This is a genomic window from Kutzneria kofuensis (genome assembly GCF_014203355.1).
Classification (GTDB): Bacteria; Actinomycetota; Actinomycetes; order Mycobacteriales; family Pseudonocardiaceae; genus Kutzneria; species Kutzneria kofuensis.
Map to the genome: position 1 here is coordinate 3602966 of NZ_JACHIR010000001.1, position 230686 is coordinate 3833651.

Consider the following 230686-nt stretch of genomic DNA (forward strand, 5'->3'; position numbering starts at 1 on the left):
GCCAGCGCGAACACGATGGCGTCGGAGTTCATGGTGGCCACCTGGGCCGCGCCGAACAGGTTGGGCGCGGAGACACCGATGAACACGTCCGCGCCGACCAGCGCGTCGTGCAGGGAGCCGGCCTTGTGCTCCACGTTGGTGGTGGCGGCGATCTGCTCCAGGTTGGAGTCCAGGCCGCCGCGGTCCGGGTGCACGATGCCGTGGATGTCGACGGCCAGGATGTCGGCCGGCTTCTGGTGCTGCAGCAGCCGGATGATGGCCGAACCGGCGGCGCCGACGCCGCACACCACGATCTTGCACTTGGTGATGTCCTTGCCGACCACCCGCAGCGCGTTGCGCAGAGCGCCGACCACCACGATGGCGGTGCCGTGCTGGTCGTCGTGGAAGACCGGAATGTCCAGCTTCTCCCGCAGTCGGGCCTCGATCTCGAAGCAGCGCGGGGCGGCGATGTCCTCGAGGTTGATGCCGCCGTAGACCGGGGCGATCAGCTCGACGGCGCGGATGATCTCCTCGGTGTCCTGGGTGTCCAGGCACACCGGCCAGGCGTCGACGCCGGCGAACTTCTTGAACAGCGCGGCCTTGCCCTCCATCACGGGCAGCGCGGCGGCCGGGCCGATGTTGCCGAGGCCGAGCACCGCGGTGCCGTCGGTGACCACGGCCACGGTGTTGCGCTTGATGGTGAGCCGGCGGGCGTCCTCGGGGTTGGCCGCGATGGCCTGGCAGATGCGGGCGACGCCGGGCGTGTAGGCGCGGGAGAGATCGTCACGGTTGCGCAGCGCGACCTTGGAGGTGACCTCGATCTTTCCGCCGAGGTGGACCAGGAATGTGCGGTCGGACACCTTTCGGACACGCACGCCCGGAAGTGCGTCCAGTCCGTCGGTGATGTCCTTGGCGTGATTCGCCGACATCGCGTTGCAGGTGATGTCGAACACGACCCGATCCGCGTGCGACTCGACCACGTCGAACGCGGTGATCACACCCCCGACCCGGCCGACTGCGCTGGTCAGGTCGCCGGCAGCGCTCGCCGTCGGCGGCGCCTCGACCCGAATGGTGATCGAATATCCGGGTCCCGGAACCGGCATGGCTTTCCTCCAGATTCGACGCGGCCGACGGCCGATGAAACGAGCGTAAACCGCGTCGAATTCCGGAACGTGCGCGACTCGAAAAGCCTCAGCGGTTGATCTCGGTGACCGGGTGCGTGTACGGCAACGTCTCGGGGTCGACCGGGAACGTCACGTCACCGAACGGGGACAGCGCACCCTGCATGTCCGTGGCCAGCTCGCTGACCGGGTGCTTCTCACCCTCGATGTGCGGCCAAGACGGGTCGATGCGCTCGGGGCGGCCCTTCGCCACGATTCCTCCTCGGTGAGACGGTCCAACATGCACAGTGTGCCCGACGCCCGATCGGCGGCACAGCTAACGTGGTGCATGATGGCCGGCCTCTCACTCGCGGACTGGTTGCGGGCGCTCGACGACGACGCGCTCGTCGCGCTGCTGCGCGCCCGCCCCGACCTGGCGACACCGCCGCCCGCGGACAGCACTGTGCTGGCCACGCGGGCGGGTATCCGCGCATCCGTGGCCCGGGCCTGTGAGGAACTGGACACCTTCACGCTGACCGTGCTCGAGGCGCTGCTCGTGCTGGACGCTGACGCCGAACCGGTGTCGGTCCGCGAGGTGGCGAAGCTGCTGGCCGCCGACGCGACCTTGACCCGCGTGACCGGCGCGATCAGGGCGCTGCGGGCACGGGCGATCGTGTGGGGCCCGGACGACGCCGTGTCGGCGGTGCCGGCCGCACGGGAGGTGGCGCCGCAGTACCCGGCCGGCCTCGGCCGCTCGTTACCGCACCTGGCCGGCAAGGACCTGACCGAGGTGCTCGCCGGGTTGGAGGAGCCGGAGCGGCGGCTGCTGTCGGCGCTGGCCGGCGAGTCGCCGATCGGGTTGACCAAGGACGCGGGCGTCGTCGTGCCGCTGGAGCGGGCCAAGACGCCGACCCAGCGGCTGCTGGCGATGGGGTTGCTCGCCCGTCGCGACAACGAGACCGTGGAGCTGCCGCGCGAGGTCGGCATGGCCGTCCGCGGCCGCCGTCCACTCGGGACGGTCCAGGTCAAGGAGCCCGAGCTCACCAGGATTTCCCGCGATCCGTCCGTTGTGGACACCACGGCGGCCGGCGAGGCGTTGGAGCTGGTCAGGCACGTCGAGGCGCTGCTGCGACTGTGGTCGGACGAGCCGGCGCCGGTGCTGCGCTCGGGTGGGCTGGGCGTGCGGGAGGTCCGCCGGATCGGCAAGGCGCTGGACGTCGACGACACCCGCGCCGGGCTGCTCGCGGAGCTGGTGGTCGGCTCGGGGCTGGTCGCCGACAGCGAGGGCGTCGAGCCGGAATGGGTGCCGACCACGCTCGCCGACGGGTGGCTGGTGGCCGCGCCGGAGCAGCGCTGGGCCACCATCGCCGCCGCCTGGCTGGAGCTGCCGCGGCTGCCGGCGCTGATCGGCACCCGTGACGAACGTGACAAGGCGATCGGCCCGCTCACCGACGACCTGCGCCGGCCGCTGGCCCCGCGCGAGCGCCGCCGGGTGCTGGAGACGCTCGCCGAGCTGCCGCCGGGCACTTCGGTGCCGAACGTCGACCAGGTGGCGGCGCTGCTGGCGTGGCGGGCGCCGCGCCGGGGCGGGCGGCTGCGGGACGACGTCGTGCGCTGGACGTACACGGAGGCGGCGACGCTGGGCGTGATGGCCCTGGGCGCGGTCAGCTCGGCGACCCGGGCGCTGCTGACCGAGGGGCCGGCGATGGCCGCCAAGCGGATGGCCGACGCGATGCCGGAGCCGCTGGACCACGTGCTCGTGCAGGCCGACCTGACGGTGGTCGCGCCCGGGCCGCTGGAGCCGATGCTGGCCGCCGACATGGCGCTGGTCGCCGACGTCGAGTCGGCCGGCGGCGCGACCGTGTACCGCGTGGGCGAGGCATCCGTGCGCAGGGCGCTCGACGCCGGCCGCACCGCCGATGAGCTGCACGAACTGTTCCGCACCCGGTCGCGGACGCCGGTGCCGCAGTCGCTGACGTACATGATCGACGACGTGGCCCGGCGGCACGGCCGGCTGCGCGGCGGCGCGGCCGGGTCGTTCCTGCGCTGCGACGACCCCGTGCTGATCACCGAGGTGCTGGCCAACCCGGCGGCGGCGCGGCTGGAGCTGCGGCGGATCGCGCCGACCGTGCTGGTCAGCCCGCTGCCGCTGATCGAGGTGCTGGACGAGCTGCGCGCGGCCGGCTTCGCGCCGGCCGCCGAGAGCGCCGACGGCTCCGTGCTGGACCTGCGGCCGCCGGGCCGTCGCATCCCGGCCAAGGCGCGGGCGTCGCGGCGGGGTCAGGCGCCGACGGCGGTGGCCGACGAGCAGCTCGGGGCGCTGGTCGACCAGCTGCGGGCCGGCGACCGGGCGGCCTCGACGCCCCGTGGCACGGCCGTGGCGGCGACGCTGGAGCTGCTGCGGGCGGCCGCCAGCGAGGGGCGCAGCGTGTGGCTGGGCTTTGTCGACTCACGCGGGGTCGCGACGCAGCGCGTTGTCACGCCGGTGAGCGTCGCGGGCGGCATTCTGGAGGGTGTCGACGGCGGCGAGATCCGCCGCTACCCGGTGCACCTGATCACCTCGGCCGCACTGGTCGAGAGCCCCTGACCGGCCCCGGAAATGCCACATGCGGTCCGGACTTGACCTCTGGGGGCAAGTCCGGACCGCATGTGCCAGAAAGACGGGGGGTGGGTCAGCCGGCGCGGACGGACATCCACTGGCGCATGGCGTGCTCGACCAGCGTGATCAGCGTCTGCTTGGTCGACTCCCGGTTGCGGGCGTCACACGTCACGATCGGCACCGACTGGTCGATCGTCAACGCCTCCCGCACGTCGTCGATCCGGTGGTGCAGCATCCCGTCGAAGCAGTTCACCGCCACCACGTACGGCAGCTGCCGGTCGTCGAAGAAGTCGATCGACGCGAACGCGTCGGCCAACCGCCGGGTGTCCACCAGCACCACCGCGCCGATCGCACCCCGCACCAGGTCGTCCCACATGAACCAGAACCGGTGCTGGCCGGGCGTGCCGAACAGGTACAGGATCAGGTCGCTGTCCAGCGACACCCGACCGAAGTCCATCGCCACCGTCGTGGTGACCTTGTTCGGCGTCGCCGACAGGTCGTCCACACCCAGACTGGCCTCGGTCATCACCGCCTCGGTCGTCAACGGCACGATCTCGGACACCGACCCCACGAACGTCGTCTTGCCGACACCGAACCCACCGGCGACCACGATCTTCGCCGATGTCGTCGCCTGCCGGGCGATCTGGGGACTAGAGCCTGCGGAGCCCACTGAGCACCCTCTCCAGGAATTCAATGGACGGCCTGTCCCCCACGACCAGGCCGCTTTGGTGAATCAGGACTAGACCCATGCTGGCCATGTCACCGATGAGCACCCGGACCACCCCGAGGGGCAGCCGCAGGTGCGCCGCGATCTCCGCGACCGAGCGGGTCTCCACACACAGACCGCAGATCGACCGGTGCTCGGCGGTCACTGCGGCATCCCTGTCACGGCCGTGGTCGCTGGTGGACACCAACGCCTCGATCGCCAGGTCGTAATCGGGTCGGGTCCGGCCGCCGGTCCTGGTGTAGGGACGGACGAGCGATCCGGTCTCGACCACGGGCTCGTGCTGTGCCGGCTCCGGTTCGGGTTCCGGGTCCGGCGGCTGCACGAAGTGCACCTCGTAGCCGTCGGCATCGTAGAGCGGTCCGGACATCGGGTCCGAAATGGGTCCCGACGGCGGCCCGCCGCGGTAGCCGGGTGCGCTGCGCTCGGCCGGCCGCTCGTCGGCGAAGCCGAAGGCGTTTCCGCCCGGCATCTCCTCCGGCAGGCCGTACGCCCCGCGGCTGCGCGGCGGCCCCTCCACGAAGCCGTGCTCACCGAACAGGTCGGCCCCGGGCCCGCCGAACAGGCCGTTGCCGTACCCGTCGATGTCGAACCGGTTGGGCACCTCGTCCAGCCCGTGCTGCGGCGGGTCGTCAAGACCGTGAGCTGCCATGTCGCCTAGACCTCGTCCCGCGGTGCCGAAGGCCCGGCCAGCACCGGGTTGTCGGGGTGCGTCGTGCAGCTGGTGTCGTGGCGGGTCATCCAGCACCTCATCCAGCTCGTAGTGCGCGTCGTCCTCGGCGTCCGAGGAGCCCTCCGAATCGGGATCGGAGAAACTGAAGCCCTCGGCGGCCCAGGCCTGGTAGTCGAACTTCTTACCGAACCGGCCGCCGGGTACGCCAGAACCCTTGGCCATCACTTCTCACCCCCACCCGGGCCTATCTGCGGACCACGCCTTGCAGCTGCGCCCGTAGTTCCGGCGTCAGCTGCTGGCCGACCCGCTCGACCAGCAGGGTCATCTCGTAGGCGACGAGACCGATGTCGCAGTTGGGCGCGGCGAGGACGGAGAGGCACGAGCCGTCGCTGATGGACATCAGGAACAGGTACCCCCGCTCCATCTCCACCACGGTCTGGTTGACCGAGCCGCCCTCGAAGCAGCGCGCGGCCCCCTGCGTCAGGCTGATCAGCCCGGACGACACCGCCGACAGTTGCTCCGCGCGGTCCCGCGGCAGGCCGTGCGAGCCGGCCAGCAGCAGACCGTCGGCGGAGACGACGACGGCGTGCGCCACGCCGGGGACCCGGCGGACGAAGTCGGTGATCAGCCAGCTGAAGCTGCCGGGCTGCTGTACAGACGCGGTAGTCACTCCTGCTCCTCGTCTTCACTGCTCTGCGGCGATGTGGACGCATCACCAGAGTAGGCGTCTATCAAAGCGTGCCGGCCACGGCGCACGCCCTGCTGGAAGCTTGACATGCGACCCCGCACCGAGTCAGCCGACCGCGGCGCGGCCGGGGCCCGGTTGGGCACCGCCGCCGGGTTCTTCGGCGCGGCCGAGCCCGGGATGAGGTGCGCCTTCGGGACCCGTTTCGGCAGGCCGGCGTTGGTCTGCGTGTCGGGGGCCTGGTTCAGCAAGGATTCAGCAGCCTGCCATCCTTCGTCGCCAGGTGATGTCCATTCGTTACTCCGGGCCGCTGCCGGCCGGGCCGGTCTGGTGGGCAGCGGGGCCGAACCGTTGCGGGCCGCCGGGGTCTCCGGCTGCTGCTGGCGGGCAGGTTCGGACTCTACGGCCGCGGCGGGCGCCGGCGCCTGGCGCTGGTCGCTCGTCGAGCGCGGCGTGCGCTTGGGCAGCGGCATCGAGGCGGCCGGCCTGGCCGCGGCGGGCGGCTCGGCCTGCGCCTCGGGCGCGGCGGGTTCGGCCTGCTCAGCGGCCTGCGGGGCGGCTTCCGGCGCGGCGGCCTCGGCGGCGGCCTGGTCGGGCACCTCGGGCAACGGCAGCGACATGGTCGCGGTGGCCGGGCCGGCGGGCAGGTCGTCCGCGCCGGAAGCCGGCACGCCGAACGGGCCCTCCAGGTCGGGAGTCTCCTCCTCGACGGCCTGGAACCACTGCGACAGGACGGCCTCGTAGATCGGCAGCCGCTCGGTCGGCGCATCCAGTTCGTGATCTAGATCACGTGACGGGAAGGCGTTGGCCTCGGGCTGGGCCGGCGCCGGCACGGCGGCCGGCGGCGCGGCGTGGCCGTTCAGGCTGCCGTTGCCGTTGATGCCCTGGGTGAGCTGCTCCTCGGGCATCTCCTGGAAGCTGGTGCTGGCGAACATGTCCACCGGCTGGCCGGCGGCGGAGTCCTCCAGCGACGGGAACCAGGTGGCGGTGCTCTCCTGCGGCGCCGGCGCGGCCGGGGCGTTCGGCGACCAGCGCGGCACGCCGGTGACGCCCAGCTCCGGGCTGCCCGCGCTGGACACGAACTGCACCGGCACGCCGGGGTCGCCCGCCGGCTCCTGCACCTGCAGGGGCTGCTGCTCCTGCACGGGCGGGGTGGCGGGGCGCCGGGACATGCCGAACGCGTTGGCGATGCCGCCGCCGACCTGCGAGGCGGGCCGCTCGCCGCCGGACGGCGGCGTGCTGACGTCGGCCCCGGGGGCCAGCACCAGCGAGGACGGCACCACGACGAGCGCGGTCATGCCGCCCTCGATGTCCTCGTTGCCGCGCAGCCGGACCTTGATGTCGTGCCGCTTGGCCAGCCGCGCGACCACGTACAGGCCCATCCGGCGAGACACGGCGACGTCGACCTCGGGCGGGTCGGCCAGCCGCTGGTTGGTCTCCTCCACGTCCGCGGCCGACATGCCCACGCCGCGGTCGTGGATCTCGATGGCCAGCTCGCCGCGCCGCGTCTTGGCGGTGCGCACGGTGACCTTGGTGTTCGGGTCGGAGAACGCGGTCGCGTTGTCCAGCAGCTCGGCGATGAGGTGCACGAGGTCGTTGACGGCCCGGCCCTGCACGGTGAGCTCCGGCGTCGGCGCGACCTGGATGCGGGCGTACTGCTCGACCTCGGACACGGCGGCGCCGACGACGTCGCCGGCCGGGACCGGGCGGGTCAGCCGGCGGCCCAGGTCGGTGCCGGAGAGAACCAGCAGGTTCTCGCTGTTGCGCCGCATACGGGTGGCCAGGTGGTCCAGCTCGAACAGGTTGGCCAGCTGGTCCGGGTCCTGCTCGTCCTGCTCCAGCCGGTCGATCAGGCCCAGCTGGCGTTCGACCAGGGCCTGGCTGCGCCGGGACAGGTTGACGAACATGGCGTTGACGTTGTCCCGCAGCAACGCCTGCTGGGCCGCCATCCGCACCGCCTCGCCGTGCACCGCGTCGAAGGCCCGGGCCAGCTGGCCGACCTCTTCCTTGGTGTGGATCGGGACGGGGTCGACCACTTCCCGGGCCGCCTCGGCCGGGTTCGGATCGGTGAGGATGCGCTGCACTTCCTCCGGCAGGCGGTGGTCGGCGATGTCCAGCGCGGTGCGCCGCAGCACGCGCAGCGGGCGCAGCAGCGAGCGGGCCACGAACAGGGCCGTCACCAGGGCCAGCAGCAGCGCGCCGAGCACCAGCGCGGAGTTGCGGATCGCGGAGTCCTGCGAGGTGTTGGCCAGTTCGTTGGTCTGCTGCTGGAGCTGCTGCAGCAGGGCCTGCTGGACCTGGTTGGTCAGGTTGACCGTCAGCGTGGAGTCGATGTCCCACTGGGTCGTGGTCAGGCCGTCCAGCGTCTGGCCGTTGGTGCCGCGGATGAGTGCGGACTCCTCCAGCTTGTTCGCGTCGTCGACGATCAGGCCGGTGACCGTGTCGTCGAAGATGCGCTGCTGGTCGGGGGTCGCCGACTTGGCGAAGTCGTTCTTGGCGGCGTCCAGTTCGGCGTCCGCGGCCAGCAGGGCGCGGTACTGGTCGAACGGGAAGTTCTTGTTCTGGAAGACCTGCAGCAGGATGCCGCGCTTGCGGGAGTCCTGCTCCTTGGCCCGGGCCACCGCGTTGACGGCGAGCTGCAGCCGCACCAGGCTCGGGTCGGAGATCGTGGAGATGGCCTGCTCACCGAGGTCGAGCAGGTTCTGGATGGAGTCGCTGTAGGCGTTGAACGTGGCGCTGGCGGGGTACTGGGACTCCTGCACCGCCTTGCGCAGGTTCGTCAGCCGGGACAGCTGGTCGGCCGCGGTGCTGAAGCGCTGCTCGACGTCGGGTGACAGGCCGGGACCGAGCGTGTTGACCAGGTTGCGGAACGCGGTGATGTCCTGCACCACCCGGTCCCGCTCGCGGTCCAGGCTGACCTGGTCGCCGGTCCGGTTGGCCGCGACGAACTGCGCGGTCAGGTCGCGCTCGCGCTGGAGCTGCTGCACGAGGTCGGCGACCGAGCTCTGGAGCTGCACCTGCTTGGCCAGGCGCTGGGCGTCGGTGAGGTTGGCCACGTCGGCGCGGACGCGGATGCCACCGAGGATCAGGGCCAGGATGGTCGGGATCAGCAGGACGACCAGCAGCTTGGTGCGCAGTCGCCAGTTCTGCAGCCGCCACCGCGATCCGGTGCCGCCGGCGGTCCGGTCGGCATCGGATCTGACATCGCCGGTCTGTCCGTTGTGTGTGGTTTCTTCGCTCACGTCCGCATCACGCTGCGCAGCCAGTCCTTCACCCTTTTCGGGGCCACCCGAACGCGCCGGACCAGCGAGGCCTGGTCGGCCGGGGCCTTTGTCTCGACGGGCCACCCTGGGCTTCCTCATTCCAGCAGCAGTGTCTCGGTCCCTCCCCGGACCAAGTTGGTTCCGAAGTGGGCCGAATTGCAGCACAACCACGGGGCGTAATGCCAGACGGCCCCGCCGCCTCCTTCTTCTGTGGTCCGCGCCGACCACATCCACTAGCCCAAGAAGCGTAGTGGCGGATACCTCGGACGGGAAGACTCCAGATGCACTCACGGTATCCGCCGTGGGGGATGCCTTCATACGTCCGGGTGGCTACCATCCCCGCATGTTGGTATCGGTCGTGGTTTGATGCCAGCGGCCCGGTTGGGGGGCCCGTAGATCAAATTAATGAGGTGCGCATGGCCATCGGAGCGGTACGACGGACCGCTGTGGCGCTCGCGGGCGCGCTGGGTCTGGTCGCTTCCGCGGCCGGCTGCAGCATGCTGCCCGGATCCGGATCTTCCAGCTCGCCGAACCTGGAGCACCCCTCGCTGCGGGTGGGCTACGAGGCGCAGGTCGACGTGGCCCCGCTGTACATGGCGGTGAAGAACAACCTGTTCGACAACGCCGGCCTGAAGATCGAGCTGGTGCAGGAGAACAACGACCAGGACGCGATCAAGCAGCTGCAGGGCGGCCAGCTCGACATCGCGTTCGCCACCCACGTCAGCTTCTTCAAGGCCGAGGCCGGCGGCGCCCAGCTGGAACTGCAGGGCGAGGCGTACCAGGCCGGCACCAACACGATGGCCCTGGTCACGCTGCCCTCGCTGGGCTACAACAACCCGTCGTCCAAGAAGGACCCGAAGATCGCCGTCAACGCGGAGAACGATCTCGGCGTGCTGACCACCAAGTCGGTGCTGGACACCGCGGGCGTGCAGCAGAACAAGATCCAGTTCTCCACCGTGCCGTTCAACGACATGATCACCGCGCTGCAGAACCGCACCGTGGACGCCGCGTGGATGGTGGAGCCGTTCATCACCAAGGCCCAGCAGCAGCTGGGCGCGACCATCCTGACCGACGCCGCCCGCGGCGCCACCCAGGAGTTCCCGATGACCGGCTACGCGTCGTCGAAGAAGTTCGCCGACGCCAACCCGAACACCATGGCCGCGTTCCGCAAGGCGTTGCAGCAGGCCCAGGAACAGGCGTCGGACCGGCTCAAGGTGCAGAGCGTGCTGAAGGACTACGCGGGCGTCGACGCCGGCACCGCGGACCTGATCTCGGTCGGCAACTTCCCGACCACGCTCAACGCCGTCCGTCTCCAGCGCGTCGCCGACATGATGGAGACGTCCGGAATGCTGCAGAACCGCCTGGACGCCCAGTCGATGCTGCCACCGTCGCAGCAGAACAGCTGATCGAGATTTTCTGACGAAATAAGCGACGGCCGGGTCGGGATTTCCCCGACCCGGCCGTTACAACGTTGCCGCTACGGAAATATCAAGACCCGCTGGGCTTCGCGAAGCAGTAGGTGAGCTTCAGCGGCGGGAAGGCGGCAGCGGCAGACGGGTCGTCGCACACGCTCTTGTCCGCCTTGTCCTTCACGACCTTGACCTGAACCGCGCTGGGGTCGGTACACGCCAGGGACGGATATCCCATGTCCGTGCCGCCCTCCTTGAACTCGTAGCACTTGCCGTCCTGGAAGACTGGCGCCAGGCACAGCTTCACGTTGTTGAGCGTGCCCTCCTCGTAGTACTCGTCGTAGTCGCTGTCGCCCGGGCAGCTCTCGGTTGCCTTAAGCACGATGCCGACGGTGTAGTTCTCCTTGCCGGAGCCGCAGTCGACCTTGTCGTAGTTCGGCTTGGTCGTGGTGCCACTGACGGTCGCGCACTCGCCGACCGCGGTGTTGTGCGCGTCGTCAGCGCTGCTCACCGCCGTGCCTACGCCGAGGCTGATGACCACCCGCACGATGATCGCCACGACGATCACGCCGACCACGCCGCCGATGCTGGCGAGCACCTTGCGCCCCTTCTTCGGCGGCGTGCCCATCGGCGCCTGCGGGAACGGCTGCGGCTGACCCGGGCCGGGCTGGAAGCCGCCCTGCGCCGGCATCGGACCCGTGCCGGGCACCGGACCCGTACCAGGGACCGGGCCGGGCGCGCCGCCCGGGAACTGGCCTTGCGGCGCCTGGGGGTACGGCTGTCCCTGCAGCCCCTGCGGATACGGCTGGCCCTGAGGCTGCTGCGGACCCTGCGGTCCGGCAGGAGGCATGGGTGGAGTGCTCATGGGTGTCCCTCTGTGGTGTTTCTCGTGACGAAACGCCTGGCCTCAGGCGTTGACCAACCCCCGAAGGCCCGGACTGTAGCCACGGCCGGGCACGCCCCGCCGGGTATTTACCGGTTGGTTATGTGACCACGAGATTCGGGAAGATCCATTGCCCGCCAACGCCCCACTGCGCTACCGTCGGCAGCCGCACGGTCACCATTGGTGAAGGGGAGATTCAAAGATGCGTCAAACGATGCTGCGTGTCTTCGGCTCCGCAGTTGCGACCGCAGTGGTCGTCGGCGGGCTCGCTCTGACGACCGCAGGTCCGGCTCAAGCCACTGCGCAGCAGTGCTACGCCTACCTGACCGATCACGGCTACACCGCCCACCCGGATACGGAACTGGACGCGTGCTACGCCGGTGAGAACGGCTTGGGGGCGCGCTGCCACGCAATGCTCAGTCTCGGCCTGGCTATTCCAGCCGTCTATGTGAACCAGGCCTGCGAATGGGCCGCGTGGAAGTGACGCCCCGGTGATAGTCGGGCACAGGTCCCATCGTCCTGTGCCCGACCACCGCTGTCTGATTGGCAATCCGCTCACCCGGCTCGGCACACTGGTCTGACCACGATGTGAGGAGCACGAGCGGTGACCGACGGACCACTGATCGTCCAGTCCGACAAGACGCTGCTGCTGGAGGTCGACCATCCGCTCGCCGACGAGACGCGGACGGCGATCGCGCCGTTCGCGGAGTTGGAGCGGGCCCCGGAGCACGTGCACACGTATCGGGTGACGCCGCTGGCGCTGTGGAACGCCCGGGCGGCGGGCCACGACGCGGAGCAGGTGGTGGACGCGCTGGTCCGGTACAGCCGGTACCCGGTGCCGCAGCCGCTGCTGGTCGACGTGGTGGACACGATGGCCCGGTTCGGCCGCCTGCAGCTGGTGAACAACCCGGCGCACGGCCTGACGATGGTGTCGCTGGACCGCGCCGTGCTGGAAGAGGTGCTGCGCAACAAGAAGATCAGCCCGATGCTGGGCGCGCGGGTCGGCGACGACACGGTGGTCGTGCACCCGAGCGAGCGCGGCCGGCTCAAGCAGGCGCTGCTGAAGGTGGGCTGGCCGGCCGAGGACCACGCGGGCTACGTCGACGGCGAGGCGCACCCGATCGCGCTGGAGGAGAACGGCTGGCAGCTGCGCGACTACCAGCGCCTGGCGGCGCAGTCGTTCTGGGCCGGCGGCTCGGGCGTGGTGGTGCTGCCGTGCGGCGCGGGCAAGACGATGGTCGGCGCGGCGGCGATGGCGGAGGCCCAGGCGACGACGCTGATCCTGGTGACGAACACGGTCGCGGGCCGGCAGTGGAAGCGCGAGCTGGTGGCGCGGACGTCGCTGACCGAGGACGAGATCGGCGAGTACTCGGGCGAGCGCAAGGAGATCCGGCCGGTCACCATCGCCACGTACCAGGTGATCACCCGCAAGACCAAGGGCGAGTACAAGCACCTGGAGCTGTTCGACTCCCGCGACTGGGGCCTGGTCATCTACGACGAGGTGCACCTGCTGCCGGCGCCGGTGTTCCGGATGACGGCGGACCTGCAGTCGCGCCGGCGGCTGGGGCTGACGGCGACGCTGGTGCGCGAGGACGGCCGCGAGGGCGACGTGTTCTCGCTGATCGGCCCGAAGCGGTACGACGTGCCGTGGCGGGACATCGAGGCGCAGGGCTGGATCGCGCCGGCGGACTGCGTCGAGGTGCGGGTGACGCTGACCGACAACGAGCGGCTGACCTACGCGACGGCCGAGCCGGAGGAGCGGTACAAGATCTGCTCGACGGCACGCACGAAGCTGCCGGTGGTGCAGGCGATCCTGGACAAGCACAAGGGCGAGCCGACGCTGGTGATCGGGGCGTACCTCGATCAGCTGGACGAGCTCGGCGAGGGCCTGAACGCGCCGGTGATCCAGGGCTCGACCAAGAACAAGGAGCGCGAGGAGCTGTTCGACGCGTTCCGCCGCGGCGAGCTGAAGACGCTGGTGGTGTCCAAGGTCGCCAACTTCTCCATCGACCTGCCGGAGGCCTCGATCGCCGTGCAGGTGTCGGGCACGTTCGGCTCGCGCCAGGAGGAGGCGCAGCGGCTGGGCCGGCTGCTGCGGCCGAAGGGCGACGGCCGGCAGGCGCACTTCTACTCGATCGTCTCCCGGGACACGTTGGACGCGGACTACGCGGCGCACCGGCAGCGGTTCCTGGCCGAGCAGGGCTACGCGTACAAGATCGTGGACGCGGACGACCTGCTGGGGCCGGCGCTGCCCGAGGTCGGCTAGATACTGATGATCGACATGGGGCGGTCGACGTCGTCGACCGCCCACATCAGCTCCAGGGCGTTCACCTCGGTGGTCACCACGATCGCCCGGTGCGCCACGGCGGTGGCGGCGACCATGGCGTCCACCCGGCTCGCCTTGCCGGTCACCATGAAGTCGATCATGTACTCGTGGACGACGCCGGTCTCGTCCTCCCACTCGGTCCGGCACGCCTTCAGCACGGCCGTCGGCTCCTTGCCGCCGGGTCGCAGCCGCAGCTCCGACCGCACCGCCGAGGGCACGATGAGCCGGCACTCGTCGAGCAGGAAGCACTTGTGCAGCGCCATGAACCTGCGGTCGTTGGCCAGCGCCGCCTCCAGCGCGCCGACGGCGTACACCACCGGCGGCCGGTAGGTCCCGGTCACTGCTGGGGCGGCCGCAGCCGGGCGCGGGCGGCCTCGATGGCCTCGTCCGCGCTGGCCATCTCGGGCTTGGTCAGCGGGCCGTACCGGCTCTCCCAGTACTCCATGGCCGTCAGCCCCTCCTGGTTGAGCACGTGGTGCTCGACGATCCGGGTGACGTAGCTGGCCAGCGCCAGCCGCGCGTCGTCGGCCAGCTCCTGGACCCGGGGTGCCAGGTCCTCGGGCAGCGTGATCGTCACTCGCTTGCTCGGCACGCCGGACAGTATGGCTGGTTCCGCCTCACCGCCGCCGCAACCACGCCACGATCACGATCAACAGCACGACGGCGCCGATGACCATCGCCGCCCGCTTGGCCACCGGGACGCCGGCGGCGTCGAGGAGGTCGAGGGGCTCGGCCTCCCGGGGCGGCAGCGGTGGGGATACCGCCGTCGGCCCTTGCGGAGCGCCCGGCCCGGTCGCGGCGGCCGATTCTTCCTCCGCAACGGGTTCCTCGGCGACCGGCTCCTCGGCCGGCGCCAGCTTCCCCGCCAGGCACTCCGCGAACCGGTCGAGGATCTTGCCGCCGACCTCGCTGATCATGCCGCGGCCGAACTGCGCCGGCCGGCCCGTCACGCTCAACTCCGTGACGACCGCGGCGACCGTCTCGCCGCCATCCGCCGCAAGGGTGACCTCCACGGTGGCCGAGGCGGTGCCGTTGCCGCGGCTGTCCTTGCCGGACGCCTTGATCACCGCCCGCCGGGCCGCCGCATCCGTCGACTCGAACGACCCGGCGCCCTTGTACAGCAAGGCGACCGGCCCGAGCTTCACCTTGACGGTGCCGGCGAACGACTCCCCGTCCACCGAGGTCAGCGTCGCCCCCGGCATGCAGGGGGCGACGCGCTGTGGATCGAGCAGCGCCGACCACACCTCGTCGATCGGCGCCGCCACCCGGAACTGATGTTCCAACCGCACCTGTCAGCCTCCGACCGCCATCGTCAACGCCCGTCCGGTCAGCACCTTCGCCAGCTGGCTCCGGTACTCCGCGTCCCCGTTGCCGTCCGTGCCGGGGCTCGTGCCCTCCGCGGCGTGTTCGGCCGCCGCCCGCAACACATCCGCACCGGCCTGCTGCCCGATCAACGCCTGCTCGACGCCGACCGCCCGCACCGGAACCGATGCCATGTTCGTCAGCCCGATCCGCGCGTCGGCGATCTTGCCGCCGCTGACCTGCAGCGAGACGCCGACGGCCACGATCGACCACGCCTGCGCGACACGGTTGAACTTCTCGTAGTGCGACAGCCATCCCGTGTGCTTGGGGACCTTCACGGCGACGAGCAGTTCGTCCGGCGACAACGAGGTCGTGAAGTAGTCCACGAAGAACTCGCTCGCCGGCACATCCCGCCGCCCCGCCGGGCCTTCGACCACCATGACCGCGCCCAGCGCCAACGCCGGCGCGAGCAGGTCGCCGGCCGGATCCGCGTGCGCCAGCGAACCGCCGAACGTGCCGCGGTGCCGCACCTGCGGATCCGCCACGGTCTCCGTGGCCCGCGCGATCAGCGAGGCATGGTCCTGCACAAGGTGATCACGTGACACGTCGTAGTGCGTGGTCATCGCGCCGATCACCAGGTTGTCGCCGTCCTCGCGCACGCCGCGAAGCTCAGGCACCCGCCCGAGATCGACCAGCACCGTCGGCGCGGCCAAGCGCATGCGCAGCACCGGAAGCAGGCTCTGCCCACCGGCCAGCACCTTCGCGTCCTCGCCGGCGTCGGCCAGCGCGCGAACCGCTTCCTCCACAGTGGACGGTCGGACGTAGTCGAACGCGGCCGGGATCATCGGATGCCTCCTTCGATCGAGCCGAGGCCGCCGCCGGCCTGTCCGCCGCCGGTGTCCGCCGCTCGCCCGTGGATCGCGCTCCACACCCGGAACGGCGTGCACGGCATCTCGATGTCGTTGACGCCCATGTGCCGCACCGCGTCCACGACTGCGTTGACCACCGCCGGCGTGGAGGCGATCGTGCCGGCCTCGCCAACTCCCTTGACGCCCAACGGGTTTGTCGTCGACGGCGTCTCCGTCCGGTCCGTCACGAACGACGGCAGGTCCGCCGCCGACGGCAGCAGGTAGTCGGCGAAGGTGCCGGTGGTGAGGGTGCCGTTCTCGTCGTGGACGGCCTCCTCGAACAACGCCTGGGCGATGCCCTGCGCCAGCCCGCCGTGCACCTGGCCCTCGACGATCAGCGGGTTCACGACCTTGCCGACGTCGTCGACGCAGACGTACTTGCGGATAGTGATCCGGCCGGTCTCGGTGTCCACTTCAGTCGCACAGAGGTGGGTTCCGTGCGGGAACGAGAAGTTCTCTGGGTCGAAGGTCGCCTCCGAGTCCAGACTCGGCTCCACGCCGTCGGGCAGGTCGTGCGCGGCGAACACTGCCAGCGCGATGTCGCCGATGCCGGTGCCCTTGTCCGTGCCGCGCACGGTGAACCGACCGTTGGCGAAGTCGAGGTCGTCCTCGCTGCACTCCAGCATGTGCGCGGCGATCTTGCGCGCCTTGGCAATCACCTTGTCGGCCGCCTTCACGACGGCGATCGCGCCGACGGTCAGCGAGCGGGAACCGTAGGTGTCCATGCCCTTGTGCGACGACTGGGTGTCGCCGTGCAGCACCTCGACGTCCTCGAACGGCACGCCGAGCTGGTCGGCCACAATCTGGCTCCACGCCGTCTCATGTCCCTGCCCGTGCGGCGACGATCCCGTGACGACCTCGACCTTGCCACTGGGCAGCATGCGAATCGCCGCGTGTTCCCAACCGCCGGCCCCGTACGACAGCGAGCCCAGCACCCGGGACGGCGCCAGTCCGCACATCTCCGTGAAGGTGGAGATCCCGATGCCCAGCTGCACGGAGTCGCCGCGGTCGCGGCGCTCCGCCTGCTCCCGCCGCAAGCCGTCGTAGTCGAACAGCTCCTTGGCCTTGTCGGTGGCGGCCTCGTAGTTGCCGGAGTCGTAGGTCAGGCCGCAGACCGTGGTGAACGGGAACTCCTCGTGCTTGATCCAGTTCTTCTCCCGGATCGCCATCGGATCCATGCCCAGCTCCGCCGCCAGCTCGTCCATCAGGCGCTCGATGGCGAAGGTGGCCTCGGGGCGGCCTGCGCCGCGGTAGGCGTCGGTCATCACCTTGTTGGTGAACACGTTGGTGCAGCTGAACCGGTAGGCCGGGATCTTGTAGATGGCGTTGTACATGAACGCGCCGAGGATCGGAATGCCCGGCGTCACCAGGCTCAGGTACGCGCCCATGTCCGCGAGCAGGTCGACCTTCAACCCGGTGATCGTGCCGTCGCGGGTGGCCGACATGGTCAGCCGCTGGATCTGGTCGCGACCGTGGTGGGCGGTCGCCAGCGACTCGGTGCGGGTCTCGGTGTACTTCACCGGTTTGCCCAGCCGCCGGGCCATCAGGAAGACGAGCATCTCCTCCGGCGTCACCTGCAGCTTGCCGCCGAAGCCGCCGCCGACGTCCGGCGCGATCACGCGGACCTTGTGCTCCGGCACACCCAGGGTCAGCGCCAGCATCAGCCGCAGGATGTGCGGCACCTGGGTCGCCGACCACAGCGTGAACTGCTCGCCGGTCGGATCGCACAGCACCGACCGCGGCTCCATGAACGCCGGGATCAGCCGCTGCTGTCGAAACTTTCGCTCGATGACGACCTCGCCCGCGGCGATCGCCTCGTCGACGTTGCCGCCGGTGCCGGCCTCGGCCGAGTCGAACACCCAGAGCGCGTTCTTGTTGGTGCCCAGGGATTCGTGCACGAGCGGCGCGCCGTCGGCGACCGCCGCCTCCATGTCCAGCACCACCGGCAGCTCGTCGTAGTCGACGTCGATGGCCTCCAGCGCGTCGTGCGCCTCGGCCGCCGACCGGGCGACGACGATCGCCACCGCCTCGCCCGCGTAGTTGACCGTGTCGACGGCGATCGACGGGTGCGGTGGGGTCTTCATGTCGGCGGTGATCGCCCACGCACAGGGCAGACTGCCCTGCTCGTCGGCCAGATCCGCGCCGGTGACGACGGCCAGCACGCCGGACATGCCGCGCGCCGCCTCGGTGTTGATGCCGGTGATCCTGGCGTGCGCCACCGGGCTGCGCAGAATCGCCATGTGCACCAGGCCGGGCAGCGTGATGTTGTCCGTCCAGCGGGTACGGCCGGTGATCAGGCGGGCGTCTTCCTTGCGGCGCCGGGACTTTCCTACCTCAGGCTCGGCGGTGGCGGTCATTCGCCACCCCCGACGGTCTCGTGCTCCGGCTGCCGCTCCCCCGCCGGCTTCAGCCGGTGCGCCGCGTCCTGGACCGCGCGCACGATGTTCTGGTAGCCGGTGCAGCGGCAGAGGTTGCCCTCCAGCCCGTGCCGCACGGTCCGCTCGTCCGGATCGGGATCGTCGGCGAGCAGGTCGATCGCCTGCATGATCATGCCCGGCGTGCAGAACCCGCACTGCAGGGCGTGGTTGTCGTGGAACGCCTGCTGCACGGGGTGCAGCCGGCCGTCCCGGGCCAGTCCCTCGATGGTGGTGATCTCACAGCCGTCGGCCTGCACCGCGAGCATCGAGCACGACTTCACGCTGTGCCCGTCCACGTGCACCGTGCAGGCCCCGCAGTTGCTGGTGTCGCAACCGACGACCGTGCCGACCTTGCCGAGCGTCTCCCGCAGGTGCTGCACCAGCAGCGTGCGCGGCTCGACCTCGTCGGTGTAGCTCACCCCGTCCACGACCATGGTGATTCGCATGTCGCCTCCAGGCAGCGTCGAGCCCGGCCGGCGGCCCACCACCGCGTCGTGACCGGGCTCACAACCCGAGCCTGCTCCGGTCGACCGGAGGAGACAACCATCCACGCAGATGCGGCAGAGCCGCAGGATTCTCCCCGCACCTACGGCATTCCGCCACCAGGCGATGTTGGGAAAGGACCATTCCTGACGTTGAACGTCAGGAATGGTCCTTTCCCAACGTCACATCGGGGTCAGGCGGTGCGGTGGATGGGGCCGTCGGAGTGGGCCAGTCGGTCGCCGCGGCCGCCCCAGCGCAAGGCGATGATCTCCGCGGCGATCGACACCGCGGTCTCCTCCGGGGTCCGGGCGCCGAGATCCAGGCCGATCGGCGAGGACAGCCGGGCCAGGTCGTCGTCGGTCAGCCCGGCTTCCCGCAGCCGGGCCAGCCGGTCGTCGTGGGTGCGCCGGGACCCCATCGCGCCGACGTAGGCGACGTCGAGTCGCAGCGCCACCTCCAGCACCGGCACGTCGAACTTCGGGTCGTGGGTGAGCACCGCGATCACCGTGCGGTGGTCGATCCGGCCCGCCTCGGCCTCCTGCACCAGGTACCGGTGCGGCCAGTCGACGATCACCTCGTCGGCGTCCGGGAACCGGCCCTTCGTGGCGAACACCGCCCGCGCGTCGCAGACCGTCACGCGGTAGCCGAGGTACGCGCCGAGCCGGACCATCGCGGCGGCGAAGTCGATCGCGCCGAACACCAGCATGCGCGGCGGCGGCTCGAAGGAGTTGACGAACACCGCCATGCCCTCGCCGCGGCGCTGCCCGTCGGGGCCGTAGTGCAGCAACCCGCTACGGCCGCTGGCCAGCATGCCGCGGGCGTCGTCGGTGACGGCGTCGTCGATCCGGGCCGAGCCGAGGTCGCCGGCGCGGCGGTCCGGCCACACCACCAGGTGCCGGCCGATCAGCGCCTCGTCGGGGTGCTCGACGACGGTCGTCACGGCCACCGGCTCCTCGGCCCGCACCGACGCGACGACGTCGGCCAGTTCGGGGAAACGCTTGCCGTCGACCCGTTCGACGAACACGTCGAGGATGCCGCCACAGGTCAGGCCGACCGCGAAGGCGTCGTCGTCGCTGACGCCGTAGCGCTGCAGCACCGGCCGCCCGTCGGCGATCACCTGCTGCGCCAGCTCGTACACCGCGCCCTCGACGCAGCCGCCGGACACGCTGCCGGACACCTGGCCGTCGTCGGCGACGAGCATCGCCGCCCCGGGCTGGCGCGGCGCTGAACGGAAGGTCGCGACCACCGTGCCGAGCGCGGTCGGCCGGCCCTCCTGCCAGTTCTCGTCGACCTTGTCGAGAACGTCACGCACGCCGCACCTCCGTCAGCAATTCGTCCAGCGTGGCCAGGCTGTGCCCGGCCAGCAGCCGGTCGACGTGCGGCAATGCCGCGCGGATACCGGACTGTACCGGGGCGTAGCCCGCATGGCCGACATGCGGGTTGACCCACAGGACGGCATGGGCGAGCCGGCGCAGCCGGGCCAGTTGCTCGCCGAGCAGCCGCGCGTCGCCACGCTCCCACCCGTCCGAGAACACCACCGTGACAGCCTGCCGCGCCAGTCCCCGCTGCCCCCAGCGATCGAGAAATGCCCTGAGGGTCTCGCCGAGTCGGGTACCACCGGCGAAATCGGGCACTGCCTTGGCGGCCGCGGCGAGCGCCTGGTCGGGATCGCGCATTCGCAGCTGCCGACTCACGCGGGTCAGGCGGGTACCGAGCGTGAACGCTTCGGTGCTCGGCGGGGAGCGCCGGACGACGGCGTGCGCGAACCTCAGCAGCGCGTCGGAGTACGGGGTCATCGAGCCGGAGACGTCGATCAGCAGCACCAGCCGCCTCGGTCGCAAGCGCTTGCGGCGGTAGCGCAGGCGGACCGGTTCGCCGCCGGATCGCAGCAGTTCACGCAGGGTCTCATCGGGATCGAGCCGGCCGGTGCGCGATCGTCGTGTTCGGACGCTTCGCCGCAGCGGAGGATCGGTTCTCAGTGTCGCCAGAAGTTCCCTCAGCGCGGCGCCGTCCAGGGTGGTGACGTCCCGCCGGCGCAGGATTTCGGTGTCGCTGGCGGCTACTTTCAGTTCCGGCACGTCCGCGTCGCCCTCGCCCGACACCGGGGCCACCAGCGGCGCGCTGGTCGCCGTCCTTCGCCGGGTACGGCCGTTGCTGGCGGTGTGCACCGGGACGGCGCCGAACCAGGCGGCGAAGGCCGCGTCGTAGCCGGGGATGTCGTCCGGTTCGGCGCACAGGCTCAGCCGCCCCGCCCAGTACACCTGGCTCGGCTGCGCCACGTCGACATGGCTCAGCGCCGCCAGATACGCCTGCACCCGCACCGGGTCCGCCCGCAGCACCGCGGCGAACCCCGCCAGGCCGGGCAGCGGGTCCGTCATCTTCGAATAATGCGACTCAGGCCAGCAGCGCGTCCAACCCCTTGGCCACCACCCGGTCCGCGTCCTCCCGGTACTTCAGCACCGCGCCGAGCGTGACGGCCGCCGACTCCACGTCCAGGATCGGCCGGTCCAGGGCCAGCAACGCCTGCGCCCAGTCCAGCGACTCGGCCACCCCCGGCGGCTTCAGCAGCTCCGCCGCCCGCATCCGGGACACCGCCGTCGCGACCTGGGTGGCCAGGGACTCCGTCAGCTCCGGCAGCCGCCGCCGCAGGATCGCCACCTCGCGGGCCAGGCCCGGATGCTCGAGCCAGTGGTAGAGGCAGCGCCGCCTCACCGCGTCGTGCACCTCGCGGGTCCGGTTGGACGTCAACACCACCACCGGCGGCTCCTCGGCGCGGATCTCCCCCAGCTCGGGGATGCTGACCGCGTGCTCGCTGAGCACCTCCAGCAGGAATGCCTCGAACTCGTCGTCGGCGCGGTCGATCTCGTCCACCAGCAGCACGCAGCCCGGCGTCTCCAGGGCCTGCAGCAGCGGCCGGGCCAGCAGGAACCGCCGCGTGTACAGCTCCGCCTCGGTATCGTCGGTCCGGCCCTGGGCCTCCATCGCCCGCAGGTGCAGCAGCTGGCGCGGGAAGTCCCAGTCGTACAGCGCGCGGGCGGCGTCGATGCCCTCGTGGCACTGCAGCCGGATCAGGGAGGTGCCCAGGGCGTCGGCCAGGGCCTTGGCCAGCGCCGTCTTGCCGGTGCCGGGCTCGCCCTCGCAGAACAGCGGCCGGCGCATCCGCAGCGCCAGGAACGCCGCGGTGGCCAGCCCCTCGTCCGCGAGGTAGCCGACCCGGTCCAGCGCCGCGGCCAGCTCACCCGGGGTGTCCATGGCTTGAAGGGTAGGCCCATCTCCGGGTCGAACCAGGGACGAACCCCGATGGCACGGGCCCGCCGCGGCGGCAGTCTGGTGGCATGACGACGACGAACAACATCCTGAACGAGGCCGGCGACAAGATGCGCACCTTCCGCCGCAGCCGGGAGAACCGAATGCTGGCCGGCGTGTGCGGCGGCGCCGCCGAGCTGCTGGGCGTGGACGCCGCCCTGCTGCGGGTCGGCATGGTGGTCGGCACCGTGTTCTTCGCCGGCGCCGGCATCGTCCTCTACGCGGCCTGCTGGCTGTTGGTCCCCGAGGCCGAGAGTGAGTGAGCCGGGCGAGTGACCCGGGACCTTCGAGGGGTAGATCCCGGGTCACTCCCATGAGCGGTACTCGGTTCTAGGCCGCGTCCCGCTTGTCCACAGTGGTCACGACGCGGTTCCGCCCGGTTCGCTTCGCCCGGTACACGGCCGTGTCGGCGGCCAACAACAACCGTTCCATCGTCGTGCCGCTGCTGCGGTGCACGGCGACGCCGATCGAACAGGACAGTCCGGCGATCGGCACACCTTCCTGCGGCGCCATCACGTACAGCGCGCCGACGGTCTTGCGGATCCGTTCGGCGACCACGAGCGCGCCGGCCTCGTCGACGCCGGGCAGCAGCACCACGAACTCCTCGCCGCCGAACCGGCCGACGGCGTCGTCCGCCCGCACCTGGTTCTTCACGGCCGTGGCAACGGACTTCAGCACGGCGTCGCCGGCGAGATGCCCGTAGGTGTCGTTGACCCGCTTGAAGTGATCGAGGTCGACCATCAGCACGCCGACCGTCGCCCGCTGATCCTGCTTGCTGCGGGCCAACTCCTGCGATGCCAGGTGGTGCCAGGTGATGGCGTTGAGCAGACCCGTCTTCACGTCGATGGTCGCCGCCGCCTCCAGCTCCTTGACCAGCACGCTGCGGTGCAGCACGACGATCGGGCAGAACAGCAGCACCGTGAACAGCGGCTGGTACACCAGGGTGAGCGCGGTCAGCCCGCCGAGACAGAGCGTGGTCAACTCCAGCGCGTTGTCGTCCCAGCTGCCGAACAGCTCGGTCAGCGGAGCGTTGCCCCGGTTGCGCAGGTTGATGGACACGGCCAGCAACAGGGCGTCCACCAGCTCGAAGGTCAGCCCGCCCAGCAGGCACGCCAGCGTGACGCTCCAGCTCCACTCCGGCAGCCGCTCGGCCAGCGGCGTGCCGGCGACGGTGCTGGCGGCGAGGCAGGCCACGATCGCCGCGCTCGCGCCGAACACCGTGCGGTAGAGGGTGACGTTGTGCAGGTGCTGCCAGATCCGCAGCCACATGTGCGTGTACAGCGCGACGCAGAGCACGGCGACCAGCTGCGGCGGCAGCATCAGCACCGCGGGGATCAGCCAGATCGACGTCATGTTGATGTGCGTTGAGCCGCTCATCCGGCGGCGGTCCCGCTCGATCCGCCGGGACAGCTCGGCCTGCACCATGCCCAGTGCCAGCAGGACGGCGAAGCGGACGAGGGCCACGTCGGTGATCTCGCCGCGGGTGAAGGAGGCCAGGGCCGCGACGAGCGCTATCGCCTCCACCAGAACGGCGTAGGCGATCCAGCGCGCCGGCAGCTCCCACAGCTCGAATCCGGCCATGCGGTCTATGAGCCCGTAACGATCGACCCCTTTCGGAGAGGATCTGGACTGGCTCATACTTGACACGTCGCCCCCTTATTTCGACCGCCGTGTCCAGTGTTCAGCCGGGCACGGCAGATTCGCTAGGTTCATCCGGGTGAGTTCACAACCGTGATCGGGAGGGTTCGCCATGGCCGCAACGCGAAAGACACGCGACTAGCTCCGTCGGGTGTCCGCTCCGGATTCCGGTGCGGGCAACCAGATATCCGGCCGGCTGGTGGTGGCGCGGCGCCATGCCACCGCCACCGGCACCGCCACGAGCAGCCCGATCAGCCCAAACCAGCCCACCGCGTCGGCCGCCCCGACACGGTCCGCGACCACACCCCCCACGAATGGGCTCAACCCCTGCGCGGCCATCATTCCCGCATATGCCAGACCCAAGACCTGAGCCCGCCGGGAATCGTGCACGCCGCGAACAATCGACGCCGTTGTCTGCATGTACGTCGCCGTGCCGAATGCGCCGGCAACGACGAATAACGCCGCCGACGCGATGAGTCCGGGATGGAGCAGGCACAACAGCAACGGCACGCCCGCGGCCACGCACATCAGCGCCAGCCCGCGGGCCTGCGCGGTCCCCGGCACGAATCGTCCGAACACGAACGCGCCGATCACACTGCCCACCGGATCCGCGGCCAGCAGCAGGCCGAGCGTGGCGGTGGTGCCGCCGAGTTGGTCGTTGTACGGGCCGGCCAGTCCCTCGTACACGATGAAGACGCCGGTGAGCCAGCCGATCAGCAGCAGCGCCCGCAGGCCGGGATCGTTGCGTAGCAAGGAAAACCCGCCGGGGGTGGCGCGGTGGGCCGGGTTGAGCGCGGCCGGCCGGGCCTGGACGCCGACGCGCAGCAGCACGGCGGAGACCAGGAACGACAAGGCATCCAGCGTCAACGCCCAATAAGGACCGATGACCGCCAGCAGCAGGCCGCCGCCGGCGAAGCCGAGCACCTGCGCCGACTGGTTGGTGATGTTGCGAACGGCCATGCCGGCGAGGAAGTCCTTCTGCGGCAACACATCCGCGTAGAGCGCGCCTTCGGCGGCGCGGAACGGGGCGTTCAGCAGCGACACGCCGGCCACCAGCACGCACAGCACCGGGAACGGCATGCCCGGGATCGCGACCGGCACGATCATGGCCGCCCGCAAGAGATCCGCGGTCAGCATCACGCGGCGCCGGGGCAGCCGGTCGGCCAGTCCGGACAGGAAGACGCCGCCGACGAAGGACGGCACCAGGGTCAGCGCGAAGGTCAGCCCGGTCAGCGCCGCCGAGTGCGTGTTGCCGTACACCAGGACGACCAGCGCCACCCGGGCCAACTGGTCGCCGACCATGGACAGCCCGCCGGCGGCCCAGATCGCCCTGAACTCGGCGACCGCGAAGGCCGCCCCGAACCGTCCCGCCATACGCACCGCCCCCACCGTCCGTGCTCGCACGGTAGCGACTGGTGAGCGGAACGGGTGGTGGTCGCGGGCTTTTCACCCGCGTCGCCTAACGCGGCCGGCCGGGCACCCCCGGTCGGGTCTGCCACGGGTGCGGGCCGGCCAGCGGCCGATACTCCACACCGATCGCGTCCAGCCTGGGCAGATGGTGCTCGGTGAGGCGGCGGGTGAAGTCGGCCAGGTCCCGGTTGCTCCGTTCGGTCCAGACCACCTCGGCGAACGCCGACAGCCGCGGGAAGGCCGCGTAGTCGACGCGGCGGGGCGAGTCCAGGTGCTCGGTCCAGACGTTGGCCTGCGCGCCGAGGACCCGCCGCACGGCGTCGCCGGTGAGGTCGGCCGGGATCGGGTCGTACTCGTACACATCGGACACCGTGTGCACCGTGCCGACCGGGATCGGCTCGTCGCGGCGGTCGGACTCGCGGTGGTCCAGGTACACCTTCTGTTCCGGGCACATCACCACGTCGAAGCCGGCGCGGGCGGCGGCCACACCGGCCCGCTCGCCCCGCCAGGAGGCGATGACCGCGCCGCCGGGCAGCGGGCCGACCTCGGCGATCTCGTCCCAGCCCATCGCGCGACGTCCATGCGTGCCAAGGTGTTCCGCGATCTGACGGATGAACCAGCCGTGCAGCTCGGGGACCGTCTCGAGACCTCGCCTCTGCGCCTGTTCCGGTGTCCACTGCACCGTCGGCACCTCGTCCCCGCCGACGCAGATGATCTCCGACGGGAACACGTCCACCAGCTCGTCGAACACGTGCCGGTAGAAGTCCACAGTGGAGTCCTCGGTGTTGAGCACGTTCTCGTTGACGCCCCACAGCGGCCATACCGGCAGCGGGTAGTCGAGGTTGCCCAGCTCAGGGTAGGCGGCGATGGCCGACTGGCTGTGCCCCGGGATGTCGATCTCCGGCACCACCACGACGTGCCGCCGCGCCGCGTACGCCACGACCTCGCGGAGATCGTCCTGCGTGTAGAAGCCGCCGTGCGGGCGGCCGTCCGTCACGTCGTCGGTGCGGACGCCGACCCGCGACCCCTCGCGCCAGCCGCCGATCTCCGTCAGCCTCGGGTAGCGCTTGACCTCGAACCGCCAGCCCTGGTCGTCGGTCAGGTGCAGGTGCAGGCGGTTCAGCTTGTGCGCCGCCAGCAGGTCGACGAACCGGAGCAGGCCGTCCTTCGGCATGAAGTGCCTTGCCACGTCGAGCAGAGCGCCCCGCCAGCCGAAGCGCGGCCGGTCCTCCACCACCCCACACGGCAGCCACCAGTTCCGGTCGCCGATCGGCGCCTTGCGGAACGCCGCCGGGCCCAGCAGCTGCCGCACCGACTGCGCCGCGTGGAACGCGGCCTCCTCGTCCTGCGCCTCCACCAGCGCCCCGTCCGGGAACACCCGGATCAGGTGGCCGTTCAGCCACGGCACGATGCGGAACCGGATCGTCGGATCTGCCGCCGGCCGCAGCGGCAGGCCCGTCGCCGCCACCAGCACCTCGCGCAGCCACGTCACCGCCGCCGGATCACCGTCCAGTGTGGTGTTCTCGTCCAGCGGCAGCCGGCCGCCGGTGGCGTCCACTCGCGACGGTCGGGGCAGCAACGTCTCGAATCCGCTCACGCCCGGATGCTAGGCGAGACCCCAGGTCTAGACCAGCCTGTCGCAATTTCCAATCAACTCCACCCATTTCGCCACCGCCGCGGCGTCGACCGGGTAGTCCCAGCCGCCGGGACGCACCGCGCTGCCGACGTGGAACCTCCGCACCCCGTCGGCCCGCAGCCCCGGAACGTGTTCGGCGCGCAGGCCGCCGCCGGCCATCACGGCGACGCCGTCCGTCTCCTGCATGGCGGCCAGCTTGCGCAGCACCGGCAGCCCGTCGGCGACGCCCTTGCCGCTGCCGGCGGCGAGCACGGTGTCGGCGCCGAGCGCGACGACGTCCTTCCACGACGTCAGCGGGTCGGCGGCGTTGTCGAGGGCCCGGTGAAACGTGAACTTGCAGCCGTCGAGCTCGTCGATCACGGCCTGGCAGGTGGCGACGTCGACGGTGCCGGCGTCGGTGAGCCAGCCGAGCACGAACTCGGTGATGCCGACGTCCCGCAGCGCCACGGCCTCGGCCCGCAGCTGGTCGAGCGACCACGGCGCGAAGCCGGCGTCGTCGCGCAGCATCGCGCGCACGGGCAGGTCGGTGGCGGCGAGCACGCGGCGCGCGGTGGCCACGGCGGGGGTCAACCCGTCCGCGGCCATGTCGCTGACGAGCTCGAGCCGGTCCGCCCCGCCCTCCTGGGCGGCGTGCGCGTCCCGGGCGTCGAGCGCGATGACTTCCAGCAGCAGGTCCGACATGGTCTAGACCATAGGGCCAACGAGCCGGTGATCACCACCGCCGATCAGGCAAGATCGAGAACCGGGAGAAAATTTTCGTGACCTTGTATCTCCCGGCCGACCTCTCACTCCTGTCCTGGTGTCTGGCTCGTTCACCCACGCCATGGGGGACGACAACGGCGGACCGGGCGTCCCACAGGCGCCGGTCGGGGGTGGTGGACCCGTCTGGGGAGGCGGTTCCGCCAGGTCGAGAAACGCGCGAGAGGCGCCGGCCCACGGGGTGTCGGCCGGCCCGGTGTCGAGGGGGCATCGGTTCGGCCGTCGGGAGGCGGGCGCCGCAGCGCGGTGGACCCTTCACGTCAGCGGGGGTGTGAAGGGTCCGGGCCGGAGGCGACTACGCCGGCGTCGGACGGGGAGACCCGACGCCGGGCCGCCACAGTCGCCTCCGGCCCTTTCGCGCGCCCGATGAGCGCATTCCCTTTGCCTTGTTGATCACGCGCTGGCGTGTATCTGGTCCGTTCGAGCGATCCCTTGTTAAATCGTTGCGCTGTTCGAGGCGACTCGGCGGCACAATGAGCACGCATGGTGAACCGGGAGGGGCCGGCCACCGTGTTCGCTCCACGACAGGACGCGGCCGCGCGGGGGAAGCAGTAGGCGCGGTCCGTCACCGGGGAACCGACAGAGGGGACCGATTCATGAGCACCACGGACGACACCACGTCGACCAGCACTCCGGACGCGACCACTCTCGACCCCGCGATGCTGGACGAGGTCGAGCAGGCGCTGCACGCCGCGGCGCAGGACGGTGGCGGGGACACCACCGACGGTGGCATCCCGCACGCCGAGGACCACCCCGGCGCCGTCGCGCTCGCCGACGTCGAGGGCGGCGTCGCACATCCCAACGGGGGCATCCCGCACGCCGAGACCACCAAGCCGGGCGGCGGCGTCGCCCACCCGAACGGCGGCATCCCGCACGCGGAGATCGTCCGCCCGTGAGATTCGGTCGCGCCGGTGGCGGCCGCGCCGCCGGCGCGATCCGCGTCGTTATCGATTCGTGAGTATCTGAGCCCGAGTTCGCCGCTCTTAATCACGTCGGGGCCCGTCCGGGGGTCCGCTGGAGTGAATGGGGCGGCGGTGGCAGCACACGGAAACACGCCGGGGGGCGTGGCCGTCATCGAGCACGATTGGCCCGACTGGCTGTGGACGACTACACCAGGTAGGGCAGGATGCAGGCACGGGGTGCGTCCCCGTGGTGGGGGAACCGGGGCGCGCCGACGTACCTCAGACCCGGAGGTGCATCGAATGGCCGTTGACACGTGGGACGGGCTGACCGGCCACGACCCTTGGGAGGGGCTGACCGGTCACGACCGCCACGCGGCGTGTCTCGTAGCGGCCAGAGCCGGCAACCGCAAGGCGCTGGACGTGCTGGTCGCCGACCTCACGCCGCTGGTCTGGCACGTCACCCGCAGCCAGGGCCTGGACAAGGTGCACGCGGAGGACGTCGTGCAGACCGTCTGGCTCGCGCTGCTGCGCCACCTCGACCGGCTCCAGCAGCCCAAGGCGCTGGCCGCGTGGCTGATCGTGACGGCGCGCCGCGAGGCGCAGCGCGCCAAGACCACCGGCTTCGACCGGGAGACGCCGGTCGCCGCCGAGGACCTCGTCGACATTCCCGCCCAGGTGGACGGTCCCGAGCAGCACGCGCTGCGCGACGACCGGGACCGCCGGCTGTGGGCCGCGTTCAAGCAGCTCACCGACCGTTGTCAGAAACTGCTCACGCTGACCGTGCTGTCCGGACGGGCGCAGTACGACGCGGTCGCGGAGGCGCTGGAGATGCCCCGCGGCAGCATCGGCCCGACCCGGGGGCGCTGCCTGATCGCGCTGCGCGAGCTGCTCGACAAGGAAGGGGGGCCGCAATGAGCCACACCGACGGCGAGAACGAGTTCGAGGCCGGCTTGGACATGGACCACCTCACCGAGCAGGACCTGCTCCTGCTCGCCGAGCTCGACGTGCTGTTCGACAAGGTCGACCCGGTCCCGGCCGACCTCGTCGAGCGCGTGCAGTTCGCGATCGCGCTGGAGGACCTCGACGTCGAGGTCGCGCGCTGGGAGCGCGCCGAGGAGCTGGCCGGCGTCCGGGGCGCCGGCCCGAACACCGTGACCTTCACCGTGGAAGACCTGACCATCATGGTCAGCTTCGCTCCGGCCGGTGCCGGGTACCGGTTCGACGGCTGGCTGGTACCCGGAGGCCCGCACACCGTCGAGGTCCGCGTCGCCGGGCACTCGTCGACCACCGCGGAGGCCGACGAGGGCGGCCGGTTCGCGGTCGACGACGTGCCCAAGGGCACTACGCAGCTCGTGGTGCACATGGCCAACGGGACCGGTTCGCGGCCGCGGACGATCGTGACGCCGACGCTCATGCTGTAGCCACTCGATCTTTCCCCGGACGGTGGACACCACACCTTCGGCGGGGTGTGCTGGTATGTACGAGTGCCTCCGTCGTCCACTGCCGCTGCCGCGCGCCCACGCGCCGTCGCGGCCGTGCTGGACCGGGTGGCGAAGCTGCACGCCGGCGCGCACAAGACCGCGCTGTCCCAGCAGTACGCGGAGGCGTCCCGGCTGCACCGCCGGGCGCTGAGGCTGCTCGACCGGCTGCCGGCCGACGACCAGGAGCAGCAGCGGCTGCGGGTGCGGGTGCTCACCTCTCTCGCGCACACCGACGCCGAGGCGTACGGGCTGCGTGAGGGCATGCCGTCGCTGGTGCAGGCCGGCAAGCTGGTGTCGTCGATGCCGGCCGGCACCCAGCGGATGACGCTGGAGGGTCTGATCGAGCGCCAGCGCGGCAACCTGCTCTGGCGGGCCGGCCGGCTGCCCGAGGCGCTCGACGTGCTGGACAAGGCCGTGGTCGCGACCGACAAGGCGCTGGCCTCCGGCGCCCCCGTCGAGAACGGCCTGATCAGCGCGCTGACCGCCCGTGCGCTGGTGAACAGCGCCATGGGCAACCCGCACTCGGCCGGCGACGACCTGCGCCGCTGCCTGTGGCTCGGCCACACCTACCACTCCCCGCTGACGCTGGCGATCACCACCAACAACCTCGGCGAGATGCACTACCGGATGGGCGATGCCCCGACGGCGCTGCGCTACTACGAGGAGGCCGAGCGGCTGATGTCCCGCGTCGCGCCGACGGCCGTGCCGAAGGTGCGTACCGACCGCGCGCAGGTGCTGCTCTACGCCGGGCTGTCCGAGGAGGCCGCCAACGCCCTGGACGAGGCGTTCGGCAGCCTGCGTGAGCAGGGCGGCAACCGCGACCTGGCAGAGGCGGAGACGCTGCGTGCCGCCGCGGCCGTGATGGAGGGCGACTACGCCACCGCTCGGGCGTTCGCCGACCTCGCGCGGCGGCGTTACCTGCGGCAGGAGCGGCCCGCGATGGCCTGGCTGGCCTCGCTGACCGGGCTGCACGCCGCCGCCGCGGCCGCGCTGAGCGGTCCTCGCAAGCCGTCGAAGGCGTTGGTGCGGAAGGCCTTGGAGCTGTCCGAGGGGCTCGGCGAGGTCGCTCAGGCCGACGAGTCCGCCGTCGCCAAGCTGCTCGCCGTGCGCCTCCAGCTGCGGCGCGGCGAAGCCGCCGACGCCGCCCGGCTGCTGGCCGAGGTGCCCGCGCCGCGCCGGTTCACGTCCATCGACCACCGGATGCTGCGGCGGCTGGCCCGCGCCGAGGTCGCCGTGGCCATGGGCGATCGCCGTACCGCGTTCAGCCAGGCCCGGGTCGGGTTCACCGAGCTGGGCCGCACCCGTGATCGCATGGGCGGGCTGGAGCTGGTGTGCGGCACCGCCGTGCACGGGCGGGAGCTCGGGGTGCTGGCCGTGCGCCTCGTGCTCGACGGCGGCCGGTCCGCTGCCGTCGCGCGACGGCTGTTCGGCTGGCTGGAGCGGACCCGGGCGCAGGTGTACCGGTACGAGCCGCAGCCGTCCATCGACGATCCCGAGCTGGCCGACCGGGTCAGCGAGATCCGAAACCTGACGCGGTCCATGCAGCTGGCCAAGGCCGAGGGCCGGCGGGTGCGGGAGATGGCCGCCCGGCACGCCGCCTTGCAGCAGGAGGTCACCCGGCTCGGCTGGCAGACGACGGTGTGGGGTCGGCCTCGCCCCGTCGCCGACCTCGCCGAGGTCGGCAAGCGGCTCGAGGACCGGGCGATGATCAGCTTCGCCGCCGTGGACGATGCGCTGGTCGCCGTCGTCATCGTCGACGGGCGGCCGCGGCTCGTGCGCCTCGGCAGCGTCACCGACGCCCGGCAGAACGCCAAGATGCTGCACGCCGACCTCGACGCCCTGGCCCCCGACCACCTGCCTGCGGCCCTGGTCGAGGTCGTCTCCGCCTCCGCCCGCCGCCGTGCGCAGTTCCTCGACGACCAACTGCTGCGGCCTCTCGCCGGCATCGTCGGCGACCGGGAGCTCGTCGTCGTGCCCACCGGTCCCCTCTATCCCATCGCCTGGGGCGCTCTGCCGTCCCTGCGCGGGCGGCCCGTCGTCGTCGCCCCTTCCGCCACGGCTTGGCTCGCCGCCTCCGCCGACCAGCAGCTTCCCGGCACCGGTCGCAGCGTCCTGGTCGGCGGGCCCGACCTGCCCGCGGCCGTCGGTGAGGTCGCCCAGCTCACCCGCTACCTGCCCAGCGCCCAGGTCCTCGACGGCCCCCGTGCCACCGTCGAGGCCGTGCTGGAGGCCCTGGACGGCGCCCAGCTCGCCCACATCGCCGCCCATGGCATGCACGAGCCCGGCAACGCCCTCTTCTCGCGGCTGGATCTTGTCGACGGCGGCCTCTTCGCCCACGAGACCGCCCGCCTGCAGCGGCCGCCCGAGCAGGTCGTCCTCGCCGCCTGCGAGCTGGCCCTCTCCCGCATCCGCCCCGGCGACGAGGCCCTCGGTTTCGCCGGCGCGTTGTTGGCGACCGGCGTCCGCACTGTCACCGCCGCGGTGTCCCGGGTCGGCGACCACACCGCCGCCGACAGCATGGCCTTCTATCACCGGCGGGTCGCCGAGGGCGCCCGCCCCGCGGTGGCCCTGGCCGACGCCACCGCCGCCGACCCCCTGCGGCGCCCCTTCATCTGCCTCGGCGCCAGCAACTAACCCCGGCGAGTCCCGCCCACAGTCACACCGAATCCGTGAAACCGATTCATACATTCGGTGTGACGCTGAGCGGGACTCGCGGGGGTCGGGGTAAGCAAAAGCCCGGCTCCGCGGGTGCGGAGCCGGGCTTTCTGCCTTGCCTGTAGCGCAGAACCTCTAGATCAGAAGTCCATGCCGCCGGCGTCCGGGGCGCCGGCCGGGGCCGGGTTCTTCTCCGGCTTGTCGGCGACGACGGCCTCGGTGGTGAGGAACAGCGCGGCGATCGACGCGGCGTTCTGCAGCGCCGAGCGGGTGACCTTGGCCGGGTCGATGATGCCCGCGGCCACCAGGTCCTTGTACTCGCCGGTCGCGGCGTCGAGGCCCTCGCCGGCCTTGAGGCCCTTGACCTTCTCCACCACGACGCCGCCCTCGAGGCCGGCGTTGACGGCGATCTGCTTCAGGGGCGCCTCGACGGCGACCTTGACGATGTTCGCACCGGTGGCCTCGTCACCCGACAGGGTGAGGCCGGCGAACGCGGTCTCGGCGGCCTGCAGCAGGGCCACGCCACCACCGGCGACGATGCCCTCCTCGACGGCGGCCTTGGCGTTGCGCACCGCGTCCTCGATGCGGTGCTTGCGCTCCTTGAGCTCCACCTCGGTGGCGGCGCCGGCCTTGATCACCGCGACACCGCCGGCCAGCTTGGCCAGGCGCTCCTGCAGCTTCTCGCGGTCGTAGTCCGAGTCGGACTTCTCGATCTCGGCGCGGATCTGCTTCACGCGGCCCTGGATCTGCTCGGCGTCGCCGGCGCCCTCGACGATCGTGGTCTCGTCCTTGGTCACCACGACCTTGCGCGCCTTGCCCAGCAGGGTCAGGTCGGCGTTCTCCAGCTTCAGGCCCACGTCCTCGGAGATGACCTGGCCACCGGTCAGGGTGGCGATGTCCTGGAGGATGGCCTTGCGGCGGTCGCCGAAGCCCGGGGCCTTGACGGCGACGGACTTGAAGGTGCCGCGGATCTTGTTGACCACCAGGGTCGCCAGGGCCTCGCCCTCGACGTCCTCGGAGATGATCAGCAGCGGCTTGCCGGCCTGGATGACCTTCTCCAGCAGCGGCAGCAGGTCCTTGACGGAGCTGATCTTGGAGCCGAACAGCAGGATGTACGGGTCCTCGAGGACCGCTTCCTGGCGCTCGGCGTCGGTCACGAAGTAACCGGAGATGTAGCCCTTGTCGAAGCGCATGCCCTCGGTGAGCTCCAGTTCGAGCCCGAGGGTGTTGCTCTCCTCGACGGTGATGACACCTTCCTTGCCGACCTTGTCCATCGCCTCGGCGATCAGCTCGCCGATGGTGGAGTCGGCGGCGGAGATGGACGCGGTGGCAGCGATCTGCTCCTTCGTCTCGATCTCCTTGGCGGTCTTCAGCAGCTGCTCGGCAACCGCCTCGACGGCCTTCTCGATGCCCCGCTTGAGGCCCAGCGGGTTCGCGCCGGCCGCGACGTTGCGCAGGCCCTCGCGCACCAGCGCCTGGGCCAGCACGGTGGCGGTGGTGGTGCCGTCACCAGCGACGTCGTCGGTCTTCTTGGCGACCTCCTTGACGAGCTCGGCCCCGATCTTCTCCCACGGGTCCTCGAGCTCGATCTCCTTGGCGATGGAGACACCATCGTTGGTGATGGTGGGGGCGCCCCACTTCTTCTCCAGCACGACGTTGCGACCCTTGGGGCCGAGCGTCACCTTGACGGCGTCTGCGAGGGTGTTCATCCCGCGCTCGAGACCGCGGCGGGCGTCCTCGTCGAACGCGATCATCTTGGCCATTGCGGTGTGGTCCTCCGGATTATGGATGACACGGTGCTCGGCCAGGCTCGGTGCCCGCGACGGACGACCCTCCGGGATCTCCCGGACGGCCTCACCGTCCCGACCTAACGTGTTGGCACTCGTAGTGCCCGAGTGCTAGTTCGTGTTTAGCACTCGGGGCGGCCGAGTGCAAGCAAGCGGCACTCAGGCGGTCAGCCACACGATGAACACGACGAGAATGACGAGCAACGCGGTGCCGGCCAGGACGGGCACGGCCCAGCGGGCGGCGCCGCCGTCCTCGCGGAAGGCGGTGTTGTTGATCGGCGTCGGCGGGCGCAGCCGGACCGGCTGGTCGCCGGCCTGGGGATAGCCGTACTGCGGCTGCGCCGGCTGCTGGTACGGCCGCGGCTGCGGCTGGCTGGGGAACGGCTGCGACGACGGTCCCTGGGCGGTCTGGGCGGCGGCCTGCACGGGAACCGGCCCGCTGGCGGGCTCGGTCCGCACGGTCGGTTGCTGCGTCACGGGCGTCGGCGCGGGCACGCCCGGCTGCGCGACGGTGACCAGCGCCGAGCGGGCGGCGGCGACCAGCTCGCGGCAGTTGGCGTAGCGCTGCTTGGGATCCTTGGCCATGCCCTTGCGGATCACGTCGTCGATGCCGGCCGGCAGGTTCACCAGCTTGGTCACCGACGGCGGCTGGCTGCCCAGGTGGCCCTGGATCACCTCGGACACGCTGCCCTGATAGGGCGGGCGGCCGGTGAGGCACGCGAACAGCACACAGGCCAGGGAGTACAGGTCGGTACGGCCGTCGACGGGCTCGCCGCGCAGGTGCTCGGGCGCCGCGTACGTGGGCGAGCCGAGGAAGTCGCCGCCGCGGGTGCGGTGGCCGGTGGCGCCGCGCCGGGTCAGGCCGAAGTCGGCGAGGTAGACGTGCTCGCCCGCGGACTCGCGGCTCGTCACGAGCATGTTGGCCGGCTTGACGTCCAGGTGCACGAGGCCGCGCCCGGCCAGCATGTCCAGCGCCTCGCCGGCCTGGCTGACCAGGATCAGGGCGCGCGAGGGCGGCAGCGGGCCGTCCTTGATCAGGCTGGCCAGGTCGGACCCGTCCACCAGCCGCATGGCGATGTAGAGCAGGCCGTCCAGCTCACCGAAGTCGTACAGCGGCACGACATTGGAGTGGTCGATGGCCGCGGTGTTGCGCGCCTCGTCGACGAAGCGCTCCCGGAACTCCGGGTCCTCGGTCAGGTGTTCGGAGATGACCTTCAGCGCGACCTTGCGGCCCAGCCTCATGTCCGTCGCCCGGTACATGACGCTCATGCCGCCGCGGCCGAGCACCGCGTCGATGCGGTAGTGGCCCAGGCGCTTCCCGGTCAAGTCGTCCGACACGAGGTCAGCCTAACGTCCGCGAGTTTTGCCTCGCGGCCGGTTGGTGGGAAAACGGCGGCGGCCGCGCGGGCCGCCGCCGTCACTGGTGACTCGTTCAGACCTTGCGGACGTCCGCGGCCTGGCTGCGGCCATCGCGGCCGGCCTGGACCTCGAACTCAACCCGGTCGCCCTCGGCCAGTGCCCTGAATCCGTCCATCTGAATCGCCGAGTAGTGGACGAACACGTCCTGACCACTGTCCTGAGCGATGAAGCCGTAGCCCTTTTCCGAGTTGAACCACTTGACCGTGCCGACTGCCACGGCGTCCTCCTTGAGATGTGGCGCGCGGCGCTGTGGGCGCCGAATGGATCTCACGTCAACGTTAGCGGCCACAGGGCGTCACGCCATCTGCTTGTTGGGTGCTCTTGTTGCGACAGGTTCGTTGCCGCACAGCAATTTCTGATGACTCGAACGGCGGTACCGCCGACAGCGGCGGGCATGCGGGAGGATGGGGTCCGTGTCCACTTCAGCTACCCGGTTGGCGAGCGTCGACGAGCACCTTTCGACTGTGTTGGGGCTGGTCGGCAATACGCCGGTCGAACGCATTCCCGTCGCGGACTGCCTCGGTTTGGCCATCGCCGAGGACCTCCGCTCCCCGGTTGCCCTGCCGCCGTTCGACAATTCGGCGATGGACGGTTACGCCGTTCGGGCGCGAGACATCAGGGACGCCCCCGTCGAACTCCCCGTAACCGACGACATCCCCGCCGGAAAAACGGAACTGACCGACCTGGCGCCCGGAACGGCGCAGCGGATCATGACCGGCGCCCCGGTTCCGCCCGGCGCGGACGCCGTCGTCCAGGTCGAGCTCACCGACGGCGGCGTCGAGCGGGTGCTGGTGCACGGCGAGGTCGAGCCGGGCGCGCACATCCGCCGGGCCGGCGAGGACGTCCGGGTCGGCGACGTCGTGCTGCGCGCGGGCGCGGAACTCGGGCCGGCGCAGCTGGGTCTGGCCGCCGCGGTCGGCGCGGGCGAGCTCCCGGTGCGGCGGCGGCCGCGGGTTCTGGTGCTGTCGACCGGGTCCGAGCTCGTCGCGCCGGGGAATCCGTTGCTGCCCGGGCAGATCTACGAGTCCAACGGCGTGATGCTGGCGGCGGCCATCCGGTCCGCGGGTGCGCTGGCCGAGGTGCTCAGCTTCGTGCCGGACGATGTCGAGGCGTTTCACCGGGCGCTGGAGGACCGGCTGGAATCGGCCGACCTGATCGTCACATCGGGTGGGGTCAGCGCCGGCGCCTATGAAGTGGTGAAGGACGCGTTCACCGGCAACGGCGTGGAGTTCCGCAAGGTGGCGATGCAGCCGGGCATGCCGCAAGGCGCCGGCAAGTACCGGGGCGTGCCGGTGGTCACGCTGCCGGGCAACCCGGTCAGCGCACAGGTGTCGTTCGAGGTGTTCCTGCGGCCGGCCCTGCGCTCGGCGATGGGGCACGCGGTGATCCAGCGGCCGACCCGGAGCGCGGTGATCACGGAGGCGCTGCGCTCGCCGTCCGGCCGCCGGCAGTTCCGGCGCGGCCTGCTCGACCCGGCCGCCGGCACGGTCGAGCTGGTCGGCGGTCCCGGCTCGCACCTGCTGAGCGCGCTGGCGGTGGCGAACTGCCTGGTCGTCGTGCCGGAGGGGGTCAGCGAGGTGGCGGCGGGCGAGGCCGTCACGGTTGTCGGACTCGATGCGTAGAGTCGTGTCGTGGGACTCATCGGATGGATCGTGCTGGGCGCGATCGTGGGCTGGGCCGCCAACCTCGTCGTCGGCGGCCGGGACCGGCGACCGCAGGGCTGCATCGTCAGCATCCTGGTCGGCATCGCCGGCGCGTTCCTGGGCGGCTTCCTGTTCCAGCTGGCCACCGGGCATCCGCAGGACTTCGGCTTCAACTTCACCAGCTTCGGCATCGCGCTGGTCGGCGCCGTGCTGCTGCTGGCGGTGCTGAGCCTGTTCCGCAACGCCGGTCGCGGCCGGTAGCCCACGCCGGGGCCCGTGCCGGGTGCCCTATCGTGTGCCGCGATGAACGCCAACTCGCCCGAACCCGCCGGGTTCTCCGTCAGCCACTTCCTGGACCTGGCCCGCAAGACCGTGCCGCCGATGCACCCGGGCGGCCGGCCGATCGTGGCCGGCTTCGCCGTCGGGGCGCTCGTGCTGCGGCTGCTCAACCGCCGGCTGGGCTTCCTGGGCTTCCTGGCCACGGCCTGGTGCGCCTGGTTCTTCCGGGAGCCGGCCCGGGTGACGCCGACCCGCCCGAACATCGCGGTCGCCGCCGCCGACGGCACGGTCGCGGACGTCACCGAGGCGGTGCCGCCGGCCGAGCTGGGCCTGCCGTTCGGGCGGATGCTGCGGATCAGCACGTTCCTCAACATCTTCGACGTGCACGTGCAGCGGCTGCCGGCGACCGGTGAGATCACCGCCGTGCACTACCGGCCGGGCAAGTTCCTGTCCGCCGACCTGGACAAGGCGTCCGAGGACAACGAGCGCAACTCGCTGGCCATCCGCACCGAGGACGGCCACGACCTGGTGGTCGTGCAGATCGCCGGCCTGGTCGCGCGCCGCATCGTGTGCGAGGTCAACCAGGGCGAGCAGGCCGTGGCCGGCCGCACCTACGGCCTGATCCGGTTCGGCTCCCGCGTCGACCTCTACGTGCCGCTGGGCAGCCGGGTGCTGGTCGAGCCGGGGCAGCGGACCATCGGCGGCGAGACCGTGCTCGCCGAACTCGGGGGCTGACCAGATGCCCTCGGGTCCGGGTGTGCGGCTGCTGCCCAACGCCATCACGGTGCTGGCGATGTGCGCGGGCCTGTCCGGCGTGCAGTTCGCCCTCACCAACAACTACGCGGTGGCGATCGGCGCGATCGGCGCGGCCGCGATCCTGGACAGCCTGGACGGCCGGATCGCCCGGCTGCTGGACGCCACCAGCAAGATGGGCGCCGAGCTGGACTCGCTGGCCGACGCCATCTCGTTCGGCGTCTCGCCGGCGCTGATGCTGTACATCTGGGCCCACGGTTCCGACAACGGCCTGTGGATCGTCTCGCTGATCTTCGCGGCGTGCATGGTGCTGCGCCTGGCCCGGTTCAACACGCTGCTCGACGACACCGAGAAGCCGCCGTTCACCAAGGAGTTCTTCGTCGGCGTGCCGGCACCGCCGGGCGCGCTGCTGGCGCTGCTGCCGATCGTGCTGTGGCTGGCGGCCGGCAGCGGCTGGTGGACCTCGCCGATCGTGGTCGCGGTGTGGACGGTCATCGTCGCGGCTCTGATGATCAGCCGGGTCCCGACGCTGTCGCTGAAGACGATCAAGGTGCCGCCGCGGTTGGTGGCGCCGCTGCTGGTCGGCGTGGTGCTGGTGGCCGCGACCGTGCTGCTGTACCCGCTGTGGGCGCTGGTCGCCGCGATGCTGATCTACCTGGCGCACATCCCGTACTCGATCTACCGCTACTACTGGCTGGCCCGGCACCCCGAGGCGTGGTCGGTGCCGTCGCGGGAGCGGCGGGCGATCCGCCGCGCCGGCAGCGCCGCCCGCCGGTTCGGGCTGCGGCCGCCGCTGCGCCGCCGGGTGGCCGGCGCGGCCAGCCGGATCAGCCAGGTGCGGCTGCCCCGGCGCAGCGAACCGTCCACCAACGGCGACGGCCGCCGCCGGGGTTGGCGTCAACTGGGGCTGCGCCGTCAAGAACGCCGTTGAGTCACGGCCGCGTGGCTAAGCTGGCCGCGTGATCTCGCTGACCGCCCGGTTGTCGCCGTCCGCGTTGGACACCCGGCGAGGTGTCGTCCGGCTGCACCCAGAAGTGCTCGACGCGCTCGGCCTTCGCCAGTGGGACGCGGTGAAGCTGACCGGCGCCCGGGTCAGCGCCGCCCTGGCCGCGGCGCACGACGGCGAGAGCCCGCACGGCATCGTCTACGTGGACGACGTCACACTGTCCAATCTGGGCATCGTCGAGGGCTCGGAGATCGCGGTGGCGCCGGTCGAGGTGTCGGCGGCGCGGTCGATCGTGGTGTCCGGTTCACGGCTGGCGTCGGCATCCGTGCACCCGGACACGCTGCGGCTGGCCCTGACCGGCAAGGTCCTGACCACGGGCGACGCCGTGTCACTGCTGCCGCAGGACCTCGCCCCGCCGCCCGGCTCGGACGTCTCGCAGGCGCGCCGGCAGCTGGCGCTGGCGATCGGCACCACGTGGACGAACGAGTTGATCACCGTGACGGCGACACAGCCGCCGGGGCCGGTGACCATCGGCCCGAGCAGCGTGCTGACCTGGCGCGGCGCTGAGGTAGTCGCCGAACCGGAGCCCGAGCCGGAACCGGTCGTGGTGCCGGTGGAGGCGCCCGAGGTCGCGCCCGTGCCGGTCGCGGACCTGGTGGGGCAGCAGGACTCCGCGAAGCTGTTCGGTGAGTGGCTGAACCTGGCCTTCCACCGGCCGGAGCTGCTGGCCCAGCTCGGCGCGTCGGCGCAGCTGGGTGTGCTGGTGAGCGGCCCGGAAGGCGTCGGCAAGGCGACTCTGGTGCGCGCGGTCGCCCACAGCACCGGGGCCTCGGTGGTCGAGCTGTCCGCGCCGAGCATCGCCGCGTTGGAAGCGAACGCCGCCGCCAAGCAGCTGTCGGCGGCGATTGCCAAGGCCACCAAGCCATCCGTGCTGCTGATCTCCGACATCGACGCCCTGCTGCCGGCGGCGACTCCCCCGCCGGTCGCGACGATTGTGCTGGACACGCTGCGCGCGGCCGTCCGCACCGAGGGCCTGGCGCTGGCCGTGACCAGCGCACACCCGGAGGCGATCGACCCGCGGCTGCGCGCGCCGGAGCTGGTCGACCGCACGCTGTCGCTGCCGTTGCCGGACGGCAAAGTTCGCGTCGAGCTGCTGCGGGTGCTACTGCGCGAGGTACCGCTGGAGTCCGATGTGGACCTCGGCGAGGTTGCCGACCGCACCCCCGGTTTCGTCGCCGCCGACCTGGCCGCGCTGCGTCGGGAAGCCGCGCTGCGGGCGGCTATGCGGCACCAGGGCGGCGTGCTGCAGGTGAGCCAGCAGGACCTGCTCGGGGCGCTGGAGACCGTCCGCCCGATCTCTATGTCCACTTCGGACACTCTGCGGACCGGTGGCCTCACCCTGGACGACGTCGGCGACATGAGCGAGGTCAAGCAGGCGCTCACCGAGGCCGTGCTGTGGCCGCTGCAGTACCCGGATTCCTTTGCCCGCCTGGGGGTTCAGCCGCCGCGCGGGGTGCTGATGTACGGGCCACCCGGCTGCGGCAAGACGTTCCTGGTGCGGGCCCTGGCCGGCAGCGGGCGACTGAACGTGCTGTCGGTCAAGGGCGCGGAGCTGATGGACAAGTTCGTCGGCGAGTCCGAACGGGCCGTGCGGGAGCTGTTCCGCCGGGCCGCGGAAGCCGCGCCGACCCTGGTCTTCCTGGACGAGGTCGACGCCCTCGCGCCGCGCCGGGGCCAGTCCTCCGACTCCGGCGTCGCCGACCGGGTGGTGGCCGCCCTGCTGACCGAGCTGGACGGCGTCGAGCCGCTGCGGGACGTGATCGTGGTCGGCGCGACCAACCGGCCGGAGCTGCTCGACCCCGCGCTGCTGCGGCCGGGCCGGCTGGAGCGGGTGATCTACGTGCCGCCGCCGGACGCGGCGGCTCGGACCGAGATCCTGCGGTCGTCGTCGAAGAACATGCCGCTCGGCGCGGACGTCGACCTCGCCGCGCTGGCCGAGGAGCTCGACGGCTATTCCGCCGCCGACTGCGCGGGGTTGGTCCGGGAGGCGGCTCTGACCGCCATGCGGGAGTCCCTGGCGGCGGCCGAGGTCACCGCCGCGCACCTGGCCAAGGCCCGCACCGCCGTCCGCCCCTCCCTGGACCCGGCGCAGCTGGCCGCCCTAGCCGCCTACGCCGACTCCCGCAAGCTCTGACCGCTCGGAAAGGACCATTCCACGCGTTGGATGCGAGGAATGGTCCTTTCACGCAGCTCAGGCCCTTCCCAACGTCCGATCAGCCCTTCTTGGGCGGGTTGTAGTCGTCGGTGACGATCACGATGACACCCGGGTCGGCGGCCTGGATGCCGTCGAAGCGGGGCATCACCCGCATGTGGAAGGCCTGGCCGAGCGCGTTGGCGGCGGCTTCCTCGTCGGTGCCGGGCCGGAAGTACACCGTGGTCGTCGCGATGATGCCCTGCGAGTAGTTGCCGACCTGGGTGACGTTGAAGCCCGCGCTGGTGAAGTCGGAGGCGGCCTGCTGCGCCATGCCCTTGATGGTGCCGTTGTTGTACACGCGCACCGGCACCGACTGCGGGTTGTTCGCGGGCGGCGGCTGGGCCGGCGGGTTGGTGGTCGTGCTGGCCGGCGGCTTGGCCGTGGTCGTGGTGGGCGGCGGCGCCTGCGTGGTGGTCGTGGGCTTGGCCGGCGCGGACGACGACGTGGTGGTGGCCGGGGGCGGCGTGTTGCTGGTGGAGCCGCCGGCCTCGTTGCCCCCGCCGCCGAGCGGCAGCAGGCTGATGATGCCCATCACCAGGGCGATGGCGGCGACGACGAGCAGGACGATGCCGGCGATGCGGGCGGGGCGGGCCGGGCCGCCGGTGGACTCCGGCGTGGTCATCGCGGCTCGAACCCCAGTCGGCGCGCGGCGCGGGCGCGCTGCCTGCCGGCGCGCAGCCGACGCAGCCGCTTGATCAGCATCGGGTCGGCCGCCATGGCTTCCTGCTTCTCGATCAGGCCGTTGAGCACCTGGTAGTACCGGGTCGAGGACATGTCGAACAGCTCCCTGATGGCCTGCTCCTTGGCCCCGGCGTACTTCCACCACTGACGTTCGAACGCCAGGATGGCGTGCTCGCGTCGGGTCAGGCCGTCGGCAGGCTCGTCCACCTGCGTGATGGCCTTAACGGCGTCCATCTGGCTCCTCGCCCCTCACGGTCGCGGATCCCTGCGGTCGCAGGAATCACACCCGTGTGATTCCCCGCGACCATTCAATCACGTGATCTTGCTCCGGGCCGTGCCCGACCCCGGCGCGTCACGATCCGGTGAACCTTACCGACCACCCCTGACATTGATCTTGCCGAACCGGCCCCTAGGGTCGGCGCATGGCGATTCACCCGATCCGCGTGGTGGGCGACCCGGTGCTGAGCACCCCTACGCGCCCGGTCACGGACTTCGACGACGAGCTGCGCACCCTGGTCGCTGACATGTACGAGACGATGGCCGCGGCCAACGGCGTCGGTCTCGCGGCCAACCAGATCGGCGTCGACCTGCGGGTATTCGTCTACGACTGCCCGGACGACGAGGGCGTGCGACACAAGGGCGTCGTGGTCAACCCGACGCTGACCACCTCGGAGCGGCCGGAGGGCATGCCCGACCCGGACGACGACTTCGAGGGCTGCCTGTCGGTGCCGGGCGAGACCTACCCGACCGGGCGAGCGACCTGGGCCAAGGTGACCGGCTTCGACGACAGCGGCGAGCCGGTCGAGGTCGAGGGCACCGGCTTCTTCGCCCGCTGCCTGCAGCACGAGACCGACCACCTCGACGGCCTGCTCTACCTGGACCGACTGGTCGGCCGCAATGCCCGGGCGGCCAAGAAGATGGTCAAGCGCAACGGCTGGGGCGTGCCCGGCCTGTCCTGGGACCCGGCGGTCGAGCCGGATCCGTTCGCGGACGACGAAGAGGCGTAGCCGACCGCCCGGCCGAGCGCGGCCTCGGCGCGGCTCGCGGCGGTGACCACGGTCGTGGGCACGCGGGTCGTTCTGCGTGCCCGTTCGTCCGCCCCTTGATCCTCTCCCGGTGAACGCACGTCTACTTACCGTAGGCGGAGATCTCGGGAGGACACAGCCATGGGCAGGGTCGTCGTCACGGCCACCACCTCGCACCGGCGCGCGATGCGCACGATCGCCGGCGCGCTGACGGACCGCGGCCACGAAGTGGAGTTGATCACCGGCCTCGAGCCGCCGACGGGCCGGGCGCTGGTCGACCAGCACCGCCGGCTGTGCCGGCTGCTGGCGGAGTCGGACAAGCCGACGGTCGTGGTCGGCGACGTGGCGTTCCAGGGCACGTTGCCGCTCAGCTACGGCGCGCCCGGCCCGAAGCCGGCGGCGCTGATCCTGGTCGGCACGGAGCCGTACTCGCTGAGCAGCATCGACACCGCGCCGGCCGGTCTCGGCCTGCCGCCGGACCGCACGGCCGCCGGCCGCGAGCGCAACCGCCGCGCCTACGAGTACGTGCGGGACGCGCTCGGCGGCGTGCAGGCGGAGTTCGTCGAGGCCATGCGGTCCGTCGGCGTCACGCATGATCCGCTGCCGTTCGTGCTGGACGCCCCGGTCCTCGCGGCGGACCGGTTCCTGCAGCTGTCCGTCGAGGAGCTGAGCTACCGGCGCAGCGACACGCCTTCGCACGTGCGCTTCATCGGCACGTTGCCGTCCAAGCACATCGCGGACGAGGTGGTGATCAGCGACGGCGCCTTCGACACCGTCCAGCAGGCGTTGCGGAACGCGAAGCCGCTGGTGCTGACCGGTCGTTCGGCCGAACAGCTGGAGAGCAACACCCGGGCCGCCGCGACGGGGGCGGCGCTGTACCTGGCCACGGACAAGCCGTCGGAGGACGACATCGAGAAGGCGGTGCGGATCGTGCTGACCGATCCGACCTATCGGGGCAACGCCAAGCGCCTGGCCGCGGAGTACGCGCGGCTCGATGCGCTGGGCAGCATCGCCGACGCGGTGGCGGGTTACCTGTCCTGAGGCACCAGCAACAGCTTTCCCGTGGTGGCACGGGATTCGAGGTCGGCGTGCGCCTTGGCGGCGTCCCTGAGGGCGTAGCGGCCGCCGATGCGCACGGTGATCTGTCCCTTGCGGACCATGTCGAACACCTCGCCGGTGCGGCGGATCAGCGCCTCGCGCGTCGGCACGTGGTCGGCGACGACGGCGTACGACAGCAGGATGCTGTTGGGCAGGTCCATCGGCGTCAGCGTGGGAACGCCCATGAACGGTCCGTAGTAGACGTGCACGCCGTGCCGGCGCAGCGACAGCTGCGACGAGCGGAACGTCGGCGCGCCGCCGCCGTCGTAGACCACGTGCGCGCCCTCGCCGCCGGTCAGCTCGCGGATCTTGTCCTCGAAGCCGCCGCCGCTGGACACCAGCACGTGGTCGGCCGTTGCCGCGGCGACCTTATCCGGCCGTGACACCAGGCCGATCGAGGTGCCGCCGCGGGCCTTGATCATCTGGGTCAGCATCAGCCCGACCCCGCCGGCCGCGGCGTGCACGACGGCGGTGTCGCCGGGCTTGATCGCGTACGTCTCCGTGGTGAAGTGGTTCGCGGTCAGGCCCTGCATCATCACCGCCGCCGCGGTCTCGTCGTCGATGTCGTCGGGCACCTTGACCAGCGACCCCGCCGGCGCGAGGACCAGCTCCGCGTAGCTACCCGGCACGTAGTACCAGGCCACGCGGTCGCCCACGGCGAGGTCGTCCACCCCGTCCCCGACGGCGACCACGCGGCCCGCGCCCTCCACGCCCAGCGTCACCGGCGCACCCCAACCGCCCATACCGGTTTCCCGGGCGCCGATGTCCATGTAGTTCACGCCGATGGCGGTCGGCGCGACCACGGCCTGTCCGGCGCCGGGTGTGGGGTCGGGGAGTTCGGTCCAGGCCATGACCTCGGGACCGCCGTGCCGGTCGATGTGAATTGTTCGCATGCCATCGAACGTAGGCGGCGAAAAATGGACCAGCAAGTACAGAACGTCAGCTCAGCAGGCGCTGCACCTCGGCCATCTCGTCCGGCTTCAGCGGCCCGAACTCCAGTGCGCCGACGTTCTCCTCGACCTGGGCGACCGTGCGGCAGCCCGGGATCGGCACGGCCCGGTCGCACCGCGCCCAGATCCACGCCAGCGCGCCCTGCGTCAGCGTCCGACCGCCCGAGGTCAACACCTCGCGGACGGCTTCCACCCGCTTGGCGAACTCCGGTGTCGGCTTGCCGTCACGGAAGAACTGCATCCAGCCCGGCACCTTGTTCCGCACGTCGTCGTCGGGCAGCGCCGCCGTGGCCCAGTCGCGGCCGGTCAGCAGCCCCATCGCCAGCGGGCCGCGGCACAGCATCGTCAGGTCGTGCTCCTCCAGCACCGGATACATGTCCGGCCGGTCGTGCAGCACGTTCATCTCCGCCTGCACGTACGAACCGAACACCTTGGCGCGTTCGGGGTCGTCCGTGCTCCACCCGTACGCCCTGATCAGCCCCTCAAGGACCAGGTCGTCGAGGGCCCCACGCAGCTCGGCGGCCTGGTCGAACGGCAGGTCACCCAGGTGCAGCTGGTAGATGTCCACGTGGTCGGTGCCCAGGCGCCGCAGCGAGTCGGTCAGCGCCCGGCGCATGTACGCCACGCTGCCGTCGCCGCCGGTCATCTGCCGCGTCGCGGAATCGAAGGTGTTCCCCCACTTCGTGGCGATCCGGATCTCGTCCCGCCGGCCGGCGAAGACCCGCCCGAGCAGCTCCTCCGCGTGCCCGGTGCCGTACACGTCGGCGGTGTCGAACAGGTTCACCCCCAGCTCGACGGCGCGCCGCAGCGCCCGCGCCGACTCCTCGTCGTCCGTCGGCCCCCAGCCGACCGCCTGCGTGCCGTCGAAGAACGGCCCGCCCATCGCCCAGGTCCCGATGCCCATGTTCGCCATGGAGCCGATCCAACTAGCTGGAGCGCACTCCAGGTCAAGCGGAATGCGGGTTCGCCGCCGGTGCCTGGACCGCGGGCAGTTGTCGATCGAGTCTGTTCATCGATCGACAACTGCCAAGGGAAGGCACCGGCCTCGTGGGCGAACCCGCCCCGCGCGGAACGCGCGGCGTAGACACGGTCAGACTTCTTTCCGCCAGGGCACGCTCGGCAGCCCGGCCAGCTCCCGCAGCGACCGGCACCGCGCCAGCTCGTCGTACCGCTCGGCCAGCACATGGGCCCGGATCCGCTGCGCCTGCGAGGTCGTGGGCAGCTCGCCGAGCAGCAGGAACGGCATGGTCAGCCGCCAGCCCTGGACGATCGTCTCGCGGTGCCGGTGCGGCGCCCGCAGCACCATCCGGGCCACCCGCATGGCGTGCTCGTTGCCGGTCATCCGGGTCGGGTAGCCCATGTGGTCCCACGCCCAGCGGTTCTCGTCGGCCACCCGGCAGCGCAGGCACGGCAGGTCGCCGGTGCCCAGCTCCGCCCCGCAGGCCGGGCAGCGCAGCAGCGTCATGGCCACGTCGGTGCAGGTCCACGGGAGCTTGCCGACGTCCTCCAGCAGCACCAACTCGGCCAGCTCCAGCTCGGGCAGGCCGGCCACCTCCACCAGCGGCCGCCAGTCCAGCGTCCAGAACTGGTCCACCAGTTCGGCGCAGACCAGGCACGTCGGATAGCCGCGGCCGGCCAGCTCGCCGCAGGCCGGGCAGTCGATGACCGCCGTCGGTCGAACCGCCCGTCGGGCGCCGGGTGGAAACGGTTGATCGTCTGCCACCGGCACAAGGTACGCGACTCGAGGCTGGCAGGAACCGCCCGCATTCGCTAGCGTCGGGACCCGACAACTGAACACCGCGGGAGCTCGCGCCACAGCGGGCTGAGAGGGCGGCTGGGTCAACTGCTGATCCGGCGCCGCCGACCGCCTGAACCTGACTGGGTAATGCCAGCGTAGGGAGGAATCGCCATGACGTCCCTTGACGACCGCGTCCGGCCCACCGTGACCACGGGCCCCATCCAGGGTTCCCGCAAGGTCTACGTCGACGGCCCGGACGGCATCCGGATCCCGATGCGCCGGGTGGAGCTCACCAATGGCGAACACCTTGACCTGTACGACACCTCCGGCCCGTACACCGACGACAACGCGACCATCGATGTCCACAGTGGACTGTCACGGCTGCGCGCGCCGTGGGTCGCCGAGCGGGAACCCGTCAACGGCGCGGTGACCCAGCTGGCCTACGCCAAGGCCGGCATCATCACCAAGGAGATGGCCTTCTGCGCCGCCCGCGAGGGCGTGGACCCCGAGTTCGTGCGCAGCGAGGTCGCGATCGGCCGCGCGGTGATTCCGGTCAACCGCAACCATCCCGAGTCCGAGCCGGCCATCATCGGCAAGAAGTTCCTCGTCAAGATCAACGCCAACATGGGCAACTCGGCCGTCTCCTCGTCCATCGAGGAGGAGGTGGACAAGATGGTGTGGGCGACCCGCTGGGGCGCGGACACCATCATGGACCTGTCCACCGGCAAGCGGATCCACGAGACGCGGGAGTGGATCCTGCGCAACTCGCCGGTTCCGGTCGGCACCGTCCCGATCTACCAGGCGCTGGAGAAGGTCGACGGGGACCCGACCAAGCTGTCCTGGGAGGTGTACCGGGACACCGTGATCGAGCAGTGCGAGCAGGGCGTGGACTACATGACCGTGCACGCCGGCGTGCTGCTGCGGTACGTGCCGCTGACCGCTCGCCGCGTCACCGGCATCGTGTCCCGCGGCGGCTCGATCATGGCCGCCTGGTGCCTCGCGCACCACCGGGAGAGCTTCCTCTACACCAACTTCGAGGAACTCTGCGACATCCTGCGCGCCTACGACGTCACGTTCTCGCTCGGCGACGGGCTGCGGCCGGGGTCCATCGCGGACGCCAACGACGCCGCCCAGTTCGCGGAGCTGCGCACCCTCGGCGAGCTCACGCACATCGCCCGGGCCAAGGACGTGCAGGTGATGATCGAGGGCCCCGGCCACGTGCCGATGCACAAGATCGTGGAGAACGTGCGGCTGGAGGAGGAGGTCTGCGGGGAGGCGCCGTTCTACACGCTCGGCCCGCTGGCCACCGACATCGCGCCGGCCTACGACCACATCACCTCCGCGATCGGCGCCGCGCAGATCGCCTGGGCCGGCACCGCGATGCTGTGCTACGTCACGCCCAAGGAGCACCTCGGCCTGCCCAACCGGGACGACGTCAAGACCGGCGTGATCACGTACAAGATCGCCGCGCACTCGGCCGACCTGGCCAAGGGGCACCCCAAGGCGCAGGAGCGGGACGACGCGTTGTCCAAGGCGCGCTTCGAGTTCCGCTGGACCGACCAGTTCAACCTGTCGCTGGACCCCGACACCGCGCGGTCCTTCCACGACGAGACGCTGCCGGCCGAGCCGGCCAAGACCGCGCACTTCTGCTCCATGTGCGGGCCGAAGTTCTGCTCGATGCGGATCACGCAGGACGTGCGCAAGTACGCTGAGGAGCACAACTTGTCCTCTGTGGAAGCGATCGAGGCGGGAATGGCGGAGATGTCGCAGGAGTTCGCGGCCCACGGCAAGCAGGTCTACCTGCCGGTTGTGGAGGGTTGATGGGGGCAACTCCCCCTCGGGCACTGACGATCGCCGGCACCGACTCCGGCGGCGGCGCCGGTGTGCACGCCGACTGCCGGACGTTCTTCGCCTGCGGCGTGCACGCCACCACCGCGGTCACCGCGGTCACCGTGCAGAACTCGGTCGGGGTCTCGGGTTTCCACGAGATCCCGCCCGAGGTGGTGGCCGCGCAGATCGAGGCGGTGGTGACCGACATCGGCGTGACCGCGGCGAAAACCGGCATGCTGGCGTCGGCGCCGATCATCGAGGCCATCACCGAAGCGATCGACAAGGTCGGCATCGGCCGTGACCGGCAGATCCCGTTTGTCGTCGACCCGGTGTCCGCGTCGATGCACGGCCACCAGCTGCTGCACGACAATGCCTTGGCGGGCCTGAAGAAGCTGCTGTTTCCGAGGGCCTGTCTCGTCACGCCCAATCTGGACGAGGTGCGTCTGCTCACCGGCATCGACGTCACCAGCCGGGACATGATGCTCGACGCCGCCAAGGCCATGTTCGACCTCGGACCGCAGTGGGTGCTGATCAAGGCCGGGCACCTGCGGTCGGATCCGGAGTGCGTGGACATCCTCTACGACGGCGTCGCCGTGATCGAGCTGCCCGGTCCGCGCTTCGACGTCACCGACACGCACGGCAGCGGCGACACCCTGGCGTCGTCGATCACCTCGGCCCTGGCCAAGGGCGCGACCATGCCGGCGGCGGTGGAGTTCGGCAAGCGCTTCATCGTCCACGCGGTGAGGAACGCCTACCCGCTGGGCCACGGCGTCGGCCCGGTCTCGAACTTCTGGCGGCTCTCCGACGAACCGATCTGATCAGCTCACCGGCTGCGGCGCGGCCTCGGCGGCCGCGTCGTAGGCGGCGCGGGCCCGCCTGATCTCGTCGAAGTTGGCCTGGGTCCAGTTGTTCAGCGCGATCAGGTGCACGCTGATGCTCTGCCCGAGCGGCGTGAGGGCGTACTCCACGCTCGGCGGCGTCGTCGGGTAGACGGTGCGGCTGATCAGGCCGTCGCGCTCCAGGCTGCGCAGGTTCTGGGTGAGCACCTTCGGTGTGATGCCGGCCACCTCACGGCGCAGCTCGCCGAAGCGGTGCGGGCGCTGCGCCAGCCGGCCGATCATCAGGGCGGTCCACTTGTTGGCCACCAGATCGAGCACGTCCCGGCACGGACAGGCGCGAAGGTACACGTCCCAGGCAGTATCCATCAGGTACCTACTTTACAAATTAGTGCGTACTAGCGATTGTGTACCGCTTCCCACAGGATGACTGAGCAATCGTTCGATGGGAAGGGACAGATCGAGATGCGAGTCGTGCGCCAGACCGAACTGGGCGGGACCGACGTGCTCAAGGTGGTCGAGGTCGAGCGACCCGAGCCGGGGCCGACGGAGATTCTCGTCCGCGTGCACGCGGCCGGCGTGAACCCGGTGGACTGGAAGACCCGGGAACACGGCGTGTTCCTGGGCACGCCGCCGTTCGTGCTGGGCTGGGACGTCTCCGGCACGGTCGAACAGGTCGGCTTCGGGGTCAGCTGGCTCAAGCCCGGTGACGAGGTGCTGGGCATGCCGCACTTCCCGAAGGAGGCCGGCGGCTACGGCGAGTACGTCGTCGCCCCGTCGCGGCACTTCGTGCGCAAGCCGGCCGGACTCAGCCACGTCGAGGCGGCCGGGCTGCCGCTGGCCGGCCTCACCGCGTGGCAGGCGCTCGTCGACGACGCCGACGTGCGGCCGGGCCAGAAGGTGCTCGTGCACGCCGCGGCCGGCGGCGTCGGCCACCTGGCCGTGCAGATCGCCAAGGCGCACGGCGCCTACGTGTACGGCACCGCCCGCACGGTGAAGCACGACTTCCTGCGGGACATCGGCGTCGACGAGCCGATCGACTACACCACCACCGACTTCACCGAGGTCGCACGGGACGTCGACGTCGTGTTCGACCTGATCGGCGGGGACAACGCGCTCCGCTCGGTGGACACGCTTCGCCCCGGCGGCACGGTGTTCGCGGTGCCCGGCGGCGTCAACGACGAGCTCGCGGCGAAGGCCCGGCAGCGCGGGGTGCGCGCCACCGGCATCCTCGTCGAACCGGACCAGCGCGGCCTGCTCGCCCTGCTGGACCTGGTCAACGCCGGCAAGCTGACCGTGCACGTCGAGCAGGTGCTGCCGCTGGCCGACGCCGGCAAGGCGCACGAGATCGGCGCGGCGGGCAAGCTCACCGGCAAGCTCGTGCTGGACGTGGCCGGCGACTGACGTCGCTAGATGTCCTCGGACACCAATGCCTCCAGCGCCGGCAGGGCGGCGGCCAGCGCGGTCCGCTGCTCCTCGGTCAGCCGCTCCAGGCGGTTGTGCAACTCGTGCAGCCGCTCGGAGCGGACACCGGCGATCACCTGCTCCCCCTGCGGCGTCGCGCGCACCAGCGATGCCCGGCCGTCCTGCGGGTCGGCCTCCCGCATCACGTAGCCGGACTCCACCAGCGCGGCGATGATCCGGGACAGGGTCGGCGGGGCCACCCCCTCGCGGCCGGCCAGGTCGCCCAGCCGCATCGGACCCTTGTACGCCAGCGTGGCCAGGGCCGAGATCGAGCCCTGGCCCAGGCCGGGCGACCCGCTGCGGCGCAGGATCCGGGACAGCCGGCCGACCGCCAGGTACAGCCGCGTGGTCTCGTCGACCGTAGCCGTCGTCGTCGACATCGCCACGACACTCACTCCTCAGGTAGGTGGCACCTACCGTTCATGATGACTCAGCGCGCCGGGCTGGACGCCTGTGCCCAGAAGCGTTGCGGGATTCTCCCGGCAAGTAGGGCCGAACGGCCGGCCTCCACTGCGCCACGCATGGCCGCCGCCATCCGCTCGGGGTCCTGGGCCCTGGTGACGGCCGTCGCCAGCAGCACCGCCGAACAGCCCAGCTCCATGGCCTGCGCGGCGTCCGAGGCGGTGCCGATGCCGGCGTCCAGGATCACCGGCACCGAGGCCCGGGACACGATCAGCTCGATGTTGTGCGGGTTGCGGATGCCCAGGCCGGTGCCGATCGGCGAGCCCAGCGGCATCACGGCGGCGCAGCCGACCTCCTCCAGCCGCAGCGCCAGCACCGGATCGTCGTTGGTGTACGGCAGCACCACGAAGCCGTCGTCGACCAGCTGCTGCGCGGCGTCGAGCAGCTCGACGGAGTCCGGCAGCAGCGTGCGGTCGTCGGCGACGACCTCCAGCTTCACCCAGTTCGTCTCCAGCGCCTCGCGGGCCAGCCGGGCCGTGAGCACCGCCTCCGCGGCGGTGCGGCAGCCGGCCGTGTTGGGCAGCGGTTCGATTCCCAGGCGGCGCAACAGGTCCAGCACGCCGGTGCCGCCGACGGCGTCCATCCGCCGCATGGCGACGGTGGTCAGCTCGGTGCCGGCGGCCAGCAGCGCTCGTTCCAGCACGGCCAGGTTGGCCGCGCCACCGGTGCCCATGATCAGCCGCGAGCCGAACTCGCGGTCGGCGATGACCAAAGGATCGTCCACGTTCAGCCTCCCTGCACGGCGGTGAGCACCTCGACCGAGCCGCCGGGCGGCAGCACCGTGCCGGCCCAGTCGGCACGCCGCACGACCTCGCCGTCCACAGCCACCGCGATGCCCCGCGGCGGGGCGTCGATGGCGGCGAGCGCGTCCGCGACGGTGGCCCCGTCGGCGAGTTCGCGCTCGGTCCCGTTGACCACGACCAGCAATTCAGCCTCCCCCGTTCGTGACGGCGAGCAGTCGGCCCGGGTCGGCGGCGCGCGCCGGCTCCGGGGGTTCACGGCCGGCGAGCAGGTCGACCACCGCCTCGGCGGTGATCGGGGCGAGCAGGATGCCGTTGCGGTGGTGGCCGGTCGCGGCCAGCACGCCCGGCTCCAGCCAGCCCAGCACCGGCAGGTTGTCGGGGCTGCCGGGGCGCAGTCCGGCGGCGCACTCCAGGACCGCGTACTCGCCGATGCCCGGCAGCACGCGCTCGGCGTCGCGCAGCAGGTCCCGGACGCCGCCGACGGTCACCTCGGTGTCGAAGCCCGCCTCGTACTGGGTGGCGCCCAGCACCAGGCCGCGGCCGTCCCTCGGCACCAGGTAGACCTGTCGGCCTTCGACCAGTGCTCGGACGGTTCGCGTCGGCGGGTCCAGGGCCCCGTCGCGGGCCTTGAGCCGCAGCACCTCGCCCTTGACCGGCCGGACGACCTTCGCCAGCCCGTTGTAGAGGCCGCCGCTCCAAGCACCCGCGGCCAGCACGACAACGTCGCACTCGACCGTGGATCCGTTGGCCAGAGCCACTTCGCCGGCGCTGACGCTGGTCGCGGCGACCGCGATCGGCTGCGTGCCGGCCTCCACCGCCGCCTTGCGCAACGACGAGAGCAGCACCCTGTTGTCCACGGCCAGGTCCCCGGGCACCAACAGTCCACTTCGGACGGACGTGCCGAGCGACGGCTCCAGCCGGCGGACCTCCCGCGCGGTCACCCGCGTGACCTCGCGGCCGAGCTTGGCCAGGAAGTCCGCCACTCCGTCAAGTTCCGCCCGGTCCGCGCCGTCGACGGCGACGACCAGCGTCCCCTCCGTGCGCAGGCCGCCGTTCTTGTCCAATCTGGCGGCAAAATCCGGCCAGCGGTCCAGCGACGCGCTGCCCAGCGCCAGCACGTGCTCCTCGCCCGGCCACGCCTCCGTGACCGGCGCGAGCATGCCGCCCGCCACCCAGGACGCGCCCGAACCCGGCGCGGCATCGATCAACTGCACCTGGTGGCCCGCCACGGCGGCCGCCCACGCGACCGACAGACCGACGACCCCACCACCGACAACGGCGACCTTCAAGACACATCACGCTCCCTGCGCCGGCATGACCCGGATCAGGTTCGACGGTCGGGGCTGGTAAGCCCCCTCTCAGCCCGGTTCCTCCAGGCTCCCGTGCGGACCGGGTTCTACCGTAGCACCCGTGCCAGGACTGGATGGAGAACAGATCAGGAAGCGGCTCGCCGACGCACGGCTCTACCTGTGCACCGACGCCCGCACCGGGACCGGCGATCTCGCCGAGTTCGCCGACGCCGCCCTCGCCGGCGGCGTCGACATCGTGCAGCTGCGGGACAAGGGCATGGAGGCTCGGTTCGAGCTCGCCGCCCTGGAGGTGCTCGCCGAGGCCTGCGCCCGCCACGGCGCGTTGCTCGCCGTCAACGACCGGGCCGACGTGGCCGTGGCCGCCGGGGCCGACGTGCTGCACCTCGGCCAGGACGACCTGCCCGTGCCGCTGGCCCGCCGCATCGCCGGCGACGACATCGCCATCGGCCGGTCCACCCACGACGTCGCGCAGGCCGACGCCGCCGCGGTGGAGGCGGGCGTGGACTACTTCTGCACCGGCCCGTGCTGGCCGACGCCGACCAAGCCCAGCCGGCCGGCGCCGGGGCTGGATCTGGTGCGCCACGTGAAGTCGGAACGGCCCTGGTTCGCCATCGGCGGCATCGACCTGCCCCGGCTGGACGAGGTGCTGGCGGCCGGTGCGCGGCGGATCGTGGTCGTCCGGGCCATCACGGCCGCCGAGGACCCACGGGCCGCGGCTGAGGCCTTGAAGGCTCGCCTGCTTTCCGCCACGTGAGTGGCTCACTTCGCCTTTTCGGCCACCTGAGCCACTCAGGTGGCCCCTGGATGCGAAATGAGCCACTCACGTGGAGCAAAAGCGCCCCGGCGGCCGGCGTTGCAGGGAGGGGTGCCGGCCGCCGGGGCGGGTTGGTGGGCTTGCAGGGGGAGCCCACCTGGGAATCAGCTCGTGACGAGCCGTAGTCCGTAGGCGCTCAGCGCCGGGTTCACCGGGCTGAAGTACGTGGTGCCGCCGTGCGTGCAGTCGCCGGAGCCGCCGGAGGTGACGCCCTGGGCCTGGTTGCCGCTGATCCAGGCGCCACCGGAGTCGCCGGGCTCGGCGCAGACGTTGGTCTTGGTCAGGCCGGTGACCGTGCCCTCGGCGTAGACCACGGTCTGGTTCTTGGCCTGGATGGTGCCGCAGTGCCAGCCGGTGGTGGAGCCGGAGCGGCAGACCGCCGCGCCGACGGCCGCCTCGGCGGAGCCCTTGACCGCCACGGCGCCGCCGCCGTCGGCCACGGTGCCGGACAGCGTCCACTGGCCGCTGGTGACGTCGACCCGGCCGTAGTCGCCGCCGGAGCCGAAGTGGCTGCCGTTGATCCGACCGAGTGAAACTTGGTTGTACCCGGATGCAGTACCGCCGCCGGCCGTGCAGTGCCCGGCGGTGACGAAGTGCTTGGCGCCGGAAGCGTCGGTCGCGCTGAATCCGACCGAGCACCGGAAGTTCGATCCGTACCACGCGTCACCGCCGCGAACGGCGTACAGCGGCCGCGGCCGGGCGGCCACGGTCTCCTCGCGGGCGGCCGCGCCGGCCGTCGCCACGAAGGCCTCGGTGGCCGGCGAACGGTCCAGGACCTGAACCACGACCTGATCGGTCGGCAGGTCGACGTACCACCCGACGACCCCCGCGGGCACCGGCTTGTGCCGCAGTCCGTCGGCGACGGCGCTCAGCTGCGCGTCCGTACGGGTGACAACCCTTGCCTCAACGCCCGCCGCGCGCACCCGCGGCACAAATGTGACGTCAGTCACCGCGACCACGGCCTGGTCGGCCGCCGCGTCGAACCAGGAGCCGGCGAAGATCGGCCCGAGCAGTGTGCGCAGGGTTGCGACCTGGGCATCGGCGCGATCCTGCCGGGCGAACAGACCTATCGCCCGTGCGGGTGACAACCCCAGATCACGCTGCAGCGCGCTCGCTACATCGGGTGATATGACCACACCATTCGTGGACGTATCGACAGAGACGGGCGCAGAAGTCGCCGCTGCCGGTACGCTGACAGTAGCGGCGAGGCCAAGGGACAACAGGGCAGCGCCGGTGATCCGAGCCGCACGAGTGCGGTTCATCAGACGTCTCCCTCATCTTCGGATGCGGGGACTCGGGAGTGGCGGTTGCAGGGACCCCTTCCCGAGCCTTTCAGGGGGACGGGCGGTGGGGCGGCGGCAGGGGTCGCCCCACCTTCCCCCCACCTCTGACTCTTCGAGTCCCGGTGGTCGCCGCCACTGCCGCCAAATTCGCCTCCCCCAGTGCCGAACCCGTTGGGGCACGCCGCCGAATGACCTTCGGCGGAGAGTCCGATCGGGCGCAAAGCGTGTCACATGATCCGACCGCGTGGGTACGACGCGTAGCGGTTAACACTTGACGTTTAGGTAACGCCCCGCAGAAATCGTGTTCCATACCGCCGGCCGCGATCCGTTGCCCGTCCGTACGCCGCCGTGACCGTTCGGCCGATCGGCATCGCCCGTGCTACCCGAACCGGTGGCAGCCGGCTTGGCCCCTGGCGAGCAGCGCCGCCAGGGGGCTAGTCAGTTCACGCCCGGCGGCGGCCCGCCGCTGGTGCCGGTCGGCTGCTGCGAGGTCGTCGTGGTGGTCGTCGACGTGCTCGTGCCGGTGGACGAGCTCGTTGTCGACGACGGTGGCGTTGTGCTGGACGTGGTCGTCGGCGTGCTGGTCGACGTCGTCGTCGAGGACGTGGTGGGCGGCGGTGTGCTGGTCGGATGCGGCGTGCTGCTCTGGGCCGGCTGCCCGAACAGGGCGCCGACGGTGGTGCGGTTGCCGTTGCCGGAGGTGGCCTGGCCGCCGAGCAGCTCCACGGTCGTCAGCACGCCCATGCCCAGCACGAAGGCGACCACGACGGCGGCGGCCACCATCGGCCACCGGCGCTTGCCGGGCTCCTCCTTGGGCGGTGCGACCTTCAGCCGCACGGTCTCGGCGTCGTGCGACGCCCCGACCGGCGGCTGCTCCTGCCTGATCCGGGTCGTCACCCGCTCCCGCGCGGCCTGGATGGAACGCTCGTACATGGCCGTGCCCACGGTGCCGACCACGCTGGCCAGCCCGGCGCCGGTCACGGTGCCCGCGACTCCCAGTTTCGACCCCAGTACGGCCGCCGTCACGGACGCCAGCGCGCCCGCCGCGACCTGCGTCGGCTTGATGTCGAGCCGAATCGTGCTCTTCTCCTTGCTCATCGCTCCCAATCCCCTACCGCACTACCAACGCACAAGACGTGGCGCGCACTCCCGGGGTTGGGCGATCGTGAGCACGAACACCCCGTTCAGTCCACTGTGGACGAATGGTGCGGCACCACGTGCGTCGGCGGTCCCTCCACACCGCAGTGCAGGCAATCCCCCGGATGCGGGGAATCCTCGACAACCGCGGGCGTCGGCGGCTCACCCAGAACCCGGTTGTCCACCCAGAAAGCGATCAAACCCCCGAGCACCGCCGCGATCGCGCAGATCAGCAGCGCCATCTGCCAGCCGGCGGTCAGCGCCGCCGGATCGGCGTACTTCTCGCCGGTGATGCCGGCCGCCGCGGGCAGCACGGCCACCGCGAGCAGCGACCCCGTCCGCGCCACCGCGTTGTTCACGCCGGAGGCCACGCCCGCGTGCCGGTCGGGGGCGGCGGCCAGCACCGTCGCCGTCACCGGTGCGACGGCGATCACCAGGCCGAGGCCGAACACCACGACACCCGGCAGCACGCCGGTCAGATACGAGGAGCCGGGCACGGCCCAGCGCAACATCAGCATGCCGACGCCGACCAGGATCGGGCCGACGATCAGCTGCAGCCGCGGGCCGATGCGCTGGGCCAGCTTCCCGGACTGCGCGGAGCCGAGCAGCATGATCACCGTGATCGGCAGCCCGGCCAGGCCGGCCAGCACCGGCGGGTAGTTCATGGACACCTGCAGCTGCATCACCATCAGCATCATCACGCCGCCGAGGGCCGCGTAGAGCAGGAACGTCAGCAGGTTGGACACGGTGAACGTGCGGTTGGCGAACAGGTCCGGCGGCACGAGCGGGTCCCGCTGCCGCAGCTGGAGCACGCAGAACCCGGCCAGCGACAGCACGCCGACCACCGTCGCGACCAGCACGATCGGGTCGGTCACGCCGCGTGACGGCCCCTCCACCAGCGCACCGGTGACGCCGGCCAGGCCCAGCGCGCACAGGACCGTGCCGAGCACCTCCGGGTGGCCCTTCATCTCCGGATCCCGCGATTCCGGCACGTAACGCCGGCACAGGTAGATGCACAGCACCGCCACGGGCACGTTGACCAGGAACGCCAGCCGCCACGACCAGGCCTGGATGAGCAGGCCGCCCACCAGCGGCCCGACCGCCGTGGCCACGCCGCCCAGGCCCGACCACGCGCCGATGGCCCGGGCCCGGTCGTCGTGCGCGAAGGCCGACTGCAGGATCGCCAGCGAGCCCGGGGTCAGCAGCGCCCCGCCGATGCCCTGGAGCACCCGTGCGGCCACCAGCACCCCGGTGGTGGGCGCGACACCGCAGAGGACCGACGCCAGGCCGAACCAGACCACTCCGATCTCGAACACGCGGCGCCGGCCGTAGCGGTCACCGAGCGAGCCGGCGACGAGGATCAGCGACGCCAGCGACAGCAGGTAGCCGTCCAGCACCCACTGCAACCCCGTCACCGACGCGGTGAAGTCGGCGCCGATCTTGGGCAGGGCGATGTTGACGATCGTGCCGTCCAGCATCGCCATGCCGGAACCGCAGACGGTGGCGGCGAGCACGCCGCGGGCCTGCGGACTGCCCCAGTGCACGCCGCTCGACACATTGCCCGTGGTGGTCATGGCAGCACGGTGCTCCCGCCGCCCCGGGCGACGCAAGCCGAGGTGGAACGAGGCACGACTTCGTGTCACTTCTGCCGGGAAATCCACGCCTTCGCTCGGATCGAGCTTCCCAGCCGGCCCCGGGTGTGGCTAGGTTCCGCCAATGGCCGAAACGCGCTCACTCCGCAGTCACGGCTGGTTCGCCGACCAGGGTGTGCTGGGCTTCACCCACCGGTCCTGGCTGCGCAACCAGGGCCATCCCGACCACGCCTTCGACGGGCGGCCGGTGATCGGCATCTGCCAGACCGCCAGCGATCTCACGCCGTGCAACGCGCACCTGCGGGAGATCGCCGAGCACGTGAAGCGGGGCGTGTACGAGGCCGGCGGGCTGCCGATGGAGTTCCCGGTCACCTCGCTCGGCGAGGTCCTGATGCGGCCGACCACGATGCTCTTCCGCAACCTGGTCTCGATGGACGTCGAGGAGACGCTGCGGGCCAACCCGCTGGACGGCGTGGTGCTGCTGACCGGCTGCGACAAGACCACGCCCGCGCTGCTGATGGGCGCGGCCAGCGTGGACCTGCCGACGATGGTGGTCGGCGGCGGCCCGATGCTCAACGGCCGGTTCCGCGGCAAGCAGCTGGGCTCCGGCACCGATGTCTGGCGGTTCGCGGACGCCCGTCGCACCGGCGCGATGTCGCAGGCCGACATGAACGCCGCCGAGGCGTGCATGTCCCGGTCGGCCGGGCACTGCAACACCATGGGCACGGCGTCCACGATGGGCTGCTGGGCGGAGTCGATGGGGCTGTCGCTGCCCGGCATGGCCGCGCTGCCGGCGGTGGACTCGCGCCGTCGGGCGATGGCGCACGTGAGCGGCATCCGGGCCGTGCAGCTGGTGCGTGAGGACGTGCGGATGTCCTCGATCGTCACCCGACAGGCGCTGGAGAACGCGGTCGTGGTGAACGCGGCGATCGGCGGCTCCAGCAACTTCGCGGTGCATCTTCTGGCCCTGGCCGGGCGGCTCGGCATTTCTTTCGGCCTGGACGACCTGGACCGGCTGGGCCGATCGGTGCCGCTGCTGGTGGACCTGATGCCGGCGGGCCGGTTCCTGATGGAGGACTTCTGCTACGCCGGCGGCCTGCCCGCGGTGCTGCGCGAGCTCGGCGACCTGCTGCTGCATCCGGACGCGGTCACCGTGACCGGCGCCACGATCGCGGAGAACGTGGCCGACGCCGAGGTGTTCGACCGCGAGGTGATCCGGACCGCGGTCGATCCACTGCGGACGGACGCCGGACTGGCCGTGCTGCGCGGCAATCTCGCGCCGGACGGAGCGGTCATCAAGCCCGCCGCCGCGTCACCGTCGCTGCTGCGGCACGTCGGCCGCGCGGTGGTGTTCCACGGCGTCGAGGATCTGCACGCCCGCATCGATACTGTCGAATGCGACCGGGACAGCGTGTTCGTGCTGACCGGCGTCGGCCCCCGCGGCTTCCCCGGCATGCCGGAGGTGGGCAACTTCGGGCTGCCGCGCCGGCTGCTCGAGTCCGGTGTGGACGACGCCGTGCGCATCTCCGACGGCCGGATGAGCGGCACCGCGTTCGGCACGGTGGTGCTGCACGTGGCGCCGGAGTCCGCCGTCGGCGGCCCGCTGGCGCTGGTCCGCGACGGCGACGTGATCGAGCTGGACGTCGAGGCCCGGCGGTTGCACCTGGCCGTGGACGACGCCGAGCTCGCGGCCCGCAGGGCCGCGTGGACGCCGCCGCCCCGCGCCGCCGAGCGCGGGTGGGTGCGGCTCTACGTCGACCACGTCGGCCAGGCCGACCGCGGCGCCGACCTGGACTTCCTCGTCGGCGGCTCGGGCGCTCCGGTGCCGCCCGGCAACCACTGATGAACCCGGTCAGTCGTGCGGCCGGTTCAGCGTGGCCACGAACTTGTACCGGTCGCCGCGGTAGACCGAGCGCACCCACTCCACCGGGTTGCCCTCGGTGTCGAACGAGTGCCGGGACAGCAGCAGCATCGGCAGGCCGATGTCGGCGCCGAGCAGCTCCGCCTCCTCGGGCGTGGCCAGCGCGGTCTCGATGGTCTCCTCGGCGTGGCCCATCTCCACCCCGAACCGCTCGCGCAGCACCTGGTAGAGCGAGCCGCCGGAGCTGACGTACCGCCGCAGGCCGCGGAAGCGGCCCAGCGCCAGGTGCGTGGTCTCCAGCGCCATCGGCTCGCCGTCGGCCAGCCGCAGCCGGTGCAGCCGCAGCACCTTCGCACCGGCGCGCACGCCGAGGTAGCGGGCCAGCTCCGCGTCGGCCGCGTCCTCGGAGGCCTCCAGCAGCCGGGACGAGGGCTGCCGGCCCTGCGCCCGCATGTCCTCTGTGTACGAGCTGAGCTGCAACCGCTGCGCCACCTTGGGTTCGGCGGCGAACGTTCCCTTGCCCTGCACGCGCAGCAGCCGGCCCTCGACGGTCAGCTCGGCAAGCGCTTGCCGAACGGTGGTGCGTGAGACGTCGAAGTCCGCCGCGAGCGAGCGTTCCGTCGGTATCGGCGACCCCGGCGGCATGGACCGCAGGAGGTCGAGCAGATGCCGCTTGAGCCCCCAGTACTTGGGCTCACGCTGCGCACGCGATCGCAACCCGGCGTCGTTGCCGCCGGCCGGCGAGGTTTCGAGCATGGCCTCCTCCTAAGCTCCGCCCACTCCCCAGCGAACAGGATGCCTTGTCAACCGCTGGCTGCGCGATCACACCCCCGGTCATTCGTCGGATGACTTTGCAACGGTCTCGCAACGACCTTGACATCGAGTGTGGCACGGCACACCCTTTTTCCTCATTGGTCTACACCAAATTGGTCTGCACCAGATAGGACCAGACAAGCTCGTCCGGCAGGTGAGCCGGGGTGGAAGGGCGGAGACTGTGCTCCCTCAGAGTGGGCTGCGTAGAAAGATGATCGTGGCGGCGGTGGGCGTCGCGGCGGTGTCGATGGTCGCAGCCGGTTGCGGCGGCGGTGGTTCCAGCAGTGGCAGTGGCGGCGACAAGACCCTGACGGTCTGGCTGATGAGCGGCTCCGCTCCGGACGCCACCGTCGCGGCGATCAACAAGGACTTCGAGGCCGCGCATCCGGGCGTCAAGGTCAAGTACGAGGTCCAGCAGTGGAACGGCATCGGGCAGAAGCTGACCACGGCGCTGACCAGCGGCGGCCCGGACGTCATCGAGCTGGGCAACACCCAGGTCGCGCAGTACAGCTCGCAGGGCACCCTGCTCGACGTCAGCGACGCCACCAACGACCTGAACGGCAGCCAGTGGCTGTCGGCGCTCAAGGACGAGGGCGCGTGGGGCGGCAAGCAGTACGGCATTCCGTTCTACGCCGCCAACCGCGTCGTCATCTACCGCACCGACCTGTTCCAGCAGGCCGGCATCACCGCGCCGCCCACCTCGAACGACGAGTGGCTGGCCGACCTGACCAAGCTCAAGGGTGTGCAGGGCGTCGACCCGCTCTACCTGCCGGGCCAGGACTGGTACGTGTGGCTGTCCTTCCTCTGGGACCAGGGCGGTGAGCTGGCCACCAGCAGCGGCGACACCTGGAAGTCGGCGATCAACTCCGCCGCCGGCAAGGCGGCCTTCGACTTCTACAAGAAGCTCGTGGACACCTCCGGCACGTCCGCGCCCAAGGACGCCGACGAGGCCACCCCGCAGCAGTCCGACGTGGTCGCCAAGGGCAACACCGCCAGCTTCATCGGCTTCGGCTACGAGCTGGCCGCGGTGGAGAAGGCCAACCCGGCCCTGAAGGGCAAGTTCGGCGCCTTCCCGATCCCGTCCAAGACCGCGGGCCAGACCGCGCCGGTCTTCCTGGGCGGCTCCGACCTGGCCATCCCGGGCAACACCAAGAACGCCGACCTGGCCAAGGACTGGCTGAAGCTGGAGACCAGCGCCAAGTACCAGTCGCAGCTGGCCGCCAACGGCGTCGTGCCGGGCACCTCGACCGACACCAGCGCGCTGGACAGCACCACCACCGGCAAGGCGATGGCGGCGGGCGCCAAGAACGGCAAGGGCACCCCGGTCACCCCGAAGTGGGCCGCGGTCGAGGCCGACAACCCGATCAAGGCCGCGCTGACCGCGTACCTGACCGGTCAGAAGAGCCTGGACCAGGCGGTCTCCGACGCCGACGCCGCGATCACCAAGACGCTCGGCAGCGCGAGCTGATCTGGTGTCGGTGACGACGAAGGCCGCGGTGCCGGCGGGGACCACCCCGCCGGCACCGCGTTCCACTGTCTCGGACGGTGAGTCGGGCATCGGCACGTTCGTGCGCCGGCTGTTCAGCCAGCGCGCGCTGCCGTACCTGCTCCTGCTGCCGGCGACCGCGACCATCCTGGTGATGCTCGGCTGGCCGGTGGTGTCCGTGGTCCTGACCAGCTTCCGCAAGCTCGACCTGGGCGAGCTGTTTCAGGGCAAGATCGTCTGGAACGGCCTGGACAACTACCGGGTCATCCTGACCGACCCGCAGTTCTGGCAGATCACCCTGCGCACCGTGCTGTTCACCGCGGCCTGCGTGATCTGCACCGTCGGCGGCGGCCTGCTCGTGGCGCTGCTGATGAAGCACGTGCACGGCTGGGTGCGGGTGGTGCTGCAGCTGGCCCTGGTGCTGGCGTGGGCGATGCCGATCCTGGCCGCGACCACCGTGTTCCAGTGGATGTTCGACCAGAACTACGGGATCCTGAACAAGACGCTGGTCGAGCTGGGTTTCACCGGCTTCCACCACTACTCGTGGTTCCAGACCGGACTGAGCACGATGACGGTGATCGTCATCCTGATCACCTGGCAGGGCATCCCGTTCGTGGCCTTCACCCTGTACGCCGGCGTGCTGGGAGTGCCGGCGGACCTGTACGAGGCAGCGGGCCTGGACGGCGCGTCCAACTGGCAGACCTTCCGCTCGGTCACCTGGACCGCGCTGCGGCCGCTGGTCAACGTGGTGACGTTCCTGTCCCTGCTGTGGGACTTCAAGGTGTTCACCCAGGTGTGGGCCATCCGCCAGGGCGGCCCCGACGGCGGCAGCCAGACGCTGCCCACGCTGCAGTACCTCAAGGGCATCGCCACCAGTCACTTCGGCGCGGCCGCCGCGGTGAGCGTGATCATGATCCTGGCGCTCGTCGTGCTCACCGCCCAGAACCTGCGGCTGATGCTGCGCACCGAGGAGGTGGACTGACATGGGGCGGACCAAGAAGCGACTGGCGTCGGTGGTCGGCCTGCTGGTCGCGGCCGTCTTCGCGTTCCCGATCTACTGGATGGTCACCACCGCGCTCAAGCCCGCCAACCAGCTGCTGTCCGACGACTACGACCTGGTCCCGCTCGGGGTCACGTTCCAGCACTTCATCGACGGCGTCAGCAAGAAGGGCTTCCTGAACTCGCTGGAGAACAGCCTGATCGTCGCGCTGGTCGCGGTGGCCTTCGCGCTCGTGGCCGGCCTGCTCGCGGCGGTGCCGCTGGCCCGGTTGAAGTTCCGTGGACGCAAGGGCTTCCTGCTGCTGGTGCTGGTGGCGCAGATGGCGCCGTTCGAGGCGCTGCTCATCCCGATGTTCCTGATGATCCGCTCGTTCGACCTGCTCAACGTCCTGCCCGGCCTGATCCTGGTCTACTTCGCGGCCGCCCTGCCGTTCACCGCGTGGACGCTGCGCGGCTTCGTCAAGGGCATCCCGGTGGACCTGGAAGAGGCCGCCATGGTCGACGGCTGCGGCCGGTGGGCGGCGTTCCGCCGGGTCACGCTGCCGTTGCTGGGCCCCGGCCTGGTCGCCACCTCGGTGTTCAGCTTCGTCACCGCGTGGAACGAGTTCCTGTACGCGCTGACGTTCCTGCAGGACACCAGCAACGTCACGCTGCCGGTGTGGCTGTCCAGCTTCGTCTCGGTGTTCGGCGTGGACTGGGGCGGCGCGATGGCAGCGTCGACGGTGTTCACCGTGCCGGTGCTGATCTTCTTCCTGGTCGTGCAGCGCAACCTCGTGTCGGGGGTGACGGCCGGCGCGGTCAAGGGCTGAGCCCAGGACCGTCGATGGACTACCGTCAGGAGCACGTCGGACCTGGGACCGCCGCCACAGGACCCAGAGATTGAGGAGCACGATGACCCGCCAGACCGAGCCTTCGGCCGGGCAGCACATGAGTGCCGAGGTCGCCTCGCAACCCAAGATCTTCGCGGACCTCGTCGCGCGGCGCGGCGAGATCGCGGAGATCGCGGCGCAGGTGTCCGCGCGGCGACCCCGGTTCGCCCTGCTGGCCGCGCGCGGTTCCAGCGACCACGCCGCGCTGTACGCCAAGTACCTCATCGAGGTGCTGCTGCAGCTGCCCGCCGGGCTGGTGTCGCCGTCCACGACCACCTTGTACGGCGCCCAGCCCGACCTCACCGACGTGCTGCTGATCTCCGTCAGCCAGAGCGGTGGCTCCCCCGACCTGCTGGAGGTCACCGAGTCGGCCCGGGCCCGCGGCGCCCTCACCGTCGCCGTCACGAACACGCCCGACTCGCCGCTCAACAACGCCGCCGAGCTGTCCGTCGACGTCGGCGCCGGTCCCGAGCTGGCCGTCGCCGCCACCAAGACGTACTCGGCCACCCTGTTGGCCCTCTACCTGCTCATCGACGCCGTCCGCGGCGGCTCCGGCGAACACGCCGCGGCGCTGGGCGAGCTGGCCCAGCAGACCCTGGACGAGTCCGCCGCCGCCGTGCAGGAGGCCGTGCAGCGGTTCCGGTTCGTCGACCGGGTGCTCACCACCGGTCGGGGCTACTCGTCGGCCACCGCCGCCGAGGCCGCCCTCAAGCTGGCCGAGACCAGCTACCTGTCGGCTCGTTCCTACAGCGGCGCCGACCTGCTGCACGGTCCCGTCGCCGCCGTCGACGCCGAGACCGGCGTGCTGGCCGTCACCAGCGCCGGCAAGGGCGGCGCGGCCATGAGCGAGGTTCTCGACGTCATCCACTCGCGTGGCGCCGACGTCTTCGCCGTGGGCTCCGCCGCCTCCCGTGTGTCGGCGGCACTGCGGATCCCCGTCGCCGAGACCGCCGAGGAGGTCGCCCCCGTGCTGGAGGTCCTCCCCATCCAGCGCCTCGCCCTGGGCCTGTCGCTGGCTCGCGGCGGCGACCCCGACAGCCCCCGCGGCCTCAACAAGGTGACCAAGACCCGCTGAGCACAAGGCGAGTCACGCTCTCAGGCACCCCGAATGTAGGTCTCAGGCAGCTCTGCCTGAGACCTACATTCGGTGGGTCCCAGAGCGTGACTCGCGGGGGTTCAGGTGCCGGCGGTGGCTAGTTCGGCGTAGTCGTCGATCTCGGCGTCGAAGACGACCTCGCCGTCGACCCAGACCTTGCGGGGGCGGAGGTCGTCGTCCCACCACACCAGGTCGGCCACGGCGCCGGGGGCGATGCGACCGAGCCACTTCTCGCCGATGACGTCGGCGGGAGTGCGGGTGGCGGCGATGAGAGCGTCCCGTTCGGACACTCCAAGGGAGACGATGTTGCGGACGGCGCGATCCAGAGTCAGCGCGCTGCCGGCGATGGTGCCGTCGGGCGAACGCGGCACGCCGGCCTCGGTGAGCAGGACGTCGGCGCCGCCGAGACGGTACCGGCCGGGCGGCATGCCGGCGGCGGCGACGGCGTCGGTGACGAGGGCGACGCGGGGGCCGGCGGCGGCGAACACGAGCTTGCAGATGGGGCCGACGACGTGCGCGAGGTCGGCGATGAGACCGAGGGTGAAGCGCTGGTCGGTCAGGGCGATGCCGGGGACGCCGGGTTCCCGGTGCGTCAACGGGCTCTGCGCGTTGAACAGGTGCGTCACCATCGAGGCGCCGGCGTCGGCGGCCTCGACGGTCTGCTCGGCGGTGGCGTTGCTGTGGCCGACCGACACCACCACGCCGGCGGCGACGAGCCGGCGCACGGCGTCCATGCCGCCGGGCAGCTCGGGCGCCATGGTGACGACACGCAGCGCGGCGGCGACGGTCTCGTCGGCGAGCAACTGGTCGAGGTTCGCGGGCTCGGGCGTCACCATCAGCCCGGCGTCGTGCACACCGTGCCGCACCGGGGACAGGAACGGCCCCTCCAGGTGCAGGCCGAGCGGCCGGGCCACGCCGGCGGACGGCAGCGCGGTCGAGGCGGCGACGACCGCGTGGGCCTGGCGCAGCACGGTCGCCACCGGCGCCGTGATCAGCGTGGGCAGGAACCGGGTGACGCCGGTGGACGGCAGCGACTCCGCGACGGTGCGCATCGCGGCGGCGTCCACGTCGGCGAAGTCGACGCCGAAGGCACCGTTGATCTGGACGTCCACCAGGCCGGCGGTGAGCAGCCCGGTGGTCAGCACCTCGGTCGCGTCGGCGTGTCCCTCGGTGACGTCGACAAAACGGCCGCCCCGGATCCGCACCGCGACCGGGCCGGTCATGGCCCCGCCGACGAGTGCTCGTGGCGCTGCGACTACGGCGTCCAAATTGCCCTCCATTGGTCCAGACCATTAGACGGTACGGGCAGTGGCGACCAACGTCCAGTCAATTGTCCACCAGATGATATTAATTCTGGTCAGTTTCTGACACGATACTCCGATCGGCGGATGGCCGCAGCCCGGCGCGATCCCGACGATCACGATTCGACCCGGCATGACGCATACTGTGGTCCGAAACATCCGAGGTCTGGCGAGACGATTCGAGGCGGTCGTGGCAGTCACCGACGACGCGATCCTGCGCGTGAAGGAGATGATCGTCTCCGGGGAGCTCAAGCCGGGCGACCGGCTGCCCCGGGAGGCGGACCTGGCCGAGCGCCTCGGCCTGTCGCGGAACTCGCTACGCGAGGCCGTGAAGGCGTTGTCGCTGGTCAGGGTGTTGGACGTGCGTCAGGGCGACGGCACGTACGTGTCCAGCCTGCGGGCCGACGACCTGCTCGGCGCGCTGTCGTTCGTGCTGGACCTGCACCGCGGCGAGGACTCCGTGCTGGAGGTGCTGGAGGTCCGCCGCATCCTGGAGCCGGCCGCCGCCGCGATGGCCGCGCAGCGCATCGACGACCAGGAGGTCTCGGCGCTGCGTGAGCTGTGCGACGCCGCGGCCGCCGCCGAATCGGTCGAGGAACTGGTCGAGCACGACCTGGAGTTCCACCGCCGCGTGGTGCAGGCCTCCGGCAACGCCTACCTGGCGCAGCTGCTGGACACGCTGGCCGGGCCGACCGTGCGGGTGCGCATCTGGCGGGGCATCACGCAGGCCAGCGCCGTCGACCGCACCGTCGCCGAGCACCGGGCGATCGTCGACGCGCTGGCCGCGCGCCAGCCCGACCTGGCCCGGTCGTGGTCGACCGTGCACGTGGCCGGGGTCGAGCAGTGGCTCAAAGACCTGGCGTGATCCCGTAGACGCGGGCCGCGGTGCCGCCGAACACGGCGGCCCGCTCGGCCTCGGACAGCCCCTCGACCAGCTCCTCCGCGGCCTCGACGACCTCGGCGTAGGTGGCGCGCAGCAGGCAGACCGGCCAGTCCGAGCCGAACATCAGCCGGTCCGGGCCGAAGGCGTCCAGCACGACCTCGACGTACGGCCGCAGGTCGGCCACCGTCCAGTCCTTGCTCGCCTCCGTGACCAGGCCCGACAGCTTGCACGTCACGTTGGGCAGCGCCGCCAGCGCGCGCAGCCTGGTCTCCCACGGCTCAAGCTCACCGGTAGTGATCGGAGGCTTCGAGCAGTGATCAAGCACGAAACTCGTGCCGGGTAGCTCCGCCGCCGCCCGGATCGCCGCCGGCAGCTGGTGCGGATACGTCAGCAGCTCGTACAGCAGGCCCGCCTCGCCGACCGCCTTCAGGCCGCGCAGCACGTCGTCGCGGATCAGCCACTCGGGGTCGGACTCCCCTTGCACGAGATGGCGGATGCCCTTCAGCCAGCGACCGCCGTGCCCCTCCTTCAGCGCCGCCAGCGTGTCCGCCACGTCCGGCGCGGTCAGGTCGGTCCAGCCGGTCACCGCCTGCACCAGGCGCGACTCCTCGGCCAGGGCGAGGAACTCCGGCGTCTCCTCCGGGATGGTGATCGTCTGGACCAGCACGCTGGCGTCGACGCCGGCCGCGCCGGCCAGCGGCGCGAGGTCGTCGAGGGTGAACGTCCGGTTCAGCGTGTCGGCGACGTCCGGGGTCGCCAGCCACTCCATCTCGCGGACGGCCAGGTCCCACATGTGGTGATGCGCGTCAACCCTCACGAAGCCACTCCCGGCGTCGGTACGTCAGGACCCAGCAGGCCCTCGGCCTTGAGATCCGCCCACAGCTCCGCCGGCACCGTGTCGGCCAGCAGCGAGGCGTTCTCGGTGATCTCCACCGGCGTCCGGGCGCCGACGGCAATGGCCTTCACGGCGGGGTGGCCGAAGGGGAACTGCAGAGCCGCCTGGGGCAGGACGGCGCCGTGGCGCTTGCAGACGTCGGCGATGCGGCGGGCGCGGTCGATGACCTCGGGCGGGGCCGCGGCGTAGTTGTAGGTGGCGTCGGTGGGGACCTCGGGGCGGGCGAGCAGTCCGGAGTTGAACACCGCTACGGCGACGACGGAGACGCCCCGTTCCTGGCAGAGGGGCAGGAAGGACGCCAGGGATTCCTGTTCCAGCAGGGTGTAGCGGCCGGCGAGCATGACGTAGTCCAGCGACGCCTCGCGGATGAAGCGTTCGGGCATCTGCCACTGGTTCATGCCGACGCCGACGGCCCGGATGACGCCCTGCTCCTTCAACGACTGCAGGGCCGGGAGGCCCTCCCGAACCGCCTGGTCCCAGTGGTTGTCGGGGTCGTGCAGGTAGACGATGTCGACCCGGTCGAGGCCGAGGCGTTCCAACGACGAGTCCAGGGACCGTCGAACGCCGTCGGCGCTGAAGTCCCAGACGCGGCGGTGGGTGGCGGGGACGAGGAAACCGGCGTCGTCGAGACCGCCGCCGTCGTGGGGCTCGAGGACGCGACCGACCTTGGTGGAGACGACGAACTCGTCACGGGGACGAGAAACCAGAGCCGCGCCGAGGCGGCGCTCGGAGAGACCGAGGCCGTAGTGCGGAGCGGTGTCGAAGTACCGCACGCCGGCGTCCCAGGCGGCGTCGACGGTCGCGCGGGCGTCCTCGTCGGACACCTCGGCATAGAGGTTCGCGATCGGCGCGCCGCCGAAGCCGAGGCCGGAGATCACGGCAGCGCCCAGACGAGCTTCACGTCGGGCTCGGAGCCGGAGTAGTCGTCCTGGACCTCCAGCAACTCCGCCATCCGGGCCTGCCACGGCACGTTGGCGGGATGCTCGGCCAGGAACGCCCGCATGGCGGCGTAGTCCTCGACCTCGACGAGGTGGAACAGGTCCCGGCCGCTGCGCCAGATCCGCCACGAATGGACGCCGGCCTCCCGCAGCGCGGAGTCCAGCTCGTCGGGGATCACGGCGTGCACGGCCTCGTAATCGGCCTCCCGCCCCGGCTTGAGCCGGGTGTGCAGAGCGACGGTCTCCACTAGTCCTGGGCCTTTCCGGTCGTCAGCCGCGCCAGCACCAGCGCACCGATGATGATGGCCCCGTTGATCGCGCCGAGCCAGTACGGATTCACGTGCGCCAGCGTGAGGATGTTCTGCACCAGGCCGAGCATCAGCACGCCGCACATGGCGCCGAACAGGGTGCCCTTGCCGCCGTTGAGGCTGACCCCGCCGAGGACGGCCGCGGCGAAGGCGTTGAAGATCCAGCCGGAGCCCTGGTTGGCGGTGATCGAGCCGTAGTGGCCGACCATCATGGCGCCGGCCAGCGCGGCCAGCACGCTCGCGACGATCAGCACGATGGCGGCGACGCGGGTGGTGCGGATGCCGGCGGCCTTGGCCGCGGCCTCGTTGCCGCCGATGGCGTACAGCGAGCGGCCGTGCCGGAAGTAGCCGACGAACACGATGGCCACCACGAACAGGGCCAGGAAGATCCAGATCGACGCGTGCACGCCGAACCAGTCGGCGCTGCCCAGGTAGTACAGCGACGGCATGTTCGGGCTGGACAGCGACTGGCCGACGGTGAGGCCCTGCTGCACGCCGCGAATGGTGATCAGCATGCCCAGCGTGATGATGAAGCCGGACAGCTGCAGGCGCAGCACCAGGAAGGCGTTGATGGCGCCGATGATCACGCCGGCCAGCAGGCACACCGGCAGCGCGGTCCACTCCGGCAGCCCGATGCCGAGACCGTGCTCGGAGCTCGGCAGCACGAACACCATGGCCAGCGCGGGCGCGAAGCCCAGCGTCGACTCCAGCGACAGGTCCATCTTGCCGACGATCAGCACCAGCGCCTCGCCCAGCACGACCAGCCCCAGCTCGGACTGCTGCTGCACGACGTTGAGCAGGTTGCCGCCGGTCAGGAAGATCGGGCTGGCGATGAAGCCGACCACCAGCAGCACCAGGATCGCCGGCAGCAGCGCCAGGTCGCGCAGCTTGGCCACTTGCAGCCGGGGCCGGGCGGCCACGGCCGGGGTGGACACGTCACTCACCACTGCTCTCCCCGATCCCTTCGATCGCGCTCACCAGCTCGTTGTCGGTCCAGCCGGCGGGGAACTCGCCGGCGACCGAGCCGTGGAACATCACCAGCACCCGGTCGCACGGGCGCAGGTCGTCCAGCTCGTCGGAGATCACCAGCACCGCCGCGCCGGCGGCAGCGGCCCGGTCGACGGCATCCAGCAGGTTCTCCTTGGACTTCACGTCGACGCCCGCGGTCGGGTCCATCAGCACCAGCAGCTCAGGGTCGCTGGACAGCGCCCGGGCCATCACGACCTTCTGCTGGTTGCCGCCGGACAGGTCGGCCACGTCCTGCTCCGGCCCGGACGTCTTGATCGCCAGGTCGCCGATCATCTTCTCGGCCACCTCGGTCCGCCGCCGGCCGGAGATCGCCCCGAACCGGCCGAGCCGCGCGGCGATCGGGAACGTCGCGTTCTCCGCGATGCTCATGCCGGGCACGAAGCCCTCCTTGTGCCGGTCCTCCGGCACGAACCCGACGCCGCCGGCCAGCGCGGCCGGCACGCTGCCCGGCTTCAACGGCTTCCCTTGCACGGCAACGGTTCCGGTGTCGGCGGCCCGCAGCCCGACGATGACCTCGCCGAGCTCGACCTTGCCGCTGCTGGCCGAGCCGGCGATGCCGACCACCTCGCCCTTGCGGATCGACAGGTCGATGCCGCTGAAGTGCTTGCCGAGAGCCAGCCCTTTGACGTCCAAAATGGACTGTCCACCGACCGCCGGCCGGGCCGAACCGGAGCCGAGCCCGACCGCCTCGCCGGTCATCGCCTCCACCAGCTGGTCCTTGGACAGGTCGGCCACCGGACTGGTGACGATGTGCCGGGCGTCCCGGAACACCGTCACCGTCTGGCAGATCTCGAAGATCTCCTGGAGGTGGTGGGAGATGAACAGGAACGTCACGCCGGCGGCCCGCAGCGAGCGCATCCGCTCGAAGAGACGCTCGATCGCCGGGCCGTCCAGCTGCGCGGTCGGCTCGTCCAGGATGATGAACTTGGCCCCGAACGACAGCGCCCGGGCGATCTCGACCAGCTGCCGCTGCTCGACCGTGAGGTCGGCGGCGTCGGCGTTGGGATCGACGTCGACGCCGTACTCGGACAACAGGTCGCCCGCCGTGCGACGCAGTCGGGACCAGCTGATCACCGGTCCGCCGTCGAGATTCTGCCGGTTGATGAACAGGTTCTCGGCGACGGTCAGGGTCGGGATGATGGTGGACTTCTGGTAGACGCACGCCACCTTGGTCCGCCACGCCTGACGGTCGGACAGCGGCGGCGCCGGCTCACCGCGGAACGTGATCTCCCCGCTGTCCGGTCGGCTCAGACCGGTCAGCATGGAGACCAGGGTGGACTTGCCGGCGCCGTTGCGTCCGACCAACGCGTGCGTCTCCCCGTCGGCGACGGTGATGTGCACATCGTCGAGCGCGACGGTCTGCCCGAACCGTTTGGTGATGTTGCTGGCCTCGACTGCGTTCATCACTTGGCTACCTGGTTGCCCCAGAGGCTCTTGTCGTCCACGTTGTCCTTGGTCACCAGCGGGGCCGGCAGCTGGTCCTCCAGCTGGCCGCCGCCGACGTCCAGGATCGTGCTGTTGTGGTCGGTCGCGCCCGGCTTGAACGTCTTGCCCTCGACCGCGGCCTTGGCGTAGAACAGCGCCCACTTCGCGTACAGGTCGGCCGGCTGCGACACGGTGGCGTCGATCTGGCCCTGCCGGATCGCGTCGAACTCCTGCGGGATGCCGTCGTTGGAGACGATCGTGATGTGGCCGGGCTGGCCGGCCGGGATCAGGTGGTTGGTGGACTTCAGCAGCTGCAGCGTCGCGGCCAGGAACGCGCCGCCGGCCTGCATGTAGATGCCGTTGATGTCCGGGTTGGCGGTGAGGTCGGTCTGCAGCGCGGCCGACGCCTTGGCGCCCTCCCAGTTCGTCGGCTCGGCGAGCACGGTGATGCCCGGGTAGTTCTGCTTCATGCAGTCGCCGAACGCCTCAGAGCGGTCGCGGCCGTTGATCGAGGACAGGTCGCCCTCGAACTCCACGACCTTGCCCTTGCCCTGGAGCTTCTCGCCGAGGTACTTGCAGGCCTTCTCGCCGTACGCCTTGTTGTCCGCGCGGACGACCATGTAGGCGCCGCCCTTGTCCGGCCGGGTGTCCACCGTGACGACCGGGATCTTCTGCTGGTTGAGCTGGGTGATGGTGCTGGCGATGGCGCCGGTGTCCTGCGGGGCCATCACGATGGCCTTGGCCCCCTGCGCGGTCAGCGCCTGCACGTTGGACACCAGCTTGGTGATGTCGTTCTGCGAGTTGGTCGGGGTCATCAGGTTGATGCCAAGGTCCTTGGCCATCGTCGGCACGTACTTGTTGTACGAGTTCCAGAAGTCCGTGTCGGCGCGGGGGAAGTCCACGCCGATCGGCCCGACGCTGCCGCTGTCGCCGCCACCGGCGGCGTCGCCTCTGTTGCAGGCGGCCAGCGTGCCGGCGAGCGCTACGCACACCGCGACGGTGAGGATGCTGCGCTTGTCCATCGTTCCTCGTTTCGTTCTAGCTCGGCGGCCGAAGGCGCAGGCCGTACATGCCGCCGTCCACCGCGAGCACGGTGCCGGCGGTCGATCCCGACAGGGGGCTGGCGAGGTAGCAGATCGCATGTGCGACCTCGTCAGCGGAAACGAGCCGCCCGGACGGCTGGCGCGCCTGTAGCGCGGCCCGTTCGGCGGCGGGGTCGGGCGCCGCGTCGAGCAGCCGGCCGACCCAGGGTGTGTCCACGGTGCCGGGCGCGACGGCGTTGACCCGGATGCCCTCCCGCACGTGGTCAGCGGCCATCGCCAGCGTCAGCCCGTACACCGCGCCCTTGCTGGCGGAGTACAGGGCGCGCTGCGGCAGCCCGGCCCACGCGGCGATGGAGCAGGTGTTGACGATCGCGGCCGACGGCGACTGCCGCAGCCACGGCAGCGCGGCCCGGCTCACCCGGGCCATGCCGATCACGTTGACGTCCAGCACCTGGTGCCACTGCGCGTCGTCGTTGGCGGCGACGTCACCCTGCGCGCCGATGCCGGCGTTGTTGATCACGATGTCGATCCGGCCGAAGCGCTCGGCGGCGTCCGCGACCGCGGCCCGCACCGAGGCGTCATCCGTTACGTCGCACCGGATTCCGACCAGCGGCTCGGTGACCTGGTCGGGATTGATGTCCAACGCCGCGACACGGGCGCCGCGGGCGGCCAGCAGTTCCGCCGTCGCGCGGCCGATTCCGGACGCGCCGCCGGTGACGATCGCCGCCAGGCCGGCAAAATCCGTCATGCCACAACCTCCGTCCACACGGGACCGTCCGGATACACGTACCGGCTCAGCGTCTCCTCGTGCAACCGTGCGGAGAAGCCCGGCTGGGCCGGCGCGAGGTACCGGCCGCCGACGACCGATGCCGGATCCGTGAAGTGCTCGTGCAGGTGGTCCACCCACTCGATGACCCGGCCGTCCAGCGAAGCGGACACCGCGGCGTAGTCGAAGAAGGACAGGTGCCGCACCAGCTCGCACAGCCCGACGCCGCCCGCGTGCGGGCACACCGGCACACCGAACTTGGCCGCCAGCAACAGGATCGCGATGTTCTCGTTGACGCCGCCGACCCGGCAGGCGTCGATCTGCACGACGTCGATCGCGCCGGCCTGCAGAAGTTGCTTGAACACGACGCGGTTCTGCACGTGCTCGCCGGTGGCGATCTTGATCGGGGCCAGCGCGTCGGCGATCGCCCGGTGCGCCAGCACGTCGTCCGGCGAGGTCGGCTCCTCGATCCAGTACGGCGAGTACGGCGCCAGCTCGCGCATCCAGCGGATCGCCACGTCGGTGTCCCACCGCTGGTTGGCGTCCACCGCGACGCGCACGCCGGCCCCGACGACCTCGCGGGCCAGCTTCATCCGCCGCACGTCGTCGTCGAGGTCGCCGCCGACCTTGAGCTTGATCATGTTGAAGCCCTCGGCGATGGCCTGCTTGGCCAGCCGGGTCAGCTTCTCGTCCGAATAGCCCAGCCAGCCCGGTGACGTGGTGTACGCCGGGAAGCCCTGCTCGGTCAGCTGCGCGATGCGGCCGGCCCGGGTCGGCTCGGCCTTGCGCAGGATGGACAGCGCCTCGTCCGGGGTCAGCGCGTCGGACAGGTAGCGGAAGTCGACCAGCCCGACGATCTCCTCCGGCGTCATGCCGGCCAGGAAACGCCACAGCGGCAGGCCGGCGCGGCGCGAGGCGAGGTCCCACGCGGCGTTGACCACCGCGCCGATCGCCATGTGCACGACGCCCTTCTCCGGGCCGAGCCAGCGCAGCTGCGAGTCGCCGATCAGTTCGGCGGACAGCGCGGCCAGCGCCGCGGCGTCCTCCGGCACCGGCCGGCCGACCACGTGCGGGGCCAGCGCGCGGATGGCGGCGGCCTGCACGTCGTTGCCACGGCCGATGGTGAAGGCCAGGCCGTAGCCGTCGGGTCCCTCGTCGGTGCGCAGGGTTACGTAGGCGGCCGAGTAGTCCGGGTCCGGGTTCATCGCGTCGGACCCGTCCAGCTCCAGCGACGTGGGGAACCGGATGTCCAGCACGTCGAGTGCGACGACGCGGGCCATCTCAGGCCGCCCCGAAGGTCTGCCGCTGCTTGCCGAGGCCGTCGATCTCGAGTTCGACGACATCGCCCGCGCGCAGGTACGGCTTGGGGTCCGGCTGGCCCAGCGCGACGCCGGCCGGAGTGCCGGTATTGATCAGGTCGCCGGGGCGCAGCACCATGAACTGGCTGAGGTAGCGGATCACCTCGGCGACGGGGAAGATCATGTTCTTGGTGGAGGAGTCCTGCTTCAGCTCGCCGTTCACCCACAGCCGCAGCCCGAGGCGCTGCGGGTCGCCGACATCCTCGGCGGGCACCAGGTACGGTCCGAGCGGGTTGAAAGTTTCACAGTTCTTGCCCTTGTCCCAGGTGCCGCCGCGCTCGGTCTGGAACTCCCGCTCGGAGACGTCGTGCGAGAGCACGTAGCCGGCGACGCAGGCCAGCGCCTCCTCGTCGGTGTCGAGGTAGCGGGCCGTCCGGCCGATGACGACGCCGAGCTCGACCTCCCAGTCCGTCTTCACGGACCTGCGCGGCACGAGCACCTCGTCGTACGGGCCGACCACGGTGTCCGGCGTCTTGAGGAACACCACCGGCTCCGCGGGCGTGGCCGCGCCGGTCTCCTCGGCGTGGTCGGAGTAGTTCAGCCCGATGCAGACGATCTTGCCGATGCCGGTCAGCGGCGGGCCGACCCGCAGGCCAGTGTCGTCCATGACGGGCAGCTCACCGGCGGTGAGGGCCGCTCGGACCCTGGCCACGCCGTCGCCGCCGAGGAAGGCTCCGTCGATGTCCGCCGTCACCGGGGTGAGGTCGTGGATGACGCCCTCCTCGGTGCGGACGGCGGGGCGCTCGCTACCGGGAGCGCCGAGGCGCAGCAGCTGCACGGAGGGTTCCTCCTCGCTCGTACCAAAAGACCTCCGATGTATATCCGCTGAGTCCGGGGAAGTCCAGACTCGTGCCGGGAACATTGACCTAACTGATCCGATGACTCCATGGGGTGGCTGTGGCGAATACCGAGGGTTACCTGGTCGGCGTGGACGCCGGGGGGACCACGACGCGGGCCCTCGTGGCCGACCTGAGCGGGGGCCGGGTGGGCACCGGCCGAGCCGGCGGGGCGAACCCGAACTCGCATCCGCCGGAGGTGGCCGCCGAGCAGGTGGCGGCATCCATCGCCGCCGCGCTGGCGTCCGCGGGCGTGCCGGCCGACCGGGTGCGTGCCGGCGTCCTGGGCTTGGCCGGCGCGAGCAAGCTGGCCGACGACCGGGTCGCCGCGCTGTTCGACGCCGCCTGGCACGGAGCCGGCCTCAAATGCGGCCTTCGTGTCGTCACCGACGCGGAGGCCGCCTTCGCGGCGGGCACGGCGTCGTCCGACGGCACGGTCCTGGTGGCCGGCACCGGCTCGGCGGCGGCCCGGATCGTGAACCGCCGTCAGGTGGCGATCGCCGGCGGCTTCGGCTGGCTGCTCGGCGACGAAGGTTCGGCGTTCTGGCTCGGCCGGCAGAGCGTGCGGGCAACACTGCGGACGCTGGCCACCGGCGCGGCGCTGGGCGTGTTGGCGCGGAGCGTGCTGTCCAGCGTGCTGGCGATCCAGGACGTGAGCGGCGATCCGGTGCTGCGGCGCTCGGTGGTGTCACGGCTGATCACCGCCGTGAACGCCGAGCCGCCGATCCACCTGGCCCGGCTGGCGCCGCTGGTCGCGGCGGCCGCCGAGGCGCACGACCCGCTGGCCGGCGAGATCGTCGACGAGGCGGTGGAGTGGCTGGTGCGGACCGCCCGTGACGCCCGCTCCGCCGGCGAGCGGACGCCGGTCGTGGTCATCGGCAGCGTCGCCGCGAGCGGCGGGGTCCTCGGGGAACGGCTCCGCACGGCGTTGGAGGAGGCCTGCGGCGGCGAGGTGTCGGTGGCCCAGGACGGAGCCGCCGGGGCGGCGTGGCTGGCGTCGCTGGAACTACTCGGCCCGGCGGCCCTGTCGCTACGGCCCCAACTACTAGACGAGTAAGTCCTAAGTCCGGGCGGTGGCTGAAGACGGACGAAGGGTGTTCAAGATCAGTTTGTGACGACCGACCTGAACACCCTTCTGACCGCACTCTACGTCAAGATCGACGACCACCTCGGCAGGCCCACCCGGACCGGACGCCCACCCCGACTCACCGACGCCGAACTGCTCACCCTCGCCGTCGCCCAAGCCCTGCTCGGCATCCGCTCCGAAGCCCGCTGGCTGCGGTTTCTCCCTCGCCACCTACCCGGCGCTTTCACTTACCTGCCCCAGCAATCCGGCTACAACAAACGCCTGCGCAACGCCGTCCCACTGCTCAAACACGTCATCCGCATGCTTGCCCTCGACACCGACCTGTGGACCGACGCCACCTGGATCGTCGACTCCACCCCGGTCGAGTGCGGCCGCTCCCGCGAAACTGCCAAACGCTCCGAACTCGCCGGCTGGGCCGGCTACGGCTACTGCTCATCGCACTCACGGTTCTTCTGGGGACTGCGTCTGCACCTGATCTGTACCCCGCCCGGGCTCCCGATCACCTGGGCGCTGGCGCACCCGAAACTCGACGAACGCCAGGTGTTGATGGCGATCCTGGACCACGACCCCACCGTGCTGGCCGACCGACCGGGCCTACTGATCATCGCCGACAAGGGCTACGTCTCCCGCGAACTGGACGCCTACCTGACCGAACGCGGGGTGCGGCTGCTGCGCCCGTCCTACCGCAACCGCACCCCACACCCGGCCCAACACCTGCTCAAACCCGTACGACAACTCATCGAGTCGGTCAACGACACCCTCAAAGGCCAGCTCGACCTGGAGTTGCACGGCGGCCGCACCATCGACGGTGTGACCGCCCGCATCGCCCAACGCCTGCTCGCGCTGACCGCCGCGATCTGGCACAACCGGGCCACCGGCCAGCCCGTCACACGATTCCTGATCGCGTTCGACCACTGATCAGTTAGGACTTACTCGTCTAGGCGCCTAACTTCTCCGGATCGGCCCTGGCCTGCAGGGCAGCCGCCCGGGCGGGGTCGCCGATGTCCTCGTACAGGGCCTTGGCGGCGGCCCAGGCCTGCCGGGCCTCGGGCAGGCGGTCGAGGTCGGCGAGGATGTCGCCGATGCGGCTGAGCGACTCCGCCTCGGCCCAGCGGTCGCCGGCGCTGCGGCAGGCGGCCAGGGCGAGCCGGAGTTCCCGCAGCGCGGTGTCGCGGTGACCGCGGTCGGCGTGCACGGCGGCCATCTTCATCAGCACCCACGACTTCGCGCCGAGGGCGCCGAGGCTCTCCTGCACAGCGAGCGAGCCGGCCATCGCGCTCAAGGCGTCGTCGAAGCGGCCGCGGGAGCGGTGCACGTCGCCGATGGTGGCCAGGGCGACGCCGACGCCCTCCTGGTCGTCGAACTCCCGGAACAGCTCAAGAGCCTGGGCGGCGTACTCGTCAGCGCGGGCCATGTCGCCGGTGTCGACGGCGAGGAACGCGGTGCAGGCCAGGGTCCACGCCTCGCCGAGCCGGTCGTCGCTCTGCCGCCGCAGCCGCAGCGCCCGCATGTACAGCTGGGTGGACTGGACGAAGTCGCCCATCCGCCGGTACGCCTCGGCCAGGTTGATCGACACGCAGCCCTCGGCGTGCGGGTCGCCGGTCTCCTCGGCGGCGGCCAGCGCGAGTTGCTGGCTGCGTACCCAGATGGTCCACGGCTTGCGGTGCAGCCAGTAGTTCCACAGCGCCACCGCGAGCTTCCACGACGGCGCGCAGGCCCGGTGTTCCAGCCCGAGCTGGATCACCGGCACGAAGTTGGGCAGCTCGGCGTCGCACCAGCTCAGCGCGGCGTCGTGGTCGGCGAACTCCAGCGCCTTCACGGGCGACGGCACGGGGTCGGGGGTCAGCGCGTCGACCCGGAACGGGGCCAGCGCGAGCCCGGCGGCGTACGCGGTCGCCTGGTACCAGGTGACCATGCGGGTGACGGCGGGCCCGCTCTCGTCGGCGGCCACCAGCTCGGCGGCGTACTCCCGGAGCAGGTCGTGCAACCGGTACCGATCACGGCCGATGGTCTGCACGAGATGCACGGCGGCGAGCCGGTCCAGCGTCGTCCGCGCGGCGGCCAGCGGCAGCCCGGCCAGTGCGGCGGCCGCGCCGGCGCCGATGGTCGGCCCCCGGTGCAACCCGAGCAGCCGGAACATCCGCGCGCACTTGTCGTCCAGCCGCCGGTACGACCAGTCGAAGACGGTCCGCACGGCGATCGAGTCGAAGGTCGACAGCACGTCGAGCCGGCCGTCGGCGTCCAGCTCCTCGACCAGGTCCCGAACCAGGTAGTGCGGCTGCGCCAGCACACGTTCGGCGGCGATTCGCAGCGCCAGCGGCAGAAAGCCGCACCGGGCAGCCAGATCGGTGACGGCCTCCGGCTCGGCTTCGGCCCGCTCCTCGCCGATCACCCGACGGATCAAGGCGATCGAGTCGGCCGGGGTCATCGGGCCGAGGGTCACGCGCAGCGCGTCGGTCTGCACGGCGATGCTCGACAGCCGCTCCCGGCTCGTCACCACGACCACGCAGCCCGGGGCGGCCGGTAGCAGCGGCCGGACCTGGGTGGCGTCGGCGGCGTTGTCCAGCACCACCAACAACTTCCGGTCCGCGACCAGCGACCGGAACAGCGCCGAGCAGCGCTCCAGGCTGCTCGGGATGCCGTTGGCCGGCACGCCGAGCGCGGCGAGGAACTCCTCCAGCGCCACCCGCGGCTCCACCGGCCGCTCGTGCGGCGAGTGCCCGCGCAGGTCGATGTACAGCTGACCGTCGGGGAAGCGGTCCACGGCGTGATGGGCCCAGCGCAGCGCCAGCATCGTCTTGCCGGTGCCGGGCGGACCGTCGATGATCACGGCCCGGGCGTCGGCGGTGTCCAGCAGGCTCAGCTGGTCGCCGCGACCGACGAAGCGGCGGATGCCGGCGGGCAGCTGGGCCGGTCGCACCGCGGCCTCGGCGTTGGCCAGCGCGACCAACGCGCCGTCGGCGCCGAGGGTGTCGTCGCAGGCCCGGGCCAGCTCCGGCGACGGCGGCCGGCCGTTCTCGACCTTGCTCAGGTAGCCCGGGGTGAAGCTGATGATCTTGGACAGGTCGCGCAGGGACAGGCCGCGCTGCTGGCGCAGCCGGCGCAACTCCGGCCCGAACAGCGCCGCCGCGCCCTCGGTTCTGCCGCCTCGCCCCATGTCCCTACCCCGGGTCGGTACCGGACACGAGTCTACGTCGCGGATGCCGTAAACCGGGGTGGTCCGAGGGCAGGGTCGCGCGGAAGACCCACCAGGTCGGGGCGAGCATCAGCACGTAGAGCGGCCAGGACAGGGCCACTCGGGCGATGCCGGACGCGACGACGTCGCCCTGCCACCACAGGAACCCGAACACGAGCACCCGGATGCCGTACTGGACGGCGTAGACGAGGGTGGCGCGGCCGTAGGCGCGCAGCAGGTCGGGGTCCTGCCGCCAGCGGGTGCGCTGGCCGAGCAGCGCGCCGATGATCACGCCGAGCAGCGGCCACCGGATCGCCCAGCTCACCACGAACGCCAGCCCGCTGGCGGCGTTGCTGAGCAGCTGCACCAGGAAGAAGTCGATGGCCCGGCCGGTGTACAGGGCGACCAGCGCGGCGATGGACACCACGAAGGCGCCGACCAGCACCGCGCGGATCTTGCCGCCGCGGGCCAGCCGGATCGCGCCGACCACGACGGCGGCGGCCACGGCGATCAGTGCCGCCCACCCGACCGAGTGATTGGTGAGCAGCCAGCCGGCCACGAACGCGATGGACGGCAGGGTGGCGTCCAGGGCCGCGCCGCGCCCGCCGAGCAGCTGCGCGAAGGTCTCTTCCCGCTCGATCACTCCCCCAGCCTGCCAGGTTAGGCATACCTAATGGGTAACTAACACTCACGGTTACGACCTGAATACGGGGTGAACGACCCATTGACCTGGGTGAGCGCGGTCACTACGGTGGCACGAAATCGTCTGGAAAGTTAACAGACAGGAGTTTCCCAGTGCGTGCCGGAAGCCCGAGACTGCTGCGCGAGATCAACGATCGTGCCGCGATCGACGCGTTGCTGCGCAACGGGCCGCTCACCCGGTCCGAGCTGGAGGGCATCATCGGGCTGTCCAAGCCCGCGACCGCCCAGCTGCTCACGCGCCTCGAAGCACAGGACATCGTCCGCCGCGACGGCCTGCGCGGCGGCGGCCGCGGCCCCCGCGCCCAATTGTGGGCCGTCAACGGCGGCCTCGCGCACGTCGCCGCCGTCGACCTCACGCCCGACTCGGTCGACGTGGCCATCGCCGACATCTCCGGCGCCACGCTGACCGAGCACCACGCGCTGATGCCCAAGGGCAGCGACGTGCTGACGGTGTTCGCCGAGGCCATGGGCAAGGCCGCCAGCGACTGCAACCTTCAGGTCAGCGACCTGCACCACGTCGTGGTCGGCAGCCCCGGCGCCGTCGACCCGGCCACCGGGCAGCTCGGCTTCGCGCCGCACCTGCCCGGTTGGGAGGGCTTCGACGTGGTCGGCCGGCTCCACGAGCTGCTGGGCACGTCGGTCAGCATGGAGAACGACGTCAACCTGGTCGCGCTGGAGGAGATGATCACCGGCCGCGCCGTGGACGTCCGCGACTTCGTGCTCGTCTGGCCGGTCGACGCCGTCGGTTCCGCGGTCGTGATCAACCGCGTGCTGCTGCGCGGCGCCACCGGCGGCGCCGGCGAGATCGACTGGATGCGCGTCCCCGACCTGTCCCGCCAGGACACCGGCATCGACCGCGCCGGCACCCGCTACGGCGACCTGCTGTCCAACTCGTCGGTGACGAAACTGGCGCGCTCCCACGGGATCGCCGCCCGGCACGCGCTCGGCGCGGTCACCAAGGCGCTGTCCCACGGCGCCCCGGGTCGCGAGTTCCTCACCGACCTGGCCCGGCGCATCGCCGTCGGCATCGCCAACGTGGTCAGCGTCGTGGACCCGGAACTGGTGCTGCTGTCCGGCGAGGTCGCGCACGCCGGCGGCTCGGTGCTGTGCGAGCTGGTCGCCGCCGAGCTGCGCCGCCTGGTCATTCCCCGAACCCCGGTCGAACTCGCGTTGGTCGCCGGCCACGCGGTGCGCGCCGGGGCCATGCACTCCGCCCTGGCCGTGGTCAGGGAAGAGGTGTTCGGCCTACCGGCCAACGACATGCTGCCGCCGCTGCATTCCGCTCGATGAATCCGCCGATGAAACTCCCTGTCCTTGGAGGGCCCATGCGCACCCCCAGACGCGCCGCCCTGTCCCGAGCAGCCACCTGCTCGGCCGGAGCATTAGTCCTGCTGCTCTCAGCGTGCACCGCCGGCGGCGGCGGTTCGAACGGCGCGCAGGACGCGCCCAGCGCCGACCAGAAGGTCACACTCACCGTCTACAGCAACTTCGCCGACCGTGAGCTGGGCATTCTGAACAAGGCGCTCGACGGCTTCCACGCGGCGCACCCGAACATCACCATCAACAGCCAGGGCAGCCAGGACGACGACAAGATCACCCAGTCGATCCGCGGCGGCAACCCGCCGGACGTGGCGATCTCGTTCTCCACCGACAACATCGGGCAGTTCTGCTCGTCGGGCGCCTGGCAGGACCTCAAGCCCTACATCGACCGGGACAAGGTGGATCTCACCCAGATCCCCAAGGCGGTGCAGGACTACACCCAGTACAACGGCGTCCGCTGCGCGATGCCGATGCTGGCCGACGTCTACGGGCTGTACTACAACAAGGACCTGTTCGCCGCCAAGGGCATCACCGCGCCGCCCAAGACGATGAGCGAGCTGTTGGAGGACACCAAGAAGCTGACCGAGCTCAACCCGGACGGGTCGATCAAGGTCGCCGGCTTCATCCCGCAGTTCGGCTTCTACGCCAACCACCCGCAGATCTGGGCCCCGCAGTTCGGCGCCAAGTGGCTGGACAGCAACGGCAAGTCCGACCTGGCCAGCGACCCGGCCTGGACGGCGATGTTCACCTTCCAGAAGCAGCTGGTCGACTTCTACGGCTGGGACAAGCTGCAGAAGTTCACCGCCGGGCTGGGCCAGGAGTACTCGCCGGACCACGCCTTCAACAAGGGCCAGGTCGCGATGATGTTCGACGGTGAGTACCGCACCGCGTTCCTCAAGTCGGACGCGCCGAACCTGAACTACGACACCGCGCCGTCCCCGGTCGCCGACGACAAGTCCGACCTGTACGGCGGCGGCTACACCACCGGCACGATCATCGGCATCCCCAAGGGCGTCAAGAACGCCGGCGCCGCGTGGGAGCTGATCAAGTACCTGTCCACCGACACCAACGCGTTGGTGCAGCTGGCCAACGGCCTGGGCAACGTGCCGAGCACCAAGGCGGCGCTGCACAGCCCCGACCTGAAGCTGCCGGCCCAGTTCAACACCTTCCTGAAGGTGTTCGACAACCCGAACCTGGCCAACAACCCGGCCAGCCCCAACGGCGGCGCCTACCTGAAGACGGCCGAGGACCTGGGCTCGTCCTGGCAGAGCGGCCAGGTCAAGGACCTGCACGCCGCGTTCGCCCAGGCGGACAAGACCATCGACGACGCCAAGGCGCTCGGCGGCAACTGATGACAGCGACGCTGCTCGGCTCGGCCGACGCCGCCGCCGCGTCCGTCCCCTCCCAGGGGCGGGCGCGGCGGCGCAGCCGCCATCGGTTGTGGGTCCTGCTCTTCCTGGCCCCGTGGGCCGCCGGCATGGTGCTGTTCTTCGCGTACCCGCTGCTGGCGACGGTGTACTTCTCGTTCACCAACTACGACGGGTTGAACACCGCCGACTTCGTCGGCCTCCGCAACTACGTGTTCATGTTCACCAGCGACCCGATCGTGCGCACCGCCGCGTGGAACACGCTCTGGCTGGTGGTCGTGCTGACCGCGTGCCGGGTGCTGTTCGCGCTCGGCGTCGCGCAGATCCTGACCAAGGTGCGCAACGGCTCCGGCTTCCTGCGGGCGCTGTGCTACCTGCCGTCGCTGGCGCCGCCGGTGGCCGCGACGCTGACGTTCGTGTTCCTGTTCAACCCGGGCACCGGCCCGGTGAACACGATCCTGCACTGGTTCGGCATCGAGGGGCCGTTGTGGTTCAACGACCCCAACCTGTCCAAGCCGTCGCTGGCGCTGCTCACGCTGTGGGGCTCCGGCGAGCTGATGATCATCGTCCTGGCCGCGATGCTGGACGTGCCGGCCGATCTCTACGAGGCGGCGCAGCTGGACGGCGCCGGCCCGTGGACCCGGTTCCGCCGGATCACGCTGCCGTCCATCTCGCCGGTGCTGCTGTTCGGCATCGTCAACTCGATCATCTTCGCGCTGCAGTACTTCACGCAGGCCGTCGTCGCCGGCTCGGTGGCGTCCGGCTCGGCCGACGCCGTCGGCAACTCCAAGCTCATCGGCTACCCGAACAACAGCACGCTCACCTTCCCGGTGTGGATGTACAACGAGGGATTCCGCTCGTACCACATGGGTTACGCCTCGGCGATGGCCGTGCTGCTGTTCATCGTCTCGTTCGCGTTCACCGCGATCCTGATCCGGCAGCTGCGCGCCGGCAAGGCGGAGGCATCCTGATGGCGACCCTGACCGCGACCGCGGCGCCGGCCCGCCCGGCGCCGCGGCGAAAGAAGCGGCACCCCAAGGACATCCTCAACTGGATCGCGGTGCACGCCGTCGCCCTGGCCCTGGGCATCGGCTTCGCGCTGCCGATCGTGTTCGTGGTGCTGACCGCGTTCATGTCCGACCAGCAGGCGCTCACCTCCAACCTGTGGCCGACCTCCTGGCACCCCGAGAACTTCCTCACGGTGTTCCAGAAGGCGCCGATGCTGGAGTACTTCGCCAACAGCCTGCTGTACTCGGTGCTGGCCACCGTGGGCATGCTGCTGTCCAGCATCCCGGCCGCGTACGCGCTGGCCCGGCTGCGTTTCCGGGGCAGCAACCTCATCTTCATGCTGGTGATCGCCGCGATGATGCTGCCGCCGCAGGTGGTGGCCGTGCCGATCTACAGCATGTGGGCCAACCTGCACCTGACCGGCACGCTGTGGCCGCTCGTGGTGCCGTACTTCCTCGGCGACGCCTTCAGCATCTTCCTGCTGCGCCAGTTCTTCGTGACGGTGCCGCAGGACTACTTCGACGCGGCCCGGATGGACGGCTGCAACGAGTTCCAGATGCTGTACCGGGTGCTCGTGCCGATGACTCGACCGGGTCTGGCCGCCGCCGGCCTGTTCACCTTTCTCTACACCTGGAACGACTACTTCGGACCGCTGCTGTACGTGGGCGAGAAGCAGGACAGCTGGACGCTCTCGGTGGCGCTGGCGTCCTTCCGGGGCATGCACCAGGTGCAGTGGAACCTGACGATGGCCGCGACCGTTCTCGTCCTGGTGCCGGTGATCGTGCTGTTCCTGTTCGCACAGAAGTCCTTCGTCAAGGGGATCACTTTCACGGGAGTCAAAGGGTGAAACTCACTGTCGTAGGGGGCGGTTCCACCTACACCCCGGAGCTGATCGACGGCATCGCCGGCCGGCGCACGAGTCTGGACGTGGACGAGATCGTGCTCGTCGACCCGGACGCCGATCGCCTGGCCGTCGTCGGCCCGTTCAGCCAGCGCCTGCTCGACCACGCCGGGCACCCGGCCAAGGTTCGCACCACCAGCGTTCTCGAGGAGGGTGTCGAAGGTGCGTCCGCCGTACTGTTGCAGCTGAGGGTCGGCGGCCAGTCGGCCCGCCGCTCCGACGAGACGTTCCCGCTGGTCTGCGACTGCGTCGGCCAGGAGACCACCGGCGCCGGCGGCCTGGCCAAGGCGCTGCGCACCGTGCCGGTGGTGCTCGACATCGCCGACCGGGTGCGGGAAATCGCCGGCGAGGACACGTGGATCGTCAACTTCACCAACCCGGTCGGCATCGTCACGCGGGCGCTGCTGCAGGCCGGCCACCGCGCCGTCGGGCTGTGCAACGTGGCGATCACGTTCCAGCGCTGGACGTCCGCGCTGCTCGGGCTGCAGCCCGATGACGTCAAGCTGGAGCACGTGGGGCTCAACCACCTCACGTGGGAGCGGGGCCTGATCGTCAACGGCGAGAACGTGCTGCCCAAGCTGATCGCCGAGCACTCCGAGGAACTGGCCGAGCACATCGGCATTCCCGGCGCGCTGATCCGCCGGCTCGGCGTCGTGCCGTCGTACTACCTCAAGTACTTCTACGAGCACGACGAGGTCGTCGCCAAGCAGAAGCACGAGCGGCCGCGCGCCGACGTCGTCACCGAGGTCGAGAACGAACTGCTGAAGATCTACCAGGACCCCGCCGTCGTGACGAAGCCGGAGGCGCTGTCCCGGCGCGGCGGGGCGTACTACTCGGAGGCCGCGGTCCAGCTGGTGCACTCGCTGACCAGCGGCGCCGCCGGCGAGGAGCACGTGGTCAACGTGCGCAACAACGGCACGCTGCCGTTCCTGCCGGACGACGCCGTGATCGAGGTGCCGGCCATTGTGGACAGTCGCGGTGCGACACCGCTTCCGGTCAAGCCGGTCGAGCCCGGGTTCGCCGGGCTGATCTCGCACGTGACCGGGTACGAGTACCTGGCGCTGGAGGCGGCCGTCCACGGCGGCCGCGACCGGGTCGCCGACGCACTGCTCGCCCACCCGTTGATCGGCCAGTACTCGATCGCCGAGAAGCTCGCCGACGAGCTGGTCGCGGAGAACAAGGACCTATTGCCATGGGCCAAGGCGTGAAGGCCGCCGTGCTCGCCATCGACGGCGGGAACAGCAAGACCGACGTGATCCTGATCGACGACGGCGGGACCGTGCTCTCGCACGTGCGCGGGCCCGGCGCGTCGCCGCAGAACATCGGTCTGCACCCCAGCCTCGAATCGTTCAACCGGATGGTGCACGAGGCGGCGAGCAAGGCCGGGCTGGCGACGAACAAGCCGTTCGCCCGGCACACGGCGGCCTACCTCGCCGGCGCCGACCTGCCGCGGGAGGAGGAGATCCTCCAGCGCGAGTTCGGCAAGCTGGGTTGGTCGGACAGCACAACGGTGGGCAACGACACCTTCGCGCTGCTGCGGTCGGGCACCTCCGACGGCGTCGGCGTGGCCGTGGTGTGCGGCGCCGGCATCAACTGCGTCGGCGTGGCGCGGGACGGCCGGGTGCACCGGTTTCCCGCGCTGGGCCGGATCTCCGGCGACTGGGGCGGCGGATCGCAGATCGGCGGCGACGCGCTGTGGCATGCCGTCCGCGCCGACGACGGCCGTGGGCCGCAGACCGCGCTGCTGCCGGCGCTGCTCGCGCACTTCGGCGTCACCAACATCAGCGAGGTCGTCGCCGGCCTGCACTTCGAGGAGATCAGCGGCGACGTCGTGCACGAGCTCTGCCCGCTGCTGTTCCGGGTCGCCGCCGAGGGCGACGAGGTCGCGGCGGCCGTGGTCGAGCGGCTGATCGAGGAGGTCGTCGTGCTGGCGACCGTGTCGCTGCGCCGGCTCGACCTGCTCGGCGAGCAGGTCGACATCGTGCTCGGCGGCGGCGTGCTCACCAACGCCGGCCCCGCCATGATCGGCGAGATCACCCGGCGCTGCCACGAGGTGGCGCCGCTGGCCGACGTGCACCTGGTCGAGCTGCCCCCGGTCGCCGGCGCGGCATTACTCGGGCTGGACGCCATCGGCGCCAGCGCCGAGGTCGAGAGCCGGCTGCGTTCCCACTACGCCCCCGAGGCCGAGGAACGGCTGGTGGCGGGCTGATCCAGACCCCGTGGGTGGGGAGCTGACGGCGGCGGCGCTCTCCATCCGCGGTTCCAACGTTGTCACGACGCCCGAGCCGGGCATCCGGCTCGGGCGTCGTGCTGCCAGGTGGTCGGATGGGGGCGCTCAGCGGCCCGTCGGCGTCCCGGTGTCGGTCGTCGTGGTCGTGGTGGCCGCCGGCGTCGTGGTCGTGGTCGGCGACGGCGTGGTGGTCGTCGTGGGGGCGACCGTCGTGGTCACCGTCGCGCCGACGACCTCGGCCTGGGTGCTGGGCGCGGGCGCCTTGCTCACCGTCACGGTCTTCACGGTCGGGGTGCCGTTGACCGTCACCGTGGAGGCGATCACGGTGACCGGGAAGCCGTCGCCGTCCATGGGCTCGCCGTCGATGCCGTCCTGCCCGCTGGTCGACAGGGGCTGGCCGCCCCGGTCGATGGTGCGGGCCGGAGCCTGACCGTCCGAAGTGGACGCAAGCTGCACGCCGACAACGATCCCGATCACGGCGGCAATGGCCGCGCTCGCGGACACCGCCGATCGCAACGACAAACGCACGGGCTGACTCCTGCTCCATCGACCAGTCGGTCGGACCATCGGGGAGCACACCATGTGCGCTACCAGATGGAGCAGTTACTCACCCGTTCGTGTCAGATATCTCCGCCTTTCGGGGGGTAACCGTCAGCGGCGACCGGCCATCCTGATCATGTCGCCGAGCCGGTGGATCAGGCCGCTGGTGTCGGCGGGCGACAGGGTGGCCCAGTCCTCGCCGTCCCGGCCGCGACCGGACACCCCGAGATACCGCCCGGCCTCGGTGTCGAACCAGCTCAGGCCGGGCATCCGCCGAGCGGTGCCGTGCTCGTCGAACATCGCGCCGGCGAACTGGCCGAGCCGCAGCACCGGATCGCCGAACATGGTGGTCAGCGTCTGCGCCTCGGGGCTGTGCCGGTTGGGCTGCGCCAACTCCTTGGCCGGCACCGACACCTGCTGCCCGGGGCCGGGCTGGTGCGGCGGCAGCAGCGCCACCAGCGACGCCGCCAGCGCGGTGTCGCGGATGTACTCCAGCCGCATGGTGCCGCCCTGCTGCACGGCGAGCAGCGCCCGCTGCCCGACGGCGACGGACGCGGCGTACACCATCAGCCCGCGCTGCCGGTCCAGCGTGGAAATCGTGTCCAGCTGGATGTGCGGGCGGGCCAGCAGCCGCAGCGCGTCGTGCAGGTTGGGGTCGGGCTGGCGGCCGCGCGCCAGCCCGTTCCGCTCCAGGTCCTCGTACACGGCCGTGCGGATCCGCGCGCGCTCGTCCAGGGTCGCCCCGTGGCTGGGCACGTCGAACGGATAGGGCACGGACCCGAGTCGCAGGTCCTCCCACACGATGTCGAACGCGGCGAGCGGGAGGATCGCGATCGGCGGCATCAGTACCCGCCGGCCGGATTCTCACCGATGACGGTCGGCGCGACCATCTGGCCGTCGCCGAACACGTCGTCGGTCTCGACCAGGAAGGTCGGCCGCTTGTGCTCCTTGTCCTCTTCCTTCTTGCCGCCGCGGCCGGCCGCACCCGGGCTCATGCCGGACTGGCCGGCGCCGCCCGTGGCGCCCATGCCGCCACGCGCGCCCGCGCCTTCCGCCGCGCTGCCGGCGCCGGTCGCCGGACCCGCGCCCGGCTTCGCCGCCGAGGACGTGGCCGAGGAGCCCATGCCGCCCGCACCGCCGCGGTAACCGGTGCCGCCGCCACCACCGCCGCCGCCCGGGCCGAAGCCGCCGGCGAGACCGGGGTTGCCCCCGCCGCCGGGGCCGTACGGGCTGTTGCCGCCGGGGGTGTTGGTGTAGTTCGGGGCGTTGTAGCCGGGGTTGCCCAGGCCCGGGTCGTAGCCGGAGATCCGGGTCGGGCCGCCGCCACCGCCGCCGACCGGGCCGGGCGTGTACGTGCCGCCGCCGCCGGGAACCGAGGCCGCCGGGTGGTAGCTGCCGCCGCCGCTCGGGGTGTACGAGCTGCCGCCGCCGTAGCTGCCGCCGCCCGAGGTGCCGTGGTACGCCGCGACGCCGCTGCCCGAGCCGACCGGGCCGGCGCTGGCGACCGTGGTGCTGGCCGTGCTGCCGTCGCTGATGTCCGGCGGCGGCGTGAAGGCCGGGATGGACGCCGACGCCGCCTGCATCGAGGCGTCGCGCGTCTGCACCACCTTGACGGCCTTGTCCTTGGCCTCGTTGGACGCCTGGTAGGTCGTGTACATCTCGACCGGCAGCGTGATCATCGCGATCGGGTTGCCGGCCGCCTGCTCGATCATCTTCGCCGGGTCGAAATCCACCGGGTCCGGCATGTCGGTCTTGGCCTTGGCGGCCGCGTCGACCTGGTCGTGCATGGCGGTGCCGGTCGCGTTGAAGAACTCCGCGGTGTCGGCACTCCAGTCCCGGACCTTGGCCAGGTGCGCGCGAGCGAGGTCGGCGGCCGCACCCTCCCAGTGCGACTGCGACCCGTTGATCGCGGCGTCGAGCGTGATGGCCGCCTCGCGCAACTGCCCGGCCAGCTGCTTCCACTCGTCGCCGGCGGCGTACGCAGCACCCGGGTTGACGTTGACCGTCACGAGCTTCTTCAGCTCCTCGTGCGGCAAGCCCGGGTAGTTCGCGTTCGGATGGGGAACCGCGGGGTGCTGTCCCGTCATCGCTCCATACCCCCTGTTTCGAGAAAACTCATGATGTCGGCAGCTTGGGTTCGGCGGCGGTGGCCAGGTCCTGGACGGACGAACACGCAGTGTCCATCGACTTGGAGTCGGCCGCGACCACCGTGATGTCGAAGCTCTGCGCCGCCCCCAGCGCGACCTCCACGCTGCACCAGCCCGCGGTGTTCGACCGCCACAACTCCGCCTTGTGGCTGCCGACGGTGAGCTGCGTGATGGTCGGGTTGTCCTTCTTCGGCCGCTGCCCCAGCGGATAAGGCAGGACATGCGTGCTGACATCGAAGGTTCCGAGCCATTGGCAGGCACCGGAGTCTGGGTCGATCTTCGCCTGGCCGCTGATGCCCAACTTCGCCAGGCCGTCAGCCGGCAGCACCGCGCACGGATCGAAGCTCGGCGCGGTCGACGCGGCCGCACTCGTCGTCGTGGCCGAGCCGGTGTCGGTCGCCGGCGCTGCGGTGCCGCCCGCAGCCCCGCCACAGCCGGCAGCCGCCAACGCGACACCGGCCGCGACCAGGGTCAGTAGCAAGGAACGACGCACTAGTAGTTACCCGCCCGCTTCACGCCGCCGTGCGCATCCTGGTCGGAGCTCTGGTAGCCGGCGACACTGGAATTGATCACGGCAATGAGCTTGTCCAGATTGTCGGCGAACGCCAGCATCTGGCCGCTGGCCGAATCGGGACCGCCGGACTGGATCAACACATTTCGCTGCGAGATCTGCTGCGCGTAGCCCCCGCCGATCGGCATCTGATCGACGTCCCTGAGCTTGAGCCGGGCCTGCTGCGCGATGCTCTTGATCTCCGCCAACTTGTCGTTGATGACCTTGGCGGTGTCGCCGTCGACGGCGAACTGGCCGGCCTGGGCCGCGCCGGACAGGCCTTCCACCATCGAGAAGAGACCACCGAACAGCCCGCCCCCACCGCCGGACTGCTGGTTTACCCGCTGCGCATACTCGTACGTCGCTTGCGCCGCCGGGTCCATCGACGGCTGGTCCCCTGGTGTCGACATGCCTCTCCCCACCCTGAGTGCTGACGGCTCCTGATGCTAGCGAATCGTCCACTCGGACGCGGAAACCTTCGCCAAGGTTCCCCCGTTGAGAAGAATTTCAGCGCAGTCGGGCGACCACCGTCCGTGCGACCGGGGTGAGCAGGCGTTTCACCGTCTCGCGGTCACCGGCGACCACCCCGCCGGTGGAAATCGTGATCACCGATCGGCCGGCGCGGAAGGACAGATTCCAGGTCGACGGCCCTGAATCGGTCAGGCACGCCGCGCCGTCACCAAGAGTCACGCCAAGAGTCACGGCCGACCCGCCGCAGTCGGTCCGATCATGTTGGACAGTCCACTGTGGTTTGTCCCACACGGTCATGTCCAGCCGGATCTCCCGGTACCGCGGCCCGAGCGAACCGTCGGGCACGACGTTGGACCGCACGCAGCTGGTGCTGGTGCGCAGCCCGGTCTCCCCGTTCCCCTGCGGCACGGTGGCGAAGCCGGCGTCGGCGTACTCCAGCACCAGCGCGGACGGCCCGCCGGGATACGCCTGCTGAAAGGCGTCCGAGGACAGCAGCAGGCACGGGCTCTTCACGCCGGTGAACGGCCCGGTGTGCCGGTACACCGCCGGACCGGCCGGCCCGGCGACCACGGCGTCCACCACGGCCCTGGTCACGTCGAGCACGAACTGGTGCTGGTCCCGTTCGCCGTACACCGGCCGGCGCAGGTCGAAGTTGATCGCGACGGCCAGCTTGGGCCGGCCGATCACCGTGGTCCAGCCGGCGCCGTCCCGATAGGACGACACCTCCAGCCCGCGGTCGTGCCGGACGACGGCGTTGTTCTGCAGCGGCCACGCCCGGGTCTGGTCGACCTTGTCCGCGGTGGTGAACGGGGTCTGCTGCACGGTGACGTTGAGCTCGTCGCCGCCGATCAGCGTGTACCGGCAGTTGCTGATCGAGTCCAAGCCGCCCTGCGGCACCGCGGCGTCGGCCGGCACGTCGCCGTCGAGGTGGCTGTCGATGAACGAGGACCCGGGGTCGATACGCACGCCCTGGTCGCCGAGGGTGCGGGTGGACAGCAGCGCGCACGCGTCGTACGCGGCGGTCTCGCCGTAGTTGAGCGGCTCCCCACCGCCGGGCTCCTGCACCACGACCGGCTGCCCGAGCGGCGGCAGGTCGCCGGGCTGCGCGTGCGACTCGGCGTCGCTGCCGCCGGCGACGACCGCGACGAGGACCATCACCACGCCGGTGGCCGCGGCGGCGACCAGCCACCCGTTGCGCTGCATCACCAACTCCAGGGGCACCGAGAGCGACAGGTTCGACGCAGACAGTAGCCCTTGACGATCACGGCGTGGCCGGCAGCCGCCCGTCGGCCAGGAAGGCGACCTTGAGTGCGTCGTAGCACGCGATCTCGGCGTCTTTGCCCTGGTCGACGTCGATCTGGACGGCGGAGTGGGCGGTCGCGGCGAGGTAGAGCGAGCAGCCGGGATCGGCGGTCTTGATGATCTTCTTTCCGGCCCGGCCGCCCACCGAGGTGGCCGTCGTGCCGGCGGGTAGGGCCAGGTCATCCAGGCCGACCTGGGTGAACAGGCTGACGGTGGCGTAGTAGTCGTCGCCGAGCAACCAGCCGCACGAGCGGGTGGCCGACACATTCACCCCATTGTGTGGCGCGGTGGTGATGCCGAGCGCCGCGCGCCCGCGGTCGTCGATGAGCGTGCACGGATCGACCCCGTCCAGCGACGCCGGGCGCTCCGGTGAGATCCCGGACACGCCGGGGGTGCCGTCGGCGGCGGACGTGGTGCCTCCCGAGGAGCAGGCCGTGAGCAGGAACAGGCCGGCGACCAGCAGGACGACGCGTGGCGACATGGCGCCGACCCTAGTGGGTGCCGATCACCTACGGCGCCGTAACCGACGGTGGCGTAGGTCGAGGTCAACGCGGCATCCTGACTGGTTGGTTGGCCTGTCCAACCATCTGGGGCCAGAGGGAGGAAAGGCAGTGCCGCACCGTTTCAGCACGTTCGTGGCCGTGGGCGACAGCTTCACCGAGGGGCTGGAGGATCTCGGCCCGGACGGCCTGGTCTACCGGGGCTGGGCCGACCGGCTCGCCGAGCTGCTCGCCGCGGACGCGCCCGAGTTCCGCTACGCCAACCTGGCCGTGCGCAGCCGCAAGATGCTGGAGATCCTGACCGACCAGGTGCCGGTGGCGGCCGCCATGAAGGCGGACCTGGTCTCGTTATGCGCCGGCACGAACGACATCATTCGCCCCGGCAGTGACCCGGACCGCATCGCCGGGCTGTTCGACGAGGCCGTCACGCAGCTGGCCGCGGCCGGCAGCCACATCGTGATCTTCACGGGGATGGACACCAAGGGCACGCCGGTGCTGGGCCGGCTGCGCGGCAAGATCGCCACGTACAACGGACATCTGCGCGCGATCGCCGACAAGCACGGCGCGACGGTCGTCGACCTGTGGCCGCTGGAGATGCTGCGCGACTCGCGGGCGTGGGCGGCGGACCGGCTGCACCCCTCGCCGGAGGGCCACCGGCGGCTGGCGCTGCTGGTCGCGGACCGGCTGGGCATCGAGGCCGAGCCGTGGAACGAGCCGTGGCCGCAGATCCCGCCGCTGGCGCGCTTCGCCAAGCGGCAGGAGGACCTGCGCTGGGCCAAGGACTTCTTCGTGCCGTGGATCGGCCGGCGGCTGCGCCGCGTGACCTCCGGCGACGGCCTGACGGCGAAGCGTCCGGAACTGAGCCCGCTGTAGCGGACCCGTTGTGTGGTTCCTACCTGACCCCCAGGTGCAAGTAGGAACCACACAACGCGGTTCAGCCGGCGCTCTCCCCCGAGCGCCGGCTGAACCGACCGGGTGACAGACCCCCCTCTGGGTCCCCCAGCATCACCCGCACACAGCCCGCCCGTAGACAGCGTCGGTGGTGTCCGCCTTCAACGTTTTCACATCGCGCGACGCGCGGACTAAACGTCGGCTAAACCAGCCAGCAGGGCCTCGACGGCGTCCGCGTACGGGGATCGCATCCGCCGGTAGACGGCCAGCGCGAGGTTGAGTTCGAGGCGCGCGGCCTGCGTGCGCCCCTGCTCCAGATGCAGCTCGCCGATCTGGTGGTGCAGCATCGCCTCGACGTAGGCCATGCCGTAGGTCTGGGCCAGTCGCAGGCCGTCCCGGGCGTAGCCCTCGGCCTCGGAGTAGCGGCCCAGCTGCCGGCTCACCCAGCACAGATTGGCCAGTGAGCGGGCGCCGTCCTCGTGGTTGCCGCCGGACCGGTGCAGCTCCAGCGCCCGCCGGTAGTAGTCGTACGCCTGCTCGTTCTCGCCCCGGTCCTGGGCCAGCACGCCGAGGTTGTTCAGCGCGATCCCCTCGCCCTGGCAGTCGCCGTTGCGGCGGTACAACTCCAGCGAGGTGTGCAGGTACGTCTCGGCCTCGTCGAACCGGCGCTGCTCGGCCAGGATGCCGCCGAGGTTGTCGCCGGCCAGCGCGATCAGCGCCGGGTCGTCCAGGTGCACGGCGATCTGGTGGGCCTCGCGGTAGCGCTCCAGCGCGAGGTCGTACTCGCCGACGAGTTCGGCGGCGTTGCCGAGGCCGCGCAGCATCCGGGACTCGCCGTCGCGGTCGCCGGCCGCCCGCGCGCCGCGCAGGCCCAGGTCGAACACCGCGGCCCAGTCCGATGTCAGACCCCTCAGGTACACATAGGTCCGCAGGCACAGCGCGAGTTGCCAGGTGTGCCTGTGCAGTCCGGACGTCGCGCCCAGCCGCACGGCGGCCACCAGGTTCGGCCACTCCGTGTCGAACCAGCGCAGCGCCTGCTCGGCCGAGGCGAGCATCGGGATCTCGACGATGTCGCCGGACACCGTCGGCACGTGGGCGTCCCTGGGCGGCCGGACCAGCCGGTGCGCCCGGTCGGCGACGAGGAGGTAGTAGTCCACCAACTTCTCGGCGGCCCGCGCCCGCTGCTCGGCGGTCAGCTCGGCGGCGGCGACCTCGCGGGCGTGCAGCCGGATCAGGTCGTGCAGCGTGTAGCGGTCGGCCCTGGTCTCGGTGAGCAGGTGCGCGCTGGCCAGCTCGCGCAGCCGGCGCCGCGCGGTCACCAGGTCGACGCCGGTCAGGGCGGCGACCACGTGCGGCGACACCGACGTGCCCTCGTGCACGCCGATGGCGCGGAACGTCTCGGCCAGATCAGGGTGCAATGTCCGGTATGACACGTCGAATGCGCCGCGCACGCTGGTGTCGGCGTCTTCGAGATCCAACGCGCGTAACCGGTGCTGCTCGTCGGCCAGCTCAGCCACCAGGTCATCGACAGTCCACTGTGGACTGGCGGCGAGCCGGGCGGCGGCGATGCGCAACGCGAGCGGCAGATGTCCGCACAGCGCGGCCAGCCGTCGCAGCGAGTCGATCTCGGCGCTGCGGCGCTGATGTCCGGTCGAGACGTCCAGCAGCCGCACGGACGCTTCGCTGGACAGCGTGGTCAGCGCCAGCAGCCGGGCGCCGCCGCGGGCGACGAGGCCGTCCAGGCGGCGACGGCTGGTGACCACCACCAGCGAGCCGGAGCCGGCCGGCAGCAGCGGCCGCACCTGCTCGGAGTCACGGGCGTCGTCCAGCAGCACGAGCACGCGGCGCTCGGCCAGCAACGACCGATACAGCCCGGCGCGCTCGTTGAGGTCCAACGGGATCGCTTCGGACGGAACGCCCAGCGCCAGCAGGAACTGGGTGAGCACCTCGGCCGGCGACGTCGGTTCGTGGCCGGGGTCGAAGCCGCGCAGGGCCGCGAACAGCTGGCCGTCCGGGAACGCGTCGGCGTTGCGGTGCGCCCAGGTCAGCGCCAGCGCGGTCTTGCCGATGCCGGCCGGGCCGACCACGCCGGCGACGGTGATCGCGCCCTCGACGCCACCGCCGTGCTGGAGGCCGTCCAGCCAGGCCAACTCCACGTCCCGGCCGGCGAACGCGCTGGTCGCGGCGGGCAGCTGGGCCGGGATGACCGGGCCGTAGGCCTGCCGGCCGGCCCGCGCCGGCGTCGGCAGCCGCAGCGCCGGGTCGTCGCGCAGCACCTGCTCGTGCAGCTGGCGCAGCTCGGGGCCGGGGTCGATGCCCAGCTCCTCGGTGGCGTAGCGGTGAAAGCGCCGGTACGAGACCAGGGCGTCGATGCGCCGCGCGGACCGGTACTGGGCGAGCATCAGCAGGCTGAGCAGCCGCTCCCGGAACGGGTGGTCGTCGACGAGCCGGCGCAGCTCGCCGATGACCTCGGCGTGCCGGCCCAGCTCCAGGTCGGCGGCGATGCGCTCCTCGACGGCGACCAGCCGCAGCTCGTCGATGTCGGGCTGGCCGGTCTTCTGCAGCTGCGCGCCGGCCAACACGGGGCCACGCCACAGTTCCAGTGCACGGCCGAGCAGCTCGGCGCGCTCGGCGGCGGGCCGGCCGCTGGCGTCGCCGATGAGTCGCTTGGCGCGATGCAGGTCGACGAGTTCGGGCTGCACCTGCAGGACGTAACCGGGCGGCTGGGTGCGGATGGAGGCGGCGCCGCCGGCCTTGGCCAGGATGCGCCGGAGCTTGGACACGTAGCCGTGCACGATGGTGCGCGCGGTCTCCGGCGGTTCGTCTCCCCAGAGCGCGTCGACGATACGGTCGAACGAGACGACCTGGTTGGCGTCGAGCACCAGCAGCGCGAGCAGGCTGCGCACGCCGGACCCGCCGAGCGCCGCCGGGCGCCCGTCGACCAGCAGCTGTACCGGACCGAGCACGCCGAACTCGAGCGTGGCACCTGCTCGCTCGACGGTCGTGGACGGCAGCATCATGCGGGGCAGCTCCCTGAGGCGAGCGATGCGTCCAACTTACGGGAACCTGTTAACCGTTCGTGAGGCGTCTCCCCGGAACGGTCTAACAAAACACTACTTAACGTAGTCGTCAATCACGCTGCTAGGCCGATCGTGTCACCCGTCTGGCATGCAGCTTGTGACGCGTGACCGGGACCCCGCGTTCCCTCAGCCGAGCAATTTCGCCAGCCGCGCCCGCACGCTGGCCACCCACGGCGCGCCGATGTGGCCGAACGAGCGCAGCGCCTCCTCCCACACCGCGCGGGCGGCCGGCTTGTCGCCCCGGTCCAGGTACACGTCGCCGAGACCGCGCACCGCATAGCCCTCACGCAGCGCGGTGCCGCTGACCCGGGACAGCCGGACCGCCTCGGTGAAACACGCCTCCGCGTGGTCCAGCCAACCGGCGGCGCGGTTGGTCTCGCCCAGGTGCACCCGCACCCACGCCTGCCGCTCCTGGTCGTCGAACTGCTGGTAGATGTGCAGCGCCTGCTGGTTGTAGGCCAGCGACGCCTCGTAGTCCCCGCTGAGCCGGGCCAGCTCGCCGAGCGTGCTCAGCGGCTGCGCCTGCCGGTAGCGGTCGCCGAGCAGCCGGTACAGCGCGAGCGCCTGGCGGGACAGCGCCATCGCCTCGTCGTGCCGGCTCAGGTGGAACAGCGCCGACGCCGCGTGGGCCGAACCCAGCGCCACCACCGGCAGGTCGCCGTCGCCCTCGGCCAGCCGGCGGCACGCCTCGTGCTCGGCGAGCGCCCGCTCGTGCTCGCCGAGACGGCCGTAGAGCAGGCCCAGGCCGTGGTGCATGAGGGCCTCGCCGTTGCGGTCGCCGGCCGCCTTGGCCGCGGCCAGCCCCAGCTCGTGGCTGGTCCGCCAGTCCTCCCACGGGCAGTGCGTGGCCAGGAAGTCCAACTGCAGCCGGGCCAGCTGCCACACGCGTGTGTTGAAGGCGGCCTGGTGCGCGCCGCGCAGCACGGAGAGAAGGTTGCTGCGCTCGCGTTCGAACCAGGCCAGCGCGTGCGCGCGAGTCTCCAGCCGGGGCGTAGCCACCGACGAGCACAGCGACGGCGCGAGCGAGTCGGCCGGCGGACGGATCAGCCGGCGCGCGCGGTCGGAGACCACGCAGTAGTACTCCAGCACTCGGGTTCCGACGGCGAAGGCCTCGGCCTGCGTGAGCTCGCTGAAGGCGACCTCACGGGCGTGCAGCCGGACGAGGTCGTGCATCGTGAACCAGTCCTGGCTGGTCTCGGTGATCAGGTGCGCCGCGCTCAGCGCCCGCAGCGCCGTGCGGGCGGCGCTGACCGAGCCGTCGCTCAGCGCGGCGACCAGGTGCGGCCCGAAGTTGGCGCCGGGGAAGAAACCCAGCAGCCGGAACACCGACGCGTACTCCGGCGGCAGCGTGCGGTACGAGACGTCGAACGCCCGCCGCACGCTGACCTGCATGTCGTCGTCATCGTCCTCGATGTCGAGCACCTGCAGGCGGTGCCGCTCGTCGGCCAACTCGTCGGCCAGCCGGGCCAGCGTGCCGTTCGGGGCCATCGCCAGCCGCGCGCCCACGATGCGCAGCGCCAGCGGAAGATGACCACAAAGGTTTGCAATTCGTGACGCATTCACCGGATCGCGCTGCGACCAGCTGATGTCCGACACCTCGTCGAGCAACCGCACCGCCTGCGGGCCGGGCAGCGTGCCCACCGGCACGTACGCGGCGCCGTCCCGCGCCACCAGTCCGTCCAGGCGCCGACGGCTCGTCACGATCGTCAGCGGACCGCGGCCGCCGGGTAGCAGCGGCCGCACCTGTTCCGAGTCGCGGGCGTCGTCGAGCAGCACCAGCACCCGGCGGCCGGCCAACAAGGACCGGTACAGCGCGGCCCGTTCGGCCAGATCCACCGGCACCGCCTGAGGTGCGACCCCGAGCGCGATCAGGAACCGCCGCAGCACGTCCGCCGGCTCGGCGGGCGGGCGGTTCTGGTCGTAGCCACGCAGGCAGACGAACAGCTGGCCGTCCGGGAACTCCCGGGCCACCTGGCCGGCCCACGTCACCGCGAGCGCCGTCTTGCCGGTGCCGGCAGCGCCGACGACCACGCCCAGCGTGGACGTGTCCTCCTGCAGCAACCGGTCCAAGCTGGACAGTTCCTCGTGCCGGCCGGTGAAGCCGGTCGGGGCGGGCGGCAGCTGCGCCGGCGCGACCACGCCGGCGATCTCCACACTGGACGGCTCCGGCGGCAGCAGCGACGGGTCGTCGTAGAGGATGCGGTCGTAGAGGGCGCGCAGCACCGGGTCCAGCGGCTGGTCGCGGCGGCCGGCCTGGATGCGCTCGTACACGGCGAGCGCCTCGGCCCGGCGGCCCTGCCGGTGCAGCTCGGTCATCTGCCGGCCGACCAGGTCGCGGCGCAGCGCGTCCGGCAGCAGCGCGAGATCGGCGGCGGAGATGGCCGTCGGATCGTGCACGTCGATGCGCTCGGGGTCGATGCGCAGCCGGTAGCCGAACCGCTCGGTGATCAGCTCGGTGCCGCCGCCGGGGTCGGCCTTGTCCAGCAGCACCCGCAGCTCGTCGGCGGCCTCGGTGTGCTCGGTCAGCACGATCTCGTTGGGGTGCAAGGCGATTCTGGTCAGCAGCGTGCACGCTTCGGCGGAGTCGACGGGTAGTGGACCGTCGACCCCGAAGATCTCGGGCCGGCCGAGCAGGCGGATCAGGACACCGCCGCGACGGACTGCCGGATGCGCGCTGGTCACGAGCTTCCCCCGCCCCATCAGGTGGTTCTGACGGGCAAGCTACCGCCACCCCGGGTGCACGGTCGCGGGCAGGTCGGGCCACAGGTCGAAAAACCCGGACATCTTTGCCCGATTCGTGGCCGGACGGCCGGCGGTCGCATGCGAAGCGGTCCCGCCGTCCGCTCCCGATTGCGGACGGCGGGACCGCGCTGCGCCAGGTTGACCGCCAACAGCTCGGAACCCACCCCGAGCGGGGGTCCCGACCTGCCGGTGATCAAGGTCTGGCGAAGCGGAAGTGGCCTTGCGCCAACGGAATTGGCAAACCCGGCCGCTCCCCGGTTTGCGCGGCAACCGTAACAGAGCGCGTGTGACCGGTCACAGCCACCCCACCCTATCGGAGCATCACCCGTGATCAGGGCCGCCGAAGCAGGTCCGCAGCGCACCGACGGCACCGGCGGCCTCCTCTCCGACCCACACCGCGTGCCCATCGGGCCGCGGCAGCAAACCCGGTTCCCGTACTTGATCGGTTCGGGCGATGGCGACGTCCACCCGGTCGGCCCACGGCCCAGCGGCTGCCACAAGCTTCCCGCCGGCCAGATCGAGCAGGATGCCGCGTCCGTTACGGGAAAGCACGCAGAGCGTGGTGTCGCCGGTCGCGGTCTTGAGTGACAGCTGTCCAACAGGCCGTCCGAATCCCTTAACGTCGTTAAGCATCAGTAGAACGACGTTAAGCTGTCAGTCGTGAAACTCAGCCGGGACGCCGTCGTCCGCACCGCACTGGAGCTGCTCGACGCGGTCGGACTGGACGATCTGACGCTGCGCGGCGTGGCCGAACGGCTGCACGTTCAGGCACCCGCCCTCTACTGGCACGTCCGCAACCGCCAGGACCTCGTCGACCAGATGGCCGCCGCGATGGTCCGCGACGGGCTCGGCGACCTGGTCACCGCCGGCGCGTGGATGGACCAGCTCGCCGACATCGCCCACGCCTACCGCCGGACCCTGCTGTCGCACCGCGACGGCGCCCGCGTGGTGGCCGAGGCCCGGGTCACCGACCCGGCGATGAGCCGCCTGGTCGAGCTCGCCCTGCGCACGCTCACCTCCGCCGGCTTCACCACACCGGACGCGATGCGGGCTCTCGTTTCCGTGCTCACCTACGTCGCCGGCTTCGTCGCCGAGGAGCAGTCCCCTCGACCCCCGTCGGACGCCCCCGATCCAGCGTTGTTTCCGCTGCTCACCGCGGCTGGGGACCCGTCGCGGTACTGCACCGTCGAGACCTTCGAGTACGGCCTGGAGCTCCTGCTCAGCGGCCTGCGGCTGGCCCGGCTGTCTGCCTGAAACCTACATTCGGTGTGCCGCTGAGCGTGACTCGCGGGGGTTCACGACACGTCGGCGACGAGGTAGGCGTCGAGGGCGGCCGAGCGGTGGACGACGAGGTCGGCGTCGACGACGAAGACCAGGCAGCCGGGTTGGGCGTCGGCCCAGGCGATGCCGTCCCGTCCCATGGCGAACGCGGTGGTGGCGACGCAGTCCGCCGTGGTGAGGTCGGCCGCCACGACCGTCACGCTGAGCAGGCCGCGGGCCGGCAGGCCGGTGCGGCCGTCGAGGATGTGCTCGCCCCGCTCGTACGTCGCCGAGGTCGCCACGGCAAGGTCGCGAACGCCCAGCACAGCGCACATGCGGTCGGCCTGCTGCGGGTGTCTGATGCCGACCAGCCAGGGACGACCCGGCTCAGGCTCGCCGGCCGCCACGACGTCGCCGCCGGCGTTCACGCAAAACCGTGTCGCTCCGCTGTTCCGCAGCTGGTCGGCGGCGCGCTGCACGGCCCAGCCCTTCACCACGCCGCACGGGTCGAAGGACCGCCCGGGCGGCGTCGCCGTGAACGCGCCGTCGCTGATCCGCTCGTAGTGCCGGCAGATGCCGAGCACCTCGGCCAGCTCCGCCGACACGTCGGCAACCTCGCCGCGGCCGTAGCGGCTGACCTCGCTGTCCGGCCGGAACGGGCTGAACCGGGCGTCCACCCGCCGCAGGCCGGCATACAGCGGCGCGATGTCGACCGGATCCCGGACGTCCACCGAGACCGGCATCCCCATCACCTGCTCGACGTGCCGCATGAACCCCAGAATGGGCCGCGAGCCTGTGCCTCACCTGTGGGAGTTCTGTCGGCGAGCTGTCGACCGGGGCGTCGAGTCGTCACATGTCGCCGCGCTGACGCACCATGGTCACGTGCGAGCTGACAAGGCCGAAGCCCCGGTCCGACTGCTGGTGGTCGACGACGAGCCCCACATCGCCGACCTGGTGGCCACGGTGGCGAAGTACGAGGGCTGGCAGGCCCGCGTCGCCAACAACGGCTCGGCGGCGCTGACCGAGGCGGCCGCGTTCAACCCGGACATCGTCGTGCTCGACCTGATGCTGCCCGACCTGGACGGCTTCACCGTGCTGGACCGGCTGCGGTCCAGCGGCGCGATGGTGCCGGTGGTGTTCCTGACCGCCAAGGACGCCACCGCCGACCGGGTCGCCGGCCTGACCCGCGGCGGCGACGACTACCTGGTCAAGCCGTTCGCGGTGGAGGAGCTGATGGCCCGGCTGCGGGCCGTGCTGCGCCGCACCACCGGCCCCGGCTGGAAGCGCTCCGTGCTCGCGGTGGAGGACCTCGAGCTGGACGAGGACACCCGTGAGGTGCGGCGGGGCGACCAGAACGTGTCGCTCACGCCCACGGAGTTCGAGCTGCTGCGCTACCTGATGCGGCGCTCGCCCGCCGTGCTGACCAAGGCCCAGATCCTCGACCACGTGTGGGACTACGACTTCGGCGGTCGGTCCAATGTGGTCGAACTGGTCATCTCACACCTGCGCCGCAAGCTCGACACCGGCAACGAGCCGCTGATCCACACGATCCGCGGCGTCGGCTACGTGGTCCGCCGGGCCACCTGATGACCAGACTGACCGCCGCCTGGCGGCGGCTGCGTCTCGGCACCCAACTCGCACTGGCCCTGGGCGCACTGGCGCTGGTGGTGTTCGGGCTGGTCGGCGTCGTCACGACATCGCTGCTGCACCAGTACCTGGACAACCGGCTGGGCGAGCAGCTGTCCACGACGTTGGGCCAGTTCAAGTCGACCAACTACATCAACCTGCAGCCGGGCAAGTTCGGGCACGGCAGCGCGTCCGACCACGACCCGCCGATCGGCGTGATGGTCGAGTTCAGTCCCGGCAACAACGTCAAACTGACCGACAGCACCGTCCATCCGCCGGTGGACGGTCAACTGGTGGTCGCGCTGGCCGCGCGGGCGCTGGTCAGCGGTCCCGTGCATCCCGAGCAGGACATCGTGGCCGGCGGAATCCGGTACCGGTTCATGGCGGCGACGGTCACGAACAGCCCCGTGCTGAAGAAGGTCGCCGTCGTCGGGCTGTCCGAGAGCGACACCGAGGCCACCATCCGCCGGATGATCATGGTCAACCTGGTGACCTTCGGCATCGCGCTGGTGGTGCTGGTCGGCGTCGGGCAGCAGGTGCTGCGGCGCGGGCTGCGGCCGCTGGCCGACATGTCCTCCACCGCGCACACCGTCGCCTCCACCGACCTGACCGCCAACTCCGTCGATTTGTCCGTGCGGGCCAAGGGCGAGGGCGGTGGCATCGAGGTCGAGGAACTGCGGTCCGCGTTCAACGTGATGATCGATCACATCGACCACTCGCTGGCCGCGCGGTCCGCCGCCGAGCAGCGCCTGCGGCAGTTCGTCGCCGACGCCTCGCACGAGCTCCGCACCCCGCTGACCTCGATCCGCGGCTACGCCGACCTCTTCGCGTACGCCGCGGCCAACGAGCCGGCGGAGCGGGAGCGGCACCTGGCACGGATGCGGGAGGAAGCCGGCCGGATGAGCCTGCTGCTCGACGACCTGCTGCTGTTGGCCCGGCTGGACGCCGCCGAGGCGCCGCTGCGCCCCGAGCCCGTCGACCTCGTCGAGATCGCCGTGGCCGCCGCCGACGGCTTCCAGGCCGGGCACCCCGACCACCCGTTCACGCTGGAGGTCGAGCCGTCGGCGCTGCCCCTGGTCGGCGACCCCATGCGGCTGCGGCAGGTGCTGGACAACCTGCTCACCAACGCCGCCGTGCACACCGATGCCGGCACGCCCGTGTGGCTGCGGCTGCGGTCCGAGCCGGGATGGGCTGTCGCCGAGGTCGCCGACGGCGGGCCCGGCATCAGCCCGGAGAACCAGGCCCGGGTGTTCGACCGGTTCTACCGGGTCGACGACTCCCGCACGCGGCGCAGCGGCGGCACCGGACTCGGGCTGTCCGTCGTGCACTCGCTCGTCACCGCGCACGGTGGCGCCGTCACCCTGCAGAGCCGGCCCGGCGCCACCGTGTTCACGGTGCGGTTGCCGCTGTCAGCCGGCCAGGTGTGACTGCGCCCAGAGGTCGATGCCCGACTCCACCGCGTGCTTGTCGATCGCCGCCAGCTCGTCGTCCGTCAGCGGCGGGGCCGACAGCGCCGCCACGTTGTCCTCCAACTGCTGCACCGAGCTCGCCCCGATCAGCGCCGACGTCACCCTCGGGTCGCGCAGCGCCCAGGTCAGCGCCAGCTGCGCCAGCGACTGGCCGCGCTGCCGGGCGATCTCGTTCAACGCCCGCACCCGGGCCAGGTTCTCGTCCGACAACAGGCCCGTCGACAGCGACTTGTCCTGCGACGCCCGGGAGCCCTCCGGCACCCCGTTCAGGTACTTGTCCGTCAGCATGCCCTGGCCCAGCGGCGAGAAGGCGATGCAGCCCGCGCCCACCTCGTCCAACGCGTCCAGCAGCTCCGACTCGATCCACCGGTTCAACATCGAGTAGGACGGCTGGTGGATCAGCAGCGGCACCCCCGCCGTGCGCAGGATCTCCGCCGCCTCGCGGGTCTTCGTCGCCGAGTAGGAGGAGATGCCCACGTACAGCGCCTTGCCCTGCTGGTAGGCGCTCACCAGCGCGCCCATCGTCTCTTCCAGCGGCGTGTCCGGGTCGAAGCGGTGCGAGTAGAAGATGTCCACGTAGTCCAGGCCCATGCGCTTGAGCGACTGGTCCAGCGACGCCGTCAGGTACTTCCGGCTGCCCCATTCCCCGTACGGGCCCGGCCACATGTCGTAGCCCGCCTTCGTCGAGATCACCAGCTCGTCCCGGTACGGCGCCAGGTCGTCGGCGAGCATCCGCCCGAAGTTCCGCTCCGCGCTGCCGTACGGCGGTCCGTAGTTGTTGGCCAGGTCGAAGTGTGTGATGCCCAGGTCGAACGCCCGGCGCACGATCTCCCGGCCCGTCTCGTACGGCCGGTCGTCGCCGAAGTTGTGCCACAACCCCAGCGAGATCCCCGGCAGCCGCAGCCCGCTGCGCCCGCACCGCCGGTAGGTCATGTCCTCGTAACGCGCTCCCGCCGCCTCGTACGGCACGGTCTCGCCTCCCCGCTCTGCCAGCCCACCCGAACGGACGCGAGTCTAGGTCCGTTCGAGGTCACGGGCTGAGCACAGCGCGGCGCCCCGGCCCGACACAGGAGGCGCGGACCGGCCCGGGGCGGGACAATCGAGCTGAGGGCCGTGCGGGAAGGATTCCCAATGACGTTGTCAAGCGGTAGCGGTGATAGGCGGTGAGCCTGTCAGGCTGCTGCGCTGCCTGGTCGTGGCACGTGGGGCTGGAACGTTCGTTCGTCGCGGACGAGCGCCCACACGACGTTGAGGCGTCGACGCGCCAGGGCCAGTACGGCCTGCTTGTGGACCTTGCCCTCGTGCCGTTTGCGTTCGTAGAAGGCCTTCGACTCCGGACACCGGACGATGGCGTACTGCGCGGACAGGTAGAACGCCCGCAGCAGCCGCCGGTTGTAGCGGCGCGGACGGCGCAGGTTGCCCTGAACCCGGCCGGAGTCACGCGGGACCGGCGCCAGGCCGGCGACACCGGCCAGCCGGTCAACGCTGCCGAACGCGGCCGGATCCCCGCCGGTCAGAGCGATGATCTCGGCCCCGAGCAACGGCCCGATGCCGGGCATGCTCAGGATCACGGCGGCGTGCCGGTGCTGGCGAAACCGGCCCTCGATCAGGGCGTCGGTCTCCGCGATCTCCTCATCCAGGGCCATCACCCCCTTGGCCAGCCGCGCCGTCATGGCCGCGGCAGTGGACTGTCCGGGAACGGCGGTGAGCTGGGCCCGGGCTGCGGCGATCGCGGTCGCGGCGATTGCGGCGCCGTTGCGGACCTTGCGGGCCCGCAGCCAGGTGGCCAGCTCGGCCTGGCCGCACTCCCGCAGCGCGGCGGGAGTCTGAAAGCCGGTCAACAGCACCAGCGCGGCTTTGGAGGAGCTGTAGTCAAAGGCTCGTTCCAGGGCGGGGAAGTACTCCAGGATCTGGGCGCGCAGCCGGTTGATCGCCCTCGTGCGGTCGGCGGTCAGGTCGTAGCGGCGGGCGGTCAGGATCCGCAGGTCCACGGCGATCTCGTCGCCGGCGGTCATCGGGTGCAGGTCGCGGCGCATGCGGGCCTGGTCGGCGATGATGAACGCGTCCTTGGCGTCACTTTTGCCCGATCCTCGGTAGCCGGCCGAGGCGTGGTGGACGGTGCGGCCGGGGATGTAGAGCAGGGCCTGGTCGTGGTTGACCAACAGGGCGATCAGCAGCGCGCCGCCGCCGGCGTTGAGATCGATCGCCCACAGCACGTCGGGCGACAGCGCTCGGACATCGGCGATCAGCTCCAGCAGTTCGGCCTCGTTGTTGGGCACTCGCCGGGACAGGATCTTGTCGCCCTCGGCGTTGATCACCACGCAGTGGTGGTGGGCTTTGCCCGCGTCCACACCGGCCCACAGTTGCGGCACGGCCACCTCCCGTCGTCGTTCGTGCCAGACACCCAGCAGACGACCTCGCCGTCACGTCCTTATGCAGCGATTGTTTCGCTCATCCCAATCAGCGGCCGAGTCGTCGCAGGACCCCGGGCGGCCAATCCTTCCCAGCCACACCAACGGCTCCGTCATGACAGCCACACCCGAGGTCCCCGGGCCTTCCTGATCTTACGACTGACCAGAACCGACCCGACTCAGAAGATAAGGACGCGTGATGACCGACAACGACACCCAGATCCGGGTCGACGCGGGCAGGTTGTGGGCGGGGGCGGTGGCAACGGCGCTGGTGGCGGGGCTGATCGCGGTGGTGGGCATCCTGATCGCCCGGGGCATCGTGCACGTGGACGTGCTGGCCCCGAAGGGCGAGGGGGTGTGGGGCAACGCCAACACGGTGACGTACGCGCTGGTGTCGGCGGCGGTCGCCCTGGCGGCGACGGGGCTGCTGCATCTCCTGCTGCTGACGACGCCGAGGGCGACGACGTTCTTCACCTGGATCATGGTCCTGCTGACGCTGATCGCGGTGGTGCTGCCGCTGAGCCTGCCGGTGGACCTGGCCAGCCGGGTGACGACGGGCCTGATCAACCTGGCCATCGGGCTGGCGGTGACGAGCATCCTGACGAGCTTCGCGCCGGGCACGGTCCGGATCGAGCCGCCGCAGCACCAGCAGCGGCACATCGGCCCGTACGACGAGACGGTGGAGTGGCGCGAGCAGTGATCAACGCGGGGGCAGGTGCAGCGACACCCGGATGACCCGGGCCTGGTCGGTGCCGTCATGGCTGTCGGCGTCGTCCAGGGCGTCGTCGAAGCTGTCCTCGTCGGTGGCCGCGGCGGCCCGCTGCCGGGCGGCGAGTTCGAGCTGCTTCTCGGCGACGAGCTTGTCGAACACCGGCTGGATGTCGGCCGGCCACGGCCCGGCCTTCAACACGTCGATCTCCTTCTGCACAACGGGAACCGACCGCGCGACAACGTCCCGCTCGGCGGTCCACGTGTCGGTGTCGGCCTCCTCGTCGACGATCTGGTTGTACGGCGCGACGGCGGCCAGGTACCGCTTCTGGTCCTCGGTGTAGGGGCTGCCGGAATCCTTGGCGTGGCCGGTCATCTTGGCCCCTTTGACGTCGGCGTAGTAGCACTTCACCGACCGGTCGCCGCGGGCCCAGGAAGCCTGCTGCGGGTACAGGTAGTGCACGTCGATGTCGGGGTAGTTCAGCCCGGGCGTCAGGAACCGGTCGGAGTCGGCGGTGCACTTGGACCGGCCGACGGCCTGGACGGCGGTCACGCCGGGGTAGGACGTTCCCGACAGCGGCTCGACGGCGAACACCTCGGCGTCGTGCGGTTGGACGCAGTCCCGGACGGTCACGGCCTTGCTGGTGTTGTCCCGGTCGAAGCACTGCCCGGGCTGGAAGTTGTAGCTGACGTTCGCCCCGGACGACGCGGCCTGCTGGGAGGCGGCCTGCTGGAACCCGTACACGAAGGCGAAGCTGATGAATGCCACCCAGGCCAGCGCCCACACGCCGGACAGCACGATGCCGGAGACGGCGAGGCCCTTGCCGCGCTGCCGGGTGCGCCGGATGTCGGCCAGCGCGACGATGCCGAAGATGACGCCGAGCACCGCGCCGACGAAGCCGACAATGCCGAGCACGAAGGACGTGATGGCGAAGCCGTTGACGCCGGGCTTCACGCCGACCAGCGGGCCGGGCTGGGCCGGCGGCATGGCCGGATAGTTCTGGTACGCGGGCTGCTGCTCGTGCTCGGTGGACATGTCCGAATTACCGCCGTTCTCCCCTTAACGGACAGGCAGAGGTTACCGCCCGCGCCGCCCGCCTCTGCTGTGAAATACCACTAACAAGCGAATTCAGAAAGTCGCGATGGACTGCACAGCGGCAGGGGTTCAGACTTCGGCCATGAAGGCACTGGTCAAGGCCGACGCGGCGCCGGGTCTCGAGCTCACCGACGTGCCGGACCCGCAGGTGGGGCCCGGTGACGTGGCGGTGCGGGTGCTCCGCACCGGCATCTGCGGCACCGACCTGCACATCGATTCCTGGGACGACTGGGCGGCCCGCAACGTCACGCCGCCGCTGGTCCTCGGGCACGAGTTCGTCGGCGAGGTGGTGGAGACCGGCCGGGACGTCACCGGCGTCAAGGTCGGCGACCTGATCAGTGGCGAGGGCCACCTGGTCTGCGGCACGTGCCGCAACTGCAAGGCCGGCCGCCGCCACCTGTGCGCCAACACCCGCGGCCTGGGCGTGCACAGCAACGGGGCGTTCGCCCAGTTCGCGGTGCTGCCGGAGCAGAACGCGTGGGTGCACCGCACCGAGGTGGACCTGGACGTCGCGGCGATCTTCGACCCGCTGGGCAACGCGGTGCACACGGCGCTGTCCTTCCCGGTCATCGGCGAGGACGTGCTGATCACCGGCGCCGGCCCGATCGGCATCATGGCCGCGGCCATCGCCCGGCACGCGGGCGCCCGCCACGTCGTGATCACCGACGTCAGCGAGCACCGGTTGGAGCTGGCCCGCAAGGTGGGCGTGGACCTGGCGCTCAACGTCTCGGAGGCGACGCTGGCCGACGCCTACGACCGGCTGAACATGTCCGAGGGCTTCGACGTGGGCATGGAGATGTCCGGGCAGCCGAGCGCGCTGCAGGAGATGATCGCCAACATGTCGCACGGCGGCCGGATCGCCATGCTGGGGCTGCCGGCCCGCGAGTTCCCGGTGGACTGGGGCTCGGTGGTGCTGAAGATGCTGCACCTGAAGGGCATCTACGGCCGGGAGATGTTCGAGACCTGGTACTCGATGTCGGTGCTGCTGCAGGCCGGCCTGGACGTCGCCCCGGTGATCACGCACAAGTTCCACTACACCGAGCACCGCGCGGCCTTCGACACGACACGGGCGGGCCGCTGCGGCAAGGTGCTCCTCGACTGGACGGAGAAGTGATGTACGGCGCGATGCGGGACGACCTGCGGGCCGGACTGGCCGAGATCCGCGAGGCCGGGCTGTACAAGGCGGAGCGGGTGCTCGGCAGCCCGCAGGCGGCGCAGGTCAGCGTCACCGGCGAGAACGTGCTCAACTTCTGTGCCAACAACTACCTGGGCCTGGCCGACCACCCGGTGCTGGTCGAGGCCGCGCACGAGGCGCTGGACCGCTGGGGCTTCGGCATGGCCTCGGTGCGTTTCATCTGCGGCACCCAGGAGCTGCACAAGCAGCTCGAAGGCAGGCTGTCGGAGTTCCTCGGCACCGAGGACACGATCCTGTACAGCTCCTGCTTCGACGCCAACGGCGGCCTGTTCGAGACGCTGCTGGGCGAGCAGGACGTGGTCATCTCCGACGAGCTGAACCACGCGTCGATCATCGACGGCATCCGCCTGTGCAAGGCCAAGCGGCAGCGCTACCGCAACCGGGACATGGCCGACCTGGAGCGGATCCTGCGGGAGTCCGCCGGCGCCCGCTACCGGCTGATCGCCACCGACGGCGTGTTCTCCATGGACGGCTACCTGGCGCCGCTGGACAAGATCTGCGAGCTCGCCGAGCGCTACGACGCCCTGGTCATGGTGGACGACTCGCACGCGGTCGGCTTCACCGGCCCGACCGGCCGCGGCACCCCGGAACTGTTCGGCGTCACCGACAAGGTGGACGTCATGACCGGCACCCTGGGCAAGGCGCTGGGCGGCGCGAGCGGCGGCTACGTGTCCGGTCGCGCCGAGATCGTGGAGATGCTGCGCCAGCGGTCGCGGCCGTACCTGTTCTCCAACTCGCTGGCCCCGTCCATCGCCGGCGCGGCGCTGGCGGCGCTGGACCTGCTCAGCTCGTCCGGCGAGCTGCTGGACCGGTTGCGCGCCAACACGGAGCTGTTCCGCCGCCGGATGACCGAGGAGGGCTTCGACCTGCTGCCCGGCGAGCACCCGATCATCCCGGTGATGATCGGTGACGCGGCCAAGGCCGGCCGGATGGCGGATCTGCTGCTGGAGCAGGGCATCTACGTGATCGGTTTCTCCTACCCGGTGGTGCCGCACGGCAAGGCCCGGATCCGCACCCAGATGTCCGCGGCGCATTCCACCGAGGACGTCAACCGTGCCGTCGACGCGTTCGTCGCGGCGCGGTCCAAGATGGACGGATGATCGATCCTCGACGGCTGCGGGTGCTGCGGGCGCTGGCCGACCACGGCACGGTGACCGCGGCGGGGCGGGCGCTGCACCTGACGGCGTCCGCCGTGTCGCAGCAGTTGGCGGCGCTGGAGGCGGAGACCGGGCAGCAGTTGCTGCGGCGCAAGGGCCGGCGGGTGTGGCTGACGCCCGCCGGCGAGTTGCTGGTCGTGCACGCCAACGCCGTCGCGGCCGAGCTGGAACGGGCCGAGGCCACGCTGGCGTCGTTCGCCGCCGGCGTGCGCGGCCCGGTCCGGCTGGCCAGCTTCGCCTCGGCGATCACGCAGGTGGTGGCCCCGGCCGTGGCCGAGCTGCGGGCGAACGCGCCGGACGTGACGCTGCTCGTGCAGGACGCCGAGGGGCACGCCAGCGTTCCGCTGCTGCTGGACGGTGAGATCGACGTCGCCATCACCGAGGAGTACCGGCCCGCGCCGCAAACCGACGACCGCCGGCTGAAGCGTTTTCCCCTGTACGCCGAGCCTTTCGACGTTGTGCTGCCGGAGGACCACCGCCTGGCGGATGAGTCCGAAGTGGACGTTAGTGCGCTCGGCGGCGAGGACTGGATCGCTCCGCTGCCCGGAAACCCTTGCCGCGACGTGCTTTTGCTCGCCTGTTCCGACGCACGGATCCGCCACACGTCCGACGACTTCAGCGCCGTCGTCGCGCTGGTCGCCGCCGGCGCGGGCGTGGCTTTGGTGCCGCGCAACGCCTTCACGCGGACACCCGGCGCGGTTGCCGTCCCCGTCAAGGGGAACCAGTCGTTGCGCCGGGTGTTCGCCGCCGTTCGCAAGGGAAGCGAGGACCACCCGCTGATCCGGCTGGTCCTCGCCGCCCTGGTGCGCGGTCAGGGAGTCGCGACCACCCCGTAGCCGCCGTCGCCGATGGTGGTGACACCGGTGATGATCCCGCTACCCGGGAAGTCGATGTCGTACACCGTGCTGTTGGTGCTCAGCACCCGGTCGGGGTGGCCGGCGGCGATCTCCCTGATCGGGCCGATCTTGGGGATCTCCGCGCCGGCCATGCTGTTGGTGTACATCTGACCGTCGTTCCACTGCCAGGGCGTGCCGTCGGCCAGGATGCCCCGGGCGCCGTCCACGTCGGTGACATCGCGCTGCACGTGAGCCACCGTGCCGGTCGCGGCCGGCAGCGAGACCGGCCCGTCCTTCTCGTCGTTCAGGCCCAACGCGCCCCAGCGCCACACGCTGCCGTCGCTCTTGCAGAGCACGACCCGGGAGCCGAGTTCGTCACACCCGAACAGGCCGAAGACCTGCACCGGCGCCGCGGAGGCGCAGGACGGGTCGGCCCCCGGGGTGGGCCCAGCCGTCCCGAAGCACTTGCCCAGGTCGGCGTGGGTCCCGATGCCCAGTGCGCCTCGGGAGTTGTCACCCCAGCTCCACACCTTGCCGTCACCAGTCATCGCGTACCGCGCGACGCCGGCGCTGTTGCTGGTCGACCGGGACACGGCGATCGCCTTCACGTTGTCCAGGTTCGGCACCTGCACCGGCGAGCCGGCGATCAGGTTGCCGTCCGTGGACCCGGTGCCGAGCTGCCAGGTGGAGTTCACGCCCCACGTGTAGACGTGGCCATCGGCGCTGAGCGCCATCTCGTCGGCGATGGCGACGATGTTGCTCAGCCCCGGAATCCGCACCGGCAACGCCGAGTAGAACGCGGGCGGCGGATAGGCGTACGGGTAGCCGGTCGGCCCCTCGGCGTGGCCGAACTTGCCGATGCCCAGCTGTCCCTCGCCGTTCTCGCCCCACGACCACACGGTGCCGTCGGACTTGAGGGCGTAGACGACCTTCCCGTCCGAGCCGCCGACGATCGACTTCACGTCGCTGAGCCCGTACGTGAACGCCGGCCCGGACTTGTAGTTGGCGTCGGTCGTCCCGTTGCCGAACTGGCCCGAGTCGTTCTGCTCGATGCCGAACGCGCAGTTCGCGGTGCACGCGTGAAGCGACGGCGCGAAGTAGCCGGCCAGGTCGACGATCATGTCCAGCTGCCCGGACAGGTTGTTGAGGTCGATCGCCCGATCGCCGCTGACCGGCACGATGGCCAGGTTCGCCGACGTCTGCCAGGGCACCAGGTTCAGGTTGCTGACGCCGGGCTGCGGCGCGCTGTCGGCCCAGGCCGTGACCACAGTGGACTGGCTGACGTTGGTGCCGGTCAGGTTGGTCACCGCGGCCGTCGCTCCGGCCGGCAGCCAGCCACTCAGGTCGAGCTTGCGGGTCTGCCCCGACAGGATCGGGTGGTTGGGACCGCCGTACATGTCCCGGGTTTCCAGCACCCGCGCCGGGTACAGCGAGTAGAAGGCCTGGGTGGACGTCGGCGAGTAGTAGCCGGCCAGGTCCGCGATCAGGTCGACCGACCAGTAGGAGTTGGTCAGCTTGACCTTCCGGTCCGGGCTCAGCTGCACGGTGACGAGATTGGGCGTGTTCTTGCCGGCCACCAGGTTCAGGTTGGACGCGTCCGGCCGGCTCTGGTCGGCCGGATAGGCCGTCACGAAGGTCGGGCCGGTCACGTTGGTGGCGGTCAGGTTGAACACCGCGGCCGTCGCACCCGCGGGCACCTTCGAGGACAGGTCGAGGGTGACGGTGCCGCCCGCGCCGAGCGGCGAGGAGTTGCGGGTGTCCACCATGCGCTGCGGGGTCAGCGGCGTGTACTTCGAACCGGTGCCCGGTGCGTAGTAGCCGGCCAGGTCGACGATCGCGTCGACGGCGAAGGGGCCGGCGCCGACCCAGATGCCCTTGTGGTCGCCGTGTCCCATCGCGACGGTCACCAGGTTGGCCCGGGTCTCGCCGCTGTCGAGGTTGAGGCTGGACGTGCTCGGATCGCCTTGGTCGCCCGGTCCGGTGGCCAGGAAGGTCGCGTCGTCCGGGTTGGTGCCGGTCAGGTTGAACACCACCGCGGTGGCGCTGTCCGGCACGAGACCCGCCGGGATGTCGACGTGCCGGCTGGAGTACTTCGGGATCTTGCTGCTGTTCCGGCTGTCGAAGATCCGGGTCGGCGGCAACGGCGTGAAGACCGCGCCCGAGTCGGGCAGCGCACCGGTGTCCTGAGTGGACAACGGCGTCGCCGCCTGTGCCGGCGCGACCACGGACAGTGCCACGGCGGCGGCCGTGGTGAACAGGATGGTGATTCTGCGAAGTGACACACGTACCTCATTCGCCGTGCGGGTGGTGGCGGGACCACCGTCGGCCCCGCCACTACCCGCCTCATCGCCAGCCGATACCGGCATCGTTACTGGTCAGCCGCGCACCGCGGCACCGGAGTCGCCGATGGACACGATGCCCGCCAACGACTCGATCTTCCTGGGCGTCGGGACGGTCTCGAACCGGTTGCCGTCGCCGAACTCGCCGGTGGAGGAGTGGCCCCACGCCCGGACCGTGCCGTCCGAGCGCAGCGCAAAGCCGGACGTCACACCGCCGGCCAGCTGCGTCACGGAGTCCAGGCCCTGAATCTGTTCAGGATTCGCGCGCTCGCAGTCGGTCTGGCTGCACCCCGAGCCGTCGCCGAGCATGCTGTCGGCCTCGTAGCCCCACGCCCACACGGTGCCGTCGGACTTGAGGCATAGTTGGCGTAGACCGGGAAGGCGGTCGTCCGTGCCACCGCGGCCACCCCGGTCAGACCCGGCACCGCCGCCGGGCGATGTTCTGGTCGGAGGAGTCCTGACGATGGCCCCACTGCCAGACCGCGCCGTCGGCCGTGAGCACGAGCCCGCCGGCGATCGCCTTGACCGTCGGCAATCCGGGCACCTTGACCGGAACGGACGATCCGCGACCGCTCGTGCCGGTGCCCAACTGGCCGATGGTGTTGTCGCCCCAGACCCAGACGCTGCCGTCGGATTTGAGGGCGTAGCCGTTGCGCTCGTCGCCGACGATCGCGGTCACGTGGCTCAGAGCGTCGATGCGCTCCGGTGTCTTGGCGATGTAGCTCTCGTCCGACTTGCCAGAGCCGAGCCGGCCGTTGGTGTTGCGACCCCAGGCGTACACGTTGCCGAAGTTGTCGAGCGCCAAGCCGTGCGAGATGGCCACGATCTTCACACTGGACAGGATCTGCACCCGCTCCGGGATCGGGTTGTAGTACCCCTGCGCCGTAGCCTCGGAGCCGACGCTGTCCGGCGTGTCGGCCCGGCCGGCCAGGCCGTTGCCGAGCTGACCGGTGGTGTTGTCGCCCCATGCGTAGACCCGGCCATCCGAGGTCAGCGCGTAGGTCACGCCCTCATACGCGGTCACCTGCGTGACATCGCTGAGGCCGTAGACCGTAGTGGAGCCGTGCGCGATCCACCGGTCGGTCGTGCCGTCGCCGAGCGAGCCGGTGTTGTTGTAGCCGGCGGTGACCGCGCACTTCGCCGTGCAGGTGGGGAAACTCGGCGCGAAGTAACCGGAGATGTCGACGATCGCGTCAACCTGGCCGGCCAGGTTGCCGATCTCGAGGCCGTGGCTCGGGCTGAGCGCCACTACCGCGGCGTTGGCCGAGATCTGTCCCTCTTCCAGGTTGAGCACGCTGGTGTCGGGTTCCTGGGTGAGCGACGACCACACCTTCAGGAAGGTCGACTCGGTCACGTTCGTGCCCGTCAGGTTGAGCACAATGCTGGTCGACCGATCGGGCAGCCAGCCCCGCAAAGTCATGTCGTGCACGCCGCCTTCGGTGATCGGCTCACGCGGATTCCCGTTGGCGTCCCTGGTGTCCAGCGCGCGGAACGGGATCAGCGGGTAGAACCGGCTGCTGGCGTCCGGCGCGTAGTAGCCGGCGAGGTCGGCGATCAGGTCGACCCGGCCGAAGGCGTTGGTGAGATCGACCTTGCGGTCCGCGCCGAGCTTCACCGTGACCAGGTTCGGCGTGTTCTTGCCGGCGGCCAGGTTCAGCGTCGAGGCATCCGGTTTCGCCTGTCCCGTCGGATATGCCGTGACGAAGGTGTCCCGGATGACGTTGGTGCCGGTCAGGTTGAACACCGCGGCCGTCGCGCCGGCCGGCACCGACGACGACAGATCGAGAGTGACAGTCCCTTGTGGACCGACGGGACCGCTGTTCCTGGTGTCCAGCACGCGTTTTCCGGACACCGGCTGGTAGTTCGAGCCGTGCGCCGAGTAGTAGCCCTCGACGTCGACGACCAGGTTCAGGCCGGCCGGGCCGGTGCGCAGTTCGAGCCGGCCCTTGGCGCTGGTCGCGGTGACCAGATTGGCCCTGGTCTCGCCGCCGGCCAGGTTGAGACTGGAGGTCGAGTTGAAGACGTCGCCGACGGAGACCCAGGTCGAGCCGTCCGTGTCGGTACCGGTCAGGTTGAACACCACCGCGGTGGCGTCAGCCGGCACCAGATCGGTCGGCGCCGGCACGAAGACGTCGCCGTGGGCAGCGATCTTGTGGCCGGTGGTGCGGCTGTCGAAGATCCGGGTCGGGTTGACCGACGTGTAGCCCAGGCCGGCCGGCGGCTGGGCCTCGGCGGCCTGCGCGGCCGGCGTGGTCAGACACAGTGTGGCAACGGCTGCCGCCGTCAACGTCACGAGCAAGCGTGACATGCAAATCCCCCTTGCACTACACGGAAAGTAGGCCATGGAGGTAACGCCGCCGCGCCCCGCCGCGGTTGCCTGCCGAAGGGGCAACTTCGGTGCGGGACGCGGCGGTCGTGATCAGGAGTTGGCCACGTAGGCGCCACCGGTGCCGAGATAGGTGGCCCCGGAGACGCCGGCAATCAGTGCGGGCGTTTCACGGTCGCCCTCCGACAGCCGGCCGTCGCCCAGCGCGCCACCATTGCCATTGCCCCAGGCATAGACGGCGCCGTCGAACATCAGCGCGTAACCGGTGGAGAAGTTGCGGTTGGAGATGGCGCGCACGCCGGAGAGGTTGCCCACCCGGCTCGACGCCACCCGGCCGTATTCGTCGAACTGCCAGACGGTGCTGTCCTTCTTCAGCACGTACGGACCCGAGACGGTCGACGCGTCGGTCAGACCCGCGACCTGAACGGGCACGAACGTGTTGTCGTCGAAGCCCCAGTGCCACACCGAGCCGTCCGACTTCACCGCACTGTGGACGGAGATCGACACCACGTCGGTCATCCCCGACACCTGGACCGCCGTCGGGTCCGCGCACCCGGGCCGGGACGCGTTCCAATCGGTGCCGTCGAAGCAGTTGTCGAAGCCGCCGTGCTCGCCGTCGCCGAGCTCGTTGTGGAAGTTGGAACCCCAGCTCCACACCGAGTGGTCGGCCTTGAGCGCGACGTGGCCCGCGATGGCGACGATGTCTTTGAGCCCCTTGACCTGCACCGCAGACCGGCTGAACAGGGACGTGTCGAGGTCGCCGGTGCCGAGCGCGTACCCCCGGTTCGAACCCCACGACCAGACCGTGCCGTCGGACTTCAGCGCCACGTGGTCGCCGATGACCTTGACGTCGGTCAGACCCGGTACCTGGGTCGGCATGGCGGTGACGTATCTCGGCACATCAGGGGTGTCGCGGTCGAGGATGACCGGCGTCTCCCCCACCACGTCAGCGCCCCAGGTCCACACCGTGCCATCCTCGGCCAGCGCGGTGTAGCCGTCGTCGTACCGGTTGCCCTCGATCGCCTTAACGGCAGGCAGACCGTAGACGCCGGCCGGCTTGCGCGGCTGCGACGAGGTGGTGCCGTCACCGGCCTGGCCGAACGTGTTGTCGCCGAACACATGCGCGCAGTACTGCTGGCACGACGGGACCGACGGCGCGAAGTAGCCGGCCAGGTCGATCACCACGTCCTGACTGCCGGCCAGGTTGAACACGAGCATCTTGGTCTCGGGGCTGAGCGCGACCACCGCCGCGTTCGACGAGGTCTGGCCGGGAACCAGGTTCAGGATGCTCGACGCCGGCCGGGTCTCGTTCTCCGGATAGGCGGTCAGGAACGTGTTCTCCGTGCCGAACGTGCCGGTCAGGTTGAACACCGCCGACTTCGCCGTCGGCGGCAGCCACTTGCCCAGGTCGAACAGCAGGTTCTCGTTGGCGCCGAACGGGATGCGCGACTCCCAGCCGTTGCGGGTGCGGGTGTCCATCACCCGGATCGACGCCATCGGGTAGAAGGACTGGGCCGAGTCCGGCGAGTAGTAGCCGGCCAGGTCCGCGATCAGGTCCACCGAGTAGTAGGCGTTGGCCAGCGTCACCCGTCGGTCCGGGCCGACCGGCACGGTGACCAGGTTCGGCGTGTTCCGGCCGGGCGCCAGGTTGAGGTTGGACGCGCCCGGCTTCGGCTGCCCCGCCTGGTAGGCGGTGACGAACGTCGACCCGGTCACGTTGGTGCCGGTCAGGTTGAAGGTCGCGGCCGTCGCCCCCGCCGGCACCTGTGAGGACAGGTCGAGCGTGACCGTGCCGCCGGGCCCGACCGGCGCGGAGTCGCGCGTGTCCAGCATCCGGTGCGGCGACACCGGCGTGAACTTCGAGCCGTGGCCGGGCGCGTAGTAGCCCTCGACGTCGACCACGACGTCCACGGCCCACGGGCCGGCCCAGATGCGCACTCCCGGGTACTGGCCGGGAGTGATCGCCGCGGTGACCAGGTTGGCCCGGACCTCGCCCTGGGCCAGGTTCACGTTGGACGTGCTCGGCTCGTAGTCCTGCTCAGCCGGCCCCACGGACAGGTACGTCGCGTTGTCGGGGGCGATGCCGGTCAGGTTGAACACCACCGCGGTGGCGTCCGACGGGACCACGCCGTTGAGGGTGATGGGCACGAAGCCCCGCGCCGGAATCCGCCCGTGGCCTCGGCTGTCGTACACCCGGGTGGGCGCGATGGCCGTGTACTGACTGCCCGAGGGCGGCTGGGCGGTGGCAGCCTGCGCCACGACCGGCACGGCCAGCGCCGCGGTGGTGGTCAGCGCGGCTAGCACCGCAATCCGTTTCAGTGCCACGGTTTCAGTCTCCAATGATCGCAAAGCCGTTGGTACCCAGGGCAGCCACACCGCTCACGCCCGGAATCCGCACCGGCGTAGGCTCTTGCTGAAGTACTCGCCGTCGCCGAGCTGGCCGTCCTGGCGCCAGCGGCGATCATCCGCACGTCGGCCAGGTCCTTGCCCCGAACCGGATTGTCCACATGGGACGACGGTGTCGAGCTGTCACCCAGTTCGCCGTAGGAGCCATGGCCCCAAGCTCACACGTGTGGTCCGACCGCAGCACGTGGTTGGCGCCGTTCGCGGCCACCGTCACCGCGTCGTTCACGCCCGGCACCCGCACCGGGGCGTTGTCCTGGTTCGGGTATTCGCGCCGGCCCCATCGCCACACGGAGCCGTCGGATGGCTCGGGGTCTCCCCGGCGCGCAGGTTCACGGTGGGCGTCGCCGTGAAGACGCCGCCGGACTGCTGCACGCTGCGGAACGTCGGGCCGTCCGGGTTCGTCCCGGCCACGTTGACCAGCACCGCGACCGCGTCGTCGGACACCGGCGGCACCGTGAAGCTGACGTTGCCGCGCGCCGCGATCCGGTCTCCCGGGACCCGCGTGTCGTGCAGCCGAGTCGGGCTCACTGCCGTGAACGACAGCCCCGACGACACCTGCGGCGCTGCCTGCGCCACCGGTGCAAGTACTGAAGATGCCGCGGCGACCGCGACCACGAGCACGCCGATCCCGGCGAGCGACATGACTCCCCCTGCGATGGACCCTCCCCGACCCGCCGCGAAGTGTCGCACGGGGACGATGCCCCCACCAGCGTTTCCGCAGGGCAACCGAACAGAACCGAACGCGATGCTGAGGATGTGGGGGGCGTGGGAGCGAAGCCCCCACCTCGGGGGTCTGGGGTCGTCCCCCAGAACGAAAGGCCGGCGACCCGGCCCGCGCTCTCCGCGGGCACACCTGGCCCGGAGCCGGCGGCGGGACTTGAACCCGCAACCCCTCGCTTACAAGGCGAGTGCTCTGCCAATTGAGCTACGCCGGCATGGCCGCCTCGACAGCCGCGGCTAATCGTAAAGGCCTCACGCTGGCATCACCTGCGTCTTCTGGTCTGCTCAGGGTAGAACCGGATTCCTCCTTCCGGAGGTCGACTCAGCCTCCCGGGTGGCGCTCACCGGCGCTGACCAGGGCAGAAGCGGCGGGCACGGCCGGTGGTCGGCGTCCGCCGATCGGGGTAACCCGGCGGAGCGTGTCGGAGACCACGTCGCCGCCCTTGCAACGGTTGGGTGAATGGGGCCGATCCTGCGTACGGACGATCGAGGAGGGAACGGGTAGTGCGGCACACCCCGGGAGTGCGGGCGAGCTTCTGGCGACGGCGGCGGGTGCCGGTCCCGGCGCCCCAGCGGCAGCCCGCGGAAGTGGGCCCCGAGCTGCCGTCGGACGCCACCGTGAACATGGTGCTTGATCTCGCGCTGCGGATCGGCGAGGTGCAGTTGGCCAGTGGCGCGGCGGCCGCTGACGTGGCGTCGACGCTGCTGGCGGTGACCGCGGCGTACGGACTGCCCCGCTGCGAGGTGGATGTGACGTTCATCTCGATCTCCGTTTGCTGCCACCGCGGCACGGCCGCGTCGCCGGTCATGTCGATGCGCGTGGTCCGCTCCCGTGGTCTCGACTACACGCGGCTGGCGGGCCTGGAGGCGTTGGTCCGGCGGGTCATCGCCGGCCGGACGACGGCCGAGGAGGCGTCGGCCGAGCTGGACGCGATCAGCAGCGCCAAGCACCCGTATCCGCGCTGGCTGGCCACATTGGCGTGGGCGGCGATGGCGGCGTCGGTGGCGCTGCTGCTCGGCGGCGGCCCGATGATGGCGCTGGTCGCGGCCGCGGTGACGGCGGTGGTGGACCGGGTCGGCCGCATCCTCAACCGGCACAACCTGCCGTTCTTCTTCCAGCAGGTGGCCGGTGGTGCGCTCGGCGCCGCCGGGGCGCTGGTGGCGACGGCGACCGGGCTGGTGCCGCCGAACCAGCTGTCGCTGGTGGTCGCGGCCGGCATCGTGGTGTTGCTGTCCGGCCTGTCGGTGGTCAGCTCAGTGCAGGATGCGATCAACGGCTACAACGTCACGGCGTCCGGGCGCACGATGGAGACGTTGCTGATGTCCGTCGGCCTGATCACCGGCGTCGCGTTCGCGCTGCGCATCGGCGTGCATTTCGGCATCGGCTCCACGCTCGCCCCGGTGTCGCCGCTGAGCTTCGGCACCGTGCCGATCCAGATCGTCACCGGCGCGGCGGCCGCGGTGTTCTTCGCCCTCGCCAGCTACGGGCAGCCGCGGGCGCTGCTGGTCGCCGGCGTGTCCAGCGCGATGGGCGTCGGCGCCTACAGCACCCTGCAAGCCGCCGGCGCCGACGTGCTCACCGGTTCCGCCCTGGCCGCCGTGCTGATCGGCTTCTGCGGCCAGCTGCTGTCCCGCCGGCTGAAGGTGCCGCCGCTGGTGGTGGGGATCTCCGGCCTGACGCCGCTGCTCCCCGGTCTGACCACGTATCGAGGGCTGTACCAGCTGACCGTGCAGGGCGACGTGGCCGGGCTGTCGACGCTGGTGCTGGCCATGGGCATCGGCCTCGCCCTGGCCGCCGGCATGGTGCTCGGCGAATTCCTGGCCCACCCCGTCCGGACGAGGCTCGGCCGCCTCGAACGCCGCCTGCGCACCCAGAACTGATCGCACCCGATCCCCGCCCACGCACCCAGAACCGACCGGACCCGATCGCCGCCCGCCGAACCAGTCCCGCCCCGCACCGCGAACCGACCCCTGCCGCCCGCCCCACCCGCCGAACCAATCCCCGTCTCCGCCCCCACCAACACCCTTTGGAAAGGACCATTCCAGACGCTGAACGTCAGGAATGGTCCTTTCACTAGTTCCGGCCCGCATACCATTGCCCCATCGCGAATTGGGCCCGGGTGACGGTCGCCACTGCGGGTAGCCCCGTCGGCAGGACGCGCCTACCGCCGAAGCTGGTTAGCCTCGGAAGGCGCAGCGCCGCGAGCACCTGTCGAGGAGGCGTCACCCCGTTGAGCACCAACGGCTCGGATTTCATCGTCGTGGCCAACCGGCTTCCGGTCGACCTGGAACGCATGGAGGACGGCACCCAGCGGTGGAAACACAGCCCCGGCGGCCTGGTCACCGCGCTCGAACCGTTCCTCCGCTCCCGCAGCGGCGCCTGGGTCGGCTGGCCCGGCATCGCCGACGCGGAGGTGGAGGCGTTCGAGGAGGAGGGCCTGCGGCTGCACCCGGTGGGCCTGTCGGCGGCCGAGGTCCGCGACTACTACGAGGGCTTCTCCAACGGCACTCTGTGGCCGCTCTACCACGACGTGGTGGCCCCGCCGGTGTTCGACCGGTCCTGGTGGGAGAGCTACGTCAAGGTCAACCGCCGGTTCGCCGACGCCTGCGCCTCCATCGCCGCCAAGGGCGCGACCGTGTGGGTGCAGGACTACCAGCTCCAGCTGGTCCCGCAGCTGCTCCGGGAGCAGCGGCCCGACCTGCGGATCGGCTTCTTCCTGCACATCCCGTTCCCGCCGGTGGAGCTGTTCATGCAGCTGCCCTGGCGGACCGAGATCATCCGCGGCCTGCTCGGCGCCGACCTGGTCGGCTTCCACCGGCCCGGCGGCGCGCAGAACTTCCTGTGGCTGGCCCGCCGGCTGGTCGGCCTGGAGCCCAGCCGCGGCGCGGTCGGCGTGCGTACCCGTCCGGGTGTCGTCCAGGTGGGTGACCGCACGGTGCGGGTGGGTGCCTTCCCGATCTCCATCGACGCCGCCGGGCTGGACGCGATCGCCCGCAGCCGGGAGACCCAGGCGCGGGCCAAGCAGATCCGCGAGGAGCTGGGCAACCCGCGCCGGATCATGCTCGGCGTCGACCGGCTCGACTACACCAAGGGCATCGACGTGCGGCTGCACGCCCTGCACGAGCTGCTGGCCGAGGAACGCATCACCGCCGAGGACACGGTGATGGTGCAGCTGGCCACCCCCAGCCGGGAACGCGTCGAGCACTACAAACAGATGCGCGGCGAGATCGAACAGGTTGTGGGGCGAATCAATGGCGAGTTCTCCCGCGTTGGCCACCCGGCCGTGCACTATCTCCACCAATCAGTGGACAGGCGGGAACTGTGCGCGTTCATGAGCGCCGCGGACGTCATGGTCGTCACGCCTGTCCGAGATGGTATGAATTTGGTCTGCAAGGAGTACGTGGCCTGCCGATACGACCTCGGCGGGGCACTGGTCCTCAGCGAGTTCGCCGGCGCGGCCTCGGAGCTCACCAGCGCGTTCCTCGTCAACCCGCACGACCTGGACGGGGTGAAGAACTCGTTGTACGCCGCCCTCACCGTCGATCCGGCCGAGGGCCGCCGTAGGATGCGCGCACTGCGCCGTCAGGTCCTGACCCATGACGTCGACCGCTGGGCGCGGTCGTTCCTCGAGGCTCTGGGATCCGCGTCGCCCAACTGATTCAATTCAGTACCAGTGTGGCCCACAGTTGAATACCCCGAAAATCCCCCGAAAGCCTGAGGAGGAGGCGCGTGACCGCCGAGGCCCTCCCCGCGGAGCTCCGTCGCGCGCTCGTGCAGCTGGCACGAACGCCGCGACTGCTCGTCGCGTGCGACTACGACGGAACGCTCGCCCCGATCGTGTCCGACCCCGAACAAGCCCGCCCGTCCACCGAGTCGGTCGGCGCGCTGCGTTCGCTGGCCGGGCTCCACGAGACCACGGCGGCGGTGATCAGCGGTCGCGCCTTGCGCGACCTTGCCACACTGTCCCGCCTGCCCGGTGAGGTGCACCTGGTCGGCAGCCACGGCTCCGAGTTCGACGTGGGCTTCGTGCACGCCCTCGACGCCGACGCCAAGGCGCTGCACCGGCGCATCGAGCAGGCCCTGGACACCCTCGTCGCCGACGCGGAGGGCGTCCACCTGGAGAGCAAGCCCGCCAGCATCGCCGTGCACGTCCGCCGCGCCGCCCCCGAGGTGGGCGAGCGGGTGCTGGCCGCCGTCCGCTCCGGGCCGGCGACCTGGGACGGCGTGCAGGTCACCGAGGGCAAGGCGGTGATCGAGCTGGCCGTCGTGCAGACCGACAAGGGCCACGCGCTGGACGTGCTGCGCCACCAGGTCGGCGCGACCGCCGCGATCTTCCTCGGCGACGACGTCACCGACGAGAAGGCGTTCGCCCGGCTGACCGGCCCCGACCTGGGCATCCACGTCGGCGACGGCGACACGCTGGCCGGCTACAAGATCGCCGACACGGTCGCGGTGGCCACCGTGCTCGCGTTCCTGCTGGAGGAGCGCCGCACCTGGCTGTACGGCGAGCAGGCGCCGCCGATCGAGCGGCTGTCGATGCTGGCCAACGAGCGTTCGGTGGCGTTGGTGACGCCGGACGCCAAGATCACCTGGCTGTGCCACCCGGAGCCGGACTCCGCCGCGGTGTTCGCCGACCTGCTCGGCGGCCCCACGGCGGGCGTGTTCTCGATCAAGCCGGAGCGCAACGGCCTGCCCCTGGGCCAGCGCTACCTGCCGAACACGATGACCGTGGAGACGCGCTGGTCGCGGCTGCTGGTCACGGACTACCTGGACCACTACAGCGCGCCGCACCGCACCGACCTGATCCGGGTCATCTCCGGCGCGACCACCGCGAAGATCGAGTTCGCGCCGCGGCCCGAGTTCGGGCAGGTGCCGGTCGCGCTGGTCGCCGAGGACGACGGCCTCCGCGTGGTCGGCACCAGCGACCCGATCGTGCTGCGCTCGCCCGGCGTGACCTGGGAGATCAGCTCGGACGGCATGCACGAGACGGCGACCGCCATCGTCTCGCCCGGCCCCGACGCCCCGGTCGTGCTGGAACTGCGCTGCGGCACCGACGACCTGTCGCCGAACCCGGTCAGCGAGGCGGAGCGGCGCGCCCGCAGCGGCCGCTACTGGTCGGAGTGGGTGGACACGCTGACGCTGCCGCCGGTGGAGAAGGAGCTCGTCGCCCGGTCCGCGCTGACGTTGCGCGGGCTGGTGCACACCGAGACCGGCTCGATCATGGCCGCGGCCACCACGTCGCTGCCCGAGGAGATCGGCGGCGTCCGCAACTGGGACTACCGCTACTGCTGGCTGCGGGACGCGGCGCTGACCGCGCAGGCCCTGGTGTCGCTGGGTTCCACCAGCGAGGCCGAGGCCTACCTGGGCTGGGTGCACCGCGTGCTGGCCACGCTGCCCGGTCCGGAGCGGTTGCACCCGCTGTACACGCTGCACGGCACCACGCTCGGTCCCGAGGCCGTCATCGACACGCTGCCCGGCTACGCCGGCTCGCGGCCGGTGCGCGTCGGAAACCTGGCCAACCAGCAGGTGCAGCTGGACGTGTTCGGCCCCGTGGTCGACCTCGTCGCCCAGCTGACCGAGGCCCGCGGCAAGCTCACCGACGACGACTGGCGCATGGTGCAGGCCATGGCCGAGGCCGTGTCGCGCCGGTGGCACGAGCCTGACCACGGCATCTGGGAGGAGCGGCACGCGCCGCGGCACAACGTCTACTCGAAGGTCATGTGCTGGATGACCATCGACCGGGCGATCAAGCTGGCCGAGGGCTACGGGCGCGAGCTCGACCCGTCCTGGCCGGCGTTGCGCGACGCGATCGCCACCGACGTGCTGAAGAACGGGTGGAACGAGGAGGTCGGCTCCTTCACGACCGCCTACGACGGCACCGACCTGGACGCCGCGTCGCTGCACGTGGGGCTCACCGGTCTGATCGACCCGACCGACGAGCGCTTCCAGTCCACGGTCACCGCCATCGAGGCCGAGCTGCGCTCCGGTTCGACCGTCTACCGCTACCACCGGGACGACGGCCTGCCGGGTGACGAGGGCGGCTTCCACCTCTGCGCGGCGTGGATGATCGAGGCGTACCTGCTGTCCGGCCGGCGCACCGAGGCCGAGGAGCTGTTCGCCCAGCTCGTCGACTGCGCCGGCCCGACGGGCCTGCTGCCCGAGGAGTACGACCCGATCGCGGAGCGTTCGCTGGGCAACCATCCCCAGGCCTATTCACACCTCGGCCTGATCCGCTGTGCCCAGCTGCTCGCCAGTCACCAGTAACGGTCAGTAGCAAGAAGAAGGGGCCTTCCCTGGCGGAGGGCCCCTTCTCTGCACTTCGTCCACTATCGGGTCACCACTGCTCGCTACGCTGCGTGTCAGCACACATGGCGCTCGATCAGACGCTCACGCAGTCGAACCCCGAGTTGTCCACAGGGTTGTGCACAGAGCTTGTGCACAACTGTGGATGGCTGTGCACAACTCAGATGTCCAGCTTGATGGGGCCACCGAAGGGCTTGAGCATGGCCATCGCCATGGTGGGCACGTCGGCCTCCGCGCCGTGCTGGTCGGCGTGCGTCTTGATCAGGTTGACGGCGTGCCGCTCCCCCTCCGACCACGTCGACCACCGCTCCCGCGCCTGCGCGTCGAGGGCGGCGAAGTCGGGCGAGTCGACGGCGGTGACCTCGAGCAGCCAGCTCAGGTACGCCCGCAGGTCGGCGACGGCGGTCGAGCCGGTGCCCTGCATGGGACCGTGGCCGGGCACCAGGTGCCGGTGCTCCAGCGTGGTGAGCCAGTCGAGGGCCTGGATCCAGCCGGCGGCGGCGCCGGCCATCACGAGCGGCACCACGCCGACGAACACCAGGTCGCCGGTGAACAGCACGCCGTCGGCGGGCACGTGCACGACGAGGTCGCCGGCGGTGTGCGCGACCCACGGCACGGGCAGCAGGTCGGCGCTGACCCCGCCCAGCTCGACGGTGGTCGGCTCGGCCACCACCTCGTCGATCTTCGCCGGCGTGACGTCGCCCCAGCCATCGAAGGCGAACACCATCTCGTACAGGTGCGGCCCGGCGGCGATCATCTCCGCGGAGTGCCCGGTGGCCAGCACCCGGCCGCCGGCGCGGGCGATCTGGTTGGCGCCGTGGGCGTGGTCGCCGTGCCAGTGCGTGATCGCGGCGAGCAGCCGGTCGCCGTCGTGCCCGGTGTCCTCCCGGACGGCGTCGAGCAGCCGGGCCGAGCGGGCCTCGGTGGCCAGGGTGTCCACCACGAGCGTGCGTTCGCTGCCAGTGACCCAGCCGGCGTTGTTCAGGAACCAGCCACCGGTCGGCTGCTCGTACGCGCGGGTGGCCGAGCCGAGTGCATGCACCAACGGGGAATGCGACATAACCGCAGTCTCCCAGCCGTGAACGCGCGCGACCGCTTCGGGCAACTGGTGATGTGACCACGATGTCGAAAGACGACACGGGCGGACACGGGCGGCCGGATCCGAGGCATCCGATGACGGCGGACGTGATCGCGCGGCTGTACGACGAGCACGCACCCGCGCTTCGGCGCTACCTCGCGCGCCGCATCGGCCCGGAGACCGCGGACGACCTGGTCGCGGAGACCTTCCTGACGGCGATGACCCGGCACGCCGGCTACGACCCCGAGCGCGCGCCGATCCGGCCGTGGCTGTACGGCATCGCCACCAACCTGCTGCGCCGGCACCTGCGCCAGGAGCGCCGCCGCTACCAGGCGACGGCCCGGCTGGCGGCCCGCAACCTGCCCGGCGCCAACCATGACGGCCTGGTCGCCGACCGGGTCGACGCGGACGCCCGGGTGCGTGCGCTGGCGGCAGCGCTGGCCACGCTGTCCGGCCCCGATCTGGACGTGCTGCTGCTGACCTCGTGGGCCGGCCTGGACTCCAACGAGGTCGGCGAGGCCCAGGGCATCCCGGTCGGCACCGTGCGGTCGCGCCTGCACCGGGTGCGGAAGTCACTGCGAACCTGCCAAGGAGGATCCGATGCGCCGACTGTGGACTGACGACGAGCTCGATCAGGCCCTGGCCGAACTGCACGCCGACGTGCGCCCCACCCCGAACGGTCTGGCCGCTGTGCGGGAGCGGGTGCTGAACCCCGTCGCCACGCGCCGATTTCGCCGGCCGTGGCTGCCGATCGTCGCCGCCGCGGCGGCCGCCGCGCTGGTGACCGGTGTGCTGGTGCTGCTACCCCACACCGCGCAGCCGGCCGCTCCCCCGCGGCCGCCGAGCCCGGCGCCGGCCGGCCACCCGATCGGCCTGCCCGATCTGCTCGACCAGATCCGGTACAGCGACCCGACCGTCGCCCCCGGCCAGTACCGCTACGTGAGCTACCGGGAGTGGGCGAACAACGCGCACGGCGACCCGACCTCGGCGCTGACCGACCAGACGACCACGACCTGGCAACCGGCGAAGTGGACCGACGAGTGGCTGCGCCGTTCGTCGGTCTCGGGCCAGGTGCGCGCCAAGTACACGGACGGCGTCATCGAACTGACCGAACCGGAGAAGACCTTCACCATGGCCTTCGGCGACGGCCGGGCCGGCTGCGCCGACTTCGACGCGGCCAGCCCGAACTCCAACAGCAAGCCGTGCGTGAACCAGCAGGGCAGCTGGCTGCTGCCGACGCCGGACGGCTGGCGAGCCTGCCGAGGGACCCGGCCCAGCTGGCGGCCAAGCTGGCGGCCGACACGCCGCCCCAGGTCGGACCGCTGTACATGGCGATCCACGCGCTGAAGACCGGCGTCTTCCCGGCGAACATCCGCAGGACCCTGTGGCAGGCGGTCGCCCTGCTGCCCGGTGCCTACGGCCTCAGGGACGTCGCCGACCTGGACGGCCGCCCCGGCTACGCGATCGGTGTCCCCGACCACGGCGTCGACGACGAGATCCTGATCGACCCGGCCGACGGCGCCTACCTGGGCGAACGGCAGTTCAACGCGACCACCGGCTCGGTGCTCGTGTTCTCCGGGATGACCTATGGAGTTGTTGGCGGACAAGGGGTCACGCCCCGGTGATCACTTCTTCGCCACGTCGTAGAGCACCTGCAGGGCCGCCCCCAGGTCGTTGACGACCAGGGCCCGGATCTCCGGGGGGAGGGGGCCGGAGTCCGGCGGGACCAGCGCCCGGGTGAAGCCGAGCCGAGCAGCCTCGGCCAGGCGTCGCCCGACGCCGGTGACCCGCCGGATCTCGCCGGCCAGGCCGACCTCGCCGACCGCGACGACGTCCGCAGGCAGGGCCGCGTCCACCGTGGCCGAGGCGACCGCGAGCGCGATGGCGAGGTCGGCCGCCGGCTCGGTGATCCGCATGCCGCCGACCGCGGCGGAGAACACGTCCTGGTCGGTCAGCCGGACCCGGCCGCGCCGCTCCAGCACCGCGAGGATCATCGCCAGCCGGGCCGAGTCGAGGTCGCTGACCGCGCGGCGCGGCGCCGGCAGCCCCGTCTTCGACACCAGCGCCTGCACCTCGGCCAGCAGCGGCCGCTTGCCCTCCATCACCACCGTGACGGCCGTGCCCGGCACGCCCACGTCCTTGCGGTTCATGAACAGGCCGGACGGGTCCGGCACGCCGACGATGCCGTCGTCGCGCAGCTCGAAGCAGCCCACCTCGTCCGCCGGCCCGTACCGGTTCTTCACGCCCCTGACCAGGCGCAACGTGCTGTGCCGGTCGCCCTCGAACTGCAACACCACGTCCACCAGGTGCTCCAACACCCGCGGGCCGGCGATCGAGCCGTCCTTGGTGACGTGGCCCACCAGCACCACCGGCAGCGCGTTCTCCTTGGCCAGCGCGATCACCGCGGACGCCACCGCCCGCACCTGGGTCACGCCGCCGACGACGCCGGTGTCCTCGGTCGACTGGATGGTCTGCACCGAGTCGACGATCATCAGGCCCGGCTTGACCTCCTGCACGTGGCTGAGCACCGCCGACAGGTCGCTCTCCGCCGCCAGGAAGATCTCCGGGTGCAGGTTGCCGGTGCGCTCCGCGCGCAGCCGCACCTGCCCCGCCGATTCCTCGCCCGTGACATAGAGAACCGACCCCGCGCTGCCCTGTTCGGCCCAACGGTGGGCCACCTCCAGGAGCAATGTCGACTTGCCCACACCGGGTTCGCCGGCCAGCAGCACCACCGCGCCCGGCACGATGCCGCCGCCCAGCACCCGGTCCAGCTCGTCCACGCCGGTGGGCCGTGCCTTGCTCTCCTCGACGTCCACCTCGGAGATGCGACGGGCCGGCGAACTCGGCGCGCCCGCGGCGATCCGGGCCAGGCCGGACCGAGCCGGCGCCCGCTCCTCGACCGTGCCCCAGGCCTGGCACTCCGGGCAGCGGCCGACCCACTTGGCGACCTCGAAGCCGCACTCCGCGCACCGGTAGCTGGCCTTCGCCGGCTTCGTGTTCTTGACCACGAGCCAACGCTAGCGATCAGGTCTGACAGTTTCTTCGCCGCCCGTGCCGGGCGGGGCTCGGCCGCTCTAAGCCGGTGCCTTCACTTGCCAGCTTTCGCCCGCCGCGTCGGCCGGGTGGCGGGGCGCGTCGGGTGGCGGCGGTCGAAATCTGCCAACCACTCCAGGCACCGGCGCGGCCTCGCGACTGGTGGGGCCGGCGTGGTCAGAAACTCAGTTGTCGGAGCGCGGGGAGCGGTCCGCGGCGATCGGCAGGTTCAGCGTCAGGTCACCAGCGTTGGCGAAGGTGAAGGTGACCTGCACGGTCTGGCCCGCCTGCAGCTTGTCCAGGTTGAGGCCGACCAGCTGGATCCGGATGGTGCCGACCGGCAGGTTCGGGTCGCTGCTGACGGCGGTGGTGGTCGTCGCCGACGTCGCGCTCGTGCCGCTGGTCGAGGTGCCGCTGGTGGACGTCCCCGTGGTCGACGTGCCGGTGGTGGAGGTCCCGGTCGTCGAGGTGCCCGTGGTCGAGGTCGGCGCGGCGGACGTCGTGGTCGCCGGTGAGGCGGCGGTGGCCGACGCGGCGATGGCGTGGAAGCCCGGGATGGTGGCATCGCCGACGATCTGCGCGCCCGAGCTGAACTGCGGGCTGCTGACGGAGGTCAGCTTGTCCGCCGTCTGGCCGGAGTTGGCGATCGTCACGATGAGGGACGCGCTGTCGCCCCGGCTGTAGTAGCGCTTGCCGGTCGGGTAGGCCAGCTGGGCATCGCGCACCGCGATCTGCTTGACGGTGCCCATCGACCCGTTGACGGCCGGCACCTGGCTGGCGGTCTGGGTGATCTGGCCCGCTCCGCAGCCGGCCACGAGGAGGGCGGCGCCGATCCCCAGCACGGCGGGAAGCAGGCGCAGTCGCGTGATCAGGTTCTGCTCAGCGCTGCTCACTGTGGCGGGATCCTTCCTTGGCGCACCTCAAACTCCGACACGTGGCCCGAAGCCTAACCACTGCCCTCCAGCGTCCGCGCACTCGGTGCCCGTTCGCGCTGTCCACTGTGGATCAACAGGGGGTGGGCAGCACGTCGAAACGGGGTTTGTCAACCCCCCGTGCGGCCGCTGACCTGCGGTAACGGATCTTCGGCCCGGGGCGCGCGAGTTGCCGGACGTGTTAAGCTAGGGTCAGCGAAAGGGGCAGAGGACACATGGTTTTCAAGGTCGGAGAGACCGTCGTCTACCCGCACCACGGTGCCGCTCTCATCGAAGCGATCGAGACCCGTCTGATCAAGGGCGAGGAGAAGAAGTACCTCGTCCTCAAGGTCGCCCAGGGCGACCTGACGGTCCGCGTGCCTGCTGACAACGCCGAGATCGTGGGTGTGCGGGACGTCGTGGGCCAGGACGGGCTGAACCGGGTCTTCGAGGTTCTGCGTGCTCCCCACACCGAGGAGCCGACCAACTGGTCCCGGCGGTACAAGGCCAACCTGGAGAAGCTCGCGTCCGGCGACGTGAACAAGGTGGCCGAAGTGGTGCGTGATCTGTGGCGGCGCGAGAAGGACCGCGGGCTGTCCGCCGGCGAGAAGCGCATGTTGGCCAAGGCACGGCAGATACTGGTCAGTGAGCTCGCACTGGCCGAAGGCACTGACGAAGACAAGGCCGAGGTCCTGCTGGACGAGGTCCTCGCTACCGCATCCTGAATTCGTTGAACACTCCGGTGGCCGCGGACGCGCGCGTGGTGGCGCTCGTGCCCGCGGCCGGCCGGGGAGTACGCCTCGGCGCTCCCATCCCGAAGGCGCTGGTCCCCGTGTGCGGGGCTCCCCTCCTGGTCCACGCCGTACGCGGCCTGCTCGCCGCCGGCTGTGTCGACCAGGTGGTCGTCGCGGCCCCGCCGGACATGGTGGACGTGGTCGTCGACGCGCTGAGTGAGTTCGGTCCCACCGTCCGTGTCGTGCCCGGCGGTGAGGAACGCTCCGACTCGGTGCGGCTCGCCCTCGACGAGGCCGTGGCCGTCCATCCCGACACCCGTGTCGTCCTCGTGCACGACGCGGCCCGTTGCTTCACCCCGCCGGAGGTCATCCGCGGGGTCGTCGACGCGGTGCGGGCCGGCGCGCCGGCCGTGATTCCCGTGCTGCCGGTCGCGGACACCGTCAAACAGGTCGATTCCGAGGGCCGTGTGGTCGCCACCCCGGATCGGTCGCGCCTGCGGGTGGTGCAGACCCCGCAGGGCTTCGACGTCGACTTGCTGCGCCGGGCCCATGATCAGCAGGATGCCCCGGTGACCGACGACGCCGGTCTGGTCGAGCGGCTGGGCGAGCCCGTCGCCACGGTCGCCGGCCACCCCCATGCGCTGAAGATCACCACTCCGTTCGACCTGGTGGTCGCCGAGGCGCTGTTCTCAGGAGCCGAGCTGTGACATTCCTCCCCCGCGTAGGCGTGGGCACCGACGTGCACCCGATCGAAGCCGGCCGTGACTGCTGGCTGGCCGGGCTGCACTGGCCGGACGCCGACGGCTGCGAGGGCCACTCCGACGGCGACGTCGCCGCGCACGCGCTGTGTGACGCGCTGCTGTCCGCCGCCGGGTTGGGCGATCTGGGCGCGGTGTTCGGCACCGGCGACCCGCGCTGGGCCGGCGCCAGCGGCGTGACGCTGCTCACCGAGGTGCGCAAGCGTCTCGACGAGGCCGGCTTCACCGTGGGCAACGCGGCGGTGCAGGTCATCGGCAACCGCCCGAAGATCGGCAAGCGTCGGGACGAGGCGCAGCGGGTGCTGTCCGACGTGATCGGCGGCCCCGTCTCGGTGTCCGGGACGACGACGGACGGCCTGGGGCTGACCGGGCGCGGCGAGGGCATCGCCGCCGTCGCCACGGCTCTGGTCGTGCCGACCGCCGGGTGATTCGCCTCACGACGCGGTAGGTGACCGGCTGCGCCGGCCGCGTCACCGTCCACTGTGGACATCGGGCGACCGCGTCACTTTCCCTTGGGCACAGCGGTCCAGACCAACTACGTTGGAAACGTGGCTGACATCCAAGGTGTCCTGTTCGACTTCTCCGGCACGCTGTGCCGCCTCGAGTTCGGCTCCGGCGTGCTGGACGGCCTGATGGACGACGCGGGCGCGCCGCTGGAGATCACCGACCAGGTGGAGCTGATGCGCCGGCTCACCGCGCCCGTCGGCATCTCCGAGGGCCTGCCGCCGGAGCTGCACGAGGCGTGGCACCGCCGCGACCTCGACACCGAGGTGCACCACACCGTCTACACCGCCGCGCTGCGCGCCGCCGGGCTGCCCGACGCCGCCGCGGAGGTCGTCTACCGGCGGATGTGCGACGGCGAGAACTGGACCCCCTACCCGGACGTGCTGCCGGCGCTGCGGGCCGTGCGCGACGCCGGCCTGAAAAGCGCCGTCGTCAGCAACATCGGCTGGGACATCCGCCCGGTGCTCGCCCAGCACGGCATCGCCGATCTTGTCGACGAGATCGTCATGTCCTATGTGGAGGGACACGTCAAGCCGGAGCCGGAGATCTTCGCCGCTGCGTGCGAGCGGCTCGGCGTCGAGCCGGCGCGGGCGCTGATGGTCGGCGACAGCGAGGAGGCCGACGGGGGCGCCGCGGCGCTGGACTGCTCGGTGGCCATCGTGGACCCGCTGCCCACCGCCGAGCGGCCGGACGCGCTGCTGTCGGCGCTGTCCGCTTACGGCATCTCCCAAACTCACTCTTTCCGGGGATAATCCCAACGGGCCCGGCGGCTACCGGTGACAGCCGTTAGCCGCCGGCCGAGATTAACTCCCACGGGTGAGAAAAAGGCGCGAAAAAAGGCCTTTCTCAGCGGGTCGACACTGGCCTCACCTGCGAGTACACGGTCTCCCCCTTCCAGGGATACCAGTCACGATCTTCGGCTAATACGGTCGCGAGGAATTCTCCTGCCAGCGCAACCGAGGAGCCGTCAGGTGAGCAGGTCACGCGCCAAATCAACGTCGATACTGGCCGCATTCACGTCGCTAGCACTGGTGGCCGGTGGCGCCGTGCTCGCGCCGACGGCGGTGGCCGCCGGGCCGACTGTGCCGGCCGGCTGTGTCGGCGGCATCGCGCCCAACCCGAGCGTCGAGCAGACGGGTAGCGGCGGCGCCCCCGCCGGCTACACGTTCGCGCCGGCCTCGCCGGTGCCGTCGGGCACCCCGAACAACAAGCAGCCCAAGCTGTACACCGACGGCACCTACCCCCAGGACGGCAAGCTCTACGCGCTGATCTCCACGCCGGACGGCAACGTCAGCACCGCGTACGCGAGCGTGCCGAAGGTGTTCCCCGGCGGCATCTACACGCTGACCGACTGGACCGGCACGCACGCGTCCAACCTGGCCCAGAACGGCAACGACCAGTACACCGGCCTGCGGTTCTACGACTCCGGCGGCAAGCAGCTGGCGCAGACCCAGTTGAAGGTCACGCACGACGTCAACACCGACAACAAGGTCGGGCGGCAGGACTTCGCGCCGTACACCGCGCCCGCCGGCACCGCGGCGGTGAAATTCTTCGCGTCCACCAATTACAACTGGGTGAAATGGGACTGCGTCTTCCTCCAGCTCGCCGCGTACAGCGTGCAGAAGGAGGTGCAGAACCCGGCCACCGGCGCCTGGGGCCCGAGCGCCACGATTCCGGCCGGCGGCACCGCGAACTACCGCATCACCGTCACGAACGAAGGCACGCAGCAGCTGACCGGCATCACGGTGAACGACCCGTGGTGCACGACGCAGCCCGCTGGCAGTCCCTTCACGCTGGCCGCGGGCGCGAACAAGCAGCTGACCTGCTCACACACCAACGTCGCGGCCGGCGATGACGGCCACGTCAACACCGCCACGGTGTCCGGCGTGACGTCTCCCGGCGGCAAGTTGCCGGACCAGACGGCGAAGGCGACGATCACCGTCTCCACGCCCACCCCGCCGGTGACCAACAAGCTCGGCGACTTCGTCTGGGCGGACACCAACCGCAACGGCATCCAGGACAACGGCGAGCCGGGCCTCCAGGGCGTCACGGCGACGCTGAAGGGCCCGAAGGCCGGCACCACGACCACCGATGCCAACGGCAAGTACCTGTTCGACAACCTGCCCGACGGCACCTACAGCGTCTGCTTCGACCTGTCCAAGCTGCCGACGCAGTACGCCGACTACAAGCCGACCAAGCAGAACGCGGCCGGCCACAACGGCACCGACTCCAACGCCGACTCCGCCGGCTGCACCGCGTCCACCACGCTCGGCGCGGCCAAGCGGCAGGACCTCACGCTGGACGCCGGCATCTCGGGGCCGCCCAACCAGCTCGGCGACTATGTCTGGGTCGACACCAACCGCAACGGCCTCCAGGACAACGGTGAAGCCGCCGTCCAGGGCGTCACAGCGACCCTGAAGAACGACCAGGGCACGACGCTGGGCACGACGGCCACCGACGCCAACGGCAAGTACCTGTTCGACAACCTGGCCGACGGCACCTACCAGGTGTGCTTCGACCTGGCCAAGCTGCCGGCGAAGGTCGGGGGCTACCAGCTGACGCAGGCCAACGCCGCTGGTCACAACGGCACCGACTCCGCCGCCGACCCGTCGACCTCGTGCACCACCACGACGACGCTGGGCACCGGCAAGCGGCAGGACCTGACGCTGGACGCCGGCCTGGTGCCGCCGACGAACAAGCTCGGCGACTTCGTCTGGCTGGACAGCAACAAGAACGGCATCCAGGACGGCGGCGAGCCGGGCGTTCCGGGCGTCACCGTGACGCTGAAGGGCACCGCGTACAAGACGACCACCGACGTGGACGGAAAGTACCTGTTCGACGAGCTGCCGGACGGCACCTACACGGCGTGCTTCGACGTGAGCACCGCCCCGGCGCAGTACGTCGGCTTCACCCTCACCAAGCCGAATGCCGCCAACCACAACGGGACGGACTCGACCGCCGACGCGGCGACCAAGTGCGCCGCGCCGGCCACGCTGGGCCCGGACAAGCGCCAGGACCTCACCCTGGACGCCGGTCTCGTCAGCCCGCCGAACAAGCTCGGTGACTTCGTCTGGGTCGACACCAACAAGAACGGCATCCAGGACGGCGGCGAGCCCGGTGTCCAGGGCGTTCCGGTGACGGTCAAGGACAACTCCGGCAAGGTCGTCGGCACGGCCACCACCGACGCCGATGGCAAGTACGTCGTCGACAACCTCAACGACGGCACCTACACCGTCTGCTTCGACCTGTCCAAGCTCCCCGCGAAGTACGGCGACTACCAGCTGACCAAGGCCAATGCCGCCAACCACAACGGGACCGACTCCGCGGCGGACCCCGGCAGCGCCTGCACCGCGCCGACCACGCTCGGCTCGGGCAAGCGGGAGGACATGACACTGGACGCCGGCATCCAGCCGCCGGTGAACCGCCTCGGCGACTACGTCTGGGTGGACAGCAACCGCAACGGCATCCAGGACAGCGGCGAGCCGGGCGTGCCGGGCGTCACCGTGACGTTGAAGGGCACGCAGTCGGCGACGACCACCACGAACGGCAACGGCAAGTACCTCTTCGACAACCTGCCGGACGGCACCTACAACGTCTGCTTCGATCTGGGCAAGCTGCCGTCGCAGTACGGCGACTACGCGGTGACCAAGCAGAACGCCGTCAACCACAACGGCACCGACTCGGCGGCGGACAACGCCGGCTGCACGATGACCACCACGCTGGGCGCCGGGCACCGGGCCGACATGACCTTGGACGCGGGCATCGTGAACCCGCCGAACAAGGTCGGTGACTACGTCTGGGTCGACACCAACCACAACGGCATCCAGGACGGCGGTGAGCCGGGCCTGTCCGGCGTGACGGTGAACCTGACCGGCACGCAGACGGCGTCGACCACCACGGACGGCAACGGCAAGTACCTGTTCGACAACCTGCCGGACGGCACCTACCAGGTGTGCGTGGAGTTGTCGAAACTCCCGGCCACATATGGGGATTACATCTTCACGCAGCAGAACGCCGCCAAGCACAACGGCACCGACTCGGCCGTCGGGACCAACGGCTGCACGGCGGAGACGACGGTCGGCCTCGGCCACCGCTCGGATCTGACGCTGGACGCCGGCATCTCCGCGCCGGCCAACCGGCTCGGCGACTTCGTCTGGGTGGACGGCAACCACAACGGCATCCAGGACGCCGGTGAGCCCGGCGTGCCGGGCGTCTCCGTGACGCTGAAGGGTGCCACCACGGGCAGCACGACGACCGACGCCAACGGCAAGTACGCCTTCGACAACCTGCCCGACGGCACGTACACGGTCTGCTTCGACGTCGCGAAGTTGCCCGCGCAGTACGGGGATTACGCGCTGACGAAGCAGAACGCCGCCAGCCACAACGGCACCGACTCCGCGGCCGACACCGCCGGCTGCACGATGACCACCACGCTCGGGGTCGGGCACCGGCAGGACCTCACGCTGGACGCCGGCATCTCCGCGCCGCCGAACCAGCTGGGCGACTTCGTGTGGGTGGACGGCAACCGCAACGGCATCCAGGACGCCGGTGAACCCGGCGTACAGGGCGTCGCCGTGACGCTCAAGGGCACCGCGTACGCCACGACCACGGATGCCGGCGGCAAGTACCTGTTCGACAACCTGCCCGACGGCACATACACGGTCTGCTTCGACGTGGCCAAGCTGCCGGCGCAGTACGGCGAATACCAGGTGACCAAGCTGAACGTCGCCAACCACAACGGCACCGACTCCGCGGCGGACCCGGCCAACGGCTGCACGAAGTCGACGACGCTCGGCGTCGGCCACCGCAAGGACCTGACCCTGGACGCCGGCATCGTGGCGCCGGCCAACCGGATCGGCGACTTCGTCTGGTCGGACAAGAACGGCAACGGCATCCAGGACGCGGGCGAGTCCGGTATCCCGGGCGTCACCGTCACGCTGAAGGGCACCTCGTACAGCACGACCACGGATGCCAGCGGCAAGTACCTGTTCGACAACCTGCCCGACGGCACATACACGGTGTGCTTCGCGGTGACCGGCAAGTACGCGGTGACCAAGCAGAACGCGGCCAACCACAACGGCACCGACTCGGCGGCGACGCCGGCCTCGGGCTGCACGCCGAGCACCACGGTCGGGGCCGGGCACCGGCAGGACCTGTCGATGGACTGCGGCGTCGTGCCGCAGGCCGCGCCGGTCACCCCGGGCGTGCCGACCGACCGTGAGCCGGCCGAGCTGGCCTACACCGGTGCGGACAGCGCGGGCCTGGTGGCGCTGGCCGGATGGCTGCTGGCCATCGGCGGCGGGCTGGTGCTGCTGACCCGCAGGAGGAGGACGAACAGCTGACGCGAAGGGGCGCCGTCCGCACGGGCGGCGCCCCCTCTTACGCTCCGTGACCTGGGCGAATGTAAGGGTGGCGCGGGGGTGCGTACCATTTGCGTGTGAGCCTTCACCTCTACGACACCGCGACCCGCAGTCTGCGGGCGTTCCAGCCTGCGCGCAGTGGAACCGTGTCGATCTACGAGTGTGGGGCCACAGTGCAGGGCGTGCCGCACATCGGCCACATCCGTGGCGCGATCAACTTCGACGTGCTGCGGCGCTGGCTGGCGCACGACGGCACCGACGTGCTGCACGTGCGCAACGTCACCGACATCGACGACAAGGTGCTGGCGAAGGCCGCCGCGGCCGGTCGCCCCTGGTGGGAGTGGGCGGCCACGCACGAGCGCGTGTTCCTGGACGCCTACGAGTCGCTGGGCTGCCTGCCGGCCTCGGTGTCGCCGCGTGCCACCGGGCACGTGACGCAGATGGTCGAGCTGATGCAGCGGCTGATCGACGCCGGGCACGCCTACGCCGCCGACGGCGACGTGTACTTCTCGGTCGCGTCGTTCCCGGAGTACGGCGCGCTGTCCGGGCAGAAGCTGGACGAGGTGGCCCAGGGCGAGTCCGCGGCCACCGGCAAGCGGGACCCGCGCGACTTCACCCTGTGGAAGGGCGCCAAGCCCGGCGAGCCGTCCTGGCCGACGCCCTGGGGCGCCGGCCGGCCCGGCTGGCACCTGGAGTGCTCCGCGATGTCCACGTACTACCTGGGCCCGGAGTTCGACATCCACGGCGGCGGGCTGGACCTGGTGTTCCCGCACCACGAGAACGAGCAGGCGCAGTCCCGGGCCGCCGGCGACCCGTTCTCCCGGTACTGGATGCACTGGTCATGGGTCACCATGAGCGGCGAGAAGATGTCCAAGTCGCTGGGCAACGTGGTGTCCATCCCGCAGATGCTGACCAAGGCGCGGGCCGTGGAGCTGCGCTACTACCTGGTCGGCCCGCACTACCGGTCGACCATCGAGTACTCGGACGCGGCGTTGGACGAGGCCGTGTCGGCGTACGGGCGGATCGAGAACTTCCTGCAGCGGGTGGTGCAGCAGACCGGCAGCGTGGAGCCCGGTGTGCTGTGCGCCGACTTCACCGCCGCGATGGACGACGACCTGGCCACCCCGGCCGCGCTCGCCGCCGTGCACAGCACCGTGCGCGAGGGCAACGTGGCGTTGGACGCCGGTGACCAGGACGCGGCCCGCGGCGCGGCCGGCTCGGTGCGCGCCATGATGGACGTGCTCGGGCTGGACCCGTTGTCCGACAAGTGGTCGCGATCGTCCACTGCGGACAACTCGATGCAGCAGGCGCTCGACGTGCTCGTCGGCCACCTGCTGGAGGAACGGCAGCGGGCCCGGGCGGAGCGCGACTTCGCGACCGCCGACCTGCTGCGCGACCGGCTGTCCAAGGCCGGCATCACCGTCGAGGACACCCCCGGCGGTCCTAAGTGGAGCTTGTGAGGAACTGACTGATGGCGGGTAACTCCCAGCGGCGTGGCGCCATGCGCAAGGCCGGCACGAAGAAGGGCGCCGTCGTCGGCTCGGGTGGCCAGCGCTCCAAGGGCCTGGAGGGCAAGGGGCCGACGCCGAAGGCCAAGGAGCGCACCGGGCATCCGGCACAGCGCAAGGCCAACGCCGCCGCCGCGCGCCAGGAGCAGCAGCAGAAGCGGCAGAAGAAGGCGGCCAACTCGGCCGAGACGGTCGCCGGCCGCAACCCGGTCGTGGAGTGCCTGCGGGCCGGCGTGCCGGCCACCGCGCTGTACGTGGCGATCGGCATCGACACCGACGAGCGCGTCGCCGAGTCGATCAAGCTCGCCGGCAACCGGGGCATCTCCGTGCTGGAGGTCGCCCGCGGCGAGCTGGACCGGATCACCGCCGGCGCCATGCACCAGGGCCTCGGGCTGCAGGTGCCGCCGTTCGAGTACAGCCACCCCGACGAGCTGCTCCGGCAGGCGCACGACAGCGGCGAGCCGCCGCTGCTCGTCGCCCTGGACGGCGTCACCGACCCCCGCAACCTCGGTGCGGTCGTGCGCTCCGCCGCCGCGTTCGGCGCGCAGGGCGTGCTGCTGCCGCAGCGGCGCAGCGCGAGCATGACCGCCGTGGCCTGGCGGACCAGCGCCGGCACCGCGGCCAAGATGCCGATCGCGATCGCCACCAACCTCACGAGGACGCTGAAGGACTGGGCGTCCGAGGGCCTGATGGTGATCGGTCTCGACGCCGACGCCACCATCTCCGTCGACGAGCTCGAACTCGCCACCGGGCCGCTGGTCGTCGTCGTCGGCTCGGAGGGGCGCGGGCTGTCCCGGCTGGTGCGGGAGACCTGCGACCAGACCGTGTCCATCCCGATGGCCGCCGGCGTCGAGTCGCTCAACGCCTCCGTGGCCGCCGGCGTCGTGCTCGCCGAGGTGGCAAGGCGCCGAAGGGTGGCCGGCCGGATCTGACGTTCGGCCGTTCGGCCGCTCGGTCTTGGGTTAGGGTCGACCGTGGCGTCCCTGACCCGAGGCCGAGGATGAACTTCGTCAGCCCGCTGTTCCTGTGGTACTTCGTGCCGGTCGTGCTGCTGGCCGTGCTCGTCACGCCACGCGGTTGGCGCAACGGCGTTGTCGCCGTGGCCAGCCTGGTGTTCTACGCCGCGGGCGCCGGGCCGACGACGGTGCTGCTGCTGTGCAGCATGGCCATCAACTACCTGGCCGGCCTGGTGCTCGAACCGGCGACCAGCCGGCTCGGCGAGAACGACCGCCGGGTCGTGCTGGCCGGTGTGATCGCCGTCAACCTCGCCGCGCTGGTGGTGTGGAAGTACGCCGGATTCCTCACCGAACAGGCGAACAACATCGCCAAGCTGTTCGGTGGCGGCGTGCAGGTGGCGCAGGTCGCACTGCCCATCGGCATCTCGTTCTACACGTTCCACCACATCTCGTACCTGGTGGACATCCACCGCGGCGAACGCACCGCCGCGCGCAATCCCGTGGCCTTCATCGCCTACATCGCGATGTTCCCGCAGCTGGTCGCCGGGCCGATCGTGCGGTACCGGGAGATCGCCGATCAGTTGCCGCAGCAACGATTTCACCGCCTCGACGACTTCGCCGCCGGCTTTCCCCGGTTCGCGCTGGGGCTGAGCAAGAAGGTCATCGTCGCCGACCAGCTCGGGCCGGTCGTCGCCACCTGCTTCGACACCTCGCCGCACGAGATGACCTTCGGCATCGCCTGGCTCGGCGCGATCGCGTACACCCTGCAGCTGTACTTCGACTTCTCCGGCTATTCGGACATGGCCATCGGTCTCGGACGAATGCTCGGTTTCCGGCTGCCCGAGAACTTCGCCCGCCCGTACTCGTCGGTCACCGTCACCGAGTTCTGGCGGCGCTGGCACATGTCCCTGTCGCGGTGGTTCCGCGACTACGTCTACATCCCGCTCGGCGGCAACCGCCACGGCGTGGCCAAGACGTACCGGAATCTCGGGATCGTCTTCGTCCTCACCGGTTTCTGGCACGGCGCCAACTGGACGTTCCTGGTCTGGGGCCTGTACCACGGGGCCCTGCTGGTGATCGAGCGTGGCCTCGGCACCGGCAAGGCCCCCGATGTTCCCCTGCACCGCCTGCTCCGCCGCGCCGGCACCCTGCTGCTCGTCGTCTTCGGCTGGGTGCTCTTCCGCGCCCCCGACCTCGGGCAGGCGCTGGTGATGATGGGGCACATGCTCATCCCCGACTTCGCCGGCCTCGGTGACGTCGTCGGCCCCACCCTCAACAACCAGCGCACCCTCGTCCTGCTGCTGGCGCTGCTCATCGTCCTGATGCCCGCCCGCCCCGCCACCGGCCGCTTCCTCGAGTCCGCCCGCAGCCGCCCCGCCGTGGCCCTGCGCGCCGCCGTCATGGTGCTCGGCCTGCCCTACGCCGCCATCCTGTTGGCGTCCGGCACCTTCAGCCCTTTCCTCTACTACCAGTTCTGACCGACCACGGCATCGATCTCGATCTCGACGAGCCAGGCGGGGTCGATGAAACCGCTGACCTGGACGAAGGTGCAAGCGGGGCGCACGTCGTGGAAACGCTCGCCGTGGGCCCGGGCGGCGTCCTCCCAGCGGGCGATGTCGGTGAGCATGATCCTGGTCCGGATGACGTCGTCGAGCGAGGCGCCGACGTCGGCCAGAGCCTGCTCGGCGATGTCGAAGCAGCGCACGGTCTGCGCGTGGAGGTCGTCGGTGACGACGCCGATCGGGGCGGTGCCGGCGACGGCCACCCAGGGCCCGATGCGGACCGCACGGGAGAAGCCGATTCGCGGCTCCAGGGGTGAACCGGAGGAAGCGGACCGCCGGTTCACTGCGCGCCGTCGACCGGCAGCAGTCCGCGCTCGGCGAAGACCTCCTTGGCCACGTTGGTGGCGTTGAGCGCACGGGGAAAGCCGCAGTAGCCGGCGGCCTGCAGCATCGCCTCGATGATCTCGGCCGGCGTGAGGCCGACGTTGAGCGAGGTGTTGACGTGCACGCGCAGCTGCGGTTCGCAGCCGCCGAGCGCGGTCAGCATGCCGATGGTGACCAGCTGCCGGTCCCGCGGCACCAGCTGCGGCCGCGAGTAGATCTCGCCGAAGCCCCAGGCGACGAGCTGGTGCCCCAGTTCGGGAGACACGTCGGCGAGGGATTCGACGACCGCCGGTCCGATCCCCCCGCTGACCTCGTTCAGCAGCGCCATTCCCCGGTCGAACCGGGCCTGCCGATCATCGTGCTCGGTCATAGGCCCACCTTACGGCGTCACCCATTAGGATCATGCGGTGATGGCGTTCGACGGTCACGTCTGGATCCACGACGGCCAGCTCTACCTCAGCGGAAACCCCCACGGCAGCCCCGACTGGGACCGGTGTTTCACCGCGAACCCGGTCGGCATCGTCGGCGTCTACGGCGGCGAGGCGATCCTGCTCACCGGCCTGCACACGGGCCACGTCGGCGTCCGCGTGGACGTCGCCGAGGCGGACCCGGGCGCGCAGCTGGAGCGCTACGAGGACGTGGTGGAGATCGACTTCGTCCCGACCGAGGACGAGCTGCACCTGGTCGAGTGGGCCGGCGAGGACAGCCACCCGCTGGGCGCGCTGCCGAAGGGCCCGGGCAATCACCGTTTGCGTTACCACGCAAGGGGAATGGACGCGGGGCACGATCTGGACACGGCGGATGAGCACGACGACGAGCCGGTGGACGAGTACCTCGTGCAGGTTTGGCCGGCACGCCCGTCCATGCCGGCCACCCTCAAGCTGACGAGTGCCTACGCACGGGCGTGCCAGAGCAGCTAACCCTTGCGCCCCACCGTGAGGAGGTGCGAGGAGACCCCCAGCACACTGGGCTCGGTCTCGACGAGTCGCAGCGCCCACAGCAGCCGTTCGCGCCGCTCGGGGTCGGCGAACCGGGCCTCCATCTCGTCGTCGGACAGCGCCCGCGCACTGCCCTCGATGGCGAACACCTGCGGCGCAAGGAATCCCGCTTCCAACGCCTCCTGGACGGACTCCTCGGGGCGATGGAAGTACGTGTGCGTGAACCAGTTGAACGGCCGGTCCTCGGGCGGGCGGTGATGTCCATCGACCACAGTGGACTTGACCAAGTTCCGGAATTCCTCGTGCTGGAACAGATCCCGATAGAGGCCGTCGTGGAAGGACGAGAACCGCGAGATGGTGGCGGCAGCGACATGTCCGCCGGGCTTCAGGACCCGGTGCGCCTCACGCCAAGCGGCCAGCCGGTCCTCAAGAGTCAGCAGGTGGTACAGCGGCCCGCACATGAGCACGAAGTCGTACGACGCGTCGGCGGCGTCCAGCTTACGCGCGTCGCCGAGAACCGCGTTCACACCGGAGATGTCGGCCGCCTTACCCACGTGCAGCGGCACGGCGTCGACGAGGTCGACCCGGTGGCCCAGTTCGGCCAGCCAGCGCGCATGCACCCCGGTCCCGCCACCGACGTCCACAACGGACGCGGGCGCCGCCGGCAGGTAGCGCTGAACGAGTTCCTTGGTGCGCAACAGTTCCAGCAGCCCGGCGCCCCCGCCGAGCCGCCCGTCCTCTTCGTCCCGCTCGTAATAACGCTGCATCTTTCGACGGTAGCGAGCGGGACCAGCGATTATCTCAGTCGGCGTAGCGGATCTTGATGTCGCCGGCGCTCACGCTGCCCTCGACGTGCAGCACCGGCAGGTTGGGACGGCCGGGCGAGTTGACCTTGTTGGTGAGCCGGCCGCTGCCGACCGACACCGACTCGACCACCACGGTCCAGCCGTGCGGCACCAGCACCTTGATGTTGCCCCAGCCGCACTCGGCGTGCAGCCACACGTCGCGGTGCCGGCAGATCGCCTCGCTGAAGTCGATCTTCACGTTGCCCATCGAGCAGCGCGCGTTGATCCGGCTCGGCACGATCCACTCGCCGACCTGGTTGACGTTGCCCATGCCGGCGTTGAGCTCCAGCGGCCGCTCGGCCTCCGCCCCGGCGCCGGGCGTGGTCAGCGCGACGGTGCCGTTCTGCACGGCGGCGGGCAGGTCGGCCAGGATCGCGGTGAGCTCGCCTCTCACCTTGGCCGACGCGGCGATCGCGCTGCGCTCGCCGAACTCGTCGATGGTGATCATCCCCTGGTCCAGCGCGTCCTGGAGCAGCACGCCCGCCCGCTCACGCTCGACGTTGGACACACGGAGGTTGGCCGGGTCGATCGGGGTGATCTCGTCAGTCATGGTTCAACGCTAGTACGGATCGACTGGCGTTCTCTTGGGGAAAGTCCCCGATTTCGACTCAGGGACGGCCCGCACCTACGGCCAGATGGGCCGACGCGAGGCCACGCCCGCTGCCGATCCGCCGCGCCCGGAGCACGCCGACCAACCGGCACACCAGGTAGATGAGGAACGAGATGGCCGTGACGAACGCACTCACCGGCTTGCCCGGCACCAGCGACAGCACGATGCCGCCGAGCACTGCCAGCTCCGCGAACACGATCGACAGCACCGTTGCCACCACCGGCGACGCCGTCACCCGCGACGCGGCCGCCGCCGGCGTGATCATCAGTGACAGCACCAGCAGCGAGCCCACGGTCTGCACGCCCAGTGCGGTCGCCACACCCACCAACACGGCGAACACCGGCGACAACACCCGCAGCGGCACCCCGCGTGCGGCGGCGACCTCCGCGTCCACGCTGGCGAACAGCAGCGGCCGGTAGATCAGCGCCAGCACCACCAGCACTCCCACCGCCGCGCTGACCAGAAGCACCAGGCTGCCGGGGTCGACGCTCGCGATCTGCCCGATGAGCAGGCCGAACTTGTTGGCGGAATTGCCTTCGTAGAACGACAGCAGCAGCACGCCCACGCCCAGCCCGAACGCCAGCACCGCGCCGATGACGGAGTCGTGCTCCGACACCTTGCGGGTGAGCAGGCCCAGGATCACCGCCGCCACCACCGCGCCGATCAGTGATCCGTAGCCGACGTTGATGCCCGCCAGCAGCGCCGCCGCCCCACCGGTCAGCGCCAGCTCGCTGGTGCCGTGCACGGAGAAGGCCATGTTGCGGGTGACGATCAGCGGCCCCAGCACCCCGGCCAGCACGCCGAGCACCGCCGCGGCGACCAGCGCCGTGCCGACGAAGGGAAGGAGGAGGAGGGTGGTGGAGATGTAGTCGGACATCAGGACTGCGCCTCCCGACGCACGGCGACGACGAGCGGAAGGGCCTGCGCGATGTGGTCGGACATCAGGGCCGTACCTCCGGCGACGGCGTCGTGTCGGCGCAGTGGTGCGACTCCTGGTGCGCGCCGACGACGACGATCTGCCCCCGCACGCGCAGCACGTCGACCGGCGTCCGGTACAGCTCGGACAGGTTCTCCGAGGTCATCACCTCGTCCGGCGTCCCGATCCGGAAGCGGCCGTTGACCAGGTACAGCACCCGGTCCACCAGGGGCAGCACGGGGTTGATCTCGTGCGTCACGAACAGCACGGCGGTGCCGGCGGCGCGGCGGCGGGCGTCGATGAGGTCGCTGACCACCCGCTGGTGGGCGAGGTCGAGGGAGAGCAGCGGCTCGTCGCACAGCAGCAGCTGGGGATCGCCGACCAGGGCCTGCGCCACCCGAAGCCGCTGCTGCTCGCCACCGGAGAGCAGCCCGACGGGGTGATCGGCGTAGTCGCTGGCGCCGACCTCGGCCAGCGCGGCCTCCACCCGACGGCGGCGCTCGGCCCGGCCGCGCAGGCCGAGGCCCCAGCGGTGGCCGTCCAGCCCCAGCCCGACGAGATCGCGGCCGCGCAGCGTGAGGTTGGGGTCGATGGCCCGCTGCTGCGGGATGTAGCCGATCTTGTTGTTGGCCTTGCCGGGCGCGCTGCCGGCGATGGTCACGGTGCCGCCGGACAGCGGCTGCTGGCCGAGCAGCACGCGCAGCATGCTGGTCTTGCCGGAGCCGTTGGGGCCGAGCACGGCCAGGAACTCGCCGGGCCTGATGTCCAGGTCGAGGCCGTCCCACAGGACGCGGCTGCCATAGGCGAGCCGGGCCCCGCGCATGCGCAGCGCCGCCGCCGGTGCGGTGACCGGGGCGGCGTCGACGAGCGCGTCAGTCGTCACTGCTTCACGAGCGCTTTCGATAGGGCGTCGACCTCCTTGCCGATCCAACCAACGTAGTCGGTCGTGCCGGCGGGCAGCGTCTCGGTCACGTCCACGACGGGGATGTCGGCCCCGGTGGCCTTCGCCTTGAGCTGATTGGTCACGTCGGTCTCGGTCTGGGCATTGTTCACCAGCGCGTCGACCTGGCGGTTGGCGATCAGCGCGGTGGCCTCGGCGACGGCGGAGACCGGGATGTCGGTGCCACCCTCGACGGCCTTCTCGAACGCCTCCGGCGTGGCGTCGGCGATGTTGCCGGCGGCCAGCAGGTAGTTGGCGACGGGCTCGGTGACGACAACCTTCCTGCCGGCCGGGATCTTGCCGATCCGCGCGATCAGGTCGTCGATCTTGGCGTCGAACGCCTTGGCGTTGCCGTCGAACGTGGCCTTCTTGGCGGCGTCGATGCCGCCGAGGTCCTCGGCGATCTTGTCGGCGACCTTCTTCACCGTCGGCAGGTCGTAGAAGACGTGCTCGTTGGTGTCGTCGGTCTTCTGCTTGCCGGAGACGTCGAACGCGACCACGCTCGGCTTGCCCGCGCCGACGGTCGCGATCGCCTTGGCGAAGAACTCGTCGTAGCCGATGCCGTTGGAGACCAGCAGCTGCGCGCCGGCGACGGCGGCGGTGTCCTTGGGCTGGACCTCGTAGTCGTGCGGGTCCTTGGTGGGGTCGTCGATGATCGAGGTGACGGTCACGTCGTCCCCGCCGACGGCCTTGGCCACGCTGCCCCACACGTCGGTGGAGGCGACCACCTTGATCTTGCCGTCGGCCGGGGTGGCCGAGCTGTTGCCGCACGCGGCGGCCGTCAGCGCCGCCATGGCCAGCGCGGCCACACCTGTCCATCGGGAACGGACCGTCATCGAACACCCCTCGACAGCGTGAAAGATCGTGTAATGGAAACCGTTGTCGTGTGCAGCCTAGGTGAGAAGAGTGATCAACTTCCCCGTTGGAGTGAAAATCGTTATCACCTAGACGGGTGATTTCAGGTCCGGACGCCAACGAACCGGCAGGTCGAGGCCCTGCCGGTTCGATCGGGTGTGTTCTTCGCCGCAGTCGGGCGGTTACCGCCTGCGCCAGCCGCCGAGAGCCAGGGTCTCCTGGTCCGGCCGCCTCAGGGCGACGGTCTCACGGTCCGGCCCGGACTGGACCGGCACGGTGGGGCCGACGGGGCTGACGAGCCATCCGGAACCGGTCGGCCCGATCGGATGGCTCGGGCCCGCCGACGGCTCCTGCTTCCGACGCTGCTGGTGCCGGCCGCGGCCGAAGGCCAGCAGGAGCAGCCAGCCGGCCAGCGTGGCCAGCACGCCGCCGACGCTGTTGTTGACCAGGTCCTGTCCGTCGCACACGCCCAGCTCGAACACGGCCTGGGCGATCTCTATGCCGGCGCTCACCGACACACAACCCGTGGCCACCAGCAGCGGTCGCTTGGTGGCCAGCACGCCGAAGAAGCCGAGCGGCATGAGCATGACGAAGTTGAGCAGCGCGCCGCCGGCGGTCAGGGAGAACGAGCCGGGCACGCACACCCGCAGCGGGTCGTCCAGTCGGAAACCACCCCAGAAGGGCCGGATCAGCGTCACCGACAGCGCCAGGGCCAGGCTGAACCCGGCCGCGACGGAAGCGAGTTTGCCCCAGCGGAACAGATGGGCCGCGACCAGCGCCAACGCCCCCAGGACGAGGCCGCCGAGCAGCAGGGCGGCCGTGACGTCGGGCCTCGAGGTGAGGTAGTCGAAGCCATCCCGGTAAAGATCGCGCATACCGGGTGAGACGACCGGCCCCACCGGCCGGTTGTTCCACACAGCTGTGGGGCCCGCCCCGAGCAACGGGCGGGCCCACAGCTGAAGCGGGATCAGACGTCCAGGCGGGCGCCGCTCTCCGGGTGGAACAGGTGCACCTCGCTGGTGTCGCGGACGGCGACCTTGACGTTCTGCCCGAACGCCGGCGGCGTGCGGCCGTCGACCCGGACGATGAAGCGCTCCGGCTGGCCGCCGATGCGCACCGAGCCGTAGACGTACGCGTCGGCGCCGAGCTCCTCGACCAGCTCGACGGTCATGTCGACGCCGGGCTCGTCGGAGCCGGCCAGCCGCAGCGACTCGGGCCGGATGCCGAAGGTGACCTCCTTGAGGCCCTCGGACGAGGCCTTGTCCAGGGCGGTGCGGCTCAGCGGCACGGTGAGGCCGTCGAGCTGGGCGCCCTCGGCGGACAGCGGCACGGTCTTCAGGTTCATCGCGGGCGAGCCGATGAAGCCGGCCACGAAGGCGTTGGCCGGGCGGTCGTACAGCTCGCGCGGCGAGGCGCACTGCTGCAGCAGGCCGTCCTTGAGCACGGCGACCCGGTGGCCCATGGTCATGGCCTCGACCTGGTCGTGCGTGACGTAGATGGTGGTGGTGCCGAGTCGCTGCTGGAGGGCGGCGATGTTGGCCCGGGTCTCGACGCGCAGCTTGGCGTCGAGGTTGGACAGCGGCTCGTCCATCAGGAAGACGCTGGGCTCACGCACGATGGCGCGACCCATCGCGACGCGCTGCCGCTGGCCACCGGACAGCGCCTTGGGCTTGCGGTCCAGGTACTTGGTCAGGTCCAGCATCTTGGCCGCCTCGGCGACCTTGTCCTTGATCTCCTGCTTGGGCGTGCCGCGCAGCTTGAGCGCGAAGCCCATGTTCTCCGCGACGGTCATGTGCGGGTACAGCGCGTAGGACTGGAACACCATGGCGATGTCGCGGCCCTTCGGCGGCACGTTGGTGACGTCCTTGCCACCGATCTGGATGGCGCCCTCGTCAACGTCCTCCAGACCGGCGAGCATGCGCAGGGCGGTGGACTTGCCCGAGCCGGACGGCCCGACCAGCACCAGGAACTCACCGTCGGCGACGTCGAGTTCCAGCTGGTCGACCGCGCGCACCGGCGGGCTGCCGGGGAAGACCCGGGAGGCACTGACGTAGGCGACCTCGGCCATGTGTGGTCCCTTTCACTGCGGAACGTGTCACGACAAAGTAACCCGAGAAAGCGTTTACGTCAGCCCCTCGGCGTACACCGACTACCCACCGTTTCTGAATCGTCACCCCTTGACCGCGCCGGCGGCCAGCCCCGTCACCAGGAAGCGCTGTACCAGGTAGAACACCGCGACCGCGGGGATCGCCACGAGTATCGACGCAGCGGCCAAATGGCCCCATTCCACCCGGTTCTGCTGCACGAACACCTGGAGCCCGACCGCCAGCGTCTTGGACTCGTCCGAGGCGCTCAGGAAGGCCGACGCGAAGGCCACCTCGCCCCACGCGGTGAGGAACGCGTAGAACGCCGTCACGGCCAGTCCGGGCCGGGCCAGCGGCAGCACCAGCCGCCAGAACACGCCGAACGGGGACAGCCCGTCGACCCGGCCGGACTCGTCGATGTCGCCGGGGATGGTGTCGAAGTAGCCCTTGAGCATGTACGTGCAGAACGGCACCGAGGTCGTGCAGTAGACCAGCACCAGCCCGATGCTGGTGCCCTGCAGCCCGAGCGCCAGCAGCACGTTGAACAGCGGCACGATCAACACCGCGAACGGGAACATCTGCACCAGCAGGAACGACATCAACAGCTTGCGGCTGCCGGGAAAGCGGAAGCGGCTCACCGCGTAGGCGGTGGTGGCCGACAGGAACACCGCGATCACCGTGGTGAGCAGCGCGATCTCCACGGAGTTCGCCACCCAGGCCAGGAAGTCGCCCTGCTGCCCGGAAAGCACGTCCGCGTAGTTCGCCAGCGACGACTCGTCGAACAGCCGGATCGTCGGCGCGACCGCCCGCGCGTCGGGCTTGAACGACGTCACGAGAACCCAGAACACCGGGAACACCGCGATCAGCGACGCCACCGTCAATGCCGCGTGCAACCCGATGCTTCGACCGCGGGAACGCTTGCCCCGCAACGGAACCCGGGCGACAACGGGCTGCACCGGAAGGGTTTCGATGGTCACGCGAACGCCTCCTGACGACGCAGCGCCCGCCGGTAGAAGGCGGCGAACACCAGCAGCACGGACAGGATCAGCACGCCGTACGTGGACGCCACCGCGTAATCCCTCGAGGCGCCGGAGAAGAACCGCTCGAACGCGTACGTGACCAGGATCCGGGTGTTCGGGTTGGCCGCCGGCCCGGTCACCAGGTAGATCACCGGGAACATGTTGAACGTCCAGATGATGCCGAGCAGCACCACCGTGCTGGACACCGACCGCAGGCCGGGCAGCGTGATGTCGCGGAACCGCTGCCACGGCGTCGCGCCGTCCACCTCGGCCGCCTCGTAGAGGTCGGCCGGGATGGACTGCAGCCCGCCGAGCAGCGCCAGCATCATGAACGGCACACCGACCCAGACGTTGACGATCACCACCGCGACCAGCGCCAGGTCGGTCTGCCCCAGCCACACCGGCTGGCCCAGCCCGAGCGCCCCGAGCAGCTGGTTGATCACGCCGAACTGGCTGTTGAACATGAACTTCCAGGCGAAGGCGCTGATGAACACCGGCACCGCCCACGGCAGGATGAGCAGCACCCGGTACAGCGCCCGCAGCCGCATCGGCCGGTTCAGCAGCATCGCCAGCCCGAGGCCGACGCCGTACGTCAGCACGACGCAGGAGCCGGTCCAGATGACCGTGCGCAGCAGGGTCGACCAGAACGAGCCGAAGCTGGGGTCGCCGGACAGCACGTTCAGGTAGTTGCGCAGCCCGACGAAGGAGTAGCTGGCCGGGCGGTCCAGCACCGGGTTGGCGATGGTGGACTCGTTGATGTCGGTGAGGGTGAACCAGATGCCCTGCACCAGCGGGTACAGCACCAGCACCGCGAGCACCACCACGACCGGGGCGACCATCGCGTACGCGTACCAGTGCCGTTCGAGGGTTCGGCGCACGTCAGCCCACCGAGTAGTCGGTGACGACCTGGTCCTTGTACGTCTTGGCGACCTCGTCCAGCGCCGCCTTGGCGTCCTTCTGGCCGGACAGCACGTAGGCGTAGTCGATCTTGAGCTGGTCGAACAGCTGCGCGCCGGCCGGCACCCACGGCCGCGCGTGCGCCTGCTTGATCGCCGGCTCGAACGCCGTGACGGTCGGCTGCGACTTCACGTCGGAGCTGTCGTAGGCCGACTTGCGGGTGGGCATCAGGCCGAGCTGCTTGGAGATGGACACCTGCGACTCGGTCGAGCTCATGCACTGGATGAACTTCACCGACGACGTCTTGGCCTTGGTTCCTTGCCGCACAACGTAGTCGTGGCCGCCGATGGGGCCGCTGCCCTTGCCGGCCGTCACGCCCGGCAGCACCGCGACGCCGAGGTTGGCCGGGTCCTTGAACGCGTCGCCCTTGAGCAGGTCGACCACCGTCCACGGGCCGTCGATCTCCATCGCGACCTGGCCGGCGGAGAACGCCGCCTTCATGTTGTTGTACGAGTTGGCCTGGTCCAGGGCGGTCGTCGCGGCCTTGGCGTCGAGCAGGCCCTTCGCCGTCTGCAGCGCCTGCACGTTCTGCGGCGAGTTCACCACGATCTTCTTGTTCTGCACGTCGAGCAGGTCGCCGCCGGCGCCGTAGATGAAGGGCAGCGCGTAGTAGGCGTCGTTGTTGAGGAAGATCGCGTTGGCGCCGCCCAGCTTCGGGGCGTCGGCCTTCAGCTCGTCCCAGGTCGCCGGCGGCTGCACGCCCGCGTCGGCGAGCATCTTCTTGTTGTACAGCAAGGCAAGCGTGTCGGTGACCTGCGGAACCGCGTAGGTCTTGCCGTTGTACCTGGTGGAGCCCAGCGGCCCGTCGAGGAAGTCGGAGGTGTCCTTGGCGGCGTCGGTGTCGGACAGGTCGGTGATCAACCCGTTCTGCGCCAGCTGCGCCACCCAGCCGACGTCCGAGCGCAGCACGTCCGGGCCCTGCCCGCCCTGCGCGGCCGTCTTGTAGTTGGCCAGCGCCTGGTCGAAGGAGACCTGCTGGACGTCGACGGAGTAGCCGCCCTTCGACGCGCAGTCCTTGGCCACCTTCTCGAACACCGGGTGCTCGTTCGGCCCGCTGGTGTCCCAGAAGACGACCTTGCCGGAGTCGGCTCCGGAGTTGCCGCCACCGCCGCACGCTGTGAGTAACAGCGCGCCGGCGATCACGAGGGCAGTGCGTCGCATGGTTGCCGTCCGTTCCCTCTTGCTCACCTTGCAAAGATTTGCCGGGGATTTCACATGCGTGACCGGAAGTCGAGCAAGGCCGCGGGCGTAACCACACCGTAATGGCCCAGTGACTCGGCGGGGTCGTTGCAAAACGTTGCCGGCACGGGCAGGCTTCCCCCGTCACACCCCTACCGAGGAGGACGCGGGTGCCGGGTCTGGCCGAGATCGCGAGGATCGCGGGCGTCAGCGTCTCGACCGTGAGCAGGGTGCTCAACCGCCGTGCTGGTGTGAACGAGGAGACCCGGCAGCGCGTGCTGGCGGCACTGTCCGACCTGCCGTACTCGCCACGCGGGCTGGGTGCACTGCAGCGCACCGGGGTGATCGGCCTGCTGCTGCCGGAGCTGTCCAACCCGGTGTTCCCGGCGTTCGCCGAGGCGCTGGAAACTCGTGCCGCGGCGGCGGGCTACTCGTCGCTGCTGTGCAACACGCGGTCGGCCGGCATGCGCGAGGAGGAGTACGTGCGCATGGTGCTGGCGCGCGGCGTGGAGGGGATGATCTTCGTGTCGCCGGCGATCACCAACGCGCCGCCGGGCGAGGCCCCGGACGCCGGCTACTACACCCGGCTCGTGGCCGACGGCGTGCACATGGTGTTCATCAACGGCGCGACCCCCGCGCTGGACATCGCCGACATCGCCGTGGACGAGCAGCTCGCCGGCTACCTCGCCACCTCGCACCTGATCGCCCTCGGGCACACCCGGATCGGGTTCGTCAGCGGGCCGGCGCGGGCCCTGCCGTCACGGCTCAAGCGTGCCGGCTGGGCCGCGGCGCTGGAGGAGAACGGCTGTTCCGCGCCGGCCGAGCTCGTCGCGCACGGCCCGTTCGAGCCCGCCGGCGGCGCCGCCGCGCTGGCGCACCTGCTCGACACCGTCGCGCCGACGGCGGTGATCTGCTCGTCGGACCAGATGGCGATCGGCGCGCTGCGGGAGGCCGCGCGGCGGGGCCTGCGGGTGCCGGCGCAACTCTCCGTGGTCGGCTTCGACGACATCCCGTTCGCCGCCCACTGCACCCCCGCGCTGACAACTGTGGCGCAGCCCATCCATGAGATGTCCGCCGCAGCCGTGGACGAGCTGGTGCAGCGATTGGACCCCGATTCCCGACGACGGTCGGCGGCCTCGCACACCCGCCTGTTCCGGCCAAGACTGGTGGTCAGAGAGTCGACGGGACCGATTCCGACGGCGTGACTTGGTCTACACCAAGCTGGCTTGACGGGAAAGACCTGTTGACGTGCCGGGATAGTGCTTCAGGGGGACACGCCTGTCGTCGGCTTCACGAATTGGTTCTTGACCGTTACGGTCACTCCATGGCGCGGTCAATGCATGTGCGACGGCCGGCGACGCTGGCATCCCTCGCCGCTGAGCTGGGCGTTTCGCGGACAACGGTGTCCAACGCATACAACCGGCCCGACCAGCTCTCGCCGGAGCTGCGGCGGCGGGTGTTGGAGACGGCACGACGGTTGGGCTATCCGGGCCCGGACCCGGTCGCACGGTCACTGCGCACCCGCAAGGCGGGCGCGGTGGGGCTGCTGCTGACCGAGAACCTGTCGTACGCGTTCCGTGACCCGGCCGCGGTGGGCTTCCTGGAGGGACTGGCGCTGGCGTGCGAGGACGCCGGCCAGGGCCTGCTGCTGGTGCCGGCGAATCCGGAACGCGAGGACGTGGCCGCGGTGCACCGCGCCGGCGTCGACGGTTTTGTGGTCTATTCGGTGCCCGACGACGACCCGCACCTCGCGGCCGTGCTCGAACGGCCGGTGCCGACCGTGGTGTGCGACCAGCCCGAGCTGGACACGGTGGACCGGGTCGGGATCGACGACCGGGCCGCCATCACCCAGATCGCCGACCACCTGATCGAGCTGGGGCACCGCCGGGTCGGTGTGCTCTGCATGCGGCTGGCGCGGGACCGCAACGACGGCTTCGTCAACGCCGACCGCCAGCACACGGCGCATTTCCACGTGCAGCGGGCCCGGCTGGAGGCGCTGGCCACCGCGTTCACCGCGGCGAACGTGGACTGGACGACCGTGCCGGTGGTCGAGCGCTTCGACCACAGCATCGCCTCCGGCGCGTCCGCCGCTGCCCAGCTGCTGGACCGGGATCCCCAGGTCACGGCCCTGATCTGCACCTCGGACATCCTCGCGCTGGGCGCGCTGGCCGAGGCCCGGCGGCGGGGACTGCGGGTGCCGCAGGACCTCACCATCACCGGCTTCGACGGCATCACCGAGAGCGAGCGGGCCGGGCTGACCACCGTGCGCCAGCCCGTGCTGGAGAAGGGCCGGGCCGCCGGCAAGCTGCTGGTCAACGCCGCCGACCACAACCGCCCGCGGACCGTGACGCTGGCCACCGAGCTGGTCATCGGCACCACCTCCGCGCCGCCCCGGATCACCGAGGAACGCTGGTTCGGTCCCTGATCCGACATGACAACGGCCCCACCTTCGCGCGGAAGGTGGGGCCGTTTGTGGGTTACGGCTCAGATGCCGTTGATCGGCAGACGCGGCGCGTGACCGAGCACGCCACCCAGAACGTCCGCGGTGTTGGGCAGGCCCGGCACGACGGTGCGGGCGGAGTCGTCGGCCGGCATGGTCGTGGTGAACGACGGGCCGAGGGCCGGGATGCCGTGGAAGCCGCTGACGGTGGCGCCGGGCACGGCCGGCACGGCCAGGGGCAGCTTCGGCAGGACGGAGTCGACGACCGGCAGCTCACGCTGCTGGCCGGCCAGGCCCGGCAGCGGCAGCTTCGGCAGGGCGGGGACGGCCGGGACCGGCAGCAGCTCGCGGCCGGCGACGGAGCTCAGCGGGGTGCTGGCCAGCAGCGCGGCGACCGGGGTGGTGGCGATCAGGCCGTACACCATGTCCAGGCCCGGCAGCGCGGGCAGCGCCCGCTGCTGGCCACCCAGCATCGGCAGGGCCGGCAGCGCCGGGAGACCCGGCAGCGAACGCTCGGCGGCGACGCCACCCAGCAGACCGTTCACCGGCAACGCGCCCAGCAGGTTCAGACCCGGCAGATCACGCTCAGCCGCAACCCCACCCAACAGACCGTTCACCGGCAACGCGCCCAGCAGGTTCAAGCCCGGCAGATCACGCTCAGCCGCAACCCCACCCAACAGACCGTTCACCGGCAGCGCACCCAGCAGGTTCAGACCCGGCAGATCACGCTCAGCCGCAACCCCACCCAACAGACCGTTCACCGGCAGCGCACCCAGCAGGTTCAGACCCGGCAGATCACGCTCAGCGGCAACGCCACCCAGCAGACCGCCGACCGGCAGCGTGCCGAGGAGGTCGGTGCCCGGCAGCGAACGCTGGCCGAGGCCCGGGAGCGGCAGCGGCAGCTGCGGCAGCGCCGGCAGGGAACGCCCGGCGGGCACGCCCGGCAGGGTCAGCGGCAGCTTGGGCAGACCCGGAAGGTCACGCTCGGCGGCGACGCCACCCAACAGACCGCCCACGGGCAGCGTGCCGACCAGGTCGGTGCCCGGCAGCGAACGCTGCTGCTCGTCGTCCAGCGGCAGCTGCGGCAGGTTCGGCAGCTGCGTCGGGTCGGACAGCGTGGTGAGGTCGGGCAGCTTGGTCAGGTCGTGCAGACCGGCGGTCGGCACCTGGCCGCCGTAGGTGACGTTGGGCAGCGACCGCGAGGTGGTCACGTCGGGCAGCGCCGACACCGGCAGGCCGGTGAGCAGGCTCGGCACCTTGGGCAGCCGCGGCACGTCGGAGATGGCGATGTGGCTGGGGTCGATGGACCGCTGCTGGTCGCCGCCGAGGGCGGGCAGCGCGGACAGGCCGGGCAGCTCCGGCTTCGGCAGGTCCTGGCCGTTGAGCTGGACGTTGCTCAGGGAGAGGCCCCCGCCGGCGAGGTCCTGCGGGTCGAGCGAGCGCTGCGTCTGACCGATCGGCATGGTCGGCAGCTGGATCTGGCTGGTGTCGGGCAGCGGCGGCAGGCCCTTGTGGCCGACGAGGTCGGTCAGGCGCAGCGCGGTGTCCGCGACACCGGTCGGGTCGCCGATCGGGGCGGGCGCGGCGGCGGCGTTGCCGGCGGTCATCGCGAGCACGCCGCCGGCGAGCAGGGCGGCCGGAATTCCGCGCCTCATCCAGGTACGCATGGGAAATGTTCTCCTTGTCGAATTTCCCGGGTCACGGGAGTAGACGGGTGATCCCACGAACAAGCGATTCGGGGCAGGGATCACCCACAAAACGGGGATGAAGAGAAAAGGGGGACTGCGGACCGTTCGCTGAAGAAACGCGAATCAGTCGGGGGTGATGCCGGGCTGACGACGCGCGGTCATCGGGACGCGGCGCGAGGACGCCTGCGTGAACAGGGCGGGCACGGCCGCGGGCACGGCGGTCACGCCGTCACCCAGGCACATGCCGGCGTTGCCGGACGGGCCGTCGTGGCCGCAGGCGCCGCTGGGCAGCGCCCCGAACGGCATCGCCTCGGACTTGGGCGTGCCGTCCGGACGGAGCGGGGCGACCGGGGTGCCCAGGTCGGCCTGTGGCCGCGCCGCGACCGCGTCGGCCGGGTGCTCGACCCGGCTCACGACCGGCGACGAGATGGCTCGCTGAGCGACCGGAACAGCTGCGACAGGAACGAAAGTCCTGTTCACGGCCGTGCGTGAAACCTGCTCCTCGGACCCGGCGGTGGCGATGTCGTCCAGCCGCTGCTCGACGAGGATCACCGGGGCGACCAGGTGCGGCACCGGGACCTCGATGGCCGGCACCGAGGGCGCGGCCGCCGGTAGCGCCTGCGCCGCCAGCCTCGCGTCCTGCCCGATGTGCACGGTGTGCGCGACCGAGTTGTCGACGACGTCACCGGCCGCGGACAACAGGGTGGAGACCGGGGCCGGCTCGGCGGCCGATGCCGTCGCCGAGGAGAGCAGCCAGGCCAGCGCGGTGCCGGCCAGCACGCCGCCGATCAGAACGACGGCACGCAGCAGCAGCGACCGAAAACGGTCGGCTCCCACCACTGCTTGCTCGTCCATGACCGGAAACGGATCCTCTCGAACGACTTCCCGTGGATCCACACCGTACTGGATTCGCGTTGTCGAATAGTACGTCCAGCCGTTACACCATCGGGGGAATCAGGTGAGCTTGAACGGCGTCGGCCGACTCGTGAGGTTACCGAGCTTTCCGACGACGACGTAATCACCGGCGGGCAGCAGCGCCCCGCTGGGCGCGCAGTTCGGCGACGACGTGCGGCCGGCCCAGGCGATGCTGAAGGTGGCCTGCTCACCGGGCTGCAGCAGCCGGGTGTCCGGCGGCTGCTGGTAGTAGCAGTCGGAGCTGGACCACAGCCGGGTGTTGCCGTCGGCGGTCAGCACGAGCAGCTCGCGGAGCTGCCGGGTGACCTCCCGCTTGCACGCCACCGGGCCCGAGTTGGTGATGACCAGCGTGAGCAGCGGCGCCTGGCCGACCCGGTAGCTGGGCTGCGCGACGCGTCCCTCGACGGTGATCGAGGTGTCCGGGCACGGGCCGGGCGGGGGCGGCGGTGGCGGCGGCCCGGTCGTGGTGCTGGTCGTCGGCACGGGCGAGGCCGACGAGGAGGAGGACGCCCCGGCGGCCGCGATCGTGCCGCTGGTCGGGGGCGAGGACGTGAGGCGCTTGCTGGAGGTGGTGGCGACGCTCTGCTTGTTGGCCACGCCCTGCGGGTCGGCCTGCGTGCCGCCGCCGAGCCAGCTTGAGATGATCACCGCGAGCAGCACGACCACCAGGATCGAGCAGCCGAGCGCGACCGCCCGGCGGCGCCAGTACACCGACGGGTCGAGCGGACCGGTGGGCTCGATCATGCACCGACGGTAACGCCGCCGACACCGACCGCCAGGGATTCTGGCGGTCACCCAATCCGGTTGTGTCTTTGCTCAATAGCCCTTGTCAGGGATCACTCGACCAGGTGCCATAGACATCGGACGCAGGGAGGTGCGACATGACCGCCATCGACGAGTTGCTCGAACGCAATGCCGCACTGGTCGACCGGACCCGTGGGGACCGCTCGTCGGCCAGCCCGTCGCTGCACATCGCGGTGCTGACGTGCATGGACGCCCGGATCAGGGTGTTCGAGCTGTTCGGCCTGCAACAGGGTGAGGCGCACGTGCTGCGCAACGGCGGCGGTGTGGTGACCGACGACGTGATCCGCTCGCTGGCGCTGAGCCAGCGCAAGCTGGGCACCCGGGAGATCATGGTCGTCCAGCACACCTCGTGCGGGCTGTCGATGACCACCGATGACGAGTTCAAGGACGAGCTGGAGGCCGACACCGGCCTGCGGCCGACCTGGGCCGTCGAGGCGTTCCGGGAGGTCAAGGACAGCGTGCGGACGTCCATGGCCCGGCTGCGGCACAGCGTGTTCCTGCCGTACACCGACAACATCCGCGGCTTCGTCTACGACGTGCACAACGGTGCCCTGCACGAGGTGTTGTCACCCGGCCAGGGATAATCGGGGGCGATGCTTGCCGCCGACACACTGCTGAGCTGGTTCGACGACACGGCGCGGGACCTGCCCTGGCGGCGCCCCGAATGCACCGCGTGGGGCGTGCTGGTCAGCGAGATCATGCTGCAACAGACCCCGGTCGCCCGGGTGGAGCCGATCTGGCACGAGTGGATGGCGCGCTGGCCGGTGCCGTCGGCGTTGGCCGCCGCCAGCCAGGGCGACGTCGTCCGGGCGTGGGGCAAGCTCGGCTATCCGCGGCGGGCGCTGCGGCTGCACGAGGCTGCTTCCGCCATCGCCACGCTGCACGGCGACGTCGTGCCCGACGACGTGGAGACCCTGCTGGCGCTGCCCGGCATCGGCGCGTACACCGCTCGCGCCGTCGCCGCCTTCGCCTACGGCAAGCGGTGTCCCGTCGTCGACACCAACGTGCGCCGGGTCGTCGCCCGTGCCGTGCACGGCACCGGTGACGCCGGGCCGCCGTCCACCAACCGGGACATGGCCGACGTCGAGGCCCTGCTCCCAGGCGCCGACGCCGTCGCCGCGCGCTACTCCGCCGCGCTCATGGAGCTCGGCGCCATCGTCTGCACCGCCCGTGCGCCGCGCTGCGCCGACTGCCCCGTCTTCGACACCTGCGCCTGGCAGCTCGCCGGCCGTCCCGCGTACAACGGGCCCGCCAAGGCCGTGCAGAAGTTCGCCGGCACCGACCGCCAGGTGCGCGGCCGGCTGCTCGACGTGCTCCGCGGCGCCCCCGGGCCGGTCGCCCGTCCGCTGCTCGACGCCGCCTGGGCCGACGCCGCGCAGCGGGACCGCTGCCTCGACTCGCTGCTCGTCGACGGCCTCATCGAGCAGACCGACTCCGGGCTGTTCGCCCTGCCGGGTGAGCACTGACGCTCCGGTTGCCGGGTCCGGTGCGACCCCGCACCCTGTCGCCATGGCGACCTGCGATGTCTGCGGCAACGACTACTGGATGGCGTTCGAGATCCGGACCGTGACCGGCGAGAGCCACTGGTTCGACTCGTTCGAGTGCGCGATGGAGAAGCTCGCGCCGCGCTGCGAGCGGTGCAACTGCCGCATCGTCGGGCACGGCGTCGAGGTCGAGGGCCGGTTCTACTGCTGCGCCCACTGCGCCCGGACCGTCGCCGAGCTCGGCAATCAGATCCGCGACGCCGTCGGGGTCCGTCCGTCCTGAGGCGTGTTGGATGGCTCCATGGCACAGGCCCTGGAGTTCTTCTTCGACGGTGAGGCCGACACCGCGGTGCGGGCGCTGTGGCAGCGGCTGGAACGGGCCGGCGTGCCGAGCCTGGCCACCCGCAGCCACCGCCGGCACCGGCCGCACGTCACCTTCGCCCTCGGCGGCGCCTTCACCCGGCAGACCCGGGCCGACCTCGCCGCCGAGCTGAGCCTGCTGGCGCTGCCCAGCATCTGGCTCTACACCCTCGGCACCTTCCCCACCACCGACACCCACCTCGTGCTCACCGCCGTCGTCGACGCCGAGCTGCTGGCCGTCCACTCCGCCGTGCACGACGTGCTGGCCAAGAAGGTCCGCAACCCCGTCGCCTACTACCTGCCCGGCTCGTGGGTGCCGCACTGCACGCTGGCCCAGGAGATCGACACCGCCACGCTCGCCGCCGGCATCGCCGCCCTGCACCCCGCGGAGCCGATCCGGGCCGAGGTCGACGAGGTCGGCATCACCGACACCGTCACCGGTGAGGTGGACGTGCTGTTCAGCCGTTGAGCAGCTCGGACAGGAAGGCCTCCACGGCGCCGCGGTAGACGCCGGGGGCGCTGAGCTGGACCAGGTGGCCGGCGCCTTCGACGACGATGTGCCGGCCGTCGGCAACCCGGGCGGCCATGGCGGCTTGCTGGTCCGGCGGCATCAAGGTGTGCTCGGCCTCGATGACCAGCAGCGGGGCCCGGACGCGATCGACGAAGGGCCAGTAGTCGCGCCGGCCCCATTCGGCGGCGATGCGGTAGAGGTCCTCGATGTCGGCGATGAGGTGGTAGCCGTCGGGACGTTCCTCGAAGCACTCGACGAAGTAGTCGCCGACCGGGCCGAAGAAGCTGCGGACGTGCGCCAAGGACTGGAATGGCACGGGCCAGCGGGAGAACTCGGCCCGCCAGGGCTCGACGGTGCGGCCGCGCTGGTCGGGGGCGAAGTCCTCGACGACCACGCCCCGCACGAGGTCGGGTTCGAGAGCGGCCAGGACCAGGGCGTGCAGGCCGCCCATGGAGTGGCCGATGACGACCGACGGGCCGAGGTCGAGGCGGCGGATCGTCTCGGCGGCGTCGAGGGCGAAGTCCTCGGTGCGCCAATCGCCGCCGCGACGCGTATTACGACCGTGTCCCCGCGCATCGAGACCGACCACCCGCCCGTACCGGACCAGCCACCGGGCGACCGGCCACCAGGTGGTGGCCCGGCCCATCAGCCCGTGCAGCAACAGGATCCCGGGGCCGGAGCCGCCGAACTCGACGACATCGAACACGGAGCACTCATACCACCTGGTACACACTTCGGCATGCGGGTTCGGAAGGTGGCGTCGCTGCTGGCGGTCGCGGCGTTGTGCGTGGCCTGCAGCCCGGCGACGAAGTCGGCCGAGGACGGCGTCCAGGGCACGGCGGGTGCCCGGACCGCGGGCGATCCGTACTACCCGACCAGCGGAAACGGCGGCTACAACGCGTCGAACTACGTCGTGGCGATCACGTACGACCCGAACTCGCACCACCTGGACGGCGACACGACGATCACGGCCAAGGCCGAGCAGTCGCTCAGCGAGTTCAGCCTCGACCTGGCCGACCTCGACGTCCGCACGGTGACGGTGGACGGCCGGGCGGCCGACGTGGACCACAGCGACGGCAAGCTGGTGATCACGCCGGCGGAGGGCATCGCCGAGGGCAGCACCTTCACGGTCGAGGTGCAGTACGGCGGTGAGCCGAACCCGGTGAAGTCGAAGAAGCTGGGGTCGGAGGGCTGGCAGATCTCCAGCAGCGGCGGCGCGTTCGCGGCGGGCGAGCCGCATTCGGCGGCCACCTGGTACCCGGTCAACGACACGCCGACCGACAAGGCGGCGTTCCACCTGGCGGCGCGGGTGCCGGACGGCTGGAGCGTGATCTCCAACGGCCTGCCCGGCCGCAACGAGTCCAAGGACGGCTGGACGACGTTCCGGTGGGACGAGCCGGACCCGATCGCGTCCTACCTGACCACGGTCGGCATCGACCACTGGACGATGGTCAACGGCAAGCTGACCGACGGCACGCCGGTGGTGTCGGCGTTCGCCCCGGGCACCGACGACAAGAAGGCGCTGGAGGCCCGGCTGCCGGAGATCCTGGACTTCCTGTCGTCCAAGTTCGGCAAGTACCCGCAGGACGCCGCCGGCGGCATCTTCCTCGCCGACAAGATCGACTTTTCCTTGGAGACGCAGACCCGGCCCACCTACGCGAAGTGGACCGACCTGAGCACGATCGTGCACGAGAACGCCCACCAGTGGTGGGGCGACTCGGTGTCGGTGCGGCAGTGGAAGGACGTCTGCCTCAACGAGTGCCTGGCCAGCTACGCGCAATGGCTGTGGGCCGAGGCCAAGGAGGGCGCGAACCTCGACGACACGTACCGCAAGGCCGTGCAGAAGGGCCAGCAGGTCTTCGGCGGCAAGCTCTACGACATGGGGGCCGGCAACGAGTTCGGCGCCGTCTACAGCAAGGGCCCGATGGCCATGCACGCCCTGCGCCGCACCATTGGCGACGACGCCTTCTTCCAGGTCCTCAAGACCTGGCCGGCGCTGCACCGCGACGGCAACGCCAGCTGGCCCGAGTTCGAGTCGTACGTCACGCAGGTCAGCGGCAAGGACCTGCGCGGCTTCTTCGACGCCTGGTTCCGCGGCACCACTCAGCCCGCCGACCAGTACCTCTGGCCGGGCAGCCTCAAGCCGTGACGAACTGGGTCAGCACGGCCTTGTGATCGCCGCCGGGCACGTCGAAGGTGGCGAACGAGTCCACGGGACAGCGCTTGTCCACCAGCACGTGGTCGATCGGCAGCAGCGGCGGCAGGCTGCCGTCGGTGGGCCAGGTGGGCTGCAGGCCGGCGCCGGCCTGGGATGCGGCGTCGACGAAGCCGCTGACCAGCGCGGACCGCAGCCCGGCGTGGTCGAGGGTGGCATTGAAGTCGCCGGCCAGCACCATCGGCGGCACCCCGTCGACGGGGTCGGGCAGCGCGTCCAGCTCCCGCTTCCACGTGTCGGTGGTGTTGTCGTCGGTCGGCGGCCGCACGTGTACGGACTGCACCTGGATGGCCCGACCCTGCGGCAGCGACACCTGGGCGGTCACCTGCGGAAACGTCGTCGGCACGACAACCGGCACGGCCTGCAGCGGGTACCGGGAGGCGATGCCGGAACCGACGGGCCCGTCGCCGGGCTGGAAGAGCTGGTTGGGCATCTCGGTCTGGAGCCCGGCGGCGTTCAGTGCGGCGACGGACTCCGGGGTGAGTTCCTGGAACGCCACGACGTCGACGTGCTGATCCCTGACCAGCGAGACGACGGCAGCGGCGTTGGCCCTGCCCTGGGCCAGGTCGAGGCTGAGCACCCGGACGGCCGGACCGGTGCCGAGCGGCCGGGGCGCGGTGAACGCCCGCGGGGCGACGGCGGCGATCAGGCAGGCGGTGAAGGCCAGCGCCACCACGGCGACAGCCCACCGCCGGAACAACATGGCGAACAACACGAGCAGCGCCCCGCCGCCGGCGGCGTACGGGGTCCCGGCCAGCAACACCACCATCACGTGGTCGCCGTCGATGCCGAGCAGGCGCAGCGCGACCATGGCAATGACGGCGGCGGTCAGCAGGGAGAGCAGGAATGTCAGCGGCGCGCCGCCCACCCGCCGCCGGCCCTCGTCCAGACGGGCGGGCAGCCGGGTCGCGCGGGTTCGCACACTGCTGGCCACCCCTCCCATTGAACACGACAAAGGGCGGTTCCCCGGCGAACCGGAAAACCGCCCTCGTCAGCGCGTCAGCTCACTCGCCGTCGAACTCCTGCGCGGTGTCACCACCGTGCGCGGCCAGGCCGACCGGCGGCGCGTCCGGGATCCGCAGGGGACGGGCCTCGCCGCGGAACACGAAGTGCGCCTTGTCGTCGGAGCCGGTGCCGTCCCAGCCCTCCACGTCGCAGAGCACGATCTGGCCGGGCTGCAGCTCCCCGAACAGGATCTTCTCCGACAGCTGGTCCTCGATCTCGCGCTGGATGGTCCGGCGCAGCGGCCGGGCGCCCAGCACCGGGTCGAAGCCCCGCTTGGCCAGCAGCTGCTTGGCCAGCGGCGTGAGCTCGAGCGACATGTCCTTGTTCTTCAGCTGGGCCTCGACCCGGGTGACCATCAGGTCGACCATCTTGATGATCTCGTCCTGGGTCAGCTGGTGGAACACGATGATGTCGTCGATGCGGTTGAGGAACTCCGGGCGGAAATGCTTCTTCAGCTCGTCGTTGACCTTGATCTTCATCCGCTCGTAGTTCGAGCCCTGCTCGCCACCACCGGAGAAGCCCAGGCCGACGGCCTTGGAGATGTCCTGCGTGCCCAGGTTGGAGGTGAAGATGATCACGGTGTTCTTGAAGTCCACCGTGCGACCCTGACCGTCGGTCAGGCGGCCGTCCTCCAGCACCTGCAGCAGCGTGTTGTACACCTCCTGGTGCGCCTTCTCGATCTCGTCGAACAGCACCACCGAGAACGGCTTGCGGCGCACCTTCTCGGTGAGCTGGCCGCCCTCCTCGTAGCCCACGTAGCCGGGAGGCGCACCGAAGAGACGGGACGCCGTGTACCGGTCGTGGAACTCGCCCATGTCGATCTGGATGAGCGCGTCGTCGTCGCCGAACAGGAAGTTGGCCAGCGCCTTGGACAGCTCGGTCTTACCGACACCGGACGGGCCGGCGAAGATGAACGAGCCGGACGGGCGCTTGGGGTCCTTCAGACCGGCCCTGGTGCGGCGGATCGCCTTGGAGACGGCCTTGACGGCCTCCTCCTGACCGATGATCCGCTTGTGCACCTCCTCCTCCATGCGGAGCAGGCGGGTGGTCTCCTCCTCGGTGAGCTTGAAGACGGGGATGCCGGTCCAGTTGGCCAGCACCTCGGCGATCTGCTCGTCGTCGACCTCGGCGACGACGTCGAGGTCGCCGTCCTTCCACTGCTTCTCACGCTCGGCCTTCTGCGCGAGCAGCTGCTTCTCCTGGTCCCGGAGCTTGGCCGCGCGCTCGAAGTCCTGCGCGTCGATCGCGGACTCCTTGTCCCGGCGCACGTCGGCGATCTTCTCGTCGAACTCGCGCAGGTCCGGCGGCGCGGTCATCCGGCGGATGCGCATCCGGGCGCCGGCCTCGTCGATCAGGTCGATCGCCTTGTCCGGCAGGAACCGGTCGTTGATGTACCGGTCGGCCAGCGTCGCGGCGGCGACCAGCGCCGAGTCGGTGATGGAGACGCGGTGGTGCGCCTCGTACCGGTCGCGCAGACCCTTGAGAATCTCGATGGTCTGCTCCAGCGTCGGCTCGCCGACCTGGATCGGCTGGAACCGGCGCTCCAGGGCGGGGTCCTTCTCGACGTACTTGCGGTACTCGTCGAGCGTGGTCGCACCGATGGTCTGGAGCTCGCCGCGGGCCAGCATCGGCTTGAGGATGCTGGCGGCGTCGATCGCACCCTCGGCGGCGCCCGCGCCGACCAGGGTGTGGATCTCGTCGATGAACAGGATGATGTCGCCGCGGGTGCGGATCTCCTTGAGCACCTTCTTCAGGCGCTCCTCGAAGTCACCGCGGTAGCGGGAACCGGCGACCAGCGAGCCCAGGTCGAGCGTGTAGAGCTGCTTGTCCTTGAGCGTCTCGGGCACCTCGCCCTTGACGATCATCTGGGCAAGGCCCTCGACGACGGCGGTCTTGCCGACGCCCGGCTCGCCGATGAGCACCGGGTTGTTCTTGGTCCGGCGCGAGAGCACCTGCATGACCCGCTCGATCTCCTTGGCCCGGCCGATGACCGGGTCCACCTTGCCCTCGCGGGCAAGCGCGGTGAGATTGCGGCCGAACTGGTCCAGCACGAGCGAGGAGGACGGAGTGCCCTCGCCGCGGCCGCCGGCCTCGGCCGGCTCCTTGCCCTGGTAGCCGGACAGCAGCTGGAGCACCTGCTGGCGGACACGGTTGAGGTCCGCGCCCAGCTTGACCAGGACCTGGGCGGCCACGCCCTCGCCCTCGCGGATCAGCCCGAGCAGGATGTGCTCGGTGCCGATGTAGTTGTGGCCGAGCTGCAGCGCCTCGCGCAGCGACAGCTCCAGCACCTTCTTGGCCCGGGGCGTGAACGGGATGTGCCCGCTCGGCGCCTGCTGACCCTGACCGATGATCTCTTCCACCTGCTGGCGCACGCCCTCGAGGGCAATGCCCAGCGACTCCAGCGCCTTGGCGGCGACACCCTCACCCTCGTGGATCAGACCCAGGAGGATGTGCTCGGTGCCGATGTAGTTGTGGTTGAGCATCCTGGCCTCTTCCTGAGCCAGGACGACCACCCGCCTCGCGCGGTCGGTGAACCTCTCGAACATATGCACTCCCTGACAGCTGCGTCGGCGGTCCTCCACCCACCCATGACCTCGCCGGTGGGGTCAGCACCTGGGGTCCACTGTAGTAGGCGGACCCGTCGCTCTCAGTGCCGCTCGCAGCCGCAGACCCCGCGAGCGCCCTGACGCTTGGCACAACGTGGGTTCTGACAGGGAGATTCCCACTGTCCGCTGAGCGCGAACAAGCCACCATCAGCTGACATTCACTGTGAGCGGGGTCACCAAAAGGGTGAAATCTCCCCGCTACGCCAGATTGGCGGCGAGCACCGAGCGGTGCGTCGGGGCCGCGGCGGCGTGCCGGGCCCGACCCTCCTCCGTCAACTCGACGTAGATGCCGCGACGGTCGTCGGCGCACAGCGCGCGAGTGACGAGGCCGTCGGCCTCCAGCCGGGCGACGACCCGGGACAGCGCGCTCTGGCTGAGCTGGACGCTCTTGCCGAGCTCCTGCATCCGCAGCGCCGGCTTGTCGCAGCAGCTCTCCGTGAGCTGGTCGAGCACCTCGAACTCGCTGGCCCCGAGGCCGTGACCCTCGCGCAGCTCACGGTCCAGCGCACACCACGTCGCGTGGTAGCGCCCCAGCAACCCGCGCCAGGCGTCGACGAGCTCGTTCTCGGTCACGCCCCGCATCATAGTCCCCACCGTCATAAAATTCCAACGCATTAAATCCGCTTGCATTAGATGCAGCTGCATGTAGTCTTGGCCCTCGTGACCACAACGGCAACACCCGTCCTGTCCGCCCAGCCCGGCACGCGCTGGCCCGCGAGCCTGTGGGCGGCGTTGATGCTGCTGTGCGGCGTGCTGTTCCTGGACGGCCTCGACGTCTCCATGGTCGGCGTCGCGCTGCCCTCGATCGGTTCCGAGCTGCACATGTCCACCTCGTCGCTGCAGTGGGTGATCAGCGGCTACGTGCTCGGCTACGGCGGCTTCCTGCTGCTCGGCGGCCGCACCGCCGACCTGCTCGGCCGCCGCCGCGTGCTGCTGGTCGCGCTGGGCGTGTTTGCGGCCGCCTCGCTGCTCGGCGGCCTGGTGGACGACCCGACCCTGCTGATCGCCGCCCGCTTCGTGAAGGGCGCCGCCGCCGCGTTCACCGCGCCGGCCGGCCTGTCGATCATCACCACCACGTTCCCCGAGGGCCCGTCCCGCAACCGGGCCCTGTCCATCTACACGGCGTTCGGCGCCAGCGGCTTCTCCTCCGGCCTGATCCTCGGCGGCCTGATGACCGAGGTCGGCTGGCGTTGGACCTTCCTGATGCCGGCCCCGATCGCCGTCCTGGTGCTGCTCCTGGGCATCAAGCTCATCCCCGACCACGGCCGCCCCGACGGCCCGCGCCAGGGCTACGACGTGCTGGGCGCCGCCACCAGCACGCTCGCGCTGCTGCTGCTCGTCTACACGGTCGTCTCCGCGTCCTCGGTGGGCTGGGCCTCGCCGATCACGCTCGGCTCCTTCGCGGTGGTGCTCGCCCTGGCGGTCGCCTTCGTGATGATCGAGCGCCGGGTCGCGCACCCGCTGCTGCGGCTGGGCATCCTGCGCAACAAGAACGTGCTCGCCGCCGACCTGACCGCGATGGCCGTCTTCGGCTCGTACGCCGGCTTCCAGTTCATCGGCACCATCTACATGCAGTCGCTGCTGCACTGGTCGCCGCTGAGCATGGCGCTGGCCTTCCTGCCGGCCGGTCTGATCGTCGCCTTCGGCGGGCCGCGCACCGGGGCCCTGGTCAACCGCTTCGGCGCCGGCCGGGTGATCGCCCTCGGCCTGGCGGCGTTCGTCGTGGCGTACGGGCTGTTCCTGCAGATCGACGCCAACCCGAACTACGCGCTGGCCATCCTGCCCAGCATGGTGCTGCTCGGACTGGGCTTCGCACTGTCGTTCCCGGCGCTGAACATCCAGGCCACCACTGGCGTCTCCGACGACGAGCAGGGCCTGGCCTCCGGCCTGGTGCAGACGTCCTTCCAGGTCGGCGGGGCCATCGCGCTGGCCGTGGTGACGGCGGTGCTCAACGCCGCGACGCCGCGGACCACCGCTGAGGTGATCGCCAGCTACCACCCGGCACTGGCGGTGGTGACCGGCGTCGCGCTGCTCGGCCTCATCGCCACCGTGACGATCAGCGGACTGCGCAAGCCCAAGGAGGACACGGCGGTCGAGCCGGCCCCCGAGCCGGAGCTCGCCCAGGTCTGATCACCCGGCTCGTCGGTTGGTCGAGGGGAGTCGACGAGCCAGCGGCCCACGTCCCGTCCGGGGCGTGGGCCGTTCCCTATTTCCGGTGCCTCGTGCCGACCGGGACGACCAGCGGCGTGCCGGCCACGGGGTCGTCGATGACCTTGGCCTCCAGCTCGAAGACCTCGCGCAGCAGCTCCTCGGTCAGCACCTCGTGCGGCCGGCCCTGGGCGACGACCTTGCCGGCGCGCAGCGCGACCAGCCGGTCGGCGTAACGGGCGGCGAGGTTGAGGTCGTGCAGAACCATCACCACGGTCCGGCCGAGCTCACTGTGCAGGCGCTGCACCAGGTCCAGGACGTCGACCTGGTGGGCCAGGTCGAGGTACGTCGTCGGCTCGTCGAGCAACAGCAGCTCGGTGCCCTGGGCCAGCGCCATCGAGATCCACGCCCGCTGCCGCTGGCCGCCGGAGAGCTGGTCGAGGGTCCGGTCGGCGAGGTCGGTCATGCCGGTCATGGCCAACGCCTCGTCGATGGCGGCGTGGTCGTCGGACGACCACTGCCGGTACCAGGCCTGGTGCGGATGCCGGCCACGCGCGACGAGGTCGGCGACGGTCAGGCCCTCGGGGGCCTGCGGCGACTGCGGGAGCACGCCGAGCAGCTTCGCGACCTCCTTGGTCGGCATCTTGTCGATCCGCTTGCCGTCCAGCAGCACCTGCCCACCACGCGGCGCGAGCAGCCGGCCCATCGCGCGCAGCAGGGTGGACTTGCCGCAGCCGTTGGGGCCGATCACGGCGGTCACGGTGCCGCCGACGACGTCCAGGTCGAGGCCGTCGACGACAAGCGAGTCGCCGTAGCCCAGCCGAAGCGACTCGGCCCGCAGTCGCGGCGTCACGCCCGCACCTCCCGGCGCTTCCGAATGATCAGGAACATCAGGTAGGGCGCGCCGAGCACGGCCGTGACGACGCCGACCGGCAGCTCGATGCCGAAGGCGGTCCGCGCGATCAGGTCGGAGACGCTGACGAGCAGCGCGCCCAGAACCGCCGACGCCACCAGCGGCGGCCGGGCCGTGCCGGCGAGCCGCTGGGCGATCTGCGGCGTGGCCAGCGCGACGAAGAACACCGGGCCCGCCGCGGCGGTCGCGACGGCGGCCAGGACGACCGCGATCAGGATCAACACGAACCGGCTCAGCTCCACGCGGGTGCCGAGGTTGCGAACGGTGTCGTCGTCGAACTGGAGTGCCCCGAGCACGTGCGCGCCGACCAGCGACAGCGGCAGGAACACGGCCAGCGCGATGGCCACCGGCACCAGGTCGGCCCAGCTGCGGCCGTTCAGGCTGCCGGTGATCCACACCAGCGCCTGGCCGGCCTGGGTCACGTCCCCGATGGTGAGCAGCCAGTACGTGAGGTTGAGCATGAACGCCTGCACGCCGATGCCGACCAGGACCAGTCGGTAGCCGTCCACGCCGCGCCGCCACGCCAGCACGTACACCAGCGCGGCCGACAGCAGGCCGCCGATCAGCGCCGCCACCGGCAGGCCGATCCCGGCGATGACGCCGGCCACGCTGCCGTAACTGCTGGCCAGCACGATCACGCCGACCGCGCCGGCGGAGGCCCCCGGCGTGACGCCGAGGACGTCCGGGCTGGCCAGCGGATTGCGGGAGATCGCCTGTGTGATCGCGCCGGACACGCCGAACGCGGCGCCGATCAGCAGGCCGGTCAGCGTCCGCAGCAGCCGCAGGTCGAAGACGATGTACTGCTCGGCCGCGTCACCGCCGCCGACCAGCACGCGCAGCACGTCGCCGACGGACATCGGGAAGTCGCCGATCCGGATGTTCAGCGCCACCACCAGCACCGTCAGCGCCAAGGCGGCCAGCGGCACCACCAGCGGCCGCAGCCGGAACCGCAGCCCGACCGGACCGATCCGCAGGCCCTGCAGTGCCGTCACAGCCGCACCAGCCGCTTGCGCCGGACGATGCCGACGAACACCGGTGCCCCGATCAACGCCAGCACGATGCCCACCTGGAGTTCGCTCGGCCAGGCGATCACCCGGCCGATGATGTCGGCGACCAGCAGCAGCACCGCGCCGATCAGCCCGGAGTAGGGCAGCAGCCAGCGGTGGTCGGGGCCGGTGACGAACCGGGCGACGTGCGGCACCACCAGGCCGACGAAGCCGATCGGCCCGCACGCCGCGACCGCGCCGCCGGTGAGCAACGTGATCGCGACCAGGCCGAGCAGCCGGGTCCGCAGCACGTGCTGGCCGATGGAGCGGGCCACGTCCTCGCCGAGCGACAGCGCGTTCAGGCCGGGCGCGTTGGCCAGCGCCAGCACCAGGCCCGCGGCCAGGAACGGCAGCACCTGCCCGATGACCACGGGGTCGCGGCCGGCCACCGCGCCGACCCGCCAGAACCGGAACGCCTCCAGGCTCTGCTGGTCGATCACGGCCATTGCCGAGATCAGGCCGACCATCAGCGCGCTGACCGCGGCCCCTGCCAGCGCCAGGGTCAGCGGCGTCGGCCCGCCCCGGCCGGCACTTCCGAGCAGGAACACCAGTCCGGTGGTCGCGATCGCACCGATGAACGCCAGCCAGACGTAGCTGTACAGGCTGGTCATGCCGAACGCGAAGATGCCGACCACGACGGCGAACGCGGCGCCGCTGGTGACGCCGAGCAGGCCGGGATCGGCGAGCGGGTTGCGGGTGTGCCCCTGGATCAGGGAGCCGGCGATGCCGAGCGCGACGCCGGCCAGCACGGCCAGTTCGGTCCGGGGGACGCGCAGGGACCGGATGATGATGTCGTTCTCGGTGCCGGTCGGCGCGACCAGTCCGTGCCACACCGCGTCCAGACCGATCGGCTTGGAGCCGATGGCGATGCTGGCCAGGCCGGCCAGCACGGCCAGCCCGAGCAGGACGAGGAGCCCGACGATGCGGCGACGACGTCGCCGCGCGAGTGCACCCACCAGCCCTCCTCTCCGACTTTGGTTAGCCTAAGCGCAGTCGGGGGAGGGTAAGCGAAGGGGCGGCGGCGGGGGTCCGGGCAAGCGAAGGGGCCGCCCGGCGGGCGGCCCCTCGCGACGGGAAAACCGGTGTTCAGGCCTGCTGGTGGTAAGCGTCCAGCACCTCGGCCGGGATGCGGCCCCGGTCGGACACCTTCATGCCCTGCTTGCGGGCCCATTCCCTGATCGCCTGGTTCTGCTCGCGGTCCGCCGCGGCCGGGCGGGCCTTGCTCACGCCGCCCAGCGCCCGGCCGGCCACCCGCTTGCGGCCACCGGAACGGCGGGCCGACGCGACGAATGACGCCAATCCGTCGCGCAGCTTGTTCGCATTCGCCGAGGAAAGATCGATCTGGTACGACACGCCATCGAGTGCGAACTCGAGAGTCTCACTGGCCTCGGACCCGTCCAGGTCGTCGATCAGGGCGACAGTCACCTTCTGCGCCATGAGCGGCCTCCTACACCAAGTACGCCGCGGAAAGGTATCGGCGGCTGCCCGGAAATCTGCCTCGGGGACAGATTAGCGCATATGTATCGCGCCCCGTCAATGGCAGCCGCCGAAACACCTCATTCGGGTCGCACGAGTGGGAACAGGATCGTCTCCCGGATACCGAGACCGGTGAGCGCCATCAGGAGGCGATCGATGCCCATTCCGACACCACCGCTCGGTGGCATTCCGTACTCCAACGAACGCAGAAAGTCCTCATCCACCGGCATCGCCTCGGCGTCGCCGGCCGCGGCCAGCCGCGCCTGGTCGGTCAGCCGCTGCCGCTCGACCACCGGATCGACCAGCTCGGAGTAACCGGTGGCCAGCTCGAATCCGCGGACGTAGAGGTCCCACTTCTCGGCAAGTCCCGGCGTATCCCGGTGCTCACGGGTCAGCGGCGAGGTCTCCACCGGGAAATCGCGCACGAATGTCGGCGCGTGCAGGTGGTCGCCGACGAGGTGCTCCCACAGTTCTTCGACGAGCTTTCCGTGGCCGAGCTTCGGATCCACCTCGAGGCCGCGCGAGTCGGCGTGCTTGCGCAGCAGCTCGGCCGGGGTCTGCGGGGTGATCTCCGAGTCCAGCGCCTCGGACAGCGACCCGTACATCGTCAGCGACGTCCAGTCGCCGGACAGGTCGTACTCGGTGCCGTCGGCCAGCGTGACGACCTGCGTGCCCAGCACCGCCTGCGCGGCCTCCTGGATCAGCTGCCTGGTCAGCACGGCCATCGAGTCGTAGGTGCCATAAGCCTGGTAGAACTCGAGCATCGCGAACTCCGGCGAGTGCGAGGAGTCGGATCCCTCGTTCCGGAAGTTCCTGTTGATCTCGAAGACCTTCTCGATACCGCCGACCACACAGCGCTTGAGGTAAAGCTCCGGCGCGATCCGCAGGAACAGGTCAATGCCGAGCGCGTTCGAGTGCGTGACGAACGGACGAGCGGTCGCGCCGCCCTGCAACGTTTGCAGCATCGGCGTCTCGACTTCGAGGAAACCCCGGCTGTGGAACGATTCACGTAGCGATCGCACAACGCCGGCCCTTGTCCGCACCGTCTCCATGGCCTGCGGCCGCAGGATCAGGTCGACGTAACGCTGACGAATGCGCGTTTCCTCGGCGAGGTCCTTGTGCGCTACCGGCAACGGGCGAACTGACTTGGCCGCCATCCGCCACTCGTCGGCCATCACCGAGAGTTCACCGCGGCGGGAGGTGATGACCTCGCCGTGGACAAATACGTGATCGCCCAGGTCGACGGTGGACTTCCAGTCGGAAAGGGCCTGTTCGCCGACCTGCGCGAGGCTCAGCATCGCCTGCAGTTCGGTTCCGTCGCCCTCACGCAACGTGGCGAAGCAGAGCTTGCCGGTGTTGCGGATGAACATCACCCGGCCGGTCACGCCGACGATGTCGCCGGTCGCGGTGTCCGGCGGCAGATCTGTGTGCGATTCACGCACCTCGCGCAGCGTGTGGGTGCGCGGCAGCTCGACCGGATAGGGCGACACACCCTGTTCCAACATCCGCTCACGCTTCTCCCGGCGGATGCGGAGCTGCTCGGGAAGGTCGTCGTCCGTGGCGGAATGGGGAGGGTTGTGTTCGACCACGGCTCACAAGGTTACGGACCCACCGCCCGTTACCACGAACCGGATAACTTCGAGGGCATGGCAGGCGATGAGTTGATCTCAAGGCGGGCGTCGTCGTTCGGCAGCCGGGCGGCCGACTATGCGGAGCACCGTCCCGACTACCCGGTCGATGCGGTGCGCTGGGCCCTGGCGCCGGTGGACGAGCCGAAGGTGCTGGATCTCGCCGCCGGCACCGGCAAGCTGACCGCGGTGATCACGTCCCTCGGGTACGAGGCCGTGGCCGTCGAGCCCGACGACGCGATGCGGGCGGAGCTGACGGCGCGGATGCCGGAGGTCACCGCTTTGGCCGGCACCGCCGAGCAGATCCCGCTGCCGGACGCCTCCGTGGACGCGGTGCTCGTAGGGCAGGCCATGCACTGGTTCGATCACGAGCACGCGCTGCCCGAGATCGGCCGGGTGCTGCGGCCCGGCGGCGTGCTCGCCGGGGTGTGGAACGACGACGACTTCAGCGTGGAGTGGGTCGCCGGCATGGACCAGATCCACACCGCGGTCCGGCCCGGCACCACCACCCGCGGCATCTCCATCGCCGTGGAGTTCGGGCCGTTCGCCGAGCTCGAACGGGCCGAGTTCCGGCACAGCCAGCGGCGGACCGCCGAGTCGCTGGTCGCCACCGCCAAGACGCACTCGCTGTTCCTGACGATGGCGGAGCCGGAGCGCACGGAGACGCTGAACCGGATGCTGGCGTACCTGAAGTCCCGGCCGGAGACCGCCGACGGCGAGTTCGACTACCCGCTGCGCACGATCGTCCTGCGCACAATCCGCGTCTGACTCCCCGCCTCGCCCTGCCACATGCGGCGCGCATGTGACGCCTGGAGGCAAGTATGTGGCACAACTAGGCCATGTTGCGTTCGTAGGCCAGGCGCAGCCCGAGCAGCGTCAGCTCGGGGACGTGGTGCTTGATCGTCTCCGACTCGCTGACCACGAGCGGGGCCAGGCCGCCGGTGCCGATCACGTTGACCGGCCCGGACCCGCCGGCCTCCAACTCGGCGGTGATCCGCCGGACCAGGCCGTCGACCTGGCCGGCGAAGCCGTAGAGGATGCCGGACTGCAGGCACTCCACCGTGTTCTTGCCGATCACCGACCGGGGCCGCACCAGCTCCACCTTGCGCAGCTGCGCGGCCCGCGCGGCCAGCGCGTCGACGGAGATCTCGATGCCGGGGGCGAACGCCCCGCCGATGAACTCCCCCTTGGCGGTGGAGACGTCGATGTTGGTGGACGTGCCGAAGTCGACGACTATGCAGGCGGTGCCGAACAGGTGGTGAGCGGCCATCGTGTTGACGAGACGGTCACCGCCCACCTCCCTCGGGTTGTCCACCAGCAGCGGCACGCCGGTGCGCACCCCCGGCCCGATCACGATCCGCGGCACGTCGCCGTAGTAGCGGCCGAGCATGACGCGTAGTTCCCGCAGCACCGCCGGCACGGTCGACAGCGCGGAAACGCCGGTCACCTTGTCGGCCAGCGGGCCGAGCATGCCGCGCATGCCCAGCGCCAGCTCGTCGGCGGTCATCCGTGCGTCGGTCCGCATCCGCCAGTCGCGCACCAGCTCCTCGTCCCGGTACATGCCGAGCGAGATGTTGGTGTTGCCGATGTCGACGCACAGCAGCACGGGTGGTTACGCCTCCGCCTGCAGCAGCGCGTCCAGGCGGGCCGCGTCGGAGGTCTCGGCGTGCACCTCGGCGCCGGAGCTCAGGCCCGAGCCGGCCGGCGCGTGCGCCGGGTCGTCGCCCCGGTCCAGCACCTTGTTGTCGGCGTCGACGAACACGATCTTCGGCCGGTAGGCGATGGACTCGATCTCGTCCATCACCCCGTACGAGATCAGGATGACCAGGTCGCCGGGGTGCACCAGGTGCGCGGCGGCGCCGTTGATGCCGATCACGCCGCTGCCCCGCTCACCGGGGATGACGTAGGTCTCCAGCCGCGCCCCGTTGGTCACGTCGACGATCGCCACCTGCTCGCCGGGCAGCAGGTCGGCCGCCTGCATCAGGTCCTCGTCGATGGTGACGGAGCCGACGTAGTTCAGGTCCGCCTGGGTGACGGTGGCTCTGTGGATCTTGGACTTCAGCATCGTGCGGAACATGTCGTCCCTCCCCTCCTACTGGTTCGCGACCACGGCGCCGAGCTGCACCGCGGCGTTGTCGATCAGCCGGGTGTCCCCGACCCTGGCGGCGACCAGCAGCCGCGCGTCCCCACTGGCCGGCGCCGGGCCGAGGTCGGGCGAACGCAGCTCCAGGTAGAACACGTCCACCCCGTCCTGCGCGGCCAACACGTCGCCGGCCGCCTTCAGCACCGCCTCCGCTCCGTCGAAGCCGGCGTGCCGGCCCGCGGCCAGCGCGGCGGACAGCGCCACCGCGGCCTCCCGCTGCTGCTCGGACAGGTAGACGTTGCGCGAGGACAGGGCCAGGCCGTCGGCCTCCCTGATCGTCGGCACGCCCACGACCTGCACGTCGAAGTGCAGCTCGCGGACCATCCGCCGGATCAGCGTCAGCTGCTGGTAGTCCTTCTCCCCGAAAAAGGCCATGTCCGGCCGGACGATGTTGAACAGCTTGGCCACCACCGTCAGCACGCCGGCGAAGTGGCCCTTGCGCACCTGGCCCTCCAGCTCGTCGCCGAGCGGACCCGGGTGCACGGTGATCTGCGGCGTCTCCGGGTAGATGTCCTCGACGCCGGGCGTGAACGCCAGCTCCACGCCCTCGGCGCGGAGCTTGTCCAGGTCCGCCTCCAGCGGTCGCGGGTAGCGGTCGATGTCCTCTCCTGCCCCGAACTGCAACGGGTTCACGAAGATCGACACCACCACGACGGTGCCGGCCAGCCGGCGCGCCCGCCGGATCAGCTCCAGGTGGCCCTCGTGCAGCGCGCCCATGGTCGGCACCAGCACCACCTTGCGGCCCGCGGTGCGCAGCGCCCTGGTGACCCGGCCCAGCTTCTCCGGGCTGGAGTGCACGGTCAGCTGCCCGGGCGCGTAGTCGGTCCGGGTCAGGTTCATCTCTCGGTCTCCTCGTCGAGCACGGAAAGGATCTCGGGCACAGCGTCCGCCCGCAGCACGCCGGCGTCGGCGGCCCGGTGCGCGGTGCGGCGGGCCAGCGCCAGGTAGGCCGGCACGGTGTCGGGCGACGTCTCGCGCAGCACGGCGACGTGCTTACGCACGGTGCCGACGTCGCCGCGGGCGACCGGACCGGTCAGCGCGCGGTCGCCGTGCCGCAGCGCGTTGTCCAGCGCCGCCGACAGCAGCGGGCTGATCACCCGCTCCGCCGGCTCGATGCCCGCGTTGCGCAGCAGGTCCACGCATTCGGTGACCAGCGTGGCCAGGTGGTTGGCGCCGTGCGTCAGGGCCGCGTGGTAGAGCGGGCGGACCGGCTCCGGCACCCGCACCGGCTCCGCGCCCATCTCCACGACCAGCGCCTCGCCGACGTTCCAGCCGGCCAGGTCGTCCTCGTTCGCCGTGACGCCGACGCAGCAGGCCACGACTCGGTGCAGGTCCTCGGCGCGGCCGGTGAACGTCATCGCCGGGTGCAGCGCCAGCGGCAGCACCCCGACCTCGGCGGCGGGCTTGAGCACATCGACGCCGTGCGCCCCGGAGGTGTGCACCACGATCTGCCCGGCGCGCAGCGAATCCGTCGCCACCAGGCCTCGAACCAGGCCGCCCAGCGCGTCGTCCGGCACGGCCAGCAACACGAGGTCCGCCCGCGCCGCAACCTCGTCCGGCGGCAGCAGCGGCACGTCCGGCAGCAGCTCCTCGGCCCGGCGCACCGACGCCTTGGACACGCCGGACGCCGCGACGACGACGTGGCCCGCCCGGGCCAGCGCGGCGCCGAGCACCGAGCCGACCCTGCCGGCGGACACCACGCCCACGGCGAGTCGGGCGGGGCGGGTCATGGCAGGAGCTCCCTTATTGCTGTTCCAGGCCCGATCAGACGCCGGGTACCGGACCGGACGAGGCTAACCGCAGTTTCCGGCTCAGCTTCGCGGCCGTGACTAGTTTCACGGGTGGCGCCGACAGACGTGAGGCCGGGTCGGTCAAGCGCGCAGACCGTCCGGGCCGTTCTCTCGCCGGTCCAGGTGATGGCGGGTCGCCCGCAGCGCGTCCGGCGCGTTCACCGCCGCCTGCCGTGCCTCCAGCATCGTCTCCAGCAGCCGCCGCTGCCGCTCGTCGGCGTCCGGGCCGGCGGTGCCGTGCTCGACCGCGTTGCGCAGAAACGCCAACTCCGTCGCGGCGGTCTGGTACTCGTGCACGGCCTTGGCCGCGTGGCTGCCGGCCCGCTTGCGCACGGCCGTCCGCCAGCCGCGGCGGCCGGTCAGGCTGGACAGCAGCGACACCTCGCTGGCGGCGATCCAGCCCGCGGCGGCCATGCCCGGCAGCTGCGCGGCGACCACCCGCTGCTCGCGCCGCCGCTGCCACACCACCACCGCCACCATCGCGGCCAGGATCGGCAGGATCACAAGGAAGTACACGACCAGGAACGTGTTCGCGCCGCCCAGCGTTGCCGACGAGTTCCACAGCGAGTGCAGCAGCACCGCGCACAGGTAGCCGACGAGCGGCGCGATCACCCGGACCTTGCTGCTCCGGGTGCGCGCGGCGACGCCGATCCCGATGCCGGTCATGGCCGTGAACAGCGGATGCGTGAAGGGCGCGAGCACCCCGCGCAGGATGAACGCGGCGATCACGCCGGTGGTCGCGCTGCCGAAGCCGAACGTCGCGAACACCCGGCCGAAGTAGTAGATGTTCTCGGTGAACGCGAAGCCGGCCGCGGTGAAGCCGGCGTAGACGATGCCGTCCACCAGGCCGTCGAACTCCTGCCGCCGCCACACCAGCAGCCCGAGCAGGAACACGCCCTTGGCCGCCTCCTCGGCGATCGGGGCGGAGATCGTCGCCGCGATGGTGTTGCCACCGCCGTGCCCGAACGCGAGGTCGCCGAGCGCCTCCGCGGTGCTGTTGATCAGCAGCGAGCAGATCGTCGCGCCGCACGCGCCCCAGAGGAAGGCCAGCCACAGCAGCTTCGCCGGCTCGGGCTCCCACCGGTCGATCCACAGGAACGCGGCGACCACCGGCCCGACCGGCAGCAGGGCGGCGCCCGCGCCGACCGCGACACCGAGCGGGCCGACCTTGCCCACGCCGAGTCCCAGCAGGACGAGGGCGGACAGTCCGAGGGCGATCAGTCCGACCACCGGGGCCAGCACGGTCCAGGTCCGTGGCGCTGCTGTCGTCACGGGGATGACGATAGGGCCATGGAGTTGACGTGATGGAACTCCCCGACTGGCATTCGGCTTGGCGGGCAGCCCTCTACGGCCCCACGGGCTTCTTCGCCCGCGGGGCGCGGCCGGCCGACCACTTCCGCACTTCCCCGTTGGTCGGACCGGAACTGGCCGAGGCGGTCGTCGAGCTGCTCGACCGGGTGGACCGGGCCCTGGACCGGCCGAATCCGCTGGATTTCGTGGACGTCGGGGCCGGCGGCGGGGAGCTGGCCGCGCAGGTGCACGCCTTGTCCGGACGGTTCGGCGGGCGGCTGCGGGTGCGGGCCGTCGAGCTGGCCCGGCCGGCGCTGCCGGCCGGTGTCGAGTGGTCGTCGGAACTGCCCGATCAGGTGACGGGCTTGGTCATCGCCCACGAGTGGCTGGACTCGCTGCCGTGCCGGGTCGTGCAGGTGCACGGGAGCCGGGTCGTGGAGGTCCACGTGTCCGCCGACGGCACGGAATCGTTGGGCGATCCGGTGTCCTCGGAGTGGCTGGACGCCTGGTGGCCGCTGTCGGCCGAGGGCCAGCGGGCCGAGATCGGGTCGGGGCGGGACGCCGCATGGGCGGACTTGGTGGCACGAGTCGCCGCCGGGGCCGCCTTGGCCGTCGACTACGGCCACTTCGCCGGGGCCCGGCCGTTCGCGGGGTCGCTGACCGGTTACCGGTCCGGCCGGCAGGTCGCGCCCGTGCCGGACGGCAGCTGCGACATCACCGCCCACGTGGCCTTCGACGCCGTCGCGGCCGCGGCCGGACCGTGTGAGCTGCTCACCCAACGGGAAGCGTTGGCGGCGTTGGGAACGAGTGTCGAGCCGCCCGCCGCCGGGCTCGCCGCGCGGGATCCGCTCGGCTGGCTCGCCGCCTCCGCCCGCGCCGGCCGGGTCGCCGAGCTGCGCGATCCCGCCGGCCTCGGCGGCTTCCACTGGCTGCTCTGTCCCCGGTCGGCGCCGATCGGCCTCGTGCGAGCATGAGACCCGTGCAGATCACCGTCGGCGTCGGCGCGGGCGCCAAGTACCTCGGCGTCGACCACGTCATCGACCTCGGCCCGCTGCACCCGTCGGCGCACGGCGCGTACCGGCTGCGGCTCGTTGTCGACGACAACGTCGTCACGGAGGCCGAGCCGCTCGTCGGACACCTGCACCGCGGCGCGGAGAAGCTGTTCGAGGTCCGCGACTACCGGCAGGTGCTCACCCTGGCCAACCGGCACGACTGGCTCGCCGCCTTCTGCAACGAGCTGACCGTCGCGCTGGCGGTGGAGCGGATGACGGCTATGACCGTGCCGCCTCGGGCCGTGCGGCTGCGGATGATCCTGTGCGAGTTGAACCGGATGCTGGCGCACCTGGTGTTCCTCGCGCCGCTGACCCGGCAGCTCACCGGCGAGCCGACTCCCGGCACCACGGCTGCGCTGCGCGGCCGCGAGGCCGTGCAGGCGGTGATGGAACAGGCCTCCGGCGGGCGGATCCACTTCATGGCCAACCGGATCGGTGGCCTGCGCGAGGACGTGCCCGCCACGTGGATCCCGAACGTCCGGGAGCTGCTCGGCTTGGTGGAGTCGCTGCTGCCGGCGATTCGATCGGCCACTGTGGACGATGACGCCTTCCGGTCCCGGCACGCCGGCCTCGGCGTTCTGACCCGCGACGCTGCGCTGGCGTTGGGGGTCACCGGCCCCACCGGACGGGCCAGCGGCGTCGACGTCGATCTACGACGCGACGGCGAACACCTTGCCTACCAGGACTTTCAGCCCGTCCTGGGGTCCACCGGCGACGCGCTGGCCCGGGTCGAATGCGTCGTCGGCGAGGTCGAGCTGTCGCTGCGGCTGATCGCGTCCACCCTGGACGACCTGCCGTCCGGGCCGGTGAACCTGCGGCTGCCCAAGGCCGTCAAGGCCCCCGAGGGCTCCGTCTACGTGTGGACCGAGGCCCCGCTCGGCATCTCCGGCGTGCACCTCGCCTCACGCGGCGAGAAAACCCCGTGGCGGCTCAAGCTCCGCACCCCGTCGTTCAACAACGTGCAGGCGCTGTCCGCGCTGCTGCCCGGAACCCCGGTCGCCGACCTGCCCGCGGTGCTCGGGTCCTTCGCGGTTGTCGTCGGCGACATCGACAAGTGACTAGTCGTCCGAGCGGCGGCGGCGACGGCCGCGCGGCTCTTCCTGCCCCAGCGACGCCAGCAGCTCGCTGACGGACTTGCCGGCGGCGTGCGCGCCGGAGTCCACCACGGGCGGCGGCGGGGCGGCCGGCGCCGGACCGGGCGTGGGCACCGGCGCGGTCCGCACCGGAATCGGCAGCTCCAGCGAGTTCGGCACCCAGTCGCCGAGTTCCGGGTCCCAGACGGGACCGTCCACCTCGGGCGGCGGCCCCGCGACCACGGGCGCCGGCTCGGGCTCGGGGCGACGGCGACGCCCGGAGGTCTCGGCCGGTGTCGGCCTCGGGGCCATCGCGGTGGCCTCGGCCTCGGGGCGACGGCGGCGGCCGGAGGTCTCGGCGGCGCGCGGCGGCTCCGGCTGACGGGCGGCCGGCTGCTTCGCGTCCGGGTTGAGGCGCATCGCCATCGTCGCCGGCTCGGGCCGCTGGGCCGGCTGCGAGCGCTGCTCGGGCTGCCTCGGCTCGGGCCGGCGCGGCTCCCGCGGCTCGGGCGCGCGCATCGGCTGCGACATGGCTTGGGACACCGGCTGCGCCATCGGCTGGGACGGCTCCGGCGGCCGCACCCGCATGCCGACCACATTGGGCACTCCGGTCGGGCGGGCCTCCGGCTGACGCGGCTCGGGCTGGCGCGGCTCCGGCTGCCGGGACTCGGGCCGGCGCTCGGCCGGCCGGGCCTCGGCGGCCTTCGCGGCGGCCGGGCGGCTCACGAACTGGGTCGCGGCCGGCTGCGCCGGGCGCTGCGGCTCACGCCGCGCCTGCCCCGTCGACCGGCTCAACGCCTCGGTCTGCGCGTTGCTGCGGCTGGCCTGGCGCGCCTGCTCGGGACGGCTCGGCTCCGGCCGGCGCGGCACTTGCTCCTTGGCGTTGGTGCGCAGCGGCTCGTGCGGGATCCGCTCGATCAGCTCGGTCGGCAGCACCGACTTGTCCGCCGGCGCCTCCTTGCGGACCGAACCGACCGTGATCGGCTTGCGGTCCTCCTTGGCGATGATCCGGTCCTCGCCCACGGCCAGCAGCCGGGACTGGTCGGACAGCGACCGCATCCGCGTCGACTCCGCCCGCAGCGCCACCCGCTCGACCAGCACCTCGCCGCCCAGCAGCGCCTCGAGGTTCTCCCGCAGCGCCCGCAGCTCGCCGCGCAGCGCGTCCAGGTCCTCCCGGGACTCCTCCTCGACCCGGCGCCGCGTCTCGGCCTCGATCTCCAGCTCGTACTCGCGCCGGGCGGCGACCTCACGCTCCAGCTCGAGCTCGTAGACGGCCTGCAGGTCGGCGACCTCGTCCTCGCTCGCCGCGGCCTCTCTGCGGTACTTGACCGCCAAAAACGCGCCCACGAGGGCAGCCCACAGCGCCGCGAGGACGCCCAGGCGCAAGAACCTCGCGTCGTTGCTCAGGACAAGCACGGCGGTCGCGGCGATGGCCAGGACGAGAACCGCTACCAGGAGTAGCCGACCGTATCCACGACTGTCACCGCGCTCGCCTTCGGTCAAGCCGCTGCGGCCGGTCATGGGCTCTACGGTACCGGTCAGTTACCCGAACGAGACCTACCCGGACCCGATTGGCCCCTCAACGCAGTCCGACGCTGTCATCCTGCTGCGGCGGATCCGGCGTCTTGCAGCAGTGCTCCAACCACAACGCCGCGGCGACCAGCGCCGCCGAACCGACCAGTCCGACCAATGCCGTCGTCCGGTCCTCATTGGCCGCCGAGGACACCGCCAGCAGCGGGAGCACCGTCAGCAGCACCCCGGCCCACACCCCCGCCATGAGCGCACCCACCAGCGACGACGCCTTCGCCAGCGCGACCGCCCGAGCGGCGGTCAACGGCTGCACCGGCCGCACCCCCGGCTTGCCGGCGATGCGGTTGCGCAGCTGCCAGGCCAGGATCGCCTCCACGATCGCCAGCACCCCGAAGGTCACGCCGGCCAGCCGCGGCAGCGTCGGCAGGTCCGCGTACACCAGTCGCAGCACGATCGCCGTCAGCAGGCCCGCGACCAGCGCGACGGCGACCAGGTCCCGGATTCGCGTGAACTTCATCACCACTCCAGCCGGAGATCGTCCCGGCGGCGCACCCCGTCGGCGCTCAGCCCGGCCATCACGTCGGCGATCCGGCCGTGCCCGGGCAGCACCGCGTCGGGCTCGACGTCCAGCCACGGAATCAGCACCGTGGCCCGCTCCGGGGTGCCCGGATGCGGCAGCAACAAATCCGGGTGAGTCGAGCTCACGCCGTCCACAGTCACCACATCCACGTCCAACGTGCGAGGACCCCAGCGCTGCTCCCGAACCCGGCCGGCCTCGTTCTCCAACCGCTGTCCCAGGCGCAGCCAGCCCCACTCGTCGACGTCGCCGGCCTGGACGATCACGATCGCGTTCAGGAAGTCCGGCTGCTCCTCCACGCCCCACGCGGCCGTCTCGTACACCGGGGACACCGCTTCGAGGTGCGGCCGCAGGCCCGTCACCGCGCCCTGCAGGAACGCCAACCGGTCGCCCAGGTTCGACCCCAGCGACAGCACCGCCCGCGTCACCGGCGGCCTCTCCGGACCGTCACGGCGACGTCCTGGAAGGACAGTGGGATCGGCGCCGACGGCTTGTGCACCGTCACCTCGACCTCCCGGACCCGCTCATCGGTCAGCACCTCGTCGGCGATGTCGCCGGCGACCGTCTCGATGAGATCCCGCGGATCGCCGGCCACGATCGCCGCCACCCGCTCCGCCAGCTCGCCGTAGTGCAGCGTCTGCGTCAGGTCGTCACTCGCGGCCGCGGCCGTCAGGTCCATCCACACGGTGACGTCGACCAGGAAGTCCTGGCCGTCCCGCTTCTCGTGCTCGAACACACCGTGATGGCCGCGCACCCGCAGCCCGGTCAGCGTGATCCGGTCGCTCATTCGCCGCTTCCCCTCTGCCAGGCCCGCACCACCAGCGCCGCGTCCAACGACCGGCGGACATCGTGCACCCGCACGCCCCACACCCCGGCCGCGGCCGCCAGCGCCGTGATCGTCGTCGTCGCCACCTCGCGGCCGTCCGGCGGCCTCGGGTTGCCTTCGGCGTCCGCCAGCAGCGCGCCGAGAAAGCGTTTGCGGGAGGCCCCGACCAGCAGCGGGAAGCCCAGCCCCAGCAGCTGGTCCAGGCCGTGCAGCAGGGCCCAGTCGTGCTCACGCTGCTTGGCAAAGCCCAGGCCCGGGTCCAGTACCAGGGCGTCGGCCGACACCCCCGCCGCCAGCGCCGCGTCCACCCGGGCCGACAGCTCGTCGCGCACCTCGGCCACCACGTCCCGGTAGGTCGCCAGGTCGTTCATGTTCTTGCTGTGGCCACGCCAGTGCATCAGGATCCACGGCGCGCCCGCGGTCGCGACCACCTTGGCCATCTGCGGGTCGGCCAGGCCGCCCGAGACGTCGTTGATCACCGCCGCGCCCGCGTCCAGCGCCGCGTCCGCCACCACCGCCCGGGTCGTGTCCACGCTCACCAGCACGCCCTGGGCCGACAGCCGCTCGATCACCGGCACCACCCGAGCGATCTCCACCTCGGCGTCCACCCGGTCCGCTCCCGGACGGGTCGACTCCCCGCCCACGTCCACCAGGTCCGCGCCGCTCTCCCACAGCTCAAGGCCGTGCTCGACGGCGTCGTCCGTGCGCAGGTACCGCCCGCCGTCCGAGAAGGAGTCGGCGGTGACGTTCACCACGCCCATCACGACGCAGCGGTCGGGATTCGGCAGCCGGCTGTGCACCTAACGTCCCTTGATCAGTTCGATCGCCTCGGCCCTCGACGTCGCCGAGGTCTTGAATATCCCCCGCACCGCCGACGTCGTCGTCCGCGCCCCCGGCTTTCGCACCCCGCGCATCGCCATGCACAGATGCTCCGCCTCGATCACCACGATCGCCCCGCGCGGATTCAACTTCGCCATCAACGCATCCGCGATCTGCGACGTCAACCGCTCCTGCACCTGCGGCCGCTTCGCATAGAGGTCCACCAGCCGGGCCAGCTTCGACAATCCGGTGACCCGCCCGTCCACATTCGGGATGTACCCGACATGAGCCACCCCATGGAATGGGACCAAATGATGCTCACAGGTGGAATACATCGGAATATCCGTGACGAGAACCAATTCCTCATGGCTTTCGTCGAACGTCTTTTCCAGAACGGATTCCGGGTCGGTGTAGAGGCCGGCGAACAGTTCCCGGTAGGAGCGGGCGACGCGGGCGGGGGTGTCGCGCAGGCCCTCGCGGTCGGGGTCCTCGCCGCAGGCGATCAGCAGCTCGCGGACGGCGGCCTCGGCGCGCGCCCGGTCGAACCGGCCGTGATCGGCCGAAGCGGCCCCGCTCAGGGGGCCGCTTCGGCCAACAGTGCTGGTCATGCACACCTCCGCGGGATCGCGGACCGTCTCAACGGCCGCTGTCCCGCTCAGTGTCACCCGGATTGCCGGACGGCGTGTTCCCGCCCTGCCCGGCCGGACGGTTCTGCTCCCAGTTCGGCGTCCACGAACCGTTGGGCTGGGTCGCGGGCGTCCACCCGGGGGGCGCGCCGTAGTTGGGCGGGCCACCGGCGTTGCCGCCGGGCCGCGCGGGCGGGTAGGCGGCGGAGCCGTTGGTGCCGGGCAGCTCGCCGCCGCCTGGCACGGTCGCGACCGGGGTGGGCGCGGGCTCGGGCTCCTCCTCCTTGACCGGGGGCCACGGCTCGCCGCGCTCCTTGGCCAGCTCGCCGGGGGTCTTGATCGGCGGCTTGTCGGACGGGGTGCGGTTGCCGAAGTTGTTGAACTCGGTGATCCGCGGCCGCTTCTGCACCCGGGCGAAGATCCGCTCCAGGTCCTTCTGGTGCAGGGTCTCCTTCTCCACCAGCTCCAGCACGAGGTCGTCGAGCACGTCGCGGTAGGTGTTGAGCACCTGCCACGCCTCGTCGTGCGCGGCCTCGATGAGCTTGCGCACCTCCTCGTCGATCTCGTGCGCGACCTCGAGCGAGTAGCCCGGCGCGTGCGACATCTGCCGGCCGAGGAACGGCTCGCCGTCGTGCTCGCCGTACTTGACGGCGCCGAGGCGGGCGCTCATGCCGTAGTCGGCGACCATCGCGCGGGCGATCTTGGTGGCCTGCTCGATGTCGTTGGAGGCGCCGGTGGTGGGCTCGTGGAAGACCAGTTCCTCGGCGGCGCGGCCGCCGAGCGCGAACACCAGCCGGGCGATCATCTCGGACCTGGTCATCAGGTCCTTGTCCTCCTCGGGCACCGACAGCGTGTGGCCGCCGGTGCGGCCGCGCGCCAGGATGGTGACCTTGTAGACCGGGTCGATGTCCGGCATGGCCCACGCGGCCAGGGCGTGCCCCGCCTCGTGGTAGGCGGTGATCTTCTTCTCCTTCTCGGAGATGATCTTGCTCTTGCGGGCCGGGCCGCCGATCACGCGGTCCACCGACTCCTCGAGCGCGGCGCCGGTGATGATCGTGCCGTTGTGCCGCGCGGTGAGCAGCGCCGCCTCGTTGATCACGTTGGCCAGGTCCGCGCCGGAGAAGCCGACGGTCCGCTTGGCCAGGCCGTCCAGGTCGGCGTCCTGGGCCAACGGCTTGCCCTTGGCGTGCACCCGCAGGATGGCCTTGCGGCCGCGCAGGTCGGGCGCGCCGACGGGGATCTGCCGGTCGAAGCGGCCGGGGCGGAGCAACGCCGGGTCCAGGATGTCGGGCCGGTTGGTGGCCGCGATCAGGATGATGCCGCCGCGCGAGTCGAAGCCGTCCATCTCGACCAGCAGCTGGTTGAGGGTCTGCTCGCGCTCGTCGTGGCCGCCGCCCAGGCCGGCGCCGCGGTGTCGGCCGACGGCGTCGATCTCGTCGACGAAGATGATGCACGGGGCGTTCTGCTTGGCCTGCTCGAACAGGTCGCGGACGCGGGAGGCGCCGACACCGACGAACATCTCGACGAAGTCCGAGCCGGAGATCGAGTAGAACGGCACGCCCGCCTCGCCGGCGACGGCCCTGGCCAGCAGGGTCTTGCCGGTTCCCGGCGGCCCGTAGAGCAGCACGCCCTTGGGGATCTTGGCGCCGAGCGCCTGGTAGCGGCCGGGGTTCTGGAGGAAGTCCTTGATCTCGTGGAGCTCCTCGACGGCCTCGTCCGCGCCGGCGACGTCGCCGAACGTGGTCTTGGGCATGTCCTTGGACAACTGCTTGGCCCGGGACTTGCCGAAGTTGAGCACCCGGTTGCCGCCGCCCTGGACGTTGTTCATCATCCACATCAGCACCAGCAGCAGCAGGCCGATCGGCACCAGGATGATCAGCATCTGCAGCAGCGGCGACTCGCTGGTGACCTTCACGTCGTAGGAGCCGACCTTGTTGGCCGGGTCCTGCAGCATCCGGAAGATCGCGTCCTCCGACCCGTTGGCCGGGATGGACGTGATGATCTGGGTGTGCCCGTTGAACGGCGAGTTCAGGTCGAGCCGGAGCTGCTGCTCCTTGTCGTCGAGCCGGGCTGACTTGACATTGCCCTTCTGCACCTGACTAATTGCATCCGAGGTCTGCACGGGCGTGTACCCGCGCGTGTCGTCGGTCAGTGTGCTGATGGCAAACCAGACAACAACCGCTGCCACGATCCAGATCAGCGGGTTGCGGAGAACGCGCTTGCGGTCCATGCACCTACGGCCGTCACGCGGCCTCGACCCTCCCTGCGTTTACGTCAAGCCCTGCCTCACGACACTGCTCAACACCTCGAGCGGTGGCGTCACGCACTCGGCGGGACAGCCCCGTCCAGCTAGCTTACCGCCCGCCGCCGACGGACCACGGCCGGAAGTTCGGCGCTCGGCCGGCGGCGGCCTCACGTCGCTCCCAACGCTCGGAGCTGGGACCGGGTTCCCCGACATGACCGGCGACACGCCGGGGCCGTTCGGGATGAACCGGCGCGGGGGCGGCCACGTACCTCCCGGAGCCGCTCTGCACCGGAAGAAGGAGGGCGACCGGGTGCCAACGCCACCGCCACGCTGAGCCGTTCGGCCTGCAGAAATACCCCGTTCGACCCAATCCGACCGGACCGGGCCTTCGGCTGTTACGGGCCGGGGCCGCCATGTCGACGATCCGAGGAGACCAGCCCGCGCCCACTGTGGACGCCGACCAGGAGGTTCGCGCACCACCATGTCTACGCCTACAGGAGCCCACCGGCCGCCCTCCCGGCCGGAGAGGGGTCGAAAGTGGCACTTCTTCCTGCCCATTCTGGTCGCCGTGTTGGCCGTGGGCGGTGTTGTGGTGGCCAACACCGCCAACTCGGTGCGGTGTGCCGGGCAGGTGCCGCTGCGGGTGGCGGTGACGCCGAGCGCGGCGCCCGCGGTGCAGTCGGTCGCCGACGCCTTCGAGCACGACCAGACGTCGGTGAACGGGCAGTGCGTGCACGTGACCGTGGTCAGCGAGGGCTCGGCGGATGTGGTGCAGTCGCTGCCGACGAGACCCGTCGACCCGCCCGCGCTGTGGATTCCGGACTCGTCGCTGTGGGTGTCGACGGCGCAGGGGCTGGACAGCCGGGACCCGGTGAACAGTCCGAAGCTGGCCGAGCACCCGTCGCTGGCGTCGTCGCCGCTGGTGGTGGCGGCGAGCACGGCGCAGGCGAACAAGCTGGGCTGGCCGAAGTCGCCGGTGAGCTGGCAGCGGCTGGTCACCGGGCAGACGCCGATCGCGATCACGGATCCGCTGACCAACACCGAGGGTGTCGCGACGCTGGGGCTGGCGCAGGGCCTGCTGCCGGCGCAGTCGAACGGGGTGCCGCCGCAGGAGCTGATCGCGATCCTGCTGCGGCTGCGGAGCACCACCCTGAACTCGGTGAACTCCGGGTTCGACAACATTCGCAAGGACGCGGCGAACGCCCTGCTGTTCACCACGACGGAGCAGTCGGTGGTGTCGTACAACGTGGCGACGGTGGCGGCGTCGAAGGCGGTGGCGATCTATCCCGCCGAGGGCACGGTGCTGTTCGACTATCCGGTGGTGCGGGTGACGACCAAGAACGAGGTCACCGGCACCGACCAGGCGGCGGCCGCGTTCGAGCAGGAGCTGCGGTCGGCGCGGTCGTCCGGCATCTTCAGCGCCGCCGGTTTCCGTGACCCGAAGGGCACCGCGTCGGCGGCCTGGGGCGGCAAGGACGGCGTGCAGGCCGCGACCCCGCCGCTGCTGCCGGCGCCGTCGGCGGCGCAGGTCAACACCGTGCTGCGGGCGTGGAACGTGGTGCACCTGGACGGGCGGACGCTGGCCGTGATCGACGTGTCGGGGTCGATGACCTCGCCAATGCCGGACGGGCAGAAGCGGATCGAGGTGGCGCGGGACGGGGCGCTCGCGGCGATGTCGTTGATGCCGGACAGCACGTACGTGGGGCTGTGGGCGTTCTCGCAGCAGCAGGGGCCGCCCAACGACTGGAAGGAGCTGGTGCCGCTCGGGCCGCTCGGCGGCCAGGTCAACGGCATCAGCCAGCGGTTCGCGCTGCAGCAGGCGGCGACCACGCTGCCGGCCCGGGTGCGGGGCGGCACCGCGCTCTACGACACCGCGTTCGCGGCGTACGAGACGCTGCGTGACGACTTCGATCCGACCAAGGTCAACGCCGTCGTGCTGATCACCGACGGGAAGAACGAGAAGAACGGCGGGCTGGACCTCAACGGCCTGCTGCAGATGCTGCGGGCGCAGGCCGACCCGTCCAAGCCGGTCGAGGTGATCGGCATCGGGCTGGGGCCGGACGCCGACATGAACGCGTTGCAGCAGATCGCCGCCGTGACCGGCGGCAAGGCGTACCAGGCGATCGACGCCGCGTCGTTCCGCGGCGTCCTGTTCGACGCCCTCAGCCGCCGCCCCTGCACCACCAGCGCCTGCTGACCTGTTGTTCGGAAGGGGGCTTCCCTGGCGTTGAACGCCAGGAAAGCCCCCTTCCGAACTTCTCAGCTCGAGTAGACCTTCGGGTCGAGCGTGCCGATGTAGGGCAGGTCGCGGTAGCGCTCGGCGTAGTCCAGGCCGTAGCCGACGACGAACTCGTTGGGGATGTCGAAGCCGACGTAGCGGACCGGCACGTCCACCTTGACCGCGTCCGGCTTGCGTAGCAGGGCGCACACCTCGAGCGAGGCGGGCCGGCGCGAGGCCAGGTTCTTGAGCAGCCAGGACAGCGTCAGCCCCGAGTCGATGATGTCCTCGACGATGACCACGTTCTTGCCGGCGATGTCCCGGTCGAGGTCCTTGAGGATGCGCACGACGCCCGAGGAGGACGTGGACGACCCGTAGGAACTGACGGCCATGAACTCCAGCTGGACGGGCACCGGGAGGGCCCGCGCCATGTCGGTCATGAACATCACCGCGCCCTTGAGCACGCCGACCAGCAACAGGTCCGAGCCGCCGTCGGTCGCCGGGTGGTCCGCGGCGACCTGCTTGGCCAGTTCCTGGATCTTGTCGCTGATCTGCTGCTCGGTGATGAGCACGGAGGCGATGTCGCCCTCGTACACGGGCAGCTTCCCCTCTTTCGGCCTGGTTGCGTGCGCCCTGGTCAGGGCGACGCTCGGTCTAGTTGCAGCCTGCCATGTGCGCGCTGTGCCACCAAGCCGCCTCGGAGCAACACGCCACCCTGACCTCGCCATTCACCGATCAGTGCGTCGACGTCACGCAGCTGGGCGTCGGTGAGTTCGGTCACACCCCGTCGCCGAAGCCAGCTTCTGAGCACCCTGCGCCGGATCGCCGCCGGCGTGGCTTCGAGCGCTTTCGCCTCCAGTTCCTCGGGGTCGTCCACCAGCAGTTCCGCCGCGATCGCGTCCAGGGCGTCGTTGTCCTCCCGCAGCTGCGCCGCCGTCCTGGCCAACGCGTCCGCGACGCCCCCTTGCAGCACGTCCTCCAGCAGCGGCAGCACTTCCTGGCGGAGCCGCACCCGGGTGAAGGCCGGGTCGACGTTGTGGGGATCACTCCAGTACGTCAGCCCTTGCGCCGTGCAGGCGCGCTCCGTCTGGGCTCTTGTCACGCCCAGCAGCGGACGCCCCCATGGCGGGTCCAGCGGCCTCATCCCAGCGATCGAGCGGGGCCCCGAGCCGCGGCCCAGGCCCAGCAGCACCGTCTCCGCCTGGTCGTCTCGGGTATGCCCCAGCAGCACGATCGCGTCCGGCGCCGGCAGGGCGTTTCTCAGCGCCTCGTACCTGGCTCTGCGCGCCGCCGCCTCCATGCCGCCCGGGCCCTCGACCTTCGTCGTCAGCACCCTCACCTGCGGCAGTCCCAGCTCCGTCAGCTGATCCGCCGCCTTGGCCGCGATCTTGTCCGAGCCGGGTTGCAGGCCGTGGTCGACGATCAGGCCGTGCACCGTCAGGTTCAGCCGGCGGGCTTGGTGCTGCGCCGCCGCGGCCAGAGCCAGTGAGTCCGCGCCCCCGGACACCGCCACGGCGAGTTGGCCACTGCCCAGGTGGCCCGCCTTTCGCGCGGCGACGACCAGGCGCCGCACGGCGGTCCGAACCGCCGACACCGCCTCGTCCGGACGCGGTGTCAGGGCCGGACCCGGCGGAGCCAGGCGTCGGGGTCGGCGATCTCGGCGCGGGAGGGCAGCGTCTCCGGCGACGTCCACACCTCGTTGAAGCCGTGCATGCCGACGGCGTCCACGACGTGCCGGGTGAAGGCGGCGCCCTCGGCGTACTGGCGGATCTTGGCCTCGACGCCGAGCACGGCCCGCAGCACCCGGTCGAGCACGCCGCCGCCCTTGCGGCGGGCGGTGAACCGGGTCCGAAGCGTCGCCACGGACGGCACGACCACCGGCCCGACGGCGTCCATCACGTGATCGGCATGGCCTTCGAGCAGGGTGGACAGCGCGACGAGCCGGTCGAGCACGGCCCGCTGCTCGGGCGACTGGATGAGCTCCATCAGCGCGGTCGGCCCCTCGGCGGGGCGGACGGTCTTCAACCGGTCACGAGCGGAGCGGACCATCTCGGGAATCCGGTTGAACGCCCCCACGGCAGTGTCGTCCATGACGGAAAGCAACTGCCCGACCTGCGACGAGAAGTAGCCCCGCAGCCAGGGCACGGCGGTGAACTGAAGCCGGTGCGTGACCTCGTGCAGGCACACCCACATGCTGAAGTCGCTGGCGGGCACGTCCATCGCCTGCCGCGCGGCGACGATGTTGGGCGCCACGAGCAGCAGCCGCCCACCGCCACCGAACGGGTCGTACTGGCCGAGCACCCGGGAGCTGAGGAACGCCAACACCATGCCAGCCTGCACGCCGGCGGTGCCGGCAAGCACTCCGGCCAGCGGACCGGGCAGGGTGGCGGGCATCGCACCCTCGGTCAGCAGGGCCAGCCCCTCGCTGGCGGCGCGCACCCAGCCGTGCCGGTCGACGACCTGGCCCTCGTGCAGCGGCAGGCCGTGGCCGAGATGCGTCAACTCGCGCACATGCAGCTCGGCGGTGCCGGTCATGTCGCGCAGCTCGCGCACGACGGCGTCCGCCTCCGCTCTGGGCACGGTCGGGCCGGACCGGATCAACCGCTGGGCGGTTGACGCGGCGACCGACCAGTCCACCGGTGACGGAGGGCCACCGTCGGGCAGGGACCTGGCTGCGTTTCCCGCGTTCACGACCCCGACGCTACCTTGGGTGACGCGGTGTTGGCAGCGCCCGAATCAGCGGCATCCACACCCGCGCAGCGCGGCGGCGACGTCGTCGAGCGCGGCCCGCCCCTGGTCGATGGCGGATCCGTTGGACATCAAGGCGAACGCGAGCACCTTGCCGTCGCTGTCCTGGACGATGCCGGTCAGCGTGTTCACGCCGTCGAGGGTGCCGGTCTTGGCCCGCACCCAGCCCTTGCCCGGCGTGGACGAGGCGTCGTTGTACCGATCGGACAGAGTGCCGCTGCCGCCGGCCACCGGCAGCCCGTTCAGCAGTGGCCGCAGCTTGGCCACCCGCGGATCGCTGCCGCCGTCCGGCCCGGCCGCCACGGTCATGATCGAGCTGAGCAGCTTGGCCGTCACACGATCCTGAGTGGACAGTCCGCTGCCGTCCACCATGGTCACACCGGTCAGGTCGAAGTTGTTGTTACGCAAGATGTTCAGCACGCTGCTGGCGCCGCCCGCGAATGTGACGGGGGCTCCGGCCTGCTTGGCGACCTCGCGGCCGATCGCCTCGGCGAGCACGTTGTCGGAGATCTGCAGCAGGTTGCTGACCATGTCGGTCAGCGGCGGCGACTGCACGCTGCCGAGCACCTTCGCGTCGGCCGGCGCTGTCGTCCGCCCGACGGAGTTGGGGTCCGCGCCGAGCCGGCGGGCGAACTCCTTGGCGGCGTCGGTGTCCGGCGTCCCGGTGCGGGCCGGCTCCGACACGGTCGGCCTGCTGCGGCCGCCGTCCAGCATGATCGGCGTGATCGGGGCGACGGAGCCGCCCGCGATGTCGCCGTTCTCCCAGCCGGGGGCCATCGGGTCGCCGCTGTAGCGGCTGGTGTCCAGCAGCACCTTGTGCACGGCGCCGCCGGTCGCCTTCTTCACCTGCGCCACCAGGTCGTCCAGCCGCGCCGCGCCGGGATAGACGGTCTCCTTGCCGGCCGGCAGGGACGACAGCGACGGGTCGCCGCCGCCGACCAGGATCACCGTGTCGGGATCGGGTCCGGCGACGACGTTGGTGGTGAAGCGGAACTGCGGGTCCAGCGACAGCAGCGCGGCCGTCATGGTCAGCAGCTTGCCGGCGGACGCGGGCGTCAGCGGCGTGCTGGAGTTGTGGTCCCACAACGTGGTGCCGGTCGCCGGGTCGACGACGCTGCCGGTGAGCGTGCCCAGCGCGGGCGACGACGTCGGGCCGGCCAGCTTTGCGGCGATACCCGCCGCGGACGGGCCCTGCACGTTGCCCAACGGCTTGAGCAGCTGGTTCGGGGCCGCCGGCGACGGCGGCGCGGCGGTCTCGATCGCCGTCGCGCCGCCGAATCCGAGGCCGGACGAGCCGAAGTAGACGACCGAGCCGAGCGCCAGCACGACCACGATCGCCAGGCCGACCAGCACCGGCTTGCGGGACCGGCGGGGCGCCGGCTCGTCGATGTCGTTCTCGTCGGACGTCCGCGGCGGCGGGGGCAGCTGCGGAGCTGGCTGCGGAACGTCGTCGCCCAGTTCGGGGCGGCCGGCGGCGGGCGGGCGCGGCACCTGCACGCGGATCGTCGGCGTCTCGTCGCCGGGCTGCTGGTCGGCGGGGTTGGGCAGTTGCACGGTCGGCGGGTCGAGCCGAGCCCGATCGTTGTCCACCGGCATCGAGACCGTGTCCTCGAGCGGCGAGACGGGCGGTTCGACCTTCTTGTTCTCGGGCTTGGCCGTCGGAATGTCGGCCAGCTTGATCCGGAGCGTCTCGGGCTCCTTGACCGGCGGCCGCACCGGCGGCGGAACCGGTTTCCCGACCGGCGGCTTGACCGGCGGCGGACCCGATCGCCCAACCGTGGGCTTCACCGGAGGCGGACCCGGTTTCCCGATTGGGGGCTTCACCGGAGGCGGAGCCGATTGCCTCACTGGGGGCTTCGGGTGCTCCGGAACCGGTTCCTGGGCCTGAGCCTTCGGCGGTTCCGGCTCCTTCGGCGGCTCCTTGGGCTGCGCCTTCGGCGGAGTCGGCACCTGCACCCGCTCCGTCGGAGGCTCCGGCGCCTTCGGAGGCTCCGGCGTCGTCGGCGGGGCCGGTGTCTGCCCGCGCTCCGTCGCGGACCCCGGCGCCTTCGCCGGTTCCTTCGCCGGAACCGGTACCTGCTGCGTCACCGGCTCCTGCACCGGCGCCGTGTCCTGCTCCTCGGCCGGCTCCGGCGCCGGGTCCTGCTTCGCCACTTTCACCTCATCGGGTGAGGGCGGCTCGGCGCTCGGCCACTGCGGCTGCGCGGTGTCGTCGTCGGCCGACGGCCAGCCGACCTGGTCGGCCCCACCTGCGGCGACGGGCTGCTCCGGGGTACCGTCCGCCGGCTGGGTCGGCCACGCTGGCGCCGGTTGGCCGGATTCGGGCACAGGGTCCTCCTCGACGGGGCCCGTGGCCGACACGGACCAAGCTCACACAGCTCACCGGCCACACGGATGCCGGAGACGCACGACTTGTGGTCCACACTAGTGGCGTAACCGGAGTGCCAACCCCGACGCAGCGCGCCGACCGTGGAGCGCGCATGCGCAAAGAGGCGAAACGAGCGAGGACAGTGGAGTTCGACGTCACCATCGAGATCCCCAAGGGCGTACGGAACAAGTACGAGGTCGACCACAAGACCGGCCGCATCCGGCTGGACCGGACGCTGTTCACGGCGACCCAGTACCCGGCCGACTACGGGTTCGTGGACGACACGCTCGGCGAGGACGGGGACCCGTTGGACGCCCTCGTGCTGGTCCAGGAGCCGACGTTCCCCGGCTGCCTGATCCGGGCCCGCACCATCGGCATGTTCCGGATGACCGACGAGAAGGGCGGCGACGACAAGCTGCTCTGCGTGCCGGCCGACGACCCGCGGTCGGAGCACCTGCGTGACATCCACCACCTCAACGAGTTCCACAAGCTGGAGATCCAGCACTTCTTCGAGGTGTACAAGGACCTGGAGCCGGGCAAGAGCGTCGAGGGCGCGACCTGGGTCGGCCGCACCGAGGCCGAGGCCGAGGTGGAGCGCTCGTACCAGCGCTACCGCGACGCCGTCGCGAACGGCAGCATCGAGCCCTTCGCCAAGCACTGATCACACGAAGAAGGGGGCCTTCCGGATCCGGAAGGCCCCCTTCTCACTGCGGCCGATTCAGTCCATCACGGGCATCAGCGGGCGCTCGTCGGCGTTCTCGCTCTCGGCGGCGCGCTGCAGGCCGGACTTGGTCGACAGCGGCACCTCCTTGAGGAACCAGATCAGCACGAAGGCGACCGCCGCCGTGATGCCGCCGACCACGAACACCGTGTCCATCGCGGACGAGAAGCCCTCCAGCAACGGCCGCGCCAGCCGGCCGTCCAGCAGCTGGATGAACGAGGTGTTCTCCAGGTCGATGTTGCTGCCGCCGCCGGCGAGGCCTTTGAGGAAGCCGGCGTCGACGGGGTTGGACAGCACCTTCGGGTCCTGCGTCGCCGCGATGAACGACGGGTCGGTCCGGGCGCTGGAGAACGCGGTCCCGATCCGGTCGCCGACCACGCTGAACAGGATGGACAGCGAGATCGCCGTGCCGGCGGTGCCGCCGATGCCGCGGAAGAACTGGGTGGACGCGGTGGCCACGCCCATGTCCTGCGGCGCGGCGACGTTCTGCACCGCCATCACCAGGGTCTGCATGCACAGGCCGAGGCCGAGGCCCATCAGCGCCATCACCAGGCCGGCGACGACCAGGCTGGTGTCCGGCGTCAGGCCGCTGAACAGGAACAGCGCGACGGCCATCGCGGCGGTGCCGATGATCGGCAGCATCTTGTAGCGGCCGGTCCGGGCGATCACCTGGCCGGAGCTCAGCGACGCGATCGTGATGCCGGCCATCATCGGCAGCGTGAGCAGGCCGGCCGCGGTCGGCGACTCACCCTTGACGATCTGCAGGTACAGCGGCAGCGCGACCAGGCCGCCGAACATGGCCATGCCGACGATGAAGTTGAGGGTGTTGGCCAGGCTGAACACGCTGTTGCGGAACAGTCGCATCGGCAGCAGCGCGGCGTCGCCCAGCCGGCGCTCGACCAGGATGAACGCCACGATGCCGACGGCGGCGACGACGAACGTGACCAGCGACGCGGGCGAGCCCCAGCCCCACTCCCGGCCCTGCTCGGCCACGATCAGCAGCGGCACGACGCCGAGGCACAGCGTGACCGCGCCCCAGTAGTCGACCTTCTGGTCGACGCGGCGGTGCGGCAGGTTCAGCACCCGGCTGACCACGATCAGCGCGACCACGCCGATCGGGATGTTGACCAGGAACACCCAGCGCCAGCCGTCCACGCCCAGCAGCGTCGGCAGGCCGGCGAAGAAGCCGCCGACCACCGGGCCGGCCACGCTGGACAGGCCGAACACGGCCAGGAAGTAGCCCTGGTACTTGCCCCGCTCACGGGCCGGGATCATGTCGCCGATGATGGCGAAGGCCAGCGACATCAGGCCGCCGGCGCCGACGCCCTGCAGCGCGCGGAACGCCGCCAGCTCGTACATCGACGTGGAGATGCCGGACAGCACGGAGCCGACCAGGAAGATCGAGATCGACGCCAGGTAGACCGGCTTGCGGCCGTAGATGTCGGAGAGCTTGCCGTACAGCGGCGTCGCGATGGTCGAGGTGATCAGGTACGCGGTGGTGGCCCAGGCTTGCAGCGACTGGCCGTGGAGCTGGTCGGCGATGGTGCGCATGGCCGACGAGACGATCGTCTGGTCCAACGCGGACAGCAGCATTCCCAGCAGAAGACCCGACAGCACGGTCAGGATCTGCCGCTGGGTGAACCCCCCACCGCCGGCGGCGGTCCCCGGTGCCGCCGTTGAAGCGGTCTGTGACATTACTTCTCCCCTCCCACGCCCGCCTTGTCGGCGAGCGCGGCGATGAACACCGGCAGATGACGCTCGTAGTCGGTGATGAACCGGTCGAAGAGCTCGGCGAACCGCGCCCGGTCGCCATCGGGCCAGTGCATGATCATTTGTGCGATCTGCGCGTTGCGCCGACCGCGCACGTCCGCGAGCAGGGCCAGGCCCCGCTCGGTCGCGGCCAGGACGGTCGCCCGCCCGTCCTGCTTGTCCACCTGACGCTCGACGAGACCCGTCTTGACCAGCTGCGCCACCTGGCGGCTGACCGTGGACGGGTCGGAGTGCAGCGTCTCGGCCAGCGCCCCCGACCTGCGCGGACCGTGCTTCGCAAGGGTGGCCAGCAGCATGAACGTGGGCCGGTCCATGCCGGCCTTGCTGCCCTGGGACGACACGCACGCGAGCAACCTGTGCAGGCGCGCGATCGACATCCCGATGCCGTCGGCCACCTCCAGGTCGTCGGTCGCGATCTCACCCAGCGGAACCACGGGCTCCCCCTGTTGCTTGCGTCATCCAAGTAGTTGCCGAGTACAAGCATGCATCTCGCGCCAATGTCTTAGCAACTGAAATACCTTGTGAGCTGAGTCATGGGGACCGGGTTAAGTTACCGTCGAGTAGCATCGGCCCATGAGCACTGACTACGCACTCATCGGCGAGGGCATGAAGCGGGCCGTGCCGTGGGTCGGCAGCAACGGCGTCGAGTTCGAGCACATCGGACCGGACAAGGTCGTCGCGACCATCGCCGACGACGCCCGTCAACACAACCACGTCGGTGGCTTGCACGCGGCCATGATTTTCGGCGTCGGCGAGACCGCGTCCGGAGCGCTGCTGCTGACCGCGTTCGCCGACCAGCTCAGCCGCGCCACCCCGCTGGTGGTCAGTGCCGAGATCGGCTACCGCAAGGTGGCGCTCGGCCCGCTGCGCGCCGAAGCCGTGCTCGGTCGCGACGCCGCCGAGGTCGTCGCCGAGCTGGACGCCGGCCAGCGCCCGGAGTTCCCCGTGCACGTGACCATCAGCAACGCCGACGGGCTGACCACCACCGAGCTCACGGTGCTGTGGACCCTGCGCCCGAACCGGTCGTGACAACTGTCATGGCAGACCTCGATTGTTCGGCACCCGTGCGGGAAGGCCGGCGTTCGTAGCGTTTCAGCCATGACGACGACGCAGCAGATCGCAGCCCAGCAGACCATCGGGTCGAACGACAAGGCGCAGAGCCCGCTGAGCCGGCTGCTGCCGCTCATCCTCGACATCGGCCTGCCGCTCGGCAGCTACTACCTGCTCAAGAACGCGTTCGGCGTGGACACCATCACCGCGCTGATCGTGAGCGGCCTGGTGCCGGCCGCGCGCACGATCTGGACGACGGTGCGGGCCGGTAAACCCGACCAGTTCGCGCTCGCGATTCTGGTCCTGACCGTGGTCAGCATCCCGATCACGCTGCTGACCGGGTCGCCGACCTTCATGCTGGCCAAGGACGGCCTGGGCACCGGGGTGCTGGGCATCTACGTGTCCGTGATGGCGCTGCGCAACCAGCCGGTGATGACCAAGGCGTTCAAGCCGTTCATCGCCGATACCACCGCGAAGATCCGCGCCTGGGACGACCTCGCGGCGAACTCGGCCGAGTTCCGCGGGCTGCTGACGCGGGCGAACCTGGTGTGGGGCATCGGTTTCGTGCTCGAGGTGGCACTGCGGCTGCTGATCGTGTTCACGCTGCCGTTCGACACCGCGGTGTGGGCGACCAACCTGCCGCTGTTCGCGATGATCATCGGTTGCTCGGTCGTGCAGCGGCGCTGGCTGGTCCCGGTGGCCCGGATGGTCAACGCCGCCGCCGGCGAGAAGTGAGTGCTCGCAAAGCGGAACGGCCCGGCCTGGAAAGGCCGGGCCGTCTGGCGTGTGCCGGTTCAGGTCACGACGCGGATGGTCCAGAAGTCCGAGGACAGGCTGCGCTCGGTCAGGTACGCGTACGGCATCGTGAAGTGGCCGTTCTGGCCCCAGCCGGTGCCCCACGAGTTGCGGACCAGGAAGCGCTTGCTGGCGTCGTCGTAGCCGACGGCCAGCACCGCGTGGCCGCCCAGCAGCTGCTCCGACGGGGCCGGCATCGGCACCACGCCGGTGTCCGCGACCTGCTGGCTCTCGAAGCTCTCGTACACGCTGAAGCCGAAGACGAACGGGTAGCCCGCGGCCAGGCAGCCGCGCAGCTGGTCCAGCGTCGTCGTCACACGCTGGTAGGTCGTCACCCGGTTCTTCAGAGCGTCCTGGTAGCAGGCGTCGGACGGCCTGGTGGCCTCCCGCGAGCCCGGCGGGAAGTGGCCGTTCGCGTCGGCCGGGATGGCCTCGTACGGCCACTCGGTCTCCGGGCAGACGCCCTGCTTGGCGACGCTCTTCATGCCGTCGCGGATCATGGCCCCGGAATCGGTGCCGATGTTTCCTTCCATCGCCCGCTCGTTGTAGTAGATGAACAGGCGTGACGGCATGAAATCGGCGAGGGCCTGCTTGCGCAGCGAGAACTCGAATGCGCCCGCGATGGCGTTCGCGGTGCAGCTGCCGATCTGGCCCTGGTCGTAGCACTCGGGCAGGCCGGCCTTCAGGTCGACGCTGGCGGGCAGGTTGGCGACGGCGGCGCGAGGCGCGGCGTACATGTGGTCCCTGGCGTCGGGAAGGTCAGGAACCCATCCGTAGCGGGCCACGCTCCTCGGTGTCGGACTGGTCATGGCGATGTCCCCTTCTAGGCCCGCCGTAAGCCGGCGGGTACCGCTGACAGGAGCATCGGTATGGCCGACTGATACGAAACTCGGCCATTAGAGTGGAGGGCGGGAAGTCGCAGCGGCGGAGGGCCGGAAGTCACCGGAGTGGCGGTTCGGGAATCACTCGAACACACCAAGGGGCGTCCAGCGGAATGCGCTCTCCGGTGGACGCCCCTTTTTTGACTTCGTCAATTTCTTCGCCGTCAGGCCGGCGGCAGCCAGCCCGCGAAAACCCGGCGGACCAGCGTGGGCAGCAGGCCCGAGCTGGCCCGACGGTGCGCGCCGCCGCGGCCGCGGCCCGAGGTCGCCGGCTGCTGCGGGCAGCTCGGCGGCCGGTTCGCCGACCGGGTGCGGTCCGGGAACGCGTGCACGATGATCTGCACTCGGTCGTGTGACCCGTCACGCTGCGGTGGCGGTTCTACACTCAAAGTCGGTCCTCTCTCGGGCGACGACAGGGGAAGGGCTGCGCCGCGGTTCCTGCTGCCACAGGACCGCGGCTTTTTTGGTGCGGAAATCATGCTCCCGTCACCGCCCGCTGACACGATCAGCCGAGGCCGGACCGCCCGATCATCGACGACCGGTCACTCACGGGCGACGAGCGGCGCCCCGATATCGGCTACCGTGATCATCGAAACGCTTCGGTTCACACTATCGAGTGACTCAAGCACGACGCGCAGATGCACGTGCGCCGGAAATTCCACAAATCCCGAACGGCACGACACTAACGAGTGACCCTCAAATGAGACGCCCCGTCACGCTCGGACCAGCGCTTTGCAATCGATTGCCGCGCTCCCCGGCTCAGCCTAGGCCTTGCGACCCATCGCCCCGTACATCATCGTCCGGGCCGAATCCCTCGGCTCCTCGTCCGGTCGCCAGTCCGGCAGCCACACCTCCCCCGGCCGCCACCGCCACCGGGTCGTAATCCACGTACACCGGCCCACCACACGGTCGGAGCAATCCCCTCATCGTGTTGTTCACGCCCCGGGCTGGTGCCGGCTCGGGGCGTGACCGTCAGACCGGCCGCCGGGCAATGGGCATAGTGTCCTCGACGCGCTGGCGCACCGTCGGCGCGTCCCAGATGGTCGGCGGCGACTGGCGGCGGCCGCGCTGCTGGCGGAGCTTGGCGGCGGCCGCGTCGACGTGCTGGTCCACGGCTAGGTCCAGCTCTGCCTCGTGCAGCCGCAGGTTCTGCTCCGCGGTGGCCCGCCGCTTCTGGAACTCGTGCTCGGCTTCGATCTGGTCGCCGCGCAGGCGGCTCGTCTCCGCCGTCTCACGCGTGCGCACCTTCTGTTCGAACACCCGCTTCGCGCTGACGGTCTGCATGTCCACCAACTCCTCGTACGTGGTGACGCCGCCGAACAGCTTCACCAGCACCGGCAGGCAGTCCACGCCGATGAAGAACAGGCGGATGAACCAGGTCGCGGTCGTCAGGAAAAGGTTCGCCGAGGTCAGCTCGTCCAGCGCGCGGAACCGCTCCAGCAGGCCGATCGGCCCCTGGTGCGCGACCAGCTCGTCGACCTGCTGGCGCACGGCGGCGTCCCGTGCCGCCTGGTAGGTGCGCTGGCTGGTGTCCAATGTGGCGCGCAGCTTGGTGATCTTGTCGTTCAGCCCGGCGAGAGTCGCCTGCTTGTCGGCGGTCGGGTGGGTCGAGCGGTAGTCGTTCGCTTCCTTCTCCCGCTCGATGCACTCGCGTCCGCGACCGGCCTTGCCGGTCGTACCGGGCCCCGGCGTGCCCGCGCACTCGTTGCGTGCCAACTCGTCCCGGGCGGACTGTTCCTTGTTCGTGGCGTCGATGTCCTGGCGCAGCTGGTCGGCCTGGTTCTGGTAGCCGGCGAGTTCCTGCGCCATGGCCGCCGGCGCGGCCTGCAGGTCGAGCTGGTGGTGCGCACAGTCCGCGCCCTGGGCGGCCTGCCGGGTCTGGGCGTCGGCGGTCGGATCCGGGTTGCACCGCAGCAGCAGGCTGGTCAAGTTCCGCGCATCCTGCTGCCGCTGGTCGTTGATGTACTGCTCGATGGCGGGCTCGAAGACGCGCAGCACCAACGGTTCCGCGATGACAACGCCGAAGAAGAACGCCAGCACCAACCGCGGCAGCAGCACGGTGACGCGTCGGTGCCAGCGCGTGCCGACCGAACTCGTCACCAGCCACCGGTCCAGGTTGAGCACAAACGCGCCCCAGACCAGGCCGAAGGCCAGCAGCGACAGCTGGAAGCCGCCGACGACCTCGCTCAGCGCCATGGTCATCGACAGCGCGGCGATGGTTGCCGTGCCGAACACGACACCACCGAGCGCGGTGTATTTGGGTCGCTCGGTCGGCACCAGGTCGAGTAGCTGCTCGTCCGCACCGGTCAGCGACCGCGCGGCGCGACCGAACCGGCGGCCGAGCACGGGTAGGCCGGTGACGAGGTCGGCCGCCTTGGGGAACCTACGCACGCGGCCCACCCCGTTCGGCGCCGCCCTCGATGCTGTCCGGAGCGCGGTCACCCCCGAGCGCGGTCGGGTTCGGGCCGACGATCTCGTCGAAGACCGAGTTGATGATCCGGTCGGCGTCGATGGCGACGGTGTCCCGATAGGCCTCCGGCAGCGACTCGAACAGCCGGAGCAGGTCGGCCCGCTTGCGTTCCAACTGCTGGTACTCGCGCTCCGCAGCCTCGGCGAGGTTGAGCTGCCCGCGCCTGGCGGCCAGCGCCGACACCGCCTGGGCGCCGCGTTCGAAGTAGCCCTGCAGCCTGGTCGCGTCCCGGTCCTCGAAGTCGTTCTCCAGCCCCTGCTGCGCATGCCGCCACTCGGTGTCGCGCATGGTGCGGGCGTGCTGGCTCAGGTCCTCCGGCGTGAGCACGTCGACGCCGGCCAGCTTGACCGACATGCCCGACAACCGCGGCGCGCGCAGGGTGCAGTAGGCCCGCACCCGGGCGTCGACGTCCTCACGCACCTCATTGATCTCCTCGACGCGGTGGCCGGCCCCGAGCTGTCGGAGCGCCGCGTCCTGGGACAGATAGGTGTGCAGCGGCTCGGCCAGGTCCGTCCACCCGGCGGCGGCGACTGCCTGTGGGTCCTCGACGCAGCAGTTGAAGTCGACCACCACGGTGAACTCGTCCGCGGCGCTGCGCGACGGGATGGTCAGCCGCACCGACACCGACCGGGGCCGGACGTCGACCACGCTCACCGACACGGCGTTCACCACCAGGTCCTCGCGGCCGGTCAGGTGGCGGCGCTCGGTGAACGCGACGTACCCGGACTCGACCTCGAACACGAGAACCGTGCCGGGTTCGGCCCGCGGGAGCTCGGTCTCCGTGCGCTGCCGGCCGAGCAGACGCCGTTGCGCCCGGTCCAGCCGCTGCTCCTGAATGACCGGGTAGCGCCTTGTCTCCATGGGTCTAGCTCCTCGATTCGGTTGTGTCGCCGCCGATGGCGGCCAGGAGGGTGGTGACCAGCACCCGCGGCACCTGCGGCCGGACCCGGCCGTCGGTCATCGCGCGCTTCAGTTCGGGGATCCGGAGCCGGCGGTGCGGCTCCGGCATCTCGGCCCGGATGGCCGCGCCCAGTCGGGCTACGACCGGGGCGGCCGCGCTGTCGTGCTCCAGCGCGCGCAGCGTCCGCCGCAGGGCGTCGATGGCGCCGGCCCGGTGCGGCGCGCTGCACAACACGTCCGCCCAGAGCTCGCCCAGCACCTCGACGTTGGCCGGCTGGGTGCGCAGCACCAACGCGGAGACGGGGTCGTCCGAGCTCAGCTGTGGTGCGCCGAGCACGGCAACGACCATGTGCCTGGCCGCGCGGGCGACCCGGATCGTCCAACCACGCTCGTAGCGCTCGTCGCCGCTGGCATCGTCATCGGACTGGCTGTCGATGAGCGGGTCAGCGACCGTGACGGCGGGCGCGGCGCCGGTGTGCCGTGACACCCGTGCGCCGGGACCCGCGGCCTTCGCGAGTTCGTCCCGGACCATGGTGAGCACCTCCGCCGCGCTGGTGGTGTCGCGCTCGGCGGCGTTGGCGAACAGGAACGCCAGCGACATCCGGGCTACCGCGCCGATCCGTTGGGCACGCAGGGCGAGGAAACACAGCCGTCTCATGGATTCACCGGGAAAGCGCAACCCCAGCGGGCCACCGAGGGCGACGGCCGAGGTGATCGCCCGGTTGAGGCCCCGGTTCTCGCCCCAGTTCATCGCGGTCCGCAACGCCAGGGAGGCGATCCGGTCGTCGTCGCTCATGAACCACAGCGCCATCGCCGCGGTGGAGCGTTCGAGGGCGACACCACCGGCCCAGCGGTCGAGAAAGGACCCGTAGACATCACCGAAGTCGCAGCGGGCCAGCCGCGCCAGCCCGAACGCCAACTCGCCGGTGACCTCAGGGCCGAGCCCCAGCTCGACCAGCCCGCCGAAGAACCGGCGCACCGGCTCCCACAGCTCGTAGGCGAAGCGCTCGTGCAACTCCGCCAGCGTGAGGTCCCGCAGTTCCGGCGACCGGAAGCGCAGCCGCCTGCCGTATCCGGACTCGGCCGGCGCCACCGTGTACAGGTGGTGATCACGGTTGCGCTGCACCATGACCTCGGTGTGCGGGTCCGTGTGGGGCGCCTGCTCCCGATCGGCCACCGCGACCCGGGTCTGCTCCAGCAGCATCGCGACCAGCACGTCGAGCACCGGCTCCGGCTGGGCGCCGACCAGCGCGAGCGTGACGACGGTGAAGACGTCCTTTTTGGTCAGCTGGCCGCTCGTCCAGTCCTCGAGTTGTCGGCGCGCCGTCGATCGCAGCGCCTCGAACGCCTGCGACGGGTCCTGCCGCAGCCGGTCGGCCAGCTGCACCACGTCCCGAGGCGAGCGCAGTCGCGACACGTGTTCCCGTGCCTGCGCACGGACATCGTCGTTCAGCGCCGCGGACTCCAGGCAGCCGTCGAGGACAGCCACCGGTGACGGCGGCCGCACCGTGACGGCGAGTTCGGGGAGACTACGCGGCCCCATCGCCGTCTCCGTGGTTGTGATGACCAGATAACCGTTGACCTGCTTGAGCTTGTCCACCAGCAGCCGGGCGTCGTAGGCCCGGACCTGAGCCTGCGAGCCGTCAAGCACGTGGTCCCGGACCAGGTAGCCGCCACGCGCCGTGAAGGCGAGCCTGGTCAACTGCTGGAGCGAGGTCGCCGGGGACACGCTGGTCATGTCCGCGCCGACCAGGCCGGCATCGCGCAGGTCCGCGAGCAACTTCAGCGCGGCCGTCCGCTTGCCGATCCCCTCAGGGCCGTGCAGCACCACGCAGTGATGCCGCAGCAGGGATTCCCACGCCTGGTCGAGACCGTCCACGGCGACGAACCACCGCAGCGCGGCCCGCACCTCGGCGTCGCCGATCGGCCCGGTGGCGCGGCGGGAAGACTCGGCGCCGTCGGTGACGCCGAAGACCACCTTGTCGGCGTGCACGTTGCCGGTGATCTTCGTGTATACGGTCTGCGCGGTGCGAATGCCCTCAAGGTCGTCGTGCTCGGCAGGAGGGGGTGGTTCGGCCGGCGACTCGTCGGCGGTCGGAGCCTCGGCCCCGTCGGTCGGCTGCTCGTCCTCGGACAGCTGGGTTGTCATTGCCGGCGGCCCTCAGTTCCTGATGCCGAAGACGATGTCGGTGCCGGTGACTCCACCGTGGACGGTCGTCTGTACCGACGGCGCCGGACCGGCCGGGGGCGTGTCGGAACCGGTCGGCGGGGGCGTCACGGCCGACCGTGGGTCGTGACCGGGTACCCAGAGCCAAGCGTCTGCGCGGAATTCCTTCTCCAGCACCTCCACCTTGCGGAAGCTCGTAGCCGGCACGGTGGTGTGGTGCTGGGCGACGGTGTCGGTGAACACCTGGTCCGACAGCAGCACCGCGATGGCGGCATCGGGGATGTCGACCAGCGCATCGCGTAGCGGTCGCGCGTTGAGCAGCCGCGCCACCTGCACCGGCGCCGGACCGGCCCAGCCGTTGGCGCCGGGAACGAGGCGGCCGAAGTGGATCGCCACCCGCAGCCGCAGCCGCGCCTCGGGCAGCATCATCGTGTTGTGCCGGCGCAGGCATGCGTTCAGCGCCGGAATGAACGTGTCGATGACGGCGGCCTCCGGCTCGTCGGCCGGCAGGATGGCGAACTCGCCGTCGCCGCCGGGCTGGCGCGCCCACTCCGCGCGCCGCAGCCCGGCCGACTGCCCGGCATCGTCGAGGAACTCGACCAGGTGGCGCTGCGCGGCGAGCTGACCGATGTCGGTTTTGCTGCCGTAGCCGGTGGCATCCACGGCGACGCAGAGTCGCCTCAGGACGGTAGCGGCGGGGGTCATTGGCGTGAACCTTTCGCATTCGGGGGACGTACTGAGGAATCGTCGGACCACGACGGTCACGTGACCCCGCATCAGTGCGGGTTTGTGCCGCCATTCGCGATAAGGCGGAGCGCGTCCCGGTCGGCGACCTCGGTTGCCCGGTACCGCCGGACCACCACGCCGTCCTGTTCGAGCTGGCCCAGTTCCTTCTCGGCGGTGCGCAACGCGATTCCGGCGAGGGAGGCGATTTCGGCCTGCGTGAGCGGGACGCCGAGGCTCCAGGTCGAGCCGTGCCGCGCCCCGTACGTGTCGACGATTTCGTCGAGCACCCGACAAACCCTGACCCGCGCGGGCTGACCTGCGAATTCGAGCCGCCTCCTGTTCGCCCAGCGCAGCCGCCAGCTGATCATCGCTGCGACCTCGACACTGAAGTCGGGACTTCGCCGCATGAGGTCGAGGAACTCATTGCGGTGCACCACTCGGGTCCACACCGGGGTGCACGCGGTCACCGTGGCCGAGCGCGGGGCTTTCTCCAGAACGCCCATTTCGCCGACCAGATCGCCGCCGACCCTGATGGCCAGCAGCGCCTCACCGGTCTCCGTCGCCGCCGTCACCTTCACAATGCCGCGGACCAGGACAAACGCGTATCCCTCCAGCTCGCCCTCTCTGATCAACGGCCGTCCCGAGCACAGTTTCCGCTCGACACCGGCGGTCAGCACCTGGTCCACGACCTTGGCCGGCAGCCGGCCGAGCAGGGTGGCGCGCGGCCATACACCCGCGCGAAACTCCTGTCCGTTCCCCATTGGCCTCGACCAACTTTCCGGGCATACAGCAGCGAGCCGGCCGAGTTCGACACGGAACCGCCGGACCATTCTCGTTACCGTCGAGTATTTTTCGGGCAGCCTTCAGTACCGGGAGGAGCTGGCAGGTAAACCCCGCAACCCCATTGCCCCAACGACCAAGCACGGTACCACCCGAACGGGTGACATGATTCACCAATTAGCGCGGGTTCAGCAAATTGATCATGGCTTAGCGAATTTTTAGTCGATACTCCCAGGCCATCCCGCATCAACGTCCACAAAGGACCAGTTACGGGGAACCTCTTTCATGTTCCCCCCACTGCTGCGCCCTCGACCGTTCGGCGCAGCAGCGTCGGCGTTGACCAAGGGTTGACATTTGCGTTTTCAACAACAAACAGCTGTTCGGGGCCATAGCCGGCCGGCCATGACCCCGACAACTCCACCCGCGAAAATCGCCCGTCACAGCTCCCGCGGCGGGTAGCCGAGCACGTGATGCACCCCCGGAAGCGCACTGCCCGAACTGTCGGAATTGGGATTGGGAGTGACAAAGGCAGTGACAACCGTCGCCAGCACGACGGCCGCGGCGCCGGCGAGCATCAGCAAGTACGGCGGCGCCGACGACGTCGGCAGGTCGACGCCTCTCTTGGAGATGACCATCGCCCGACCGCCTCCGGGTTGGTCCAGCGGGACATGCGGGGCCGCCATGAGTTGCGGGGCTCCAGGCGTCGGGCTCGGTGGCGTCCCGTTGACGACGCTCGGCCGCTTGGCCAGCCAGTCGTTGACCTTGTCGAGCCGGTCAGCCAGGTCGGCGCGGTTGTTCTGGACGGGGGACGGCGGCGTTGCCCTGGTGCCGAATTCGACCAGATCGAGGTCCGCCTCGGGCAGTCCCAGCCAGGACCAGCCGAGCTGCACCGCGGCACGGAAGTCGTTCAACGTCTTCTCCCGCAGGCCCTCCGCGTGTTCGCTGTGGGTACGGGCGTCGTTGAGCGCCGTGATCGCCCGTTGGCGCGCCGCGGAGACCACGCCGATGGCGTACCGGTGGCGGTTGGTGAGCACCGCCAAAGCCTTGCGCTCCTTGGCAAGCCGGTAGCCAAGCAGGTTGCCCCGGCAGTACATGCGGGCCATCAGCACCACCGCGAGGCCCAAGATCAGCCCGATCGGCGCCCCGTACAGGACCGCCTGAAGGCTCACGAAATCGGCGAGCCGGGCCAGCACGGCGATCCGGACGCCACCGATCATCGCGACGAAGGTGGCGACCAGCACGAGCAACCAGTAGGCATGGGCCAGGTGCTGCTCGGCCTCGGCGATCTGCGGGGCGCTCGGCGCTGATCTGGCGGCCGGCTTCGTGCGCAGCATGCGGTTGTAGTCGCCGGCCGCGGCGCGGCGGTCGACGCACACCCGCTCGGCCTTCACGAAGGTCCGGGCCGACCACTCGATGCCGAAGACCTGCAACCCGGTCGCGGCCGCCGCGATGAGCCACCGGAACACGCTGCCCGAGCTCGCCTCGAAGCTGAGATTCAGCAGGGGCTTCCACAGCAGGACCAGGTCCAGTCCACCGAGCAGCATCGTCGCGAGAACCCGCCAACTGCCCGGCCATGGGCGCTCGGTGTGCCGGGAGTCCCCCTCCTGGACCCGCTGCCGGGCCAACTCCTCGTCCTCGCGGTGCAGTTGCTGCAACTGCAGCCCGTCGAGGACCCCGCCGTCCGGCCCGGTCAGCGGCTCGTTGAGCACGCCGTCGGCGATCTGGCTGTGCTCGACGGCCTCGGCCAGGTGCTTGGCCACCGCCAGCTCGCGGTTGGTCGCCTGCTCGTCGGAGTTGGCCGAGTACTTCGTCGCCAGGCCCTGACACGTCACCGCCGCCACCCCGACGCCGCCGCGCGCCACGTCCTCGAGCGCGTGGCCGTGGTACGGCTTGCCGGTGGTCGGGTCGATCACCGTGAGATACAGATTGACCGCCGCCGACCAGACGCCGTCGTCGATACCACCCTTCGTGGCGATCGCCACCGGCGGCAGGTGTTCCGCGAAGAAGGCGCCCGGCGGCAGGCCGGGATAGGGGTCGAGGGTGATTTCTGGTTCAGTTGCCACGGGGCTCTCCATCCAGCGTCAGGGTTTTTTGACAAGCCGGAGCACGACCACACGCTGCGCCGCCGAGTACGGGTCCTGTTCGGGATCGGCGCGGTCTTGAAAGCCAACTCCCCGCGCACTGATATCCGCGTCAGGCACGCCCCGGTCCCGCAGCATCGCCGCAATAGCATTAGCACGGTCGGACGAGGTCTGGTTCGCTCCGGCGGCATCACCGAAGCGTGCGCAATATCCCGTGACTTCGATCCGATACCGGCCGAGGCTCTGCCGGTATGCCGCCGCTACCGTGTTCACTACCTGCTCGGCCGCTGGCGGGTCGGCCAGTTCCGCGATATTGGGCTTGAACGCCGCGTTGTCGATGCGCAAGTCCCCGGTTGGCGGCGGTGGCGGCGGCTTGACTCCCTCGATTACCGGGACTGACGCGGAGTGCGGCCAGGCGGCCTTGATCGTGTTGTCGTGCACCGGTTCGCTCACCGTGGCGTGCATGCGTTCGGCCAAATCGGTGATGAAGACCGCGCGCCATGCCTCAGAAGCCGGGCTCAACGCCCGCTGGCCGTCGCCGACCGGCGTCATCAGCACCGGGTGCAGGCGCACCCCATCCAGGTCCAGGCGGCCCAGCGAGCCCTTCATCAGCTCGTCCACGGCCTGTTTGGGATCTGTCCCAGTCAGCATGCTGATAGTCAGCGGGTCCACCGATCCCGCGAACACCGTCGTGGACAGCCACACCTCCACCGGTCCGCCGGCCGCTCGTTCCTCGTCCGCCGCCGCCTGCAGCGCCGCGAACAGCGCGAACCCCTGCTCTTCCACCGCCGTTTCGCCCACTTTCGCCACCGCTTTGTCGAGCCGTGGTCTAAGCGCCTTTTCGACCTTGTCCTTGTCGGTGACCTGCTCCCCTTCCACCGTAAGCTTCAGGTCTTCGGTGTCCACCAAACGCGCCCGCTCACCCACGACCCAGGTGGCCAATTCCCCGCCGCCCGAGACCCCGATTTCCTGTGCCCGTACTCGAACCGACGCCGGCATCGCCGCCGACACCCTCGTCGTCTTCTCCGCGATCCACACCATCTTCGTACTACTCGGCACCCGCCCCGGCCCCAGAAGCAACAGCACCGCAAAAACAATTCCCAGCCCCGCCATCGCACCGGCAAAGACCTTGGCATTGGTCGACCACCGCCTGGGTTCTTCACCCAAACCGATGTGCTCGTAGTACCCCGCCATAAGGATCTCCACCGGGCTTTCACTCGCCACACAAGCGCGCCCTAATGGTCGCCACCCCGCGACTATTCGTTACCCGGATCAACCCCCATTCGGACCACACCCTTGCCCCTCCGCTTCCCTTCGAGTGAATCCTTCCATTTCCTGTAACAGGCGAGGGTGCGGTCGAGGCGAGCAACGAGGTGGAGAAGGCGCAGGCCAGGCCGACTCGAGCCCCATCCGAGCAACGCGACCCGAGTTGGCCGAGGGGCAAAGCGAGCCCGAGCAGACAACCGAGCGCACTGACAACACCCAACAGCGGGCGACACACACCGAGCCCGACTCAGGCGGCGACGCGACCGAGCACTGATCCAAGGGCGACGCGCAGCGAGCCCACCCCGGGGGCGATGGCGGAGCCGAGCCCGAAGGGGGTGCAGGGGGCGAAGCCCCTCCTGCCTTGGGGTGTGGGGCGAGCCCCACAAGCTCCGCGAAAGACAAAAGGCGAGCGCTCTGTGCGAGCACTCGCCCTCCATGTCTGGAGCCGCCTGTCGGAATCGAACCGACGACCTGCTCATTACGAGTGAGCTGCTCTGGCCGACTGAGCTAAGGCGGCGTGGTGCGTGACCACTATAGCGGGCGGGGGACGTGGCTCGCGCCGGGGTTGTGGGATGGGCGGGGTGACGGGGGTCTCATCCGGGTGGGTTCGCTCGTTCGCGCTAACGACGGGGGCGTCACCTGCGGTTACGTATGTCGTTAGCCCCTACGTGACGCCGGTCTCAGGCGCCGGTCACTGAGGAGGAAGCAGCAGATGCGTGGTCGCCCGCCGCTCGCCCTGGCACTGCCGGCCGCCATCGCCATGCTGGCGGTGGGCACGGGCCCGGCGTTCGGGGTGCCGACGACGACGCCGGTGCCGGGACCGGCGGATCCGAACCAGCCGCCGGCGTCGGCGGCGAACGGGCCGCAGCCGCTGGGGCACGCGGTGGGGGACGCGGGCGGGGGGCTGGCGGTGGTGCGACTCCTGCCGAACTCGGTGCCGACGTCGACGATCCTGCCGAACCTGCAGGACGAGCTGCCGAAGCAGCCGGCGGCGGAGGCGGGGTTCGGGCTGTCGAGCGCCCAGGCGAACTCGGAGGCGTACCTGTCGTACGAGCGGGCGATCGCGCAGGCGTCGCCGCTGGGGTTCGCGATCGCGGGCAACGCGCCGCAGACGCCGGGGGCGCTGTCGCAGACGGCGCTGCCGGACAACCCGCAGGCGACGACGGGTGGCCTGAACCCGCCGTCGACGCCGTTGGATTCGCTGGTGAAGGTGGGCCTGCTGAACGGCAGCGTGCACGCGCGCTGGAGTGAGACGACGGGCCCGTGCGTGGACACGATCGCGGACGCGCAGACGTCGCTGGCGGATCTGTCCGTCCTGAACGCGATTCCGAACCTGCCGAAGGTGACGGACCTCACGGGCCTGATCAACCCGAGCGCGAAGCTGGACGCGGGCACGGCGACGCAGGTGGTGGACTCGCTGAAGACGATGACGGCCCCGCTGAGCCAGCTGGGCGGCCTGTTGTCGGGCAAGCAGACGTCCGACGGCAAGGGCTCGCTGGTGAGCCTGCCGAACACGCTGAGCTCCCGGTCCGTGGTGAAGCTGGTGGACATCCCGGGCTCGCCGAACAAGGCGGTGCAGTCGACGTCCACGATGCAGGTGGCCGGCCTGAAGATCCTGGCGGGCACGCCGATGGAGCTGGACGTGAACGTGGTCAGCCAGCCCACGCTGCAGGTGACCTCGACCGGTGACCCGAAGACGTCGTCGGTGAACTACACGGCTCCGGTGCTGCAGGTGGTGCAGGGCGGCAAGACGCTGGGCACGCTGGACGCCGCGAACCCGAAGCTGGACGTGCCGATCGGCGTCCCGCTGCCGGGCGCGGACCAGCTGGGCAAGCTGCCGATCATCGGCGGTCTGCTGCCCAACGGCAGCGCGCTGCCCGCCGACCTGAAGAAGATCGACATCGGCGTGCTGCGGCTGCAGATCGCCGAGCTGGACCAGAAGACGCAGGCGATCAAGGGCCAGCCGTTCGACGGTTTCCAGCTGGGCGCGACGGCCCGGCTGCTGGACCTGCAGGTGTTGCCGACGGACGCGCTGGGCCTGCCGAACCTGCCGTCGGCGCTGGCGCAGGTGACGCTGGGCGAGCAGGTGGCCCGGGCGGTGGCGCCGACGGGCGGCGTGGTGTGCGGCTCGACGACGCCGGGCGCCCCGACGACGAACCCGGCCCCGCAGGGTGCGCCGCCGCTGGCCTACACGACCGCCGCGTACGCGACGATCCCGCTGTTCTGGACGGGCACCGCGTTGCTGCTGACCGGGGTGGTCGTTGTCGCGGCGCTGCCTTACCGCAGGCGGCGCCGCGACAACGGGTGACCTACCTCAGATGTCCAGCGCGAGCTTGGCCCGGTCGGGCCGCAGCACGCGCAGGATCGCCTCCATCATGTAGTAGTCCGCGTACGGCAGGCCGATCTCGACGCCGTCCTCGGCGGGCCGGTTCCGGGTGCCGCGCGACAGAATGGCGTCCGCCCGTGCGGACTTGGTGGTGAGACACGTCCGGCCGAGCGCGTCGAGGAACCGCAGCGCGGCGGCTTCGTAGCGCGGGTTGCCGGTGAGCTTGGCCAGGTCGAGCATGCCGGCGGCGTTGACCGTCGCCGCGGACGAGTCCTTGACGTCGTACGGCGCCAGCGGCGACCGGTAGTCCCACACCGGGATGTAGTCGTCGGTGATGTGCTGGATGGTCCAGTCCGCCAACCGACGTGAGGTGTCGAGGAACGCCCGGTTGCCGGTGCGGAGGTACATCCGCGCGAAGCCGTACACCGCCCACGACTGCCCGCGTGACCAGCACGACGTGGCGCTGTAGCCCTGCACGGTGTTCTGCCCGATCGCCGCGCCGGTGTCGGGGTTGAAGTCGAACACGTGGCAGGTGGTGTTGTCCGGCCGCACCATGTACTTCTGCGCGGTGGTCGCGTGCGCGACGGCGATGTCCTGGTACTTGCTGTCGCCGGTGACCTTGGTGGCCCAGCACAGCAGGTCCAGGTTCATCATCGTGTCGATGATCATCCGGCCGGCGTTGTCGGGCGTGCCCAGCGCGCCCCAGGCCCGGATGAACTGGCCCTTCTCGTTGAAGCGCTTGATCAGCTCGCCGGCCGCGACCAGCGCGCCGTCCCGCCAGGACGTGTCGCCGGTCAGCCGGTACGCGGTGACCCACGACGGCGTGAACAGGAAGCCCAGGTCGTGGTCGGTGTTCTTGGTTTCCCTGGGCGCCAGCTTCAACGCCCACGACTCCGCCAGCTGCCGGAAGAAGTCGTCGTTGGTGTAGAGGTAGGCCATCCACAGCTGACCGGGCCAGAAGCCGCCGACCCAGCCGCCGTCCGCGGCGTAGGTGTACTTCTCGAACTTGGTCCCGGTCGGGAACGCCGTCACTGTGGGCGCGACCGCCCGCAGCTTGGCCACGGCGTAGTCCATGGCCTTGCGCAGATTGCCGATCCCGTTGGACGAGGCGTCGGCGGCGGAAGCGGCGGGGTTGGCTACCAAGGCTCCTCCAGCGGCGACTGCGGCGCCGGCGATCAGGGTCCGACGTGACAGGGTCATCAGGGCACCATCCATCCGAGCACGGGGGTGGACTGCAGGTAGACGAGCACGCACAGGACCAGCAGCAGGCCGATGCTCCAGCCGAAGACGCGGCGGAACAGTTCGCCCTCCTTGCCCACCAGGCCGACCGCGGCGGTCCCGATGGCGAGGTTCTGCGGCGAGATCATCTTGGCCATGACGCCGCCGGAACTGTTGGCGGCGCCGAACAGGATCGGCGACGCGCCCAGCTGGTGCGCGGCGGCGAACTGGGAGCCGCCGAGCAGGGTGTTGGAGCCGACGTCGGTGCCGGTGATGGTGACGCCGAACCAGCCGACGACGGGCGAGAGGAACGCGAAGAACGCGCCGGTGCCGGCCAGCCACGAGCCGAGCGTGGTGATCTGCCCGGACAGGTTCATCACGTACGACAGCGCGAACACGGCGAGGATGGCGATGATCGCCCAGCCGAACTGCCGCACGGTCCGCCCGTAGATCTTCACCGCGGTGCCGATGCCGATCTTCAGCACGATCAGCGACAGCAGGCCGGAGACGAGCAGCAGGGTGCCGGTGGCGCCGAAGAAGTTGAGCGTGTAGCTGGTGTCCACCTTCTTGCCGGCGGCGTTCTGGACGCTCAGGCCCGGCCAGGCGAACTTCCACACGATCGCGTTGAGCGCCTTCTTGATCGGCGCGATCTGGGCCAGCGAGAAGACCACCACGATGATCGCGTACGGGGTGAAGGCCTTGATCACGTCCGCCCGGCTGTCCCGGACCTCCTCACCGCCGGTCACCGTCGCGACGCCACCGCCGCCACCGCCGCCACCCCGGCCGGTGGTCACGGTCGCGGTCGCCGGCTGCCAGACCCGGACCAGCAGCAGCACGGCGCCGGCCGAGACGATCGCGGCCAGGATGTCGCACAGCTGGTACGAGAGGTAGCTGGACACCAGGAACTGGGTGAGGCCGAAGCTCACGCCCGCGACGAGCGCGGCCGGCCATGCTTCCTTGACGCCCTTGCGCCCGTCGCAGATGTACAGCAGCACGAACGGCACGATCGCGGCCAGGAAGCACACCTGCCGCCCGGCCATCGCGCCGAACTGGTCGACCGGCAGGCCGCTGATCGGCCCGAGCGCGGTGATGGGGTTGCCGAGGCCGCCGAACGCGACGGGCGCGGTGTCGGCGACCAGCGTCAGCGCGGCCGCCTTGAGCGGATTGACGCCGAGCGCGATCAGCATCACCGAGCAGATGGCCACCGGGCTGCCGCCGCCGGCGAGCGCCTCGAGCAGCGCGCCGAAGGAGAAGGCGATCACGATGGCCTGCACGCGCGGATCGTCGCTGACCGAGCTGAACGCCCTGCGCAGCACCTCGAAGTGCCCGCTGTGCACGGTCAGGTTGTAGACCCAGATCGCGTTGAACGTGATCCACAGGACCAGCAGCACGCTGTTCGCGATACCGAAGAGGCCCGCGTCCAGCGTCTGGCCGACCGGCATGCCGAAGCCGGCGACGGCGATCACGATGGAGATCACCAGCGCCGCGATGCCGGCCCAGTGCGCCTTCCAGCGCAGCCCGCCGAGCAGCACGAGCACCGCGATCAGGGGTATCAGCGCCAGCAACGCCGACAGCGTGAGCGAGCCTGCCGGGTCGAGGGTCTGTCTGAACACTTCTCACCGCCTTTTTCCCAGGTTGCAGCCCGAATGGAGACCGGACCCCGTAACCGGCGGCGGTGGCCACGGGGGCACTTGTTCCGTAGGACGGAACGTAGTTCCATAGGTGGCGACATCGTGTCATCTGCATCCGACAATCGCCAGGGGTCAACCGCCGCTGCCCCCGCTAGCCCAGCAGGAGCACCACATGGAGGTCAGGCACCACACCAACCCCGCCCAGCTGCGCGGCTTCGACACCGCCCAGCTGCGGGAGAACTACCTGGTGGAGGACCTGTTCCGGACCGGTGAGGTGCGCACTGTCCTCACCCACGCGGACCGGGTCGTGCTCGGCGGCGCGGCGCCGGTGCCCGGTCAGCCGCTGGCGCTGCCCAACCCGGAGCAGCTGCGTTCGACGTCGTTCCTGGAGCGCCGCGAGATGGCCGTGGTCGTGGTCAGCGGCGCCGGCAGCGTCGTGGTCGACGGCGACAAGCACGAGCTCGGCCACCGCGACTGCCTGTACATCGGCCGGGGCGCGGTGGACGTGCAGTTCCACGCCGGCGACACGGAGACGCACTTCTACCTGTTCTCCGCGACCTCGCACGCCAGCTACCCGACCGCGGTGGCCCGCTTCGACGAGGTCGAGTTCGCCCAGCTCGGCGAGCAGGCAGGCGCCAACGTGCGGGAGCTGCGCAAGTACATCCACGCGGACGGCATCAAGTCCAGCCAGATCGTGGTCGGCGTGACCAAGCTGGCCGACGGCAGCGTGTGGAACACGATGCCGCCGCACACCCACGACCGCCGCACCGAGTGCTACCTGTACTTCGACCTGCCGGCCGAGGACCGCATCGTGCACCTGTGCGGCGAGCCGCAGGAGACCCGCAACATCATCGTGGCCAACGAGCAGGCCGTGGTGTCGCCGAGCTGGTCCATCCACAGCGGCGCCGGCACGCACTCGTACGCCTTCGTGTGGGCGATGGCCGGCGAGAACCAGGCGTTCACCGACATGGACCAGGTCGCCGTGACGGAGCTGCGCTGATGTTCTCGCTCAAGGGCAAGACCGCCCTGGTCACCGGGGCCCGCACCGGCATCGGCAAGGCGATCGCGGTCGGCCTGGCGCAGGCCGGCGCCGATCTCGTGCTGCTCGGGCACAGCCCCGACTTCGCCGAGGTCACGGCCGAGGCGGAGGCCGCGGGCGCGGCCGTCGAGACGATGATCGTCGACCTCGCGGACCCGGCGGCGGTCGAGCCCGCTCTGGCTGAGCTGCTGGCCCGGCGCGAGGTGGACGTGCTGGTCAACAACGCCGGCATCATCCACCGGCAGCCGGCGACGGACGTTTCGCTGGGCGACTGGCGGCGGGTGCAGGCGGTGAACCTGGACTCGGTGTTCGCGCTCAGCCAGGCCGTCGGCCGGCAGATGACCGCCCGCGGCTCCGGCAAGATCATCACGATCGCGTCGCTGCTGAGCTTCCAGGGCGGCATCAACGTCAGCGGATACACCACCAGCAAGCACGCGGTGGCCGGCCTGACCAAGGCGCTGGCCAACGAATGGGCGCCGCACGGCGTGCAGGTCAACGCCATCGCCCCTGGTTACATCGCGACCAACAACACCGAGGCGCTGCGGGCGGACCCGGACCGCGAGCCGGCGATCCGCGGCCGCATCCCGGCCGGCCGCTGGGGCACGCCCGAGGACCTGGTCGGCGCGGCGGTGTTCCTCGCGTCGCCCGCGTCGGACTACGTCAACGGTCACGTGCTGGTCGTCGACGGCGGGTGGATGTCGCGTTGACCGAGGGCGCGGTCGAGAAGGCTCTCGTCGTGCTGGCGGCTCTCGCGCAGCACTCCCGGATCAGCGAGCTGACCCGGGTGACCGGCTTCCCGAAGTCGACCGTGCACCGGCTGCTGCGCACGCTGGTGGACACCGGCTTCGCGGTGGCCACCGCGGACGGTGACTACCGCATCGGCCCGAAGGTGTTGGTGCTGGCCGGGAACGTGCTGCAGCCGGTGGACTCCGTCGAGCGGGCGCGCCCGGTGCTGGAGCGGTTGCAGGCCAGCACCGGGTGCGCCGTGCACTTCGCGATGCTGCTCGGCGACGAGCTCGTCTACGTGGACAAGGTGGAGGGCGGCAAGCCGTATCGGATGGCGTCCCGCATCGGCGGTCGATTGCTGTTGCACTGCACGGCGATCGGCAAGGCCGTGCTGTCCACAAGGGACATGGGCGGCCTGGAGCTGGTGGCCCGCACGCCCGGCACGATCACCGATCCGCAGCGGTTGCGGGCGCAGCTGGACCGGGTCCGCAGCTGCGGGTTTGCCTTGGACGAGCAGGAGAACGAGCCCGGGGTGCGCTGCGTCGGCGCCGCCGTGCGCAATCACAACGGGACCGTGGTCGGTGGGCTCAGCGTGTCGACGCTGGCGCTGGAACACACGCTGCCGGAGCTGATCGCGCTGGGGCCTCGGGTGGTGGCCGCCGCCCGTGACGTCTCCCGCGCGCTGGGGTACACGCATTAGCCTCGACGGATGGCAGTCCACGAGCTGTCCCGGACCGACGCGCGGCGCATCGCCGTGCGCGCACAGCTGCTGGGCAAATCCCGGCCGGCCGATCTGCACGACGTCGTGCGCGGGCTGACGTTGCTGCAGGTCGATGCGACCGCCGCGGTCGCGCCCAGCGCGGATCTGGTGGTGTGGAGCCGGCTCGGCTCCGCGTACTCGCCGTCGGAGCTGGCCGACGCGTTGGCCAAGCGGTCCCTCGTGGACCTGCGGCAGATGATCCGGCCGGCCGAGGACATCGCCCTCTACCGCGCCGAGATGGCGGTGTGGCCCGGCGAAAACGCCTCCGACTGGCGCAAGTACCAGCACAAGTGGTTGCGTGCCAACGAGATCTGCCGGCAGAACATCCTCAACCGGCTGGACGCCGAGGGGCCGCTGCCGGCCCGCGCGTTCGAGGACACGTGCGTGGAGCCGTGGAAGTCGAGCGGCTGGACGAACAACCGCAACGTCACGCAGATGCTGGAGTTCATGGTCCTCGCCGGCGAGGTCGCCGTGTCCGGCTACGAGAACGGCGGCCGGGTGTGGGATCTGGCCGAGCGCATCTACCCCGACCAGCCGGCCGTGCCGCTGGCCGAGGCCCTGCGGCTACGCAACGAGAAGCGGCTGCGCGCGCTCGGCATCGCCCGCGCGAAGGGCCCGGAGTGCCCGGTGGAGCCGGTCGACGTGGGCGAGGCCGGCGAACCGGCCGTCATCGAGGGCGTTCGCGGTCAGTGGCGGGTCGATCCGGCCCAGCTCGGGCAGCCGTTCGCCGGCCGGACCGCGCTGCTGCCGCCGCTGGACCGGCTGATCCACGACCGCAAGCGAATGACCGAGATCTTCCAGTTCGAGTACCAGGTGGAGATGTACAAGCCGGCGGCCAAGCGCCGGTGGGGCTACTACGCGCTGCCGATCCTGTACGGCGACGAGTTGGTCGGCAAGGTCGACGCCATCGCCGACCGCAAGGCGGGCGTGCTGCGGCTCAACGCCGTCCACGAGGACGAGCCGTTCACCAAGGCGATGACGGCGGCCGTGCGGCGGGAGATCAGGGATCTGGCCAGGTGGCTGGAGATGGACCTAGTCGAGAAGGACTGACAGCTCCTCCAGCAACCGCAGCACCCGCTCCGCCTTCTCCGTTCCCACCACCTCGGCGATGGTGTCGTCGGCCGGCCTGCCGGCCCGCCGCATGATCGCCCGGTGGGCGATGTCGGCCAGTGTCAGCCGGGTACGGCGGCGGTCCTCGGGGTCCGGCGCGGCGACGATCAGGCCCTGCTCCCGCAGCCGGGACACCGACGCCGACACGTGGCTCTGGGCGAAGCCGGTGCGGGCCTGGATCTCGGTGACCACGCTGCCGGGGTGCTTGAGCACGTCCTCCAGCACGGCGACCTCGCCGGGCGTCAGCGCCGTGTCGCCGGCGTCGGTGGTGACCTGGCGGGCCAGGTCGATGAGCCGCTTGCCCAACCGGTGCAGCCGCACGCCGTCCATGGTCCGACAGATTACATCGTTGGCGATTCATCGGTAGCGATGTAATCTGCCGGCATGGACGAGGTGAGCAAGACGGCGCTGGGTGTGGCCCGCGTGCGGGCGGTCGAGAGCGAGCGGCCGGACCGGCTGTTCGACGATCCGTGGGCGGCGAAGTTCTGTGCCGCGCGGCCGGATCAGGTCCCGGCCGGCGAGCGGACGCCGCTGTCGCTGGCGTTCGCGTTCCACGCGATCATCCGCACCCGGTTCTACGACGACTACCTGCTCGCATCCGGTTGCCGGCAGGTGGTGCTGCTCGCCGCCGGCCTGGACAGCCGCGCGTTCCGACTGGACTGGCCGGCCGGCACCAGCCTGTACGAGTTGGACCTGCCGAGGGTGTTGGCGTTCAAGGAAACCGTGCTCGCCGACGCCGAACCCCGTTGCCGACGGACGGTCGTGCCGGCCGATCTCCGGGAGAACTGGGCCGAGGCCCTACAGGACAGGGGTTTCCGGCCGGAGGAACCGACCGCCTGGCTGGCCGAGGGGCTGCTGATCTACCTCACGCCGGAAGACGCCGACCGGCTGTTGTCGACCGTCACGGCGTTGTCGGCCGAAGGCAGTCGGATCGCGTTCGAACGCGGCGACCGGTCCTACCAGGACCAGGCGCTGAATTCTCCGTCCATGCAACGGTATTCGGCGCTCTGGAAGGGCGGTCTCGACCGGCCGGCGCGGGAGTGGCTGACCGAACATGGTTGGCAGCCGACGGAACACGCCCTGGGTCCGATCGCCGAGTCCTACGGGCGGCCGATCCGCAAGGAGACCGCCAGCGGATTCGTGACCGCTATCCGCGGTGCATCGACGTGATCATCGCTTCGATGGCGAAGCGCGGCTTCACGTTCTGCTGCAAGGCATCCCGGCACGCCAGCACGGCCTCCAGCCGCCGCAGCGTCGACTCGGACGTCCACATCGACGCGGCGTTGGAGATGTCGTTGGCACGGTCGGGATGCATCAGCGGCACGTCCGCCTGCGCCCTCGTCACCAGCACGTCCCGGTAGAAGCCCATCAGGTCGACCAGCGCCAGGTCCAACGAGTCGCGCTGGGTCCGGGTGGCCCGCGACTTCTGCCGTTTTTCCAGTTCCTTCAAGGCGCCCGCGGCGCCTCGGGTGGCGGCGGCGGTGCCCTTGCCGGTGCCGCCGGCGCCCATCGCGGTCTTCAACGCCTCGGTCTCGGCGACGTTGCGCTCCTCGTTCGCGGCGACCGCGTCGGCCTCCGCGGCCTTCACCAGGGCGTCCGCGCTGCTGAAGATGTCGCCGAACCGCCGCAGCCCCAACGGAATCGCCAGCACCGACTCGCGCCGCTGCCGCGCCTCCGGATCCGTCGCCAGCCGGCGGGCCCGGCCGATGTGGCCGCCGCAGACCGACGCCGCCCACTGCGCGGTCGCCGGCTCGATGCCGTCACGGTGTTCCAGCACCTCGGCGATGGCCGCCGTCGACGGCGTGCGCAGGCCGATGGCGCGACAGCGGGACCGAATGGTCACCGAGATGTCGTCGGGGTGGTCGGACGGGGCGCAGAGCAGGAACACGGTCCGGTCCGGCGGCTCCTCGACCGCCTTGAGCAGCGCGTTGGCCGCTCCCTCGGTCAACCGGTCGGCGTCCTCGATGATCACGACCTGCCAGCGCCCGGTGGTTGGCCGCTTGGCCGAGACCTGCACCAGCGCCCGCATCTCGGCCACCGAGATGGACAACCCCTCCGGCACGACGAGCCGCACGTCGGCGTGCGTGCCGTGCATGGTCGTGCGGCAGGCCTGGCACTGGCCGCAGCCGCGCGGGCCGGCCGGGGCCTCGCACTGCAGGGCGGCGGCGAAGGCGCGGGCAGCGGTGGACCGGCCGGAGCCGGGCGGACCGGTGAACAGCCACGCGTGCGTCATCGCGCCCGGCGTGGTCGGCCGGCCGGCGACCAGGTCGGCCGCGGCCTCGGCGGCGGCACTGAGCACCTCGACCGCGTGGGGCTGGCCGACGACGTCGGCCCACACCGTCATGCCTGCACCTTCTCGGTCACCCTGTCATGATGCCGCGCGGCCAGCTGCCGGTGCGCGAAGACCCCGGCCAACGCGGCGACCACGGCCGCCACCACCAGCGCCGGCCGCACGCCGACCAGCTCCACCAGCACCGGCGCCATCGTCGTGGCGGCGAACAGCACCACCTTCACCAGCGCCTGCACGAAGGCGTTGACCCGGCCGCGGACCTCGTCCGGCACCTGCGCGCCGATCAGCGTCAGCCCCGTCACGAAGGCCACGCCCGCGCACGCGCCAACCGCGCCGACGGCGGCCAGCGCGAACCACAGGTGCGGGGCCGCCGCGACGGCGAGCAGCAGCGCGCCGGCGGCGACGATCGCCACGCCGAACGGCAGCCGCAGCCGGGGCGTGCCGACCACGCCGATCACCAGGCCGATGAACATCGCGATCACCAGAGTGCCGAACGCGGCCTCGCCGCCGCGCAGCTCGTTGGCGTACGGGCGGGCAATGGCGATCACAGTGCCGCCCGCGGTCAGCGCCCCGACGATGCCGATCACCAGTCCGCGCACCAGCCGGCTGCCGCGCACGTAACGCAGGCCGTCGCGGGCCATGCCCGGCTCGCCGGTCGGCGGCGCCTCCCAGCGACCGGACGCCTCCGGCAGCCGGGTCGCGATCACCAGCGCCGAGCTCAGGTAGAGCAGGCCGTTGATCACCACGATGACGTGCACGTCCGAGTGCGGGGCGATCGCCGTGATCACCGAGTACAGCCCGGCGCCGGTCAGCAGGGCCAGCCCGTAGGTGGTGACGAGGGTCAGCTGGCTGGCCGTCTGCACCTGGTCCGGGCGGTGCAGCAGGGTCGGCAGCGCCGAGTCCTTGGCCGGGATCCACAGCATCGAGCAGCAGCCGACCATGAAGTTCGCCGCCAGCAGCCACCATGTCGTCCCCACGACGGCGATGGACAGGAACAGGGCGCAGCGGACCAGGTCGGTGGCGATCATGACCTTGCGGCGGTCGAAGCGGTCGGCCAGGTGGCCGGCCAGCGGGGCCAGCAGCAGGCCCGGCAGCAGCTGGGTGGCGACGACACCGCTCAGCGCGAATTCACTCGATCCGGTGAGCGTCACCAGCAGCGAGGACAGGCCCAGCAGCGACAGCCAGTCCCCGACGCAGCACAGGTACGCGGACGTCCAGAGCCGGCGGAACGCCGGGATGCCCAACACCTCGGCGGTACGCCTCATCGCTGCATACCCACGACCACGACGACCGCCATCAGCGCGATGAAGAGCAGCACCACCGCGCAGCCGACGCAGCCGGCCGCGGAGTTGCGGCGCTGCGCCTGGATGGCGGCCGGCGCGGGCGGCAGGCCACCCGCCGCCTGGAGCCCGATGGCCGGGGCCGTCCGAGTGCGTTGGAGGCCGGGCGCCGGCGGCAGCGGCGCCGGTTGGACCGGCGGCGCGGCCCGGCGGGCCCGATCCCGGGCCAGTTCACGGCGGGCGGCGGCGCGCACCTGCTCGATGTCGACCGTCACCGGCGGCACGGGCGGCGGCACCACCGTGTCCGGCACGTCCTCATAGGACTGCGAAGACGAGCCCAGGGGATCGGTCATCGCCGCCGGAGCGAGCCCGCCCAACGCGTCCGGATACACCGGCAGCGGCGGCAACGCCTGGGTGCCGTCCGGCCCGAACTCGCCTGCCATGCCCCAAGCGTAAACCGCCTGCGCCCGCTATCCCTTCGCCTTGGCCGGGGCCTTCTTCGCGGCGGGCTTCTTGGCCGCCGCGGTCTTCTTCTCGGCCGTCGGCTTCTTCTCCGCCGCCTTGCGCGTGGTCGTCCGCTTCGGGGCCGGGCCCTTCGCCCGCTTCTCCGCCAGCAGCTCGGCCGCACGCTCGTCGGTCAGCTCCTCGACGCTGTCGCTCTTGCGCAGCGACGCGTTGTACTCGCCGTCGGTGACGTACGGGCCGAACCGGCCGTCCTTGACCACCATCGGCTTGCCGGACACCGGGTCGTTGCCCAGCTCCTTCAGCGGCGGCGCGGACGCGGCCGACTGGCGGCCCCGCTTCTTCGGCTCCGCGTAGATCTTCAGCGCCTCGTCCAGCGTGACGGTGAAGATCTGGTCCTCGTTGGCCAGCGACCGCGAGTCCGTGCCCTTCTTCAGGTACGGGCCGTAGCGGCCGTTCTGCGCGGTGATCTCCGCCCCCGACTCCGGGTCGGTGCCCACCACGCGCGGCAGCGACAGCAGCTTGAGCGCCTCGTCCAGGGTCACCGTGTCCAGCGACATGTCCTTGAACAGCGAGCCGGTCCGCGGCTTGGCCGCCTTCTTGCCGTTCGACCCCTCCGGCGGCTCCGGCAGCACCTCGGTGACGTACGGGCCGAAGCGGCCGTCCTTGGCCACGATCTCGTGCCCGGTCACCGGGTCGTTGCCCAGCGAGCGGCCCTCCATCGGGGTGGCGAACAGCTTCTCCGCCACCTCCTGGGTCAGCTCGTCCGGCGGCATGCCCTCGGGCAGGTTGGCCCGCTGCGACTCGCCGTCGACCTCGCGCTCCAGATACGGCCCGAAGCGGCCCACCCGCACGACCACGGTGTGGCCGTTCTCGTCGGTGAACATCGGGATGGAGTTGACCTGGCGCGGGTCGATGCCCTCGACGCTGGCGTCGATCAGCTTCTTCAGGCCGCCGCCGCGGCCGACGGAGCCGTCCGGGCCGATGTCGCCGCCGAAGTAGAAGCCGGTCAGCCAGCTGGTGCGGTGTTGGTCGCCGGCGGCGATCCGCTCCAGCTCGTCCTCCATGGCGGCGGTGAAGTCGTAGTCCACCAGCCGCTCGAAGTGCTGCTCCAGCAGGCCGACCACGGCGAAGGCCACCCAGGACGGGATCAGCGCCGAGCCGCGCTTCCACACGTAGCCGCGGTCCTGGATGGTCTTGATGATCGTCGCGTACGTGGACGGCCGGCCGATGCCCAGCTCTTCCATCGTCTTGATCAGGCTGGCGTCGGTGTAGCGCGGCGGCGGGCTGGTGGTGTGGCCGTCCGGGGACAGCTCCACCGCGGTCACCGCCTGGTCCTTGACCAGCTGCGGCAGCCGCCGCTCGGCGTCGTCGGCCTCGCCGCCGGCCTCGGAGTCGATCGACTCGACGTAGGCCTTGAGGAAGCCGGCGAAGGTGATCGTGCGGCCGGAGGCGGCGAACGTGCACTCCTCGCCGGTGCCGGAGGTGCCGGCGATGCGCACGCTCATCGTGGTGCCGCGGGCGTCGTTCATCTGCGACGCGATGGTCCGCTGCCAGATCAGCTCGTACAGCCGGAACTCGTCGGCGGCCAGCTCGTTCGCGACCTCGCCGGGGGTGCGGAACACCTCGCCGGCGGGGCGGATCGCCTCGTGCGCCTCCTGCGCGTTCTTGACCTTGCGGGCGTACTGGCGCGGCTTGTCGGAGACGTACTGCGCGCCGTAGAGCTGCGTGGCCTGGGCCCGCGCGGCCGCGATCGCCGACTCCGACAGCGTGGTCGAGTCGGTACGCATGTAGGTGATGTAGCCGTTCTCGTACAGCCGCTGCGCGGTGCTCATCGTGCGGTCCGCGGAGAAGCGCAGCTTGCGGCTGGCCTCCTGCTGCAACGTGGACGTCATGAACGGCGCATAGGGTCGCCGGGTGTACGGCTTCTCCTCGACCGAGGTGACCTTGAGGGTGGCGTTGGCCAGCCCGTCGGCCAGCCGCCGGGCCTCCGCCTCGGTCAGCACGCGCACGTCGCCGGAGCTCTTCAGCTTGCCGTCCGGGCCGAAGTCGCGGCCGGTGGCCAGCCGCACGCCGTCCACCTGCACCATCCGGGCCGCGAACTGGCGGGGGTCGGCGTCCGCGCCGGCATCCAGCTGCGCGCCGATGTCCCAGTACGAGGCCGTGACGAAGCGCATCCGCTCGCGCTCCCGCTGCACCACGATGCGGGTCGCCACCGACTGCACCCGGCCCGCCGAGAGCTTCGGCATGACCTTCTTCCACAGCACGGGTGAGACCTCGTAGCCGTAGAGGCGGTCCAGGATGCGCCGGGTCTCGTAGGCCTCGACCAGGTCGGTGTCCAGGTCACGGGGGTTGGCCGCGGCGGCGAGGATGGCCGGCTCGGTGATCTCGTGGAAGACCATCCGCCGGACCGGCACCTTGGGCTTGAGCGTCTCCAGCAGGTGCCACGCGATGGCCTCGCCCTCGCGGTCGCCGTCTGTCGCCAGGTAGAGCTCGTCGACGTCCTTGAGCTTCTCCTTCAGCTCGGTGACCGTCGACTTCTTGTCCGGCGTGACGATGTAGACCGGCTCGAAGCCGTGCTCGATGTCCACGGCGAGGTTGGCCCAGGGCTCGCCCTTGTACTTGGCCGGGATCTCCGCCGCCTTGCGCGGCAGGTCCCGGATGTGCCCCTTCGAGGACTCCACGACGAAGTTGCGGCCCAGGTAGGAGGCGATTTTACGGGCCTTGGCAGGCGACTCGACGATCACCAACCGGCGGTGGCCGGACCCGTTCGCCCCGGCACCGCTCTTGTTCGCCTTTGTCGATCCAGCCACGCCGTCCCGCTCTCTTTTCTACCTGTGTCCCCAGCCCGCCACTATGCACCGTCGCACGCCGGTGCCACGCAACACCGTGACGGACAGAGTGACATAACACAGCGCCGGCACCCATCAGGAGTAGTCCCCGACACCTTGTTGGAGGACAAACCCTGCCGAAACGGCCCGTTCCGGAGGATACCCTCCGAAACGGGCCGTACCGGTTTCGTAAATCAGCCCACGCCGTTGGCCACGGTCTCCGCCGGGGAGTCCGCGATCGACGTGCTGCGGCGCTTGGACACCACCACCGCGGCGATGATGACCACGACCGCCGCGATCGAGATGACGATCCGGATCGCCTGCGGGGCGTCCGGGGCGGCCAGCGCCACGATCGCCGGCGCGATCAGCACCGAGACCAGGTTCATGACCTTCATCAGCGGGTTGATGGCCGGGCCCGCGGTGTCCTTGAACGGGTCGCCGACGGTGTCGCCGATGACCGTCGCGGCGTGCGCGTCGGAGCCCTTGCCGCCGTGGTTGCCGTCCTCGACCAGCTTCTTGGCGTTGTCCCAGGCGCCACCGGAGTTGGCCAGGAACACCGCCATCAGCGTGCCGGTGGCGATGGCGCCGGCCAGGTAGCCGGCCAGCGGGCCGACGCCGAGCCCGAAGCCGACCGCGATCGGCGCCAGGATTGCCAGCAGGCCCGGGGTGGCCAGCTCACGCAGCGAGTCGCGGGTGCAGATGTCCACGACCTTGCCGTACTCCGGGCGGACGGTGCCGTCCATGATGCCGGGGTTGTCCCTGAACTGGCGGCGCACCTCGAACACGATCGCGCCGGCGGCCCTGGTCACGGCGTTGATCGCCAGGCCGGAGAACATGAACACCACGGCCGCGCCGATGATCAGGCCGACCAGGGTGCTCGGCGTGAACACCGCGAACGCCGCGTTCACGTTCGAGGCCACCACGTCCAGTCCGGCGCCGTTGACGTACGAGCCGAACAGGGCGGTCGCCGCGAGCACGGCGGTCGCGATCGCGATGCCCTTGGTGATCGCCTTGGTGGTGTTGCCCACCGCGTCCAGCTCGGTCAGGATCTTCGCGCCGTCCTCGCTGACCTCGCCGGACATCTCGGCGATGCCCTGCGCGTTGTCGGAGACCGGGCCGAAGGTGTCCATCGCGACGATGACGCCGACCGTGGTGAGCAGGCCGGTGCCGGCCAGCGCCACCGCGAACAGCGCCACCGCGACGCTGCCGGAGAGCAGGAACGCGCCGTACACGGCGGCGCCGATGACGATCGCGGTGTAGACGGCGGACTCGAAGCCGACCGAGATGCCGGACAGGATCACCGTGGCCGCACCGGTCAGCGAGGTCTCGCCGACGGTCTTGACCGGCTTGTGCTCGGTGCCGGTGAAGTAGCCGGTCAGCCACAGGATGATCGCCGCAAGCACGATGCCGATGATCACCGCGACCGCCGCGATCAGCGCCGGGTTGCCGCCGTCGGAGATTCCGTGGTTGAGCTTGGCGAAGGTGCTCGGCAGGTAGGCGAAGGCCGCGATGGTGCACAGCACCGCGGAGATCACCGCGGAGATGTAGAACGAGCGGTTGATCGCCGACAGGCCGTTCTCGCCCGGCCGGGCCTTGGTGATGTAGACGCCGATGACCGCGGTCAGCACGCCGATGGCCGGCACGATCAGCGGGAACAGCAGGCCCTGCGAGCCGAAGGCGACCGAGCCGAGGATGAGCGCGGCGACCAGCGTCACCGAGTACGACTCGAACAGGTCGGCCGCCATGCCGGCGCAGTCACCCACGTTGTCGCCGACGTTGTCGGCGATGGTCGCGGCGTTGCGCGGGTCGTCCTCGGGGATGTTCTGCTCGACCTTGCCGACCAGGTCGGCGCCCACGTCCGCGGCCTTGGTGAAGATGCCGCCGCCGACACGCATGAACATGGCGAGCAGGGCGGCACCGAAGCCGAAGCCCTCCAGCACCTTGGGGGCCTGGCCGGCGAAGGACAGCACGACGAGGGAGGCGCCGAGCAGGCCGAGGCCGACCGTGCTCATGCCGACCACACCGCCGGTGCGGAAAGCTACGCGCATCGCCTTCTCGCGACCGCCCTCGGACTCGTTGGCGGCGGCGGCCACGCGCAGGTTCGCGCGGGTCGACAGCCACATGCCGAGGTAACCGATGGCCGCGGAGAACACGGCGCCGATGATGAAGAAGACAGAGCGGCCGATGCGTTCGCCGATACTGTCCGCGGGAAGGAAGAACAGCAGCACGAAGACGATGACCACAAAGATGGCCAGCGTGCGGAACTGCCGGTTGAGATAGGCCGCGGCGCCCTCTTGAACGGCCTTCGCGATGTCCTGCATCTTCGGGGTGCCCTGGCCGGCGGCCAGCACCTCCTTGCGCAGCACGAACGCGATGGCCAGGGCGATGATGGCGACCACGGCGACCACACCGACGATGGTGTAGTCACCCCCGGACAGCGTTAGACCGCTGTCCGCGAGTTGAAGCCGGGACATCCGTCCTCCTGGTGACGTCATGCGTGTTACAGCCGTCAGCGCCAGGAGCCGGTGTCGTGCGTCGGCTCCGACGCAGCGTGTGCACCCTCACACAAGGGTGCGATGCCGGCGGAGTCTATTGGTACGTCAAGGCGGCCAGACGATCAGTCCCGATCCGTTCACAGTCCGTTATCTACTTCGGGCTCTGTGAATCGATACAGGACACATCTGCGCCGCCTGGCGCGATGTGGCCGTGACCACCTTCCGTGAATGCCCACTCGGCCGGTCGAGTGGTGTCGCACCTGTGTGCGAAGCTCGGGGCTGTGGGCGGAACCGAGCGTGGTCGCGAACTGCTGCGGCGCGTCCTGGCCGGGGTCCCGGCGGGCGAGTCGCCGCTGACGCACGTCACCGACCAGCCCGAGCGGCGCGGCCGGCACGCCGACTGGCCGGCGTGGGCCGATCATGGGCTGGTCAGCGCGCTGCGCGAGGGCGGCGTCGAGCGGCCGTGGACGCACCAGGCGCGGGCCGCCGAGCTCGCCTGGTCGGGAAAACATGTGGTCCTCGCCACAGGGACGGCGTCCGGGAAGTCGCTCGGGTACCAGCTGCCGGTGTTGAGCCGTCTGGCTGAAGACCCGCGGGCGACCGCGTTGTACCTGGCCCCGACCAAGGCGCTCGGCGCCGACCAGCTCCGGTCCGTGCGGGCGTTCGACATCGAGGGAGTGCGCGCCGCGTCGTTCGACGGCGACACCCCGATGGTCGAGCGGGACTGGGTGCGGGCGCACTCCCGCTGGGTGTTCACCAACCCCGACATGCTGCACCGGGGCGTGTTGCCCAACCACGCCCGTTGGGCGACGTTCTTCCGCCGGCTGACCTACGTGGTCGTCGACGAGTGCCACTCCTACCGCGGCGTCTTCGGCTCGCACGTGGCGCTGCTGCTGCGCCGCCTTCGTCGGGTCGCCGCCAAGTACGGGGCCTCACCCGTCT

209 protein-coding genes, 2 tRNA genes and 2 riboswitches (2 of these 213 cut by a window edge) are annotated in these 230686 nt (G+C 70.8%); of the genes, 79 read left to right on the top strand and 132 right to left on the bottom strand.

Translation table 11 applies throughout. The annotated features are described in order from the left end of the window. Together BJ998_RS47530 and BJ998_RS16480 are read right to left on the bottom strand one after the other, a co-directional pair. Positions 1-1082, bottom strand: partial view of an NAD-dependent malic enzyme gene (locus tag BJ998_RS47530; protein WP_246488606.1) — the 5' portion only. 304 nt of this gene lie to the left of the window's left edge; only the first 1082 of its 1386 coding nucleotides appear in the window; the start codon lies at positions 1080-1082; its stop codon lies beyond the left edge, outside the window. Between the two features lie 88 nt (positions 1083-1170). Then, positions 1171-1353, bottom strand: a complete 183-nt coding sequence (locus tag BJ998_RS16480; RefSeq protein ID WP_184862663.1) for a hypothetical protein — start codon at positions 1351-1353, stop codon at positions 1171-1173. Between the two features lie 78 nt (positions 1354-1431). On the opposite strand from BJ998_RS16480, the gene BJ998_RS16485 reads away from it, so the two are divergent. Continuing rightward, positions 1432-3666: a helicase-associated domain-containing protein gene (locus BJ998_RS16485; RefSeq protein ID WP_184862665.1), complete on the top strand. Its 2235-nt coding sequence runs from the start codon at positions 1432-1434 to the stop codon at positions 3664-3666. 85 nt (positions 3667-3751) lie between these two features. On the opposite strand, the gene BJ998_RS16490 is transcribed toward BJ998_RS16485, so the two are convergent. From BJ998_RS16490 to BJ998_RS16505, 4 genes are read right to left on the bottom strand one after another with little or no spacing between them, the layout of a single operon-like run. Further along, entirely contained in the window at positions 3752-4348 is a 597-nt protein-coding gene (locus BJ998_RS16490; protein ID WP_025354196.1) for a GTP-binding protein, read from the bottom strand. Continuing rightward, entirely contained in the window at positions 4329-5297 is a 969-nt protein-coding gene (locus BJ998_RS47535) for a DUF742 domain-containing protein (RefSeq protein WP_246488607.1), read from the bottom strand. The genes BJ998_RS16490 and BJ998_RS47535 overlap by 20 nt, the downstream gene beginning before the upstream one ends. Positions 5298-5319: 22 nt before the next feature. Next, on the bottom strand, positions 5320-5745 hold the full coding sequence (locus BJ998_RS16500) for a roadblock/LC7 domain-containing protein (protein ID WP_116174868.1): 426 nt from the start codon (positions 5743-5745) through the stop codon (positions 5320-5322). After that, positions 5742-9002 (bottom strand): nitrate- and nitrite sensing domain-containing protein, encoded by a 3261-nt coding sequence (locus BJ998_RS16505; protein ID WP_312890153.1) that lies wholly within the window; start codon positions 9000-9002, stop codon positions 5742-5744. Before BJ998_RS16505 ends, BJ998_RS16500 begins: the two co-directional genes overlap by 4 nt. Before the next feature lie 437 nt (positions 9003-9439). On the opposite strand from BJ998_RS16505, the gene BJ998_RS16510 reads away from it, so the two are divergent. Beyond that, positions 9440-10429 carry an ABC transporter substrate-binding protein gene (locus BJ998_RS16510; protein WP_184862669.1) on the top strand — a complete coding sequence of 330 codons (990 nt, stop codon included), beginning with the start codon at positions 9440-9442 and terminating at the stop codon, positions 10427-10429. An 82-nt stretch (positions 10430-10511) separates the two neighbouring features. On the opposite strand, the gene BJ998_RS16515 is transcribed toward BJ998_RS16510, so the two are convergent. Next, a complete protein-coding gene (locus BJ998_RS16515) occupies positions 10512-11297 on the bottom strand; it encodes an LppU/SCO3897 family protein (protein WP_184862671.1) in 786 nt (261 codons plus the stop codon). Positions 11298-11517: 220 nt separating this feature from the next. Here BJ998_RS16515 and BJ998_RS16520 point away from each other — a divergent pair, with 220 nt between their 5' ends. Further along, positions 11518-11799: a hypothetical protein gene (locus BJ998_RS16520; RefSeq protein ID WP_184862673.1), complete on the top strand. Its 282-nt coding sequence runs from the start codon at positions 11518-11520 to the stop codon at positions 11797-11799. A gap of 120 nt (positions 11800-11919) precedes the next feature. Beyond that, positions 11920-13581 carry a DNA repair helicase XPB gene (locus BJ998_RS16525; RefSeq protein ID WP_184862675.1) on the top strand — a complete coding sequence of 554 codons (1662 nt, stop codon included), beginning with the start codon at positions 11920-11922 and terminating at the stop codon, positions 13579-13581. Here the strand turns inward: BJ998_RS16525 and BJ998_RS16530 are convergent. The 9 genes from BJ998_RS16530 to BJ998_RS16570 form a co-directional block, all read right to left on the bottom strand. Beyond that, the gene (locus BJ998_RS16530) at positions 13578-13958 is read right to left on the bottom strand and encodes a hypothetical protein (protein ID WP_184862677.1); all 381 of its coding nucleotides are present in this window, start codon (positions 13956-13958) and stop codon (positions 13578-13580) included. The two genes, BJ998_RS16525 and BJ998_RS16530, sit on opposite strands and share 4 nt — an antisense overlap. A 20-nt stretch (positions 13959-13978) precedes the next feature. Then, positions 13979-14233, bottom strand: a complete 255-nt coding sequence (locus BJ998_RS16535) for a hypothetical protein (protein ID WP_184862679.1) — start codon at positions 14231-14233, stop codon at positions 13979-13981. Between the two features lie 25 nt (positions 14234-14258). Next, positions 14259-14930, bottom strand: coding sequence for an SRPBCC family protein (locus tag BJ998_RS16540; protein WP_184862681.1), 672 nt, complete (start codon positions 14928-14930; stop codon positions 14259-14261). 3 nt (positions 14931-14933) lie between these two features. Continuing rightward, positions 14934-15788 carry an FAD binding domain-containing protein gene (locus BJ998_RS16545; RefSeq protein WP_184862684.1) on the bottom strand — a complete coding sequence of 285 codons (855 nt, stop codon included), beginning with the start codon at positions 15786-15788 and terminating at the stop codon, positions 14934-14936. After that, entirely contained in the window at positions 15785-18208 is a 2424-nt protein-coding gene (locus BJ998_RS16550; RefSeq protein ID WP_184862686.1) for a xanthine dehydrogenase family protein molybdopterin-binding subunit, read from the bottom strand. The genes BJ998_RS16545 and BJ998_RS16550 overlap by 4 nt, the downstream gene beginning before the upstream one ends. Further along, entirely contained in the window at positions 18205-18714 is a 510-nt protein-coding gene (locus BJ998_RS16555; RefSeq protein WP_184862688.1) for a (2Fe-2S)-binding protein, read from the bottom strand. Before BJ998_RS16555 ends, BJ998_RS16550 begins: the two co-directional genes overlap by 4 nt. Positions 18715-18944: 230 nt before the next feature. Continuing rightward, positions 18945-20063 carry an XdhC family protein gene (locus BJ998_RS16560; RefSeq protein WP_184862690.1) on the bottom strand — a complete coding sequence of 373 codons (1119 nt, stop codon included), beginning with the start codon at positions 20061-20063 and terminating at the stop codon, positions 18945-18947. Continuing rightward, the gene (locus tag BJ998_RS16565; RefSeq protein WP_184862692.1) at positions 20056-21129 is read right to left on the bottom strand and encodes a vWA domain-containing protein; all 1074 of its coding nucleotides are present in this window, start codon (positions 21127-21129) and stop codon (positions 20056-20058) included. Before BJ998_RS16565 ends, BJ998_RS16560 begins: the two co-directional genes overlap by 8 nt. A 16-nt stretch (positions 21130-21145) precedes the next feature. Next, positions 21146-22003, bottom strand: coding sequence for an AAA family ATPase (locus BJ998_RS16570; protein ID WP_184862694.1), 858 nt, complete (start codon positions 22001-22003; stop codon positions 21146-21148). Positions 22004-22086: 83 nt separating this feature from the next. Between BJ998_RS16570 and BJ998_RS16575 the strand changes: the two genes are divergently transcribed. Next, the gene (locus BJ998_RS16575) at positions 22087-22320 is read left to right on the top strand and encodes a PspC domain-containing protein (RefSeq protein WP_184862697.1); all 234 of its coding nucleotides are present in this window, start codon (positions 22087-22089) and stop codon (positions 22318-22320) included. Between the two features lie 67 nt (positions 22321-22387). Here the strand turns inward: BJ998_RS16575 and BJ998_RS16580 are convergent, their stop codons facing one another. The 4 genes from BJ998_RS16580 to BJ998_RS16595 all read right to left on the bottom strand — a co-directional run bounded on the left by BJ998_RS16580 (position 22388) and on the right by BJ998_RS16595 (position 27422). Next, on the bottom strand, positions 22388-23638 hold the full coding sequence (locus tag BJ998_RS16580) for a GGDEF domain-containing protein (RefSeq protein ID WP_184862698.1): 1251 nt from the start codon (positions 23636-23638) through the stop codon (positions 22388-22390). A gap of 195 nt (positions 23639-23833) precedes the next feature. Beyond that, a complete protein-coding gene (locus tag BJ998_RS16585; RefSeq protein ID WP_184868707.1) occupies positions 23834-25069 on the bottom strand; it encodes an MFS transporter in 1236 nt (411 codons plus the stop codon). An 85-nt stretch (positions 25070-25154) separates the two neighbouring features. Beyond that, positions 25155-26702 (bottom strand): beta-N-acetylhexosaminidase, encoded by a 1548-nt coding sequence (locus BJ998_RS16590; protein ID WP_184862700.1) that lies wholly within the window; start codon positions 26700-26702, stop codon positions 25155-25157. Between the two features lie 27 nt (positions 26703-26729). Then, entirely contained in the window at positions 26730-27422 is a 693-nt protein-coding gene (locus BJ998_RS16595) for a copper homeostasis protein CutC (RefSeq protein WP_184862701.1), read from the bottom strand. A gap of 674 nt (positions 27423-28096) precedes the next feature. Between BJ998_RS16595 and BJ998_RS16600 the strand changes: the two genes are divergently transcribed. The 4 genes from BJ998_RS16600 (at position 28097) to BJ998_RS16615 (ending at position 32517) form a co-directional block, all read left to right on the top strand. Continuing rightward, positions 28097-28396, top strand: a complete 300-nt coding sequence (locus tag BJ998_RS16600; protein ID WP_184862703.1) for a hypothetical protein — start codon at positions 28097-28099, stop codon at positions 28394-28396. Between the two features lie 306 nt (positions 28397-28702). Further along, entirely contained in the window at positions 28703-29317 is a 615-nt protein-coding gene (locus BJ998_RS16605) for an RNA polymerase sigma factor (RefSeq protein ID WP_184862705.1), read from the top strand. Between the two features lie 41 nt (positions 29318-29358). Further along, positions 29359-29823 (top strand): carboxypeptidase regulatory-like domain-containing protein, encoded by a 465-nt coding sequence (locus BJ998_RS16610; RefSeq protein WP_184868708.1) that lies wholly within the window; start codon positions 29359-29361, stop codon positions 29821-29823. A 63-nt stretch (positions 29824-29886) separates the two neighbouring features. Next, the gene (locus BJ998_RS16615; protein WP_312890154.1) at positions 29887-32517 is read left to right on the top strand and encodes a CHAT domain-containing protein; all 2631 of its coding nucleotides are present in this window, start codon (positions 29887-29889) and stop codon (positions 32515-32517) included. A gap of 161 nt (positions 32518-32678) precedes the next feature. Here BJ998_RS16615 and groL read toward each other — a convergent pair whose 3' ends face one another. From groL to BJ998_RS16630, 3 genes are all read right to left on the bottom strand, one after another. After that, on the bottom strand, positions 32679-34301 hold the full coding sequence (gene groL / locus BJ998_RS16620) for a chaperonin GroEL (RefSeq protein WP_184862708.1): 1623 nt from the start codon (positions 34299-34301) through the stop codon (positions 32679-32681). A 183-nt stretch (positions 34302-34484) separates the two neighbouring features. Next, positions 34485-35663, bottom strand: coding sequence for a serine/threonine-protein kinase (locus BJ998_RS16625; RefSeq protein WP_184862710.1), 1179 nt, complete (start codon positions 35661-35663; stop codon positions 34485-34487). A 94-nt stretch (positions 35664-35757) separates the two neighbouring features. Next, positions 35758-35961: a cold-shock protein gene (locus tag BJ998_RS16630; protein WP_025354171.1), complete on the bottom strand. Its 204-nt coding sequence runs from the start codon at positions 35959-35961 to the stop codon at positions 35758-35760. 187 nt (positions 35962-36148) lie between these two features. Here BJ998_RS16630 and moeA point away from each other — a divergent pair, with 187 nt between their 5' ends. From moeA to BJ998_RS16655, 5 genes are read left to right on the top strand one after another with little or no spacing between them, the layout of a single operon-like run. Further along, a complete protein-coding gene (gene moeA, locus BJ998_RS16635; protein ID WP_184862712.1) occupies positions 36149-37366 on the top strand; it encodes a molybdopterin molybdotransferase MoeA in 1218 nt (405 codons plus the stop codon). 9 nt (positions 37367-37375) lie between these two features. Further along, positions 37376-37648, top strand: a complete 273-nt coding sequence (locus BJ998_RS16640) for a GlsB/YeaQ/YmgE family stress response membrane protein (protein WP_184862714.1) — start codon at positions 37376-37378, stop codon at positions 37646-37648. Positions 37649-37690: 42 nt separating this feature from the next. Continuing rightward, positions 37691-38401 carry a phosphatidylserine decarboxylase gene (locus tag BJ998_RS16645; protein ID WP_184862716.1) on the top strand — a complete coding sequence of 237 codons (711 nt, stop codon included), beginning with the start codon at positions 37691-37693 and terminating at the stop codon, positions 38399-38401. Positions 38402-38405: 4 nt separating this feature from the next. Next, the gene (gene pssA, locus BJ998_RS16650; RefSeq protein WP_184862717.1) at positions 38406-39350 is read left to right on the top strand and encodes a CDP-diacylglycerol--serine O-phosphatidyltransferase; all 945 of its coding nucleotides are present in this window, start codon (positions 38406-38408) and stop codon (positions 39348-39350) included. Between the two features lie 28 nt (positions 39351-39378). Further along, positions 39379-41559: an AAA family ATPase gene (locus BJ998_RS16655; RefSeq protein WP_184862719.1), complete on the top strand. Its 2181-nt coding sequence runs from the start codon at positions 39379-39381 to the stop codon at positions 41557-41559. Positions 41560-41638: 79 nt separating this feature from the next. Here the strand turns inward: BJ998_RS16655 and BJ998_RS16660 are convergent, their stop codons facing one another. Further along, positions 41639-42241, bottom strand: a complete 603-nt coding sequence (locus BJ998_RS16660) for a LytR C-terminal domain-containing protein (RefSeq protein ID WP_184862721.1) — start codon at positions 42239-42241, stop codon at positions 41639-41641. Next, the gene (gene napA, locus BJ998_RS16665; RefSeq protein ID WP_184862723.1) at positions 42238-42534 is read right to left on the bottom strand and encodes a nucleoid-associated protein NapA; all 297 of its coding nucleotides are present in this window, start codon (positions 42532-42534) and stop codon (positions 42238-42240) included. The genes BJ998_RS16660 and napA overlap by 4 nt, the downstream gene beginning before the upstream one ends. 188 nt (positions 42535-42722) lie before the next feature. Here napA and BJ998_RS16670 point away from each other — a divergent pair, with 188 nt between their 5' ends. Both BJ998_RS16670 and BJ998_RS16675 read left to right on the top strand, forming a co-directional pair. After that, positions 42723-43307, top strand: a complete 585-nt coding sequence (locus tag BJ998_RS16670) for a peptide deformylase (protein ID WP_184862725.1) — start codon at positions 42723-42725, stop codon at positions 43305-43307. Between the two features lie 159 nt (positions 43308-43466). Further along, positions 43467-44366: a glycosyltransferase gene (locus tag BJ998_RS16675; RefSeq protein ID WP_184862727.1), complete on the top strand. Its 900-nt coding sequence runs from the start codon at positions 43467-43469 to the stop codon at positions 44364-44366. On the opposite strand, the gene BJ998_RS16680 is transcribed toward BJ998_RS16675, so the two are convergent. From BJ998_RS16680 to BJ998_RS16690, 3 genes are all read right to left on the bottom strand, one after another. After that, positions 44354-45316, bottom strand: a complete 963-nt coding sequence (locus BJ998_RS16680; RefSeq protein WP_184862729.1) for a quinone oxidoreductase family protein — start codon at positions 45314-45316, stop codon at positions 44354-44356. The two genes, BJ998_RS16675 and BJ998_RS16680, sit on opposite strands and share 13 nt — an antisense overlap. A gap of 46 nt (positions 45317-45362) precedes the next feature. Then, positions 45363-46277: an aldo/keto reductase gene (locus BJ998_RS16685; protein WP_221338036.1), complete on the bottom strand. Its 915-nt coding sequence runs from the start codon at positions 46275-46277 to the stop codon at positions 45363-45365. Between the two features lie 186 nt (positions 46278-46463). Continuing rightward, positions 46464-47096, bottom strand: a complete 633-nt coding sequence (locus tag BJ998_RS16690; protein WP_184862733.1) for a hypothetical protein — start codon at positions 47094-47096, stop codon at positions 46464-46466. A gap of 66 nt (positions 47097-47162) precedes the next feature. Further along, positions 47163-47290: riboswitch (TPP riboswitch) on the top strand. Here BJ998_RS16690 and thiC point away from each other — a divergent pair. Both thiC and thiD read left to right on the top strand, forming a co-directional pair. Further along, positions 47283-48932, top strand: coding sequence for a phosphomethylpyrimidine synthase ThiC (gene thiC / locus BJ998_RS16695; protein ID WP_184862735.1), 1650 nt, complete (start codon positions 47283-47285; stop codon positions 48930-48932). It overlaps the preceding riboswitch by 8 nt. Beyond that, positions 48932-49759 (top strand): bifunctional hydroxymethylpyrimidine kinase/phosphomethylpyrimidine kinase, encoded by an 828-nt coding sequence (thiD, locus tag BJ998_RS16700; RefSeq protein ID WP_184862737.1) that lies wholly within the window; start codon positions 48932-48934, stop codon positions 49757-49759. The genes thiC and thiD overlap by 1 nt, the downstream gene beginning before the upstream one ends. Here thiD and BJ998_RS16705 read toward each other — a convergent pair whose 3' ends face one another. Continuing rightward, a complete protein-coding gene (locus BJ998_RS16705) occupies positions 49760-50146 on the bottom strand; it encodes a winged helix-turn-helix transcriptional regulator (RefSeq protein ID WP_184862739.1) in 387 nt (128 codons plus the stop codon). It abuts the gene before it with no gap. Positions 50147-50242: 96 nt separating this feature from the next. Between BJ998_RS16705 and BJ998_RS16710 the strand changes: the two genes are divergently transcribed. Then, positions 50243-51181: an NADP-dependent oxidoreductase gene (locus BJ998_RS16710; RefSeq protein ID WP_184862741.1), complete on the top strand. Its 939-nt coding sequence runs from the start codon at positions 50243-50245 to the stop codon at positions 51179-51181. 5 nt (positions 51182-51186) lie between these two features. On the opposite strand, the gene BJ998_RS16715 is transcribed toward BJ998_RS16710, so the two are convergent. The 4 genes from BJ998_RS16715 to thiO form a co-directional block, all read right to left on the bottom strand. Beyond that, complete coding sequence (locus BJ998_RS16715) at positions 51187-51621, bottom strand: MarR family winged helix-turn-helix transcriptional regulator (protein ID WP_184868710.1); 435 nt, start codon at positions 51619-51621, stop codon at positions 51187-51189. A gap of 50 nt (positions 51622-51671) precedes the next feature. Then, positions 51672-52427, bottom strand: a complete 756-nt coding sequence (locus BJ998_RS16720) for a thiazole synthase (protein WP_184862742.1) — start codon at positions 52425-52427, stop codon at positions 51672-51674. Between the two features lie 2 nt (positions 52428-52429). Then, on the bottom strand, positions 52430-52630 hold the full coding sequence (gene thiS, locus BJ998_RS16725) for a sulfur carrier protein ThiS (RefSeq protein WP_184862744.1): 201 nt from the start codon (positions 52628-52630) through the stop codon (positions 52430-52432). Between the two features lies 1 nt (position 52631). Then, the gene (gene thiO, locus BJ998_RS16730; RefSeq protein WP_184862746.1) at positions 52632-53735 is read right to left on the bottom strand and encodes a glycine oxidase ThiO; all 1104 of its coding nucleotides are present in this window, start codon (positions 53733-53735) and stop codon (positions 52632-52634) included. Then, a riboswitch (TPP riboswitch) is annotated at positions 53731-53840 on the bottom strand. Its footprint overlaps the gene before it by 5 nt. 16 nt (positions 53841-53856) lie before the next feature. Here thiO and thiE point away from each other — a divergent pair. Next, positions 53857-54510, top strand: a complete 654-nt coding sequence (gene thiE, locus BJ998_RS16735) for a thiamine phosphate synthase (RefSeq protein WP_184862748.1) — start codon at positions 53857-53859, stop codon at positions 54508-54510. A gap of 164 nt (positions 54511-54674) precedes the next feature. Here the strand turns inward: thiE and BJ998_RS16740 are convergent, their stop codons facing one another. The 3 genes from BJ998_RS16740 to BJ998_RS16750 all read right to left on the bottom strand — a co-directional run bounded on the left by BJ998_RS16740 (position 54675) and on the right by BJ998_RS16750 (position 58564). Next, the gene (locus BJ998_RS16740; protein WP_246488608.1) at positions 54675-55658 is read right to left on the bottom strand and encodes a S1 family peptidase; all 984 of its coding nucleotides are present in this window, start codon (positions 55656-55658) and stop codon (positions 54675-54677) included. Between the two features lie 633 nt (positions 55659-56291). After that, the gene (locus BJ998_RS16745; RefSeq protein WP_184862752.1) at positions 56292-56951 is read right to left on the bottom strand and encodes a hypothetical protein; all 660 of its coding nucleotides are present in this window, start codon (positions 56949-56951) and stop codon (positions 56292-56294) included. A gap of 86 nt (positions 56952-57037) precedes the next feature. Beyond that, positions 57038-58564 (bottom strand): MFS transporter, encoded by a 1527-nt coding sequence (locus BJ998_RS16750; protein WP_184862754.1) that lies wholly within the window; start codon positions 58562-58564, stop codon positions 57038-57040. A 142-nt stretch (positions 58565-58706) separates the two neighbouring features. Here BJ998_RS16750 and BJ998_RS16755 point away from each other — a divergent pair, with 142 nt between their 5' ends. Further along, complete coding sequence (locus BJ998_RS16755; protein WP_184862756.1) at positions 58707-60425, top strand: IlvD/Edd family dehydratase; 1719 nt, start codon at positions 58707-58709, stop codon at positions 60423-60425. A 9-nt stretch (positions 60426-60434) separates the two neighbouring features. Here BJ998_RS16755 and BJ998_RS16760 read toward each other — a convergent pair whose 3' ends face one another. Beyond that, on the bottom strand, positions 60435-61199 hold the full coding sequence (locus tag BJ998_RS16760) for a GntR family transcriptional regulator (protein WP_184862758.1): 765 nt from the start codon (positions 61197-61199) through the stop codon (positions 60435-60437). A 268-nt stretch (positions 61200-61467) separates the two neighbouring features. Here BJ998_RS16760 and BJ998_RS16765 point away from each other — a divergent pair, with 268 nt between their 5' ends. The 4 genes from BJ998_RS16765 to BJ998_RS16780 all read left to right on the top strand — a co-directional run bounded on the left by BJ998_RS16765 (position 61468) and on the right by BJ998_RS16780 (position 65685). Beyond that, positions 61468-62724 (top strand): extracellular solute-binding protein, encoded by a 1257-nt coding sequence (locus tag BJ998_RS16765; RefSeq protein WP_184862760.1) that lies wholly within the window; start codon positions 61468-61470, stop codon positions 62722-62724. A gap of 4 nt (positions 62725-62728) precedes the next feature. After that, positions 62729-63724 carry a carbohydrate ABC transporter permease gene (locus BJ998_RS16770; protein WP_184862761.1) on the top strand — a complete coding sequence of 332 codons (996 nt, stop codon included), beginning with the start codon at positions 62729-62731 and terminating at the stop codon, positions 63722-63724. A gap of 1 nt (position 63725) precedes the next feature. After that, positions 63726-64550: a carbohydrate ABC transporter permease gene (locus tag BJ998_RS16775; protein WP_184862763.1), complete on the top strand. Its 825-nt coding sequence runs from the start codon at positions 63726-63728 to the stop codon at positions 64548-64550. 82 nt (positions 64551-64632) lie between these two features. Next, the gene (locus BJ998_RS16780; RefSeq protein ID WP_184862765.1) at positions 64633-65685 is read left to right on the top strand and encodes an SIS domain-containing protein; all 1053 of its coding nucleotides are present in this window, start codon (positions 64633-64635) and stop codon (positions 65683-65685) included. A gap of 101 nt (positions 65686-65786) precedes the next feature. Here BJ998_RS16780 and nagA read toward each other — a convergent pair whose 3' ends face one another. Next, the gene (gene nagA / locus BJ998_RS16785) at positions 65787-66974 is read right to left on the bottom strand and encodes an N-acetylglucosamine-6-phosphate deacetylase (protein ID WP_184862767.1); all 1188 of its coding nucleotides are present in this window, start codon (positions 66972-66974) and stop codon (positions 65787-65789) included. Positions 66975-67197: 223 nt separating this feature from the next. Here nagA and BJ998_RS16790 point away from each other — a divergent pair, with 223 nt between their 5' ends. Then, the gene (locus BJ998_RS16790; RefSeq protein WP_184862769.1) at positions 67198-67872 is read left to right on the top strand and encodes a FadR/GntR family transcriptional regulator; all 675 of its coding nucleotides are present in this window, start codon (positions 67198-67200) and stop codon (positions 67870-67872) included. Here the strand turns inward: BJ998_RS16790 and BJ998_RS16795 are convergent. The 9 genes from BJ998_RS16795 to BJ998_RS16835 are packed head-to-tail and all read right to left on the bottom strand — an operon-like array spanning position 67856 to position 76430. After that, positions 67856-68707: an amidohydrolase family protein gene (locus BJ998_RS16795; protein WP_184862771.1), complete on the bottom strand. Its 852-nt coding sequence runs from the start codon at positions 68705-68707 to the stop codon at positions 67856-67858. The two genes, BJ998_RS16790 and BJ998_RS16795, sit on opposite strands and share 17 nt — an antisense overlap. Continuing rightward, on the bottom strand, positions 68704-69663 hold the full coding sequence (locus BJ998_RS16800) for an aldo/keto reductase (protein ID WP_312890155.1): 960 nt from the start codon (positions 69661-69663) through the stop codon (positions 68704-68706). The genes BJ998_RS16795 and BJ998_RS16800 overlap by 4 nt, the downstream gene beginning before the upstream one ends. Beyond that, entirely contained in the window at positions 69660-69971 is a 312-nt protein-coding gene (locus BJ998_RS16805; protein ID WP_184862773.1) for an L-rhamnose mutarotase, read from the bottom strand. The genes BJ998_RS16800 and BJ998_RS16805 overlap by 4 nt, the downstream gene beginning before the upstream one ends. After that, positions 69971-70975 (bottom strand): ABC transporter permease, encoded by a 1005-nt coding sequence (locus BJ998_RS16810; RefSeq protein ID WP_312890156.1) that lies wholly within the window; start codon positions 70973-70975, stop codon positions 69971-69973. Before BJ998_RS16810 ends, BJ998_RS16805 begins: the two co-directional genes overlap by 1 nt. Beyond that, complete coding sequence (locus tag BJ998_RS16815; RefSeq protein ID WP_184862775.1) at positions 70968-72464, bottom strand: sugar ABC transporter ATP-binding protein; 1497 nt, start codon at positions 72462-72464, stop codon at positions 70968-70970. The genes BJ998_RS16810 and BJ998_RS16815 overlap by 8 nt, the downstream gene beginning before the upstream one ends. Then, entirely contained in the window at positions 72464-73507 is a 1044-nt protein-coding gene (locus BJ998_RS16820) for a sugar ABC transporter substrate-binding protein (protein ID WP_184862777.1), read from the bottom strand. Before BJ998_RS16820 ends, BJ998_RS16815 begins: the two co-directional genes overlap by 1 nt. A gap of 16 nt (positions 73508-73523) precedes the next feature. Next, entirely contained in the window at positions 73524-74276 is a 753-nt protein-coding gene (locus tag BJ998_RS16825; protein ID WP_184862779.1) for an SDR family NAD(P)-dependent oxidoreductase, read from the bottom strand. After that, a complete protein-coding gene (locus BJ998_RS16830; RefSeq protein WP_184862780.1) occupies positions 74273-75574 on the bottom strand; it encodes an enolase C-terminal domain-like protein in 1302 nt (433 codons plus the stop codon). Before BJ998_RS16830 ends, BJ998_RS16825 begins: the two co-directional genes overlap by 4 nt. A 1-nt stretch (position 75575) precedes the next feature. Further along, the gene (locus BJ998_RS16835; protein ID WP_184862782.1) at positions 75576-76430 is read right to left on the bottom strand and encodes a fumarylacetoacetate hydrolase family protein; all 855 of its coding nucleotides are present in this window, start codon (positions 76428-76430) and stop codon (positions 75576-75578) included. 119 nt (positions 76431-76549) lie between these two features. On the opposite strand from BJ998_RS16835, the gene BJ998_RS16840 reads away from it, so the two are divergent. After that, positions 76550-77545, top strand: a complete 996-nt coding sequence (locus tag BJ998_RS16840) for an N-acetylglucosamine kinase (RefSeq protein ID WP_184862784.1) — start codon at positions 76550-76552, stop codon at positions 77543-77545. Positions 77546-77599: 54 nt separating this feature from the next. Next, positions 77600-78493 (top strand): IS982 family transposase, encoded by an 894-nt coding sequence (locus BJ998_RS16845; RefSeq protein ID WP_184862786.1) that lies wholly within the window; start codon positions 77600-77602, stop codon positions 78491-78493. 19 nt (positions 78494-78512) lie between these two features. Here the strand turns inward: BJ998_RS16845 and BJ998_RS16850 are convergent, their stop codons facing one another. Next, positions 78513-80732, bottom strand: a complete 2220-nt coding sequence (locus BJ998_RS16850; RefSeq protein ID WP_184862788.1) for an ATP-binding protein — start codon at positions 80730-80732, stop codon at positions 78513-78515. 4 nt (positions 80733-80736) lie between these two features. Beyond that, a complete protein-coding gene (locus BJ998_RS16855; protein WP_184862790.1) occupies positions 80737-81393 on the bottom strand; it encodes a DUF3159 domain-containing protein in 657 nt (218 codons plus the stop codon). 152 nt (positions 81394-81545) lie between these two features. Between BJ998_RS16855 and BJ998_RS16860 the strand changes: the two genes are divergently transcribed. Genes BJ998_RS16860 through BJ998_RS16885 form a run of 6 tightly spaced genes read left to right on the top strand, consistent with a single transcriptional unit; the run spans position 81546 to position 88257 of the window. After that, on the top strand, positions 81546-82742 hold the full coding sequence (locus tag BJ998_RS16860) for an ROK family transcriptional regulator (protein ID WP_184862792.1): 1197 nt from the start codon (positions 81546-81548) through the stop codon (positions 82740-82742). Positions 82743-82777: 35 nt separating this feature from the next. Further along, on the top strand, positions 82778-84124 hold the full coding sequence (locus BJ998_RS16865; protein ID WP_184862794.1) for an ABC transporter substrate-binding protein: 1347 nt from the start codon (positions 82778-82780) through the stop codon (positions 84122-84124). After that, entirely contained in the window at positions 84124-85110 is a 987-nt protein-coding gene (locus BJ998_RS16870; protein WP_184862796.1) for a carbohydrate ABC transporter permease, read from the top strand. The genes BJ998_RS16865 and BJ998_RS16870 overlap by 1 nt, the downstream gene beginning before the upstream one ends. Then, positions 85110-85994, top strand: a complete 885-nt coding sequence (locus BJ998_RS16875; protein ID WP_184862798.1) for a carbohydrate ABC transporter permease — start codon at positions 85110-85112, stop codon at positions 85992-85994. Before BJ998_RS16870 ends, BJ998_RS16875 begins: the two co-directional genes overlap by 1 nt. Next, positions 85991-87256 carry a 6-phospho-beta-glucosidase gene (locus tag BJ998_RS16880; protein ID WP_184862800.1) on the top strand — a complete coding sequence of 422 codons (1266 nt, stop codon included), beginning with the start codon at positions 85991-85993 and terminating at the stop codon, positions 87254-87256. Before BJ998_RS16875 ends, BJ998_RS16880 begins: the two co-directional genes overlap by 4 nt. After that, entirely contained in the window at positions 87241-88257 is a 1017-nt protein-coding gene (locus BJ998_RS16885) for an N-acetylglucosamine kinase (RefSeq protein WP_184862802.1), read from the top strand. Before BJ998_RS16880 ends, BJ998_RS16885 begins: the two co-directional genes overlap by 16 nt. Positions 88258-88383: 126 nt before the next feature. Here BJ998_RS16885 and BJ998_RS16890 read toward each other — a convergent pair whose 3' ends face one another. From BJ998_RS16890 to BJ998_RS16920, 7 genes are all read right to left on the bottom strand, one after another. Beyond that, entirely contained in the window at positions 88384-88806 is a 423-nt protein-coding gene (locus BJ998_RS16890; protein WP_184862804.1) for a hypothetical protein, read from the bottom strand. A gap of 123 nt (positions 88807-88929) precedes the next feature. Beyond that, positions 88930-89661: an ESX secretion-associated protein EspG gene (locus BJ998_RS16895; RefSeq protein ID WP_184862806.1), complete on the bottom strand. Its 732-nt coding sequence runs from the start codon at positions 89659-89661 to the stop codon at positions 88930-88932. Beyond that, positions 89661-90905: a WXG100 family type VII secretion target gene (locus tag BJ998_RS16900; RefSeq protein WP_184862808.1), complete on the bottom strand. Its 1245-nt coding sequence runs from the start codon at positions 90903-90905 to the stop codon at positions 89661-89663. Before BJ998_RS16900 ends, BJ998_RS16895 begins: the two co-directional genes overlap by 1 nt. A 28-nt stretch (positions 90906-90933) precedes the next feature. Further along, a complete protein-coding gene (locus BJ998_RS16905) occupies positions 90934-91458 on the bottom strand; it encodes a DUF3558 family protein (protein WP_184862810.1) in 525 nt (174 codons plus the stop codon). Further along, positions 91458-91898 (bottom strand): hypothetical protein, encoded by a 441-nt coding sequence (locus BJ998_RS16910; protein WP_184862812.1) that lies wholly within the window; start codon positions 91896-91898, stop codon positions 91458-91460. The genes BJ998_RS16905 and BJ998_RS16910 overlap by 1 nt, the downstream gene beginning before the upstream one ends. A gap of 124 nt (positions 91899-92022) precedes the next feature. Then, a complete protein-coding gene (locus BJ998_RS16915) occupies positions 92023-93189 on the bottom strand; it encodes a hypothetical protein (RefSeq protein WP_184862814.1) in 1167 nt (388 codons plus the stop codon). Between the two features lie 58 nt (positions 93190-93247). Continuing rightward, positions 93248-93769: a DUF3558 family protein gene (locus tag BJ998_RS16920; RefSeq protein WP_184862816.1), complete on the bottom strand. Its 522-nt coding sequence runs from the start codon at positions 93767-93769 to the stop codon at positions 93248-93250. Positions 93770-93899: 130 nt separating this feature from the next. Between BJ998_RS16920 and BJ998_RS16925 the strand changes: the two genes are divergently transcribed. Continuing rightward, positions 93900-94661 (top strand): SGNH/GDSL hydrolase family protein, encoded by a 762-nt coding sequence (locus tag BJ998_RS16925; RefSeq protein ID WP_312890158.1) that lies wholly within the window; start codon positions 93900-93902, stop codon positions 94659-94661. A gap of 209 nt (positions 94662-94870) precedes the next feature. On the opposite strand, the gene BJ998_RS16930 is transcribed toward BJ998_RS16925, so the two are convergent. The 3 genes from BJ998_RS16930 to BJ998_RS16940 form a co-directional block, all read right to left on the bottom strand. Next, positions 94871-97699, bottom strand: a complete 2829-nt coding sequence (locus BJ998_RS16930) for an AfsR/SARP family transcriptional regulator (RefSeq protein WP_246488609.1) — start codon at positions 97697-97699, stop codon at positions 94871-94873. Positions 97700-97885: 186 nt separating this feature from the next. Next, complete coding sequence (locus BJ998_RS16935; protein ID WP_184862820.1) at positions 97886-100459, bottom strand: ATP-binding protein; 2574 nt, start codon at positions 100457-100459, stop codon at positions 97886-97888. 363 nt (positions 100460-100822) lie between these two features. After that, positions 100823-101134 carry an aromatic-ring hydroxylase C-terminal domain-containing protein gene (locus tag BJ998_RS16940; protein ID WP_184862822.1) on the bottom strand — a complete coding sequence of 104 codons (312 nt, stop codon included), beginning with the start codon at positions 101132-101134 and terminating at the stop codon, positions 100823-100825. Between the two features lie 27 nt (positions 101135-101161). Between BJ998_RS16940 and BJ998_RS16945 the strand changes: the two genes are divergently transcribed. After that, on the top strand, positions 101162-101755 hold the full coding sequence (locus tag BJ998_RS16945; protein WP_184862823.1) for a TetR/AcrR family transcriptional regulator C-terminal domain-containing protein: 594 nt from the start codon (positions 101162-101164) through the stop codon (positions 101753-101755). Between the two features lie 41 nt (positions 101756-101796). Here the strand turns inward: BJ998_RS16945 and BJ998_RS16950 are convergent, their stop codons facing one another. Further along, a complete protein-coding gene (locus tag BJ998_RS16950; RefSeq protein ID WP_184862825.1) occupies positions 101797-102531 on the bottom strand; it encodes an FAD:protein FMN transferase in 735 nt (244 codons plus the stop codon). A gap of 112 nt (positions 102532-102643) precedes the next feature. Here BJ998_RS16950 and BJ998_RS16955 point away from each other — a divergent pair, with 112 nt between their 5' ends. Together BJ998_RS16955 and BJ998_RS16960 are read left to right on the top strand one after the other, a co-directional pair. Further along, the gene (locus BJ998_RS16955) at positions 102644-103348 is read left to right on the top strand and encodes a response regulator transcription factor (RefSeq protein ID WP_312890159.1); all 705 of its coding nucleotides are present in this window, start codon (positions 102644-102646) and stop codon (positions 103346-103348) included. After that, positions 103348-104814, top strand: coding sequence for a sensor histidine kinase (locus BJ998_RS16960; protein ID WP_184862829.1), 1467 nt, complete (start codon positions 103348-103350; stop codon positions 104812-104814). Before BJ998_RS16955 ends, BJ998_RS16960 begins: the two co-directional genes overlap by 1 nt. Here the strand turns inward: BJ998_RS16960 and mgrA are convergent. Further along, entirely contained in the window at positions 104797-105825 is a 1029-nt protein-coding gene (mgrA, locus tag BJ998_RS16965) for an L-glyceraldehyde 3-phosphate reductase (RefSeq protein WP_184862830.1), read from the bottom strand. The genes BJ998_RS16960 and mgrA overlap by 18 nt on opposite strands. Before the next feature lie 203 nt (positions 105826-106028). After that, positions 106029-107228: an IS110 family RNA-guided transposase gene (locus BJ998_RS16970; protein ID WP_376775833.1), complete on the bottom strand. Its 1200-nt coding sequence runs from the start codon at positions 107226-107228 to the stop codon at positions 106029-106031. Positions 107229-107466: 238 nt separating this feature from the next. On the opposite strand from BJ998_RS16970, the gene BJ998_RS16975 reads away from it, so the two are divergent. Next, positions 107467-107967 carry a DUF6069 family protein gene (locus tag BJ998_RS16975; protein WP_184862831.1) on the top strand — a complete coding sequence of 167 codons (501 nt, stop codon included), beginning with the start codon at positions 107467-107469 and terminating at the stop codon, positions 107965-107967. On the opposite strand, the gene BJ998_RS16980 is transcribed toward BJ998_RS16975, so the two are convergent. Next, positions 107968-109011, bottom strand: coding sequence for a DUF4190 domain-containing protein (locus BJ998_RS16980; protein WP_184862832.1), 1044 nt, complete (start codon positions 109009-109011; stop codon positions 107968-107970). 142 nt (positions 109012-109153) lie between these two features. Between BJ998_RS16980 and tdh the strand changes: the two genes are divergently transcribed. From tdh to BJ998_RS16995, 3 genes are read left to right on the top strand one after another with little or no spacing between them, the layout of a single operon-like run. Further along, positions 109154-110185: an L-threonine 3-dehydrogenase gene (tdh, locus tag BJ998_RS16985; protein WP_184862833.1), complete on the top strand. Its 1032-nt coding sequence runs from the start codon at positions 109154-109156 to the stop codon at positions 110183-110185. Next, positions 110185-111366, top strand: coding sequence for a glycine C-acetyltransferase (locus tag BJ998_RS16990; RefSeq protein WP_184862834.1), 1182 nt, complete (start codon positions 110185-110187; stop codon positions 111364-111366). The genes tdh and BJ998_RS16990 overlap by 1 nt, the downstream gene beginning before the upstream one ends. Then, positions 111363-112259 carry a LysR family transcriptional regulator gene (locus BJ998_RS16995; RefSeq protein WP_184862835.1) on the top strand — a complete coding sequence of 299 codons (897 nt, stop codon included), beginning with the start codon at positions 111363-111365 and terminating at the stop codon, positions 112257-112259. The genes BJ998_RS16990 and BJ998_RS16995 overlap by 4 nt, the downstream gene beginning before the upstream one ends. Here the strand turns inward: BJ998_RS16995 and BJ998_RS49185 are convergent. The 6 genes from BJ998_RS49185 to BJ998_RS17025 all read right to left on the bottom strand — a co-directional run bounded on the left by BJ998_RS49185 (position 112235) and on the right by BJ998_RS17025 (position 120265). Next, positions 112235-114541 (bottom strand): RCC1 domain-containing protein, encoded by a 2307-nt coding sequence (locus BJ998_RS49185; protein WP_184862836.1) that lies wholly within the window; start codon positions 114539-114541, stop codon positions 112235-112237. The two genes, BJ998_RS16995 and BJ998_RS49185, sit on opposite strands and share 25 nt — an antisense overlap. A 93-nt stretch (positions 114542-114634) precedes the next feature. Then, on the bottom strand, positions 114635-114937 hold the full coding sequence (locus tag BJ998_RS17005) for an RCC1 domain-containing protein (protein ID WP_184862838.1): 303 nt from the start codon (positions 114935-114937) through the stop codon (positions 114635-114637). Between the two features lie 73 nt (positions 114938-115010). Further along, positions 115011-116906: an RCC1 domain-containing protein gene (locus tag BJ998_RS17010; protein WP_184862840.1), complete on the bottom strand. Its 1896-nt coding sequence runs from the start codon at positions 116904-116906 to the stop codon at positions 115011-115013. Between the two features lie 111 nt (positions 116907-117017). Continuing rightward, positions 117018-119249 (bottom strand): RCC1 domain-containing protein, encoded by a 2232-nt coding sequence (locus BJ998_RS17015; RefSeq protein ID WP_184862842.1) that lies wholly within the window; start codon positions 119247-119249, stop codon positions 117018-117020. 303 nt (positions 119250-119552) lie between these two features. Then, the gene (locus BJ998_RS17020) at positions 119553-119972 is read right to left on the bottom strand and encodes a hypothetical protein (protein WP_184862843.1); all 420 of its coding nucleotides are present in this window, start codon (positions 119970-119972) and stop codon (positions 119553-119555) included. 220 nt (positions 119973-120192) lie between these two features. After that, positions 120193-120265 (bottom strand) — tRNA-Thr (locus tag BJ998_RS17025). Between the two features lie 289 nt (positions 120266-120554). Between BJ998_RS17025 and BJ998_RS17030 the strand changes: the two genes are divergently transcribed. From BJ998_RS17030 to otsB, 3 genes are all read left to right on the top strand, one after another. Continuing rightward, positions 120555-121931 carry a threonine/serine exporter family protein gene (locus BJ998_RS17030; RefSeq protein WP_312890160.1) on the top strand — a complete coding sequence of 459 codons (1377 nt, stop codon included), beginning with the start codon at positions 120555-120557 and terminating at the stop codon, positions 121929-121931. Positions 121932-122281: 350 nt separating this feature from the next. After that, on the top strand, positions 122282-123709 hold the full coding sequence (locus BJ998_RS17035) for an alpha,alpha-trehalose-phosphate synthase (UDP-forming) (RefSeq protein WP_246488610.1): 1428 nt from the start codon (positions 122282-122284) through the stop codon (positions 123707-123709). Between the two features lie 71 nt (positions 123710-123780). Further along, positions 123781-126315 carry a trehalose-phosphatase gene (gene otsB / locus BJ998_RS17040; RefSeq protein ID WP_184862845.1) on the top strand — a complete coding sequence of 845 codons (2535 nt, stop codon included), beginning with the start codon at positions 123781-123783 and terminating at the stop codon, positions 126313-126315. Positions 126316-126514: 199 nt separating this feature from the next. Here otsB and BJ998_RS17045 read toward each other — a convergent pair whose 3' ends face one another. Next, entirely contained in the window at positions 126515-127414 is a 900-nt protein-coding gene (locus BJ998_RS17045; RefSeq protein ID WP_184862847.1) for an MBL fold metallo-hydrolase, read from the bottom strand. A 113-nt stretch (positions 127415-127527) separates the two neighbouring features. Between BJ998_RS17045 and BJ998_RS17050 the strand changes: the two genes are divergently transcribed. The 3 genes from BJ998_RS17050 to BJ998_RS17060 are packed head-to-tail and all read left to right on the top strand — an operon-like array spanning position 127528 to position 129057. Continuing rightward, positions 127528-128052: an RNA polymerase sigma factor gene (locus BJ998_RS17050; RefSeq protein WP_246488611.1), complete on the top strand. Its 525-nt coding sequence runs from the start codon at positions 127528-127530 to the stop codon at positions 128050-128052. After that, positions 128033-128779 (top strand): hypothetical protein, encoded by a 747-nt coding sequence (locus BJ998_RS17055; protein ID WP_184862851.1) that lies wholly within the window; start codon positions 128033-128035, stop codon positions 128777-128779. Before BJ998_RS17050 ends, BJ998_RS17055 begins: the two co-directional genes overlap by 20 nt. Next, positions 128761-129057, top strand: coding sequence for a hypothetical protein (locus BJ998_RS17060; protein ID WP_184862853.1), 297 nt, complete (start codon positions 128761-128763; stop codon positions 129055-129057). The genes BJ998_RS17055 and BJ998_RS17060 overlap by 19 nt, the downstream gene beginning before the upstream one ends. On the opposite strand, the gene radA is transcribed toward BJ998_RS17060, so the two are convergent. Then, positions 129058-130440, bottom strand: coding sequence for a DNA repair protein RadA (gene radA / locus BJ998_RS17065; protein WP_184862855.1), 1383 nt, complete (start codon positions 130438-130440; stop codon positions 129058-129060). A gap of 210 nt (positions 130441-130650) precedes the next feature. Beyond that, positions 130651-131358: a hypothetical protein gene (locus BJ998_RS17070; RefSeq protein ID WP_184862857.1), complete on the bottom strand. Its 708-nt coding sequence runs from the start codon at positions 131356-131358 to the stop codon at positions 130651-130653. Positions 131359-131612: 254 nt separating this feature from the next. Between BJ998_RS17070 and BJ998_RS17075 the strand changes: the two genes are divergently transcribed. The 8 genes from BJ998_RS17075 to BJ998_RS17110 all read left to right on the top strand — a co-directional run bounded on the left by BJ998_RS17075 (position 131613) and on the right by BJ998_RS17110 (position 142674). Further along, complete coding sequence (locus BJ998_RS17075) at positions 131613-132101, top strand: CarD family transcriptional regulator (RefSeq protein WP_043719844.1); 489 nt, start codon at positions 131613-131615, stop codon at positions 132099-132101. A 5-nt stretch (positions 132102-132106) separates the two neighbouring features. Next, positions 132107-132817 carry a 2-C-methyl-D-erythritol 4-phosphate cytidylyltransferase gene (gene ispD / locus BJ998_RS17080; RefSeq protein ID WP_221338039.1) on the top strand — a complete coding sequence of 237 codons (711 nt, stop codon included), beginning with the start codon at positions 132107-132109 and terminating at the stop codon, positions 132815-132817. Next, the gene (gene ispF, locus BJ998_RS17085) at positions 132814-133296 is read left to right on the top strand and encodes a 2-C-methyl-D-erythritol 2,4-cyclodiphosphate synthase (RefSeq protein ID WP_184862859.1); all 483 of its coding nucleotides are present in this window, start codon (positions 132814-132816) and stop codon (positions 133294-133296) included. The genes ispD and ispF overlap by 4 nt, the downstream gene beginning before the upstream one ends. Before the next feature lie 120 nt (positions 133297-133416). After that, positions 133417-134124 (top strand): HAD family hydrolase, encoded by a 708-nt coding sequence (locus tag BJ998_RS17090; RefSeq protein WP_312890161.1) that lies wholly within the window; start codon positions 133417-133419, stop codon positions 134122-134124. Positions 134125-134343: 219 nt separating this feature from the next. Beyond that, positions 134344-138714, top strand: coding sequence for an SdrD B-like domain-containing protein (locus BJ998_RS17095; RefSeq protein ID WP_184862861.1), 4371 nt, complete (start codon positions 134344-134346; stop codon positions 138712-138714). A 95-nt stretch (positions 138715-138809) separates the two neighbouring features. Then, positions 138810-140192, top strand: a complete 1383-nt coding sequence (cysS, locus tag BJ998_RS17100; RefSeq protein ID WP_184862863.1) for a cysteine--tRNA ligase — start codon at positions 138810-138812, stop codon at positions 140190-140192. Positions 140193-140203: 11 nt separating this feature from the next. After that, positions 140204-141172: a 23S rRNA (guanosine(2251)-2'-O)-methyltransferase RlmB gene (rlmB, locus tag BJ998_RS17105; protein ID WP_184862865.1), complete on the top strand. Its 969-nt coding sequence runs from the start codon at positions 140204-140206 to the stop codon at positions 141170-141172. A 68-nt stretch (positions 141173-141240) separates the two neighbouring features. Continuing rightward, on the top strand, positions 141241-142674 hold the full coding sequence (locus BJ998_RS17110; protein ID WP_184862867.1) for an MBOAT family O-acyltransferase: 1434 nt from the start codon (positions 141241-141243) through the stop codon (positions 142672-142674). Here BJ998_RS17110 and BJ998_RS17115 read toward each other — a convergent pair. Then, the gene (locus tag BJ998_RS17115) at positions 142662-143042 is read right to left on the bottom strand and encodes a RidA family protein (protein WP_184862869.1); all 381 of its coding nucleotides are present in this window, start codon (positions 143040-143042) and stop codon (positions 142662-142664) included. The two genes, BJ998_RS17110 and BJ998_RS17115, sit on opposite strands and share 13 nt — an antisense overlap. Beyond that, complete coding sequence (locus BJ998_RS17120) at positions 143039-143452, bottom strand: carboxymuconolactone decarboxylase family protein (RefSeq protein ID WP_184862871.1); 414 nt, start codon at positions 143450-143452, stop codon at positions 143039-143041. The genes BJ998_RS17115 and BJ998_RS17120 overlap by 4 nt, the downstream gene beginning before the upstream one ends. A gap of 40 nt (positions 143453-143492) precedes the next feature. On the opposite strand from BJ998_RS17120, the gene BJ998_RS17125 reads away from it, so the two are divergent. Next, on the top strand, positions 143493-144002 hold the full coding sequence (locus BJ998_RS17125; protein ID WP_184862873.1) for a hypothetical protein: 510 nt from the start codon (positions 143493-143495) through the stop codon (positions 144000-144002). Here the strand turns inward: BJ998_RS17125 and BJ998_RS17130 are convergent. The 10 genes from BJ998_RS17130 to BJ998_RS17175 all read right to left on the bottom strand — a co-directional run bounded on the left by BJ998_RS17130 (position 143999) and on the right by BJ998_RS17175 (position 153407). Then, positions 143999-144787, bottom strand: coding sequence for a class I SAM-dependent methyltransferase (locus tag BJ998_RS17130; RefSeq protein WP_221338042.1), 789 nt, complete (start codon positions 144785-144787; stop codon positions 143999-144001). The genes BJ998_RS17125 and BJ998_RS17130 overlap by 4 nt on opposite strands. Before the next feature lie 34 nt (positions 144788-144821). After that, entirely contained in the window at positions 144822-145415 is a 594-nt protein-coding gene (locus BJ998_RS17135) for a DUF1707 SHOCT-like domain-containing protein (protein ID WP_184862875.1), read from the bottom strand. Positions 145416-145473: 58 nt separating this feature from the next. Beyond that, positions 145474-146352, bottom strand: coding sequence for a metal ABC transporter permease (locus BJ998_RS17140; RefSeq protein ID WP_184862877.1), 879 nt, complete (start codon positions 146350-146352; stop codon positions 145474-145476). A gap of 64 nt (positions 146353-146416) precedes the next feature. Continuing rightward, the gene (locus BJ998_RS17145) at positions 146417-147214 is read right to left on the bottom strand and encodes a metal ABC transporter ATP-binding protein (RefSeq protein ID WP_184868719.1); all 798 of its coding nucleotides are present in this window, start codon (positions 147212-147214) and stop codon (positions 146417-146419) included. 56 nt (positions 147215-147270) lie between these two features. After that, positions 147271-148167, bottom strand: coding sequence for a metal ABC transporter solute-binding protein, Zn/Mn family (locus BJ998_RS17150; RefSeq protein WP_184862879.1), 897 nt, complete (start codon positions 148165-148167; stop codon positions 147271-147273). A 201-nt stretch (positions 148168-148368) separates the two neighbouring features. Beyond that, positions 148369-149061, bottom strand: coding sequence for a VanZ family protein (locus tag BJ998_RS17155; RefSeq protein WP_184862881.1), 693 nt, complete (start codon positions 149059-149061; stop codon positions 148369-148371). A gap of 92 nt (positions 149062-149153) precedes the next feature. Then, positions 149154-150254 (bottom strand): ABC transporter ATP-binding protein, encoded by a 1101-nt coding sequence (locus BJ998_RS17160; protein WP_184862883.1) that lies wholly within the window; start codon positions 150252-150254, stop codon positions 149154-149156. Between the two features lie 102 nt (positions 150255-150356). Beyond that, the gene (locus BJ998_RS17165) at positions 150357-151247 is read right to left on the bottom strand and encodes a sugar ABC transporter permease (protein ID WP_184862885.1); all 891 of its coding nucleotides are present in this window, start codon (positions 151245-151247) and stop codon (positions 150357-150359) included. Beyond that, entirely contained in the window at positions 151244-152167 is a 924-nt protein-coding gene (locus BJ998_RS17170; RefSeq protein WP_376775870.1) for a carbohydrate ABC transporter permease, read from the bottom strand. Before BJ998_RS17170 ends, BJ998_RS17165 begins: the two co-directional genes overlap by 4 nt. Position 152168: 1 nt before the next feature. Beyond that, on the bottom strand, positions 152169-153407 hold the full coding sequence (locus BJ998_RS17175; protein WP_184862887.1) for an extracellular solute-binding protein: 1239 nt from the start codon (positions 153405-153407) through the stop codon (positions 152169-152171). A gap of 188 nt (positions 153408-153595) precedes the next feature. Between BJ998_RS17175 and BJ998_RS17180 the strand changes: the two genes are divergently transcribed. Together BJ998_RS17180 and BJ998_RS17185 are read left to right on the top strand one after the other, a co-directional pair. After that, positions 153596-154630 (top strand): LacI family DNA-binding transcriptional regulator, encoded by a 1035-nt coding sequence (locus tag BJ998_RS17180; protein WP_184862889.1) that lies wholly within the window; start codon positions 153596-153598, stop codon positions 154628-154630. Positions 154631-154749: 119 nt separating this feature from the next. Continuing rightward, positions 154750-155850 (top strand): LacI family DNA-binding transcriptional regulator, encoded by a 1101-nt coding sequence (locus tag BJ998_RS17185; RefSeq protein ID WP_184862891.1) that lies wholly within the window; start codon positions 154750-154752, stop codon positions 155848-155850. 59 nt (positions 155851-155909) lie between these two features. Here BJ998_RS17185 and BJ998_RS17190 read toward each other — a convergent pair whose 3' ends face one another. The 3 genes from BJ998_RS17190 to BJ998_RS17200 form a co-directional block, all read right to left on the bottom strand. Next, a complete protein-coding gene (locus tag BJ998_RS17190) occupies positions 155910-157532 on the bottom strand; it encodes a hypothetical protein (protein WP_184862893.1) in 1623 nt (540 codons plus the stop codon). Between the two features lie 144 nt (positions 157533-157676). Continuing rightward, complete coding sequence (locus tag BJ998_RS17195; protein WP_184862895.1) at positions 157677-158408, bottom strand: hypothetical protein; 732 nt, start codon at positions 158406-158408, stop codon at positions 157677-157679. Between the two features lie 99 nt (positions 158409-158507). Next, positions 158508-159212, bottom strand: coding sequence for a hypothetical protein (locus BJ998_RS17200; RefSeq protein ID WP_184862896.1), 705 nt, complete (start codon positions 159210-159212; stop codon positions 158508-158510). 137 nt (positions 159213-159349) lie between these two features. Here BJ998_RS17200 and BJ998_RS17205 point away from each other — a divergent pair, with 137 nt between their 5' ends. From BJ998_RS17205 to BJ998_RS17220, 4 genes are read left to right on the top strand one after another with little or no spacing between them, the layout of a single operon-like run. Continuing rightward, positions 159350-159856 (top strand): beta-class carbonic anhydrase, encoded by a 507-nt coding sequence (locus BJ998_RS17205; RefSeq protein WP_184862899.1) that lies wholly within the window; start codon positions 159350-159352, stop codon positions 159854-159856. A gap of 9 nt (positions 159857-159865) precedes the next feature. Continuing rightward, the gene (locus BJ998_RS17210) at positions 159866-160738 is read left to right on the top strand and encodes an HhH-GPD family protein (RefSeq protein WP_184862900.1); all 873 of its coding nucleotides are present in this window, start codon (positions 159866-159868) and stop codon (positions 160736-160738) included. A gap of 43 nt (positions 160739-160781) precedes the next feature. Then, a complete protein-coding gene (locus BJ998_RS17215) occupies positions 160782-161039 on the top strand; it encodes a metallothionein (protein WP_184862903.1) in 258 nt (85 codons plus the stop codon). 18 nt (positions 161040-161057) lie between these two features. After that, complete coding sequence (locus BJ998_RS17220; protein ID WP_184862905.1) at positions 161058-161585, top strand: 2'-5' RNA ligase family protein; 528 nt, start codon at positions 161058-161060, stop codon at positions 161583-161585. Here BJ998_RS17220 and BJ998_RS17225 read toward each other — a convergent pair. After that, positions 161575-162333: an alpha/beta fold hydrolase gene (locus BJ998_RS17225; RefSeq protein ID WP_312890162.1), complete on the bottom strand. Its 759-nt coding sequence runs from the start codon at positions 162331-162333 to the stop codon at positions 161575-161577. The genes BJ998_RS17220 and BJ998_RS17225 overlap by 11 nt on opposite strands. A 33-nt stretch (positions 162334-162366) precedes the next feature. On the opposite strand from BJ998_RS17225, the gene BJ998_RS17230 reads away from it, so the two are divergent. Beyond that, complete coding sequence (locus BJ998_RS17230) at positions 162367-163776, top strand: M1 family metallopeptidase (protein ID WP_184862907.1); 1410 nt, start codon at positions 162367-162369, stop codon at positions 163774-163776. On the opposite strand, the gene BJ998_RS17235 is transcribed toward BJ998_RS17230, so the two are convergent. The 3 genes from BJ998_RS17235 to BJ998_RS17245 form a co-directional block, all read right to left on the bottom strand. Next, the gene (locus tag BJ998_RS17235) at positions 163766-164776 is read right to left on the bottom strand and encodes an endonuclease/exonuclease/phosphatase family protein (protein WP_312890163.1); all 1011 of its coding nucleotides are present in this window, start codon (positions 164774-164776) and stop codon (positions 163766-163768) included. The genes BJ998_RS17230 and BJ998_RS17235 overlap by 11 nt on opposite strands. 70 nt (positions 164777-164846) lie before the next feature. Beyond that, complete coding sequence (locus tag BJ998_RS17240) at positions 164847-167393, bottom strand: ATP-dependent Clp protease ATP-binding subunit (RefSeq protein WP_184862911.1); 2547 nt, start codon at positions 167391-167393, stop codon at positions 164847-164849. A 258-nt stretch (positions 167394-167651) separates the two neighbouring features. Then, a complete protein-coding gene (locus tag BJ998_RS17245) occupies positions 167652-168035 on the bottom strand; it encodes a MarR family winged helix-turn-helix transcriptional regulator (RefSeq protein ID WP_184868722.1) in 384 nt (127 codons plus the stop codon). A gap of 153 nt (positions 168036-168188) precedes the next feature. On the opposite strand from BJ998_RS17245, the gene BJ998_RS17250 reads away from it, so the two are divergent. Next, complete coding sequence (locus BJ998_RS17250; RefSeq protein ID WP_246489292.1) at positions 168189-169583, top strand: MFS transporter; 1395 nt, start codon at positions 168189-168191, stop codon at positions 169581-169583. A 76-nt stretch (positions 169584-169659) separates the two neighbouring features. On the opposite strand, the gene BJ998_RS17255 is transcribed toward BJ998_RS17250, so the two are convergent. The 5 genes from BJ998_RS17255 to lysS all read right to left on the bottom strand — a co-directional run bounded on the left by BJ998_RS17255 (position 169660) and on the right by lysS (position 174625). Next, entirely contained in the window at positions 169660-170454 is a 795-nt protein-coding gene (locus BJ998_RS17255; protein WP_184862915.1) for an ABC transporter ATP-binding protein, read from the bottom strand. After that, positions 170451-171506: a FecCD family ABC transporter permease gene (locus BJ998_RS17260; protein WP_184862917.1), complete on the bottom strand. Its 1056-nt coding sequence runs from the start codon at positions 171504-171506 to the stop codon at positions 170451-170453. The genes BJ998_RS17255 and BJ998_RS17260 overlap by 4 nt, the downstream gene beginning before the upstream one ends. After that, positions 171503-172516 carry a FecCD family ABC transporter permease gene (locus tag BJ998_RS17265; protein WP_312890164.1) on the bottom strand — a complete coding sequence of 338 codons (1014 nt, stop codon included), beginning with the start codon at positions 172514-172516 and terminating at the stop codon, positions 171503-171505. Before BJ998_RS17265 ends, BJ998_RS17260 begins: the two co-directional genes overlap by 4 nt. 130 nt (positions 172517-172646) lie before the next feature. Next, positions 172647-172997: a histone-like nucleoid-structuring protein Lsr2 gene (locus BJ998_RS17270; RefSeq protein ID WP_184862919.1), complete on the bottom strand. Its 351-nt coding sequence runs from the start codon at positions 172995-172997 to the stop codon at positions 172647-172649. A gap of 119 nt (positions 172998-173116) precedes the next feature. Further along, positions 173117-174625: a lysine--tRNA ligase gene (gene lysS / locus BJ998_RS17275; protein WP_184862921.1), complete on the bottom strand. Its 1509-nt coding sequence runs from the start codon at positions 174623-174625 to the stop codon at positions 173117-173119. Between the two features lie 57 nt (positions 174626-174682). Here lysS and BJ998_RS17280 point away from each other — a divergent pair, with 57 nt between their 5' ends. Next, positions 174683-175432 carry a class I SAM-dependent methyltransferase gene (locus BJ998_RS17280; protein ID WP_184862923.1) on the top strand — a complete coding sequence of 250 codons (750 nt, stop codon included), beginning with the start codon at positions 174683-174685 and terminating at the stop codon, positions 175430-175432. A gap of 64 nt (positions 175433-175496) precedes the next feature. On the opposite strand, the gene BJ998_RS17285 is transcribed toward BJ998_RS17280, so the two are convergent. From BJ998_RS17285 to BJ998_RS17305, 5 genes are all read right to left on the bottom strand, one after another. Next, positions 175497-176270, bottom strand: a complete 774-nt coding sequence (locus tag BJ998_RS17285; RefSeq protein ID WP_184862925.1) for a type III pantothenate kinase — start codon at positions 176268-176270, stop codon at positions 175497-175499. Between the two features lie 6 nt (positions 176271-176276). Beyond that, the gene (gene panD, locus BJ998_RS17290; protein WP_184862927.1) at positions 176277-176741 is read right to left on the bottom strand and encodes an aspartate 1-decarboxylase; all 465 of its coding nucleotides are present in this window, start codon (positions 176739-176741) and stop codon (positions 176277-176279) included. A 15-nt stretch (positions 176742-176756) separates the two neighbouring features. Then, positions 176757-177647, bottom strand: coding sequence for a pantoate--beta-alanine ligase (gene panC / locus BJ998_RS17295; RefSeq protein WP_184862929.1), 891 nt, complete (start codon positions 177645-177647; stop codon positions 176757-176759). Further along, positions 177644-178537 (bottom strand): Rossmann-like and DUF2520 domain-containing protein, encoded by an 894-nt coding sequence (locus tag BJ998_RS17300; RefSeq protein ID WP_184862931.1) that lies wholly within the window; start codon positions 178535-178537, stop codon positions 177644-177646. The genes panC and BJ998_RS17300 overlap by 4 nt, the downstream gene beginning before the upstream one ends. Positions 178538-178678: 141 nt before the next feature. Then, positions 178679-179839 (bottom strand): PrsW family intramembrane metalloprotease, encoded by a 1161-nt coding sequence (locus tag BJ998_RS17305; protein ID WP_184868724.1) that lies wholly within the window; start codon positions 179837-179839, stop codon positions 178679-178681. A 62-nt stretch (positions 179840-179901) separates the two neighbouring features. Here BJ998_RS17305 and BJ998_RS17310 point away from each other — a divergent pair, with 62 nt between their 5' ends. Then, positions 179902-180861: an SAM-dependent methyltransferase gene (locus BJ998_RS17310; protein ID WP_184868725.1), complete on the top strand. Its 960-nt coding sequence runs from the start codon at positions 179902-179904 to the stop codon at positions 180859-180861. Continuing rightward, the gene (locus BJ998_RS17315; RefSeq protein WP_184862934.1) at positions 180858-181997 is read left to right on the top strand and encodes an NADH-quinone oxidoreductase subunit D; all 1140 of its coding nucleotides are present in this window, start codon (positions 180858-180860) and stop codon (positions 181995-181997) included. Before BJ998_RS17310 ends, BJ998_RS17315 begins: the two co-directional genes overlap by 4 nt. Here BJ998_RS17315 and BJ998_RS17320 read toward each other — a convergent pair whose 3' ends face one another. The 7 genes from BJ998_RS17320 to ftsH are packed head-to-tail and all read right to left on the bottom strand — an operon-like array spanning position 181998 to position 188620. Beyond that, a complete protein-coding gene (locus tag BJ998_RS17320) occupies positions 181998-183533 on the bottom strand; it encodes a DUF6779 domain-containing protein (protein ID WP_184862936.1) in 1536 nt (511 codons plus the stop codon). It lies immediately after the preceding gene. Between the two features lie 58 nt (positions 183534-183591). Continuing rightward, complete coding sequence (locus BJ998_RS17325; protein WP_184862938.1) at positions 183592-184059, bottom strand: DUF3180 domain-containing protein; 468 nt, start codon at positions 184057-184059, stop codon at positions 183592-183594. Next, positions 184059-184547 carry a 2-amino-4-hydroxy-6-hydroxymethyldihydropteridine diphosphokinase gene (gene folK, locus BJ998_RS17330; RefSeq protein WP_184862940.1) on the bottom strand — a complete coding sequence of 163 codons (489 nt, stop codon included), beginning with the start codon at positions 184545-184547 and terminating at the stop codon, positions 184059-184061. The genes BJ998_RS17325 and folK overlap by 1 nt, the downstream gene beginning before the upstream one ends. Next, complete coding sequence (folB, locus tag BJ998_RS17335; protein WP_184862942.1) at positions 184544-184906, bottom strand: dihydroneopterin aldolase; 363 nt, start codon at positions 184904-184906, stop codon at positions 184544-184546. Before folB ends, folK begins: the two co-directional genes overlap by 4 nt. After that, on the bottom strand, positions 184903-185706 hold the full coding sequence (gene folP, locus BJ998_RS17340) for a dihydropteroate synthase (protein ID WP_184868726.1): 804 nt from the start codon (positions 185704-185706) through the stop codon (positions 184903-184905). Before folP ends, folB begins: the two co-directional genes overlap by 4 nt. 39 nt (positions 185707-185745) lie before the next feature. Beyond that, on the bottom strand, positions 185746-186372 hold the full coding sequence (folE, locus tag BJ998_RS17345; protein WP_184862944.1) for a GTP cyclohydrolase I FolE: 627 nt from the start codon (positions 186370-186372) through the stop codon (positions 185746-185748). Positions 186373-186400: 28 nt separating this feature from the next. Continuing rightward, on the bottom strand, positions 186401-188620 hold the full coding sequence (ftsH, locus tag BJ998_RS17350) for an ATP-dependent zinc metalloprotease FtsH (RefSeq protein ID WP_184862946.1): 2220 nt from the start codon (positions 188618-188620) through the stop codon (positions 186401-186403). Positions 188621-189203: 583 nt separating this feature from the next. Here ftsH and BJ998_RS17355 point away from each other — a divergent pair. Beyond that, positions 189204-190832 (top strand): substrate-binding domain-containing protein, encoded by a 1629-nt coding sequence (locus BJ998_RS17355; protein ID WP_184862947.1) that lies wholly within the window; start codon positions 189204-189206, stop codon positions 190830-190832. A 62-nt stretch (positions 190833-190894) separates the two neighbouring features. Here BJ998_RS17355 and hpt read toward each other — a convergent pair whose 3' ends face one another. Genes hpt through dacB form a run of 4 tightly spaced genes read right to left on the bottom strand, consistent with a single transcriptional unit; the run spans position 190895 to position 195389 of the window. Then, positions 190895-191449, bottom strand: a complete 555-nt coding sequence (hpt, locus tag BJ998_RS17360; RefSeq protein ID WP_184862949.1) for a hypoxanthine phosphoribosyltransferase — start codon at positions 191447-191449, stop codon at positions 190895-190897. A gap of 41 nt (positions 191450-191490) precedes the next feature. Next, complete coding sequence (gene tilS / locus BJ998_RS17365) at positions 191491-192447, bottom strand: tRNA lysidine(34) synthetase TilS (protein WP_312890165.1); 957 nt, start codon at positions 192445-192447, stop codon at positions 191491-191493. Positions 192448-192467: 20 nt separating this feature from the next. After that, positions 192468-193544: an Rv3626c family coenzyme F420 biosynthesis-associated protein gene (locus BJ998_RS17370; RefSeq protein ID WP_312890166.1), complete on the bottom strand. Its 1077-nt coding sequence runs from the start codon at positions 193542-193544 to the stop codon at positions 192468-192470. Between the two features lie 45 nt (positions 193545-193589). After that, positions 193590-195389, bottom strand: a complete 1800-nt coding sequence (gene dacB, locus BJ998_RS17375; protein WP_184862951.1) for a D-alanyl-D-alanine carboxypeptidase/D-alanyl-D-alanine endopeptidase — start codon at positions 195387-195389, stop codon at positions 193590-193592. 722 nt (positions 195390-196111) lie between these two features. Between dacB and BJ998_RS17380 the strand changes: the two genes are divergently transcribed. Beyond that, entirely contained in the window at positions 196112-196630 is a 519-nt protein-coding gene (locus BJ998_RS17380) for an inorganic diphosphatase (protein ID WP_184868729.1), read from the top strand. A gap of 57 nt (positions 196631-196687) precedes the next feature. Here BJ998_RS17380 and BJ998_RS17385 read toward each other — a convergent pair whose 3' ends face one another. Both BJ998_RS17385 and BJ998_RS17390 read right to left on the bottom strand, forming a co-directional pair. After that, positions 196688-198385 carry an MDR family MFS transporter gene (locus tag BJ998_RS17385; RefSeq protein WP_184862953.1) on the bottom strand — a complete coding sequence of 566 codons (1698 nt, stop codon included), beginning with the start codon at positions 198383-198385 and terminating at the stop codon, positions 196688-196690. After that, positions 198385-198894, bottom strand: coding sequence for a MarR family winged helix-turn-helix transcriptional regulator (locus BJ998_RS17390; RefSeq protein WP_312890167.1), 510 nt, complete (start codon positions 198892-198894; stop codon positions 198385-198387). Before BJ998_RS17390 ends, BJ998_RS17385 begins: the two co-directional genes overlap by 1 nt. Positions 198895-199033: 139 nt before the next feature. Here BJ998_RS17390 and BJ998_RS17395 point away from each other — a divergent pair, with 139 nt between their 5' ends. Beyond that, positions 199034-199489 carry a DUF4442 domain-containing protein gene (locus BJ998_RS17395; protein ID WP_184862956.1) on the top strand — a complete coding sequence of 152 codons (456 nt, stop codon included), beginning with the start codon at positions 199034-199036 and terminating at the stop codon, positions 199487-199489. Positions 199490-199558: 69 nt separating this feature from the next. After that, the gene (locus tag BJ998_RS17400; protein ID WP_184862958.1) at positions 199559-200245 is read left to right on the top strand and encodes a VC0807 family protein; all 687 of its coding nucleotides are present in this window, start codon (positions 199559-199561) and stop codon (positions 200243-200245) included. 59 nt (positions 200246-200304) lie between these two features. Here BJ998_RS17400 and BJ998_RS17405 read toward each other — a convergent pair whose 3' ends face one another. The 10 genes from BJ998_RS17405 to BJ998_RS17450 all read right to left on the bottom strand — a co-directional run bounded on the left by BJ998_RS17405 (position 200305) and on the right by BJ998_RS17450 (position 212093). Then, a complete protein-coding gene (locus BJ998_RS17405; RefSeq protein WP_184862960.1) occupies positions 200305-201114 on the bottom strand; it encodes a C1 family peptidase in 810 nt (269 codons plus the stop codon). 236 nt (positions 201115-201350) lie between these two features. Further along, positions 201351-201530 carry a hypothetical protein gene (locus tag BJ998_RS17410; RefSeq protein ID WP_184862962.1) on the bottom strand — a complete coding sequence of 60 codons (180 nt, stop codon included), beginning with the start codon at positions 201528-201530 and terminating at the stop codon, positions 201351-201353. A gap of 628 nt (positions 201531-202158) precedes the next feature. Further along, positions 202159-203577, bottom strand: coding sequence for a DUF4407 domain-containing protein (locus tag BJ998_RS17415; RefSeq protein WP_184862964.1), 1419 nt, complete (start codon positions 203575-203577; stop codon positions 202159-202161). Beyond that, complete coding sequence (locus BJ998_RS17420) at positions 203570-204517, bottom strand: hypothetical protein (protein ID WP_184862966.1); 948 nt, start codon at positions 204515-204517, stop codon at positions 203570-203572. The genes BJ998_RS17415 and BJ998_RS17420 overlap by 8 nt, the downstream gene beginning before the upstream one ends. 4 nt (positions 204518-204521) lie before the next feature. Beyond that, complete coding sequence (locus tag BJ998_RS17425; RefSeq protein ID WP_184862968.1) at positions 204522-206705, bottom strand: nSTAND3 domain-containing NTPase; 2184 nt, start codon at positions 206703-206705, stop codon at positions 204522-204524. Between the two features lie 12 nt (positions 206706-206717). Continuing rightward, positions 206718-207428, bottom strand: coding sequence for a hypothetical protein (locus BJ998_RS17430; RefSeq protein ID WP_184862970.1), 711 nt, complete (start codon positions 207426-207428; stop codon positions 206718-206720). A gap of 71 nt (positions 207429-207499) precedes the next feature. Next, complete coding sequence (locus BJ998_RS17435; RefSeq protein WP_184862972.1) at positions 207500-208135, bottom strand: Crp/Fnr family transcriptional regulator; 636 nt, start codon at positions 208133-208135, stop codon at positions 207500-207502. 531 nt (positions 208136-208666) lie between these two features. After that, positions 208667-210292: a hypothetical protein gene (locus BJ998_RS17440; RefSeq protein WP_184862974.1), complete on the bottom strand. Its 1626-nt coding sequence runs from the start codon at positions 210290-210292 to the stop codon at positions 208667-208669. Between the two features lie 18 nt (positions 210293-210310). Then, on the bottom strand, positions 210311-211504 hold the full coding sequence (locus tag BJ998_RS17445) for an OmpA family protein (protein WP_184862976.1): 1194 nt from the start codon (positions 211502-211504) through the stop codon (positions 210311-210313). A gap of 512 nt (positions 211505-212016) precedes the next feature. After that, a tRNA-Thr gene (locus BJ998_RS17450) sits at positions 212017-212093 on the bottom strand. Between the two features lie 195 nt (positions 212094-212288). Between BJ998_RS17450 and BJ998_RS17455 the strand changes: the two genes are divergently transcribed. Continuing rightward, the gene (locus BJ998_RS17455; protein ID WP_246488613.1) at positions 212289-213884 is read left to right on the top strand and encodes a hypothetical protein; all 1596 of its coding nucleotides are present in this window, start codon (positions 212289-212291) and stop codon (positions 213882-213884) included. A gap of 6 nt (positions 213885-213890) precedes the next feature. Here BJ998_RS17455 and BJ998_RS17460 read toward each other — a convergent pair whose 3' ends face one another. Both BJ998_RS17460 and BJ998_RS17465 read right to left on the bottom strand, forming a co-directional pair. Continuing rightward, positions 213891-215102, bottom strand: a complete 1212-nt coding sequence (locus tag BJ998_RS17460) for a glycoside hydrolase family 88 protein (RefSeq protein WP_184862978.1) — start codon at positions 215100-215102, stop codon at positions 213891-213893. Continuing rightward, positions 215102-216733, bottom strand: a complete 1632-nt coding sequence (locus tag BJ998_RS17465) for an L-lactate permease (RefSeq protein WP_184862980.1) — start codon at positions 216731-216733, stop codon at positions 215102-215104. Before BJ998_RS17465 ends, BJ998_RS17460 begins: the two co-directional genes overlap by 1 nt. A 190-nt stretch (positions 216734-216923) precedes the next feature. Between BJ998_RS17465 and kduI the strand changes: the two genes are divergently transcribed. From kduI to BJ998_RS17485, 4 genes are read left to right on the top strand one after another with little or no spacing between them, the layout of a single operon-like run. Beyond that, positions 216924-217751, top strand: coding sequence for a 5-dehydro-4-deoxy-D-glucuronate isomerase (gene kduI, locus BJ998_RS17470; RefSeq protein WP_184862982.1), 828 nt, complete (start codon positions 216924-216926; stop codon positions 217749-217751). Further along, a complete protein-coding gene (gene kduD, locus BJ998_RS17475; protein ID WP_184862984.1) occupies positions 217751-218497 on the top strand; it encodes a 2-dehydro-3-deoxy-D-gluconate 5-dehydrogenase KduD in 747 nt (248 codons plus the stop codon). Before kduI ends, kduD begins: the two co-directional genes overlap by 1 nt. After that, positions 218494-219216: an IclR family transcriptional regulator gene (locus BJ998_RS17480; RefSeq protein WP_184862986.1), complete on the top strand. Its 723-nt coding sequence runs from the start codon at positions 218494-218496 to the stop codon at positions 219214-219216. Before kduD ends, BJ998_RS17480 begins: the two co-directional genes overlap by 4 nt. Before the next feature lie 9 nt (positions 219217-219225). After that, positions 219226-220326: a DNA glycosylase AlkZ-like family protein gene (locus tag BJ998_RS17485; RefSeq protein WP_184862989.1), complete on the top strand. Its 1101-nt coding sequence runs from the start codon at positions 219226-219228 to the stop codon at positions 220324-220326. Here the strand turns inward: BJ998_RS17485 and BJ998_RS17490 are convergent. Further along, on the bottom strand, positions 220309-220716 hold the full coding sequence (locus tag BJ998_RS17490; protein ID WP_184862992.1) for a MarR family winged helix-turn-helix transcriptional regulator: 408 nt from the start codon (positions 220714-220716) through the stop codon (positions 220309-220311). The two genes, BJ998_RS17485 and BJ998_RS17490, sit on opposite strands and share 18 nt — an antisense overlap. Positions 220717-220770: 54 nt before the next feature. Here BJ998_RS17490 and BJ998_RS17495 point away from each other — a divergent pair, with 54 nt between their 5' ends. Further along, positions 220771-221556, top strand: coding sequence for an SAM-dependent methyltransferase (locus tag BJ998_RS17495; protein ID WP_184862994.1), 786 nt, complete (start codon positions 220771-220773; stop codon positions 221554-221556). Here BJ998_RS17495 and BJ998_RS17500 read toward each other — a convergent pair. The 5 genes from BJ998_RS17500 to BJ998_RS17520 form a co-directional block, all read right to left on the bottom strand. Further along, a complete protein-coding gene (locus BJ998_RS17500; RefSeq protein ID WP_184862996.1) occupies positions 221534-222730 on the bottom strand; it encodes a DNA polymerase III subunit delta' in 1197 nt (398 codons plus the stop codon). The genes BJ998_RS17495 and BJ998_RS17500 overlap by 23 nt on opposite strands. Then, a complete protein-coding gene (locus tag BJ998_RS17505; RefSeq protein ID WP_184862998.1) occupies positions 222727-223941 on the bottom strand; it encodes an MFS transporter in 1215 nt (404 codons plus the stop codon). Before BJ998_RS17505 ends, BJ998_RS17500 begins: the two co-directional genes overlap by 4 nt. Then, positions 223938-224399 (bottom strand): hypothetical protein, encoded by a 462-nt coding sequence (locus BJ998_RS17510; protein ID WP_184863000.1) that lies wholly within the window; start codon positions 224397-224399, stop codon positions 223938-223940. Before BJ998_RS17510 ends, BJ998_RS17505 begins: the two co-directional genes overlap by 4 nt. Before the next feature lie 27 nt (positions 224400-224426). Then, positions 224427-227231 carry a type I DNA topoisomerase gene (topA, locus tag BJ998_RS17515; RefSeq protein WP_184863002.1) on the bottom strand — a complete coding sequence of 935 codons (2805 nt, stop codon included), beginning with the start codon at positions 227229-227231 and terminating at the stop codon, positions 224427-224429. Between the two features lie 212 nt (positions 227232-227443). Continuing rightward, positions 227444-229723 (bottom strand): sodium-translocating pyrophosphatase, encoded by a 2280-nt coding sequence (locus BJ998_RS17520; RefSeq protein WP_184863005.1) that lies wholly within the window; start codon positions 229721-229723, stop codon positions 227444-227446. Positions 229724-230025: 302 nt separating this feature from the next. On the opposite strand from BJ998_RS17520, the gene BJ998_RS17525 reads away from it, so the two are divergent. Next, on the top strand, positions 230026-230686 hold the 5' portion of the coding sequence (locus BJ998_RS17525) for a DNA 3'-5' helicase SftH (RefSeq protein ID WP_312890168.1). The gene runs 1652 nt beyond the window's last position; only the first 661 of its 2313 coding nucleotides appear in the window; it begins with the start codon at positions 230026-230028; the stop codon falls past the right edge of the window.

Coding starts and splice junctions, on each gene's coding strand:
- BJ998_RS16485 (WP_184862665.1), top strand. CDS start 1,432: ATGGCCGGCCTCTCACTCGCGGACTGGTTGCGGGCGCTCGACGACGAC.
- BJ998_RS47535 (WP_246488607.1), bottom strand. CDS start 5,297: ATGGCCAAGGGTTCTGGCGTACCCGGCGGCCGGTTCGGTAAGAAGTTC.
- BJ998_RS16510 (WP_184862669.1), top strand. CDS start 9,440: ATGGCCATCGGAGCGGTACGACGGACCGCTGTGGCGCTCGCGGGCGCG.
- BJ998_RS16515 (WP_184862671.1), bottom strand. CDS start 11,297: ATGAGCACTCCACCCATGCCTCCTGCCGGACCGCAGGGTCCGCAGCAG.
- BJ998_RS16520 (WP_184862673.1), top strand. CDS start 11,518: ATGCGTCAAACGATGCTGCGTGTCTTCGGCTCCGCAGTTGCGACCGCA.
- BJ998_RS16545 (WP_184862684.1), bottom strand. CDS start 15,788: ATGATCCCGGCCGCGTTCGACTACGTCCGACCGTCCACTGTGGAGGAA.
- BJ998_RS16550 (WP_184862686.1), bottom strand. CDS start 18,208: ATGACCGCCACCGCCGAGCCTGAGGTAGGAAAGTCCCGGCGCCGCAAG.
- BJ998_RS16555 (WP_184862688.1), bottom strand. CDS start 18,714: ATGCGAATCACCATGGTCGTGGACGGGGTGAGCTACACCGACGAGGTC.
- BJ998_RS16565 (WP_184862692.1), bottom strand. CDS start 21,129: ATGACGGACCCGCTGCCCGGCCTGGCGGGGTTCGCCGCGGTGCTGCGG.
- BJ998_RS16570 (WP_184862694.1), bottom strand. CDS start 22,003: ATGGACACCCCGGGTGAGCTGGCCGCGGCGCTGGACCGGGTCGGCTAC.
- BJ998_RS16575 (WP_184862697.1), top strand. CDS start 22,087: ATGACGACGACGAACAACATCCTGAACGAGGCCGGCGACAAGATGCGC.
- BJ998_RS16580 (WP_184862698.1), bottom strand. CDS start 23,638: ATGGCCGGATTCGAGCTGTGGGAGCTGCCGGCGCGCTGGATCGCCTAC.
- BJ998_RS16585 (WP_184868707.1), bottom strand. CDS start 25,069: ATGGCGGGACGGTTCGGGGCGGCCTTCGCGGTCGCCGAGTTCAGGGCG.
- BJ998_RS16595 (WP_184862701.1), bottom strand. CDS start 27,422: ATGTCGGACCTGCTGCTGGAAGTCATCGCGCTCGACGCCCGGGACGCG.
- BJ998_RS16600 (WP_184862703.1), top strand. CDS start 28,097: ATGAGCACCACGGACGACACCACGTCGACCAGCACTCCGGACGCGACC.
- BJ998_RS16605 (WP_184862705.1), top strand. CDS start 28,703: ATGGCCGTTGACACGTGGGACGGGCTGACCGGCCACGACCCTTGGGAG.
- BJ998_RS16610 (WP_184868708.1), top strand. CDS start 29,359: ATGGACCACCTCACCGAGCAGGACCTGCTCCTGCTCGCCGAGCTCGAC.
- groL (WP_184862708.1), bottom strand. CDS start 34,301: ATGGCCAAGATGATCGCGTTCGACGAGGACGCCCGCCGCGGTCTCGAG.
- moeA (WP_184862712.1), top strand. CDS start 36,149: ATGGGGTCCGTGTCCACTTCAGCTACCCGGTTGGCGAGCGTCGACGAG.
- BJ998_RS16645 (WP_184862716.1), top strand. CDS start 37,691: ATGAACGCCAACTCGCCCGAACCCGCCGGGTTCTCCGTCAGCCACTTC.
- pssA (WP_184862717.1), top strand. CDS start 38,406: ATGCCCTCGGGTCCGGGTGTGCGGCTGCTGCCCAACGCCATCACGGTG.
- BJ998_RS16660 (WP_184862721.1), bottom strand. CDS start 42,241: ATGACCACGCCGGAGTCCACCGGCGGCCCGGCCCGCCCCGCCCGCATC.
- napA (WP_184862723.1), bottom strand. CDS start 42,534: ATGGACGCCGTTAAGGCCATCACGCAGGTGGACGAGCCTGCCGACGGC.
- BJ998_RS16670 (WP_184862725.1), top strand. CDS start 42,723: ATGGCGATTCACCCGATCCGCGTGGTGGGCGACCCGGTGCTGAGCACC.
- BJ998_RS16675 (WP_184862727.1), top strand. CDS start 43,467: ATGGGCAGGGTCGTCGTCACGGCCACCACCTCGCACCGGCGCGCGATG.
- BJ998_RS16680 (WP_184862729.1), bottom strand. CDS start 45,316: ATGCGAACAATTCACATCGACCGGCACGGCGGTCCCGAGGTCATGGCC.
- BJ998_RS16685 (WP_221338036.1), bottom strand. CDS start 46,277: ATGGGCATCGGGACCTGGGCGATGGGCGGGCCGTTCTTCGACGGCACG.
- thiC (WP_184862735.1), top strand. CDS start 47,283: ATGACGTCCCTTGACGACCGCGTCCGGCCCACCGTGACCACGGGCCCC.
- thiD (WP_184862737.1), top strand. CDS start 48,932: ATGGGGGCAACTCCCCCTCGGGCACTGACGATCGCCGGCACCGACTCC.
- BJ998_RS16705 (WP_184862739.1), bottom strand. CDS start 50,146: ATGGATACTGCCTGGGACGTGTACCTTCGCGCCTGTCCGTGCCGGGAC.
- BJ998_RS16710 (WP_184862741.1), top strand. CDS start 50,243: ATGCGAGTCGTGCGCCAGACCGAACTGGGCGGGACCGACGTGCTCAAG.
- BJ998_RS16715 (WP_184868710.1), bottom strand. CDS start 51,621: ATGTCGACGACGACGGCTACGGTCGACGAGACCACGCGGCTGTACCTG.
- BJ998_RS16745 (WP_184862752.1), bottom strand. CDS start 56,951: ATGAGCAAGGAGAAGAGCACGATTCGGCTCGACATCAAGCCGACGCAG.
- BJ998_RS16750 (WP_184862754.1), bottom strand. CDS start 58,564: ATGACCACCACGGGCAATGTGTCGAGCGGCGTGCACTGGGGCAGTCCG.
- BJ998_RS16755 (WP_184862756.1), top strand. CDS start 58,707: ATGGCCGAAACGCGCTCACTCCGCAGTCACGGCTGGTTCGCCGACCAG.
- BJ998_RS16760 (WP_184862758.1), bottom strand. CDS start 61,199: ATGCTCGAAACCTCGCCGGCCGGCGGCAACGACGCCGGGTTGCGATCG.
- BJ998_RS16765 (WP_184862760.1), top strand. CDS start 61,468: ATGATCGTGGCGGCGGTGGGCGTCGCGGCGGTGTCGATGGTCGCAGCC.
- BJ998_RS16775 (WP_184862763.1), top strand. CDS start 63,726: ATGGGGCGGACCAAGAAGCGACTGGCGTCGGTGGTCGGCCTGCTGGTC.
- BJ998_RS16780 (WP_184862765.1), top strand. CDS start 64,633: ATGACCCGCCAGACCGAGCCTTCGGCCGGGCAGCACATGAGTGCCGAG.
- BJ998_RS16815 (WP_184862775.1), bottom strand. CDS start 72,464: ATGAACGCAGTCGAGGCCAGCAACATCACCAAACGGTTCGGGCAGACC.
- BJ998_RS16820 (WP_184862777.1), bottom strand. CDS start 73,507: ATGGACAAGCGCAGCATCCTCACCGTCGCGGTGTGCGTAGCGCTCGCC.
- BJ998_RS16825 (WP_184862779.1), bottom strand. CDS start 74,276: ATGACGGATTTTGCCGGCCTGGCGGCGATCGTCACCGGCGGCGCGTCC.
- BJ998_RS16830 (WP_184862780.1), bottom strand. CDS start 75,574: ATGGCCCGCGTCGTCGCACTCGACGTGCTGGACATCCGGTTCCCCACG.
- BJ998_RS16850 (WP_184862788.1), bottom strand. CDS start 80,732: ATGGGGCGAGGCGGCAGAACCGAGGGCGCGGCGGCGCTGTTCGGGCCG.
- BJ998_RS16865 (WP_184862794.1), top strand. CDS start 82,778: ATGCGCACCCCCAGACGCGCCGCCCTGTCCCGAGCAGCCACCTGCTCG.
- BJ998_RS16870 (WP_184862796.1), top strand. CDS start 84,124: ATGACAGCGACGCTGCTCGGCTCGGCCGACGCCGCCGCCGCGTCCGTC.
- BJ998_RS16875 (WP_184862798.1), top strand. CDS start 85,110: ATGGCGACCCTGACCGCGACCGCGGCGCCGGCCCGCCCGGCGCCGCGG.
- BJ998_RS16885 (WP_184862802.1), top strand. CDS start 87,241: ATGGGCCAAGGCGTGAAGGCCGCCGTGCTCGCCATCGACGGCGGGAAC.
- BJ998_RS16895 (WP_184862806.1), bottom strand. CDS start 89,661: ATGCCGCCGATCGCGATCCTCCCGCTCGCCGCGTTCGACATCGTGTGG.
- BJ998_RS16900 (WP_184862808.1), bottom strand. CDS start 90,905: ATGACGGGACAGCACCCCGCGGTTCCCCATCCGAACGCGAACTACCCG.
- BJ998_RS16910 (WP_184862812.1), bottom strand. CDS start 91,898: ATGGACCCGGCGGCGCAAGCGACGTACGAGTATGCGCAGCGGGTAAAC.
- BJ998_RS16915 (WP_184862814.1), bottom strand. CDS start 93,189: ATGCAGCGCAACGGGTGGCTGGTCGCCGCCGCGGCCACCGGCGTGGTG.
- BJ998_RS16920 (WP_184862816.1), bottom strand. CDS start 93,769: ATGTCGCCACGCGTCGTCCTGCTGGTCGCCGGCCTGTTCCTGCTCACG.
- BJ998_RS16930 (WP_246488609.1), bottom strand. CDS start 97,699: ATGATGCTGCCGTCCACGACCGTCGAGCGAGCAGGTGCCACGCTCGAG.
- BJ998_RS16935 (WP_184862820.1), bottom strand. CDS start 100,459: ATGGGGCGGGGGAAGCTCGTGACCAGCGCGCATCCGGCAGTCCGTCGC.
- BJ998_RS16940 (WP_184862822.1), bottom strand. CDS start 101,134: ATGCTTAACGACGTTAAGGGATTCGGACGGCCTGTTGGACAGCTGTCA.
- BJ998_RS16950 (WP_184862825.1), bottom strand. CDS start 102,531: ATGCGGCACGTCGAGCAGGTGATGGGGATGCCGGTCTCGGTGGACGTC.
- BJ998_RS16960 (WP_184862829.1), top strand. CDS start 103,348: ATGACCAGACTGACCGCCGCCTGGCGGCGGCTGCGTCTCGGCACCCAA.
- BJ998_RS16975 (WP_184862831.1), top strand. CDS start 107,467: ATGACCGACAACGACACCCAGATCCGGGTCGACGCGGGCAGGTTGTGG.
- BJ998_RS16980 (WP_184862832.1), bottom strand. CDS start 109,011: ATGTCCACCGAGCACGAGCAGCAGCCCGCGTACCAGAACTATCCGGCC.
- tdh (WP_184862833.1), top strand. CDS start 109,154: ATGAAGGCACTGGTCAAGGCCGACGCGGCGCCGGGTCTCGAGCTCACC.
- BJ998_RS16990 (WP_184862834.1), top strand. CDS start 110,185: ATGTACGGCGCGATGCGGGACGACCTGCGGGCCGGACTGGCCGAGATC.
- BJ998_RS16995 (WP_184862835.1), top strand. CDS start 111,363: ATGATCGATCCTCGACGGCTGCGGGTGCTGCGGGCGCTGGCCGACCAC.
- BJ998_RS17010 (WP_184862840.1), bottom strand. CDS start 116,906: ATGTCACGCTTGCTCGTGACGTTGACGGCGGCAGCCGTTGCCACACTG.
- BJ998_RS17020 (WP_184862843.1), bottom strand. CDS start 119,972: ATGTCGCTCGCCGGGATCGGCGTGCTCGTGGTCGCGGTCGCCGCGGCA.
- BJ998_RS17045 (WP_184862847.1), bottom strand. CDS start 127,414: ATGTCGCATTCCCCGTTGGTGCATGCACTCGGCTCGGCCACCCGCGCG.
- BJ998_RS17050 (WP_246488611.1), top strand. CDS start 127,528: ATGACGGCGGACGTGATCGCGCGGCTGTACGACGAGCACGCACCCGCG.
- BJ998_RS17055 (WP_184862851.1), top strand. CDS start 128,033: ATGCGCCGACTGTGGACTGACGACGAGCTCGATCAGGCCCTGGCCGAA.
- BJ998_RS17060 (WP_184862853.1), top strand. CDS start 128,761: ATGGCGATCCACGCGCTGAAGACCGGCGTCTTCCCGGCGAACATCCGC.
- BJ998_RS17075 (WP_043719844.1), top strand. CDS start 131,613: ATGGTTTTCAAGGTCGGAGAGACCGTCGTCTACCCGCACCACGGTGCC.
- rlmB (WP_184862865.1), top strand. CDS start 140,204: ATGGCGGGTAACTCCCAGCGGCGTGGCGCCATGCGCAAGGCCGGCACG.
- BJ998_RS17110 (WP_184862867.1), top strand. CDS start 141,241: ATGAACTTCGTCAGCCCGCTGTTCCTGTGGTACTTCGTGCCGGTCGTG.
- BJ998_RS17120 (WP_184862871.1), bottom strand. CDS start 143,452: ATGACCGAGCACGATGATCGGCAGGCCCGGTTCGACCGGGGAATGGCG.
- BJ998_RS17125 (WP_184862873.1), top strand. CDS start 143,493: ATGGCGTTCGACGGTCACGTCTGGATCCACGACGGCCAGCTCTACCTC.
- BJ998_RS17130 (WP_221338042.1), bottom strand. CDS start 144,787: ATGCAGCGTTATTACGAGCGGGACGAAGAGGACGGGCGGCTCGGCGGG.
- BJ998_RS17135 (WP_184862875.1), bottom strand. CDS start 145,415: ATGACTGACGAGATCACCCCGATCGACCCGGCCAACCTCCGTGTGTCC.
- BJ998_RS17140 (WP_184862877.1), bottom strand. CDS start 146,352: ATGTCCGACTACATCTCCACCACCCTCCTCCTCCTTCCCTTCGTCGGC.
- BJ998_RS17145 (WP_184868719.1), bottom strand. CDS start 147,214: ATGCGCGGGGCCCGGCTCGCCTATGGCAGCCGCGTCCTGTGGGACGGC.
- BJ998_RS17150 (WP_184862879.1), bottom strand. CDS start 148,167: ATGACGGTCCGTTCCCGATGGACAGGTGTGGCCGCGCTGGCCATGGCG.
- BJ998_RS17155 (WP_184862881.1), bottom strand. CDS start 149,061: ATGCGCGATCTTTACCGGGATGGCTTCGACTACCTCACCTCGAGGCCC.
- BJ998_RS17160 (WP_184862883.1), bottom strand. CDS start 150,254: ATGGCCGAGGTCGCCTACGTCAGTGCCTCCCGGGTCTTCCCCGGCAGC.
- BJ998_RS17175 (WP_184862887.1), bottom strand. CDS start 153,407: ATGCGACGCACTGCCCTCGTGATCGCCGGCGCGCTGTTACTCACAGCG.
- BJ998_RS17185 (WP_184862891.1), top strand. CDS start 154,750: ATGGCGCGGTCAATGCATGTGCGACGGCCGGCGACGCTGGCATCCCTC.
- BJ998_RS17190 (WP_184862893.1), bottom strand. CDS start 157,532: ATGCGTACCTGGATGAGGCGCGGAATTCCGGCCGCCCTGCTCGCCGGC.
- BJ998_RS17195 (WP_184862895.1), bottom strand. CDS start 158,408: ATGGACGAGCAAGCAGTGGTGGGAGCCGACCGTTTTCGGTCGCTGCTG.
- BJ998_RS17200 (WP_184862896.1), bottom strand. CDS start 159,212: ATGATCGAGCCCACCGGTCCGCTCGACCCGTCGGTGTACTGGCGCCGC.
- BJ998_RS17205 (WP_184862899.1), top strand. CDS start 159,350: ATGACCGCCATCGACGAGTTGCTCGAACGCAATGCCGCACTGGTCGAC.
- BJ998_RS17210 (WP_184862900.1), top strand. CDS start 159,866: ATGCTTGCCGCCGACACACTGCTGAGCTGGTTCGACGACACGGCGCGG.
- BJ998_RS17215 (WP_184862903.1), top strand. CDS start 160,782: ATGGCGACCTGCGATGTCTGCGGCAACGACTACTGGATGGCGTTCGAG.
- BJ998_RS17220 (WP_184862905.1), top strand. CDS start 161,058: ATGGCACAGGCCCTGGAGTTCTTCTTCGACGGTGAGGCCGACACCGCG.
- BJ998_RS17230 (WP_184862907.1), top strand. CDS start 162,367: ATGCGGGTTCGGAAGGTGGCGTCGCTGCTGGCGGTCGCGGCGTTGTGC.
- BJ998_RS17240 (WP_184862911.1), bottom strand. CDS start 167,393: ATGTTCGAGAGGTTCACCGACCGCGCGAGGCGGGTGGTCGTCCTGGCT.
- BJ998_RS17245 (WP_184868722.1), bottom strand. CDS start 168,035: ATGCGGGGCGTGACCGAGAACGAGCTCGTCGACGCCTGGCGCGGGTTG.
- BJ998_RS17250 (WP_246489292.1), top strand. CDS start 168,189: ATGCTGCTGTGCGGCGTGCTGTTCCTGGACGGCCTCGACGTCTCCATG.
- BJ998_RS17270 (WP_184862919.1), bottom strand. CDS start 172,997: ATGGCGCAGAAGGTGACTGTCGCCCTGATCGACGACCTGGACGGGTCC.
- BJ998_RS17280 (WP_184862923.1), top strand. CDS start 174,683: ATGGCAGGCGATGAGTTGATCTCAAGGCGGGCGTCGTCGTTCGGCAGC.
- panD (WP_184862927.1), bottom strand. CDS start 176,741: ATGTTCCGCACGATGCTGAAGTCCAAGATCCACAGAGCCACCGTCACC.
- panC (WP_184862929.1), bottom strand. CDS start 177,647: ATGAACCTGACCCGGACCGACTACGCGCCCGGGCAGCTGACCGTGCAC.
- BJ998_RS17300 (WP_184862931.1), bottom strand. CDS start 178,537: ATGACCCGCCCCGCCCGACTCGCCGTGGGCGTGGTGTCCGCCGGCAGG.
- BJ998_RS17310 (WP_184868725.1), top strand. CDS start 179,902: ATGGAACTCCCCGACTGGCATTCGGCTTGGCGGGCAGCCCTCTACGGC.
- BJ998_RS17315 (WP_184862934.1), top strand. CDS start 180,858: ATGAGACCCGTGCAGATCACCGTCGGCGTCGGCGCGGGCGCCAAGTAC.
- BJ998_RS17320 (WP_184862936.1), bottom strand. CDS start 183,533: ATGACCGGCCGCAGCGGCTTGACCGAAGGCGAGCGCGGTGACAGTCGT.
- BJ998_RS17325 (WP_184862938.1), bottom strand. CDS start 184,059: ATGAAGTTCACGCGAATCCGGGACCTGGTCGCCGTCGCGCTGGTCGCG.
- folB (WP_184862942.1), bottom strand. CDS start 184,906: ATGAGCGACCGGATCACGCTGACCGGGCTGCGGGTGCGCGGCCATCAC.
- folP (WP_184868726.1), bottom strand. CDS start 185,706: ATGGGCGTGGTGAACGTCACCGCCGACTCCTTCTCGGACGGCGGGCGG.
- folE (WP_184862944.1), bottom strand. CDS start 186,372: ATGACCAGCACTGTTGGCCGAAGCGGCCCCCTGAGCGGGGCCGCTTCG.
- ftsH (WP_184862946.1), bottom strand. CDS start 188,620: ATGGACCGCAAGCGCGTTCTCCGCAACCCGCTGATCTGGATCGTGGCA.
- BJ998_RS17385 (WP_184862953.1), bottom strand. CDS start 198,385: ATGTCACAGACCGCTTCAACGGCGGCACCGGGGACCGCCGCCGGCGGT.
- BJ998_RS17395 (WP_184862956.1), top strand. CDS start 199,034: ATGAGCACTGACTACGCACTCATCGGCGAGGGCATGAAGCGGGCCGTG.
- BJ998_RS17400 (WP_184862958.1), top strand. CDS start 199,559: ATGACGACGACGCAGCAGATCGCAGCCCAGCAGACCATCGGGTCGAAC.
- BJ998_RS17405 (WP_184862960.1), bottom strand. CDS start 201,114: ATGACCAGTCCGACACCGAGGAGCGTGGCCCGCTACGGATGGGTTCCT.
- BJ998_RS17420 (WP_184862966.1), bottom strand. CDS start 204,517: ATGGAGACAAGGCGCTACCCGGTCATTCAGGAGCAGCGGCTGGACCGG.
- BJ998_RS17425 (WP_184862968.1), bottom strand. CDS start 206,705: ATGACAACCCAGCTGTCCGAGGACGAGCAGCCGACCGACGGGGCCGAG.
- BJ998_RS17430 (WP_184862970.1), bottom strand. CDS start 207,428: ATGACCCCCGCCGCTACCGTCCTGAGGCGACTCTGCGTCGCCGTGGAT.
- BJ998_RS17445 (WP_184862976.1), bottom strand. CDS start 211,504: ATGGCGGGGTACTACGAGCACATCGGTTTGGGTGAAGAACCCAGGCGG.
- BJ998_RS17455 (WP_246488613.1), top strand. CDS start 212,289: ATGCGTGGTCGCCCGCCGCTCGCCCTGGCACTGCCGGCCGCCATCGCC.
- BJ998_RS17460 (WP_184862978.1), bottom strand. CDS start 215,102: ATGACCCTGTCACGTCGGACCCTGATCGCCGGCGCCGCAGTCGCCGCT.
- kduI (WP_184862982.1), top strand. CDS start 216,924: ATGGAGGTCAGGCACCACACCAACCCCGCCCAGCTGCGCGGCTTCGAC.
- kduD (WP_184862984.1), top strand. CDS start 217,751: ATGTTCTCGCTCAAGGGCAAGACCGCCCTGGTCACCGGGGCCCGCACC.
- BJ998_RS17485 (WP_184862989.1), top strand. CDS start 219,226: ATGGCAGTCCACGAGCTGTCCCGGACCGACGCGCGGCGCATCGCCGTG.
- BJ998_RS17490 (WP_184862992.1), bottom strand. CDS start 220,716: ATGGACGGCGTGCGGCTGCACCGGTTGGGCAAGCGGCTCATCGACCTG.
- BJ998_RS17495 (WP_184862994.1), top strand. CDS start 220,771: ATGGACGAGGTGAGCAAGACGGCGCTGGGTGTGGCCCGCGTGCGGGCG.
- BJ998_RS17500 (WP_184862996.1), bottom strand. CDS start 222,730: ATGACGGTGTGGGCCGACGTCGTCGGCCAGCCCCACGCGGTCGAGGTG.
- BJ998_RS17505 (WP_184862998.1), bottom strand. CDS start 223,941: ATGAGGCGTACCGCCGAGGTGTTGGGCATCCCGGCGTTCCGCCGGCTC.
- BJ998_RS17510 (WP_184863000.1), bottom strand. CDS start 224,399: ATGGCAGGCGAGTTCGGGCCGGACGGCACCCAGGCGTTGCCGCCGCTG.
- BJ998_RS17520 (WP_184863005.1), bottom strand. CDS start 229,723: ATGTCCCGGCTTCAACTCGCGGACAGCGGTCTAACGCTGTCCGGGGGT.